The following is a 224,872-nucleotide window of genomic DNA, read 5'->3' on the forward strand; positions in this document are numbered from 1 at the left end:
CGACTCGATGACCCACGCCGGCGCATCCGCTGGCAACTGCTGCGCAGTCATCCCCCACAGCAGGTCATGGGCCAGATACGTACTCACCACTGCTCTCTCAGCAGTTGGCGAACCCGGCTCGACGCGACGCGGTTGTACGCCCCCAGACGGCCGCTCAGATCACGCGACCCCGCCTCTACATCTTCAATCGCCTGGAGCAGACACTCCGTCACCCGCGCCAGATCCTCCGCCAACGGCTGTTCAACCTGCTCCACCGACAAGGTTTCCCACAGCAACCCCAGGCTGGCGAAGCTGTCGATGTCATAGGCCATCGGCGGCACGCTGGCGGCCAACGCCTCAAGCTCTTCGACACTGCGCAGGGTGACCCGCGCCGCCGAGGCCTTGCCCATGGCGTGGACCATCACGCCCGGGTCGCGCAGGGCAATCAGTCGGTTGGCCTGGTAGCCGTGGGCAAGGAACGCCCCGGACATCGCCTTGCCCACCAGCAAACCGATCACCGGATGCCCGGCCAAACGGGCGCGAGCATAACTGTCCGCCGCGCCAGCCAGTGCCTGATGAATGCCAAGCGCTTCTTCGCGCCGGCCATAGGCCTGGCTCGGCACATCGACGATGGCAATCAGCGCACGCTTGTGGGGGGCATCGCGGTCGGCGTCGATGGCGTCATCCACCGCCTTGGCCAGGCCCCAGCCCTCCAGCAGGCCAACTTCACCATTACGAGCGCGGGGAAAACGACTGTCGGGATCAGCGACCACCGCCAGCAGGCGCACATTGTGCTCACCCAGCTTGGTATCGGCGACTTTCAACGAAGCGGGCAATCCTTCCAACGGTTTGGCGCCGTCACTCAATGCCTCGAACCAGCGCAAGCCTCTTAATGAATACGCACTCATGGGCGTTCTCCCTGATACAACTGGCGAACCGCTGCCGGTTCGATTTGCACTTGCGTGTCCAATCGAGCCAGGCGCTGCAAGAACAGCTCGGCCTGGCCGCTGCGGTGTTCGGCGGGCACGCCCAGGTGCAGCAACTGGCTCACCTGTTGGCAGATCTGCGTCACATCATCGGCCGCATAACGGTCCACCAGTCCCGTGGCGAAACGCTGTTCACCGCCGGTCAGGCTCCAGATGAACGGCCGGTCTCGCGAGTCGTATTCGTCGATCCCCGCTTCCTGCTCGATCACTTGCGGACCGTTCAGGCCAAGCCGCGCTTCCTGGGTCACCAGCAGATAACTGCACAGCCCGGCGGCGATGGACATGCCGCCAAAGCAACCGACGCTGCCGGCCACCACACCAACCACTGGCTGATACTGGCGCAGGTCGACGATCGCCGAATGAATCTCGGCAATCGCCGCCAACCCGAGGTTGGCTTCCTGCAAACGCACGCCGCCGGTTTCCAGCAGCAACACAGCGCGGGTCGGGATGCCCTTGCGGTTGTCCTCGGCGGCCAGCTCCAACGCACCGGCAATCTTCGCGCCGCCGACCTCACCGAGGCTGCCACCCTGGAAGGCGCCTTCGATGGCAGCGATCACCACCGGCAGGCCATCGAGCGAACCCTTGGCGATCACCACGCCGTCGTCGCTTTGCGGCACCACGCCCTGGCGCAACAGCCAGGGCGACATGATCCGCTGGAACGGGTCGAGCAGTTCGCGGAAGGTACCGTCATCGAGCAGGGCCTTGGCCCGTTGCCGAGCACCGAGTTCGACGAAACTGTGCTTGTTGAGCAACGCTGCACTGTCAGTCATGGCCGATCTCCTCGAAGCCTTGTTCCAGGCGCAAGCGCACCACGCCGGGGGTGGCGCCGAAATCGTGGATGTCGATAGACAGGGCTGGCGGCGTCTGACCATCGAACATGCGGGCGAACAGGTGCTGCCAGCGTTGTTCGCTGCCGTTGACCGAGGTCTGCACCTGGATGGTCAGTTTGCCCGCCAGGCCCGGTTCGATCAGCACTTCCAGATCACCCGAGCCGACGCAGCCCACCAACGCCCGGCCCCGTGGCGGCTGCCCGGCGGGAAATTCAAAGGATAAGGTTTCCATCAGCACACTCCAGGGAAGAGGCCATCGCCGCGTTCGATACGGTCGAGAAACAGGCAGGCGGCGAGCAAGTCGGCAGCGCCGCCGGGCGAGGCGTTCAAGGCAATCAGTTGTTGGTCCAGCGCGTGTAACTGGCGACGACCGCCCAGGCTCGCACTGCCACCGGCGTCGAGCACCGCTTTGGCACCCTGTTGCATGGCCTGCAAACCCGGCTCGCCGGCACGGTAAAGCACGCAGGTGTCGGCCAGGGTGGTCATGATCGCCAGCAAGGCATCGAGCCGGGCGTTCTGTTCACCGGCGCCCGCCGCGCGACTGCGCTTGAGTTGCGGCAAGCCCAGACCGGTGACGGCCGGGAACGCCAGTTGCGCTTCTTCCCGAGCTCCCCGCACGCCGTAGCGTTGGGCTACCTGGGCGCCGTGGCTCAAGGGTTGGGGCGCGTAACGGTCGTTGAGCAAGGCCAGGCGGGCGGCACGTAAAGTGACGGAGCTTGCGACACTGGCTTGAGGCTCCAACGCCGTCGCAGCCACCAACAGGCCCAAGGCCCAGATCGCCCCCCGATGGGTATTCACGCCGTTGGTAGTCGCGAGCATCGCCGCTTCCCCCTCACGTCCGATCCGCCCAAGGGCTTCGCGCAACGGCAAGCCGATCTCGCCACAGCCAAGGGCGGCGTCGGCCATTTCCTTGAACGCCGGCCACAGCGACAGCGCCGAAGCGTGCATCAGACCCAGGTGCAGATCGGTGTGGGCGCCATTGCCGCGACGATCCACCAGGGCCGGTTTCGGCGACAGGTCGGCTTCGTCGATCAGCGCATCCACCGCGATATCGGCCAGACGCTCGGCCAAAGACAATCTTTCAGGTTGCAGGTTAAAGGCGTGCATTTACCAGCTCCTGAACTTGGCGGGCGGGTTGTAGAGGCCACCAGACCACTCCACCAGATCGGCCACGCTCTTGGCCGCGAGCAGCTCGCGGGTGGCGTCGGTGCGACGGATACCGAGGTCTTCGGGCAGCGCGATCAGCCCTTCGCGGCGCATGCGCGCGGTGTCTTTCGGGTCGTGACGCAGGCCGATGGCGGTGACCCCGGCCACGGCGGCGATCATTGCCTGCCGTTCTTCCAGGGAGCGGGCCTTGTACAGGTAGGCAATGCCCTCCTCGGTCAGCAGATGGGTGACGTCGTCGCCGTAGATCATGATCGGCGCCAGGGGCATGCCAGCCTTCTTCGCCACGTCCACCGCGTCGAGGGTTTCGACGAAAGTCGGTTTACCGCCCTCCTGGAACGTCTCGACCATCTGCACCACCAGTTTCTTGCCACGCTCAAGCAGCGGCGCCTCGCCGTCGCCGTGGCGCATGTCGAGCCAGGCTGGCGTGCCGTGACGGCGACCGCGCGGATCGTGGCCCATGTTCGGCGCACCGCCAAAACCGGCCAGGCGACCACGGGTAACCGTCGAAGAATGTCCGTCGCCGTCCACTTGCAAAGTGGCGCCGATGAACAGGTCCACCGCGTACTGCCCGGCCAGTTGGCAGACCATGCGGTTGGAGCGCAGCGAGCCATCACGTCCGGTGAAGAACACATCGGGTCGGGCGGCGATGTAGTTTTCCATGCCCAGTTCGGTGCCAAAGCAATGCACGCTTTCAACCCAGCCGCTTTCGATGGCGGGGATCAGGGTCGGGTGGGGATTGAGGGTCCAGTTGCGGCAGATCTTGCCCTTCAGGCCGAGGGATTCGCCGTAGGTGGGCAGGATCAGTTCGATGGCGGCGGTGTTGAAACCAATGCCGTGATTGAGGGACTGGACGTTGTGTTTTTCGTAGATCCCGCGGATCGCCATCATTGCCATCAGCACGTGCACAGGCTTGATGTGACGCGGGTCGCGGGTGAACAGCGGTTCGATATAGAACGGCTTGTCGGCCACCACCACGAAATCGACCCAGGACGCCGGGATATCGACCCGTGGTAGGTCGCTGACGTCGTCCACCAACTGGTTGACCTGAACGATGACGATGCCATCGCTGAAGGCCGCCGGCTCAATCAGCGCCGGGGTGTCTTCGGTGCTGGGGCCAGTGTAGATATTGCCGGCGCGGTCGGCCATGAAACCGGCCGAGAGCACGACGTTGGGAATCAGGTCCACCACCAATCGGGCATAGAGCTCGATGTAGGTGTGGATCGCGCCGATCTCCAGCAACCCGTCTTCGAGCAACTGGCTGATGCGCAGGCTCTGGGTGCCGGCGAAGGAAAAATCCAACTTGCGGGCGATGCCACGTTCGAACAGGTCCAGATGCTCGGACCGGCCGACGCTGGGCATGATCATGTGCAGATCGTGCAGCTTCGCCGGGTCGACTTTAGCCAGTGAGCGCGACAGAAAATCCGCCTGCTTCTGGTTATTTCCCTCCAGCACCACACGGTCGCCGGGCAGAATCAACGCCTCCAACGCCGCAACGATCTTGTCGGTGGGCAACACCACACCGTCGGCAAGCCCCTTCACCAGCTCGAGACGCCGCTGCTTTTCGCCGCGCCGCCGCGTCCAGCGCGAGTCGGGGGATATTGTTGTTGTCATGACCACTCCACGGGTTCGCTGTCGTGGAGGTCACATTAGGAGTGTTGGGGCGAGGGCATCAATCAAGCTTAGCGGCGGATCGTTACGGTTGGAGTAATGGTTTGCGATAAACACAAATCAAAATGTGGGAGCGAGCTTGCTCGCGATAGCGGTGGGTCTAATTGCATCAATGCTGAATGTGCCGCCGCCATCGCGAGCAAGCTCGCTCCCACAGTTTGATCGGAGTACAACCGGGAGAAACAGGTCGGCTATAAGGCCGCTTCACGAGCAAGCTCGCGCACAGTGGAGATGTGCATGGCTCAGGGTTTGTGGTGTTGAACCAACCCCGCGGCCACCACCAATTCTTCCAACGCCAACAAATCCGGCACTTTCGCCACATGCTCGCCCACTTGCACCGCCGCCTGTTCCAGCCCGCACAGCGGTACATCGACGTAGCTCAGCTGAGTGTCGAGCTTGTAGGAGCGCGGGATGCCTTGCACCAGCAGCGCGATGAAGCGCAGCTCCGGGCGCCCGCCCAAGGCGTTGAGGATGACAATGCGTGCTCGCTCGCCAATCACGGTTTTCTGGCCACAGGCCGATTCGAAGCTCAGCAGTGGGATTTGTCGCTCGCGCCAGCTCACCCAACCGAGGAACCACGGCGGGGTGTCCATATCGAAGGCGCTGCTTTGATAGTCGATCAGTTCAGCCACGGCCACGTTGGGCAGGATCAGATGCCGGTCGGCCAGGGGCAGCAACAGGCCGGTGAGGTGGCTGGTGCGGTGCTCATGCATGGGTCTTGCTCCAGTGGGCGATGCTGTCGAGCAGCACCGATTCCTGGTACGGCTTGCCCAGGTAGTCGTTGACGCCAATAGCCATGGCACGGTCGCGGTGTTTCTGGCCGGTGCGGGAGGTGATCATGATGATTGGCAGGTGCGCCAGGCGCGGGTCATTGCGCACCTGTGTGGCCACTTCGAAGCCGTCCATGCGCGGCATCTCGATGTCCAGCAGCATCAGGTCCGGGGAGTGCTCGGCCAGCAACGCCATGGCGTCCACACCGTCCTTGGCGGTGAGCACGTGCATGCCATGGCGCTCCAGCAGGCGGCTGGTGACCTTGCGGACCGTCACCGAGTCGTCCACCACCAACACCAACAGCGGCCGCTGATGTTCGCCCTCGCCTTGCGTCGCTGCCGAGTGGCGCGGGACTTGGTGGGGCAAGGCGCGGATCGGCGCCAGCAGGTCGAGGATCAATACCACCCGGCCATCCCCCAGGATGGTCGCCCCAGACAGGCCCTGCACCGCCGAGAACTGCGGGCCGAGGCTCTTGACCACGATCTCCCGGGTACCGGCGGTCGAGTCCACCTGCACCGCGATATGTCGTTCGTTGCACTGCATCAGCAGCACTGGCAAGGGTTGGCTCTGGCCCAGCAGTTTCGGACGAGCGCCGGTTTTCAGTAGCTCACCCAGGTAGCACAGCTCATAGCGTTGCCCTGCGTAGGTGTAGCTCGGAGGGTCGAGCTGGTAATAGCCATCCAGCTCGGCGGGTAGCACCCGGACGATGCTTTCGATGGTGTTCAGCGGAATCGCGTACTGGTCTTCATGACACTGCACCATCAACGCCCGGTTGACCGCCACGGTAAACGGCAGGCGGATGCGAAAATGCACGCCCTGCCCCGGCGTGGAGTCGATGACCATGCTGCCGCCCAGTTGCCGCACCTCTTCATGGACCACGTCCATGCCGACGCCGCGCCCGGAGATCTGGGTGATTTTTTCCGCGGTGGAAAACCCCGGCTGCAGGATGAACTGCAGCACGTCGCGGTCGTTCATGTCGCTGTCAGGGGCGAGCAAGCCGCGCTTGATCGCCTTGCGCCGCACCGCATCCAGCGGTACGCCAGCGCCGTCGTCGCGGATGTCGAAAATGATGTCGCCACCTTCCCGGGACAGGTCGAGGCTGATGCGCCCACGGGCCGGTTTGCCGGCGGCAATGCGCACATCGGCCGGTTCCAGGCCATGGTCGACGGCGTTGCGCAGCATGTGCTCCAGAGGCGCAGCCATGCGCTCCAACACGTTGCGATCCATCTCGCCGTCGGCGTTGCCGACCACGAACTCCACGTCCTTGCCCAGTTCCTGGGCCACTTGCCGGACGATGCGCTTGAGGCGCGGCAACATGCGCTCGAACGGCACCATGCGCGTACGCATCAGACCTTCCTGGAGTTCGGTGTTAATGCGCCCCTGCTGTTGCAGTAAATTCTCGGCATCGTGGTTGCTGCGGTCGAGGGTCTCCTTGAGGTCGAGCAGATCCGAGGCGGATTCGAACAGCGCCCGGGACAACTGCTGCAACTGGGAATGGCGGTCCATTTCCAGTGGATCGAACTCTTCATAGCCCAGGCGCTCGGCCTCTACCTGCTGACGGCTGAGGATCCGCCCCTGGGTTTCAGTATCGAGACGACGCAACTGATCACGCATCCGTTCGATGGTGGTTTCCATCTCGCTCAACGCCACGCGCGCGTCGTTGACCTGCTGTTCGATGCGTCCACGGAAAATCGAGGTTTCACCGGCCAGGTTCACCAGGTCATCGAGCAGTTCGGCGGAGACCTTGACCATGTCCGCACCGTCGCCCGGTGCCGCGGGCTCGGTTCTGGCAGGTGCAGGCGACGGGGCCGGAGCCGGTTCCGGGGCAGAGACGGCTTCGGGCGCCTCGCGCTCCTGCGGATGGTTCACCGCCTGGATCTGTGCGATCAGCCGGTCCGCCAACGGACACGGTTGGCCGGCGCGCACTGCGTCGAGCATCTGGGCGATTCGGTCATGGCTGCTTTGCAACAAGGCGAACAGCGCCGGAGTCGGCTGCAACAGCCCCGCCGACAGGCCTTCATACAGGTTCTCCAGCTCATGGGCCAGGTCGCCGATGGGCACGATTTCCACCATCCGCGCGCCGCCCTTGAGGGTGTGCAAGTCCCGTAGCAAGGTTTCTACGGCCTGGCGGTTCGACGGATCTTCCTGCCAGCGCAGCAACGCCGCGCCCGAGCTGTCGAGGATGTCGAAGCCTTCCTCAAGGAAGATTTCCAGCAGTTCCGGATCATGCCCGGCCCCTTCGCCCCGGTTCGGGTCGGCCGACTCCATAGGATTGGGCTTGTCCTGACGGAAACGGCGAATGGCATCGATCAGTGCAACGGGATCGCCCAACGGCTGACCCTGCTGCAACTGCCCGAGCAACAGGTCGAGGCGTTCGTGGCTGCTGTTGAGCAGTTGCGCCAGTTCCTCGCTATAGCTGTAGCGGCGGTCCACCAACCCTTCGTAAAGATTTTCCAGCTCCTGGGCCAGGTCGCTCACTGGCCGCACGTCTGCCATCTTCGCGCCGCCCTTGAGGGTGTGCAGGTCACGTTGCAACGAAGACAGCGGCGCACCGTTCTCCGGATCGGCCAACCAGCGCTGCAGCGCCTGGGCGGCGCTTTCGAGGATGTCCTGGGCCTCTTCGAGGAAGATCGCGGCGATGTCGTCGTCCACGCTGGTATCGGCCGGGGCGCTGCGTTCGAGTTCGGCCGTCGCACTGCCCAATTCGCGGATGCTCAGGGTGCGGCTGCCATCGCTGCGGATCAGGCCGGTGGCCGATGGGTCGAGGCTGGTCTCGAGCAGGCTGCGCAAGGCTTGCACGCGTTCGGGTTGCGGACGCACATGTTGCCCGGCGGCCAGCTCATCGAGCATGTCGATCAGGGCTTCATGGGCGCGTTGCGCTTCCTGGAAAAACCCGTCGCTGACCGTCAGGCTGCTTTCTTCCACCGCGCCATAAAGGTCCAGCAAGGCTTCGCAGAGTTCGTCTACCGGGTGCAAGTCGGCCAGGTGCGCGCCTTCGCCAAGGGTGGTCAACTCATCCAGCAGCGCACTCAGTTCCTGGCCTTCGCCAGGGTGCTGCTGCCAGCGCTGCAACAGGCTTTCGGCGTCCAGCAGGATGTCCATGCCCTGGGCGAGGAAGTTGTTGATCAGTTGTGGATCCCGCCTGGTCCGCAAGCCTTTGTCCGGTGCACTGAGGGCCGCTTGCAGGCGCCCGGCCAACAGCGCCTGGGCTCGTTGGATCAGATCCTCGGCACCTGGGATCGGCGCCAACGGTTCACTGTGTAACTGGCGCAGGCCCAGGCGTAGCAGGCCTTCGGCCTCCAGCAACAGTTCGACTTCATCCAGGTCGAGGGCAATCAGGTGCGCCTTGTATTCCCGGGCCAGTTCGTCCATCGCGCCGGCCAGTTCGGCAATCGGCAGCACGCCGGCCATGGAGGCACTGCCCTTGAGGGTATGCAAGGCCCGTTGCAATTCATCACTGGCCTGCAGCGGCAGGTGCTCGGCAGCCTGGTCAAGAAAGCGATTGAGGCTGGCGAGATGGCCCTGGGCTTCGTTGTCGAAGATCTTCAGCAGCAACGGATCGAGGGCGACCACATCCTGCTCGTCTTCATCCTCCTCGTCACCGCCCTTGGCCAGGGCATGCGCGCGGACAGCCAGGCGGTCGACGTCGTCACGCTGACGCTGGCGATGGGCGGCGAACTCGCTGACCAGCGCGGGAAGCAATTGCACCGTTTCCTCGATCAACTGCCGCACCGACGCATCGGCTTCGACGCTGCGCTCCAGCACTCGGTTGAGCAGGTTTTCCACGGCCCAGGCCAGCTCACCGAGCACCAGCGCCCGGACCATCCGACCGCTGCCCTTGAGGGTATGGAAGGCCCGGCGCAATTCACTCAGGGCGCCACGGTCGTCGGGATAAGCCGTCCAGCGCGGCAGGTACTCACGCAGGATATCCAGCACTTCACCGGTTTCTTCGAGAAAGACCTCGCGCAGCTCATCGTCCACCGGGTGCTCATCCAGCGGCGGCGGCAGCAGGCTACCCGGGGTAGTCCTGGCTGGCGGGTTGACCGCCGAGACCGGGCTGGCCAGTACTTCGGCCAAGGATTGCACCGTCTGTGGGTCATTGAGCTCCTGCAAGTCCTGCATCAACAGGGCTTCGTTGGGGCTCAGCACATCGTCAAGCAATGGCACCCGGGCTTCGTCGGGGAAGTAACCGAGGGCGGCGAGGCTACGCTCAACCGCGTCCAACAAAGGTTCACCGGGGGTTTCCGGGTCTTCGCTCAAACGCTCCAGGTAGTACTCCAAGCCGGTGATCACGTCGGCCAGGTGGTCGAGCTCCTCCCAGCCCGGCTGGGCCTGGTCCAGCAGCAGATGTTCGCGGATGAAAGCGTTGCACGCCTCCACCAGACTGGCGGCACGGCTCAGGGGGATCATCGCCAGGGCGCCACGAACCTGGGTCAACAACGCGGGCAAGGCCTGCAGTTGCTCGCGGTTCCAGTCGGCGTCGATGTAGTCGACGATCATGTCCTTGGCCTGCTGCAGACAGGTGTGGGCTTCCTTTATGACGATCTGGTGGATCTGGGTCAGGTCGGTGGTGGGCAGGTGGCTTTCTTCGCGGCTCTCGGGTTCGACAGTACCAACCATGCCGGCCAGGGTGGCCTCGACGTAGAGCAAGGCGCCGGCGACGTCCATGAGGGTCGCGTCATCGGGCTCGCGCTGGCCCTGGGCGAGGCTCAACACCACCGCCAGTTGATCGATGATGACCTTGCGCGGCTGGCCGAAACCGAGCACCGCCAGGGTATCGGCGATCTGTCGCAGGGGCGCCAGCAGGCTGTCCAGTTCCGAGGCGTGCTGGCGGTCGCTGCGCACGAACAGGTCGAGCCGCTCCTTGACCCGCACCAACTCTTCGCAGAGCGCAGTGAGCACCGAGCGCATGGCATCGCGGTCGGGCCCGGCCAGGCGCGCCCGTTCTTCGTCGACCATGGCGCTGTCCGGCAGCGCATCGTCCAGTGAGTAGCGTTCTTTCATGATCTGCATCTGCCCGCTGGGATGTTCGGCCTTGGCAATATAGAACAACAAGCTCTTGAGCAGGTGTGGCGGCGCCGGTTGATTGATACCCGGCATGCCCTGGTCCAACAGCCGCTTGAGTTCCTTGTCGGCCTCCTTGAACAGGCTGCGCAGCGCCGGGCTGTTGCCGATGCGCCCCTCGCGCATGCCTTCGACCAGGGCCGATGCCACCTGCCAGAGGGCATTGAGCGGCGCTCCGGCACATAACCCCTCCAGGCGATGAAAGACCTTGGCCAGATAACCGAGGTGGGTGGCGTCATCCTGTTCGCGCAGCAGGCCCACCAGAGCCATTTGCAGGGTCTGGCGCAATTTGCGCAGGGTGCCTGGCAAGTCCGGCGGTTCGAGGCGCTTCAAGGCCTCGTCGCTGAGTGGTGCAATCTCTGGCAACTCGGGGCTGAACAGGCTGGTCTCCGACAACAGGCTCTCGCCACGGGCGCTGCGCAGGTCGTTGATCAGCGGCAGCACCACCAGCGGCAGGTCGCGGCGCGCGCCCTGTATGCGGTCCAGGTAGATCGGCAATTGCCCCAGAGCCTGGCTCAACAGGCTGATGGCTTCGTCGCGATGAACGATGCGGTTGTCCTGCAGGGCGGCGCACAGCTGCTCCATTTCCTCGGCCAACAATGCCGCGCCGTAGAACTCGACCATCTGCAGGCCGCCGTGGACCTGGTGAATGCAGGCCAGGCATTGCCCGAGGGCATCCGACGCCTGCGGATCGTCCACCAGGCGGTTGAGGGCCTGATGGGCCTGCTTCAGCGTTTCGGCAATCTCGCCCTTGACCCATTCCAGGGCCACATAATCGTGCCGATCACCCATAACCACTCCAAATCCTGTGGCGAGGGGATTTAGCGAAACGTCGCACCACCCCGCTGGGGCGCGAAGCGGCCCCCAAAAATGCTGAATCCACCATCTATGTCCCAGACTGGCTATTTTGGGACTGCTTCGCAGTCCAGCGGGGATAACCCCCCTCGCCACAAATGATCTTCACCACCAGACAGGTCAAACCAGTCACCCTTTTTCCTCATCCGCCACCGGCCCCGCCGGCAAGGTAAACCCCGACACCGAACGGCGTAGCTGGCTGGCCATTTTCGCCAGGTTGCCAATGCTCTCGGCAGTGGCGGTGGAACCGGACGAGGTCTGCGTGGTGATCTGCTGGATCACGTTCATGGTCAAGGAGATCTGCCCCGCCGAAGTGGTTTGTTGCTGGGCCGCGTTGGAAATGCTCTGGATCAGCGCCGCCAGAGTCTTGGACACCCCTTCGATTTCTTCCAGGGCCACACCGGCATCCTGGGCCAGTCGTGCGCCGCGTACCACTTCGGTGGTGGTCTGCTCCATGGAGATCACCGCCTCGTTGGTGTCGGCCTGGATCGCCCGCACCAGGGTCTCGATCTGCCGGGTCGCCGCCGAGGAGCGCTCCGCCAGCCGCTGCACTTCATCGGCCACCACCGCGAACCCGCGCCCGGCATCACCGGCCATGGACGCCTGGATGGCGGCGTTGAGGGCCAGGATGTTGGTCTGGTCGGCAATATCATCGATCAGGCTGACAATGTCGCCAATTTCCTGGGACGACTCCCCCAGGCGCTTGATGCGCTTGGCGGTGTCCTGGATCTGCTCGCGAATGTTGTCCATGCCATGAATGGTGTTGTGCACCACCTCGTTACCTTTGTTGGCGATCTCTACCGAGCGCTCGGCCACCGCCGACGATTCGGCGGCATTGGCCGAGACCTGATCGATGGACTGGGCCATTTCATTAATTGAAGTCGATGCTTCGCTGATCTGCTGGGCCTGGTGCTCGGAAGCCTGGGCCAGGTGCATGGCCGTGGCCTGGGTCTCCTGCACCGCAGCGGCGACCTGCCCGGCAGTGAGGTTGATGGTGGCGACCAGATCGCGCAGTTGATCCACCGAGTAATTGATGGAATCGGCGATGGTGCCGGTGAAGTCTTCGGTGACCGACGCGGTGACGGTCAAGTCGCCGTCGGCCAAGTCTTCGATTTCGTCCAGAAGACGCATGATCGCGTTCTGGTTGCGCTCATTCTTTTCTGCGGTTTCGCGCAACTGGCGGTTGGTTTCGCGGACCATCACCAGCCCGATCAGGATGATCGACATCAGCGCCAGCAGCCCCAGCACATAGCCGCCAATGCTGTTGGCGGCGCGCCCACCGGCCAGGTTCTCGAAAGCCGTGGCCAGGTGCGAAGCTTCGTCGAGCAGGGTTTGCGACAGGTTGAAAATGTTGCCCGCCGATTCGCGGACCTTGAATAGCTCCGGGGAGGTTTCCAGGATTTCGTCCACCGAACCGGAGACGAATTCGAAGAGTTCGCTGATTTCAGCCAGGCGCGCCCGGGCGTCGCGGTCCTGGACCTGGGAGATCTTCAAGGCCGGGTCACCCTGCAACATGCCATTGAGCACCTGGCCGAAGCGCGCGGCATCGCGACCAAAGGTGTCGGCGGCCTGGCTGGCGTTTTCGTCCCCGGCCAGCACGGTGTTCACCGCGCCGAGAATCCGTTCGGCCAGCAGCGACTGGCGCTGGGCCATGGCCACCTGCGTGGCGGGCGCGCCACGCTGGAGCAGGATCTCGACGACTTTTTCGTATTCGACCTGCAACTGCGGCACGGTTTCGGCCAGGGTCGCCGCCACTTGATGCAGCGACAGGACGGTCTGCTCGCTGGAGAGGATGGCATCGGTATTTTTCAGCAAACGCTCCCAATCCAGCTGCACGGCGCGCATCTGCGGACGCAGGGTGGCGGGCGCCGGTGGCAGGCCGGTCACCGGATCGCCCTGCTTCAGGTAGCTCCAGCGCTGGGCGAAATCGTTGCGTGCATCGCTCAACAGCTTGAACGCCGCAGCCTTGCCCGCGGCGGCTTCGGTGGCGTTCTTGGCAATGCGCTGGGACAGCACGCGCAATTCACCGGCGTGGCCGATGTACTGCTTGTCGTAGGTGGATTGCGTGTTGAGGTAAGCGAAGTTGGCGAATAGCAGCATGATGAAGACAATCAACGCGACGAACAGCACGATGATCTGCGAACGACTGCGCGACGCTTCCAGTGGCTTGCCTGTTTTTGCTTTGATCATCGGTTCTCGCCTGTACTGCCCAATCCAACCAACTCAACGCCGCACCAATGTGGGAGCGAGCCTGCTCGCGATGGCCGCGACACATTCAACACTGATGCAAGCTGTACCGCCGCAATCGCGAGCAGGCTCGCTCCCACAAGGGGCTATGTTGCATCTTGTTAAATTGCCACATCCATGAACCCCGGCGAGCGCGTCAAGGCAAACGGGCTGAACATCTGCCACTGTCGCTCGCCGCGAAACCGACCCTTGACGAAAGCCGACTCCGGGCCGTCGAGGCCGTCCGCAAACGTCGTTTCCAGGCTGTCCTGGGCAAAATGCTGCAGCCCGAGCACCTCATCCACCAGCAACCCGGTGAACACCTCGTCATGGTCCACCACCAGTACCCGACGCTGCTTGCGCACGGACGACAGCTCATGACCGAAGAAGCCGCACAAGTCCATCAGTGGCAACAACCGCCCACGCAGGTTAGCCACGCCACGAACCCATGGCTTGACCCCGGGCAAGTGCGTGTAACGCGGCTCGTGCAGCACTTCACTGACTTCGCTCATGGGGGCCACGTACCAATGATCGCCCAGGCGAAAGCCGATGCCACTCCAACCGGCGCGATGGATCGGCTGGGACGGCAGGTCCGCCCCCAGCAACCGGCAGCGTCGATCGATCTGCAGCAGCAGCTCGAAGGCCGTCAGGGATTGGCTCATGACCGCGTCGTCAACCCGCCAACACTTTGTTCAGGGTCGCGATCAGGGTTTCTTCGTCCACCGGTTTGGTCAGGTAATCCTTCGCCCCTTGGCGCGTGCCCCAGACCTTGTCGGTGTCCTGGTCCTTGGTGGTGATGATGATCACCGGGATATGGCCGGTGTCCGGGTCCTTGGTCAACTGGCGCGTGGCCTGGAACCCGTTGAGGCCGGGCATGACGATGTCCATCAACACGGCATCGGGCTTTTCCTGGCGGGCCAGGGCTACGCCGTCGGCACCGTTTTCGGCCTTCAGGACCTGATGGCCGTGCCTTTCCAGCATGCCAGTCAGTTTGTACATTTCAGTCGGCGAATCATCGACGATCAGAATACGTGCCATGGTGTTCCCCATTTTTGTCGACCCCTGGCCTGGTGGCCAAGCGTCATTAATGTGCCTGGTGCGGCTGGACAGCGGTAAAGCCCGGAACATGGGCTTGTATCGCACCCAGCAGTTCTTCCTTGCTGAACGGCTTGGTCAAAAACTGATCGGAACCGACGATGCGCCCCTTGGCCTTGTCGAACAGCCCGTCCCGGGACGACAGCATGATCACCGGCGTGGCCTTGAACGCGCTGTTGTTCTTGATCAGGGCACAGGTCTGGTAGCCATCCAGGCGCGGCATCATGATGTCGACAAAGATAATGCCCGGGTGATGATCGGCGATCTTGGCCAGCGCATCGAAGCCGTCAATGGCCGTGATCACCTCGCACCCCACGTTGCGCAGCAAGGTTTCGGCGGTGCGGCGGATGGTCTTCGAGTCGTCGATGACCATGACCTTCAAGGCGCTGGGTTGCTGTTGCGTCGGATGCTCTGCCATTGCCGCTGCGGACCGGTTTTTAACGCTTAAGAGTGAACGACAGCGCAAACCCTTGATGTTCAAGGCCCGCACGTCACATGGCAGCCTTTTTAGCACAGTCTCCATCGCCGATCTATCGGCTGCGCGGTGCGGTGGTTTTTCCTTGACCGCTAATCTTCCGGGCGCCACTCTGACGCCACTTTTTCACGCCATTTGTGCCTATCAAATTTTCGAGGAACCAAGCCATGAGCGTACGCGTCGGCATTGTCATGGACCCTATCGCCAGCATTTCCTATAAAAAGGATAGCTCGCTGGCCATGCTGCTGGCCGCTCAAAAGCGCGGCTGGGAGCTGTTCTACATGGAGCAGCGCGACCTCTACCAGGCCGAAGGCCAGGCCCGGGCGCGAATGAAGCCGCTGAAAGTCTTCGCCAACCCCGAAAAGTGGTTCGAACTGGGCAAAGAAAGCGATGCGCTGCTGAGCGACCTGGACGTGATCCTGATGCGCAAGGATCCGCCATTCGACATGGAGTTCGTCTACTCCACCTACCTGCTGGAGCAGGCCGAAAATGCCGGTGTATTGGTGGTCAACAAGCCCCAGAGCCTGCGCGACTGCAACGAAAAACTGTTCGCCACGCTGTTCCCGCAGTGCACGCCGCCGACCATCGTCAGCCGTCGCCCGGATGTGTTGCGTGAATTTGCCGACCACCACGGCGACGTGATCCTCAAGCCTCTGGACGGCATGGGCGGTTCCTCGATCTTCCGTCACACCGCTGGCCACCCGAACCTCTCGGTGATCCTGGAAACCCTGACCTTGCACGGCAAGCAGCAGATCATGATCCAGGGCTACCTGCCGGCCATCGTCGATGGCGACAAGCGCATCCTGATGATCGACGGTGAACCGGTGGATTACTGCCTGGCACGCATTCCGGCAGCCGGCGAAACCCGCGGCAACCTGGCGGCTGGCGGTCGTGGCGAAGCCCGTCCGTTGACCGAGAAGGACCGCTGGATCGCCGCCCAGGTCGGCCCGACCCTGCGCGAGAAAGGCCTGTTGTTCGTGGGCCTGGACGTGATTGGCGAGCACCTGACCGAAATCAACGTCACCAGCCCGACCTGCATCCGCGAGATCGACAATGCCTTTGGCACCGACATCGGCGGGATGCTGATGGATGCCATCGATCAGAAGCTCAAGGCTCGTTGATCCAGATCCTGCTGAAGGAAACCCACATTGCGTTATCATGCCCGGCCTGAAAAAAACGCGATGTTGGTTTCCTTGTCATGACTTTCCCGTCCGATCTGCCCCAAGAGCTCGCCCATCGTGGCGTGCGCCCGGCTGATCGCCTCGGTTTTACCCTGTTCCTGGCGGCGCTGATCCACCTGGCCCTGCTGCTGGGTGTAGGGTTTGCCACGGTCGAGCCCAAGCAGATCAGCCAGACCCTGGAAATCACCCTGGCCACCTTCAAGAGCGAAACCAAGCCCAAGAAGGCGGATTTCCTGGCCCAGGACAACCAGCAAGGCAGTGGCACCCTGGAAAAAAAGGCGATTCCCAAGACCACCGAGATCGCGCCATTCCAGGACAACACGGTGCAGAAAGTCACCCCGCCGCCGGCCGCCAAGCCCGAAGTGCAGGAAACGGCGCCCAAGGCTGCCGTGACCACCGTGGCGCCAAAACCGAAAAAAGCCCCGGCCAAGGAAGAGGTCAAGCCTGACCCCAAGCCCCAGGCCCCGGCACCGACTTTCGACAGTTCCCAGTTGTCCAGCGACATCGCCAGCCTGGAAGCCGAACTGGCCCAGGAACAGCAGCTGTACGCCAAACGCCCGCGCATCCACCGCCTGAGCGCCGCCTCGACCATGCGCGACAAGGGCGCCTGGTACAAGGACGAATGGCGCAAGAAGGTCGAGCGCATCGGCAACCTCAACTACCCCGACGAAGCCCGGCGCAAACAGATCTATGGCAACCTGCGGCTAATGGTCTCGATCAACCGCGACGGCTCGTTGTATGAAGTGCTGGTGCTGGAATCCTCCGGCCAACCGCTGCTGGACCAGGCCGCCCAGCGGATCGTGCGCCTGGCCGCGCCATTCGCACCGTTTACCGGCGATCTGTCGGACATCGACCGGCTGGAAATCATCCGCACCTGGAAATTCGCCCGGGGCGACAAACTTTCCAGCAATTGAACGAGAGCAGCGTGCCTCGCGCAACTGCATGCATTGAGCGGGTCGGGCGAGGAGGAAAACCTAACAGTTCTGTCAGTAGCACCCGATGATGGCCGCCCGCACAATGCTTGAAAATGCCAACCGAGGCACACGTCATGTCGACGGCCGAAAGGCAATTGCTTTGCCGCTATCACCACGACCCCTTGGACAAACTGGTCGTCCAGCAGTTGCCAGGCTACCCCGACCTACAACACTTCTACTGTCGACACCGCCTGGCCACCGAAATCCAGGGCGCCCTGCGGTATTCGCTGGTCCAGCACGCAGACTTGCTCCTGGCGCAACAGCGCCAGCCAGGCGAGACGCGCCTGCTGGCAACAGACCAACAACGCTCGGTCCTGCATAGCCTTGGCAGCACCGGTCAGCGCCCCTCCATTGCCTATTCGGCCTATGGTCATCGCCCTGCGGAAAACAGCCTGCTGAGCCTGCTCGGCTTCAACGGCGAACGTCCGGATGGCATAACAGGCCACTATCTATTGGGCAATGGTTACCGGGCTTTCAACCCGGTACTGATGCGTTTCAACAGCCCGGACAACTGGAGCCCCTTCGGGCCTGGCATCCTGAACAGCTATGCCTATTGCCTGGGAGACCCAATAAACAGGAGGGATGATAATGGCCATCTTCCAACAACATGGATAATGAGAATTCCATTCAGGAAAATTAAACTTCATTTTTTAACCAAGAAAATCAATCGCGCAACTACAAATGCGATCCACACACTCAGCGAGTACAAAAAGTCCGCAAATGAAGCACTACAGAAGCTTATTAACGAAGGTATACCCGGCGTCGTTGAAAGAGCCCACCCAGGAATATCCCTTAAGGATTTAGCCGCGAAAAAATTTCATTTAACCCGTCATGCATATGGGGATCAACTTGAAAAATACCCAGTGCCAATGCGAGTTGAAATCAATAACAAAGTTGAAACCAGTATACAAAAATACGACGTCTACCGTGGCTCTAGCAGCTGGGTAAAAGCCAAAATCTATCGTCTAGAATCGCATCTAATAAAAAGACAGCCACAGCCACAGCCACGCCCGCCTGCAAAGACGTGGTCCTTGGAACTCCAAGATCTCCTAGACTCTCCTCAATCAACCAGCTCCATGATTGAGGACGTCAGCGCACAAGACGTTGCATGGATAGCCAAAAACATATCAACTCCACATCGCGAACTCTACGATAGAGCAGTGGCGAAGCTTGATCGGTTGCATGAACTGAGAGATAAAGTACGCCATTCTTGACAACAGGGTTAACGTCTATAAACACACTCCTTCGAGGCGCGCGCCCTTGTCAGCTCGACAAGGCGGTACCTACCGATCCGCGTGCTGCCTGCCGGACAAGCTGCCGACACCGCTTGTCAGCCGGCCCGCCCAGCGCCACACTAGCGCCTATGAAAAACGTCAGCCCCACCTACCTCAAGCATCACTTCCTGATCGCCATGCCGCACATGGCCGATCCGAATTTTGCCCATACCTTGACCTACATTGTCGAGCACACGGCCAATGGGGCCATGGGGCTGGTGATCAATCGCCCGCAGGAGCTGAACCTGGCGGACATTCTTGAGCAGTTGCGCCCCGACGTAGAACCGCCACTCCTGTGCCAGCACGTGCCGATTTTCATCGGCGGCCCGGTGCAGACCGACCGTGGCTTCGTGCTCCACCCGTCGGGCCCCAAATACCAGGCCACGGTGGATCTGGACGGTGTGTCACTGTCCACTTCCCAAGACGTGCTGTTCGCCATCGCCGACGGCGTCGGCCCGGAAAAGAGCCTGATCGCCCTCGGCTATGCCGGCTGGGAACCTGGGCAACTGGAAGCCGAACTGGCCGATAACGCCTGGCTGACCTGCCCATTCGACATCGACATCCTGTTCAACACCAGCAGCGAACTGCGCCTGGAAGCGGCGGCCAGCCGGTTGGGGGTCAACCTCAGTCTGCTTACCAGCCAGGCAGGGCACGCCTGATGGCGCTGCGCTTGTTGCTGGGCTTCGATTACGGCACCAAACAGATCGGCGTGGCGGTCGGCCAGGTCATCACCGGCCAGGCCCGCGAGTTGTGCACATTGAAGGCGCAGAATGGCGTTCCAGACTGGAACCAGGTCGAAGCGCTGATCAAGGAATGGAAGCCCGACGCCGTGGTGGTCGGCCTGCCGCTGAACATGGATGGCACGCCCAGCGATATGTGCCTGCGCGCTGAAAAGTTCGCCCGCCGGCTCAATGGTCGCTTCAACCTGCCCTTCTATACCCATGACGAGCGCCTGACCACCTTCGAGGCCAAGGGTGAACGCCTGGTGCGCGGCGGGCAGAAAGGCAGTTACCGCGACAACCCGGTGGACGCCATCGCTGCCGCCTTGCTGCTGCAAGGTTGGCTCGACGCCAACGCCGCCCTGTTTGAAACCTGATTTTTTACAAAGCGCCGCCAAGGCGCTTTCTTTTAGCGATAAGCCGCGCCACTCACCACCGGCCCGGGAACCTGAAGGAGCCAGCATGAGCCTGCCCAATCCTGCCGAACTGATCAGCCAGATGGCGATCCGTCTCACGGCACACCTGGAACAACGCGGCATCAGCGAACCGCGCTACATCGGCATTCGCACCGGTGGCGTCTGGGTCGCCCAGGCCTTGCTCGATGAACTGGGCAGCCAATCGCCGCTGGGCATCCTGGACGTGTCCTTCTATCGCGACGACTTCAGCCAGAGCGGCCTGCACCCCCAAGTACGTCCCTCGGCCCTGCCGTTCGAGATCGAAGGCCAGCACCTGGTCTTGATCGACGACGTACTGATGAGCGGCCGGACTATCCGCGCCGCCATGAACGAACTGTTCGACTACGGCCGCCCGGCCAGCGTGACCCTGGTATGCCTGTTGGACCTGGACGCTGCCGAACTGCCGATCCGTCCGAACGTGGTCGGCGCGACGCTGACGCTGGCGGCCCACGAGCGAGTCAAGCTCTCCGGCCCCTCGCCGCTGCAACTCGAACTGCAAGACCTTGCCCTTTAACTGCCCTTGTAAGAGTCCATCGCGATGACGCCTCTCGAAACCAAGCGCCCGCTGCAGCTCAACGATCAGGGCCAGCTGCGGCACTTCCTGTCCCTCGACGGCCTGCGCCGCGAGCTGTTGACGGAAATCCTCGACACTGCCGACTCATTCCTCGAGGTCGGCGCCCGGGCGGTGAAGAAAGTCCCGTTGCTGCGCGGCAAGACCGTGTGCAACGTGTTCTTCGAAAACTCCACCCGTACCCGCACCACCTTCGAACTGGCGGCCCAGCGGTTGTCGGCGGACGTGATCACCCTGAACGTTTCCACGTCCTCGGCGAGCAAGGGCGAAACCCTGCTCGACACCTTGCGCAACCTCGAAGCCATGGCCGCCGACATGTTCGTCGTGCGTCACGGTGATTCCGGCGCGGCGCACTTCATTGCCGAACACGTGTGCCCGCAAGTGGCGATCATCAACGGCGGCGACGGCCGTCATGCCCACCCAACCCAGGGCATGCTGGACATGCTGACCATCCGCCGGCACAAGGGCAGCTTCGAGAACCTCTCGGTGGCGATCGTCGGCGACATCCTGCACTCACGAGTGGCCCGCTCGAACATGCTGGCCCTCAAGACCCTCGGCTGCCCGGACATCCGCGTGATCGCGCCGAAAACCCTGCTGCCCATCGGCGTCGAGCAATACGGCGTGAAGGTTTACACCGACATGACCGAAGGCCTCAAGGATGTCGACGTGGTGATCATGCTGCGCCTGCAGCGTGAACGCATGACCGGCGGCCTGCTGCCCAGCGAAGGCGAGTTCTACCGCCTGTTCGGCCTGACCACCGCCCGTTTGGCCGGGGCCAAGCCGGACGCCATCGTCATGCACCCGGGGCCGATCAACCGCGGCGTGGAAATCGAATCAGCGGTGGCTGACGGGCCACACTCAGTGATCCTCAACCAGGTGACCTACGGCATCGCCATCCGCATGGCCGTGCTGTCCATGGCCATGAGCGGGCAAACGGCCCAGCGCCAATTCGACCAGGAGAACGCCCAGTGAAGCTCAGCATTCTCGGCGCACGCGTGATCGATCCAGCCAGTGGCCTGGATCAAGTGACTGATATCCATATCGATGCCTGCAAGATCGTCGCCCTGGGCGCCGCGCCAGCCGGTTTCGTCGCGGTCCAGACCCTCGACGCCCAAGGCCTGGTGGCCGCCCCTGGCCTGGTGGACCTGAACGTCGCCCTGCGCGAACCCGGTTACAGCCGCAAGGGCAGTATTGTCAGCGAAACCCGCGCCGCCGCCGCCGGTGGCGTGACCAGCCTGTGCTGCCCACCACAGACCAAACCGGTGCTGGACACCTCGGCCGTGGCCGAACTGATCCTCGACCGCGCCCGCGAAGCCGGCAACACCAAGGTCTTCCCCATTGGCGCGTTGAGCAAGGGTCTGGATGGCGAGCAACTGGCCGAGCTCATTGCCCTGCGCGACGCCGGTTGCGTGGCGTTCGGCAACGGCCTGAACAGCTTCCGTAACACCCGCACCCTGTGCCGCGCCCTGGAATACGCGGCGACTTTCGGCCTGACGGTGATCTTCAACTCCCAGGATCACGACCTGGCCGAAGGCGGCCTGGCCCACGAAGGCCCGACCGCCAGTTTCCTCGGCCTGCCGGGCATTCCGGAAACCGCCGAGACCGTGGCCCTGGCCCGGGACCTGCTGCTGGTGGAACAAAGCGGCGTGCGCGCGCACTTCAGCCAACTGACCAGTGCCCGTGGCGCGGCGCTGATCGCCCAGGCCCAGGCCCGTGGCCTGCCGGTGACCGCCGACGTGGCGCTGTACCAACTGATCCTGACCGACGAAGCGCTGATCGACTTCAACAGCGTTTATCACGTCCAGCCGCCGCTGCGCACCCGCGCCGACCGCGATGGCTTGCGCGAGGCGCTGAAGTCCGGGGTGATCTCGGCCATCTCCAGCCATCACCAACCCCACGAACGCGATGCCAAGCTGGCACCGTTCGGCACCACCGAGCCGGGCATCAGCAGCGTCGAGTTGCTGCTGCCGCTGGCCCTGACCCTGGTGGAAGACGGCCTGCTCGACCTGCCGACCTTGCTGGCGCGCCTGAGTGCCGGCCCGGCCCAGGCGCTGCAATTGCCGGCGGGAAAACTGGCGGTTGGCGCAGCGGCGGACCTGGTGCTGTTCGACCCCAGCGCGTCCACCGTGGCCGGCGAAGCCTGGCGCTCCAAGGGCGACAACTGCCCGTTCCTTGGCCACAGCCTGCCGGGTGTGGTGCGCTATACCCTGATGGATGGGCGGATCACCCACCAGGCCTGATACCGCGTCGTTCCTATCGCGAGCGAGCTCGCTCCCACAGGGGGATCTTCGGTGAACACATGATCTGTGAACACCTCGATCCATGTGGGAGCGAGCTTGCTCGCGATACAGGCGACTCGGTCTTACTGGAACGCCCCCCGCTTCTGCGCATTGCGAATCGAGATCTGATCGTTCAGCGTCCAGAAGTCATACAGCACCCCCAGGAAAAACACCCCGCCGGTCAGCAGGTAAACGATCCCGCTGAGCCATTTGCCCTGATACATGCGGTGTACGCCGAATACGCCGAGAAACGTCAGCAGGATCCACGCCACGGTGTACTCGATGGGCCCCGGGGTGAACCGCAGGTCCGCTTCGCGATCCATGGCCGGGATCAGGAACAGGTCGATCAACCAGCCGATGCCCAGCAGGCCGAAGGTGAAAAACCAGATCGTGCCGGTGACCGGCCTGCCGTAATAGAAGCGGTGAGCCCCGGTAAAACCGAAAATCCACAGCAAGTAGCCGATGACTTTGCTGTGGGTATCGCCGGTTACGCCCTGCTGATAGCTGTTCATGAATGGCCTCTTTTGCCTCGATAGATAAATTTGTTCGGATTTTTTGTGACTTTTTTGTGTCTCGCCGACAGGCGGTCCTGAGCGACTTTGAACCAAGGAAACCCCCGTGGTGTCGGGGTTCTGTCGGACAATCGGGTCAATTTGTCGCAATCATGCGGGGTTCGCGCCAGGTTTCGAATCGACAAACGGCCTCGGAACAGCGAAAAAAGCTGTTATAAAGTTGCGCGCTAACCTTTAAGAGCCCTGCCTAATGCGTCCATTTTTCAAGACATGGCTGACCATTTGCCTATTATTGCCCCTGGCCGCCCACGCCACCAACCGTGAGCAACGTCTTCCCAACGTCAACGGCTACACCCCGAAATCCCATGTTTCTGCTTCTTTAAGCAAGAACAAGCCAAGCGCCGAGCGCCTGGGTTCCGCCAACAGCAAGCTGGTCCCACCGATGGCGACCAAAGCGAGCAGCAACGTGCTGAGCCGTGCCGTGAATGTACTGGGCACACCTTATCGTTGGGGCGGCAGCAGCCCAAGTAAAGGTTTCGATTGCAGCGGTTTGGTGAAATACGCCTTCAATGACGCCACCTTCGACCTGCCGCGCACCTCCAATGCGATGGCTGCCGGTCATGGCGAGAAAGTCGATCGCAAGGACCTCAAGCCCGGTGACCTGATTTTCTTCAAGCTCAAGAGCCGCCGGGTCAATCATGTGGCCATTTACCTGGGCAACGACCGCTTCATCCACGCCCCACGCCGTGGCAAGTCGGTGAGCATCGATACCTTGAACAAACCGTACTGGGACACCCACTATGTGGTGGCCAAGCGGGTTCTGCCGAAAGAGCCGGGTGGTTTGCGGGTGGTTCAGCGCTGATCCGGCATTTGTGTCGCGGCTGACTGCCCCATCGCGAGCAAGCTCGCTCCCACACTTGATCTTCAGTGGCCACATAATTTGTGAACACCTCGGACCAAATGTGGGAGCGAGCTTGCTCGCGATGGGGCCTGCAAAAACGCTGCAAGCTCCCTAGAAGTTATCCGGCGTACGCGCCCGCTCCCGGGCATGTTCGCGGCTGATCAAGCCCTTGCTCACCAAATCCTTCAAGCACATGTCCAGCGTCTGCATCCCCAGCGAACCGCCGGTCTGGATCGACGAGTACATCTGCGCCACTTTGTCTTCGCGGATCAGGTTCCGGATCGCCGAGGTCCCCAGCATGATTTCATGAGCGGCGATCCGGCCACCGCCGATTTTCTTGACCAGCGTCTGGGAAATCACCGCCTGCAACGATTCCGACAACATCGAGCGAACCATGGACTTCTCGTCCCCCGGGAACACGTCCACCACCCGGTCGATGGTCTTGGCCGCCGACGTGGTGTGCAAGGTGCCGAACACCAGGTGCCCGGTTTCAGCGGCGGTCAGGGCCAGGCGGATGGTCCCCAGGTCGCGCATCTCCCCCACCAGGATCACGTCCGGGTCTTCCCGCAGAGCCGAGCGCAGGGCCGTGGAAAAGCTTTGGGTGTCGCGGTGCACTTCGCGCTGGTTGATCAGGCATTTGCGCGGTTCGTGGACGAATTCGATGGGGTCTTCGATGGTGAGGATGTGATGGTGCTTGTGGTTGTTCAAGTGGTCGATCATCGCCGCCAGGGTGGTGGACTTGCCTGAACCGGTCGGCCCGGTCACCAACACCAGCCCGCGCGGCGCTTCGGTCACTTTGCGAAACACTTCGCCCATCCCCAGGTCTTCCATGGTCAGGACTTTCGACGGGATGGTGCGAAACACCGCCCCCGCACCGCGATTCTGATTGAAGGCGTTGACCCGAAACCGCGCCACACCTGGAACATCAAAGGAAAAATCGGTTTCCAGAAACTTCTCGTAATCCACCCGTTGCCGGTCGTTCATGATGTCGTAGATCAGCTCATGGACCTGCTTGTGGTCCAGCGCCGGCAGGTTGATACGTCGCACATCGCCATCGACGCGGATCATCGGCGGCAGCCCGGCGGACAGGTGCAGGTCCGACGCGCCCTGCTTGGCGCTGAACGCCAGTAACTCAGTGATATCCATAGCGCTCCTCAATTCCAGTAGAATGCCGCGAACCTCACCGCTGGCGCTTCTTTATGTCCACGATAGCAGACAACATCGCTCAGGTTAGATCGCGTATCCGCGCTGCGGAGCAGGCCGCCCAGCGCGCCGAACACAGCGTCCAGCTGCTGGCCGTGAGCAAGACCAAGCCCGCCCAGGCCCTGCGCGAAGCCTATGCCGCCGGCCTGCGGGACTTCGGCGAGAACTACCTGCAAGAGGCACTGGGCAAACAGGCCGAACTGACCGACCTGCCCTTGATCTGGCACTTCATCGGCCCCATTCAATCGAACAAGACGCGCGCTATTGCCGAACATTTCGACTGGGTGCATTCCGTGGATCGCTTGAAAGTTGCACAACGCCTGTCCGAGCAACGCCCCGCCGAACTGCCGCCGTTGAACATCTGCATCCAGGTCAATGTCAGCGGCGAAGCCAGCAAGTCCGGTTGCACGCCCACGGACCTGCCTGCGCTGGCGAATGCCATCAGCGCCCTTCCCCGCCTGAAACTGCGCGGGTTGATGGCGATTCCCGAGCCGACCGACGATCGTGCGGCCCAGGACGCGGCCTTCGCCGCCGTTCAACAGCTGCAGGCCAGCCTGAAGCTGCCATTGGACACACTGTCCATGGGCATGAGCCATGACCTCGAATCAGCTATTGCCCAGGGTGCCACTTGGGTGCGCATCGGTACTGCCCTGTTTGGCGCACGCGACTATAGCTAAGCCATGCCGACCCCACTCTCTAATCAAGGACCTGTCATGAGCAACACGCGTATTGCCTTCATTGGCGCCGGCAACATGGCCGCCAGCCTGATCGGCGGCCTGCGGGCCAAGGGCCTGGACGCTTCGCAGATTCGCGCCAGCGATCCGGGTGAAGAGACCCGCACCCGGGTAAGCGCCGAGCACGGCATCGAAACCTTCGCCGACAACGCCCAGGCCATCGACGGCGTGGACGTCATCGTGCTGGCGGTCAAGCCGCAAGCGATGAAAACCGTGTGCCAAGCCCTTCGCCCCAGCCTCAAGCCCCATCAATTGGTGGTGTCGATTGCCGCCGGCATTACTTGCGCCAGCATGAACAACTGGCTCGGCGAGCAACCGATCGTACGCTGCATGCCCAACACCCCGGCGCTGCTGCGCCAGGGCGTCAGCGGGCTGTTCGCCACCGCACAGGTAAGCGCCGCACAACGCCAGCAGGCCGAAGAGCTGTTGTCGGCGGTGGGCCTGGCGCTGTGGCTGGAAACCGAGCAACAACTGGACGCCGTCACCGCCGTCTCCGGCTCCGGGCCGGCGTATTTCTTCCTGCTGATCGAAGCCATGACCACCGCTGGCGAAAAACTCGGCCTGCCGCGGGACATCGCCGCCAAGCTGACGTTGCAGACTGCCCTGGGCGCCGCGCACATGGCAGTGTCCAGCGACGTCGACGCCGCCGAGTTGCGGCGCCGCGTGACCTCACCGGCCGGCACCACCGAAGCGGCCATCAAATCGTTCCAGGCCGGGGGCTTCGAAGCCCTGGTGGAAAAAGCACTCGGCGCCGCCGCGCACCGCTCGGCCGAAATGGCCGAACAACTGGGCCAATAAGGAGCCATTCATGATTGGATTGAACACTGCAGCGGTCTACGTGCTGCAAACCCTCGGCAGCCTGTACTTGCTGATCGTGCTGCTGCGCTTCGTGTTGCAACTGGTACGCGCCAACTTCTACAACCCGCTCTGCCAGTTCATCGTCAAGGCCACCCAGCCGCTGCTCAAGCCCCTGCGCCGGATCATCCCAAGCCTGTTCGGCCTGGACATGTCGTCGCTGGTCCTGGCGATCCTCGTGCAACTGGCGCTGATGGCCCTGACCCTGCTGCTGACCTACGGCACCACCGGCAACCCGCTGCAATTGCTGATCTGGTCGATCATCGGCGTGACTGCGCTGTTCCTGAAGATATTTTTCTTCGCCCTGATCATCAGCGTGATTCTCTCGTGGGTCGCTCCGGGCAGCCACAACCCGGGCGCCGAACTGGTCAACCAGATCTGCGAACCGGCCCTGGCGCCGTTCCGTCGTATCGTGCCGAACCTTGGCGGCCTGGATATCTCGCCGATCCTGGCATTCATGGTGCTCAAGCTGATCGACATGCTGGTGATCAACAATCTGGCGGCAATGACCATGATGCCGGAAATCCTGCGCCTGCTGATCTGAGCCCGGTGAGCTACTTTCGCTGGGACGGCGACGACCTGATCCTGGAATGTCACCTGCAACCGGCAGCCCGCAGCGATGATTTCGCCGGGCTGCACGGTGACCGCCTCAAGATCCGTCTCACCGCCCCGCCGGTCGAGGGAAAGGCCAATGCCTACCTGATGGCGTTCCTGGCCAAGGCGTTTGGCGTGTCCAAGAGCCAGGTCAGCCTGGTCAGCGGCGAATTGAACCGGCAAAAGCGGGTGCGGATTCATTCGCCAAAGAAGCTGCCGGATTTGCCTGACCTCGTCCCCCGCCAATGATCGCTCCCGCGCTCCGCGTGGAAATGCATCCCGTGACGCTCTGCGTCACACCCTGAGCGGAACGCGGTGCGTCCCTGGCAGCATTCCCACGCGAAGCGTGGGAACGCTCGGAAAAACCGTGCCGCGCCTTTGCTTGCCGCCTGCCACAGCGGTCTTTAGACTTACGCCTCATTTCAACGCGAGCAGGGTCGATGCCAACTGCCTTTCCCCCCGATTCCGTTGGTCTGGTGACGCCGCAAATGGCGCATTTCAGCGAGCCCCTGGCCCTGGCCTGCGGTCGTTCGTTGCCAGCCTATGACCTGATTTTCGAAACCTACGGCACCCTCAATGCCACGGCCAGCAACGCCGTGCTGATTTGCCATGCCTTGTCGGGGCATCACCATGCCGCCGGCTACCACAGCGTCGACGACCGCAAACCCGGCTGGTGGGACAGTTGCATCGGCCCCGGCAAGCCCATCGACACCAACAAGTTCTTCGTGGTCAGCCTGAACAACCTCGGCGGCTGCAACGGCTCCACCGGCCCCAGCAGCCTCAACCCGGACACCGGCAAGCCCTTCGGCGCCGATTTCCCGGTATTGACCGTCGAAGACTGGGTCCACAGCCAGGCGCGTCTGGCTGACCGCCTCGGCATCGCCCAGTGGGCAGCGGTGATCGGCGGCAGCCTGGGCGGCATGCAGGCCCTGCAATGGACCATCACCTACCCGGACCGCGTGCGCCATTGCCTGGCAATCGCCTCGGCCCCCAAGCTGTCGGCGCAGAACATCGCCTTCAACGAAGTGGCGCGCCAGGCGATCCTCACCGATCCGGAATTCCATGGCGGTTCGTTCCAGGAACACGGCGTCATCCCCAAGCGCGGGCTGATGCTGGCGCGGATGGTCGGGCACATCACCTACCTGTCCGACGACTCCATGGGCGAGAAATTCGGCCGAGGCCTCAAGAGCGAAAAGCTCAACTACGACTTCCACAGCGTCGAGTTCCAGGTCGAGAGTTACCTGCGCTATCAGGGTGAGGAGTTTTCCGGGCGCTTCGACGCCAACACCTACCTGTTGATGACCAAGGCACTGGACTACTTCGATCCGGCAGCGAACTTCGACGATAACCTGGCGAAAACCTTCGCCAATACCAGCGCCAAGTTCTGCGTGATGTCGTTCACCACCGACTGGCGCTTCTCCCCGGCACGCTCACGGGAACTGGTGGACGCGCTGATGGCCGCGCGCAAGGACGTCTGCTACCTGGAAATCGACGCACCCCAGGGCCACGACGCCTTTTTGATCCCGATCCCGCGCTACCTGCAGGCGTTCGGCAACTACATGAACCGTATAACCCTGTGAGGACGCCATGAGAGCCGATCTGGAAATCATCCAGGAATGGATCCCCGCCGGCAGCCGCGTGCTCGACCTGGGCTGCGGCAACGGCGAGCTGCTGACCTGGCTGCGGGACAACAAGCAAGTCACCGGCTACGGCCTGGAAAACGACCCGGACAACATCGCCGAGTGCGTGGCCAAGGGCATCAACGTGATCGAGCAGGACCTGGACAAGGGCCTGGGCAACTTCGCCAGCAACAGTTTCGACGTCGTGGTCATGACCCAGGCGCTGCAAGCGGTGCACTACCCGGACAAGATCCTCGACGAAATGCTGCGGGTCGGGCGCCAGTGCATCATCACCTTCCCCAACTTCGGGCATTGGCGCTGCCGCTGGTACCTGGCGAGCAAGGGCCGCATGCCGGTGTCGGAGTTCCTGCCCTACACCTGGTACAACACGCCAAACATTCACTTCTGCACCTTCGCCGACTTCGAGGCGCTGTGTCGCGAACGCGAAGCCAAGGTCATCGATCGCCTGGCGGTGGACCAGCAGCACCGGCACGGGTGGGCGAGCAAGCTATGGCCTAATCTGTTAGGTGAGATAGGCATCTATCGGGTCAGCAGCCCAGGCCTTGCCGATTACCAGGTCGCGGTGTGAACCCCGGCCTTACCCAGGAGCACGACATGAAACGTCTAGCGTTGTTTCTCATCACCGCCTGCCTGAGCGTTGGCGCCATGGCCGCCGATGTCATCAAGGGCGAGCGCAAGGAAGTGTTCGGTGACGTCACCGTGCACTACAACACGTTCAATTCCACCTTCCTGACGCCGGACATTGCCAAGGCCGCAGAGCTGATCCGCAGCAAGGGACAGGGCGTGATCAACGTCTCGGTCCTCAAGGATGGCAAGCCGTTGATGGCCCAGGTCAGCGGCACAGTGAAAGACCTCACCAGCCAGAGTGTCCCGCTGAAGTTCAAGGAAGTTACCGAGACAGGCGCGATCTACTACATCGCCCAGTACCCGGTGGACCAACAGGAAGTCCGGACCTTCGAAATCAAGGTGAAAACCGGCGACAAGATCAACACCATCAACTTCAACCAGGAACTGTTCCCCGGCGAATGATGAACCTTACCCAACTCGTATTGGCCAGCCACAACGCCGGCAAACTCAAGGAACTGCAGGCCATGCTCGGCGGGTCGGTGCAGTTGCACTCGATTAGCGAGTTCAGCCAGGTGGAACCGGAAGAAACCGGCCTGTCGTTCGTCGAGAACGCCATCCTCAAGGCCCGTAATGCCGCGCGCATCTGCGGCCTGCCGGCGCTGGCCGACGATTCCGGGCTGGCAGTGGACTTTCTCGGCGGCGCGCCAGGCATTTACTCGGCCCGCTACGCGGACGGCAAAGGGGACGCGGCCAACAACGCCAAGCTGCTCGAAGCCCTCAAGGACGTACCTGAGGCCGAGCGCGGCGCGCAGTTCGTGTGTGTGCTGGCCCTGGTCCGCCATGCCGACGATCCGTTGCCGATCCTCTGCGAAGGCTTGTGGCACGGGCGAATCCTCACCCAAGCCAGCGGCGAACACGGTTTCGGCTACGACCCGCTGTTCTGGGTGCCGGAGCGTAACTGCTCCAGCGCCGAGCTGGGCCCGGTGGAGAAAAACCAACTGAGCCACCGCGCCCGCGCCATGGCCCTGCTGCGGCAACGCTTGGGCTTGCAATGAGCATCGATTCTCCCGCGCCGCTGATTCACGGCGGTGCACAAACACCTCGGGCGCCGCTGCCAATGCTGCCGCCCCTTGCGTTGTACATCCACATCCCGTGGTGCGTACGCAAATGCCCGTATTGCGACTTCAACTCCCACACTGCCAGCCCGCAGTTGCCGGAAGAAGAGTATGTCGACGCCCTGCTGGCCGACCTCGATCAGGATCTGCATGCAGCCTATGGTCGCCCGTTGAGCTCGATCTTTTTCGGCGGCGGCACCCCGAGCCTGTTCAGCGCCCAGGCCCTGGGCCGGCTGCTCAAGGGTGTCGAGGCGCGCATACCCTTCGCCCATGACATCGAAATCACCCTGGAAGCCAACCCCGGCACCTTCGAGCAAGAGAAGTTCGTTGCTTACCGGGCCTTGGGCATCAATCGCCTGTCCATCGGCATCCAAAGCTTCCAGCAGGCCAAGCTCGAAGCCTTGGGCCGAATCCATAATGGTGACGAGGCGGTACGCGCCGCCGGTATGGCCCGCCAGGCCGGGTTCGATAACTTCAACCTCGACCTGATGCATGGTTTGCCCGACCAGTCCCTCGATGATGCCCTGAGCGATCTGCGCCAGGCCATCGCGCTGAAGCCGACTCACCTGTCCTGGTACCAGCTGACGCTGGAGCCGAACACGGTGTTCTGGAACCAGCCACCGACATTGCCGGAAGACGACACGCTGTGGCACATCCAGGAAGCCGGGCAAGCCTTGCTGGCCGAGCACGGCTACGCCCAGTACGAAGTCTCGGCCTACGCCCAACCCGGTCGGGCAGCGCGGCATAATCTCAACTACTGGAGCTTCGGCGACTTCATCGGCATCGGCGCCGGCGCCCACGGCAAGCTCAGCCATCCGGACGGGCGCATCGTGCGCACCTGGAAGACGCGCCTGCCCAAGGACTACCTCAACCCGGCCAAACGCTTCCTGGCCGGCGAAAAAGCCCTGGCCAACGAAGAGCTGCCGTTCGAGTTCTTGATGAACGCCCTGCGCCTGACCGAAGGTGTGGAAGCGCGGCTGTATCCGGAGCGCACCGGCCTGCCCCTGCACAGCCTGGCCGAAGGCCGGCGCGAGGCCGAACAAAGTGGCTTGTTGCAGGTCGAACCGTCACGTCTGGCGGCCACCGAGCGCGGCCAGCTGTTCCTCAACGACTTGCTGCAGAAATTTTTGAGCTAATTACCCAAACAAGGAAATCGAATGGATCTGGTACTCGACCTGCTCGCCACCGTGTCCCGCTGGAGCCGCAGCAACCTGTCGGAAATCTCCCTGGCATTGGTCGGCTGCCTGCTGGTGCTGTTTGGCGCCGACATCAAGGGCTGGGTCGAACAACGCCTGGGCAGCATCGCTGGCGCCTTGCGCGTGCCACTGATCGCCCTGCTGTGCATGATCGGCAGCGGCGCAGCGCTGATCTACGCCACGCCGTGGGTCGTCCGAGGCTTGAGCCAGTTCAACAACTACAGCCTGGCGCCGGTGTTGTTGGTGGTGCTGGTGTTGATTGGCGTGGTCGCTGACCGTCGCTGATTTTCGATGTAGCACAGAACGAAATGTGGGAGCGAGCTTGCTCGCGATGGCGGCCTGACAGTCAACATTGATATTGAATGTCATGGCCTCATCGCGAGCAAGCTCGCTCCCACAGGGGATCCCATTTCAGCAGGATCTTCTGGTGTTTAAGCCACCTTCTCGAACTTCAAATCCCAAACCCCATGCCCCAAGCGTTCGCCACGGCGCTCGAACTTGGTGATCGGCCGTTCGGCCGGGCGTGGGACGCATTTACCGTCTTCGGCCAGGTTGCGGTAGCCCGGGGCGACGTTCATCACTTCCAGCATGTACTCGGCGTAGGGTTCCCAGTCGGTGGCCATGTGCAGCACACCGCCGACCTTCAACTTGCTGCGCACCAGTTCAGCGAACGAAGCCTGGACGATACGGCGCTTGTGGTGACGGCTCTTGTGCCATGGGTCCGGAAAGAACAGCATCAACCGGTCGAGGCTGTTGTCGGCCACGCAGCGGTTGAGCACTTCAATGGCGTCGCAATCGTAGACCCGCAGGTTGGTCAACCCCTGGGTCAGCACGCCATTGAGCAGCGCACCGACGCCGGGACGGTGGACTTCCACGCCGATGAAATCCTGCTCCGGCGCCGCGGCGGCCATTTCCAGCAGCGAGTGGCCCATGCCGAAGCCGATTTCCAGCGAGCGCGCAGCCGAGCGGCCGAACACCTGGTCAAAATCCACCGGCGCATCGGCCAGGGGCAGTACAAACAGGGGCGCGCCCTGCTCCAGGCCGCGTTGCTGGCCTTCGGTCATACGCCCGGCGCGCATCACGAAACTCTTGATGCGGCGGTGTTGGCGCTCTTCGCCTTCTTCCGGCAGGACAGGCGTGTCGTTCGATTCAGTCATCAATGGCTCTTACTTGATCAGACCATCCAGCGGCGAGGAGGCGCTGGCGTAGAGTTTTTTCGGCATGCGGCCGGCGAGGTACGCCAGCCGACCGGCCACGATGGCGTGCTTCATGGCTTCGGCCATCAGGATCGGTTGCTGAGCGTGGGCAATGGCGGAGTTCATCAGCACCGCTTCGCAACCCAGTTCCATGGCGATGGTGGCGTCGGAGGCGGTGCCGACACCGGCATCCACCAGCACCGGGATCTTGGCTTCTTCGAGGATGATCTGCAGGTTGTATGGGTTGCAGATCCCCAGGCCCGTGCCGATCAGGCCGGCCAGCGGCATGACCGCGATGCAGCCGATTTCCGCCAGTTGACGGGCGATGATCGGGTCATCGCTGGTATAGACCATCACGTCGAAACCTTCCTTGACCAGGGTTTCGGCGGCCTTGAGGGTTTCGATCACGTTGGGGAACAGGGTTTTCTGATCCGCCAGCACTTCCAGCTTCACCAGGTTGTGGCCATCAAGCAGCTCACGGGCCAGGCGGCAGGTGCGCACGGCCTCGATGGCGTCGAAGCAGCCAGCGGTGTTTGGCAGGATGGTGTAGCGATCCGGCGGCAAGATATCGAGCAGGTTCGGTTCGCCCGGGTTCTGGCCGATATTGGTGCGGCGTACCGCGACGGTCACGATTTCGGCACCCGAGGCCTCGATGGCCAGGCGGGTTTCTTCCATGTCACGGTATTTGCCGGTGCCTACCAGCAAGCGCGACTGGTAGGTACGACCGGCCAGGACGAAGGGCTTGTCGCTACGAACGATGCTCATGGGAAATCCTCTGTTGGGGTGAGGTTCTTGCGAAATGCTGTGAAGCCGGAGTATCAGCCGCCGCCGATGGCGTGGACCACTTCGACACTGTCGCCGTCGTTCAACGTGGTTTCGGCGTGCTGGCTGCGCGGGACGATATCCAGATTGAGCTCCACCGCGACCCGGCGTCCGGTGAGTTCCAGACGGGTCAGCAGGGCCGCGACGGTTTCACCATCGGGCAGATCAAGGGGTTCGCCGTTCAACTGAATGCGCATGCCGGATGCCGCCATCATTTTTAGGGGCTGGCATTCTAGCCCGATCAGTCTGGACGACCCAAGCCATTCGTCATGAAATGGACTGCCCGGTCAGCCCAGCCGCCAGGCGGCAAGCCCCAGGCACAGCCAGCCGATCAGGAACGCCACGCCGCCAAACGGCGTGATGATGCCCAGCTTGCTGATACCTGTGAGGGTCAGCAGGTACAGACTGCCGGAGAACAACAGGATGCCCACCACAAAGGAAACCCCGGCCCAGGTGACGATGCGTCCGGGAATGTGCGTGGCCAGCAGCGCGACGCCCAGCAGTGCCAGGGTGTGCACCAATTGATAGGTGACGCCGGTGTGGAAAATCGCCAGGTACTCGGCGCTCAGGCGATTTTTCAGGGCGTGGGCGGCAAACGCCCCCAGGGCCACGCCTGTGAAGCCGAAAAAAGCAGCCAGCATCAGAAAGCTACGCAGCATGAGAACTCCAATCAGACTCGGGGGACAGGGTCTGTATAATGGCCCGCTCGACGGGTTCGGCCAAGCCATCTCTATGCTGCGTTTATTGTTTCGACGATTCCTTAAAGCCCTGCTCTGGTTCGCCGTCGGCAGCGTTGTGCTCGTGCTGTTGTTTCGCGTGGTGCCGCCACCCTTCACGGCACTGATGATCGAACGCAAGGTTGAATCCTGGTTCGGCGGCGAACCGATTGACCTGCAACGCACCTGGCAGCCCTGGGAGCAGATTTCCGACAACCTCAAGGTCGCGGTGATCGCTGGCGAAGACCAGAAATTCCCTGAGCACTGGGGCTTCGACATCGGCGCGATCCAGGCCGCCCTCGCCCACAACGGGCGCGGTGGTTCGATTCGTGGCGCCAGCACCCTCAGCCAACAAGTGTCCAAGAACCTGTTCCTGTGGTCGGGTCGCAGCTGGCTGCGCAAAGGGCTGGAGGCCTGGTTCACTGCGCTGATCGAAGTGTTCTGGCCCAAGCAACGGATCCTTGAGGTGTACCTCAACAGCGTCGAGTGGGATGACGGAGTGTTCGGTGCCGAAGCCGCAGCGCGCCATCATTTTCGCGTCGGAGCCGACGCCTTGTCCCGGCAACAGGCGAGCCTGCTGGCGGCAGTACTGCCCAACCCGCGGGTATGGAGCGCCGGTCGGCCTAGCCCTTACGTGCTACGACGGGCGAACTGGATTCGCCAGCAGATGAGCCAGTTGGGGGGCGACAGTTATCTGCTGGAGCTTAATAACTCACGACGGGCGCCTTGGGCGCAATAACCAAGACCCTGAAGACCCCTTGTGGGAGCGAGCTTGCTCGCGATGGCGGTGTATCAGTCAACCTCAAGGTGGCTGACCCACCGCCATCGCGAGCAAGCTCGCTCCCACAGGGGTGCACCGCACGAACAAAAACGCCCCGATCATCACTGATCGGGGCGTTTTTTATTGTCGCTACCGCAGGTCAAGCCGCGATCGACACCTTGAGCTTGTTCATCGCGCTTTTCTCAAGCTGGCGAATCCGCTCGGCCGACACGTTGTACTTCTGTGCCAGGTCGTGCAGCGTGGCTTTTTCCTCGGCCAGCCAGCGCTGGTAGAGGATGTCACGGCTGCGTTCGTCCAGTACTTCCAGGGCTTCGTGCAGGTTAGTGTTGGAGTTGTCGCTCCAGTCGGCGTCTTCCAGTTGACGCGCCGGGTCGTACCGGTGGTCTTCCAGGTAGTTGGCCGGCGATTGGAAGGCGCTGTCGTCGTCCGCCTCGGCGGCCGGGTCGAAGGCCATGTCATGGCCGGTCAGGCGACTTTCCATCTCGCGCACTTCACGAGGCTCTACGCCCAGGCTCTCGGCCACACGATGGACTTCTTCGTTGTTCAACCAGGCCAGACGCTTCTTCTGGCTGCGCAGGTTGAAGAACAGCTTGCGCTGGGCCTTGGTGGTCGCCACTTTCACGATGCGCCAGTTGCGCAGGATGAACTCGTGGATTTCCGCCTTGATCCAGTGCACGGCAAACGACACCAGGCGCACACCCATTTCCGGGTTGAAACGCTTGACTGCCTTCATCAGGCCAACGTTGCCTTCCTGGATCAGGTCGGCCTGGGCCAGCCCGTAGCCGGAATAGCTGCGGGCGATATGTACGACAAAACGCAGGTGGGCGAGCACCATCTGCCGAGCCGCCTCAAGATCCTGCTCATAATAGAGACTCTCGGCCAGTTCACGCTCCTGCTCGGGCGTCAGCAATGGAATGCTGTTAACCGTGTGCACATAGGCCTCCAGGTTCGCACCCGGGACCAGAGCATAAGCAGGTTGCAAAGAAGTGGTCATACGAAAAAACCTCCGACTCACATAACTCGTGCAGTTCAGCACTGCGAAAATTGACCGGGAACCGTAAGACAAGTTCCCACAAAAACTGAAAGGTCAATACGCGCAAAAAACCCTATTTTGGCGCAAGCTCACGCAAGTGGCGTGCTACCGCAATCCATGCACCGATATAACCCAACAGCACCGCGCCAAGCAAGAGCGACAGACCGTCGGCAACTGGCACTCCGGCCAGGGAAAAATCACTGCCGTACAAACCGGCCAGCCCCACTACCGCGTCATTCAGCCAATCCAGGCCAAACGCCAACACACCCCAGGACAGAATCCCGGCTCCGAAGCCATACAGCGCCCCCATATAAAGGAAGGGCCTGCGTACATAACTGTCCGTACCGCCGACGAGTTTAATCACTTCTATCTCGGTGCGGCGGTTTTCAATATGAAGACGAATGGTATTGCCTATCACCAAAAGTAATGCAGAAACCAGAAGCACCGTCAGACCGAAGACAAACCGGTCGCCGAGCTTGAGTATCGCCGCCAGACGCTCGACCCAGACTAGATCAAGTTGTGCCTGTTGTACCTTCGGCAGCTCGGAAAGTCTTTGTCTTAATGCTTCAAGGGTCGACTTGTCGACTTCATTCGGCGTCACCAGCACCACGCCTGGCAGCGGGTTCTCCGGCAGTTCCTTGAGGGCTTCGCCCAGGCCGGACTGCTGCTGGAACTCTTCGAGTGCTTGCTCGCGGCTGATGTATTGGGCATCGGCCACACCCGGCATGGCTTTGATCTGCTCGCGCAGAGCCTGACCTTCCCCCGGGGTCGCCTCCAGTTGCAGGTACAGGGAAATCTGCGCTGCGCGCTGCCAGGAACCACCCAGGCGCTCGACATTACTTAGCAATAATGACAGGCCCATGGGCAAACTCAGGGCCACTGCCATCACCATGCAGGTAAAGAAGCTGCCGATGGGCTGCTTGCCCAGGCGCCGCAGGCTGTCCAGCAAACTGGCACGGTGGCTTTCGATCCAGGCGCGCAACAGCGTGGCGAAATCCGGGCCGTCGTCATCGTCGCGTTTTTTCTTCTGCGGCTGCGGATCGGAGGCTTTCGGGGCCACGCGTTCGGCCACTTTCGGGCTGCGGGTAGCACTCATACGCCAGCCTCCCCGTCACCGATCAAACGACCGCGCTGCAAGGTGAGCATGCGATGACGCATACGCGCGATCAATGCCAGGTCGTGACTGGCAATCAGCACACTGGTGCCTAAACGGTTGATGTCTTCGAATACGCCCATGATTTCCGCAGCCAGACGCGGGTCGAGGTTACCCGTGGGTTCGTCCGCCAGCAGCAAGGCCGGGCGATGGACGATGGCGCGGGCGATGCCGACGCGCTGTTGCTGGCCGGTGGACAGGTCGCCCGGGTACAGGTCGGTCTTGTCCGACAGGGCCACACGCTCCAGGGCCGAATCCACGCGCTTGTTGATCTCGGCCTTGGACAGTCCAAGGATCTGCAACGGCAACGCCACGTTATTGAACACGGTGCGATCGAACAGCAACTGGTGGTTCTGGAACACCACGCCGATCTGCCGCCGCAGGTAGGGGATCTGCGCATTGCTGATGGTGCTCAGGTCCTGGCCGGCCAACAGCAGTTTGCCGGTGGTGGGCCGTTCCATCGCCAGCAGCAGGCGCAGCAAGGTGCTTTTACCGGCACCGGAATGGCCTGTGACAAACAGAAACTCGCCCCGACGGACCCGAAAGCTCAGCTCATGCAAGCCGACGTGACCGTTCGGATAGCGTTTACCGACCTGTTCGAAACGAATCATGAATGCTCCCGCTCGGCAAACAGTGCCTGGACAAAGGGCTCGGCTTCAAAGGTGCGCAAATCGTCAATGCCTTCACCCACGCCGATGTAGCGAATCGGCAGGCCAAACTGCTTGGCCAAGGCGAAAATCACCCCGCCCTTGGCGGTGCCGTCGAGCTTGGTCAGGGCCAGCCCGGTCAGTGCGACGGTCTGGTTGAACTGCTTGGCCTGATTGATGGCGTTCTGGCCGGTGCCGGCATCCAGCACCAGCAGCACTTCGTGGGGCGCGTCGGCGTCAAGCTTGCCGATCACCCGGCGAACCTTCTTCAATTCTTCCATCAGGTTGTCTTTGGTGTGCAGGCGGCCGGCCGTGTCGGCGATCAGCACATCGATGCCACGGGCCTTCGCCGCCTGCACCGCGTCGAAGATCACCGAAGCGGAGTCGGCGCCAGTGTGCTGGGCGATCACCGGGATCTTGTTGCGCTCGCCCCACACTTGCAGCTGTTCGACCGCGGCGGCGCGGAAGGTATCGCCGGCGGCCAGCATGACTTTCTTGCCCTCGAGCTGCAGCTTCTTCGCCAGCTTGCCGATGGTGGTGGTCTTGCCGGCGCCGTTGACGCCGACGACCAGGATCACGAACGGCTTGTTTTGCGAGGCGATTACCAGCGGTTTTTCCACCGGCTTGAGCAGGTTGGTCAGCTCGCCTTGCAGGGACTTGTACAGCGCGTCGGCATCGGTCAGTTGCTTGCGCGCGACCTTCTGGGTCAGGCTCTGGATGATCACCGAGGTGGCCTCGACGCCGACATCGGCGGTCAGCAGGCGGGTTTCGATGTCTTCGAGCAATTCGTCATCGATGACTTTCTTGCCCAGAAACAGGCTGGCCATGCCTTCGCCGATGCTGGCGCTGGTCTTGGACAGGCCTTGCTTGAGGCGGGCGAAGAAACCTACCTTGTTTTCCTCGGCGCTGCGTACGGGCTCGGTGGGAGCCATCGCATCCGGCAGGGCTGGTTCTGGCTGGGGTGCAGATTGCGCAACCACGGGGGGCATGATGGCGGCCGGCTGCTCAATGACCGGTTCGACGACTGGCGCCTCGACAGCATGGGTCGGCGCCGGAATCGGCGGGGTGATATGCGGTGCGGTGTCCTCGACCAGCGCGACCGGCTCTTCCGCCACCGGCAAGGTCAGCCAGGGGGTTTGTTCGACGGACGGGGTCAGCGGCTGTTCGGCCACCGGTTCGGCAGCGACCTCAAGCTCGACCGGTTGCAGCACCGGCTCGGCCATCGGCAGGATAATGGGCGCAGCTTCTTGGGCCACTGCCTCGGCATCGGGCTCAGGCAGCGGTTGTGGCTGTTCGACGACGGTTTCCTGCGGCTTTTTGCGCAGCCATCCGAACAGGCCTTTTTTCTCGCCAGCCGCAGCTGGGGTCTTCTTGTCGTCGTTGGAACCAAACATGGAGGACGGCTATCTCACGGTAGCGACGCGCCAAGGAGGCGCCTCGGTGATAAATATTCGATGCTGAACAGACTGCGTTTCATCCAGCTTGTTCACGCGCAACATTTTGTCGAGGTGTCCCAGGACATCTCAAGGTCGATTTTTTCGAAGGACTGGTACGGCATCGTCGGCGAAAACGCCGGGATCGACAGACAATCCCAAGGCTTCTCCGAGGAACCCAAACAGCCAGGGGTCGATAAAAGACCCGATAGGCGTGGCCGCCAGTAAAACGGATCAGTATCCTAGCACCTCCTCGCCTGCTGAGGCTAAGGCCAAGCGGGCAACCCAACAGGTTTAAACACGAATGAATGCTCTTGCCCGCCGCGCTGCAGGCCTGCTGCTCAGCACAGTTTGTCTGCCCTTTTCAGTCTTGGCTGCCGATCCACAACCCACCCACGAATTCACCCTCGACAACGGTCTGAAGGTCGTGGTGCGCGAAGACCATCGTGCGCCGGTGGTGGTGTCGCAGGTCTGGTACAAGGTTGGCTCCAGTTACGAAACGCCGGGCCAGACCGGTTTGTCTCACGCCTTGGAACACATGATGTTCAAGGGCAGCGAGAAAGTCGGCCCTGGCGAAGCGTCGTTGATCCTGCGCGACCTGGGCGCCGAAGAGAACGCCTTCACCAGCGATGACTTCACCGCTTACTACCAGGTACTGGCCCGGGACCGCCTGGGCGTGGCCTTCGAACTCGAAGCCGACCGCATGGCCAGCTTGCGCCTGCCGCCGCAAGAGTTCAGCCGCGAAATAGAGGTGATCAAGGAAGAGCGCCGCATGCGCACCGACGACAAGCCAATGTCCAAGGCCTACGAGCGCTTCAAGGCCATGGCTTATCCGGCCAGCGGTTACCACACGCCGACCATCGGCTGGATGGCCGACCTGGACCGGATGACCGTCGAAGAGCTGCGTCACTGGTACGAATCCTGGTACACCCCGAACAACGCCACCCTCGTGGTGGTCGGCGACGTGACGCCTGACGAGGTCAAGACCCTGGCCCAGCGCTACTTCGGCCCGATTGCCCGGCGCAACGTGCCGGTGGCGAAAATCCCCCTGGAGCTGGCCGAACCGGGCGAGCGCCAGATCACCTTGCATGTGCAGACCCAACTGCCAAGCCTGATGCTGGCCTTCAATGTGCCCAGCATCGCCACCGCCACGGACAAGACTTCGGTCAACGCCCTGCGGCTGATCTCGGCCCTGCTGGACGGTGGCTACAGCGGCCGTATCCCGACCCAACTGGAGCGCGGCGAAGAGCTGGTGTCCGGCGGTTCGTCGAGCTACGACGCCTACACCCGTGGCGATACGCTGTTCACTTTGTCGGCGACGCCCAACACGCAGAAAAACAAAACCATCGCCCAGGCTGAAGCCGGTCTGTGGCGCCTGCTTGAACAGTTGAAAAACACCCCTCCGACGGCCGAAGAACTGGAACGCGTGCGCGCCCAGGTCATCGCCGGCCTGGTGTATGAGCGCGATTCGATCACCAGCCAGGCCACCGCCATCGGCCAGCTGGAAACCGTCGGTTTGTCCTGGAAGCTGATGGACACCGAGCTCGCCGAACTGCAAAGCGTGACCCCGCAAGATATCCAGAAGGCAGCCCAGCTGTATTTCACCCGCTCACGCCTGAGCGTTGCGCATGTACTGCCCGAGGAGAAAGCTCATGAGTGAGCGCAAAACACCGCGTCGGGTGCTGATTGGCCTGGTGTTCATCGCCCTGGCCGGCTCCCTGGCGTTCTATCTGTCCCCCACCACCGGCGTCACTGCCAGCCAGGCCTTGGATAACGCCAAGTCCGGCAACAAGCTGCAGTCGCTGGCGGAACTGGACGGCAAAGCCCCCAGCCACCGCAAGCTCGACGTACAGACCTGGAAAACCGCTGACGGCGCCAAGGTGTTGTTCGTCGAAGCCCGGGAATTGCCCATGTTCGACCTGCGCCTGACCTTCGCCGCCGGCAGCAGCCAGGACGGCAACGCCCCCGGCCTCGCGCAGTTGACCAACGCCATGCTTAACGAAGGCGTGGCCGGCAAGGATGTCAGTGCCATTGCCCAAGGGTTCGAAAGCCTCGGCGCGGACTTCGGCAACGGCGCCTACCGGGACATGGCCGTGGCCTCGCTGCGCAGCCTCAGTGCAGTGGACAAGCGCGAACCGGCGCTGAAGCTGTTTGCCGAGGTCGTCGGTAAACCGACCTTCCCTGCCGACTCTTTTGCACGCATCAAGAACCAGCTGCTGGCCGGTTTCGAGTACCAGAAACAGAATCCCGGCAAACTGGCGGGCCTGGAGCTGATGAAGCGCCTGTACGGTGACCACCCTTACGCCCACTCCAGTGACGGTACCGCAGAAAGTATTCCACCGATCACCCTGGCTCAGGCTCGCGCCTTCCATGCCAAGGCTTATGCCGCCGGCAACGCGGTGATTGCGCTGGTCGGCGATCTGTCCCGGGCCGAGGCCGAGGCGATTGCCAGCCAGGTGTCCGCGGCATTGCCAAAGGGCCCGGCCCTGGCGAAGACCCCGGCACCGGTGGAACCGAAGGCGAGCGTTACCCATATCGAATTTCCGTCCAAGCAGACCAACCTGATGCTCGCGCAACTGGGCATCGACCGGGACGATCCGGACTATGCCGCAGTGTCCCTGGGCAACCAGATCCTCGGTGGCAGTGGTTTTGGCACACGACTGATGACCGAAGTGCGGGAAAAGCGCGGCCTGACCTACGGCGTGTATTCCGGCTTCACGCCGATGCAAGGTCGCGGCCCGTTCATGATCAACCTGCAAACCCGTGCCGAGATGAGCGAAGGCACGTTGAAACTGGTGCAGGACGTGTTCGCCGATTACCTCAAGAACGGCCCGACCCAGAAAGAACTCGATGACGCCAAACGTGAGCTGGCCGGCAGTTTCCCCCTGTCCACCGCCAGCAACGCCGACATTGTCGGCCAGCTTGGTGCAATGGGCTTCTATGACTTGCCACTGAGCTACCTGGAAGACTTCATGCGTCAATCCCAGGCCCTGACAGTCGAACAGGTCCGGGCCGCGCTGAACAAACACCTGAGCACGGACAAAATGATCATCGTCACCGCCGGCCCGACCGTGGCGCAAAAGCCATTACCGGCCCCCACTGACAAACCTGCCGAGCAGCCGCTCGGGGTTCCGGAGCACTAATGGCCCGCCCATCGAATTCCAGTAAAAAACCCGTGCACAACGGTGTGAATCAATTGCGCATCATCGGCGGCGAATGGCGCAGCCGGCGCCTGAGTTTCCCCGACGCCCCGGGCCTGCGTCCGACCCCGGACCGGGTGCGTGAAACCCTGTTCAACTGGCTCGCACCCTACGTGGCGGGCGCCCGGGTACTCGACCCGTTCGCAGGCAGCGGCGCGCTGTTTCTCGAAGCCCTGTCCCGTGGCGCCGCCATGGGCCAGGCGCTGGATGCCAGCAGCCTGGCAGTCTCCAGCCTGAAAGAACACCTGGGCACCCTGCGCTGCACCGTCGGCCAGGTGCAGACGGCCGACGCGCTACGATACCTGGACAGTCAACCGGCGACCCCCTTCGACCTGGTGTTCCTCGACCCGCCTTTCAACCAGAACCTGCTGCCAGCGGTGTGTGCCTTGCTTGAGCAACGCCAGTGGCTGGCCGAGGATGCCTGGGTCTACACTGAAAGCGAGACTGCCCCGTCCACCCTGGGCTTGCCTGGCAATTGGCGTTTGCATCGCGAGCAGAAATCCGGACGGGTGTATTACGCGTTGTGGCAGCGTTTGGCAGAGGACGTTGGCTGAACGGCTGGCCAGTGCATTCGAGAATAATAAAAGTGTCCGCGGCATCTGAACGTTTCGTCCCCGCCTTGGGGCTTGGCAACCCGCACTTGCAAACCTTGTGGGGCCCCCTGTGGCGCAAGACCAACCACATCGATCGCAAACGTGAACGGCTATGGCTGGACGACGGCGATTTCCTCGACCTCGACTGGCATGGCCCCCACAGTGCCGATGCACCCTTGGTGCTGGTGCTGCACGGGCTGACCGGCTCTTCCAACTCGCCTTACGTGGCCGGCCTGCAGCAGGCCCTCGGTCGCCAGGGTTGGGCCAGTGTGGCGCTGAACTGGCGTGGCTGCTCGGGCGAGCCGAACCTGTTGCCCCGCAGCTATCACTCCGGCGTCAGCGAAGACCTGGCCGCCACTATCGTTCACCTGCGGGCGTGTCGCCCCCTGGCGCCGCTGTTTGCTGTGGGTTATTCACTGGGCGGCAACGTACTGCTCAAGCATTTGGGGGAAACGGGCAGCGATAGCCAGTTGCAGGGGGCGGTGGCGGTCTCGGTGCCATTTCGGCTCGACCAGTGTGCCGACCGCATCGACCAAGGGTTTTCCAAGTTCTACCAGGCGCATTTCATGCGTGAAATGGTCGCCTACGTGCGCAACAAGCAACGCCAGTTCCAGCACGACGGACGCCACGAAGGGCTGGCGACCCTGACGGCGCTGGGCCCGCTGGAAAACATGCGTACTTTCTGGGACTTCGATGGCCGGATAACCGCGCCGCTGCACGGTTTCTCGGATGCGGCGGACTATTATCGCCGCGCCTCCAGTCGTTATTTCATGGGCGGGATCAAGACACCGACCCTGGTCATCCAGGCCGCCGACGATCCTTTCGTGTTTCCCCACAGCCTGCCCGAACCCGCTGAATTGTCCGCCTCGACCCGACTTGAGTTGCACGCTCAGGGCGGGCATGTGGGATTTGTCGACGGATCCTTGCGGTGCCCGGGGTATTATCTGGAGCGGCGGATTCCGACATGGCTGGCCAACCTGGGCCGGGGATGAACCGTGGCGAGGTGGCGATTCATGACCACCACCATCCCTGTGGGAGCGAACTTGCTCGCGATTGCGGTATGTCAGTCAATGCAGGTGCTGCTGATCCGACGCCATCGCGAGCAAGCTCGCTCCCATTGTTTTAGAGCCTGAGCGTCATTCGCCCTTCGCCACCCCGCGCTGTGGATCATTGATCCATTCACTCCACGAACCGGCATACAGCCTGCCCAACGGATACCCCGCCAGGCACAAGGCAAACAGGTTGTGACACGCCGTCACGCCGGAGCCGCAGTAGGCCACCAGTTCAGTCGGCGAACGATCTCCGAGCTTTTCGGCAAAGCGCTGCTTGAGTTGATCCGGCGGCAAAAAACGCCCATCGGCGCCCAGGTTGTCGGTAAACGCTGCGCATTGGGCGCCAGGAATGTGCCCGGCCACCGGGTCGATCGGCTCGACTTCGCCCTTGAACCGCGGCAACGCCCGGGCATCGAGCAGGGTCATGTCCAACTGGCCAAGGCGCTGTTGCAGTGCTTGTGCACTGAGCAGCAAGGCGCTGTCTGGCGCACCGCTGAAGGTCCCGCGACGGCTCTGCGGTGGGTCGAGACTCAGGGGCAGGCCGGCGGCATGCCAAGCCTTGAGCCCGCCGTCGAGGATGAACACGCCATCGCGCTTACCCAACCAGGCCAGCAACCACCAGGCCCGAGCCGCATAGGCACCGGGGCCGTCGTCATACAGCACGATGTCGCTGTCGTTGCTGATGCCCCAGGCCTGCAGGCGTTCGACCAAGGCATCAGGCTCCGGGAGCGGATGACGCCCAGTCACGCCCTTGATCACCGGTCCACTCAGGTCGCGCTCAAGATCCGCGAACGAGGCACCGGCGATATGGCCCTCGGCGTAACTGCGCTGACCATAGTCCGGGTCCTCCAGGGCAAAACGACAATCGAGGATCACCAGCCCGGGCTGTGATCTTTGCTGCTCGAGGGCTTGGGGGCTGATGAGTTGCGCGATGGACATGCTGAGCTCCTGTGGCTGAATCAAGGGTCCTATCCTACGGCCTTTCCTCCAGGGTCTGGGCCAGGGGGACGTAATACTCTTTGAACAGTGCATCCACCGCTTCGCGAGCCTGATCGGTCACGAAGCCGGCCTCCAGCACCAGCACCTGATAGACGCCACGCTTGATGGCCTGTTCACTCAGATGGCTGGAGTTTTCTCGCGTAGTGCACAGGAATCGTACCCAGGATGTGAGGATGATCCAGGCGTTAAGCGTCAGGGACTCGATCTGCACCCGGTCCATCTTCAGGATACCGGCCGCCACGAAACCCTCGTAGATGGCGGTGCCGTGGATCAGGCAGCGCTGGGAAAACCGACGATAACGGGCAGCAAGGTCCGGGTCACTGTCCAGAAGATGTTCCAGGTCCCGGTGCAAGAACCGGTAGCGCCACATCGCCGACAGCAGTTCCTGCAAGTAGAAGCGCTTGTCGTCTACCGTGGACGCCCGGCCTTGGGGAGGCCGCAGGAAACTGTCCACCAGGTTTTCGTATTCACTGAACAGCACGGCGATGATCGCCTGCTTGTTGGGGAAGTGGTAATAGAGGTTGCCCGGGGACATGTCCATGTGGGCGGCGATGTGATTGGTGCTCACACTGCGCTCGCCCTGCTGATTGAACAGTTCGAGGCTGTTTTGCACGATGCGCTCGCTGGTTTTCATTCGTGGGGCCATGGTTTGGGCTTTAATTCGACGAAGGCATTGATCGGCATCTTACGACCTATCGGTCACAGGAAAAACCCAAAGCCGTTGCGGATGTCATTGACTTTCTAGAGTACAAGCTCTAGAAAACACCCATTCCAATAATATCCGGTGCCCGACAATGCCTGCCGACGTTGCTTACTTGCACGAGTCTCAACAGCAACCAGGCCAACTGCGGGCGCTCTTCGATGCCCAGCGCCAGGCCTACGCCGCCCATCCGATGCCACCGGCCGAACAGCGCCGGCAATGGCTCAAGGCATTGCGGGAACTGTTGAGCAACGAACGACAGGCGTTGATCGATGCCATCAGCCAGGATTTCAGCCACCGCAGCGCCGACGAAACGCTGTTGGCCGAGCTGATGCCAAGCCTGCACGGCATCCATTACGCCAGCCGGCACCTCAAGGGTTGGATGAAACCTTCCCGACGCAAGGTCGGCATGGCCTTCCAACCGGCGTCGGCCAAAGTGGTGTATCAGCCGCTGGGAGTGGTCGGGGTCATCGTGCCGTGGAACTACCCGTTGTTCTTGGCCATTGGGCCGTTGGTGGGGGCGTTGGCGGCGGGCAACCGGGTCATGCTCAAGCTCAGCGAAGCGACCCCCGCGACCGGGTTGCTGCTCAAGCAATTGCTGGCCCGGATTTTCCCCCAGGACCTGGTTTGCGTGGTGCTCGGCGAGGCCGAGGTCGGCATGGCGTTTTCCAAACTACCGTTCGATCACCTGCTGTTCACCGGTGCCACCAGCATTGGCAAGCACGTGATGCGTGCCGCCGCCGAAAACCTGACCCCAGTCACCCTCGAACTGGGGGGAAAATCGCCGGCCATCGTGTCCATCGACGTTCCCCTCAAGGACGCCGCCGAGCGCATTGCTTTCGGCAAAACCCTGAACGCCGGACAAACCTGTGTCGCACCGGATTACGTGCTGGTACCGCAGAGCCGCGTCGGTGAATTCGTTGAAGCGTATCGCCAGGCGGTTCGCGGGTTTTATCCGACTTTGGCTGACAATCCGGACTACACCGCGATCATCAACGAACGACAACTGGCACGGCTCAACGGCTACATCAGCGACGCCACCAGCAAGGGCGCACTGCTGATCGAGCTGTTCGACCAAAGCCAGGGGCGGCGCATGGCCCACAGCCTGTTGCTCAATGTCAGCGACGACATGACCGTGATGCAGGATGAAATCTTCGGTCCGCTGCTGCCCATCGTGCCGTATGAGCGTCTGGACCAGGCCTTTGCCTACATCAATCAGCGGCCTCGCCCGCTGGCGCTCTACTACTTTGGCTACAACAAGGCCGAACAGAATCGCGTGCTCCACGAAACCCATTCCGGTGGTGTCTGTTTGAACGACACGCTGTTGCACGTTGCCCAGGATGACATGCCGTTCGGCGGCATCGGCGCCTCGGGGATGGGGCACTACCACGGGCACGAGGGTTTCCTGACCTTCAGCAAGGCCAAGGGCGTGCTGACCAAGCAGCGCTTCAACGCCGCGAAACTGATTTATCCGCCTTACGGCAAGCCTCTGCAGAAGCTGATCCAGAAGCTGTTCGTCCGTTAACACGCATCTTCCCGGGCAATAACAATAATGAACCCAAGCCTGACCGATACACCCACACTGTCACGGCGCGACCTGCTGAAATTCAGCCTCGGCGCCAGCGCGTTCCTGGCCAGCGTCGGGTTGGCAGCCAGCCTGGGCGGGTGCTCGCCCAGCCAACCGGCCAGCGGGCTGGCAGCCCTGCGCGACAGCGACCTGCCGTTCCTGCGCGCTGTCATCCCCGTGATGCTGGACGGCGCCGTGGCCGTCGAAAAGATCGCCGCAGCCACCGGCGCCACCCTGCAAAGCCTGGATACCGGCCTGGCTCATCTGTCGCCGTCCATGCTCAAGCTCACTCGCCAACTGTTCGACGTCCTCACCCTGGGCATTACCCGTGGGCCGCTGACCGGGGTCTGGGGCGCGTGGGAAAACGCCAGCGCCGATGACATCCGTCAATTCCTCGATCGCTGGGAAAACAGCTCACTGGACCTTCTGCGACAAGGCCATAGCTCGTTGCTGCAGATGGTGATGATGGCGTGGTACAGCCGGGCCGAGGCCTGGGCACATTGCGGGTATCCGGGACCACCAACAGTCTGAAAGCCAGGTGGTCCTGAGGGACATCGTAAACTTTAAATAATAAGAGACCCCCAGAATGCCCGTACCCGATCCCTTCCGCGAAGGCCTCGCCCGTGGCTGGACCACCCACAACGGCGCGCAGTTGACCCAGGACCTGAGCCTGGAAGCGGACGTGGCGATCATCGGCAGCGGCGCCGGTGGCGGCACCACGGCCGAAATTCTCAGCGCTGCCGGCTACCGCGTGCTGCTGATCGAGGAAGGCCCGCTCAAGACCAGCAACGACTTTAAGATGCTTGAGGACCAGGCCTACACCAGCCTGTACCAGGAAGGGCTCGGGCGCATGAGCAAGGACGGCGCCATCACCATTCTTCAAGGCCGGGCGGTGGGTGGCACGACGCTGATCAACTGGACCTCCAGCTTTCGCACCCCCGCTCAAACCCTTGACCACTGGGCCACCGAGCACAACGTCAAGGGCCACAGCCCCGCCGAGATGGCGCCCTGGTTCGAACAGATGGAGCAACGCCTGGGTGTGGCGCCGTGGCTGATTCCACCCAATGCCAACAACGACGTGATCCGCAAGGGCTGTGAACGATTGGGCTACAGCTGGCACGTTATCCCGCGCAACGTACGCGGCTGCTGGAACCTGGGCTATTGCGGCATGGGCTGCCCGACCAACGCCAAGCAGTCGATGCTGGTCACCACCATCCCGGCCACGCTGGACAAGGGTGGCGCGCTGCTTTACCTGGCGCGGGCCGAGCGCCTGATCATCAAGAACGATGGAATTGCCGGCCTGGAGTGCCTGGCCATGGACGAGCGTTGCGTGACACCGACCGGGCGACGCATCACCGTCAAGGCTCGACACTATGTACTGGCCGGCGGCGGCATCAACAGCCCAGCCCTACTGCTACGCTCCGATGCGCCGGATCCGCACGAACGCCTGGGCAAGCGCACTTTCCTGCATCTGGTGAACATGTCCGCCGGGCAATTCGACGAGGTCATCAACCCGTTCTACGGCGCCCCGCAATCGATTTATTCCGATCATTTCCAATGGCTGGACGGTGCTGCTGGCAAAATGTCCTACAAGCTTGAGGTGCCGCCCTTGCACCCAGCCCTCGCCGCCACGTTGCTCGGCGGCTTGGGGCGCGAGAACGCCCTGCACATGGCGCAACTGCCCCACACCCACGCCATGCTGGCGTTGTTGCGCGATGGTTTTCATCCAGACAGCCCCGGCGGCAGCGTCGAGTTGCGCAGCGACGGCACACCCGTGCTCGACTATCACGTTTCGCCGTACGCCTGGGACGGTTTGCGCCGGGCCTTCCACAGCATGGCCGAGATTCAGTTCGCCGGTGGCGCCAGGGCGGTCATGCCCATGCACAGCGATGCCCGCTATGTGAAAACCCTGGCCGAAGCCCGCACGCAGATCGACGGCCTTGACCTTGCCTTGTACCGCACGCGCCTGGGCAGCGCTCACGTGATGGGGGGCTGCGCCATGGGTGAAGATCCCAAAACTGCCGTCACCGACAGCCTTGGTCGTCATCACCAACTGCACAATCTCTCAATCCATGACGGTTCACTGTTCCCCACCAGCATCGGCGCCAACCCACAATTATCGGTGTACGGCCTGACGGCCCAACTGGCGACTTCCCTGGCCGAACGTCTGAAGAAATCATGAATATGCGGGTTATTCGCAGCGTCTATAGTGCTTTCTTACCCAACAGCCGACTTGGCCGACCGAGAAGGCTGCGATACCATCCGACTCCCCAACGGACACCCGCCAGGACGACGCGATGAACCGAGTGTTGTACCCAGGTACCTTCGACCCTATTACCAAGGGCCATGGCGATCTGGTCGAACGCGCCTCGCGCCTGTTCGACCATGTGATCATTGCCGTCGCCGCCAGCCCGAAGAAAAACCCGCTGTTCCCGCTGGAACAACGTGTGGAACTGGCCCGTGAAGTCACCAAGCACCTGCCGAACGTGGAGGTGGTCGGCTTCTCGACGCTGCTGGCGCACTTTGCCAAGGAGAAGAACGCCAATGTGTTCCTGCGCGGCCTGCGTGCGGTTTCGGACTTCGAGTACGAGTTCCAGCTGGCCAACATGAACCGCCAACTGGCCCCCGACGTCGAAAGCCTGTTCTTGACGCCGTCGGAGCGCTACTCCTTCATCTCGTCGACCCTGGTGCGGGAAATCGCGGCCTTGGGCGGTGATATCACCAAGTTCGTCCACCCAGCCGTGGCCGATGCGCTGACCCTGCGCTTCAAGAAATAAGCCGCCGGCTGCGATCCTCTTCGCAGCCTGGCACAACGCAGTCCATCGCGCCCGCGTGCACTGCGCTCGCCAATGCGGCACAATTGCGCACATACGTTTTCAGATGCCCGGGCCTTATGCCCCGGCAGGAGCCTGCATGTCCCTGATCATCACCGACGATTGCATCAATTGCGACGTCTGCGAACCCGAGTGCCCGAACGAAGCCATTTCCCAGGGTGAAGAGATCTACGTCATCGACCCGAACCTGTGCACCCAATGCGTCGGCCACTACGACGAACCCCAGTGCCAGCAGGTTTGCCCGGTGGATTGCATCCCCCTGGATGAAGCCCACCCGGAGACTGCAGAACAGTTGATGGCGAAATATCGCAAGATTACTGGCAAGGCTTGAGCCAGATCATTTTGTAGCGCCGATACGGGCCCTATCGCGAGCAAGCTTGCTCCCACAAGTGATTGGCTTCAGACACAAATGGTGTAAATCCTGCAGATCCCTGTGGGAGCGAGCTTGCTCGCGATGAGGCCATCCGCCGCACCGAACGCTTCACTCCTGCCGCTCAAACCCCTCCCCCACACACCCCAGGCACCGCACGAACGTGGCCTTCGCCGGGTCCACCACCAGCGCCTTCCCCGCATCGCCAACCCCACCGCCCAGCGCGGTAAACGGCAGGGACACCACAAATGCGCCGGCACCAATCACGGTGGCGGCCAGTAACAGCGGGCGAGCAATCAGCAGGTCGCCGATCATGGCAAAGGCAGGCGGATTCTGGATGGTGTAGCGCGGGTCGCCGCTGCCATCGTTCGCCCAGGCAGGCAAACCGACACTCAGCAACAGCGCAAGAACGACAGGTCGAAACAGCTTCATGTGGCGATCCTTCGGCAAAGTAGCAGTATGACTACTGACTATAGACCGTAGGCCGAATCAGCTCTGGCAGCGCGGACACCAGACACTGGCGCGCTGGCCCAGGCGAATTTCCCGCAGCCCTGTGCCACAGACCTTACACGGCTCCCCGCCCCGACCGTAGACGAACAATTCCTGCTGAAAATAACCGGGCTGGCCATCGCCACCGATAAAGTCCCGCAGCGTGGTACCGCCACGCTCGATGGCATGGGTGAGGATGCGTTTGATCTCGACCGCCAGCTTCAAGTAACGCGCCCTGGAAATACCTCCCGCTTCCCGACGCGGATCGATGCCGGCGGCAAACAACGCTTCGGTCGCATAGATATTGCCCACACCCACCACCACCGCGTTGTCCATGATGAACGGCTTGACCGCCATGGAGCGCCCACGGGAGAGCTGGAACAATCGCTCGCCATCGAACAGCTCGGTCAACGGCTCGGGACCGAGACGAATCAGCAGTTCATGGTTGAGTGGGTCGAGGCTCCAGAGCATCGCGCCAAAGCGCCGGGGGTCGGTGTAGCGCAAGGCCAGGCCGGATTCCAGCTCGATGTCCACGTGCTCGTGCTTGGCGGCGGGCATGCCGACTTCTACCAACCGCAGGTTGCCGGACATGCCCAAATGGCTGATCAAGGTGCCGACTTCGGCGTTGATCAGCAGGTATTTGGCCCGCCGCTCCACCTGCACGATGCGCTGGCCCGAGAGCCGCACATCGAGGTCTTCCGGAATCGGCCAGCGCAGGCGGCGGTCGCGTACCACCACGCGGCTGACCCGCTGCCCTTCTAGATGTGGCGCGATTCCGCGGCGGGTAGTTTCGACTTCCGGCAGTTCTGGCATGGGATTCTCGAGTCAGGCAAGCCCGGCACTCAACGAGTGGCGAGGTCGCGAATTTCCTGTTTCTGGGTCTGGAAGTCGTATTCCGACAAACCGATGTAATCGAGCACCAGGCTGCCGACACTATCCCACTCATGATCTTCGGCCTGATTGCCGAGCACCCGGTGGGAAGCACAGATGTTCTCGGACATTTTCAGGATCGCCAGCAGGTTTTTCAGCTGGCTGTTGTTGCGCGAAGACTCGTCGCTGAAAATCGCCAGGGCGTTGTGGTGGTTGGCGATGGCCTGGCTGACGTGATCCGGCAGGCGCCAGGACTTGGAGGTGTAGTAACCGACCACCGCATGGTTGGTGTTGAACACGCGGTTCTCGGTGTCCACCACCCGACACTCGGCATTGGCATTGGCGTAGGCCTCCTCCAGCACGCCCATGTAATCGGGAAACTGCTTGAGCATCAACGGCACGCCGCAATCGTGGAACAACCCCAACGCGTAGGCTTCGTCGCCATTTTCCAGGCCGACGCGCTTGGCCAGGGTCAGGCAGGTCATCGCCACGTCCTGGGCGGTATCCCAGAAACGGTTCAGGGTGACGATGGCGTCATCGTGCAACTCGCCCTTGATCGACTGCGCATTGATCAGGTTGATGATCGAACGACTGCCCAGCAGGTTCACCGCGCGCTGGATCGAGGTAATCTTGTTGCGCAGGCCGTAGTACGGCGAGTTGACGATCTTGAGCAAGGCACCGGAAAGGCCGGGATCGTGGGAGATCAGCTTGGCGATGGTCTCCAGGTCCGGGTCGGGCATGTACTGTTCCATCTGCAGATCCACCATGATCTGCGGCTGGGGCGGCACACTGATCCCTTGCAGGGACTGTTGGATCTGTTCGGCGGAAAGTTCTTTGGACATGAGTACACACTCCGGGTCAGGCGGGGATTCTAACCCTTAAAGATGGATCCGATACACCGCCGCCCACCTATCGTCCTTCAAGCCCGCCATCCCCTGCAACACGGTATACTCCCGCTCTTTTTTCCGGAGCGACGTCATGTCCCTGCCTAGCCTGCGCCTCAAAGCCAACGCCGACCGTCGCCTGCGCGCCGGCCACCTGTGGGTCTACAGTAACGAAATCGATGTGGCGGCCACTCCGCTGCACGGCTTCAAGGCCGGCGACCAGGCCATCCTCGAAGCCGCCGGTGGCAAGCCGTTGGGCATCGTCGCGATGAGCCCCAACAACCTGATCTGTGCTCGTCTGTTGTCCCGTGACGTGAAGCTGCCGCTGGACAAATCCCTGCTGGTGCATCGCCTCAACGTCGCGCTGTCGTTGCGCGAGCGACTGTTCGACAAGCCGTTCTATCGCCTGGTCTATGGCGATTCCGACTTGTTACCGGGCCTGGTGGTCGACCGTTTCGGCGATATCCTGGTGGTGCAGATCGCCTCTGCCACCATGGAAGCCCACAAGGACGACGTGATCGCCGCCCTGACCCAGGTGCTCAAGCCCAGCGGCATCCTGTTCAAGAACGACTCGGCCGCCCGCGATGCCGAGGGCCTGAACCGCTACGTCGAAACCGTGTTCGGCCTGGTGCCGGAATGGGTCGCCCTGGAAGAGAACGGCGTGAAGTTCGAGGCTCCGGTCATGGAAGGCCAGAAAACCGGCTGGTTCTACGACCACCGCATGAACCGCGCACGCCTGGCGCCATATGCCAAGGGCAAGCGCGTCCTGGACCTGTTCAGCTACATCGGCGGCTGGGGGGTGCAAGCGGCGGCGTTCGGTGCCAGTGAAGTGTTCTGCGTCGACGCCTCGGCCTTCGCCCTTGACGGTGTCGAGCGCAACGCGGCGCTCAATGGCTTCGCCGAGAAACTGACTTGCATCGAAGGCGACGTGTTCGAAGCCTTGAAGGAGCTCAAGGCCAGCGAAGAACGTTTCGACGTGATCGTTGCTGACCCACCCGCTTTCATCAAGCGCAAGAAAGACCTGAAAAATGGTGAAGGCGCCTATCGCCGTCTCAACGAACAAGCCATGCGCCTGCTCAGCAAGGACGGCATCCTGGTCAGTGCTTCATGCTCGATGCACCTGCCCGAAGACGACCTGCAGAACATCCTGCTGACCAGTGCCCGCCACCTGGACCGCAATATCCAATTGCTCGAACGCGGCGGCCAGGGGCCGGATCATCCAGTGCACCCGGCGATTGCCGAAACCCGCTACATCAAGAGCATTACCTGCCGGCTGTTGCCCAACAGTTGAGTCCCTGGCGGGGCCGGAGCGACCGCTCTGTGCCCCGTACATTGACATACGATGTGATTCGCAGCCTTGGCTGCGATTTTTTTTGCGCGTATGAAAAGTTACCGAGCACCGAAGTTAATACCGACACTGGCGAATCTTGTATGAACTCTCCCACATTATTACTGGAGCTTTCCTACTCAATACTCACTTGCCAAGCCCCCATTACAAACTATGATTGAGCTGTCACATGGCAGTGACGACCATTAGAAGCACAACACTTGTTTCAAACAAAGGAGCTGCATCATGAAAGCAATCAATCTGGAAGCTGACAAAATCGCTAATCTGGCGGGCCTGATTGTTCCCAAAGCCGCTAAGTAAGTAACCGATGGGGCCGAGGAGTGCCGGCGCTTCGACCCCATCCAGACTCTTCGCCCAGCGGAATCAATTTTCATGCATATAAATCCGTGCCTTTTCATACTTGCGCGCCCGCCACACCAGATCGTATGGAACTATGAAAACCATACTCAATTCGAACTTAACCTCAACTATTCGCTACGCCTGGCACAACTTATAAACGACCCTGCACAATTCGACACCAGCAACACCATTGATATTGAACTTGCAAACGCCGACATACTGATCAAAACACCCATCAAACCCATTACCTGGAACTGGGATGAGTTGTCGAAAATATTTCATATCGGCACAAAAAATATACCGTGTGAATGTGTTCCCCAAGATGTGAATGAATGGGCAGCCTCGTACCTGCAACATTGCAGCGAAATACTTTCCTCACCCACGCCTCCCACCCGGATACAGCCGTGCCCGGTCGAGCGGATTGCCCTTGCCCCCTGCGCCTTGGTTAACCTGCAGGACGTTTCGCTGACGCAGACACTATTGAGTCGGAGCACTTCTCGCTCATTCAGTGGGCACGCCATTTCAATCGAGCAAGCCAGCACCCTCCTGTACCTGACCCTGGGCTACCTGAACGAACGCTCGGTCATTCCCGCCAGCCTTCCCGACGCACTGGACGCGCGTCGCAGCAGCCCCTCGGGCGGCGGCCTGAACGCCTGCGAGGGCTATCTCTACGTGCGCAACGTCGTCGGCCTGGAACCGGGCATCTATGCCTATCATGCTGACGAACATGCCTTGAGCCTGATACGGCCGCTACCGGATGAACCCCTGGGCCAATTGCTATGCGGCCAGCACTTCATCGATCCATTACCGTTCGGCCTGTTCATCACCTCGCGCTTCGACAAACTCTGGTGGAAGTACGAACACTCCCGCGCCTACCGGATGGCTTTTGTCGAAACAGGTCACGTGTCCCAGACCTTCCTGATGGTGGCAACCGCACTGGGCCTCAAGACCTGGCTGACCGGGGCACTGTCCGACCAGCAAGTGGAACGCCTGCTTGGCCTTGAAGGCGCACCCGAGCAACCGCTGTTTTTTGTTGGCTGTGGTCATGGCGACGGACAGGTGCACTGCAAGGAATTGATGGCTCTGGTCAATGGCCAGGACAACACACCATGACGGGCCCAGCCTCTACGCAAACGCCTCGTTACACCTTGGGTGATTGGGATAACAAGGCAGCAGTACGCGTGAAAAAAAACGACTACCGCCTGCCCGACGACCTGGAGCGACAACTGGCGACTCGGGACTGGTTTCCGCCAGCCTTCATTCCCTATATCGCGCACCCACTGATCGACAAGGCGGGACGCGCCGTTGCCCTGCGCCTGGCGGCTAATCACCTGGTGTATTTCCTCGACTACACCACCATGCTCGAACATCAGGTCGTCAATCGCGCGGTGGAAATCATCGTTCACGGCGAACTGGCCGCAGCGATCCCCAGGCCGATGAAAACCGCGGCCCTGCAGCTCTACACGGACGAGGGTTATCACGCTCTGTTTTCCAATGAAGTGGCCGAACAGATCGCCGCCCTGTATGACATTCGCGACCGCCCACGCCCCAGGCGCATTGATCGGCTGCTGGGTGTGATCGAAGCCGCGAGCCCCGCCGATCGCCCCCTGGCGTGGTTCCTGTTGGGGTTCGTCTCCGAAACGATCATCGCCAAAGAACTGTTGGCCATCACCCGTGAACGCCTGGTTTCCACGGTGTACCAGATGCTCAGGAATCATCTCGAGGACGAAGCACGCCACAGTCGCTACTTCTGCGAGGTGTTCCAGTTTCTGTGGGCCGCCCTGCCCCCGACCCAACGCGATCGGGCCGCAAGGATGCTGCTGGAGATCATCGGCCTTTACTTCGAGCCAGACCTGCCTTGGCTGATGCGCAGCCTCTCCAGCGGCGGCTTCGACGAGCAGTCATCGCTGCAGATCATTGCCGAACTCCGGCAACCGGACGCCCATGCCCGACGGGTTCGCTGCGGCGCGGTATCGACATTCGCGGCCATGACGAAAGCGAGTTTTTTCGACAACGAGCACAACCGGCAGCTTTTCTCTCAAGCGGGGTTTATCGATGGCTGACACCAAGGACCTTTTGCACACCCGAAAACCCGCCGTCGTCGGTTTGCTGCTGACGCTGACCTTGCTCGGTGTATTTCCGATCGATGTGGTGCTGCCCTCGTTCCCTGCACTGTCCGAACACTTCCAGCGCCCATCGTCCGATATCGCCCTGTCTGTCAGCCTGTTCGCGGTGGGTATCGCCCTTTCGCAGCTGCTGATCGGCCCACTCTCCGACGTCATGGGGCGAAAAAACCTGCTCTTGATCGGGATTACCGTTTCGGCCCTCGGCGCAACAGGCTGCGTGCTCGCCGACGGCTACGGGGCCTTTCTGTTCTTTCGTGTCGTCCAGGCCTTGGGCTGCGGTTGTTTCGTACTGTCCCAGGCGTTGATCCAAGACCTGTTCACCGGCCGCGAGCAGCAGCGACTGCGCATCTTCCTGGTCACTTGCGGCGGTATTTTCATTTCCGTTTCGCCCCTGGCCGGCACCGGGCTACAGAGCTGGATAGGCTGGCGTGGCAGCTTCCTGGTGTTCATCGTCCTGGCCGTCGGCGTGTTCATGAGCGCACGCCTTTTACTCAAGCCTTGCGCGACGGGCCACCAACGCAAGCGCCTGGATTTCATCGCAGCCTATCGAAAGGTTTGCAGTGACTTCAGCTTCATGGCCTATTGGTTGACGTCGGCCCTGGCCTTTTCCTGCCACTTCTCGTTTATCGTCATTTCGCCATTGGTGCTCATCGACCAGTTGCAACTCTCGCCCGAGGCCTTTTCGTGGACGCTGCTGGGCTACGGACTGGCCTATATCGGCGGGGGAGCGGTGGCGACCGTACTGAGCACGCGGATCGACCCACAGACGCAAATCATCACAGGCCTGGGCCTGATCCTGGCGGCGGGAGCCTTGATGCTCGGGCTGTCCAGTCACTTTGGCTTGTCGGTCACCACCCTGTTGCTGCCCATGATCGTATGCACCACCGGAACGACCATTGCCCGGGCGGCGGCCCACACCCGGGCCATGAACCTATTCCCGGAACAAGCCGGTACGTCCGCCTCGGCCGGCAGTGTGCTGATCTTCGTCGTCGGTGGCCTGACCAGTGCCGCGATCAGCCTTACACCACTGGACCTGCAAGTGACCCTGGCCCTGTGCCTGATGCTGCTCAGCCTCCTGGGGCTGGGACTCAATACCCTGGTGCGGCATCGTCACAGGGGCCTGTTGCCCGGCTGAACGCTGCCAGTCGTCATCCCAAGCGCGACATTGGCGTCCGATCGGCGCTTTGCGTCATTTCATCCTGGCGCCAGCGGTGTAGAATCGCGACATTCATCGCCATTCATCCCCGGCGGGTTTATGAGCTCATGCTGAGGCGCGCAGCGATCCTGCAAAGTCATCGGCAACGTCCGGACACACCGCCAAACCCGGGTGTTCCAGACGTCGACAGAAGCTCACTTCCCCATTGATACCTGATAAGTACCTGATTAGCCGCCCGGAGTGCTCCATGCCTGATTACCGCTCGAAAACATCCACCCATGGCCGCAACATGGCCGGCGCCCGTGCCTTGTGGCGCGCCACGGGGATGAAGGATGACGACTTCAAGAAGCCGATCATCGCCATTGCCAACTCCTTCACCCAGTTCGTACCGGGCCACGTTCACCTCAAGGACCTCGGCCAACTGGTCGCGCGGGAAATCGAACGCGTCGGCGGCGTAGCGAAAGAATTCAACACCATCGCCGTGGATGACGGCATCGCCATGGGCCACGACGGCATGCTCTATTCGCTGCCGAGCCGCGAGATCATCGCCGACTCCGTCGAATACATGGTCAACGCCCACTGCGCCGACGCCATCGTGTGCATTTCCAACTGCGACAAGATCACCCCTGGCATGCTCATGGCTGCCCTGCGCCTGAACATCCCGGTGATCTTCGTTTCCGGCGGCCCGATGGAAGCCGGCAAGACCAAGCTCGCCAGCCATGGCCTGGACCTGGTGGACGCCATGGTCATCGCCGCCGACTCCAGCGCCTCTGACGAGAAGGTTGCCGAGTACGAACGCAGTGCCTGCCCGACCTGCGGTTCGTGCTCCGGCATGTTCACCGCCAACTCGATGAATTGCCTGACCGAAGCCCTGGGCCTGGCGTTGCCGGGTAACGGTTCGACCCTCGCTACCCACAGTGACCGCGAACAGCTGTTCCTGGAGGCCGGCCGGACCATCGTCGAACTGTGCAAGCGCTACTACGGTGAGAACGACGAGTCGGTGTTGCCGCGCAACATCGCCAACTTCAAGGCGTTCGAAAACGCCATGACCCTGGACATCGCCATGGGCGGTTCCACCAACACCATCCTGCACCTGCTGGCGGCGGCCCAGGAAGCCGAGATCGATTTCGACCTGCGCGACATCGACCGCCTGTCCCGTCACGTGCCGCAACTGTGCAAGGTCGCGCCGAACATCCAGAAGTACCACATGGAAGACGTGCACCGTGCCGGCGGGATCTTCAGCATCCTCGGTTCCCTGGCCCGTGGCGGCCTGCTGCACACCGACCTGCCGACCGTGCACAGCAAGACCATGGCCGAAGGCATCGCCAAGTGGGACATCACCCAGACCACCGACGAGGCCGTGCATCACTTCTTCAAGGCCGGTCCGGCGGGCATCCCGACGCAAACCGCGTTCAGTCAGTCGACCCGTTGGGAAACCCTGGATGACGACCGCGAAAACGGCTGTATCCGCAGCGTCGAGCACGCCTACTCCAAGGAGGGCGGCCTGGCCGTGCTGTACGGCAACATCGCCCTGGACGGTTGCGTGGTGAAAACCGCCGGCGTCGACGAGTCGATCCACGTGTTTGAAGGCAACGCCAAGATTTTCGAAAGCCAGGACAGCGCCGTGCGCGGGATCCTCGCCGACGAAGTTAAAGCTGGCGATATCGTGATCATTCGCTACGAAGGCCCGAAAGGCGGCCCGGGCATGCAGGAAATGCTCTACCCCACGTCCTACCTGAAGTCCAAGGGCCTGGGTAAAGCCTGCGCCCTGCTTACCGACGGTCGTTTCTCCGGCGGTACCTCAGGCCTGTCCATCGGCCACGCCTCGCCCGAAGCGGCGGCTGGCGGTGCCATCGGCCTGGTGCGCGATGGCGACAAGGTGCTGATCGACATTCCGAACCGCTCGATCAACCTGTTGATCAGCGATGAAGAACTGGCCGCGCGCCGCGTCGAGCAGGACAAGAAAGGCTGGAAACCGGTGGAAGTGCGTCCGCGTAAAGTCACCACGGCCCTCAAGGCCTATGCCCTGCTCGCCACCAGCGCCGACAAGGGCGCGGTGCGGAACAAGGCGATGCTCGACGGCCTGTAAGCGTCGTTAGCCGCAATAAAAATGCCCCGCCAAGTGCGGGGCATTTTTATTGGGGTGAACGCAGATCCCGAGAACACCGAAATCAAATGTGGGAACGAGCTCCCACAGGGGTCGTGGGTCTTATTGAATGTCTTCCGGCTTGACGATCACCCAGTTCTTATCCGCCGTCACCGGCAACCCTTCCTTGGCCTGGGCGGCGGCATGCTTGGCCATCATGCCGTTAATCTGGGTCATGTATTTGTCCTTGCGGTTGACCCACAGGTGAATGCCGCCCTTGGCTACGTCCACATCATGGAACAGCATGTAGCCGTCACTGCTGGGTGTGTCGCCGCCCACGAGCACCGGTTTTTTCCATTCGTCGATGTAGGTCAGGATTGCCGCATGTTTGCCAGCCATCCAGGTCGCCGGGGTCCACAGATAAGGCGTGTACTCCAGACCGAGGTTGGCCTTCTCATCATATTTGCCAGCGCTGATCTGCTTGCGTGCGGTGGTCAGTTCGCCAGTCTTGCGATCCTTGAGCAGCGTGGTCACGCCGATGACGTTTTGCGGCTTGAGGTTGTAGCCGTACTTCGGATCGGCGGCGACCATGCGCACCAGCTCTTCCGACGCCGCGGTCATGACATAGACCTCGATGCCGTTTTCCATCAGCTTGTTGTACAGCTCAGCCTGGCCGGTGAAGACCTTGGGTGGGTTGACGTTGTAGTTGACCACCTTGTCGCCGTCGTAATACGTGGTCGGCACTGGCTTGCCAGAAGCCATCAGCTCGTCGACGTAGCCTTTGAGCTCCTTGAGGGTAAAGCCAGAAAACACCTGGGCAACCCACGGGTAGCAAACCATGTCATCCACTTCGCACAGGCGGTAGTAATAGCTGAACAGGCTTTCCTTGTGATCGGCGGTGTCCTTGAACGGCATCAGCTTCAAGGAAGGGTCCAGGGTTTCACGGGTGATGAGGTCCTTGTTCTCCATGAACGGCAGCAACGACTCTTCAAGATCGTAGCGGTAACTGGTGTTGTCCATGTCGAACACCGCGTAGTTACCTTTGTTGGCGTTGGCCGCGATCATCGCTTCAAGGGCCTTGGCCTGTTCCGCCGGCCAGTGCTTGAGATCGGTGGCAAGGGCTTGGCCAGCAAGGCCAAGGCTCAAGGCGACAGCGAGAAAACGAGGTACGAGCTTCATCGGCATTTCTCCCAGGTTCAAAGAACCCGACGCTAACAAATGCGTGTGACAGTCCTCGCCTGCCCGCGACCGCTTGCGTCTTGATAGCGCCAGCGGCATATCCGTAAACGCCACACCCTTATTCCATAAACGACAATCTACATGCTCTTTTAGTATTAATTCATTAGTTATCAGGCTGTTAGGCTTCTCGCCTCGCAGTCGCGGCTTCGGGCGACTGGCACGTCTTATCGGAGTCTTTTTTTAATGAATCTGCCGCTGATCCTCAATCTGTTGGTGTTCCTCGCCTTGCTGTTCGGCCTGGCGCAAACCCGTCACCGCACCTGGAGTCTGGCCAAGAAGGTACTGCTGGCACTGGTGCTGGGCGTGGTGTTCGGTCTTGCCCTGCACACGATTTATGGCACCGGCAACCCGGTGCTCAAAGCCTCGATCGGTTGGTTCGACCTGGTGGGCAACGGTTACGTGCAGTTGCTGCAAATGATCGTCATCCCGCTGGTTTTCGCCTCGATCCTCAGCGCCGTGGCCCGCCTGCATAACGCCTCGTCCCTGGGCAAGATCAGCTTCCTGACCATCGGCACGCTGTTATTCACCACCGCCATCGCCGCCTTGATCGGCATCGGCCTGACCAACCTGTTCGGCCTCACCGCCGAAGGCCTGGTGGCCGGTACCCAGGAGTTGGCGCGCCTGCAGGTGATCCAGAGCGACTACGCCGGCAAGGTCGCCGACCTGAATATCCCGCAATTGCTGCTGTCGTTCATTCCACAGAACCCCTTTGCCGATCTGGCCCGGGCCAAGCCGACCTCGATCATCAGTGTGGTGATTTTCACAGCGTTCCTCGGTGTTGCGGCGTTGCAGCTACTCAAGGATGACGTAGAGAAAGGTCAGAAAGTGATCAACGCCATCGATACCCTGCAAAGCTGGGTGACGCGCCTGGTACGCCTGGTGATGAAACTCACCCCGTACGGCGTGCTGGCCCTGATGACCAAGGTCGTGGCTGGCTCCAACCTGCAGGACATCATCAAGCTCGGCAGCTTCGTGGTGGTGTCGTACCTGGGGCTGGGCCTGATGTTCGTGGTCCACGGCCTGCTGGTATCCGCCGCCGGGATCAACCCGCTGCGTTTTTTCCGCAAGATCTGGCCGGTGCTGACTTTCGCCTTTACCAGCCGCTCCAGCGCCGCGACCATCCCGTTGAGCATCGAAGCCCAGACCAGCCGTCTCGGTATCCCGCGGGCAATTGCCAGCTTCAGTGCCTCATTCGGCGCCACCATCGGCCAGAATGGTTGCGCCGGCCTCTACCCGGCCATGCTCGCGGTAATGGTTGCGCCAACGGTGGGCATCAACCCGCTGGATCCGCTATGGATCGCGACGCTGGTGGCGATCGTGACGTTGAGTTCGGCCGGGGTGGCCGGTGTCGGTGGCGGCGCGACGTTTGCCGCGTTGATCGTGCTGCCGGCCATGGGCTTGCCGGTCGCGCTGGTGGCGCTGCTGATTTCCGTCGAGCCGCTGATCGACATGGGGCGTACGGCGTTGAACGTCAGCGGCTCGATCACCGCCGGGGCGATCACCAGCCAGGTGATGTCACAGACTGACAAGGCGTTGTTGGATGCCGAGGAGCATGGGGAGTTGGTGCACGCTTGATGGCCTCATACCTGTGGGAGCAAGCTTGCTCGCGAAGAACGGTGACGCGGTTGGACTGAAGCACTGCGTCGTCTGAATCGCGAGCAAGCTTTGCTCCCACATGGCTTAGCGCTTTTCCCACACCTCAAAGCTGTAGGCCGGTTTGTCCCCTTCGGCCGGGTTCGGCTGGTTCGACACCAATGTCCACTGGTTCGAATCGAACGCTGGAAACCACGCATCCCCTTCCGGGCTCAGGGCCACGCGGGTCAGGTACAACCGATCCGCTTGCTCCAAGGCCTGGGCGTACAGTTGGGCGCCGCCGATCAACATCAGCTCATCGACGCCTTGTTCCAGCGCCCACGCCTCGGCTCGCGCCACCGCAGCCTGCAGCGTGGAAAAGACTTCCGCGCCCTCCAGCACCAGGCCAGGCTGTCGGCTGACCACGATATTCAGACGCCCCGGCAAGGGGCGACCGAGGGAATCCCAGGTCTTGCGCCCCATGATGATCGGCTTGCCCAGGGTAGTGGCCTTGAAGTATTTGAAATCCCCCGGCAAGTGCCAGGGCATGCTGTTGTCGACGCCGATCACACGGTTTTCACCGAGGGCTGCGATCAGGCTTAGGGGGAGAGTTTTGTTCATGGCGGCGAGGATACCAGAGGCTCGACGCCTGGCAACGTACCCCGACAAGCGCCACAGCGGTTATGCTCAACCCTCATTCGAGCAACGGAAGCGCCCGTGACAGAACTGCAGAACCTCTGGTTGACCGAGACGGTACGCCTGCGTGAAGAGCACGCCGGCCCGCTCGAGGACCAGGAAGCCAATCGCCTGGCCCGTGCGGCAGGGGGCGACTTATCCACCCGCATCCGCCACCGCGCCCACTGGCTGGCCGAACGCGATGGCCTTACCCAAGCCCTGCGCCACTGGCTGCAAGGGGCGCGCCTGGCACTGTTGGTATTGGCGGTGCTCGCTATTATCAGCGGCGCCGGCCTGGGCTTTGCCGCCCTCGGCGACGGGCAAACGCCGGTCAATGTGTTCTGGGCCTTGGGCAGTCTTTTGGGGCTGAACCTGATTCTGCTCATTTCTTGGACCCTGGGTCTGATCTTCGCCGGTGAGCAAGGTGCCGCACTGGGGCGCCTGTGGCTGTGGCTCAGCGAAAAACTCGCCCGCGATGCCAAGGCCGCCCAGCTGGCACCGGCCCTGCTGCTGTTGCTGCAACGGCACAAGCTCAATCGCTGGGTCCTCGGCGCGCTGGTCAACGGCTTGTGGCTGCTGGCGATGCTCAGCGCCCTTGTCATCGTATTGATGCTGATGGCGACCCGGCGCTATGGCTTCGTCTGGGAAACCACGATTCTCGGCGGCCAGACCTTCGTCGCCATGACCCAGGCGCTAGGCGCGCTGCCCGCACTGCTGGGGTTCAGCGTACCGACCGCGGAGATGATTCGCGCCAGCGGCGACGGCGCCCTGAACATCGAAAGCGCCCGGCAGGCCTGGGCCGCCTGGCTGGTGGGCGTGCTGCTGGTCTATGGTGTGGTGCCACGCCTGGGCCTGGCGCTGCTGTGCCTGTGGCGCTGGCGGCGTGGCCGGGCCACGCTGCGCCTGGACTTGAACCTGCCGGGCTACGCACAACTGCGCGAACGGCTGATGCCCAGCAGCGAACGCCTGGGCGTCAACGACGCCGCGCCTGCGCAGTTGCATCACATCGAAAGCGCGGTCGGCGCAATGCAAAGCGATGGCGCATTGCTGGTGGCCATCGAACTGGACAATCGACCCTGGCCACCGAAACTGCCAGACACCGTGAAGAACGCTGGCATCCTCGACAGCCGCGAGTCGCGCCACAAACTCCTTGAACAACTGTCACGCTTTCCCCCGGCACGACTGGCGATTGCCTGCGACCCACGCCGCTCCCCTGACCGTGGCAGCCTCGCGTTGATCGCCGAGCTGGCCCGCAGCGCCAGCGCCACCCGTGTCTGGCTGTTGCAAGCACCGCCCGGCGAAGCGCTGGACGCCGAGCGCCTGGGCGACTGGCACGACGCGTTGCAGCAGTTGCAATTGCCCTTCGCCGACTGTGCGCCCCTGAACTGGCTGGAGACCGGCCATGACTGAGCCCCTGAAGCCGCTGAAACTGGCCGTGGTCGGCCACACCAACGTGGGCAAGACGTCGCTGCTGCGTACCTTGACCCGGGATGTCGGCTTCGGCGAAGTGTCCCACCGTCCGAGCACTACTCGACATGTCGAGGGCGCGCGTCTGTCGGTGGACGGCGAAGCGCTGCTGGAGCTGTACGACACGCCGGGCCTGGAAGACGCCATCGCCCTGCTCGACTACCTCGATCGCCTCGAACGCCCTGGAGAACGCCTGGACGGCCCGGCGCGACTGGCCCGCTTCCTTGAGGGCAGCGAGGCGCGGCAACGCTTCGAGCAGGAGGCCAAAGTGCTGCGGCAACTGCTTGCCAGCGATGCCGGGCTCTATGTGATCGATGCTCGGGAACCGGTGCTGGCCAAGTATCGCGATGAGTTGCAAGTGCTCGCCAGTTGCGGCAAGCCGCTGCTGCCGGTGCTGAATTTCGTCAGCAGCGCCAATCACCGCGAGCCCGACTGGCGCGAAGCCCTGGCACGGTTGGGGCTGCACGCCCTGGTGCGCTTTGACAGCGTCGCCCCGCCCGAGGACGGTGAACGACGTCTGTATGAAAGCCTTGCATTGTTGCTGGAAAGCGCTCGGGGGCAACTGGAACGACTGGTCGCCGATCAACAGGCCCAACGCCAGGCTCGCCAACAGAGTGCGGTGCGCTTGATCGCCGAGTTACTGATCGACTGCGCCTCCTGCCGTCGCAGTGTGGCCAGCGATGCTGAACTGGAACGCCAAGCCATCAGCGAGCTACGCAACGCGGTGCGTCAGCGTGAACAGCGCTGCGTCGAAGCGCTGCTCAAGCTCTACGCGTTCCGGCCGCAGGATGCGGCGGCCAGCGACCTGCCGCTGCTCGACGGCCGCTGGGGCGATGACCTGTTCAACCCTGCAACCCTCAAGCAACTGGGCGTGCGGGTCGGTGGCGGGATCGCGGCGGGCGCGGCGGCCGGTGCCGGTGTGGATTTGCTGGTGGGTGGCCTGACCCTCGGTGCCGCCGCCTTGGCCGGGGCCATTGCCGGCGGTGCCCTGCAAACCGCACGCGGCTACGGCAACCGGCTGATGGGCAAGCTCAAGGGGCAGCGGGAACTGACGGTGGACGACAACGTGCTGCGCCTGCTGGCACTACGCCAACGCCAACTGCTGCAAGCCCTCAACCAGCGTGGCCACGCGGCGATGGACAGCATCCGCATCGCCATGCCCCAGGACAAGACCTGGCGCGAAGGCAAACTGCCCGACGCCTTGGGCAAGGCGCGGGCGTATCCGCAATGGTCGTCGTTGAATCCTCAGGCGCGGTTGAGCCAGGCGGAGCGGCAGGAGCAGATCGAGCAGTTGGCCGAGCAGCTCTAGATGACACAATCCCTGCTTGGGCACATGGTGCCCCCTGTGGCGAGGGGATTTATTCCCTCGCCACAGGAAAGCAGCGCTACCCCGTAGTTACTCATCGATCAAAGCCCTGAGCGCCGCAGCGGCCTCCGGCAACTCCAACTCACTGAACACCTGCACCCCATGGCGCTTGAGCAACGCTGCCGTCACGCCTTCGCCACTGACTTTCACGCCACTGAACGTCCCGTCATAGGTCAGCAGGTTGCCGCACGACGGGCTGTTGGCCTTGAGCACAGCGATCCGGATGCCGTGCTCACGCACCAACGCCAGCGCTTGATACGCACCTGATAAAAACTGCGCGCTGACATCTTCGCCGTCCGAGGTGATTACCGCTGCGCGACCATCGAGCACTTGCCCGCCCTGCCCACCGGGAATCTCTGCCGCCGCGCGTGGCGTGGGCAGGCCGCCGGCGACTTCCGGGCACAACGGCACGACCCGGCCTTCGTCGAGCCATTGCTGCAACTGATCGAACGGCCCGCTGGCGCCACCGTCGTAGCGCACGCGGTGCCCAAGCAGGCAGCGACTGACCAGGATCTTTTCCATGCTCAGAACAACTCGTTGCCACGGCGCCGGAACCATCCCGTCAAGGACAGGCGATCGCGCGTGGCAGGCAGGACTTCATGGGGTATTTCCCCCGACAGGAACACCACCAGGCAGCCACCAGAGGGCACCACGTCATGTTCCACGCCGTCGTCCAGGTACATGCGCAACTGACCGCCATGTTCCGGCAGCCAAGCGTCGTTGAGATAGAGCACCGCCGACACCATGCGCCGGTCGTCGTCGCGAAAGCGGTCGACGTGCTTGAGGTAGAACGCGCCGGGCGGGTACAGGGCGAAATGGCTTTCGAAATCTTCCAGGCCCAGGAACAACCCCCGATTCATCGCCTCGCGCAGACTGTCCATCAGCCCCAGGTAACGGTCGCAGGCCTGCGCCTGGCCGGGTTCGATCCACTGGATACGATCACCGCGAATGCCTTCACGAATTTCCGAAAACGGCCCGCGCCCGACCGCGGCCGGCGCCAGCTCGCCCTCGGCGGCACGCTGGCGACATTCAGCCGCCAGGGCACGGGTCAGCGCATCCGGCAGGAAAATGTTCTGCTGCGACCAGCCGCGCTCGGCCAGGTCGTCGACGATACGTAACAACAGGGGGTGATCAGAAGGTATTTGCATGGCGCGCATAGTATTCCTGTGCCCGTAAAACCGACAGCGACGCTCAGCAGGTTTTTTGCTGCCAGATAGCACCGCCGTACGAACTTGATACGAATTCTCGACAAGACCCCACACCCCACGGAGAATAGTCGGCTGCTGACAGGAGTCCCTATGCGCCGTTTGCTTTTCTCACTGTTGATGTTCTGCGTATTGCCTGCCTGGGCAGACAGCTATGACCAGTTGTACAAGGTCGCCGGCTGGCCGGAACAGCGGGCGCATTTCAATGACGCCTTGAGCGCCGCGCAGCAGCGTTACCAGGACAGCCTGCCGCCAGCGGTGTTCCAGGCACTGGTGAACAACAGCAATCAACGTTTCGCCCCCCAGGCCATGGACCAGCGGGCCGAAGCGCAAATGCGCAAGAATCTTCGCGACCCTCAGCCAGCCCTGAGCTTTTTCCAATCGCCTTTGGGCCGCAAAGTCGTGGCCGCCGAGCTACTGGCGACCCGTCGCGATCAACTGGCGAAAAACGCCAAGGGCCTGCCGAAGATGCAAGCCAGCGACAACCGCCTGTTAATCATCGGCCACCTGGCCAAGGCCCTGCCGGCCCGCGAGGCTGGCGCTGAAGTCAGCCTGGCGATCGCCGGCGTGGCGGCCGATAGCCTGAGTTCGATGATCCCCGGCCTGCTGGGCGGCGGCCAGGCCCAGGGCATGCTCAATGGTCAGCGCCAGCGCCTGATGGAACAGATCGGCACCGACCTGAACAACACGTTGTTGTACGTCTACCGCGACCTGACGGATACCGAGCTGGAAGAGTTTTCCACCTTCGCCGAGTCGACCGAGGGCCAGGCTTATTATCAAGCGGCCTTGGCGGCGATTCGGGCGGGGTTGGCGGTGGGGCAGAATCTCGGGCAGTAGATCTTCAGCGTCCATGGCACCGCTATCGCGAGCAAGCTCGCTCCCACATTGGACCTTTGGCGCTCGTCAAACCTGAGTTCACTCAAGCCTCTGTGGGAGCGAGCCTGCTCGCGATAGCAATCGCCCAGTCACCGCCGCGCCCGGCTCATCCGCTTGGTCAGGAACCCAAACATCTCCTGCCGTATCGCCAGCGTCTCGTTCGCCAGGTGATGCCGGCCTTCAGACAACATCAATACCTGCGGCCGGTCGAACTTGCTGCGCAGCACCTGCAGGTTGTGCGCCCAGTCCACCGTCATGTCCGCCTGCCCCTGTACGATCAATGGCTGGCGCGGGCTGCTCGGGGCGGCTTCGATGCGTTTGATCCACTGCCCCAATGCCCCCACCCACGCGGTGGGCAGGCGCAGCGGTTGCAGCGGATCGGCTTGCAGGAAGGACAGGAACTGCGGGTCGTTGGAGTTTTCGCTGAAACGCCGGGCGATGCCGGTCACGAAGGGTTTGAGCAGGTAATAACTCAGGCGCGACCAGCCCCAGGCCCGCGGCCGTACCAGGGGCGACAGCAGAATGACCTGGCCCTGGGCCGGGCTGTTGGCACCCTGGTTGAGCACGTGATCGACCACGATGGCCCCGCCGGTGCTTTGTCCGCATAGATGCCAGGGTTGCGGCAGGTCCAGCTTCCCGGCCTCGCTCAGCAGGCCCTGCAACGTGGCCTGGTACTCGGCGAAATCGCCAATGCTGGCGCGTTCGCCGCTGGACAGGCCATGCCCCGGCAAGTCGCAGGCGATCACCGCGAATTTCTGCTCCAGGGCCCACTCGATCAAGTGTCGGTACAGTCCCATGTGATCGTAGTAACCGTGGAACACAAACATCGTCGCCACGGCTTTGTCCGGCCACCAGACCTGAGCGACCACCTCATACCCGTCTATCTCGAAACGCCCCAGTCCCTTGCGCAACGGGCGCTGGGGGAAATCCAGCCCATAGAACCGCTGATAGGCCTGCGCTTGCTCCGAGAGAGGCTGCCACTGCGCCAAGGGTTGCAGGCTGGCACGCAGGTGATCGGGGTCGAAAGTGGCAGGCATCACTATTTCCAGGCAAGGCGCAGCGCGCGAAACGGACTTTATAGGCCTGCGATATTCATCTGTCGCGGCAGGCATGGCAAGCTACGCGGTCTCAGAGGATCGACTCCATGCGTTCGCCCCACCGCACGACCTTGCTTGCCAGCCTGCTTGCCCTCGGGTGTGCCGCCGTGTTGTGGGTCGCCTACGACTGGTTCCAGGGACGTTTTCTGCGCACGTTCAGCCAGCACACGGCAGTGTTTTCCGGCGACCCTTTGCGCCTGCCGACCGAACTGGCCGGCCCCGGCGCGATCCGCCTGGTGCATTTCTGGGATCCGGCGTGCCCGTGCAACGTCGGCAATCAGCAACACCTGACTGAACTGATCGATAAATATGTGCCGCAAGGCGTCGAGTTTTACACGGTGCAAAAGGCCGGCAGCCAAGGTCGCCTGCCGACCACGCTGAGCAGCCTCAAGTCCCTTGCGGTACTCCCCGGCTCGAGCCAGATTCCAGCCAGCCCCGCCGTGGCGATCTGGGATCGCAGCGGCAAACTGGCGTATTTCGGCCCCTACAGCGAAGGGCTGACATGCAACTCGAGCAATAGCTTCATCGAGCCGATCCTCGAAGCATTGAGCATCGGCCGGACGTTCGATGCCACCCACACGCTGGCGGTGGGGTGTTATTGCCCGTGGGGCCAGGACACATCAGCCAAAGAATAGCCAGCCGGGGGAAATCCCTCCGAGGAGCGATGCGCAGGGAAGCAGCGGCATGTTAAACAGGGAATAAACAGCGAGACCATGGGGTCGCTGTCACTCAATAAGGAATCTCCATGAAACGCACCCTCATCGCCTTCCTGTCATTGGTCGTCACCGCCATCATCGTCGCGGGTGGCTACCTCTACAGCAAGCAGCCCACCCGCCAGGGCACGGTGCAACTGCAAGGACTGCACGGTTCAGTGACCGTGCGCTACGACGAGCGCGGCGTGCCGCACATCCGCGCCGAGAACGAAACCGACCTGTACCGCGCCCTCGGCTATGTCCACGCCCAAGACCGGCTGTTCCAGATGGAAATCATGCGCCGCCTCGCCCGTGGCGAACTGGCCGAGGTGCTGGGGCCTAAGCTGCTCGACACCGACAAGCTGATGCGCAGCCTGCGTATCCGCGAGCGCGCCGCGACCTATGTCACCGAACAAGACCCACAATCCCCGGCCTGGATGGCGATGCAGGCCTACCTGGACGGCATCAACGCCTACCAGGACAGCCACACCCGACCGGTGGAGTTCGATGTGCTGGGCATTCCCAAGCGCCCCTTCACCACCGAAGATACCGTGAGCATTACCGGTTACATGGCCTACAGTTTCGCCGCCGCGTTCCGTACCGAACCACTGCTGACCTACGTGCGCGACCAACTGGGCGCCAACTACCTGAATATTTTCGACCTCGACTGGCAGCCTCAAGGCGTACTGGCCGCCAGTCGCAAGAGCGCCCTGCCATTGGCCGCCAGCGCCTGGAAGGACCTCAACGCCCTGGCTCGCCTGAGCGAGCAGGCCCTGGCCGACAATGGCCTGCCGCAGTTCGAGGGCAGCAACGCCTGGGCGGTCTCCGGCAACCGAACCCACAGTGGCAAGCCTTTGCTGGCGGGCGACCCGCATATTCGCTTTTCCGCGCCCTCGGTATGGTATGAAGCGCACCTGTCGGCGCCGGGTTTCGAACTCTACGGGCATTACCAGGCGCTGATGCCCTTTGCGACGCTGGGCATGAACAAGGATTTCGGCTGGAGCGTCACCATGTTCCAGAACGACGACCTGGACCTGATCGCCGAGAAGGTCAACCCGGACAACCCTGAGCAGGTCTGGTATCGCGGCCAATGGGTGGACATGACCCGCAGCGAACAGCAGATCGCGGTCAAGGGCCAGGCGCCGGTGACCCTGGTGCTGCGCCAGTCGCCCCACGGTCCGATCGTCAACGATGCCCTCGGCGCGAACGCCGGCGAGACGCCGATCGCCATGTGGTGGGGGTTCCTGGAAAGTCGCAATCCGATCCTCGACGCCTTCTACCAGCTCAACCGCGCCGACAGCCTTGCCAAGGCGCGCAGCGCGTCAGCCAAGATCCATGCACCTGGGCTGAATGTCGTCTGGGCCAATGCCAAGGGCGATATCGGCTGGTGGGCGGCGGCGCAATTACCCAAGAGGCCGGCCGGCGTGAAGCCCGGATTCATACTCGATGGCAGCAGTCCGGAGGCGGAAAAAGAAGGCTTCTACCCTTTCAGCAGCAACCCCCAGGAAGAGAACCCGCCACGGGGCTACATCATCTCGGCCAACTTCCAGCCGGTGCCGGCCAGTGGCATCGAGATCCCGGGTTACTACAACCTCCCCGACCGTGGCCAGCAGCTCAACCTCCAGCTCAGCGACAAACAGGCGAAATGGGACATCGAGACCACCCAGAAACTGCAACTGGGCACCACCACCGCCTACGGCCCGCGCTTGCTCGCACCTTTGCTGCCGGTGCTGCGTGAAGTGGTCAGCGATCCGCAGGAGCGCAAATGGGTGGAGCAACTGGCCCAATGGCAAGGCGATTACCCGCTGGACTCCACCAGCGCCACGCTGTTCAACCAGTTCTTGTTCAACCTGGCTGACGCGGCCCTGCACGATGAGCTGGGCGACGGCTTCTTCGAGACCGCGCTGTCGACCCGGGTGATCGACGCGGCCCTTCCACGCCTGGCGGCTGCGGCAGACTCACCGTGGTGGGACGACCGCTCGACACTGGGTACGCAAACCCGGGCCGACACCGTGAAAAAAGCCTGGAGCAAGAGCCTGGCGCACCTGAAGACCACCCTCGGCGAGGATGCCACGCAATGGCAGTGGGGCAAGGCCCACACCCTGACCCACGGCCATCCGCTGGGCATGCAAAAGCCGCTGGATCGGATCTTCAATGTCGGCCCGTTCGCTGCGCCGGGCACCCACGAAGTGCCTAACAACCTCTCGGCCAAAATCGGCCCGGCGCCCTGGCCAGTGACTTACGGCCCGTCCACCCGACGGATCATCGACTTCGCCGACCCGGCCCACAGCGTCACCATCAATCCGGTGGGCCAGAGCGGCGTGCCGTTCGACAAGCATTACGAAGACCAGGCCGAGGCCTACATCGAAGGGGTGTATCACCAGGCGCACCTGGCCGAGGAAGAAGTGGTGGCCAATACCCGCGCAACCCTGAAGCTGTTGCCGGCCAGGGCCGCGCCCTGAGTTTGTGGGGTATTTTTTCATCGCCAACAGGCTTGATCGTCATGGATGGTCAAGACTACTAGGGTTCAACACCCCGTCCCCCTTCATAGGAGTCAACGCAATGTTCAACAACTGGTCCGAACTGCTGCCCACCATCAAGAGTGCCTTTGGCGCCTTGGGCAAGAGCAACCCGAAAATGGTCAAGGCCTACATGGCCCTGGATGAAGCCGCTGCCGAAAACGACGTCCTCGATGCCAAGACCCGTGAGCTGATCTCCATCGCCGTGGCCATCACCACCCGCTGTGACGGCTGCATCGGCGTGCACACCGACGCCGCCATCAAGGCCGGCGCCACCCGCGAAGAAATCGCCGCCACCCTGGCCACCGCGGTGTCGCTGAACGCCGGCGCGGCGTACATCTACTCTCTGCGTGCGTTGGAGGCCCATGACGCGTTGAAGAAGTGACCGGCTGACACCTACGCCAGCGCGCCGAAATTCAGCCTGAATTGCTGCGGCGTTACGCCCAGCCTGCGATTGAATACGCTGCGCATGTGCTGGGCATCGCGAAAGCCGCATTGCCAAGCCACGGTCTTGAGCGGGGCGCGGGTGCTTTCGAGCATCACCCGCGCCGCGTCCACCCGGGCCTGCTCGACGAACTCCGCGGGCGTGATCTTCGCTTCCCGGGTGAACACCCGAGAGAAGTTACGCTGGCTCATGCTCGCGGCCTTGGCCAGATCGGCGATGGTCAGGTCACCGTTCAGGTGCGCCAGTACATAGGCCTGGACCTGGGCCACGGTGGATGTCGGTTCAGCGTGGGGGCAAGAAAAGGGCTGAATTGCGACTGCCCGCCCGCGCGCTGGGTGAACACCACCAGCCGCTTGGCAACACTCAGGGCAACGTCCGGGCCATGGTCCTGGGCCAGCAGGAACAACGACAGGTCGATGCCAGCGCTGACCCCGGCGGAGGTGTAGAGCTGGCGGTCCTGCACGTACAAACGATCCGCTTCGACCCGGGTCGAGGGACACAGCTGCGCCAGCGCCGCGGCGTCACCCCAATGGGTGGTAACAGTCCGCCCCTCCAGCAATCCAGCCCGGGCCAGCATGAAAGCGCCATTGCAGATCGACCCAAAGCGCCGGGCCCGACCACAGGCCTCCCGCAGCCAAGCATCGAATTCTGCGCCAAGGTGTATGAACGGCAACTGCGGCCCGCCCGCGACCAACAGCAGGTCGTAGGCCTGCCGAGCCTCGCTGAAATGCCGATGGGCATTCAGGGACAAACCGTTGGAACAGGACATCGCGCCTCGCTCGGCGCCGATCACTTCAAGTCGATAGTGATCCTCGGCGACCAGGAACCGATTGGCTTCGCTGAACACGTCCATGGGCCCGGTAACGTCCAGCGACTGGACACCAGGGAATACCACGACGGCGACGATTTTCTGCATGGTGCTTGCTTGCCTTCGAGTCGAACGACTCCAGCACCCTAGCCAATTCGCGCCCCGGAAGCCATCTGGCACGAAACCCAGGCTTATTGGCAAGGATCGCAGCCATGGGAACATTGTTCCGGTACCTTGCGGCGAACAGACTGACCTCCTCGGCGCCGCACTGGCCCATCGTCAAGAGGAGAACAGCATGAACAGCATCGCCGGCATCAAGATCCCCGACAGCACCCTCGCCCGCGCCACCACCGAGTACATCCGCGATATCGAGCCCGACCTGCTGTACCACCACTCTCGCCGGGTATTTCTGTTCGGCGCCTTGAGTGGCCAGCGTCGGCAGTTGGCCTATAACCCGGAGTTGCTGTATGTCGGTGCGATGTTCCACGATCTGGGTCTGGTGGAGGGTTATCGCAGCGACAACGAGCGCTTCGAAGTAGACGGTGCAAACGCGGCCGCAGCGTTTCTCAAGCCCTACGGGTTGAGCGATGACGACATTGAGCAGGTGTGGCTGTCGATTGCCCTGCACACTACGCCGGGCGTGCCCAAACATCTGCGTCCCACGGTGGCGCTGGTGACGGCCGGAGTGGAGATGGACGTGCTGGGAATGGACTACGCCGCGTTCCCGGCAGCGCAACGCGACGCCGTGGTGCACGCTCACCCCCGCGGAGCAGGTTTCAAGGAGTGCATCATCTGCGCCTTCGCCGACGGCTTGCGGCATCGTCCGCAGACCACCTTTGGCAACGTGAAGACCGACGTGCTGGTGGATCAGGAACCCGGGTTCAAACCGATGAACTTCGTGGAGGTAATCCGCACTTCGCCTTGGCATTCGTAGCCAGCACGCCCCACCGCTATCGCGAGCAAGCTCGCTCCCACAAGGGGATCTGCGTTCGGCCGCGAATTTGTAGGCGAACAAAAAACTGAGGGAGCGGGCTTGCTCGCGAAAGCGGTGCATCAGCCAACATGAAAGTTGGATGTACCTCCGTCTTCGCGAGCAAGCCCGCTCCCACATTTGCGCCAGTGTCAGGTTAGACCGGCGCGGTCACGGTCCGGCGTACTTCCGGTTGTTTCCAGGAGTCGGCGGCGCTTTCTTCGATAGCTTGCTGGATCGCCCGCTTACGGCTCTCTTCGGCGCGGCGGCTGAAGAACCAGACCAGGAATGTCACCAGCGACACGGCCAGCAGGATCAGGCTCGCCACGGCATTGATCTCCGGTTTCACCCCCAGGCGCACCGCCGAGAAGACTTCCATCGGCAATGTCGTCGAGCCTGGGCCCGAGACAAAGCTCGCCAGCACCAGGTCATCCAGGGACAACGCGAACGACATCATGCCCCCCGCCGCCAGCGACGGCGCGATCATCGGGATGGTGATCAGGAAGAACACCTTCCATGGCCGCGCACCGAGGTCCATGGCCGCCTCTTCGATGGACAGGTCCAGTTCACGCAAGCGCGCCGAGACCACCACTGCTACATAAGCCGCACAGAATGTGGTGTGAGCGATCCAGATCGTGATAATGCCACGCTCCTGGGGCCAACCGATCATCTGTGCCATGGCCACGAACAGCAGCAACAGCGACAGACCGGTGATCACTTCCGGCATCACCAATGGCGCGGTGACCAGGCCACCGAACAACGTGCGCCCCTTGAAGTGGGTGATGCGGGTCAGCACGAAAGCCGCCAACGTGCCCAGGGCCACCGCAGCGACCGCCGTATAGCAGGCGATTTCCAGCGAACGCACCACCGACCCCATCAACTGAGTATTGTCCAGCAGGCCGACGTACCACTTGATCGACCAGCCGCCCCACACCGTTACCAGCTTCGAGGCGTTGAACGAGTAGATCACCAGGATCAGCATCGGCGCGTAGATGAACAGCAAACCCAGCACCAGCATCAGGCTTGAAAAACTGAAGCGCTTCATTCCTTGCCCTCCATTTCTTTGGCCTGACTGCGGTTGAACAGGATGATGGGCACAATCAGAATCGCCAGCATCACTACCGCCAGGGCGGATGCCACCGGCCAGTCACGGTTATTGAAGAATTCCTGCCACAGCACTTTACCGATCATCAGGGTTTCCGGGCCGCCCAGCAGTTCCGGGATCACGAACTCCCCCACCACCGGAATGAACACCAGCATTGCACCTGCGATGATGCCGTTCTTGGACAGCGGCACGGTGATTTTCCAGAAGCTGTTGAAGGTGCTCGAGCCCAGGTCGGACGCGGCTTCCAGCAGGCTTGGATCGTGTTTCACCAGGTTGGCGTACAGCGGCAGGATCATGAACGGCAGGTAGGAGTAAACGACCCCGATATACACCGCCAGGTTAGTGTTGAGGATCTGCAGCGGTTCGTCGATCCAGCCCATGCTCATCAAAAAGCCGTTGAGCAGACCGTTGTTGCTGAGGATGCCCATCCACGCGTAGACGCGGATCAGGATCGCGGTCCAGGTCGGCATCATGATCAACAGCACCAGCACCGTCTGCAGCTCTTTGCGGGCGTTGGCGATGGCGTAGGCCATCGGGTAACCGATGATCAGGCACAGCACCGTGCTGATCAGGGCCATTTTCAGCGAGCCGAGGTAGGCGGCAATGTACAACTCGTCGTCGCCCAGCATCGCGTAGTTGCTCAAGTTGAGCAGCAGCTGCAGCTTCTGGTCGACGTAGCTGTAGATCTCGGTATACGGCGGAATGGCCACATCGGCTTCAGCGAAACTGATCTTCAGGACGATGAAGAACGGCAGCATGAAGAACAGGAACAGCCAGATGAAGGGCACCCCGATGACCAGTTGACGGCCACCGGGCGTTATTCGGTCGAGTCGGCGTTTGAGTTTGCGCATGTTCATGAGCGAAGCACCACGCCGCTGTCATCTTCCCACCAGACGTACACCTGGTCGCCCCAGGTCGGCCGCTGGCCACGACGTTCGGCGTTGGCGACGAAGGACTGGACCAGCTTGCCGCTCGGCAATTCGACGTAGAACACCGAATGGCCGCCCAAGTAAGCGATGTCATGGACCTTGCCGCTGGACCAGTTGTTTTCGCAGGTCGGCTGCTCGGCGGTGACCAGCAGTTTTTCCGGGCGAATGGCGTAGGTGACGGACTTGTCCTGTACCGACGTACTGATGCCGTGGCCCACATAAATGTTGCGGTCCAGGTCCTTGCAGGTCAGTACTGCGTGGCCTTCGGCATCGTCCACCACCTCGGTCTCGAAGATGTTGACGTTGCCGATGAACTCGCAGACCAGCCGGCTGGTCGGGGTTTCGTAGATGTCGATCGGGCTGCCGATCTGGGCGATCCAACCCAGGTGCATGATCGCGATGCGCTCGGCCATGGTCATGGCCTCTTCCTGATCGTGGGTCACCATGACGCAGGTCACGCCGACCCGCTCGATGATCTCGACCAGCTCAAGCTGCATTTGCGAGCGCAGCTTCTTGTCCAGGGCCCCCATCGGTTCGTCGAGCAGCAACAGCTTTGGCCGCTTCGCCAGGGAACGGGCCAGGGCCACGCGCTGACGCTGGCCGCCGGAGAGCTGGTGCGGCTTGCGCTTGGCGTACTGGCTCATCTGCACCAGCTTGAGCATTTCGGCGACACGGGCGTCGATCTCGGCTTTCGGGATCTTGTCCTGTTGCAAGCCAAAAGCGATGTTCTGCGCCACGGTCATGTGGGGAAACAAGGCGTAGGACTGGAACATCATGTTGATCGGCCGCTCATAAGGCGGCATGTCGGTGATGTCCACACCGTCGAGGAAAATGCGCCCCTCCGTGGGCCGTTCGAAACCAGCCAGCATGCGCAGCAAGGTGGATTTGCCCGATCCCGAACCGCCGAGCAAGGCGAATATCTCGCCTTTCTTGATTTCCAGGGACACATCGTCCACGGCAATCGTCTCGTCGAACTTCTTTGTGACCCGGTCGATTTTGACCAACACCTGCTTGGGTGTCTGGTCGCCCTCGAGGGCTTTCTTATAGGCGCCGGAGGCAACTGCCATTTACGAAACTCCCACAGAATTTGCAGTTCGCCCCATGCGGGCGAACCTTGGATAGTTAGAGCGCGCTTAACGCTATTTACCCGACTTGACCTTGGTCCAGCTGCGGGTCATGAGTCGTTGGATCTTGGGCGGCAACTCGGAGTTGACGTAAAGCTTGTCGACGACCGCTTGCGGTGGGTAAACCGCTTCGTCGGTGCGTACTTTCTGATCCATCAGTTCGCCAGCCTTCGGGTTGGGGTTGGCATAACCGACGGTGTCGCTGACCTGGGCGATCACCTCAGGCTTGAGCACATAATTGATGAACGCGTGGGCCTGCTTGACGTTGGTGGCGTCTCGCGGGATCGCCAGCATGTCGAACCAGAGGTTGCCGCCTTCCTTGGGAATCACATAGGCGATTTCGACGCCCTTGCCGGCTTCGCTGGCACGTGCCCGGGCCTGGAAAATGTCGCCAGAGAAACCGGCGGCCACGCAGATCTCGCCGTTGGCCAGATCGGAGATGTATTTGGAGGAATTGAAATAAGTCACGTAAGGCCGGATCTTGAGGAGCTGGGCCTCGGCCTTCTTGTAGTCTTCAGGGTCTTCGCTGTTGGGATTCAGGCCCAGGTAATTGAGCATCGCCGGGATCATCTCGTCGCCCGAGTCGAGGAACGAAACGCCACAGCTGGAGAGCTTCTTGATGTTTTCCGGCTCGAACAGCATGGCCCACGAATCGATCTTGTCGACGCCCAGGACCGCTTTGATCTTCTCGACGTTGTAGCCGATGCCGTTGGTGCCCCACAGGTAAGGCACGGCGTATTGGTTGCCCGGGTCGTTCTTCTCCAGGCGCTTGAGCAGCGCAGGGTCGAGGTTGGCGTAGTTGGGCAGCTGCGCCTTGTCGAGTTTCTGGAACGCCCCGGCCTTGATCTGCTTGCCCAGGAAGTGGTTGGACGGCACGACCACGTCGTAACCGGTACGCCCGGCCAGCAGCTTGCCTTCCAGGGTTTCGTTGGAATCGAACACGTCATACACCGGCTTGATGCCCGTGGCTTTTTCGAAGTCCGCCAGGGTGGTCTCGCCGATGTAGTCCGACCAGTTATAAATATGCACGGTGGACGCCGCCTGGACGCTGACGGCAAGCGTCAGGCCAGCGCCGACCAACAGGGCATTGCGTAGCAAAGAAAAAACAGGCACGTGGAGGTCCTCTTAAATAGTTGGGCCCAAGTTGCCCCCGTTACCTGACCGCAAAGGCCCTGCAACAAAACCGGCGCGCAACTTACCCTCGATAAACCGATCCAGCAAAACTTTTAGTCATTTAATTGCTCCTGTTGTCACCGTCGCGATGACGGCGACAACAGGAAGATGCTTCAGGCCGGCTTATTTACCGGATTTGATCTTGGTCCAGCTGCGGGTCATGATCCGCTGGGTCGCGGCTGGCAGGTCGGCAATCGCGTAGAGCTTGGCTTGCACGTCCGCCGGAGGGTAGATGCCCGGGTCGCTGGTGATTTCCTTGCTGACCAGCGGCGTAGCGGCCGCGTTGCCGTTCGGGAAGCTCACGGTGTCCGTGATTTCAGCCATGATTTCCGGCTTTTGCAGGAAGGTCATGAACTTGTAGGCACCTTCGACGTTTTCGGCATCTTTAGGGATGGCGACCATATCGAAGAAGCTGCCAGCACCTTCTTTCGGAATGTTGTAGCTGACTTTTACCTTGCCACCGGCTTCGGCAGCACGGGACTTGGCCTGGTAGATATCGCCCGAGTAGCCGACCGCTACGCAGATGTTGCCGTTGGCCAGGTCAGAGATGTACTTGGACGAGTGGAAATAGCCGATCGAAGGACGGATCTTGAGGAACAGCGCCTCGGCTTCAGCCAGTTGTTTCTTGTCCTGGCTGTCGGTTGGGTAGCCCAGGTAGTGCAGCGCCACCGGGATCATTTCGGTCGGCGAGTCGAGGAAGCTGATGCCGCAGGATTTCAGCTTGGCCGCGTTCTCCGGCTTGAACAGCAGGTCCCACGAGTTGGTCGGTGCATCGGCACCCAGCGCGGCCTTGACCTTATCGGCGTTGAATCCGATGCCGATCGAGCCCCACATGTACGGGAAGGCGTGTTCGTTGCCCGGGTCGCTGACCGAAACGGCCTTGAGCAGGTCGGTATTGAGGTTTTTCCAGTTGGGCAACTTGGACTTGTCGAGTTTCTGGTAGACCCCGGCCTTGATCTGCTTGGCCAGGAAGTTGTTCGACGGCACCACGATGTCATAACCGGATTTGCCGGCCAGCAACTTGGCTTCCAGGGTTTCGTTGCTGTCGAATACGTCGTAGACCACTTTGATCCCCGACTCTTTCTCGAACTTGGCGACGGTGTCCGGCGCAATGTAGTCGGACCAGTTATAGACGTGCAGCACTTTATCGTCCGCCTGAACGGCACCCGCCATCACGCCCATCAGGGACATGGCGAGGAGGGTCTTGCCAGCTATCTTCATACCTAATGTCTTCATGCCTAATGCCTTCATGAAAAAGTGCTCCAGTTATTCTTCTTAGCCACAGTTCAGTAGCCGACTCTCTGGCAACTTGAACAGGCGGTAGTCTGGCAAGTTACAGGGCAGGCTTTCAACAAAAGCCCAGCCTTTTGTTCACGCCGGGCGAGGCCCTTTCGGGCACCTCGCTCAGAGCCTAGCACTTAGCCTTGCAACGCACTGAGGGTCAGGTCCAGGCACTGCCGCGCCTTGGTCACCAGTTCATCGATCTCGGCCTTGCTGATCACCAGCGGCGGCGCAATGATCATGGTGTCGCCCACCGCACGCATGATCAGCCCGTTATCGAAACAGAACTGCCGGCAGATCATGCCTACACCCTTGCCTTCATAGCGCTTGCGCGTGGCCTTGTCCTGAACCAGCTCGATGGCCCCCAGCAAACCGACCCCGCGTACTTCACCCACCAGCGGATGATCATTCAGTTCCCGCAAACGCTTCTGCAAATAGGGTGCCGTTTCGGCATGGACACGCTCGATGATCTTTTCGTCGCGCAGGATACGGATGTTTTCCAAGGCCACCGCAGCGGCTACCGGGTGACCGGAATAGGTAAACCCGTGGTTGAAGTCGCCGCCTTCGTTGAGCACCGCGACCACATCATCGCGCACGATCAGGCCACCCATGGGGATGTAGCCGGAGGTCAGGCCCTTGGCAATGGTCATCATGTGCGGTTTCAACCCGTAGTGGTCGGTACCGAACCACTCACCGGTACGGCCGAAACCGCAGATCACTTCGTCGGCCACGAACAGAATGTCGTACTTGGCGAGGATTTCCTTCATGCGCGGCCAGTAGCTGTCCGGCGGTACGATCACGCCGCCCGCACCCTGGATCGGCTCGGCGATGAAGGCTCCGACGTTGTCCACGCCGAGCTCCAGGATCTTTTCTTCCAGTTGATTGGCCGCCCAGACGCCGAACTCTTCGGGGCTCATGTCGCCGCCTTCGCCGAACCAGTACGGCTGGGCGATGTGGACAATGCCCGGGATCGGCAAGTCGCCTTGTTCGTGCATATAGGTCATGCCGCCCAGGCTCGCGCCGGCCACGGTCGAACCGTGATAACCGTTCTTGCGGCTGATGATGACTTTCTTGTTCGGCTGGCCTTTGATCGCCCAATAGTGACGGACCATCCGCAGCATGGTGTCGTTGCCTTCGGAGCCGGAGCCGGTGAAGAACACGTGATTCATGCCTTCAGGGGCAATGTCGGCGATGGCTTTGGACAGTTCCAGCACCGGCGGATGGGCGGTCTGGAAGAACAGGTTGTAATAAGGCAGTTCACGCATCTGGCGGCTGGCGGCGTCGGCCAGTTCATCGCGGCCGTAGCCGACCGCCACGCACCAGAGGCCGGCCATGCCGTCGAGGATCTTGTTGCCTTCACTGTCCCAGAGGTAGACGCCCTTGGCGTGGGTGATGATGCGCGGGCCTTTCTCTTTGAGCTGTTTGAAGTCGCTGAACGGCGCCAGGTGATGATCGTTGCTCAGGGCCTGCCATTCACGGGTTTGCGGGTTGTTGCGGGTCATGCGAATTCTCCTTTATATCGGTGGGAGCGAGGCTGCCCGAAGCAGCCCCGCCCGGCGCATCAGACGGCAAAGAGCAGGAATTCCCGCTCCCACGAACTGATGACGCGCTTGAAGTTTTCATGCTCGGCCCGCTTGACCGCGACGTAGCCTGTGATGAATTTCTTGCCCAGATACTTCTCGATGGTCGCGCTGTTCTCCATGCGCTCGAGGGCATCTTCAATGGTCAACGGCAGGCGCAGGTTGCGGCGCTCATACCCGCGGCCCACGACCGGTGCGCTCGGGTTGATGCCTTCGACCATGCCGATGTAACCGCACAACAGGCTGGCGGCAATGGCCAGGTACGGGTTGGCGTCGGCACCCGGCAGGCGGTTTTCCACCCGGCGGTTCTGCGGCCCGGCATCCGGCACCCGCAGGCCCACGGTGCGGTTCTCTTCACCCCACTCCACGTTCACTGGCGCCGAGGTGTCGGGCAGGAAGCGGCGGAACGAGTTGACGTTGGGGGCGAACAGCGGCAACAGCTCGGGGATGAATTTCTGCAGGCCGCCGATATGGTGCAAGAACAGCTCGCTCATGGTCCCGTCTTCATTGGAGAAGACGTTCTTGCCGGTTTCCTTGTCGATGATGCTCTGGTGCAGGTGCATCGCGCTGCCCGGCTCGCCCGTCATGGGCTTGGCCATGAAGGTGGCGGCCACGTTGTGCTTGAGCGCCGCTTCACGCATGGTGCGCTTGAACACCAGAATCTGGTCGGCCAGGGAAAGGGCATCGCCGTGACGGAAGTTGATTTCCATCTGCGCCGTACCGTCCTCGTGGATCAGGGTATCGAGGTCCAGTTCCTGCAGTTCGCACCAGTCATAGACGTCTTCGAACAGCGGGTCGAATTCGTTGGCCGCTTCAATCGAGAAAGACTGGCGACCGGTTTCCGGGCGACCGGAGCGGCCAACGGGCGGTTGCAGCGGAAAGTCCGGGTCGTCGCTGCGCTTGGTCAGGTAGAACTCCATTTCCGGTGCGACGATCGGCTGCCAACCCTTGTCGGCATAAAGCTTGAGCACCTTCTTGAGCACGTTGCGCGGCGACAGCTCGATAGGGTTGCCCTGCTTGTCGTAGGAGTCGTGGATAACCTGGGCGGTGGGCTCGATGGCCCAAGGCACAAGGAATACTGCGTTTTCGTCCGGGCGGCACATCATGTCGATGTCGGCAGGGTCGAGCAGTTCGTAATAGATGTCGTCTTCGACATAGTCGCCCGTAACGGTCTGGAGCAGGACGCTCTCGGGCAGGCGCATGCCTTTTTCGGCAATGAACTTGTTGGTCGGCGAGATCTTGCCCCGGGTGATGCCGGTCAGGTCGCCAATCATGCATTCGACTTCTGTGATCTTATGGTCTTTCAACCAATCGGTGAGCTGGTCGAGGTTGTTACTCATAAATGCCTCTAGGCGTGAGTTTCCTGGCTGCTATTAGTAGTCAGGCGTTGTTTGACGCATCGGCGTCGCGTTGTGTTGCCCTTGCCCGGCAGGCATCGCCAAATGCCTGGAAAATCGCAAGGTAGTACGGATTGGAGCTTACCTCCCATTCAGGGTGCCACTGCACACCTAAAGCAAAAGCCTTGCCTTGTGTCACTGAGACCGCCTCGATCAGGCCGTCCGGCGCCACCGCTTCGGCCCGCAGACCAGGAGCCAGGCGCTCAATGCCCTGGCCGTGGATCGAGTTGACTTCAATCACCGACGGCAAGCCCAGGCCCGCCAGGACGCCACCAGGCTGGATATGCATGGCATGAGCCGGGCCATACTGAATGTCTACCGATTGTGTGTCGTCTTCACGATGATCGATGAAGGTTCCGACTTCATGAACTTTTTGATGCAGGCTGCCGCCAAAGGCTACGTTCATTTCCTGGAAGCCGCGGCAGATGCCCAGCACCGGCACACCCGCATCGACCGCGGCGCGAATCAGCGGCAGGGTGGTGGCATCCCGTGCAGGATCATGAGCAGTACCCGGCGCGCTGGCGGGGCCCTGATAATGAAAAGGTTCTACATTAGAAGGAGAGCCGGTAAAAAGAATGCCGTCCAGGCTGTCCAGAATATCGGACGGAGCGAATAAATCCGCCAGGGACGGGATCAGCACTGGCAGGCCCTTGGCGGCTGTCGCGACAGCCCGGGAATATTTATCGCCACTGATGTGATACGCATGCAGACCAATCTGCTTGGAGCAGGTGGTGACGCCGATTAACGGCAGGCGAGACATGAAGCACCCCGGTATTATTGCTGTTATGGGTTTGAATCGAGCTTAGCCTTGTTCATTTTTTTACACAACACCCCCGTAAAAAATACAACACGGCCCGCTCAAGCCTGCGGGCGCCAAGCCCGGCAAAGGGAAAAAAACGCCCTAAATTGCCTCAAAAAAGCTCCACAGGTGCTTTTTTAGGGCAAAAAAGGCCCTGCTTGACTTCGGCATGCCGTTCGGGTTGACTGGCTTTCGAAGAGATCAATGATTGATATTTTTAACAACAAAGGTGTTGCATCATGTCGGTACCCCCGCGTGCCGTTCAGCTTAACGAAGCGAACGCGTTCCTTAAGGAACATCCTGAGGTTCTGTACGTTGACCTTCTGATTGCGGATATGAATGGTGTGGTGCGCGGCAAGCGCATCGAACGCACCAGCCTCCACAAGGTTTACGAGAAAGGCATCAACCTGCCGGCCTCTCTATTTGCTCTGGATATCAATGGCTCGACGGTGGAAAGCACCGGCCTGGGCCTGGACATCGGCGACGCTGACCGAATCTGTTATCCAATTCCTGACACCCTGTGCAATGAGCCCTGGCAGAAGCGTCCTACCGCACAACTGTTGATGACCATGCACGAACTCGAAGGCGAGCCTTTCTTCGCCGACCCTCGTGAAGTCCTGCGCCAGGTCGTGACCAAGTTCGATGAGCTGGGCCTGACCATCTGCGCCGCATTCGAGCTGGAGTTCTACCTGATCGACCAGGAGAACGTGAATGGCCGCCCACAACCGCCCCGCTCACCGATCTCCGGCAAACGCCCGCATTCGACCCAGGTCTACCTGATCGACGACCTCGACGAATACGTCGATTGCCTCCAGGACATTCTGGAAGGGGCCAAGGAGCAGGGCATTCCCGCCGACGCCATCGTCAAGGAAAGTGCTCCGGCGCAGTTCGAAGTGAACCTGCACCACGTCGCCGATCCGATCAAGGCCTGCGACTACGCGGTCCTGCTCAAGCGTCTGATCAAGAACATCGCCTACGACCATGAAATGGATACCACCTTCATGGCCAAGCCGTATCCGGGCCAGGCGGGCAATGGTCTACACGTTCACATTTCGATTCTGGACAAGGATGGCAAGAATATTTTTGCCAGCGAGGATCCCGAGCAGAACGCCGCACTGCGTCACGCGATCGGCGGTGTGCTCGAGACCCTACCGGCGCAGATGGCTTTCCTCTGCCCGAACGTCAACTCCTACCGTCGTTTCGGTGCCCAGTTCTATGTGCCGAACTCGCCGACCTGGGGCCTGGACAACCGCACCGTGGCCCTGCGCGTGCCCACCGGTTCCGCCGATGCCGTGCGCCTGGAACACCGTGTTGCCGGCGCCGATGCCAACCCGTACCTGCTGATGGCGGCAGTGCTGGCAGGCGTGCACCATGGCCTGGTCAACAAGATCGAGCCCGGTGCGCCGGTGGAAGGCAACAGCTACGAGCAGAACGAGCAAAGCCTGCCGAACAACCTGCGCGATGCCCTGCGCGAACTGGACGACAGCGAAGTCATGGCCAAGTACATCGATCCGAAATACATCGATATCTTCGTGGCTTGCAAGGAAAGTGAGCTGGAGGAGTTCGAACACTCCATCTCCGACCTTGAGTACAACTGGTACCTGCATACCGTGTAAGTGGGTTGCAGTGAAAAATAACGCCGCAGGCCTTCAGGGCTGCGGCGTTTTTTATGTGTTTGGGTGGATGGCCGCCTTCGGCGGATCGCGAGCAAGATCGTCCCACAGGGGATTTGCGGTGCGCATGCTTTGAGGGTCACCACACACTCAATGTGGGAGCGAGCCTGCTCGCGATGGCGGCCGGGAAGACAACACCGGACCCGGCTCGTACAATGCCCGGCAGCCCCGCAGGAGACACCCATGACGCGCATCGCCACCCCTCGCAAACCCCGCGCACGCAGCCAGGCCCGGATCGACACCATCCTTGATGCCGCCCGTACGCTGCTTGCCGCCGAAGGCGTGGCCAGCCTGTCGATCTATAGCGTCGCCGAACGCGCGGGGATCCCGCCCTCCTCCGTCTACCACTTCTTCGCCAGCGTCCCGGCGTTGCTTGAAGCGTTGACCGCCGACGTCCATGCAGCCTTTCGCGCCTGCCTGCAGGCGCCAATCGATCATCAAGCCCTGAACCACTGGCACGACCTGTCGCGGCTGGTGGAGCAGCGCATGCTCACCATCTATGGCCAGGACGCCGCCGCCCGCCAACTGATCCTGGCCCAGCATGGCCTGACCGAAGTCACCCAGGCCGACCGTCAACACGACCTCGAGCTGGGCGACCTGATGCATAAATTGTTCGACCGCCATTTCGAACTGCCAACGCTGCCTAAAGACGTCGACGTGTTCGCCCTGGCCATGGAGCTGGGCGACCGCGTCTACGCCCGCTCGGTGCAACAACACAACCAGATCACCCCGCGCATGGCGGAGGAAGGCATGCGGGTATTCGATGCGTACCTGGGGTTGTATCTGCCGCCGTATTTGCCCAAGCGCTCTGATTGATCGGTGATCGTTCCCACGCTCCGCGTGGGAATGCAGCCAGGGATGCTCCGCGTCCCCAAGAGCCGAACGCGGAGCGTCCGTAGAGGCATTCCCACGCAGAGCGTGGGAACGATAAGCCCCGAAGGGCTCGCGCCGTCCGGGGCTGTGGGTAAAGCATCGCTCACAGCTTGGCGATAGACACCTCGGTGGATTTGACGAAGGCGATCACTTCGCTGCCGATCGCCAGCTCCAGCTCCTTGACCGAGCGAGTGGTAATGACCGAGGTGACGATGCCGGAGGCGGTCTGCACGTCGATTTCCGACAGTACGTCGCCCTCTACGATTTCCTTGATGGTGCCTTTGAACTGGTTGCGTACGTTGATGGCTTTGATAGTCATGGTGTCGATTCCTGTCTGGATGAAGTTATTGCGCCCAACGCAACTGCGTGGGCAAGGGTGAAACGGGTTCGGGTTCCGGCGGTTGGCCGGGCAAGGACAGCACACGGTTGAGGACTTCGGTTTCCAGGGCCGCCAGGCGATGTGAGCCGCGAACCCGTGGACGTGGCAGGTCGATAGCCAGGTCGAGGCCGATCTGGCCGTCCTCGATCAGGATCACCCGGTCAGCGATTGCCACCGCTTCGCTGACGTCATGGGTCACCAGCAGCACGGTAAAACCGTGTTGCTGCCACAAGCGTTCGATCAGTTGCTGCATCTCGATTCGGGTCAGCGCGTCCAGCGCTCCCAAGGGTTCGTCGAGCAACAGCAGGCGTGGTTGATGGATCAGGGCGCGGGCCAGGGCCACCCGTTGTTTCTGCCCACCGGACAATGCCGCCGGCCATTCATGGGCGCGGTCGGCCAAGCCCACGGCTTCCAATGCCTGCAACGCTTGCGGCCGCCAGTTACCCTTGAGCCCGAGGCCGACGTTATCGATGACTTTTTTCCAGGGCAGCAAACGAGCTTCCTGAAACATCAGCCGCGTGTCCTCCCGGGCGTCACTCAACGACGCCGAGCCGGCCAACAGTTGGCCGCCCGAGGGCTGATCGAGGCCGGCCAGCAAGCGCAGCAAGGTACTTTTTCCACAGCCGCTGCGACCGACTACGGCCACGAACTGCCCGGCCGGAACGTGTAGGTCGATGTCCCGCAGCACTTGGCGCGAGCCGAAGGTTTTTTGCAGCTTGCGCACTGCCAACGGAATGCCTCGCAGCAGGCGCGGAGGTTGTTGGGCGGTCATGCGGCACCTCCCTTGTGCACTTGATAGGCCGGGTGCCAACGCAGCCAGACCCGCTCAAGCCCGCGGGCGGCGAGGTCGGCCAGTTTGCCCAGCACGGCGTACAAGAGAATCGCCAGCACCACCACATCGGTCTGCAGGAACTCCCGGGCATTCATTGCCAGATAACCGATACCGGAGCTGGCGGAGATGGTTTCCGCCACGATCAGTGTCAGCCACATGAAACCCAGGGCAAACCGCACGCCCACCAGGATCGAAGGCAAGGCCCCGGGCAGAATCACCTGGCGAAACAGACTGAAACCGGACAGGCCGTAGCTGCGAGACATCTCCACCAGTGCCGGATCGACGTTGCGAATCCCGTGGTAGGTATTGAGGTAGATCGGAAACAGCGTGCCCAGGGCCACCAGGAAAATCTTCGCCGACTCGTCGATACCAAACCACAGGATCACCAGCGGAATCAGCGCCAGGTGCGGCACGTTCCGGACCATCTGCACGGAACTGTCCAACAGGCGCTCGCCCCATTTCGACAGGCCAGTGATGAAACCCAGGGCCAGGCCAATGCCGCCGCCGATCAGGAAACCGACCGCAGCCCGCCAACTGCTGATGGCCAGGTGCGTCCAGATCTCGCCGCTACGCACCAGATGGACCCCAGCTTCGACCACCGCCACGGGTGCCGGCAGGATCCGCGTGGATAACCAACCCGCCGACACCGACAGTTGCCATACCGTCAGCAACAGCAGCGGTACCGCCCAAGGCGCAAGGTTGTGGATAATTTTCTTCATGGCCGCCTCAACTCTGGGACGCGGCTTTGGGAAGGATGTCGTTGGCGACCATTTCACCGAACGGGCTCACATAACCCTGGCTCTTCGGCAGTTCCGGGCGCTCCACGTCCAGATGCGGAAACAACAACTCGGCCACGCGGTAGGACTCTTCCAGGTGTGGATAACCAGAGAAGATGAAAGTGTCGATCCCCAGGTCGGCGTACTCCTTGACCCGCGCCGCCACAGTCGGACCATCGCCCACCAACGCCGTGCCGGCACCGCCACGGACCAGACCGACACCGGCCCAGAGGTTGGGGCTGACTTCCAGCTTGTCGCGTCGGCCACCGTGCAACGCGGCCATCCGTTGCTGGCCTACCGAATCGAAGCGCGCCAGAGAGGCCTGGGCACGGGCAATGGTCTCGTCGTCCAGATGGGAGATCAATCGGTTGGCCGCTTGCCAGGCTTCGGCGTTGGTCTCGCGCACAATTACATGCAGGCGGATGCCGAAGCGTACGGTGCGACCGAGCTTCGCCGCCTTGGCCCGTACCTGTTCGATTTTTTCCGCGACGGCTGCGGGCGGCTCGCCCCAGGTCAGCACCATTTCCACCTGCTCGGCGGCCAGATCCTGGGCGGCTTCCGACGAGCCGCCGAAATACAGCGGCGGACGCGGCTGCTGGATCGGCGGATAGAGCAGCTTGGCGCCCTTCACACTGATGTGTTCGCCGTCGTAATCCACGGTCTCGCCTTCCAGCACCCGGCGCCAGATGCGGGTGAATTCCACCGACGCCTGATAGCGCTCTTCGTGGTTCAGGAACAAGCCGTCGCCGGCCAATTCGTCCGGGTCACCGCCAGTCACCAGGTTGAACAACGCACGTCCGCCGGACAAGCGGTCCAGGGTCGCGGCCTGACGCGCCGCTACCGTCGGGGAAATGATCCCGGGGCGCAGGGCGACGAGGAATTTCAAGCGCTGGGTCACCGGAATCAGCGACGCGGCCACCAGCCAGGAATCCTCGCAGGAGCGCCCGGTGGGAATCAGCACGCCCCCGAAACCCAGTCGATCCGCCGCCTGGGCGATCTGTTGCAGGTAGCCGTGATCGACCGCGCGGGCGCCTTCGGCGGTGCCAAGGTAATGGCCGTCGCCGTGGGTTGGCAGGAACCAGAAAATATTGAGGCTCATGGAGTGGTCTCCTAAAGGAATCGAATTACTGCGCGTTCGCAACGGCCGCCGGCGGCGTCCAGATCACGTCCTTGATGCTCAAGGGCTTAGGGATCAATTTGAGCTGGTAGAAGCTGTCGGCGATCTTCTGCTGCGCCGCCACCACGTCCGGAGTGAGGAACAGTGCTCCGTAGCCCTGGCGCTTCACCGAGGTGAGCGTGATATCGGCAGGCAGGCCGAGCAGCGGCGATACCTGCTTGGTCACATCTTCAGGGTTGGCCTTGGACCACTCGCCCACCGCACGCACTTCTTCCACCAGGGTGGTGATGACCTGGGGATTTTTTTGCGCATAAGGTTTGGTGGCGAGGTAGAACTGATGGTTGTCAACGATGCCCTTGCCATCACGCAGGGTGCGCGCCTGCAACTGTTGTTCGGCGGCAGCCTGGTACGGATCCCAGATCACCCAGGCGTCGACACTGCCACGCTCGAACGCCGCGCGGGCGTCGGCCGGCGGCAGGAAAACAGTCTGGATATCGGAATATTTCAGGCCCGCATCCTCCAGCGCCCGCACCAGCAGGTAGTGGACATTGGAGCCTTTGTTCAGCACGACTTTCTTGCCCTTGAGGTCTTGCACCGACTGGATGGGCGAACCCTTGGGCACCAGGATGGCCTCGCTGGCGGGCGCTGGCGGTTCGTAAGCGACGTAGAGCAGATCGGCGCCCGCCGCCTGGGCGAACACCGGCGGGGTTTCACCGGTCACGCCAAAGTCGATGGAGCCGACGTTCAAGCCTTCGAGCAACTGCGGGCCGCCGGGGAATTCGGTCCATTGCACATCCACGCCTTGGGCAGCGAGACGTTTTTCCAACGAGCCCTTGGCCTTGAGCAGCACCAGGGTGCCGTATTTCTGATAACCGATCCGCAAGGTCTCGGCTTGGGCTTGGGTAATGACGCCGAAGGACACAGCCGCAGCAAACAGAGCGACCAGCCCGCGACGCAAAATGACAGTGCGCATGGCGCCTCTTCTTTTTGCTGTGGGGGTTTGGCTGCACCTGCTTGGCCGTTAGCGGCTGAGTAAGGTGAGTTGAATCTGGGGTTACGGTTCAAATGCTCCAGCGAGCACTCAACAAACGTTCGTTCAACACGCTGGGGTCCAACGGCTTGGGCCGACGGGCCATGGCGCTGAAAAACTGTTCCAGCGCTTCGTTCAGGCGTTGTTGCAAGGCCGGGGTCAACTGCGCCTGGGCGCTGCCTTCGCCGTAGGCGATCTGGCTGTCTTCGGCAAAAATACCGTGGAGCATTTCCTGGGCCTTGAGCGCCGACAGCACCGGCTTGAGGGCGTAATCCACCGCAAGCATATGGGCGATGCTGCCGCCAGTGGCCATGGGCAGCACCACCTTATGGGCCAGGGCTCGCTCAGGCAGCAAGTCCAGCACGGTCTTCAGCGCTCCGGAAAAAGATGCTTTGTAGACCGGTGTAGCGATTAACAGGCCGTCGGCGTTTTCGATCTGCTGGAGCAGGTCAACCACCTTCGGGCTGTCGAAGCGGGCATGGAGCAGGTCCTCGGCCGGAAAATCGCGCACCTGATAGCTCACCACTTCCACACCTTGCTGCTGCAGCCAGCGTTGCGAGCGCTCCAGCAGCACCCCGGAGCGGGAGCGTTGGCTGGGACTGCCACCGAGTGAGACGACCAACATGCCTACCATTCCTCAACTGTCACGTGCGATTCGCAGTGGGCGATCTCGCGGTATGGAGCCAACCATAACAGGGAGACATATATATCTTTAAATCATATTTATTCATTTAGTTATTCGTTATAGATATATTCAAATTGCCTTATCCAGGGCATGAAAAAAGGCCGTCAAAACGGCCAAAACCCTTGGTGCACAGTGATTCCCCTGTGGGAGCGAGCTTGCTCGCGATAGCGGTGTATCAGTCGACATCGTCGTTGGCAGATCCGACGTCATCGCGAGCAAGCTCGCTCCCACAGGTTCAGGTTTTGCGTCAGCGATTGGGCTGCGGGGTCAGGCGCAGGTAGGGCTTCACGGCGCGATAGCCTTTGGGGAAGCGCTGTTTGAGCTCCTCTTCGTCCTTGAGCGACGGCACGATTACCACTTCATCACCGTCCTGCCAGTTGGCCGGGGTGGCAACTTTGTAGTTATCGGTCAATTGCAAGGAATCGATCACCCGCAGGATTTCGTGGAAATTGCGCCCGGTGCTGGCCGGGTAAGTGATGGTCAGGCGAATCTTCTTGTTCGGGTCGATCACGAACAGTGAACGCACGGTCAAGGTATCGCTGGCATTGGGGTGGATCAGGTCGTACAGGTCAGACACTTTGCGGTCGGCGTCGGCCAGGATCGGGAAGTTGACGACAGTGTTCTGAGTTTCGTTGATGTCCTCGATCCATTTGTGATGCGAGTCCACCGGGTCAACCGAGAGGGCAATGGCCTTGACGCCGCGCTTGGCGAACTCATCCTTGAGTTTGGCGGTGAAGCCCAGTTCGGTGGTGCACACCGGCGTGAAATCCGCCGGGTGGGAAAACAGCACACCCCAGCTGTCGCCGAGCCATTCGTGGAAACGGATCTTGCCGGCGCTGGAATCCTGTTCGAAGTCGGGGGCGATGTCGCCCAGTCTGAGACTCATGGTGCGGCTCCTGGATAAGGTCTTGTTGAGCTCAACTGTGCACCGGTTTCGACGGCTTTAAAAAGAATAAATATTGATTTATTTAGAGCTATTAGAAATATAAAAAACTGTTCACTGGTATCACATCGCCGGCGGGACCAAGATCGTCAGCGAGGTTCGAGAAGGCCTCGAGTTGCTGAAAAGAGGAGAGGTTTCGAGAAAGGCTACAGGGGTGGGCCTGACTCGAAAACGCAAAAGCCCCGCCCGGCGTGTTGCCGGGCGGGGCTTTTTTTACTTCGCTACGTCTTACATGAAGTTGTAAGTGTAGTTGAAGATCAGGCGGGTCTGATCCTGGCTGTCGCCTACACCGCTACTGCGGTAGGTACCCTGACGCAGGGTAGTGCCGAAGCCTTTCAACGCACCTTGCTGGATTACGTAATCCACACGCATGTCGCGTTCCCACTCGGAGTAATCGCTTCCGCTGGCGCTGGCGGATTTGACGTCGTCACCACGCAGGTAGGCAACCGAGGCTTTCAGGCCTGGAACGCCCAAGGAAGCGAAGTCGTAGGAGTATTGGCCGAAGGTGGTGTTTTCACCGGCACGGACAAACCCGTTGATCATGCTGTCGGTGAACAGGTAGAAGCTCGCGCCGCCGGCACCTTCGGGACGACCGTTGCCGTTAACCACGTTGCCCTGGTTCAGGTATACGAAGCCACCGTCATCACCGACTTGCTGGTGACCCAACAGGAAGGCGCTGCCGCCCAGGGTGTAAGTGAACATCGCGCTCCAGGTCTTGTTATCGACCTCGCCCGCATGCTTGGCATAACCGCCGTTGTTGCTGAACCGATAACCCGCGTCCCCGTTGCGACCATCGGAGCTGCTGTCGAAGTAGCGCAGGTCAGTCTTGAAGGATTGACCTTCGCTGATCGGGAAAACATGCACCGCGCCCAGGAAGTGTTGCTTGTAGTAATCCTGCAGGTTGGCGTAGTAGTACTGCAGCGTCAGGTCTTTGGTGACCTTCCAGTCAGCACCGCCAAAGCGGAACTGGTTGCTGTCCTGGGTACCGCCCGCCACTGCCAGGCCGGTGCTGTTGCTCGATGCACGACCTGTAGCGTGTTCCAACTGACCGGCGTTGAACGTGACGTTGTCGATTTCCTTGGAGGTGATGGTGCCACCTTCAAAGGTCTGCGGCAGCAGACGACTATCGTTGGCGACCAGGATCGGCAGGTTAGGCGCCAGGGCACCGCCCAGGTGGGCCTCGGTCTTGGAGAAAAGCGCTTTTACGTTACCGGACAGACGGCTCCAATCATGTACCGCCGAACCATCAGTATCGGCTGGCATATAGGAGCCGTTGTTACGGCCCCGGCCGCCATCGAGACGAATACCAACCAGCGCCTGGGCGTCGATACCGAAGCCAACAACACCTTGAGTGAAGCCGGACTTGTAGTCGAACTTGAGGCCGGTGCCCGTTTCGCGCAGGTCCTCGCTACCCGTTTCATGGTTATCGTTATTGAAGTACAGGGTACGAGAACTGACAGACGCCTTGCTGTCTTCGATAAAACCGGCGGCGCCTGCCTGCTGCGCCAAAACCCCAACGGCCACAGCCAGGGCCAAGGTGGACTTGTTCATGCTTCGCTCCTCTCGTTTTCTAATTCTTGTGTGTCTTTGGTTCCGGATCGAACGCCCGGATTCCGCGGATGCGCGATTAGCGCCAGACCGTGACTGACAAGTCAATCGTAACCATTTGTGACTACGACTATGGTCTAACCCTGCTACACCGGCCCGCAGGATAATGGATTCTTTATAATTCCAAAAAGAATTGTTTCAATAGTTTTCAGCTCATTTCGACATATGGTCGCCATCACAGCACCATCAAGCCGTGACATGACTTATCGGCGACGCAGGGAATTACTGAACGATGATTCGTCGGGAATTTACGAGGCCCGCGAATTCTTGGCGACGAGATATGTTTACGCGCCTCCTGCGCCTTCGATCCTGTCACGACAGCTCGCGCATGCCGCGATCTTGACGTGTTCCAGACTAGCTGCTCATTGTCTGAAATCAAGAAGATCGCGCCAGCGCAAGCTTTCCTAAGGCCGCTTACAAAGACTTTTCGAAGATTTTCGAATTGCGCTGGTAGTTGTAGAGCGAAGCCCGCGCCGCTGGCAGTCGCTCGACACTGCTGGGTTCAAAGCCACGTTCACGGAACCAGTGGGCGGTCCGCGTCGTCAGCACGAACAGCGTCTTGAGCCCCTTGGCCCGGGCCCGGGTTTCGATCCGCTCCAGCAATTCGTCACCGCGCCCCCCGTGGCGGTACTCCGGGTTCACCGCCAGGCAAGCCAACTCCCCGGCGTCCGAATCGGCGATCTGGTACAGCGCGGCGCAGGCGATGATCATGCCTTCGCGCTCGACCACGCTGAACTGTTCGATCTCACGCTCCAGCACTTCGCGGGAACGCCGAACCAGGATCCCCTGCTCCTCCAGCGGACTGATCAGGTCCAGCAAGCCGCCAACGTCCTCGATGGCCGCTTCGCGTACCACCTCGAATTGTTCCTGGGCCACCAGCGTACCGCTGCCATCGCGAGTGAACAGCTCGGCCAGCAATGCACCGTCTTCGACATAACTGACGATATGGCTGCGGGCCACGCCGCCACGACATGCCTGTGCCGCCGCATCCAACAGTTCGGCCTGATAGTCGCTGCCCAGCCGTTGCATGTGGGCCGGGACCTGTTGCGGGCGCAATTCACGCACCAACCGACCGTCTTCGCCGATCAACCCCTGCTCGGCACCGAACAGCAGCAGCTTGTCGGCTGCCAGGTCGATGGCCGCCCGGGTGGCGACGTCTTCGCAGGCGAGGTTGAAAATCTCCCCGGTAGGCGAATAGCCCAACGGCGACAGCAGCACGATGGAGCGTTCGTCCAGCAGGCGATTGATGCCCTTGCGATCGACTCGACGGACTTCGCCGGTGTGGTGGTAATCCACGCCTTCCAGCACACCGATCGGGCGCGCGGTGACCAGGTTGCCGCTGGCGACCCGCAGCCGCGAGCCCTGCATTGGCGAGGACGCCATGTCCATGGACAGGCGTGCTTCGATGGCGATGCGCAACTGGCCGACCGCATCGATCACACATTCCAGTGTGGCCGCATCGGTAATGCGCATGCCGCGGTGGTAATGGGGGGTGAGGCCTCGTGCAGCGAGGCGGGTTTCGATCTGCGGACGCGAACCATGGACCAGCACCAGGCGCACGCCGAGACTGTGCAGCAGCACCAGGTCATGGACGATGTTGCCGAAGTTAGGGTGTTCCACCCCGTCGCCGGGCAGCATGACGATAAAGGTGCAATCGCGGTGGGCGTTGATGTAGGGCGAAGCGTGACGAAGCCAATTGACGTATTCGGGCATGAACCTGGGCCTGTAATAAATAACAGCCGAAAAAAGACGAAACGGAACGCACAGCGGGCTGGTGGTTATCGTCGGAACAGGCTTGGCGACACGCGCGCTCTCCTCAAGAATACGGGCCCGGATGTGGGCAATTTAGCCAGCCGTAGCCGGCGTCAGGCAGTAATGTCCGATCAACTGCCGCAACAATTGTACGGTAGGTTGCAAACGTGACATTTCAAGGTACTCGCCCGGTTGGTGGGCGCAGGCGATATCACCAGGACCGAGCACCAGGGTTTCGCAGCCAAGGCGCTGAAGATAAGGCGCTTCGGTGCCGAACGCCACTGCTTCGGCACGATGACCGGTGAGTCGCTCGGCCACCCGTACCAGCTCGCAGTCTTCGGCCTGCTCGAATGGTGGCACTTCGGGGAACAGCGGTGCGTAGTCGATCTTGACTTTATGGCGTTCGGCGATGGGGTCGAGTTTCTGCTGGATCGCCGCCCGCAACACTTGCGGGTCCATGCCGGGCAAGGGCCGCAGGTCGAACTCCATTGAGCACTGGCCGCAAATCCGGTTGGGGTTGTCGCCGCCGTGGATGCAGCCGAAGTTCAGGGTCGGCTGCGGCACCGTGAATTGCGGGTTACGGAATTCACGCTGCCATTGCAGGCGCAGGCCGCGCAGTTCGCCCATGGCGTCGTGCATGGCTTCCAGGGCACTGTGGCCCAGGCTCGGGTCGGAGGAATGACCGCTACGCCCGAGAATGTCGATGCGCTCCATCATCACGCCTTTGTGCAGGCGGATAGGCTTGAGGCCGGTTGGCTCACCGATTACCGCCGCGCGCCCCAATGGACGCCCGGCATCGGCCAGGGCCCGGGCGCCGGCCATGGAGCTTTCTTCATCGCAGGTGGCGAGGATCAGCAGTGGTTGCCTGAACGGTTGGTCCAGCAGCGGCTTGACCGCTTCGATCGCCAAGGCGAAAAAGCCTTTCATGTCGCAGCTACCCAAGCCAACCCAGCGGCCATCGACCTCGGTGAGTTTCAGCGGATCGGTCTGCCACAACGCGCCGTCGAACGGCACCGTATCGCTATGGCCGGCCAGCACCAGGCCACCGGGACCGCTGCCGAAACTGGCCAGCAGGTTGAATTTGCCAGGGCTGACCTGCTGGATATCGCAGGAGAACCCCAGGTCGCTGAGCCAGCCCGCCAGCAGCTCGATCACGGCACTGTTGGACTGGTCCAGCCCAGGCTGGGTACAGCTGACCGAAGGCGCGGCGATCAGGGCAGCGAACTGATCTTTCATGGACGGCAAAGGCATCGCTGGCTCCGGGCTTACAAGTTGATGTCCATCATAGAACCATCTGGAGCAAGGAATAAACCGCCACGGCGCGTAGGATGAGTGAGTCCTGTACACTGCACGGCCTTGGCAGCCACACCTTCCCCCGGCTGCGCACCCGATCCCTGGATTTTCCGGCCATGCAGAAAGAAACCGAAATCAAACTCCGCGTCAGCCGCGAGACCCTGGCAGCCCTGCGCGAGCACCCGCTGCTGAAAAAACGCAACAAGAGTGGCTGGGAACGCCATGAATTGATGAACCAGTACTTCGACACGCCTGGGCGTGACCTGGCCCGGGCCAAGGTTGCCCTGCGCCTGCGTCGCGACGGCGAAGAGGTGATCCAGACCCTCAAGACCCGTGGCCAGAGCATCGCCGGCCTGTCCGAGCGCAACGAATACGACTGGCACCTGCCCAAGGCCAAGCTCGATCTGAAGAAGCTCGACGGCGAGTGCTGGCCCGAGACCTTGGCCGAACTGGACAAGAAAACCCTCAAGGCCATCTTCACCACCGATTTCGTCCGCGAACGCGCCGAAATCGCCTGGGGTCGTGGCAAGAGCAAAGTGGTTATCGAAGCCGCGCTGGACCTGGGCCACGTGGTGGTCGGCAAGCAGAAGGAAGAAATCTGCGAGCTGGAGCTGGAGCTGCGCGAAGGCGAGCCCGCCGCGCTGCTGGAACTGGCCGCTGAACTGGCCGCGACCCTGCCGTTGATGCCCTGCGACATCAGCAAGGCCGAGCGTGGCTATCGCCTGTATGACGCGGGCAGCTATGCCCTGAGCCTGCCGGCCCCGCAACTGACCGCCGAAACGCCGCTGGACGACGCCTTCGCCGCGCTGAGCTGGCATTTGCTCGGCAGCAGCCAGCGCCTGGCCGAGCAATATCGTTTCAATGGCCACTGGCGCCTGTTGCAGGACTGGGTGGAAAACCTCGCCGAATTGCGCGCCCTGCTCAGCAGCCTCGGCCAGGCCGCACCGCGCCAATCGACGCATGATTTGCGCGTGGCACTCGACGCCCTGCTGGAAGACTGGCGCCCGCTGGTCCAGGCCGGCCTGGACGACGAAGACGTACGCAAGGCTGCGCCAGAACAGTTCCTCGAAGAACTGCAAGACCCGCGCTGGGGCCTGTTTTCCCTCAACACTTCACGCTGGCTGCTGGCTCGTAGCTGGGCCGCCGAGCGCAACACCCGCGGCAATCGCCAGGGTGCCGCGCAACTGGGCAGTTGGTTGCCACGCCTGCTGGGCGAAGAATCCTCGTCCCTGCAATTGCAACGCTATCAGCAGCAGCCGGAAGACCTCGCCGAGCAACTGCCGCGCATCGAACGCATCCAGGCCTGGCTCCACCACGCCCGTCATGTGCTGGAGATCCCGGAAATGGATCGCCTCTACGGTGAGCTGAATAAACTGGCGCAGTTGGCTAACGCACCGATCACCGACGAAGCGCTGGATGCGCGTAAACAACAGGCGATTGCGGTTTACCAGAATCGGGCCTGGAAGACTTTGCTGCGTCTGTAACCTCCAGCATCTGCTGCGCCTGTAATATTGCTATCGCGAGCAAGCTCGCTCCCACAGTGGATCTTCAGCGAACACACTATCTGTGTACGTCAGAGTCCCCATGTGGGAGCGAGCTTGCTCGCGATGGGGCCGGCACAGACACCGAAAAAACAAGCTCAGCGCATCACCGGCAAACTCGTCGTCGATTTGATTTCCGAAAGCGCCACGATCGAGTTCACTTCCTGGATCCCCGGCACCATCGATAGCTTCTCGAAAAAAAACCGCTCATAGGCCTCGATGTCTGCCGTGACGATACGCAGCAGGAAATCCACCGACCCCATCAGCACGTAACACTCCAGCACTTCGGGAAAACCGCGAATCGCTTCGGTGAATTCGGTGAAATTCGACCGGCCGTGGGCATTGAGTTTGATTTCGGCGAAGATTTGCGTATTGAGGCCGATTTTCTTGCGATCCAGCAACGTCACCTGGCCACGAATGATCCCCTCCTCCTTCATCCGCTGAATCCGTCGCCAGCATGGCGATTGGGACAAGCCTACCTGCTCGGCGATCTGCGCACTGGACAGCGAAGCATCTTCTTGCAGCAGTGCCAGTATCCTGCGGTCGTAGTTATCCAGCTCGCTATGCATTAACAAACCCCAAATACGCCATTACAAGAATCATACAATTCCCGCTTATCGCTAAATCACTCATCTTAGATAAGAAATACCGGGCAGCGCATGTAAATATTTCTCCCGTACCCAAGGAGACCGAACATGCCCCCATTCGAAGCCGTTGCCACGGCCCCGACTCGCGCCGACGTCTGGCACAGCGCAAATGCCCATTGCCGCGTGCAATACCATTTACTGGCCGAAGCCGAACCGGATCTGCTGTGCCGGGCATTGAACCTATTCGCCCTGCAGGGCCTGACACCGCAGTGGGCGCACGTCGAGCGCCACGACGACTTGCTGTCGTTGGAGGTCATCCTGGACGGACTGAGCTGGCATCGTGCCCAGGTCCTCGCGGAAAAATTGCGTAACTTGATCAGCGTGTGTTCGGTGGACCTGCAAGACGCTGCTATTGCGCGGGTTGAGCCGATCCAGGCGGCAGGCTGAAGGCGCCCAGGCAAGAATTCGAAACGCATTGGTCGGGTAGTGGCCCAACGGTCCATAGGGTCGGGACTATTCTTTTGCAGACCGAGCCAGGACGCCGAAGCGTCTGTATCGCGGCTTTGCTGCAATTTGTCCAATAGGAACCCACATGTCCACCAAACACGCCACTCAGGACCGCTGGCTGGACCTCAACGATCTGCTGCGCCAACTGGTCGCCCAGGGCTTCATCAGTCAGGATTCAGCCGAAACCGCGCTCAATGCCCGCCGACGCCATAGCGCCAATTCCCAGTTGCATCCATTGGAGTTCATCGCCAACCAGCACCTGGACGATCTCAGTCGCCCCGGCAAACGCCTGGACCTGGAGAGCCTGACCCTGTGGCTGTCCCAGCAGGCCGGCCAGCCCTACATGCGCATCGACCCGCTGAAAATCAACGTGGCAGCCGTGACGCCCTTGATGTCCTATGCCTTTGCCCAGCGCCACAAAATCCTCGCGGTGGCGGTCGATCGCGACGCCGTCACCGTGGCCAGCGCCCAGCCCTACGTCAGCAGCTGGGAAGCGGACCTGACCCATGTGCTCAAGCTGCCCGTCCAGCGGGTGGTCGCCAACCCGGTGGATATCCAGCGCTTGAGCGTGGAGTTCTATCGCCTGGCCAAATCGGTCAGCGGCGCCAACACAGTCGACCAGCAGCCGAGCAACCTGAGCAATTTCGAACAGTTGCTCAACCTGGGCGCCAGCGACCAGGAGCCGGACGCCAACGACGCGCATATCGTCAATATCGTCGATTGGTTGTTCCAGTACGCCTTCCAGCAGCGGGCCAGCGATATCCACATCGAGCCGCGTCGCGAACAGGGCACTGTACGGTTTCGCATCGACGGGGTGCTGCATACCGTCTATCAGTTCCCGCCGCAGGTAACGATGGCCATTATCAGTCGACTCAAGAGCCTGGGCCGGATGAACGTCGCGGAAAAACGCAAACCCCAGGACGGCCGGGTCAAGACCAAGACCCCGGACGGTGGCGAAGTGGAGTTGCGCTTGTCGACCTTACCCACGGCGTTTGGCGAAAAAATGGTCATGCGGATCTTCGACCCTGAGGTGCTGCTCAAGGACTTCGACCAACTCGGCTTCTCCGCCGATGACCTACGCCGCTGGCAAGACATGACCCGCCAGCCCAACGGCATCATCCTGGTGACCGGGCCGACCGGTTCGGGCAAGACCACGACCCTCTACACCACCCTCAAGAAGCTGGCGACCCCGGAGGTGAACCTATGCACCATCGAAGATCCGATCGAGATGGTCGAGGCGTCCTTCAACCAGATGCAGGTCCAGCACAACATCGACCTGACCTTCGCCGCCGGCGTGCGCGCGCTGATGCGCCAAGACCCGGACATCATCATGATCGGTGAGATCCGTGACCTGGAAACCGCCGAAATGGCGATCCAGGCTGCCCTCACCGGGCACCTCGTGCTCTCGACCCTGCACACCAACGATGCGCCAAGCGCCATCAGCCGCCTGCTGGAGCTCGGCGTCCCCCACTACCTGATCAAGGCCACGGTGCTCGGGGTCATGGCCCAGCGCCTGGTGCGCACCCTGTGCCCGCATTGCAAGGCGCCCCTGACCCTGGACGAAGACGACTGGCAAACCCTCACCCGGCCCTGGCAGGCTCCATTGCCAAGCAACGCCCAGCAGGCCGTCGGCTGCCTGGAGTGCCGCGACACCGGTTATCGCGGGCGCGCCGGGGTCTACGAAATCATGCAACTGACCGACAGCGTCAAGGCCTTGATCCACCCCGATACCGACCTGCTGGCGGTGCGCCGCCAGGCGTTCAAGGAGGGTATGCGCAGCCTGCGGCTCTCGGGGGCACAAAAGGTGGCGGCTGGCTTGACCACTGTCGAGGAGGTCCTGCGCGTGACGCCACAGAGCGAACAGAAGTAGCGGCAGCTCTATCCTCGCTGTGGGAGCAGGGCTTGCCCACGATGAAGACGACGCGGTCTGCCGGGGAAGCGAGGCGCCTGCATCGCGAGCAAGCTTTGCTCCCACATAGGTTTGTTCCTACATAGGGAAGATAGTGGCCGCTTGCCCTACACTCAGGGCTCGCAAGTCATTTCAATCCGAACAGGGAACAGTCATGCAGATCGGTAGCGTTCTTCTACTTTTTGTCGGCCTCGTAATCGCCATTCTATTCATGGGTTTCAAGGTTGTGCCCCAGGGCTACCAGTGGACTGTCGAACGGTTCGGCCGGTACACCAATACGCTCAAGCCTGGCCTGAACATCATCATCCCGGTGATGGATCGCATCGGTCGCAAGATCAACGTCATGGAAAGCGTGCTGGACATCCCGCCCCAGGAAGTCATCACCGCCGACAACGCCACGGTGCAGATCGACGCGGTGTGCTTCTTCCAGGTGGTCAATACGGCCCAGGCTGCCTACGAGGTCAATAACCTCGAACACGCCATCCGCAATCTGCTGCAAACCAATATCCGCACCGTGCTGGGGTCCATGGAGCTGGACGCGATGCTGAGCCAGCGCGACGGCATCAATGAAAAACTGCTGCGCACCGTCGATGAAGCCACGGCGCCGTGGGGTATCAAGATCACCCGGATCGAGATCAAGGACATCAGCCCACCGGCCGACCTGATGGCCGCCATGTCGGGGCAGATGAAAGCCGAACGAATCAAGCGCGCCCAGATCCTGGAGGCCGAAGGCCTGCGAGCGTCGGCGATTCTCACCGCCGAAGGCAAGAAACAGGCGCAAATCCTTGAAGCAGAGGGCAGCCGCCAAGCCGCATTCCTGGAGTCCGAGGCCCGTGAACGCCAGGCCGAAGCCGAGGCCCTGGCCACCAAGGTGGTGTCCCAGGCGATTGCCGACGGAAATGTCCAGGCCGTGAACTACTTCGTCGCGCAAAAATACATCGATGCACTGGGCCGCCTGGCCTCGGCCAATAACAGCAAGGTGATCCTGATGCCGCTGGAAGCCAGCCAGGTCATCGGTGCCGTCGGCGGCATCGGTGAGATCGTCAAGGCCACCTTTGACAGCAAGAAAGCCTGAGGCGCGCGTATGTGGGTGTTCCTGCAACAAATGTCGTACTGGGACTGGCTGGCGCTGGGTGTCATCCTGCTGATCCTTGAGGTGTTCGGCGCCGGCGGCTACTTGCTGTGGATCGGCATGGCCGCCGCAGCTGTCGGCCTGCTGACCTTCATCCTGCCGCAGATGTCGTGGGAGCTGCAGTTCCTGTTGTTCGGTCTGTTCGCCATCGCGACAGCACTGTACTGGTGGCGACGCCAGCGCAGCGCCATTCGCGAAAGCGATCAACCGTACCTCAACCGGCGAGGACAGGAGCTGATCGGCAAGGTATTCCCGGTTCATGAAGCGATTGTCGATGGACGCGGCAAGATCAAGGTGGCTGACAGTGTCTGGCTGGCCAAGGGTCCCGAGTCGTCCGTGGGTACGCGGGTCAGGGTGGTCGCGCAGGAAGGCGCGGTGCTGCAGGTGGAGCGGGCTGACTGAGAAGTCACGGAACTGAATCGAGGCGCAGGTAATCCAAAGTCATAGTTAACCCAGTGGAGTCACCTATCATGCGTCTCAAACTTGCTGTCGCTACCCTAGCCTTGCTGTCTCTTCCTGTTGGCTCGGCAATGGCCGACACGTTTTGGCGTAACGTCATCTCATCCGGTGCGACCACCGGTTCCACCTACCTGACCTTCAAGGATCACAAACTGATCGTCGCCGCCCAGGATGATGCCGGCAGCTTTGTCGCCAGTGACGGCGGTATCCGTGGTCCATACCTGGAAGCAGCGATGCAGAAAGTCCGTGCCGACAACCCTGGCCTGCAAGCCACCGACATGGAACTGGCCAACGCGATCCTGGCGAAAAACGCCGTCGCCCAGGACTGATCCCCAGGCCCATGAAAAATGCCGCTCGATTGAGCGGCATTTTTTTGCCTGGCGAATATCCAGAGGCTGCCCCAACCCCCTGTGGGAGTGAGCTTGCTCGCGATAACAGTGTGTCAGTCAACATCAATGCTGCTGATCCACCGCTATCGCGAGCAAGCTCGCTCCCACAGGGTACAGTCGGCCTTACTCGCCGATAGCAGTCTTGTAGCCTGCTGCGTCAAGCAGCTTGTCCAGCTCGGCCTTGTCGCTTGGCTTGAGCTTGAAGATCCAGGCGCCATACGGATCAGAGTTCAACAGCTCCGGCGAACCGCTCAGTTCTTCGTTGATCGCGATCACTTCACCGGCAATCGGGGCGTAGATATCGGAAGCGGCTTTGACCGACTCCACCACGCCGGCCTGGTCGCCTGCGGCAAAAACCTTACCGACCTCAGTCAGCTCGACAAACACCACATCGCCCAAAGCTTCCTGTGCGTGATCGCTGATGCCCACGGTGACGGTACCGTCAGCTTCCAGGCGCGCCCACTCGTGGCTTTCGGCAAAATGCAAATCGGTAGGGATAAAACTCATGCTCTGTGTCCTCAAGAGAAAGTGTCAGCGGCCAGCGGCCCGCCGCAAAAAGTTAGATCAGGGTTTTACCATGGCGGACGAAGGTCGGCTTGACCACCCGCACCGGGTACCACTTGCCACGAATCTCCACCTCCGCACGGTCGGCGGTCGCCATCGGAACACGTGCCAAGGCAATCGACTTGCTAAGCGTAGGAGAAAAACTACCACTGGTGATCTCTCCTTCGCCAACATCAGCGATGCGAACCACCTGATGGGCGCGTAAAACACCCCGCTCCTCCAGCACCAGGCCGACCAGTTTGTGCTGCACACCGCCAGCGAGCTCGGCTTCCAGGGCACTGCGACCGATGAACTGACGACTGGCCGGCTCCCAGGCTATGCTCCAGGCCATGTTCGAGGCCAGCGGGGAAACACCCTGGTGGATGTCCTGGCCATAGAGGTTCATGCCAGCCTCCAGGCGCAAGGTATCGCGGGCCCCGAGACCGATGGGAGAAATGCCGGCCCCCACCAGATCATTGAAGAAACTCGGGGCTTCGTGGGCGGGCAAGACAATTTCCAGCCCGTCCTCACCGGTGTAGCCGGTTCGGGCAATGAACCAGTCACCGTCGGCGCGACCTTCGAAGGGTTTGAGTTGCTGGATCAACTGGCCACGCGATTGCGTGACCAGCTCGGCGATCTTGTGCCGGGCCTGGGGGCCCTGGATCGCCAGCATCGCCAGTTCGGGACGCTCATGCAGTTGCACGTCGTACTCACCCAACTGCGCCTGCATCCAGGCCAGGTCCTGATCGCGGGTCGAAGCGTTGAAGACCAGACGATAACCGTCCTCGACCCGATAGATGATCATGTCGTCGACGATGCCGCCGCGCTCGTTGAGCATGGTGCTGTACAAGGCACGTCCTGTGTCCTGCAAGCGATCGACATCATTGGCCAGCAAGCGCTGCAACCAGGCCTTGGCCTGAGGGCCGGCCACGTCGATCACGGTCATGTGGGATACATCGAACACACCGCAGTCGCGACGCACCTGATGGTGTTCTTCGACCTGCGAACCGTAATGCAAAGGCATATCCCAACCGCCAAAATCGACCATCTTCGCGCCTAGGGCGAGATGAAGGTCATACAGAGGCGTACGCTGTCCCATGGGTTTCTCCTTCCGGGCTTGGCGAAGGTGCGGACGGGCACTGCACGGCGTAGACACCTTGAAGAAAAGGCGTTCTCAACCACTCTCAGTTACCCGGTCCGACAGACGGACCGCACCGAATGCCGCGCATTGTAGCCGCATGACGTAGGACTGACACCTAGCTGTTTCGATGGGCCGAACGCCGTATCAATCCGATGACCGGTAACAGCCCCACCAGCACAAGGGTCAGCGCCGGCAATGCAGCCCGCGCCCACTCCCCTTCGCTGGTCATTTCGAAAATCCGTACCGCCAGCGTGTCCCAGCCGAATGGGCGCATCAACAGGGTCGCGGGCATTTCCTTGAGCACATCGACGAACACCAGCAACGCTGCGCTCAAGGTCCCGGGCAACAGCAACGGCAGATACACTTTGAAAAACAGTCGCGGCCCACTGACCCCAAGGCTACGAGCAGCTTCCGGCAACGACGGGCGAATTCGCGCCAGGCTGCTCTCCAGCGGACCGTAGGCCACGGCCAGGAATCGCACCAGATACGCCAGCAACAACGCCGCCAGACTGCCCAGCAATAACGGCTTGCCCGCGCCACCGAGCAAGGTCGACAACGGGATGACCAGCTCTCGATCCAGATAGCTGAAAGCAAGCATGATCGACACCGCCAACACCGAACCGGGCAAGGCATACCCCAGGTTCGCCAGACCAACGCCAGCGCGAATGGGACGGGTCGGCGCCAGACGCCGGGCGAAAGCCAACAGCAAGGCGACGCAAACAGTAACCAGCGCCGCCAACCCGCCCAGATAGAGGGTATGGATGATCAGCCCGGCATAACGCTCGTCCAGATCGAACCGCCCGCGCTGCCAGAACCACACCACCAGTTGCAGCATCGGAATAACGAAAGCACAGGCAAACACCAGGGCGCACCAGCCGCTGGCCGCCACAGCCTTGAGACCTCGCAAGTGATAAAGCGCCTTGACTCGGGGGCGCTCGTTGCTGGCCCGCTGGGCGCCTCGGGCGCGGCGTTCGCCGTAAAGCACCAGCATCACCGCCAGCAGCAACAGGCTGGCCAGTTGCGCAGCACTGGAGAGGCTGAAGAAGCCGTACCAGGTCTTGTAGATGGCGGTGGTGAAAGTGTCGAAGTTGAACACCGACACCGCGCCGAAATCCGCCAGGGTTTCCATCAGCGCCAGCGCCACGCCCGCACCGATCGCTGGCCGGGCCATCGGCAGCGCCACTCGCCAGAATGCCTGCCATGGCGTCTGCCCAAGCACCCGGGCCGCTTCCATCAACCCCTTGCCCTGGGCCAGGAATGCACTTCGCGCCAGTAGATAGACATAAGGGTAAAACACCAGGACCAGCACCAGGATCACCCCGCCGGTGGAACGAACCCGGGGCAGACGCAAGCCGCTGCCGAACCATTCACGCAACAGCGTTTGCACCGGGCCGGCGAAATCCAGCAGGCCGACGAAGACAAACGCCAGCACATACGCGGGAATCGCAAATGGCAGCATCAATGCCCAGTCCAGCCAACGTCGACCAGGAAACTCACACAAGCTGATGAGCCAGGCGAGGCTGACACCCAGTAACGTCACACCGAAACCCACCCCCAGGATCAGCGTGAGGGTATTACCCAACAAACGCGGCATCTGCGTATCCCACAGGTGGGACCAGATCTGCTGGTCGACGCTCTGCCAGGACAACAGCAACACACTCAGGGGCAACAGGACCAGCGCGGCGACGGCGAAGACCAGAGGGTACCAGCGGCGTTGGACGGGGTGGGTCAAGGGGAGCTCTCGTTTAAATGATGATGCCCGCGCGTTGGCGCGGGCACATATCTTATGACGCGTGGTGCTGTTCGTGCCTGGGTAAAGAAGAGGTTTAAACCTAAATGACCGACCGACCACAAGCCCCGTGGCGAGGGGATTTATCCCCTCGCCACAGAGGCTTTGTCCGATTTCTAGTTCCAGCCAGCGCGATCCATCAAGCGAATGGCTTCAGCCTGGCGCTTACCCGCCACTTCCACCGGCAAGGTGTCGGCCTTGAACTTGCCCCAAGCCGCAACTTCCTTGGAGGGCTCCACCTTCGGGTTGGCCGGGAATTCCTGGTTCACGTCGGCGAAGATGCTTTGCGCCTCAGGCGTGGTCATCCACTCCACCAGTTGTTTCGCAGCTTCCGGATGCGGGGCATGTTTGGTCAGGCCGATGCCCGAGAGGTTGATATGCACGCCACGGTCGGCCTGGTTCGGCCAGAACAGCTTGACCTTCAGATCCGGCTTCTGTTGGTGCAGGCGACCGTAGTAGTAGGTATTGACGATGCCGACATCGCACTGGCCGGCGTTGATCGCCTCGAGCAACGCGGTGTCATCGGAGAACACGTCAGTGGAGAGGTTCCTGACCCAGCCCTTGATGATTTCCTCGGTTTTTTCCGCGCCGTGGGTTTCGATCAGCGTGGCGGTCAGGGACTGGTTGTAGACCTTCTTCGACGTGCGCAGGCACAGACGGCCTTCCCATTCGTTGCCGGCCAGGGCTTCGTAGGTGGTCAGTTCGCCGGGTTTGACCCGATCGGTGGAGTAGGCAATGGTCCGCGCCCGCAGGCTCAAGCCGGTCCAGGCATGGGAAGCGGCGCGGTATTGGGATGGGATGTTGGCGTCGATCACCGGGGAGGTGAATGGCTGGAGAATGCCCATTTGCTCGGCCTGCCAGAGGTTGCCGGCATCGACGGTGAGCAGCAGGTCGGCGGTGGCGTTCTCGCCTTCGGCCTTGATCCGCTGCATCAGCGGCGCTTCCTTGTCGGTGATGAACTTCACCGATACGCCGGTTTTCTTGGTGTAGGCATCGAAGACCGGCTTGATCAGCTCATCGATACGCGAGGAGTAGACCACCACCTCATCGGCGGCCTGGGCGGCGGTGGTGCCGATCAGGGTCAAGGCGAGGGCGGACAGCAAGCGCTTGGGTGCCAGCATAGGAGCGGTCTCTCGATGTATGAACGAGCGCAAATGATAAGGACTCACATTTGGCATCTCAATCGAACAGTTGCCAGACACATTTCCAAATGTTGCAGCTCTGAGATGTGCTGTTTTTTGCGTCCGCAATCGCGGGCAAGCCTTGCTCCCACAAAAGCTCGTCCTACATTGCACACCTGTGGGAGCAAGGCTTGCCCGCGATGAGGCCTTTGGCCCCGACAAAAATCTAGGCCTTGGCCAAATCCGGTAAATCCCCAATCAACCCCAGCGCCTCGCGCACGAACAGCGCCTTGGCCTCGGGCATGCGGTCTACCAGCTTCAGCCCGGTATTACGCAACCAGCGCACCGGCAGTGGGTCGGCCTGGAACAACCGCTCGAAACCTTCCATCGCCGCCATCAACGCCAGGTTATGGGGCATGCGTCGCCGCTCGTAGCGGCTGAGCACTTTCACGTCTGCCAGTCGCTCGCCGCGCCCAGCCGCTTGCAACAACACTTCGGCCAGCACAGCGGCGTCGAGGAAGCCCAGGTTCACCCCTTGTCCAGCCAGCGGGTGAATGGTGTGGGCCGCATCGCCGATCAACGCCAGCCCCTCGGCCACATAGCGCTTGGCGTGACGCTGACGCAGCGGTACGCACAGGCGTGGGTCGGTACTCAGCACCGTGCCGAGCTGACCTTCGAAGGCCCGTTCCAGCTCGCTGCAGAACTCAGTGTCATCGAGCGCCATCAAGCGCTGCGCCTCGCCGGGGGTAGTGGACCAGACGATCGAGCACCAATCGTGCTGACCGTCGCGCTCCAGTGGCAGGAACGCCAGCGGGCCGTTGTCGGTAAAACGTTGCCAGGCCGTCGTGCGATGGGGCTTGGCGCTGCGCACACTGGTGACGATGGCATGGTGCAGGTAATCCCATTCTCGCGTTGCCACGCCTGTCAGGCGGCGTACAGCCGAATTCGCGCCATCGGCGGCGATGACCAGCGGTGCCCGCAAGGTGCGCCCGTCCGCCAGGGTCAGCAGCCAGTCATCGCCAGAGCGGCGCATCTGCTCCAGGCGTGCATTGGCCAGCAAGCCCAGGTCGCAGTCATGCAGCCGGTCCAACAGGGCATCCTGCACGACACGGTTTTCAACGATATGCCCGAGCACCTCGGCATGCAGGCTGGCGGCCGAGAAATGAATCTGCCCGGTACCGCTGCCATCCCAGACGTGCATGTCGGTATAGGGGCTGGCGCGCCGGGCGAGGATGCCGTCCCAGACACCCAGGCGATCGAGGATCCGCTGGCTGGCCGTCGACAAGGCACTGACCCGCGGCTCGAACGCAGCCTGGGGATCGAAGGGTTTGACGCTCATCGGGCTGCCGTCGAGCAACAGCACTTGCAGGCCACTGCCCTGCAACGCCAGCGCCAGGGCGCTGCCGACCATTCCGGCGCCGACAATCAGCAGATCTGCACGCAATTCCATGCTTTAAGCCTGTTGTACTGGCGACCTGAGCCGCCCATGAGAAAAATGATCAAACCATGCCTCACGCATCGGGCCGTACTCCCAGTCCCATGGCTTGGCGGGCGAACCAGCGCTTGGCCGGCGGCAGCAGGTCCAGGCCCAGCAGGCCGAGATTGCGCCCCAGGGACACCAGCGGCAGGTTGCTGCTGAACAGGCGCGTGACCTGGTCGGAAAACCCGACGGTCAGGGTCTGATCCATTCGCTGGCGCTCGCGATAAGCTTGCAGCACGGCAAAATCGCCCGGCTCGCTGTCGCTGGCGAGCAAGGCGTCGGCCAGGGCCTGGGCGTCGCGCAGAGACAGGTTGAACCCCTGCCCGGCAATCGGATGCAGGCTGTGGGCGGCATTGCCCAGGATCGCCAGGTTTGAACGGACCTGTTCCTCGGCCTCCACCAGCGCCAGCGGATACAGATGCCGCGCCCCCACCTGCTTCAGCGTGCCCAGGCGATACCCGAATACACTCTGCAATTCGTTGAGGAAGCTGCGCTCGTCGAGGGCAGCCAGCCGTTGCGCGTCCATGCCCTGGCGAGTCCAGACCAACGCGCAGCGATTCTCCGGCAGGGGCAACAAGGCCATCGGGCCATCGTCGGTGAAGCGTTCGAAGGCCATGCCGTTATGGGCTTCGCTGGGGGTGATGTTGGCAATCAACGCGCTCTGGTCATAAGGCCGATTGCGCACGCCGATACCCAACTGCTCTCGCAGGTTGGAGCGGCCACCGTCTGCCAGCACGGCAAGGTCGCATTCCAGGGTGGTTTCGTCGTTGAGGGTCAAGCGATAGCCGCCGACCAGCGGCTCCATCCGGGTGACCTGCGCCGGGCAGCGCCAACTGACCACGTCTTTGTCCAAGCCTTGCCACAGGCACTGGCCGAGCCAGGCATTTTCCACCACGTAGCCCAGGGCAGGCACGCCTTCTTCCATGGCCGACAAGCGCGCCGTGGAGAATCTCCCGCGATCGGACACGTGGATCTGCTTGATCGGCTCGGCGCGACGGGAAATTTCCTGCCAGACACCCAAGCGTTGATAGATCTGTCGGGCCCCGTACGACAGCGCCGAGGAACGGGCATCGTAGCTGGGTTGCCAGGTATCACCGGGGGCGAAGGGTTCGATCAGCATGATCTTCCAGCCCCGGGCCTTGGCGCCGGCTTGCAGGGCCAACGCCAGGCTGGCACCCACCAGCCCGCCGCCGACGATCGCCAGGTTGACCCGGCTCATGCCGCTTGCGTCCGCGCAGCGGCCATCAGGGCCTCGATATCGGCGACCGTTTTCGGCACGCCATGGCTCAGGATTTCACAACCGGTTTTGGTCACTACCACGTCATCCTCGATGCGCACGCCAATGCCGCGCCATTTTTTCGCTACGCTGCGGTTGTTCGGACTGATGTAGATGCCCGGCTCTACGGTGAGAGTCATGCCGACCTCCAGTACCCGCCACTCGCCGCCAACCCGGTATTCGCCCACGTCATGCACGTCCATGCCCAGCCAGTGACCGGCACGGTGCATGTAGAAGGCCCGGTAGGCTTCGCTGGCGATCAATTCGTCCACTTCGCCTTCCAACAGCCCAAGTCGCACCAGCCCCTCGGTAATGACCCGGACTGTCGCTTCATGGGCCTGGTTCCAATGCTTGTCCGGCGCAATCTCGGCAAATGCGGCTTCCTGTGCCGCCAGCACCACTTCGTAGATTGCCTTCTGTTCGGGCGAATACTTGCCGTTGACCGGCCAGGTACGGGTGATGTCACTGGCATAGCAATCGATTTCACAACCGGCGTCGATCAACACCAGGTCGCCGTCCTTGAGCAGTGCGTCGTTCTGCTGGTAATGCAGGATGCAACTGTTGCGCCCCGCCGCGACGATCGAGCCATAGGCCGGCATCTTCGCCCCGCCCTTGCGAAATTCATAATCGAGCTCGGCTTCCAGGCTGTATTCATACAACCCCGGCCGCGCCGCCTGCATCGCCCGGATGTGCGCCTGGGCGGAAATCCGTGCCGCCTCGCGCATCACTTTCACTTCTGCCGCCGATTTATACAGGCGCATGTCATGCAGCAGATGATCCAGGGCAACGAATTCGTTCGGCGGCTGGGCGCCGAGGTGGGCCTTGGAGCGAATCACGTTGATCCACTCCATCAAGTGCCGGTCGAACTCAGGATTGCTGCCCATGGCCGAATACACCCGGTCACGGCCCTCGATCAGGCCCGGCAGGATGTCGTCGATATCGGTGATGGGAAACGCATCATCGGCGCCGTAGTCACGGATCGCCCCTTCCTGGCCGGCCCGCAGGCCGTCCCACAACTCACGTTCGGCGTTGCGCTCGCGGCAGAACAGGATGTATTCGCCGTGGGCCCGGCCAGGCATCAGCACCAGCACCGCTTGCGGCTCGGGGAAGCCGCTGAGGTATTGGAAGTCGCTGTCCTGGCGGTAGACGTGCTCGACGTCGCGGTTGCGGATCGCAACGGCGGCGGCGGGCAGGATTGCGATGCTGTTGGGCTCCATCTGCGCCATCAAGGCCTTGCGGCGACGGCTGTATTCCGATTTCGGGATATGAATCATGGGCAGACGGGGTTCCCTCTAGAATCAATGCAAGGACGGTTTGGTCGCCGCTGCATCGGTTTTCTTGGTCTCGGTGAACAATAGCAATGGTGCGACCCGCAGGTACTCCATCACTTCCATGTAGTCGCTTTCACCATCATCGGACTCTTCCAGGGCATCCTGGACCTGAGAGATCGCGGCCAAGTCTTGCAACACTTCCTTGGCCTCATCGCTCAATGCGTATTCGCGGCGGGTCAGGCCGAAGCCGGCCAGGAAGCCCTGGCACCACTGGCCCAATGCCGCGGCGCGGTCGGCCAACGGTGCGTCGTCGGTGGGCAGCAGCAGGACGACAGTCATGTCGTCACTGGTCAACTCGCCCTTGACCATTTCCTGCAGGCCGATAAGCGCGTTGCGGACGTTGTCCGCTGGCTCGCCTTCCAGCAGCTCGGCGGCATCGGCCAACCAGCCGTCGGCATCGAAGCCGGCGCCGGCGCAGCTACGGCCGAGCAGCAGGCCGTGCAGTTCGGCAGGCGAGACGGGATGACCACTGGTGCTCAGCAGGGTGGCGAAGGCTTGGTACGGAGAATTCTGAATGGGCATGGGCAGCTAGGCGCCAGACGGCGCTATGTCTAGAATGGAGGCCTTGTATCCTACATCGACAGACTCGCCAAGACCATTAAAGGCTGTGCGACCCCTATCCCCCATCAGACACAATCTTCAGTGGACACAATGGAAGACACCGACCTGCAAGCGCTGATGGCCAGACTCGAATTGCTAATTGACCGGGTCGAGCAACTTAAGAGCCAAAACGGACTCCTATTAGCTCAGGAAAAAACCTGGCGCGAGGAACGCGCGCACCTCATTGAAAAAAACGAAATCGCCCGGCGTAAGGTCGAATCGATGATTTCGCGCCTCAAGGCCCTGGAGCAAGACTCATGAGTTCAAGCAATAGCGTTACCGTGCAGATCCTCGATAAAGAATATTCGATCATCTGCCCCCAGGAAGAGCGTAGCAACCTGGTGAGCGCCGCCCGCTACCTGGACGGCAAGATGCGCGAAATCCGCAGCAGCGGCAAAGTCATCGGTGCCGACCGCATTGCCGTGATGGCAGCCTTGAACATTACCCACGACCTGCTGCATCGCCAGGATACGCCGGACCTGCAGGTCAGCGGCTCGACCCGCGAACAGGTGCGTGACCTGCTCGATCGAGTGGATCTGGTACTGGCCACCGATCCGGACGTCAGCAAGGGCTGATTCGCGAGGCTGCCTGGGGTATACTCGCCTCACTCCCTGGGGTGCTTGCCAGTTGGTGATGTCCCTGAGCCGATACGCACAACCACGGGGGTTGCACGTTGGGGCCGGTGTGCATGTCCGCTTGACGGAAAGCCTTAACGCCCCCTGCAACTTCCACCTTGAACTTTCGGGTTCAAGGGCTAAGCCGACAGCGGTTCATCCGGGGAGCCTGATTTCAAACAATGCCAGTCCAGGTGGACTGGCATTGTTGTTTGCGCCGCCGGCATTTCTGAGCACCCTGTTTTGCGGTTACGCTGTGCTGCCCTCGCCACTGCGTGAAGCCTCGATATGACTGAACCTGCGCTGCTGCCCCGCCCGCAACTTCGACGCCTGCTGCGCCAGGCCCGCCGTGCCCTGACACCCGCCCAGCAGCGGCAAGCCGCCCAAGGGCTCTACAAGCAATTGGCCCAGCACCCGCTGTTTCGCCGCGCCCGACACATCGCCCTTTACCTGCCCAACGATGGCGAAATCGACCCACGCCTGCTGCTGCGCGCCGCCCAGCGCCGAGGCAAGGCCACTTATCTGCCGGTGCTCAGCCCATGGCCGCAGACCAAGATGGTTTTCCAACGCATCCACCCTGGCGAAAAAATGCAGCCCAACCGTTTCCGCATCCCTGAACCGCGCAAGAATATCGCCCGGCAGCGCAAGGTCTGGACATTGGATCTGGTGTTGATGCCACTGGTGGGGTTCGACGATGCGGGAGGCCGGCTGGGCATGGGTGGCGGCTTCTATGACCGCAGCCTGGCGTATCTGGCGCGACGCAAGCAGTGGCGCAAGCCGACGCTGCTGGGGCTGGCCCATGAATGTCAGAAGGTCGAACGTTTGGCGCAGGCAAGCTGGGACGTACCGCTGCAGGGAACGGTCAGCGACAGGCATTGGTACCTGGTGCAGTAGACGCCGCGAGAATCAGCGGCGCCCGGAAGACAGTTTCAGCGTTTGATCGATGGCGCAGGTTGAGTGATTTCCACCGGCGCGTCGGTCTTGTTGGACCATAAACTCTGGGCGTAACCCGTGGTGACGACCCCCAGGCCGAACAGAATGACTAAGATCCACAACAAATCCGGTTTGCGTTTCATCGATTGCCCCCCTCAAGGCAGATCACACACGATGACAGCAGCGGTTTTCTTATTGGCCGTGCAGCAGCGTCAAGCTTGGAAGGCCGGCATTTTGCGGCAACCTGCTCCGACACGCAAACTCTGGCGTCAACCGACTGTCGGTTTGTCATAAAATCGCTGAACTTTTTTTCTCAACACCGCCCAGGAGTAGAAATCATGGCCTATTGGCTGATGAAGTCCGAGCCCGACGAATTATCCATCCAGGGCCTGGAAAAGCTCGGCCAGACGCGCTGGGACGGAGTTCGCAACTATCAGGCGCGCAATTTCCTGCGGACCATGGCGGTGGGCGACGCGTTCTTTTTCTACCACTCCAGTTGCCCGGAGCCAGGCATTGCCGGGATCGGGCGGATCGTGCGGGCAGCCTACCCCGAGCCGACAGCACTGGAACCTGACAGCCATTATTTCGACCCCAAGGCCAGCCCGGACAAAAACCCCTGGACTGCAATCGACGTGGCCCATGTCGAGACCTTCCCCCGCGTGCTGAAGCTCGACTACCTCAAACAGCAGACCGCCCTGGCCGAGATGCCGCTGGTGCAGAAAGGCTCCCGACTGTCGGTGATGCCCGTGACAGCCGAGCAGTGGGCGGCGGTGATTGCCCTGCGCTGATCACCCATGAGTTGATGGACATCAAGCTGGACCGGTCGCTGATCCAGCAGACTGTAACGCTACAGCCCGCAGGACGCCGTACATGTCGACGAACCATCGTACCCCTCGCTTTTTTGCCCTCGCCTTGCTGGCTGTGTTGCTGGCCGCCGGTGGGTTCGGCTACTGGAAGTCGCGCCATGATCGCTTGCCAGAAGGCCTGAGCATGGGCAACGGGCGCCTGGAGGCCACCGAAGTCCAGATCGCCAGCAAGACCCCCGGACGCCTGGCCGAGGTTCATGTCGATGAAGGCGACAACGTCCTCAAGGGCCAATTGCTCGCGCGCATGGACACCCGCACCCTGGAGGCCCAGCGCAACCAGGCTGAAGCCGAGGTCGTGCGGGCCCGGGAAAACCTCGCCGCCGCCGAGGCCAATGTGCAACTGCGCCAGAGCGAACAATTGCTCGCTCACCAGGAGCTCAAACGGAGCCAGGAACTGTTCAAGCGCGGCTACGCCAGCGCCCAGGTCATTGACCAGCAGCAAGCCCGCGTCGATACCGCCAACGCTGCGGTTAACGCTGCCCGGGCCCAGGTATCGGCGGCAACGGCCGCCATCGGCGCGACCCAGGCCCAAGTGGCCCAACTGACCAGCGAAATCGACGACAGCAGTTTGCGCGCACCCATCGACGGCGTGATCCAGTTGCGCCTGGCCGAGCCGGGCGAAGTGTTGGGTGCCGGCGGCCGGGTGCTGCTGATGATCGATCCGAACGACCAATACATGAACCTGTATCTGCCGGCATCCGTGGCCGGGAAACTGGCGGTGGGCGATGAAGCACGACTGCTGCTCGACGCCCTGCCCGAGCGACCGCTGCCGGCCAAGGTCAGCTTCGTCGCGGCCAAATCCCAATTCACCCCCAAAGAAGTCGAGACCCGTGATGAGCGCCAGAAACTGGTGTTTCGCGTCAAAGTGCGCTTGACCCAACCCGGTGAAGTGCCTCAGGCCAAACCCGGCATGCCCGGCGCCGGCTACGTGCGCACCGCCCCCATCGACTGGCCGGCCAACCTGCAATGAGCGCCACCCAAGGCGAAACGGCGTTACAGGCGTCGGGCCTGGAACATCGCTACGGCCAGCACCTGGCCTTGAGCGATATCACCTTCAGCCTGCCCGCCGGTACTCGCTGCGGCCTGATTGGTCCCGACGGTGCCGGCAAATCGAGCCTGCTGGGGCTGATCGCCGGGGTCAAGAAACTCCAGGGCGGCCAGCTGCAGGTCCTCGGCGCCTCGATCGAGGACCGGCGCCATCGCAATACCCTCTATCGACGCATCGCGTTCATGCCTCAAGGGCTGGGGGGCAACCTCTACCCTGACTTGTCGATACGCGAGAACATCCGCTTTTTCGGCACACTGTTCGGCCTGTCGCGGGCAGACTGCAAACAACGCATGGGCCAGTTGCTGCTGGCTACCGATCTACAGCGTTTTGCCGACCGCCCGGCAGGCAAGCTGTCCGGCGGCATGAAACAAAAGCTCGGCCTGTGTTGCGCGCTGATCCATGAACCGGACCTGCTGATTCTCGATGAACCCACCACCGGCGTAGACCCGCTGTCCCGACGGCGCTTTTGGGAACTGATAGAAGACGTACGCCGCCAACGACCGCAACTGACCTTGCTGGTCGCCACGGCGTATATGGAAGAGGCCGAACAATTCGAGCATTGCCTGATGCTCGACAACGGTCGCTTGATCGCCAAGGGTTTGAGTGCCGAACTGGCTGCCGTCACACCCGACGGCAAGCTCGACTCGGCCTTCACCCATTTCCAGGGCGACAGCGGCCACGACGCCCAGCCGCTGACGATCCCTCCCAGGACCGACGGCACTGCCGACATCGCTATCGAAGCCCATGACCTTACCCTGCGCTTCGGTGACTTCACCGCCGTCGACAAAGTCAGCTTCGCCATCGGTCGCGGTGAGATCTTTGGTTTCCTCGGTTCCAACGGGTGCGGCAAGACCACCACCATGAAAGTGCTGACCGGGTTGATGCCCGCCAGCGAAGGCGATGCCCGACTGCTGGGTAAGCCGGTGGACGCCAAGGACCTGGCCACCCGCAAACGCGTGGGGTTCATGTCACAGAGCTTTTCACTGTATGGGGAATTGAGCGTACGACAGAACCTGGCCTTGCACGCCGAGCTGTTCGACCTGCCCAAGGCCCAGAGCGGCACCCGTATCGAGGAGCTGATCCAGCGCTTCAACCTCCAGGACTTCGCCGACCAACCTTCCGGAGCCTTACCCCTGGGCCTGCGCCAGCGCTTGTCCCTGGCGGTGGCGGTGCTGCATCGCCCGGAAGTGCTGATCCTCGACGAACCGACCTCAGGCGTCGACCCGGCCGCGCGGGATGACTTTTGGCGGTTGCTGATCGAGTTGTCCCGCGAGCAAGGCGTGACGATTTTTCTCTCCACGCACTTCATGAACGAAGCCCAACGCTGCGACCGCATTTCACTGATGCACGCCGGCAAAGTCCTGGCCTGTGACACACCGGCAGCCTTGCAGGCGCAGTTCAACGGCCAGACCCTGGAAGCGGCATTCGTCACCTGCCTGGAACAAGCCCAGGGCGAGACGCCGCAAGACACGGCCCCCGTGACCCTCGACACCGCCGACGCCCCCCGGGACCGGCGTGGCCTGAGCCTCGGCCGACTGTGGGCCGTCGCCAGCCGGGAAGGCAAGGAACTGCTGCGAGACAAAGTGCGGATGGCGTTCGCCTTGCTCGGAGCGTTGTTCATGATGGTAATTTTCGGCTACGGCATCTCCCTGGACGTGGAAAAACTCGCATTCGCTGTGTTTGATCAGGATCAGAGCCCACAAAGTCGCGCTTATCTGGAAGCGTTTCGCAGCTCGCGCTACTTCGACGAGCAGCCGCTTATCCAAGACGCCAGCGAGTTGCATCGGCGCCTGCAACGCTCGGAAATCAAACTGGCCCTGGAAATACCGCCCGGCTTCGGTCGTGACCTGTATGCCGGTCGTCAGCCCGCCGTTGGCGCCTGGCTGGACGGCGGCATGCCGTTTCGCGCCGAGACCAGTCGCAACTACGTCCAGGCCGTGCATCAGGCTAATCTCGAGCAGTTGGTCGAACAGAGCAGCCCGGCGCGAAACCGCCAAACCGCGGCCAAGCTGGAAACCCGCTTCCGCTACAATCAGGATGTGGTCAGTGTGAACGCCATCGGCCCAGGGGTGATGGCACTGATCCTCGCATTCATTCCAGCCATGTTGACCGCCCTGGGCATCGTGCGGGAAAAGGAACTGGGTTCGATCACCAACTTCTACGCCACGCCGCTGACCCGCCTGGAATTCCTCCTGGGCAAACAAGCGCCTTACCTGGCGGTCAGCCTGGTCAACCTGGCCTTGCTGACCGCGATGAACCGCTGGCTGTTCGGCGTGCCGTTCAAGGGCAGTGGCCTGACGCTGGCGTTGGGCGGCCTGCTCTACGTGCTGGCGACCACCAGCATGGGGTTGCTGATCTCGGCGTTCACTCGCACCCAGATCGCAGCGATCCTCGGCACCATGATCATCACCAGCCTGCCGACGATCCAATTCTCGGGGCTGATCGTGCCGCGCTCGTCCCTGGAAGGCGCCGCATCGGTGATGGGCCAGTTGTTTCCCGCCGGTTATTTCCTGGACATCGCCGTCGGCACCTTCACCAAGGCCCTGGATCTGCGCCAGCTGTGGCCGCAATGCCTGGCGTTGTTCGGGTTTTTCCTGGGGTTCACCGGGCTCAGCCTGGTCATGCTGAAAAAGCAGGAGGCCTGATGCACAAGCTCTCACATATCTGGCGTCTTGGGCTCAAGGAACTGACCAGCCTGCGCTACGACTCCGTCCTGCTGCTGTTTCTGGGCTATGCCTTTACCGTGGCGATCTACATGCCGGCGGCGGGCTCGGTGATCGGTGTCCACAACGCCAGCGTGGCGATAGTGGATGAAGACCAGAGCCACCTGTCACGCCAACTGGCTCAGGTCCTGCAACCGCCGGAGTTCCAGAACCCAGTGGCGCTGCCTTATGCCGAGCTGGACAAGGTCATGGACAGTGGCCGCTACACCTTTGTCATTAACGTGCCCGCCAACTTCCAGGCCGACCTGCTCGCCGGACGCGAGCCGGCGCTGCAACTGAACGTCGATGCCACGGCCATGAGCCAGGCCTTCATGGGCGCCGGCTACATCGGACGGATTTTCCAGCAGGAACTGCTGACCTACAGCGGCCAGGCACAAGCGACCGAACAGCCCCCCGTGAGGCTGACCACCCGCTCGCTGTTCAACACCAACCTTGAGGGCGGGTGGTTTCTGGCAGTGATCCAGATCGTCAACAACATCACGATCCTGGCCATTATCCTGACCGGCACCGCATTGCTGCGCGAACGCGAGCACGGCACCCTCGATCACCTGCTGGTGCTGCCGCTGACGGCGCTGGAAATCATGCTGGCGAAAATCTGGAGCAATCTGTTGGTGGTGGTGCTGTGTACCTGGGCGTCGCTGGAAATCATCGTCAAGTTCGCGCTGGGGGTGCCGCTCGCCGGCTCCATGCTGCTCTTCCTGCTGGTGACCGCGCTCTACCTGTTCGCCAGTACCGCCCTGGGCATCTTTCTCGCCACCCTGGCCCGTTCGACACCACAATTCGGCTTGCTGGCGATCCCGGTGATCATCCCGATGCTGCTTTTATCGGGCGGCAGCACGCCGCTGGACAGCATGCCGCAATGGTTGCAATGGGTAATGCAAGGCTCGCCGTCGACCCATTTTGTCAGCCTCAGCGCAGCGATCCTGTTCCGTGACGCAGGCGTTGCGGTGGTATGGCCGGACATGCTGGCGTTGGTGGCGATCGGCCTATTGTTCTTTGCCATCGCCCTGGGGCGGTTTCGCAAAAGCCTGGCGTCTTGATCAAAAAAGCGCCGCCTTCAGCAGCGCCGACACAGTCGTGGCATTGCCGAAGGCGGCGATCTTGGCGATTTATTGAATGATCAGGTTGTTGAACAACAGATCATCCACCATTGGTTTGCCAGTTTCGTCGTTCATCACTTGCTGAGTCTGCTTCAATGCTTCCTGGCGCAGCTTTTCCTTGGCTTCCAGGTTATTCATGGCCTCGGTGGTCTGCTGGGCGAACAGCGCCACCAACTGGTTGCGAATCAACGGCTCGTTGGCCTTCACCGCCGCCACGGCAGCATCGCCGGTCACGCGCAGGGCCACATCGGCCTTGTAGACCCTCAGCTTCGCCGAACCATCGAGCCCATAGTTGCCGACAAAGGGCGGGCTGAGGGTGATGTAACTGACCTTCGGCGCCTCGCCTTCCTTCGCTTCCTTGCCCTCTTCGGCCATCGCTGCCACAGGCAACGACAGGGCCAGCATCAACATGATCCACGCTTTCACAAGTGACTCCTCATCCGGTTTGCGGCCCAGCATACCGTCCCACCGTTCAAGCACAAGCTTATGGCTGGCTATCAGGGCGGGGCATGCTCGTTGACCCATTGACTCTCACACCTACACTTATCGGCCACCACTCCCAAAGGAATAGCCCTGATGAAAGCCGTGCTGTGCAAAGAATTCGGCCCCGCCGAATCGCTGGTGCTGGAAGACGTCGCCAGCCCCGTCGCGAAGAAGAACGAAGTGCTGCTGGAGGTGCACGCCGCCGGGGTGAATTTCCCTGACACGCTGATCATCGAGGGCAAATACCAATTCAAGCCACCCTTTCCGTTCTCTCCTGGCGGCGAAGCGGCGGGCGTCATCAGTGCGGTGGGTGAAAAAATCAGCCACCTGAAGGTCGGTGATCGGGTCATGGCACTGACCGGCTGGGGCAGCTTTGCCGAACAAGTGGCAGTGCCAGGCTACAACGTGTTGCCGATCCCCGCGTCCATGGACTTCAACACCGCTGCCGCCTTCAGCATGACCTACGGCACCTCGATGCACGCCCTCAAGCAACGGGCCAACCTGCAACCTGGCGAAACCCTGCTGGTGCTCGGTGCCTCCGGCGGCGTCGGCCTGGCAGCGGTGGAGATCGGCAAGGCCATGGGCGCCCGGGTCATCGCCGCCGCCAGCAGCACCGAAAAACTCGCCGTAGCCAAGGCAGCTGGCGCCGACGAGTTGATCAACTACAACGAAACCAGCCTCAAGGATGAAATCAAACGCCTTACCGACGGCCAGGGCGCCGATGTGATCTACGATCCGGTGGGCGGCGACCTGTTCGACCAGGCCGTGCGCGCCATCGCCTGGAACGGCCGGCTGCTGGTGGTCGGTTTCGCCAGCGGGCGCATCCCCGAACTGCCGGTGAACCTCGCCCTGCTCAAGGGTGCTGCCGTGGTGGGTGTGTTCTGGGGCTCCTTCGCCCAGCGCCAGCCCCAGGACAACGCTGCCAACTTTCAGCAACTGTTTGGCTGGTTCGCCGAAGGCAAGCTCAAGCCACTGGTGTCACAGGTGTATCCACTGAGCAATGCCGCCCAGGCGATCAATGACCTGGGGCAGCGCAAGGCGGTGGGGAAGGTGGTTGTGCAGGTGCGCTGAAGCTTCACAGCGGTCCGGGCGTTTGACGCTGCGGGCCGCTATTGGCAAGCACTAGCACAACGCGCGAATCTCCTTGGGCAACATTCGCACACACCGTGACGCAGGAAAACGCCCGTAGTGCATCACGATCATGGGCATGTGCCTGTTCAAGCGGGCGATCAAGGCCAGACGCTCGACATCCGACATCTGCTTGACGAAAAACACATTGGACAAGTAGTTGCGCGTGGAATGGAACGGGAGCAAACCTTGCACCCATAGTTGGCCCCAAGCGCATTGATGTCCGAGCACTCCCAGGCCTGGATCCATTTACGGTCATCCAAAGGCCTGTCATCCAGGCGGAACTCGAACGGCACCACGACATGCGTCTGCTCCCGATGTTCGTTGCCCACCGTCCAAGGACGCTCAGGCACCCACAACACATCCGTCGCCCAACTCGTACCGGACAAGCACAGCAACAGCATCACAGCACACCACTTCATACCGTTACCCCTCACCCGAATGCCAGCGCAGGCAGAAAGGTGAAGGGTAAAGACCGGGCCTCATTGGCTAAATGGCGAGACTTCCCGTTTAGTTGAAGGACGTTTCCCACTGTTCTGTCCCGCCATCACGACATGTGGGTGCGAAAAATCCAGACAAGACAATTCCTACAGCGTCATCAGCGCATGCCTGAGCGACGTGTTCACTTAAGAACATTACCCAAGGCTTTTTTCTCTGTTTATCGACCAGCAAGCAATGCTATTTTCGGTAACGAAACTGTAACATTCGCATTCGCAGTCATAACAAGAACCTGGAGCCCTTGAATGTTTGCTTTCTTTCGTCCTGCCGCACACCAGGCGTCCCTGCCTGAAGAAAAAATAGACAGCACCTACCGACGCCTTCGCTGGCAGATCTTCGCCGGGATTTTCTTTGGGTACGCAGGGTATTACCTGCTGCGCAAGAACTTCTCCCTGGCCATGCCGTACCTGATCGACGAGGGTTACACCCGGGGGCAACTGGGCCTGGCCATGTCGGCCATCGCCATCGCCTACGGGCTTTCGAAGTTCCTGATGGGCCTGGTGTCCGACCGCTCCAACCCGCGCTACTTCCTGCCCTTCGGCTTGCTGGTGTCGGCGGGGGTGATGTTCGTTTTCGGTTTCGCGCCTTGGGCGACGTCCAGCGTGACCATGATGTTCATTCTGCTGTTCATCAACGGCTGGGCCCAAGGCATGGGTTGGCCACCCAGCGGACGGACCATGGTGCACTGGTGGTCACAGAAGGAACGTGGCGGCGTGGTGTCGGTGTGGAACGTGGCGCATAACGTCGGCGGCGGCCTGATCGGTCCGTTGTTCCTGTTGGGGATGGGCTGGTTCAACGACTGGCACGCCGCATTCTATGTGCCCGCTGCCGTGGCGCTTGCCGTGGCCGTGTTTGCTTTCGTGACCATGCGCGACACCCCGCAATCGGTGGGCCTGCCGCCCATCGAGAAATACAAGAACGATTACCCGGAAGGCTACGACGCCAGTCACGAGAACGAATTCAGCGCCAAGGAAATCTTCGTCAAATACGTGCTGCGCAACAAAATGCTCTGGTACATCGCCATGGCCAACGTCTTCGTTTATCTGCTGCGCTATGGCGTGCTGGACTGGGCGCCGACCTACCTCAAGGAAGCCAAGGGCTTCACCGTGGACAAAAGCTCCTGGGCTTACTTCTTCTACGAGTGGGCGGGCATTCCCGGCACGCTGCTGTGCGGTTGGATGTCGGACAAGATCTTCCGCGGCAACCGTGGCCTGACGGGCATGGTGTTCATGGCACTGGTGACCGTGGCAACCCTGGTGTACTGGCTGAATCCGGCCGGCAACCCGACCGTCGACATGATCGCCCTGGTTTCCATTGGCTTTCTGATCTACGGCCCGGTCATGCTGATCGGCTTGCAGGCGTTGGAACTGGCGCCGAAAAAAGCCGCCGGTACCGCCGCCGGTTTCACGGGGCTGTTTGGCTACCTCGGCGGCTCGGTCGCGGCCAGTGCCGCCATGGGCTACACCGTGGACCATTTCGGTTGGGATGGTGGTTTTGTTCTATTGGTCGGAGCCTGCCTGCTGTCGATGGCGTTCCTCGCGCCAACCCTGTGGCACAAGCAAATCGCCAGTCAGAGCCGCGAAGCGATCGCCTGATCCAAGGCTGATTTGCAGCGCTTGAGCCGCGCCTCCAGATTCCGGTCCGGCATGGCGTGGCTACGCAGTGCGTGAATGGTCTGCTCGACATAATCACGGGTGCTGCCGTAACGCCCGCAGGCGCTTTCGAACACCTGGCTCAGCACATGGTCCGGCAAGTTGCCGGCATAGCTGGGCAGGTGCCGCTCCAGCACAAACCCCAAGGCTTGCACCCGGCTGCCATCTTCGAGACGGCAACTGAGCCAATGCGGACGATAGGACGGGAATGGCATCTCGCGCTGCCACAAGGCAAACAGCGAGTCTTCGAGGTTCTCCTGCGGTAATCGATAAGCGAACCCGCTGCACGAACCGCCGCGATCCAGACCGAACACCAACCCCGGCAACTCCGGGGTACCGCGGTGTTCATGGGACCACAGATACAAACCGCGATGATAACCGTGGACCCGGCCGCGCATCCGCTCCACTGCCGTGCATTCCGGCCGCCAGATCAAGGAACCGTAAGCGAACAGCCAGACCGGCCCGCCTTGGTGACGGCTCATGGTCGATTGCATCGAGGCGAGCAGTTGTTCACGGGTCAACTGCGGCCCCAGGTCAAGGCGTGGCGGATACGGTGCACAGGGAATGGCAGATTCGATAGCGGTCATGGCCGTTAGCGTTTGGCTCCTCGCGGGTCGGTGGATGGGGATTGCCCGTCATGCTGTTGACGTTTATCGGGATCAAGGCAAGTTAAATGCCAGTCCGCACCCTATATACGTTATCGGTATCTAGCCCCAAGGCTAAATATCGAAACGAAATATATGGAGTTATATCGATGGAAGGTGGCATCCACTCATGTGATGAGGGTGCTTGTTCCCGCTGGACTGCGTAGTCGTCCCAAAACAGGCGGTTGCTGCGCAACCGAGCGGGAGCAAGCTCCCTCGCCACAAAACGCACGGTTGCAGATCACAAAAGCGCATGACTCAAGACAGGGGCTCAATCGCTATCAAGCCCGCGGCGCATACGCAAACACATCGGCACGCATTTGGTGGGCGTCCATTCCAGCCTCCACCAGCGCATCAAGCGTGGCGTAGATCATGGCCGGCGAGCCGCTGGCGTAGACATGCACGCCAGAGAGGTCGCTGATGTCCTCGCACACGGCTTCATGCAGCATCCCACAACGTCCTTCCCAACCACATACGTCGCTGACGACTTTGTGCAGGAACAGGTTCGGCAGCTTTTTCCACTCGTCCCAATGTTCGATTTCATAGAAATCTTCCGGCCGCCGCACGCCCCAATACAAATGCACCGGATGCTTGAAACCCGCCGCGCGGCAATGCTCGATCAGGCTGTGCATCTGCGCCATACCGGTGCCGGCGGCGATCAGCACCAGGGGGCCGTCCGGCAGCTCGGACAGGTGGGTGTCGCCAAAAGGCATTTCGACACGCACGTTGGGGTTGCGTCGCAGTTGTTCCAACAGTGCCTGCGCACTGCTTTCGCGCACCAACACGTGCAATTGCAGGTCACGCCCCGAATGCGGCGCGGAAGCCAGGGAGAATGCCGACTTCTCGCCGTTCTCCCGCTCGATCATCAGGTACTGCCCGGCGTGATAGCGCGGCGGCTTGCCCGCTGGTGCGCGCAAGCGTACTCGCCAGACATCGCCGCCCACGTCAGCGCACTCGATGACCTGGCAGGCCAGCTTGCGCACCGGCAACTCGCCCGGCGACAGCACGCCATCCCACAACACCACACAGTCTTCCAGAGGCTCGGCGATGCAGGTGAAAATCTCACCGTGATCGCGCACCTCGCCAGCCTGTTCCACACGGCCTTCCACCAACAACGCACCACAGACGTGGCAGTTGCCATTGCGGCAGCTTTGCGGGCATTCATAGCCCAGGCGCCGAGCACCATCGAGAATCCGTTCGGCGGGCCGGATCTCCAGCACCGCTCCGGAAGGCTGCAAGGTTACACGCATCAATCTATTCCTAACTGATTCCAGATGGCATCGATCCGTTGGGTAACGGCTTCATCCTTGACGATAACCCGGCCCCACTCACGGGTGGTTTCACCGGGCCATTTATGCGTGGCATCGAGTCCCATCTTCGACCCCAGGCCGGACACCGGCGAGGCGAAGTCGAGGTAGTCGATTGGCGTGTTCTCGATCATCACGGTGTCACGCTTGGGGTCCATGCGCGTGGTGATGGCCCAGATCACGTCGTTCCAGTCCCGTGCGTTGATATCGTCGTCGGTGACGATAACGAATTTGGTGTACATGAACTGTCGCAAAAACGACCAGACCCCCAGCATCACCCGCTTGGCGTGCCCCGGATACGACTTCTTCATGGTCACTACGGCCATCCGGTACGAACAGCCTTCCGGCGGCAGGTAGAAGTCGGTGATTTCCGGAAACTGCTTCTGCAGGATCGGCACGAACACTTCGTTCAGCGCCACCCCCAGAATAGCCGGTTCGTCCGGCGGGCGGCCGGTGTAGGTGCTGTGGTAAATCGGCTTGATCCGATGGGTGATGCGCTCGACGGTGAACACCGGGAAGCTGTCGACTTCGTTGTAGTAGCCGGTGTGATCGCCATACGGGCCCTCATCCGCCATCTCACCGGGATGGATCACCCCCTCGAGAATGATCTCGGCGGTAGCCGGCACTTGCAGGTCGTTGCCACGGCATTTCACCAACTCGGTGCGGTTGCCGCGCAACAGGCCAGCGAACGCGTACTCGGAGAGGCTGTCAGGCACAGGCGTCACCGCGCCGAGGATAGTCGCCGGGTCCGCGCCCAGGGCAACCGACACCGGGAATGGCCGACCGGGGTGCTTTTCACACCACTCACGGTAATCCAGCGCACCGCCCCGGTGGCTCAACCAACGCATGATGACCTTGTTGCGGCCAATCACCTGCTGGCGATAGATCCCCAGGTTCTGGCGATCCTTGTTCGGGCCCTTGGTGACGGTCAGGCCCCAGGTGATCAGCGGCCCCACATCGCCCGGCCAGCAGGTTTGCACCGGTAGCATCGCCAGGTCGACATCGTCGCCCTCGATCACCACTTCCTGGCAAATCGCGTCTTTGACGACTTTCGGCGCCATGGAAATGATCTTGCGGAAAATCGGCAGCTTGGACCAGGCGTCCTTCAGACCTTTCGGTGGCTCGGGCTCCTTGAGAAACGCCAGTAGCTTGCCGATCTCGCGCAGTTCGCTGACCGCTTCGGCGCCCATGCCCAGGGCCACGCGCTCAGGCGTGCCGAACAGGTTGCCCAGCACCGGGATGTCGTAGCCCGTAGGATTCTCGAACAATAACGCCGGACCTTTGGCCCGAAGCGTGCGGTCGCAGACTTCCGTCATCTCCAGCACTGGAGAGATAGGAATCTGGATGCGTTTCAACTCGCCGCGCTGCTCAAGCTGCTGCACGAAATCCCGAAGATCCTTGAATTTCATTGAGATGCCACCCCGAAAATAGGCGTACATCCTACCTGCTCTCACGCCCAAACAGCAGCCCGGGCATACGCAGCAGCGATCAATTATCGCTTGTACCCAGCAACACCGGGGCAAACAACGGGCTTAGCCGGGCGCTGCCAATGTCAGACAGATGATCCTCGTCCCGGTACAGCGAATGCCCATTGACCTCGATGCTGCAGACCTGGCCCGCACACATCAATGGGGTCGGATCGATGACATGCACGCCTGGATCGGCGGCGCTCATCGAGGCGAACAAGGCACTCAGAAAACCCTGGCGGGCCAAGTGCTCCTGGAGCGGACGCCCCAATCCCTCGGCCGAACGCCCAACCCGGGCCAGGCTGGTCAAGCGACTGATAGTGCCCTTGCGCTGCAGCGGCACTTCCTTGAATAACCAGACTTGCGCACCCGTCGCCCTGATCGCCGCCACCCGCGCCTTGAGCGCTGCAGCCATACGCGCCTCGGCCTCGGCGGCATTGTCGTGGGGGTTGAGCAACACCTTCCTATCGCCGTCCTCACGACCGTAGACGTAAAGACTCCAATTGGAAGCCAGCACCACGTCCTTGATCTGCAGGCGACGGATCTGCTCCATGGTCCGTTGGTTAAAGTCCTTGCAACGCTGACGCGGCTCATCGCTCAGGATCGGCGGGCAGGCACTCATACTGTACAGCCACACCGGGCGCCCCTGGCGGGCGGCGTTATTTTCAATCGCCGGCAATAGCGCGGCAGCGTGGCTGTCGCCCCAGAACAGTTGTGTCGCCGGCTCACCCTGGTTCGCACCAACCAGACACGCCTTGTCCAGATTCTTGTCCGAGGTCACCAGCATGCATTTCATCTGTCCGGCCCGCCAATCCCGTGCCTGTGCATACTCCAGTGCCTTGCCCGTGAGGCGTTGGGGAAATCCATCCGCCGATCGCACCACCGCCCCCGTCACCGCCAGGGCGAACATGGCCAACAAGCCTCCCACCAGCACCGGCTTGCGGCCAGCGAGCACGCGCTTTTCACGAAATGGAAGCTCGACGAAACGCCAGCTCGACCAGGCAAGACCCAGCGCCAGCAGCATCCAGCCAGCAGCCTCCCAATGTTGGATACCGTCGATGGAAATGGCGTTGGCATAGACGTAGACCGGCCAATGCCACAGGTACAGGGAATAGGAAAGCAAGCCGATCCAGACCAGCGCCCGGGTACCGAGCACCTGCGCGACCCAGGTCGAGCCTTGTGCGCCGGACCAGATCAGTGCGCTAGCACCAAGGACAGGCAGCAAGGCTGCCCAACCCGGGAATGCCGTGTTCTCGTCGAAGGTGAAAACCGCCACCAGCACAGCCGCCAACCCGACCACGCCGGCAACCTGATAGAGCCATGGCTTCACCGCCTGTTTCGACGCCGGCAACACCGCGAGCATCGCACCGCACAGCAATTCCCAGGCCCGTGTCGGCAGCGAGAAAAAAACCAGGTCAGGCTTGCGCTCCAGATAAGCGATGTTCAATCCGAAGGAAACCAGCAGCATGGCAAACAGCAGCCAGCGCCAATGGCGAACATGGCGCATCAACAACATCATCAGCAGTGGAAAGAAGATGTAGTACTGCTCTTCCACCGCCAGGGACCAGGTATGAAGCAACGGTTTGAGGTCTGACGCGGGCTCGAAGTAGCCGTCCTGACGCATGAACAGGATGTTCGAGATGAACAGCGCCTGATAACGAACCGCCCGGCCAAGCTCGGAAAAATCCTTGGCCGTCAGCAGCAACCAGCCCAGGGCCAACGCCGCCACCAGCACTACGCTCAAGGCCGGAATGATGCGCCGCGCGCGTCGGGCCCAGAAATCGAGGAAGCTGAAACGCTGCGCGTTGATCTCGCGGAACAGGATGCCGGTTATCAAGAAACCGGAGATGACGAAGAAAACGTCAACACCAACAAAACCACCGCTGAACGTGCTGAAGCCGAAGTGAAACAGCACCACCGGAATAACGGCCAGCGCCCTCAAGCCGTCGATGTCACGACGGCTGCCGAATGTGTGCATAACGGTCCTTGTTGTTTTACGAACTGATGCAAGCACGGACACTACCGGCCTGGGAAAGTTGTCTATTTTGATACAAATGCCGCGAAAAAAAAGAGCGCCCCTGTTCAGGGCGCCCTTTCTTGAAGCGTGCTTGGTATTACTTGCGTTTCATCGACAGGAAGAACTCGTCGTTGGTCTTGGTCTGCTTCAGCTTGTCGACCAGGAACTCGATGGCAGCGACTTCGTCCATCGGATGCAGCAGCTTGCGCAGGATCCACATACGCTGCAGTTCGTCATCGGCCGTCAGCAACTCTTCGCGGCGGGTGCCGGAACGGTTGATGTTGATAGCCGGGAAGACGCGCTTTTCGGCGATCTTGCGATCCAGAGGCAGCTCCATGTTGCCGGTGCCTTTGAATTCCTCGTAGATCACTTCGTCCATCTTCGAGCCGGTTTCAACCAGCGCGGTGGCGATGATGGTCAGCGAGCCGCCTTCTTCGATGTTGCGCGCAGCACCGAAGAAACGCTTCGGTTTCTCCAGGGCATGGGCGTCGACACCACCGGTCAGCACCTTGCCGGAGCTCGGGATCACAGTGTTGTAGGCGCGGGCCAGACGGGTGATGGAGTCCAGCAGGATCACCACGTCTTTCTTGTGCTCGACCAGGCGCTTGGCCTTCTCGATCACCATTTCGGCAACCTGCACGTGGCGGGTCGGCGGTTCGTCGAACGTCGAGGCGACCACTTCGCCGCGCACGGTGCGCTGCATCTCGGTCACTTCTTCCGGACGCTCGTCGATCAGCAGCACGATCAGATGAACTTCAGGGTTGTTACGGGCGATGTTGGCCGCGATGTTCTGCAGCATGATCGTCTTGCCCGCTTTCGGCGGCGCCACGATCAGACCGCGCTGGCCTTTGCCGATGGGTGCGCACAGGTCGATGACACGACCGGTGAGGTCTTCGGTGGAGCCGTTGCCGGCTTCCATCTTCATGCGCACGGTCGGAAACAGCGGGGTCAGGTTCTCGAAGAGAATCTTGTTCTTCGCGTTTTCCGGGCGGTCGAAGTTGATGGTGTCGACCTTGAGCAGTGCGAAGTAACGCTCGCCTTCCTTCGGAGGGCGGATCTTGCCAACGATGGTGTCACCGGTGCGCAAGTTGAAACGGCGGATCTGGCTCGGCGAGACGTAGATATCGTCTGGGCCGGCGAGATAGGAAGCGTCTGCGGAGCGGAGAAAGCCGAAGCCGTCCTGGAGAATCTCCAGCACGCCATCACCGGAGATTTCCTCGCCGCTTTTCGCGTGCTTTTTGAGCAGGGAGAAAATCACGTCCTGCTTGCGCGAACGGGCCATATTTTCTATGCCCATCTGTTCGGCCAATTCGAGCAGTTCGGTAATCGGCTTTTGCTTGAGTTCAGTCAGATTCATATAGGAATGACGTAATCATTTATGGAGGGGGGAAATTAAGCTTTTGGCTTAATGAGGCCGCGCCGCGGAGAAGGCGACAGGATCGCGTACTTATTCGAAAGGAGAGCGTCGGCGACGGCTTGCAGGGGGCAATGGAGAAACCAGTGCGGGGCCGAATGTAACACCTGCGTTTGCGAGCGTCTAGCCCTGAATAACGAAAAAGCCCCGCGATTTGCGGGGCTTTTTCAATGGCATTCGACGCTTAGATGTTAGCGTCGATGAAAGCGGCCAGTTGAGACTTCGACAGCGCGCCAACCTTGGTGGCTTCGACGTTGCCGTTCTTGAACAGCATCAGGGTCGGGATACCACGCACACCGTGCTTGGCCGGAGTATCCTGGTTCTCGTCGATGTTCAGCTTGGCGATGGTCAGCTTGCCTGCGTAGGTGGTAGCAATATCGTCCAGGACCGGGGCGATCATTTTGCAGGGACCGCACCACTCAGCCCAATAGTCGACCAGTACCGGGCCTTCGGCCTTGAGTACGTCAGCCTCGAAGCTAGCGTCGCTAACGTGTTTGATAAGCTCGTTGCTCATGGAAGTCTCCGGGTAATCAGCAAAAAAACGTGGCCCATCATAGCTGCCCTTCCAAGGTTCAGGAAGCTTGAGTTGATTGAGTCTCGCTATGGCAGCAGATGTATTTGAGTATGGCCCACGTCACGAGGCAGCAGGTGCCACGAAGGAAATTCCGGTACGCAACGCAGCGTTACGTACATGTTCCTGCATGGCTTTTTGCGCAGCCCCCGAAGCGCGGCGAGCCAAGGCGCGAAGGATTTTGCGATGCTCCTGCCACGTCTCCATCGCCCGCTCCGCCCTGATGAACGGTAGTTTCTGGCTTTCCAGGAAGATATCGGCACTGGCGGTGAGGATGCTCAACATTGCCTGATTGCCGCTGGCCAACAGGATCCGTCGATGGAATTCGAAATCCAGCCGAGCGGCGGCGTCGAAATCCCCGACTTTCAACTCCCGGCGCATGGCTTCGATATTGTCTTGCAGCGTGTCGAGCTCGTCGGCGCTCAACGTCACCGCCGCCAACCCCGCCGCGAAGCCCTCCAAGGCGTAGCGCAATTGGAAGATATCCACCGGCGAAGCCTGGGCCGCGAACGGCCAGCCCGGCGCCGACTCGTGGCGTGGCATCTCTGTCGACGACTGCACGAACACACCTTTGCCCGGCTGCACGCTGATCATGCCCAAAGCGCTCAACGAGGAAAGCGCCTCGCGCAACGACGCCCGGCTGACACCCAGTTGCAATGCCAGATCCCGTTGCGACGGCAGCGCATCCCCGGGACCGAAGCCTTCATCGGCGATCAGTTTGCGGATGGCTTGCAGCGCCACTTCGGGAACGGCACGAGAGATGGAATTCATGGATTTTCAGACAAGCCGAGTGAAGAAGCCGGTAGTTGTAAAGCTATTCGCCGCGCCCGGCAAGTCGTGCCCCAGCAGGGTTCGGCGACAAATACCGACGCCCGATAAAGGTGCGAAATGTGCCGCAACTGTTCAGACCAGTAAGACCGCCAAACACCAGCAATTCCGTGGCTTTGACTGAATAAAAGCTTGTTTGGCATGGCCTGTGCTCTGTCCGAACGCAGAAATCACATCACCGATTGCGGAGATTCGCCATGATTCAGCGTTGCAGCGCCCTGCTCACTGCCCTGTTTGCCAGCCTGATGCTCTGCCAGCTACCCGCCCACGCCGATGGCCTGGAAGACGTGGTCAAGCGTGGCACGCTCAAGGTCGCCGTGCCCCAGGACTTTCCTCCGTTCGGCTCGGTAGGCCCGGACATGAAGCCCCGCGGCCTGGACATCGACACTGCGAAACTGCTGGCCGACCAGCTCAAGGTCAAGCTCGAACTGACCCCGGTCAACAGCACCAACCGCATCCCGTTCCTGACCACCGGCAAGGTGGACCTGGTGATTTCCAGCCTGGGCAAGAACCCGGAGCGGGAAAAAGTCATCGACTTTTCCAGCGCCTACGCGCCGTTCTACCTGGCAGTGTTCGGCCCACCCGACGCAGCCATCAACGGCCTGGATGATCTCAAGGGCAAGACCATCAGCGTCACCCGTGGCGCCATCGAAGACATCGAGCTGACCAAGGTCGCCCCCGAAGGCGTCACCATCAAGCGCTTCGAAGACAACAATTCGACCATCGCCGCCTACCTGGCCGGCCAGGTCGACCTGATTGCCAGCGGCAACGTGGTGATGGTCGCCATCAGCGAACGCAACCCCAAGCGTGTCCCGGCGCTGAAGGTGAAACTCAAGGACTCGCCCGTGTATGTGGGCGTGAACAAGAACGAGCCGGCGTTGCTGGACAAGGTCAACCAGATCCTCGCCACCGCCAAGTCCGACGGCAGCCTGGAGAAAAATTCCCAGACTTGGCTCAAACAGCCACTGCCGGCCGACCTCTGACCGTCGCTTGAGAGGCTGAGCATGGCATATCAGTTCGATTTTCTGCCGGTGGTACAAAACACCGAGCTGCTGTTGCGCGGTGCCTTGTTCACCCTGGAACTGACGGCCATCGGCGCGCTGCTCGGGGTCAGCCTGGGCATCGTCGGGGCCGTGGTGCGGGCGTGGAACATTCGTCCGTTCGCGGCGATCTTCGGCGTGTACGTGGAGCTGATCCGCAACACGCCATTCCTGGTGCAACTGTTTTTCATCTTCTTCGGCTTGCCGTCCCTGGGCCTGCAGATCTCCGAATGGCAAGCGGCGGTGCTGGCGATGGTGATCAACCTCGGTGCCTACTCCACCGAGATCATTCGCGCCGGCATCCAGGCCATCCCGCGCGGGCAACTGGAAGCCGCCGCAGCGCTGGCGATGAGCCGCTTCGAAGCCTTTCGCCACGTGGTACTGCTGCCGGCACTGGGCAAGGTCTGGCCGGCCCTGAGCAGCCAGATCATCATCGTGATGCTCGGCTCGGCGGTCTGTTCGCAGATCGCCACCGAAGAATTGAGCTTCGCTGCCAACTTCATTCAATCGCGCAACTTCCGCGCCTTTGAAACCTATGCACTGACCACGCTGATCTATTTGTGCATGGCCCTGTTGATCCGCCAGTTCCTGAACTGGGTGGGTCGCCGCTACATTGCCAGGAGCAGCCAATGAGCGATTTCACTTTCTGGGACGTGGTGCGCAACCTGCTCACGGGCTTGCAATGGACCCTGGCCTTGTCGTTGGTAGCGTTTATCGGCGGCGGGCTGATTGGCCTGCTGGTCATGGTCTTGCGCATTTCCAAAAACGCCCTGCCCCGCAACGTCGCCCGCACCTACATTGAACTGTTCCAAGGCACGCCGCTGTTGATGCAGTTGTTCCTGGTGTTCTTCGGCGTGGCCCTGGCCGGGGTGGAGATTTCGCCGTGGATGGCGGCGGCGATTGCCTTGACGCTGTTTACCAGTGCCTATCTGGCGGAGATCTGGCGCGGTTGCGTCGAAGCGATCCCCAACGGCCAGTGGGAAGCCTCTTCGAGCCTGGCCCTCAACCCACTGGAACAGTTGCGCTACGTGATCCTGCCCCAAGCCCTGCGCATCGCCGTGGCGCCGACCGTGGGCTTTTCGGTACAGGTGGTCAAAGGCACAGCAGTGACCTCGATCATTGGTTTTACCGAACTGACCAAGACCGGCGGCATGCTCGCCAACGCCACGTTCGAGCCGTTCATGGTGTATGGCCTGGTGGCCCTCGGTTACTTCCTGCTCTGCTACCCCTTGTCCCTCAGTGCGCGCTACCTGGAAAGGAGACTGCATGCCTCTGCTTAGAATTTCCGCCCTGCATAAATACTACGGCGATCACCACGTGCTCAAAGGCATCGACCTGACCGTCGAGGAAGGCCAGGTGGTGGCGATCATCGGCCGCAGCGGCTCGGGCAAATCCACTTTGCTGCGCACCCTCAATGGCCTGGAGTCGATCAACGACGGCGTGATCGAGGTGGACGGCGAATACCTCGACGCCGCCCGTGCCGACCTGCGCAGCCTGCGGCAGAAAGTCGGGATGGTGTTCCAACAGTTCAACCTGTTCCCGCACCTGACCGTCGGCGAGAACGTGATGCTCGCGCCGCAGGTTGTACAGAAGGTCCCCAAGGCCAAGGCGGCCGAACTGGCGCGGCAGATGTTGGAACGGGTCGGCCTCGGCGAGAAGTTCGATGCCTTCCCGGACCGTTTGTCCGGTGGCCAGCAGCAACGGGTAGCGATTGCCCGGGCCTTGGCGATGTCGCCGAAAGTGCTGCTGTGCGACGAAATCACTTCGGCCCTGGACCCGGAACTGGTCAATGAAGTGCTCAGCGTGGTGCGGCAACTGGCCAAGGAAGGCATGACCCTGATCATGGTCACCCATGAAATGCGTTTCGCCCGGGAAGTCGGCGACAAGCTGGTGTTCATGCACCAGGGCAAGGTGCATGAAGTCGGCGACCCCAAGGTCTTGTTCGCCGAGCCGCAGACGGCCGAGCTGGCGAATTTCATTGGGACAATCGAGCCTGCGGCCTGAGGTTCTGCGGTGCCGCTTCCGGACTCATCGCGAGCAGGCTCGCTCCCACCCTGACCGCATTCCACATGCGGTTCGTTCACCTGTGGGGGCGAGCTTGCTCGCGATTGACCGCGAAGCGGTCGCCTTTGCGTTGGCGTAACCGGTTGATCGTGGCAGGATGTCGAAGTTATCGACCGAGACTTTTTGACCATGCCGCCATCCCAAGCCAAGAATCTGTCCCTGATTGCTGCCATAGACCTGGGCTCCAATAGCTTCCACATGGTCGTCGCCAAGGCCCAGAACGGGGAAATCCGCATTCTTGAGCGGCTCGGCGAGAAGGTCCAACTGGCCGCCGGTATCGACGAAGAACGCCAGTTGAGTGAAGAATCCATCCAGCGCGGGCTCGATTGTCTCAAGCGGTTCGCCCAACTGATCAACGGCATGCCCCTGGGCGCGGTGCGGATCGTGGGCACCAACGCCCTGCGCGAGGCGCGCAACCGCGGCGAATTCATCCGCCGTGCCGAAGAGATCCTCGGCCACCCGGTGGAAGTCATCTCCGGCCGTGAAGAGGCCCGCCTGATCTACCTCGGCGTGTCCCACACCCTGGCCGACACCCCGGGCAAACGCCTGGTGGCGGACATCGGCGGCGGCAGTACCGAGTTCATCATTGGCCAGCGTTTCGAGCCGCTGCTGCGCGAAAGCCTGCAGATGGGCTGCGTCAGCTACACCCAGCGCTATTTCCGCGACGGCAAGATCACCCCGGCTCGCTACGCCCAAGCCTATACGGCGGCGCGCCTGGAAATCATGAGTATCGAACACGCCCTCCATCGCCTGACCTGGGATGAAGCCATCGGCTCCTCAGGCACCATTCGCGCCATTGGCCTGGCGCTCAAGGCCGGCGGGCATGGCAGTGGCGAAGTCAATGCCGAGGGCCTGGCTTGGCTCAAGCGCCGGGTGTTCAAGCTCGGCGATGCGGACAAGATCGACTTTGAAGGCATCAAGCCTGACCGCCGGGCGATTTTCCCGGCGGGCCTGGCGATTCTGGAAGCGATTTTCGACGCTCTCGAATTGCAGCGCATGGACCACTGCGAGGGCGCCCTGCGCGAAGGCGTGCTGTATGACCTACTGGGGCGTCATCACCACGAAGACGTCCGTGAACGCACCCTGGGCTCGCTCATGGAGCGTTATCACGTCGATCAGGAACAGGCGGCACGAGTCGAGCGCAAGGCGCTGCATGCCTTCGACCAGGTGGCCGATGATTGGGATCTGAACGACGGTGTCTGGCGCGAATTGCTGGGCTGGGCCGCCAAGGTGCATGAAGTGGGCCTGGACATCGCCCACTATCACTACCACAAGCATGGCGCCTACCTGATCGAGCACTCGGACCTGGCGGGCTTCTCCCGGGAAGACCAGCAGATGCTCGCGCTATTGGTGCGCGGTCACCGACGCAATATTCCCAAGGATAAATTTGCCGAGTTCGGCGATGACGGCATCAAACTGATTCGCCTGTGCGTGCTGCTGCGCTTTGCGATCCTGTTCCACCACATCCGCGGCACCCAGGAAATGCCCCAGGTGGTCCTGCACGCCAATGGCGATCAGCTGGATGTGCTGTTTCCCGAAGGTTGGCTGGAAGAGAACCAACTGACCCAGGCCGACTTCGCCCAGGAAGCCGACTGGCTAACCCGGGTTGGGATTGTGCTGAATATTCACTGAATCCTGAAACCTTCTGTGGCGAGGGGATAAGCCCCCTCGCCACAGCAACCTCCCTCGCCACAAGGACTGAGTTCAGCTCCCGCCCAATCGCTCAACGAACCGCCAACACCGGGCTGCTCAAGCGCTCCAGCAAGGTCGCCTGGGCGCTGCGCGGGTTCTGGTTGCCGGTCGGCGTGTTGCGGATGTAACGGCCATCCGATTGCAGGCTCCAGCTGTGGGTGTTGTCGGTGAGGTAGCTTTCCAGCTCTTTCTTGACCCGCAGGATCAGCTTCTTGCCTTCCACCGGGAAGCAGGTCTCGACCCGCTTGTCGAGGTTGCGCTCCATCCAGTCGGCACTGGACAGGAACATCTGTTCCTCGCCGCCGTTGAGGAAGTAGAACACCCGGGTATGTTCCAGGAAACGCCCGATGATCGAGCGCACATGGATGTTATGGGAAACCCCCGGAATGCCCGGCCGCAGGCAGCACATGCCACGCACCACCAGGTCGATGCGCACGCCCGACTGGCTGGCCTTGTACAACGCACGGATGATTTTCGGATCGGTCAGCGAGTTGAACTTGGCAATGATGTGCGCCGGCTTGCCTTCCAGGGCGAACTGGGTTTCCCGGGCAATCATGTCGAGCATGCCCTTTTTCAGGGTAAATGGCGCATGCAGCAGTTTCTTCATGCGCAGGGTCTTGCCCATGCCGATCAACTGGCTGAACAGCTTGCCGACGTCTTCGCACAAGGCATCGTCAGAGGTCAGCAGGCTGTAGTCGGTGTACAGGCGGGCGTTGGCCGCGTGATAGTTGCCGGTGCCCAAGTGGGCGTAACGCACGATCTCACCAGCTTCGCGCCGCAGGATGAGCATCATCTTGGCGTGGGTCTTGAAACCGACCACGCCGTAGATCACCACCGCACCGGCCGCTTGCAGACGGCTGGCCAGTTGCAGGTTGGACTCTTCATCGAAGCGCGCCCGCAATTCGATCACCGCGGTGACTTCCTTGCCGTTTCGCGCCGCGTCCACCAGGGCGTCGACGATCTCCGAGTTGGCGCCGCTGCGATACAGGGTCTGGCGCACCGCCAATACGTGAGGGTCCTTGGCCGCCTGGCGCAACAGGTCGACCACCGGCGTGAACGACTCGAACGGGTGCAACAGCAGGATGTCCTGCTTGCTGATCACACTGAAAATGTTCTCACTGTTCTGTAGCAGTTTCGGGATCTGTGGCGTGAACGGCAAATATTGCAGTTCCGGATGACTGTCCAGGCCGGTGATGCTGAACAGCCGGGTCAGGTTGACCGGGCCGTTGACCTGATACAGCTCGGTCTCATGCAGGTTGAATTGCTTGAGCAGGTAATCGGACAGGTGTTTCGGACAGGTATCGGCCACCTCCAGGCGCACCGCATCGCCGTAGCGACGGGAGAACAGCTCGCCGCGCAGGGCGCGGGCCAGGTCTTCGACGTCCTCGGTGTCCACCGACAGGTCGGCGTTACGGGTCAGGCGGAACTGGTAGCAACCCTTTACCTTCATGCCCTGGAACAGATCATCGGCGTGGGCATGGATCATCGACGACAGGAACACATAATTGTCGCCGGGACCGCCAACGTCTTCCGGTACACGGATGATACGTGGCAGCAGGCGTGGCGCGGGAATGATCGCCAGACCGGAATCGCGACCAAAGGCGTCGATACCTTCCAACTCGACGATGAAGTTCAGGCTTTTGTTGACCAGCAACGGGAACGGGTGCGTCGGGTCGAGGCCGATCGGCGTGATGATCGGCGCGATCTCGTCGCGGAAATAGCGGCGCACCCAGGTCTTGAGCTTGGTGGTCCAGTAGCGGCGACGAATGAAGCGAACCTGGTGCTTTTCCAGCTCCGGCAACAGGATGTCGTTGAGGATCGCGTACTGACGGTCAACGTGGCCGTGGACCAGTTCACTGATGCGCGCCAGGGCCTGGTGCGGCTGCAAACCGTCGGCACCGGCTTGTTCACGGGCGAAGGTGATCTGCTTTTTCAGGCCGGCGACGCGGATTTCGAAGAACTCATCCAGGTTGCTGGAAAAGATCAGCAGGAACTTCAACCGTTCCAGCAGCGGGTAGGACTCATCCAGCGCCTGTTCCAGCACACGGATATTGAACTGCAGTTGCGACAGCTCGCGATGGATGTACAGGCTGCTGTCATCCAGGTTGGGAACGACAATCGCCGGGGCCGGGGCAGGCTCGATGACGGCCGGTGGAGCAGGCTCCATTTCCGGCGGTGTCTCGGCAATTTGCTCGACCACGGGCTGAGCGTCTTTTACAGCAACTTCAGAGAGTCCTTCGGTATTCATCGCAAGTTCCTGGGAGGCTATTTCTGCTCTCGTAACAATTGAGCGGCACGCACGGCAAAGTAAGTCAGGATGCCATCAGCTCCTGCACGTTTAAAAGCGGTCAAGGACTCGAGGATTACGCCTTCGCTCAACCAGCCGTTCTGGATCGCGGCCATGTGCATGGCGTACTCGCCGCTGACCTGATAAACAAAGGTCGGTACTTTGAACTCGTCTTTGACCCGGTAAAGAATGTCGAGGTAAGGCATGCCCGGCTTGACCATGACCATATCTGCGCCTTCTGACAAGTCCGCCGCGACTTCGTGCAAGGCTTCGTGGCTGTTGGCCGGGTCCATTTGATAAGAGGCCTTGTTGGCCTTGCCCAGGTTCAGGGCCGAGCCGACCGCATCGCGGAACGGACCGTAATAGGCGCTGGCGTACTTGGCCGAATAGGCCATGATCCGCACATTGACGTGACCGGCCACCTCGAGGGCTTCGCGGATCGCCTGGATGCGGCCGTCCATCATGTCCGACGGCGCCACTACCTGGGCACCGGCCTCGGCGTGGGACAGCGCTTGCTTGACCAGTGCATCGACGGTGATGTCGTTCTGCACATAGCCCTCTTCATCAAGGATGCCGTCCTGCCCATGGGTGGTGAACGGGTCCAGCGCCACATCGGTGATTACCCCCAGCTCCGGGAAGCGCTCGCGCAAGGCACGCGTGGCCCGCTGGGCAATGCCCTGCGGGTTCCAGGCTTCGGCAGCGTCCAGCGACTTGAGGGCCGGCGGCGTCACCGGGAACAGCGCCAGCGCCGGAATGCCCAGCTCGACCCAGTGGGCGGCTTCTTCCAGTAACAGATCGATGGTCAGGCGTTCCACCCCCGGCATCGACGCCACCGCTTCACGACGGTTTTCACCGTCCAGCACAAACACCGGCAGGATCAGGTCGTTGGTGGTCAGCACGTTTTCACGCACCAGCCGACGAGAGAACTCATCACGGCGATTGCGACGCAGGCGGGTAGCAGGGAACAGACGATTGGCGGGGGTAAAGCTCACGGCAGACTCCTGAGCCCGCGCTGACGGGCGAGCGTGACAGTTATAAGCGGCCATTATGACCAACAGATGACAGATATGTGCACCTGCGTCCTGTCGTCGCAGTTATTGTCATTGTAGGAATTGTTCACGTCGAGACACATTTCGATACTTTCCTGAATGTGCCTGAAGGGTTAGGCTGCGCGTTCATTTCGCCAGCACCCAGACAATGCTCCAACAATTTCTGCATGACTTCGGCTACTTTGCCCTGTTTATCGGCACGTTCTTCGAAGGCGAAACCATCCTCGTGCTCGCAGGTTTCCTGGCGTTCCGTGGCTACATGGACATCAACCTGGTCGTGGTCGTGGCATTCTGCGGCAGCTACGCGGGCGATCAGCTGTGGTATTTCCTGGGCCGCAAGCATGGACGCAAGCTGCTGGCGCGCAAGCCGCGCTGGCAATTGATGGGTGATCGCGCGCTGGAACACATTCGCAAGCATCCGGACATCTGGGTCCTGAGCTTTCGCTTCGTCTATGGCCTGCGCACGGTGATGCCGGTGGCCATCGGCCTGTCAGGCTACCCGCCGGGCCGCTACCTGCTGCTCAACGGCATCGGCGCGGCGATCTGGGCCACGGCGTTGGCCGCTGCCGCGTACCACTTCGGCGCGGTGCTCGAAGGCATGCTTGGCAGTATCAAGAAATACGAGCTGTGGGTACTCGGCGCCCTGTTGCTGCTGGGCCTGTGCCTGTGGCTACGGCGGCGCATCAAGAACGCTCGGCTGGCCCGCAAGGTCCTTGAAGCCGAGCGGCTGGAACAAGCCAGGTCCGGCGAACCTACGACGCCCACCGAGTAAACCGGTGGCGGCAGTAATACAGGCCGATGCCGCTGAGCAAGCTGTAGCTGAGCAGCCCGACCCAGGCCACAGGGCCTGCCGGCCATAAGCCGACCAGCGGCGCCAGCCACACCAGCGGCAGGTTCGAGACCAACCGCAACAGCTCCAGCCTGAGTGCCCACGGGCGATTCTCCAGGGCCACGCCCAGCACGAACAAGCCCAAGGCCACCGCCCCCCAGCCGAGCGCCAGGGCAGCGACTGGCAAGCTGTTCTCCAGGTTCATCAAGTAGCTGCCCAGCGCGATGTAGACGCAGAACTGCAAGGCCACGTACCACTGCTGATGCCCGTCCAGCGGCACGTCGAACTTGCGGAACTGACTCAAGTCCGGCTTGTTCAGCGGGAACCTGGCGGCCACATCCGCTGGCCGCCATCCGGTGGGCATGAACCAGATCCTCAGCTTGTCCCACCTGCGCTCGGCGCGCCGGGCATCCGCCCACAGCTGTGCATAAAACTGCAGGTTCGCCCACAACGGATTCCAGCTGGCCAGCGGCGTGGTCACGCCAAAAATCACCGGCTCGTTATCGTCTTCTTCCTGGAAGGTGCCAAACAGACGGTCCCAAATAATGAACACCCCGCCGTAGTTGCGATCCATGTAGAGAGGGTTCTGTGCATGGTGAGCACGATGATTGGACGGCGTAACGAAGCACCACTCCAGCCAGCCGAGCTTGGGAATGTGCTGGGTGTGGACCCAGAACTGGTACAGCAGATTCAGCGCCGCAACGCTGACGAACACCACCAGCGGTACGCCGAGCACGGCCAATGGAAGGTAGAAAATCCAGCTCAGCACAAACCCGGTACTGGTCTGGCGCAACGCGGTGGAAAGGTTGTAGTCCTCGCTCTGGTGATGCACCGAATGGGCGGCCCAGAGGATGTTGCGTTCATGGCCCATGCGGTGCAGCCAGTAGTAGCAAAAGTCGTAGAACACAAACGCGAACACCCAGGTCCAGGCCCGGTCGGCGGGCAGATCAATCACGGCCAAGTGGTCGAGGGCGAAGGCGTAGGTCACCAACCCCACGCCCTTGGTCAGCAGGCCGGTGGTGGTCGACAGCACACCAGTGCTCAGGCTGTTGATCGCGTCCGCCACACGGTAGTGACTCACGCCACGCCAGCGATCAGCCAGCAGCTCGACGGCAATCAGCACGAAGAAGAACGGCACGGCATACAGAATGAAATTCATGACGCAATCCGAGCTTGGAGGTAACCGGCAGATTAGGTGTAGCTGCTGGAGAACCCTATGGCAACGAGTGACAAATTAGTGGACATTTAACGCCATGAATCTGGAGAAAAACCCATGAGCAAAAAAATTGCAGTGATCCTTTCCGGCTGTGGCGTGTATGACGGCGCCGAGATCCACGAAAGCGTGATCACCTTGCTGCGTCTCGACCAACGCGGGGCACAGGTGCAGTGTTTCGCCCCCAACATTGCCCAACTGCATGTGATCAATCACCTGACCGGCGAAGAAATGCCCGAGAGCCGCAACGTGTTGGTGGAGTCGGCACGAATCGCCCGGGGCAACGTGAAAGACTTGCGTGACGCCAAGGCCGAAGACTTCGATGCGTTGATCGTACCGGGTGGTTTCGGCTCGGCGAAAAATCTCTCCAACTTTGCTGTCGAGGGCGCCGGTTGCAGCGTCCAGCCGCAAGTCCTGGCACTGGCCGAGGCCTTTGCCGAAGCGGGCAAACCGGTGGGGCTGATCTGCATCTCCCCGGCCCTGGCAGCGAAAATCTATGGCCCCGGCGTGGTCTGCACCATCGGCAACGACGCCGACACCGCTGCCGCCGTGGTCAAGATGGGCGGCACTCACGAGGACTGTGCCGTTACCGACATCGTCGAAGACACCGCCCGCAAACTGGTCAGCACCCCGGCCTACATGCTGGCGCGGAACATCAGCGAAGCGGCCTCGGGCATCAACAAGCTGGTGGACCGGGTGTTGGAACTGACGCACGAGAACGACGCCTGACCCACCGCTGCGGGAGCGAGCTTGCTCGCGATGACGTCAGTTCAGTGGCATAGGCATTGGCTGACACACCGCTATCGCGAGCAAGCTCGCTCCCACAGGGGATCGGGCAAGACTCAGGAGATTCGGGCCAACCGCGTCAGTATCCGGTCCAAGGCATTGGCAAACCCCTGTTTGTCCCGCTCGCTGTACGCCGCCGGGCCGCCACCCATGTGGCCCTGCTCACGCAAATCGGTGAACAGGTTGCGCACCGCCAGCCGATCGCCCATGTTCTGGGCATCGAACTCCTTGCCCCGCGGGTCGAGGGCCGCGACGCCGTTCTTCACCAGCCGGTCAGCCAGGGGCACGTCACTGCAAATGACCAACTCGCCAGGTACCGCATGCTCCACCAGGTAATCGTCCGCCGCATCAGGGCCGCTGGGTACCACGATCAGCTTCACGCAGGCCAGGCCAGGCTTGATCTGCGGCTGACCGGCCACCAGCACCACCTCGAACTGGCGCTTGAGGGCGAACTTGACCACCAGATCCTTCGCGGCCTTCGGGCAGGCGTCGGCGTCGATCCATACGCGCATTGGGATTGTTCCTCTTTAAAAGCTTCGCGAGCAAGCTCGCTCCCACAAAGACAGCCTACATCCTGTGGGAGCGAGCCTGCTCGCGATAATGAGCGCAGCGAATGCTTTTCTCAGGAAACCTGAACTCTACGCTTCTCGACCACCCAACTGCGCCCATACAGCACCACGATCGCCAGGATCGCCACCACTTGGGCGCTCAGCGAATAGGCATCGGCATGAATACCCAACCAGTCGAAATCGAAGAACGCCACCGGACGGGTGCCGAAGATCCCGGCTTCCTGCAGTGCCTTCACACCATGACCGGCGAATACCACCGACAGTGCGCATAGCAACGCGGCATTGATGCTGAAGAACAATGCCAGCGGTAGTTTTGCCGAGCCGCGCAGAATCACCCAGGCCAACCCGACCAGCAGTACCAACGCCGTCGCGCCGCCAGCCAGTACCGCGTTATGCCCGGCAGGGCCCGCCTGCAGCCACAGGGTTTCGTAGAACAGGATCACTTCGAACAGTTCGCGATAGACCGAGAAGAACGCCAGGATCGCAAAACCGAAACGCCCGCCACCGCCCACCAGGCTGCTCTTGATGTAATCCTGCCAGGCCGCCGCATGGCGCCGGTCGTGCATCCACACCCCCAGCCACAACACCATCACACTGGCAAACAACGCCGTCGCACCTTCGAGCAATTCGCGCTGGGCACCGCTGACGTCGATCACATACGCGGCCAGCCCCCAGGTCGCCAGGCCGGCCAACAGCGCCAACCCCCACCCAACGTTGACGCTGCGAACCGCCGACTGCTGGCCAGTATTGCGCAGGAACGCCAGGATCGCCGCCAACACCAGGATCGCTTCCAACCCTTCGCGCAGCAGAATCAACAACCCTGAGATGTAGCTCAGCGACCAGCTCAAGCCGTCGCCGCCCAGCAGGCCGGCGGACTCTTTCAATTTAGCCTTGGCCGCGTCCAGGCGCTGTTCGGCCTGCTCGACCGGCAAGCCATCCTGCAAGGATTGTCGGTAGGCCATGAGGGACTTTTCGGTGTCCTTGCGCACGTTGGCATCGACGTTATCCAGCGAGCTTTCCACCAGCTCAAAGCCTTCCAGGTAAGCCGCTACCGACAGGTCGTAGGCCTGGTCGTGGTCACCGGCACGATACGCCGCGATGCTTTTATCCAGGGTGGCGGCGGTGTAATCAAGCAACTGTGCCGGGCCGCGTTGCACTTGCGGCGGCTGGGCACGCTGGGCACGGAAAGTGGCCGCGGCAGCTGGACCTTGCGCAGCGAGGACTTCGGCCGGCGTCTGCCGCGCAAGGTCTGCAAGATTGTAGATCTGCTCACTTTTCGCAGCGGCCGGGTCGGCGCTGAAGCTGGCGATGTAGGTCGCCAGGTCCCAGCGCTGACGATCGTCGAGCTGATCGGCGAAGGCCGGCATGTCGGTGCCTTCGACGCCCATGCCGAGGGTGTTGTAGATCGCGTAGAGACTCAAGCGATCCAGGCGCTGACCGTCGCGCAGGTTGGCCGGCGGCGGCTCCAGGCCGACGCCGGCAGGCCCGTCGCCAGCACCACTGTCCCCGTGGCACACCGAACAATGCTGGGCGTACAGCGGCGCACCGCGTGTAGGGTCGGGGGTGATGACCGGCGCCTGGCTCACTTCATAAGCCACCGCCAACCTGGCCCCAAGCTGTCGGGCCAGGCGGGCAACATCACCGCCGTCCTGACGCTGGGTGATCGCGCTGCGCAAGGCACTGATGCCTTGTGTCAGCTCAGCCTTTTCCGGCTTGGCCGGCAGCCCGGCGATCAAGCCTTCCACTGCCTGGGTGAATTCCAGCTGCTCGCGGTATTCCGACTCATCGACGACCTTGCCCGCTTCGACCGTTACCGGGTAATCGGCACCAATGTAATCGAGCAAATGCAACGCCTGGGGGGCGCCTTCAACGGTGTCGGCCAGCAACGGAGCGCTGCACAACGCCAGCAATGGCAGTGCAAGCCAGGCCAGAATACGAAACGGGGCAGTCATGAATGACTCTCAGTTGGTAATAAGAAGTAACACATTGTTCACTTCCAATGACTTTGGCTCAAGAGGCGATGTGTGTTGACGGTACATTTTCATCGGATTTTCATGCTTTGGAGGTGATGTCACAAAAAAGGCACTTCGACATTGAAAAGCCATTACATAACCCCGGGCCCTGTTTATAATCGCGCCGCCTTCTTATTGTCAGATGGCATAAAAGCTCCTCTTCTTATGAGGAACTGACAGCGTTCCGATGCCTGTCCGTGGGATCGCCCCAGCCCGACCCGCACACCCCGGCTGATACCTCAGGGAAGATGTAGTCATGGCATCCCGTGCCGCTTTTTCGCTCGCCCTCGGTGCGATCACCTTGCTGTCCGGCTGTTCGGCCTTTCGCAACTACGACAGCGAATTGGCCCAGACCAACCAGCAGTTGGCTTCCGGCAACGTCGACGCAGCGTTGACCCTGCTGGAAAAGAACAACAGCAACCAGGACAAAGACCTCCTGTACTTCTTCGAGAAAGGTGAGCTGCTGCGTGCCAAGGGCGATCTGTCCGGCAGCCAGAAGGCCTGGTCCAGCGCGGACCAACAGGTCGGCCAGTGGGAAGACGCGGTCAAGCTCGACACCGCCAAGTACCTGGCCCAGTTCGGCAGTTTCCTGGTCAACGATAAAGTCCGCCGCTACGAAGGCTACGACTACGAAAAGGTCATGCTGACCACGCAGATGGCCCTGAACCTGCTGGCGGTGAACGACTTCGACGGTGCGCGGACCCAGATCAAGAAAACCCACGAACGCGAAGCGGTGATCGCCGACCTGCGGGACAAGGAATACCTCAAGCGCGAAGAAGACGCCGAGAAGCAAGGGGTCAAGACCGAGTACAAAGACCTCAAGGGCTACCCGGTGGCCAGCCTCGACGCCCCGGAAGTGGTCAGCCTCAAAAACAGTTACCAGAGCGCGTTCAGCCATTACCTGGCCGGTTTCGTCTACGAAGCCCTCGGCGAAAAGGACCTGGCCGCGCCGGGCTATCGCAAGGCCGCCGAACTGCGCCCGAACACACCATTACTGGAACAGGCGCTGCTCAACCTCGACAAGCCTGCCGCCAAGAACGAAGACAGCGACATCCTGATCGTGGTCCAGAGTGGCCTGGCGCCGTCGCGGGACTCGATCCGCATTCCCCTGCCCTTGCCTATCAGCGGCAACCTGGTCATCACACCCTTGTCGTTCCCGCTGATCAAGCCTGACACCTCCACCGCCACCTTCGCCCAGATCGGCGTCGACGGCCGCCAGATGGACCTGACCCAGCTCAACAGCACCACCGCCATGTCCCGTCGGGCCCTGCGCGACGATATGCCAGGCATCATCCTGCGCACCACCGTGCGCGCCATCAGCCGCGGCGTGGCACAAAAGCAGATCAACGACACCAACCCCCTGGCCGGCCTGGCTGTGGGCCTCACCTCGGCCGTGCTCGAAGGCGCCGACACCCGGACCTGGCGCACCCTGCCGGACTACACCCAGGTGGTACGCCTGCGCCTGAAAAAAGGCGAGCACCAGGTGACCTTGCCAAGCGCCATAGGCGGCTCGGTGGTCAAGGTCACCGTCGACCAGCGTTACCAGGTCATCAGCCTGCGGGCGGTGGGTAACCAGGTGTTCGCCGGTGGCCTGGCCGCCCAAGTGATGCCCAGCGCCAACCCGACCGCCATTGCCCTCAAGCAACCTTAAGAACGGAGTCTTGTTCACATGCGTTTAAAACTGATCGCCGTCGGCGCCCTGGCCTTGCTGGCCGGTTGCGCCACCCCACCGCCACCGGAGCCGGGCAGTGCCGCCAGTAAGGTCGTGGCGATGGGCAAGACGAAAAACATCGTGGTCGGCGCCATGCGCGTAGCCCGGGAAAACGGCTACATGACCGTCAATGTCCAGTTGAGCAACACCAGCTACAACAACAAGACGATGTATTACCGCTTTGCCTGGCTGGGGCCGGAAGGTTTTCCGATCGCCGAGGAAGAAACCTGGAAAAGCCTGACGATGTACGGCGAACAAACCAGCTTCCTGCCGGCCATTGCCCCGACACCCAAGGCCGTGGACTTCCGGTTGGAAATCAACACGCCTTGAGACGCAAAAAACTGTGGGAGCGAACGTGCTCGCGATAGCGCTGGATCAACCAGCCATGATGTGACTGACACACGGCTATCGCGAGCAAGCTCGCTGCCACAGAAAGTACCTGAGTGACGCGTTATCCCTTTTTCAGCTTTCGAGAGCCCCTACATGTTTGTACGCATTTCCTCCATCGCCTTCGCCGTCCTGCTGGTCAGCGGCTGCGCCAACAACTCCCCGGTCCTGGGCAACAAGAACATCAGCTACGGCGACACCAAGGCTGTGGAAACCGTGACCAACGAATTCGGCTCCACCGACCTGCAGATGATCGCCGAATCCATGACCCGCTCCCTGGCCCAGTCCGGCGTTTTGCAGGGCCGCCCGGTGGTCCAGGTCTATGACGTGAAGAACAAGACCAGCGAGTACATCGACACCCGCGAGATCACCACCAGCATCAAGACCCAACTGATGAAAACCGGTGCGGCGCGTTTTGCCAGCGACAACAACGCCATGGACAGCCAGGTCGACCAGCTCAAGCTGCAGAACCAGAGCGGCCTGTACAAGAAAAGCACTGTGGCCAAGACCGGTAACATGATCGCGGCCAAATACCGCATCGAGGGCTCCATCAGCTCGATCGTCAAGCGCAGCAGCGACTACAAGGACGTCTTCTACAAATTCAGCCTGCAGTTGGTCGACGTCGAAAGCGGTCTGGCCGAGTGGATGGACGAGAAAGAAATCCGCAAGACCACGGAGCGTTAAACCATGCGCACATGGATCGGCATCATGGCCCTGGCCTGCGCGTTCGGCGCCCAGGCGGCCCCAAAAGTCGCGGTGACGGACCTGGCGTACCAGGAACGAGTGGAGGAATACATCCACACCGTTTCCGCCCAGAGCAACTTCCAGGCGAACACGTACAGCGCCAGCGCCTCGTCGAGCTACGACGAAATGGAAGCCACCAGCAGCTACATCGAGCAAGGCGAGCTGCGCAAGTTCACCGGTGACATCAAGGGCGAGATCCTGCGCAGCGGAATGTTCCAGCTGGTGCAGGGCACCCCGCACACTGCGTCGTCCAAGGGCGATGTCTATGACGTGATCAAGCGCATCAAGGCTGGACAGTTCAAGGGTGCCGATTACGTGCTGTTTGGCACGGTGTCGGACATCGATTTCACCCGCGATATCAACGAACTGGCCAACACCGACAGCTACTCGGCAGTGCTGGCGCTGACCCTGGTGGCGGACTTCAGCCTGATCAACACCAAAACCTACGAAATCACCTCGGCCTTCACCGCCATGGGCGAAGGCCAGGACACCAAGCTGTTGAACCACCGTGACGTGCACATCAGCCTCAACCGGCCACGGGTCGTGCGCGATGTGTCCAAGGCCTTGGGTGAGGACGTAGCGCAGCAACTGAGCGAGCAACTCGGCGGCCCGAGCTACGAACAACCCCGCGAGCCAGCACAGCGCAACAATCTGCCGCGCGATAGCGCGCCGGTGATCCTGCGCTGAGTCACATCACTGGGTAGATACCTGGAAGCCTTTGTGGCGAGGGAGCGTGCTCCCTCACCACAGGTGTTGTGTGAAAGTCGGTTTTTACACCGCAGCCCTGCGAATCGTCGCCAGAAAACCTGCCGCACCGATGAACAGGCCCGCAAAAGTACGGTTCATCCGCCGTTGCTGTTGCGGGGTACGCAGCAGGCGCAGGACTTTGGACGCCAGCCCGGTGTACCCGGCCATGACGATGAGGTCGACGCAGATCATGGTCACGCCCAGGATCAGGTATTGCTTGACCAAGGGTGCATGGGGATCGATGAACTGCGGCAGCACTGCCAACATGAACACCAGAGCCTTGGGGTTGCTGATGTTCACCAGCAAGCCGCGAAACACCAGTGCCAATGGATTGCCGATAGGCCGCACGACGGCCTCATCACTGATATCGCCGGGGATGGCTCGCCACTGTTTGATACCCAGGTAAACCAGATAGGCCACACCAAACCATTTGATCGCATAGAACGCGGTAGCCGATGCGGTGAGGATCGCGCCAACACCGGCGGCGACAATCACGATTTGCAACGCCAGGCCCAGCTGCAGGCCCAGGGCATTCCAGTAACCGCGCCAAAAACCGTAGCGCAAGCCACTGGACATCGATGCAATTGCACCGGCGCCTGGGGAAAGACTGATCACCCAACATGCGGCAAAAAACGCCAGCCATGTTTCCAGCACCATTGCACACCTCGGCTCAGATTCGTCGAAACGACTAAGCTAATGCGCCGCCGCGCAGTTGACTACCGCTATTTTGCAAAGACAGCCCATCGGCCAAGGCCTGCTTATTCGACGAGGCCGCCGACCGGAAAGGCCTCGCTACCACGCCAGCGCCGCACCGAGCGCTGGAAGAACAGGCTGTTGGGCACCTGTACCATGGCGCTGCCAGTGCCGAGCTCCTCGGGTTCGATCAACGTGGTGTACAACAGGTTGATCGCCACCACGCGCCCCTTGATGCCGGGCTTGTCAGTAGTGTCCACCAGCTCGACCACATCCCCCAGGCGAAACGGGCCGACGGTGTAGATCAAGACGGCGCACAACAGGTTCGACAACACGCTCCAAATGGCAAAGAACGCCACCGCGGCCACCGCGACGAAACCCGACAGCGCAGTCCACAGCACCGTGGCCGAGACACCGAGGCGTTCGAGCACCACCAGCACCGCGCTGCCCATGATCAACCAGCGCAGTATGCCCCGCAGGATAATGACCAACTGGGGTGGGAACGGGTAACGCTCACCCAGGCCTGTAAGAGTCCGTGCCACGACCCGTTGCGCGACATAACCGGCCAACAGAATCAACAGGATTTGCACACCGAGCCAGATCGGCTCGATCCACATGACAGGGACAGGCAACGCCAACGCTTCCATCAGGACAATGCCTCCAGCTCCGCTTGCAGGTTTTCCAGCAACTCCAAGGCTTGCATCCACGCCTCCTCAAGCTCCGCTTCCCGAACCTTCAGCCTGGCCTGCTCGGCCAACAGATCGCGCAACTCGTCCTTGCGCGCTGCCTCGTACAGACCGCTGTCGCCAAGGCTGGTTTCGATTTTCTGCAACTTTTCATGCAGCTTGCCCAGTTCGACTTCGAGCTTATCGGCCTCGCGCTTGTGCGGTGCCAACTGCTGACGCAACGCCGCTGCGGCTTGGCGCTGGGCCTTCTTGTCGGTCTTGTCCGGGTTGACGGGCGTGGTGCTGACAGGGGCGTTGCGCTGGCGATACTCCACCAGCCAGCGTGCGTAGTCTTCCAGGTCGCCGTCGAACTCTTCGACCTTGCCGTCGGCCACCAGGAAGAAATTGTCCGTGGTGCTCTTGAGCAAATGCCGATCGTGGGACACCACCAGCACTGCCCCGCTGAATTCCTGCAAGGCCATCGTCAGGGCCAGGCGCATTTCCAGGTCGAGGTGGTTGGTCGGTTCGTCGAGCAGCAACAGGTTCGGCCGGCCCCAGGCAATCAACGCCAGCGCCAGGCGCGCCTTTTCACCGCCGGAGAAATTCAGCACCGGTTCGTCGATGCGCGCGCCACGGAAGTCGAAACCACCGAGGAAATCGCGCAGGACCTGCTCGCGCTCGGTCGGCGCCAGGCGTTGCAGATGCAACAGCGGGCTGGCCTTGGAATCCAGGGAGTCGAGTTGATGCTGGGCGAAGTAGCCGACCACAGTGTTTTCGCCCCGGGTCAGGCGCCCGGCCAGAGGCTCGAGTTCACCGGAGAGGTTTTTGATCAGGGTCGACTTACCGGCACCGTTGGGGCCGAGCAGGCCGATCCGCGCACCGGGGGTCAGTTGCAGCTTGACCTTCTCCAGCACGGTCTTGTCGCCATAACCCAGGCGCGCATCGGACAGGTCGATCAGCGGGCTGGAAATCTTGGTCGATTCGCGGAAGACAAAATCAAACGGCGAATCGACATGGGCCGCAGACAGCTCCTCCATCCGCTCCAGCGCCTTGATCCGGCTCTGGGCCTGGCGGGCCTTGGTGGCCTGGGCCTTGAAGCGGGCGATGTAGCTTTCCATGTGCGCACGCTGCGCCTGCTGCTTCTCGTAGGCCTGCTGTTGCTGGGCCAGGCGTTCGGCACGAGCGCGCTCGAAGGCGCTGTAGCCACCACGGTACAAGGTCAGCTTGCGTTGATCGACATGGGCTACGTGATCGACCACGGCGTCGAGGAAGTCACGGTCGTGGGATATCAGCAACAATGTGCCGGGGTAGCTCTTGAGCCAGTCTTCGAGCCAGATGATGGCGTCGAGGTCCAAGTGGTTGGTCGGTTCATCGAGCAGCAGTAAATCCGAGGGGCACATCAACGCCTGCGCCAGGTTCAGGCGCATCCGCCAGCCACCGGAGAAATCCCCGACCTGACGGTCCATCTGTTCATTGGTAAAACCCAGGCCAGCGAGCAATTTGCGCGCGCGGGCATCGGCGGTGTAACCGTCGGCGCTGTCGAGCTCCGAATGCAGACGGGCTTGGGCGGCACCGTCGTGGGCCGCTTCGGCGGCGGCCAGGTCGCGTTGAACCTGGCGCAGGCGTAGGTCGCCGTCGAGCACGTAGTCCACGGCCAGGCGCTCGAGGGTGTCGACCTCCTGGCGCATGTGGGCGATACGCCAATCGGCCGGCAGCAAGCAATCGCCCGAGTCCGGGTGCAGTTCGCCCCGTAGCAGGGCGAACAGGCTCGATTTGCCAGCGCCGTTGGCACCGATGAGGCCAGCTTTGTGGCCGGCGTGCAGGGTCAGCTCGGCGTCTTCTAGCAGACGTTGCGGGCCACGCTGTAAAGTCAGGTTCTGAAGTCGGATCATAATGGCGGCGGAGTCTACCAGCTTCGCTCACAACTGGCGCGAGTAGCACGATGTCCCCTGACCTGTGGAGCTTTTCCCTCGACCTCTATGCCAAGCCCGGCGTGGAGCCGGCCTGCCTGGTGCTACAGAAGGCTGGTGCCAATGTCTGCCTGTTGCTTTGCGGCCTGTGGCTGGAACAGCGTGGCGTGGCCTGCAATGAACAGAGGCTGCAACAGCTTCGACAACTGGCGGAGCCTTGGGATACAGAGGTGGTAAAGCCGTTGCGCACGCTTCGTAGCCAATGGAAAGCCCGTGCCCTTCAAGACACAGCACTGCATAGCTTGCGCGAGCAGGTCAAGAAACTGGAGTTGGACGCCGAACAGCGCTTGCTGGAGCGCTTGCAGGCGACGACCGAGAATTGGCCTGGAGAACAACAGACAGGTTCAGCGCAATGGCTGCAAGGGCTGGCGGCGAGTGCCGAACCAGTGAACCGCGACGCGCTGCATCAGCTGCGCGTCGCGGTGTCCGGCACTTAGGAAGCGCTGGTTGGGGTGCTGGTGCTCGACACAGCGGAGGCGGATGGACTGGTCGCCGGAGCCGAAGTGCTGGCGGTTGGAGCAGGTGTCGCGGTCGGCGCCGGAGTCGAAGTCGATGTCGATGTCGCAGGCTTGGCGGCTGGCGCAGTCGAAGGTTTTGCGGCCGCTGGCTTTTTCACGGCAGGTTTTGCAGCCGGCTTGGCTGCAGGTTTTGCAGCGGCCGGCTTCACGGCAGCTGGCTTGGCGGCAGGTTTTGCCGCAGCTGGTTTGGCCGCGGGTTTAGCTGCAGCTTTGGCAGCAGCTGGTTTGGCCGCTGCTTTCACAGCAGGCTTGGCAGCAGCTGGTTTGGTCGCCGCTTTCACAGCAGGCTTGGCAGCAGCTGGTTTGGCAGCAGCAGTTTTGGTTGCCGCAGGCTTGGCAGCTGGCTTCGCCGCAGCGGGTTTGGCGGCAGGTTTTGCAGCCGCTTTAGCCGCAGGTTTGGCCGCGGCGGTTTTCGCAACTGCGGGTTTGGCAGCGGCGGTTTTAGCGACAGGCTTGGCGACAGCTTTCACAGCAGGCTTGGCAGCAACCGGCTTAGCGGCGGCCGTTTTTACCGCTGGCTTGGCGGCAGCTTTGACGGCTGGTTTTTTTGCCGCTGGTTTGGCAGCGCTGGCAGCGACCGACTTGGCAGCAGGTTTAGCCGCTGCTTTGGCCGGCGCTTTCACGGCTGGTTTAGCCGCCGCTTTGGCCGGTGCTTTTGCCGCGACAGGTTTAGCAGCCGGTTTCTTGGCCGATACAGCAGCAGGCTTGGCAGCACGAAGCGTCAGCGCCTTGCCCGCAGCTTCCTGCACGCGACCAACGCCTTGGGCCAGCTTCAGGCTTTCCTGGGCATCACGCTTGAGTTGCAGGATATAGGTGCGGGTTTCGGACTGACGATCCTTCAAGGCATCGAGCAGGTCTTCGAGTTCTTTCACGACATCTTTGGCCTTGGCTTGTGCCTTGGCCTTGCCAGCGGTGGCTGCGTCTTGCAGTTTAGTGCGCGACTTGTGCAGTTTTTCCTGTGCTTTGCCGCGTTGTTTTTCCAGCTTGGCGAGCAGTTTTTCAGCATCAGCCAGGGCTTGGGAGCAGGCGTTTTCCAAATGTTCGAGCAAGCTGCCCGAAAGTTGTTGGAGCAAGTGCAACGGAGTGTTTACAGGCTTCTTGGTGGCCGACATGGTTTACCTCCTGACTGACGTAAGTGCGGCTCATACTAGACCTCTGCTACAACCGCCGCTAGGGCATGTTGACACTACATAAGACGTTGCGTTGCAAGAGACGAAAAATCTTCTGCGCCAGTGCCCCGTCAATCCACCTTTATAGAGATCGGCACTGGCATAATTCCTCGATTCGAGGCCGGAGAGCACACATGTCGCGTCACCTGTTTTTATGCCTGTGCATGGTTTGCTCCATGGCCCAGGCTGTTGAAAAAACCAATGCAAACGATGCCCACGATCTGGCTTATAGCCTGGGCGCGAGCTTGGGTGAACGCCTGCGCCAGGACATGCCCGACCTGCAGATCCAAGCCTTGCTCGAAGGCCTGCAGCAGGCCTATCTGGGCAAGCCGCTGGCCCTGAAGGACGAGCGCATCGAACAGATCCTGGCCGCGCATCAGGCGCAATTGACGGCGCAGTCGACGACACCGCAGGTCGAAGTCGCATTGAAGACGGAACAGAGATTTCTCAACGAGGAAAAAAACCGACCCGGCGTCCAGCAACTGGCAGACGGCATCCTGCTGACCGAGCTCAAGCCGGGCCACGGCGCCAAGGCCGGTCCGCACGGCAAGGTCCAGGTGCTGTATATCGGTCGGTTGCCAGACGGCACCGTATTCGATTCCAACCGCCAGGCGCAGTGGTTCAGCCTCGACAGTGTGATTGACGGTTGGCGCAGCGCGTTGCCGCAAATGCCGGTCGGCGCGAAGTGGCGACTGGTGATTCCTTCGACCCTGGCTTATGGCGCCGAAGGTGCTGGGGATGTGATCCCGCCCTTCACGCCACTGGTGTTTGAAATCGAGTTGCTGGGCGCGACGACCTGACGCGGCCCCAAACGAAAAACGGTGCGCAAATGCGCACCGTTTTTTATTACCGCGAGCCCCTCAGGCCTGGACCGCAGCCTCTTCCTTGTGAGCGTTGTGCAGCACTTCGATCAGGCAGTCTTCCAGTTCGAAACGCTCGTGCAGCAAGCCGCCCAGCTCTTTGAATTTTTCCGCGACGCACTTGCCTTCATCACAAAGGTCGTTGAACGCCAGCAGCTTTTCGGTAATGACGTCGATGCGCGGGTAGATCTGCTCGGCGAGCTCCAGGCCACGCTTGTCGTTGAAGGCCTTGGCCTCGCCCGTCAGTTGTTCGTAGATCTCGAAATGGCCGGCAGACACATAGTCGACCAGCACGCCGCAAAATTCCTGCAACGGCTTGCGGCTTTCGCCCAGCGCTTCAGGCTTGTCGCCGAGGGCATCATAGGCCCGAATCAGCTCGCGACGCTCCTGCAACCAGCGGTCGATCAGCAGATGCACCCCACCCCAGCGTTCCTGAGCATTCTGACAACTTTCGAGCATGGTGATTTCTTCCCTTGTGAGTCATGCCCCTCGCAGCCTGCATACGCCTGAAATGATCAGGGACAAGCCAGACACAACATGATCGAGCGGCACAATTCCAATAACACGTGCGGGCCAGATTATGCCCGCACGACAACCGCTTCAAGGTACGCAGGAGATAAAGTTCATACAAGTGTTTAATCCAAGGCCCGGACCAGCTGCGACGTATCGCCGCTGAGCGGTCGTACCAGAGCATTCCAGACAAGGCGCAGCAGCAGATAGGTCATCGCACTGGACACCGCAAGAAAAAACAACAGGCTCCACTCAGGGATGCTCAGGTCGAACAACGTCCAAGTGATGTTCGCGCAGTCCACCGCACCGTCGAGGACGCGATGCACGGCACACCACCAGGAATCCGCCCTCTGCTGCTGCGCAATACAATCAGGTAGCGACTCGAAAGATGCGCTCTGCACCAGAACCTGGCGCCATGCCAGGGTCATGCCCCCCGACGCGAAAACCAACCCCATCACCCCGTAGCCAATGCTGCCTCTTTGGCCTGGGCCGTGTACGCAGGCCACGAGGCTATTCACCAGGAACAGCAGCAGACACAACCGCTGCAAAACACACAGGCTGCAAGGTGTCAGTCCGACTGCATATTCCAGATAGCTGGCGATGCCCAAAGCCAGGGCTGCGGCGATGGAAGCCATGAGAAACAAGAAGCGTGAGCTGGCCAAAGGCATGGCGGTTCCGTAACAAAAGAGACAAGCAGTTACGGTAGAGGAAAGCCCTCGGGCCTTTCAAGGCGGGCCTGGGCAGACACTTCACCAAGGGTGTAGGGAATTCCCGACAGGCACGAGGGGATTGCGCGCAGTCAGCTGTAGGACTTTACTGACGGCATTGCCAAAGCCCCTAAACCGGACCGGTATTCGCAACCGCTGGCTCAAGGGCGGCACCTGTCTGAACTGGGAACAGGGGGGTGGACATTGTGGCGAGTGCCCTCGCCACAATGATTCATTCCATTTTCAAGAACGACTCATACCCATCTCAAGTGGACAAGACCTGAGCCGGGACCGGCAAAGGCGCGGCGAGAAGACGCTCGTCCAATAGCCCCAAGCCTTCCTGGAACAACTGATTGCTGCGCTCGGCATCGCCCAGTTGTGCCAGCAGCCGCGCCAGTTCGGCACAAGCTTCGGGGTTGCGCTGGACCCGCAAACTGCTCTCCAGATAATCGCGCGCCTTGCCCCACAAACTGTTCTGCAGGCACAGGCGCCCCAGGGTCAGCAGCAAGCTCGGATCGGCCGGATGATCCTTGAGCCAGCTTTCGGCCGTCTGCAATTGTCGACTCGGATCATTGCCGCGGACCAACCCGTACAGGCGCGCCAGGTGACTGTCGTAGTGACGCTTGAGCGCGGCTCGCAGCACCTCTTCAGCCTCGACCTGGGCCCCTAGCTGCCGCAGTTGCTCGGCATAGGCCAGTACCAGCGCTGGCTCCTGACGCTGCGCCGAGGTCAGTTGTTGCCAGGCACGATTGAGCGACTGCAAGCCGACGCTACCGTCTTCTTCACGATGGGCCGCCAGTGTGAGATTTTCGCCCCACGCCCGGCGCTCAAGTTCAGTCAGTTCACTGGCTGGCAGGACTTTGTCCTTGCGCAGTTCCGGCAACAGCCGAATCACCGCCGACCAGTCGCCGCGCTGCTGATGCAGGCGCTGCAACTGACGCAGGGTCTGGGCGTTATGGGGATGGCGTTCATGCATGGCCTGCAACGTGCTCAATGCGCCGTCGGTGTCGCCACGGTCCGTCTGCAGTTGTGCGTGAGTCAGCGCAATGGCCAGTTCTGCCTGGGGCTGACGCTCCAGGGCACGTTCCAGCAAACTGTCGCTCTGCTCGTAAAGACCTTGCTCATTGGCCGCACGGGCCGCGCCGAGGTAATACAGCAATGGTTGACGCTCGGCTTCAGCGGCGCGATGCAAGTGCCGTTGGGCGCTGGCCCAGCGACCTTCGGCCAGGTCCAGTTGACCATGCTCGATTGCCACTTGCACACGACGACTGCGGTTGCGCCGCGACCATGGGTTGACCACGCCGCCAGAGGTGGTCACCAGCCCGATCAAGGCGCTCACACCTCGCCACAGCAGCCAGAGCACCGCCACCAGCGCCAGGGTGACCCACAGGCCGGCTTCGTAACGAAAGTTCTTGTACGCCACCAGCACGTAACCCGAATGCTCGGCAATCGCCACGCCCAGCAACGCGGCGGCAGCGATGACCACGAACAGAATCACGTAGAGACGTTTCATGGCGCGCCTCCCTGCTCACCCGATTTGGGCAGCGGCTTGACCGACTCTTCGACATTCAGGTTGCGGCGTTCGAGGTAAGCCTGGACGCTGCTCAGGGTGCCCGTCAGGTCTGGCGTGACCACCGTGACCGGTTGCTTGCTCAGCTCAGACACTCGCTCGAGCATGACTTTGCTTTGCGGATTGTCCTGATTGAAGTTGTTCCTGAGCACATCGCGCGCTTCGGTCAGTGCCTGGGTGTAGACCGCTGCCTGACCGTTGAGGGCGGCCCATTGTGCTTGCTCCAGCGCCAGACTCAACGCCAGGCGTACTTGCATCAAGCTCTGCCCGGCCAGAAGTGGACGGACGTTCTCGTCAGCATTGAAATCGATGCGGATATAGCGCGAGATCTGATCCCACCACTGCGCCCAACGGCTGGCACCATCGCCATCGGCGGTCAGGCCCAGCAGGGATTCACCACGGTCCTTGTATTCGGGTGCCAACTCGCTGAGTTGCAACACCTGATCACGCAGGGCCCCCAGTTGCAGGAATAGCCCGGTGCGATCCGGCTGTTCGGTGCTGCGCAACGCCGCGAGGGACTTGGCCAGTTGCTCACGGGCAGCGAACGAGCCTGGATCGTTCTGCTCACGCAGGATTTCGTCAGCGCCCTGGACCAGTGCCTGGGCACTGCTGATGTCTTGCAGGGCGGAGAGACGCAGGCTGGCCAGGCGCAACAGATGCTCGGCTTCAGCCAGGCGCCAGTCCTTGCGGCTGGCACCGAGCACAGTTTCCAGGCGCTGGTTCAGGCGTTGCTGGTCGCCCTGCAACTGGGCGACCTGACGCCGCCGCTCCTCCAGCTCTTCGGCCGGCGGCAACTGCGCCAGCCGTTCACTCAAGCGTTGTTCATTGAGCTTGAGGGTCTGGGCCTGATCATTGAGCGCCTGGACCTGGGAGGACTGCTGCTGGTTATTGGCTTGCAGATGACGCACCTGCCACACACCCCAGCCACCCACGGCCACGCCGGCAGCCCCCAACAACAACGCGACAATGGCCAGCCCGTTGCTGTGACGCGGCGCCATCGGAACCGGGTTTTCAACCGGCGCAACGATCGCTGGCTGGTCTTGATCTTCTTTTGGCAAGGCTGTTTCGCTCACGTATCCATCCTTTGCATTAGAAAACGGCACGGATTGTTCCCGTAACGCCGCCAGCAAAGCCGCGGCACTGGCGCCACGGCAATCCACAACTGTTCGGGCCCCGGCGGCACGCGCCATCTCGGCAACCCTCGGGCTTGGAACAAACAACGGTAACCGCGCCAGAGCGGGCCACGCGTCGCCAGCCAGCCGCTGCAAATGCTCGAAGCTCTGCCCACTGCTGACCACCAGGGCGTTCAAGCGTTCCGCCGCAACCCTCGCTGGCAACTCACCTTCGCGATAGTGCGGCAGGCCGCGTCGGTACAATTCCAGATAATCGACACTAGCACCTTGCTCGCGCAAACGCTCTGCCAGCAAGCCACGTCCGCCCTCGCCCCGCACGATCAAAACCTTGGGATCGGGCCGCGCGACCGCCTGGCGCAGCACCAAGTGTTCCAGCAAGGCTTCGCTGTCATCGCCGTTGTCGGGAAAAAACACAGTGAGGCCGGCATCAGCGAGGATCTGTCCGGTCGCCGCGCCCACGCTGAACCAAGGTTGGTCTGGAGGCTGGGGCCAGTATTGACGCAGCAGCTCGACACACAGGCGTGCGGCGGGTTTGCTGACCACGATCACCGCACAGTACTGGTCCAGCCTTCGCAGGATCGCCTGCTCGGCATCGGACACCGGGATCGGCTCGATGTCCAGCAACGGCAAGCTACTGCTGAAGATCCCCGCTTCAGCCAGGACAGCCGCCAGCGCCGCCGACTCGTCCGCCGGCCGGGTGAGCAGCAGTCGCCAGCCCGTCACGCGTGGCCGGCCTCGCCGTAGACCGCCTTGAGAATCTCATCGGCGCCCTGGCCGAGCAGATCTTCGGCCACGCGTACACCCAACGCCTCGGCATCGCGACGCGGCGCCCGGGCCTCGGCGCTGAGCAGCCGGCCACCGTTCGGATCGCCCACCAGGCCACGCAACCAGACCTGCTCGCCTTCCAGCACGGCGTAACAGGCGATGGGCACCTGGCAACCGCCATTGAGATGTTTGTTGAGGGCTCGCTCGGCGAACACCCGCGTGGCGGTGTCTTCATGGTGCAGCGGTGCCAGCAGGGCCTGAATATCGCTGTCGGCGCTGCGACACTCGATGCCCACCGCGCCCTGTCCACCAGCCGGCAGGCTGTCGTCGACGCTGATGGCCGAGGTGATGCGCGCTTCGAAGCCCAGGCGTATCAGGCCAGCGGCGGCGAGGATGATCGCGTCGTACTCACCGGCGTCAAGCTTGGCCAGGCGAGTGTTGACGTTGCCGCGCAGGAAACGGATTTGCAGATCCGGACGGCGGGTCAGCAACTGGGCCTGACGGCGCAGGCTGGAGGTGCCGACCACACTCCCGGCTGGCAGAGCTTCAAGGCTGGAAAACGTATTGGAGACGAAGGCATCGCGCGGATCTTCGCGTTCGCAGATGCAAAACAGGCCCAGGCCTTCGGGGAAGTCCATGGGCACGTCTTTCATCGAATGCACGGCAATGTCGGCTTGCTGGTCCAGCAGCGCGGTTTCCAGTTCCTTGACGAACAGGCCCTTGCCGCCGATTTTCGACAGCGGCGAGTCCAGCAGCTTGTCGCCACGACTGACCATGGGCACCAGCGTCACGATCAGGCCGGGGTGGGCAGCTTCCAGACGGGCTTTGACGTACTCGGCCTGCCAGAGGGCCAGGGCACTTTTACGGGTGGCGATGCGAATCTCGCGAGGGGACATGGATCAATCCGTACTTAAAAGATACGGCGGATAATAACAGCTCAGTCAAAACCGCTTTGATTTGAATCACGACCCCAAGGCCTCCCTGGCCGTCAATGTCCTGGAATGAAGTGTGCAAGTGCGATCAGCGCTGAGCTAAAGCTGCTGCATCATCTTGCGCACACCTGCCACATGGCGCCGACTGACAATCAAGGCATCGCCATTGAGGCCTTTGAGAAACAGCTGGAAGTGTCCCAGGGGCGTGCGTTGCAAACGCTCGATTCGCTCTCGGGCCACGAGGGCGTTGCGGTGGATGCGCACAAAGCGCTCGCCGAACTCGTCTTCAAGGGCCTTGAGCGGCTCGTCCAGCAGAACCTCGCCACTCTCATGGCGCAAGGTCACGTATTTATGGTCGGCAATGAAGTAGACCACCTGGTTCAACGGGATCAGTTCGATGCCTTTGCGGGTACGCGCACTGATGTGGCTGCGCGGGCCGCTGCCACTTTCGGCTGCCGGACGGGTCAGCGCCGCCAGTTGCACCCGGTTGGGCCGCTCAGCCTTGCGCAAGGCTTCAACCAGCGCCTCGGCAGAGATCGGCTTGACCAGATAGCCCACCGCGCCGGCCTGCAGGAGTTCGGGCGCAAAGTCGTCCCGAGAGGTACAGAACACCACGGCGGGCGGCGACTCTCGCTCACACAGCTTCGCCGCGACCTGCAAGCCATCCAGGCCCGGCATGCGAATATCGAGCAGCACGATATCCGGCTTGTGGCTGTCAATAAGGGCCAATGCCTCTTCGCCATTGGTGGCGCTCGGCTCCAGGACACTGTAACCCTCGAGTTCGCCGACCATTCGGCTCAGGCGCTCACGGGCCAGTGGTTCGTCATCAACGATCAGGACATTCATATTGCGCTGGATTCCTGCGTGAGTCTCGCACAAGGATAGCGTAGACAGGGGAAGTGACATCCGTCACCGCGATCCACGCTAAGACTCGCTCGAGGGCCAAAAAGTGCCGCGAGGCGGTTGCCTATCTTTACCAGCGCCTGCCGATAGATGCTCGAGGCCTGTTGTCGCACGGCGTCGCCGTAGGGATTGTTAACACTCGACCTGACCACTATGAGCTCCCCCCTTTTTCTGTTCGTCCGATGCGCCATGGATGGAAAAAGCAAAAGTCCTACCGTCCACTGTAGACGGTTGCCGCGACGATATTGCTCAATCGGAAAATATCGTTGCGCAAAAAGCCTCATTAAATGCTCGGGTTGTGGACAAAAAACCTGCCGACCAGTGCCAGCGCCAGCCCCGACAACCCTGCTATCATCCGCCGCAGCCTTTAACCGCTATTTTTTCTTCAGCCGATCACGAGCGAATTCATGAGCACTGACAAGACCAATCAGTCCTGGGGCGGCCGCTTCAGTGAACCCGTCGACGCCTTCGTCGCCCGCTTCACCGCCTCCGTCAACTTCGACCAGCGCCTGTATCGCCACGACATCATGGGTTCGATCGCCCACGCCACCATGCTGGCCAAGGTCGGCGTACTGACCGATGCCGAGCGCGACAGCATCATCGATGGCCTGAAGACCATCCAGGGTGAAATCGAGGCCGGCCAGTTCGACTGGCGCGTCGACCTTGAAGACGTGCACATGAACATCGAAGCACGCCTGACCGATCGCATCGGCGTAACCGGCAAGAAGCTGCACACCGGTCGCAGCCGCAACGACCAGGTAGCCACCGACATCCGCTTGTGGCTGCGCGATGAAATCGACCTGATCCTGGCCGAGATCACCCGCCTGCAAAAAGGCCTGCTGGAGCAAGCCGAGCGTGAGGCCGAGAGCATCATGCCGGGCTTTACCCACCTGCAAACCGCTCAACCTGTAACGTTTGGGCATCACATGCTGGCTTGGTTCGAAATGCTCAGCCGCGATTACGAACGCCTGGTCGACTGCCGCAAGCGCACCAACCGCATGCCCCTGGGCAGCGCCGCGTTGGCAGGCACCACGTACCCGATCGATCGCGAATACACCGCGCAACTGCTGGGCTTCGACGCCGTGGGCGGCAACTCGCTGGATAACGTGTCTGACCGTGATTTCGCCATTGAATTCTGCGCCGCCGCGAGCATCGCGATGATGCACCTGTCACGCTTCTCCGAAGAACTGGTGCTGTGGACCAGCGCGCAATTCCAATTCATTGACCTGCCGGACCGCTTCTGCACCGGCAGCTCGATCATGCCGCAAAAGAAAAACCCCGACGTGCCGGAGCTGGTTCGGGGCAAGAGCGGTCGGGTGTTCGGCGCCCTGATGGGCCTGCTGACCCTGATGAAAGGCCAGCCGCTGGCCTACAACAAGGACAACCAGGAAGACAAGGAACCGCTGTTCGACGCCGCCGACACCTTGCGCGACTCGCTGCGTGCCTTCGCCGACATGATCCCGGCCATCAAGCCCAAGCACGCTGTGATGCGCGAAGCGGCCCTGCGCGGCTTCTCCACCGCCACCGACCTGGCCGATTACCTGGTACGCCGTGGCCTACCGTTCCGCGACTGCCACGAGATCGTCGGCCATGCCGTTAAGTACGGCGTGGACAGTGGCAAGGACCTGGCGGAAATGAGCCTGGACGAGCTGCGCAAGTTCAGCGACCAGATCGAACAGGACGTGTTCGCGGTGCTGACCCTGGAAGGTTCGGTCAATGCCCGCGACCATATTGGCGGCACGGCACCGGCGCAGGTCAAGGCTGCCGTGGTGCGCGGCCAGGCGTTGCTCGCCAGTCGCTAAAAGCTAAAAGCTTCGCGAGCAAGCTCTCTCCCACAGGATCTTCAGTGGTCACACATTTGTGAACAGATAAAGATCCAATGTGGGAGCGGGCTTGCTCGCGAAAGCGTCCTTCAGAACACTAAAAAACTCACTTCTTGGCCGCGATCATCGCCAAAAATGCCGGCATCGCCGCTTCCCTGTCCGCCGCAATCCGCTGCACGTGCGGGTTTTGCTCCAACCTTTCCATCAGCGCTTGGGCCGCCGGCATGTCTGCCAGCAGGTCGATATCGAACAGCTTCCTGCCTACTTGGCGGGCCAGCGATACGCTGTAGAAGAAATACAGATCAGCAATACTCAAGTTATCGCCCGCCACGTAGGGCGAGAATTTGCCGTGCCTGCCAAGCGAGGCGACCCCCAGCAGCAATTCGGCCCTGGTCTTTTCCTTGATGGCCTCAGCCACTGACATGCCGAAAAATGCCTCGCCGTAGCAGGCCCGCCCTGGCAGCTCGATGTATAGCTCGATTTCCCTGCACAAGGCCAAGACCCGGGCGCGCTCGAACGGGTCACTGGGCAGCAGGGCCTTGCCTGGCTGGGTTTGCTCGATGTATTCGAGGATCACGCTGGTTTCGTTGACAAACCCTTGTTCGGTTTTCAACACCGGCACCTTCCCGCGAGGGCTGATGGCCAGCGCTTCGGGGGTCTGGTTGGGGTAGAACGGCACTTCTTCGAAGGGCAGGCCCTTCTCCAGCAGTGCCAGCTTGACCATGTTGTAATAATTACTGACAGAGAAACCATAAAGCTTGAGCATTACCCATGCCTCCAGGCCGTGTGGGGTTGGCAGCCTTGGGTTATAGACCGTCGAGGCATTTCTTGCCAGGCGCATCAGGTCGCTGAATGCAGGTAAACTGGCGGCCTTTCTCACAGGAGCCTGCCATGAGCGAGCCAACCGACATCGACAGCGACGAAGAAGAATTCGTCGAGAACACGCTGATCCAGGCCATCGAAAACCAGATCGAAAACGATAACCCGCCAGCGGCCAAGGCCACGCTCAACAAGCTGACCCTGGTGGGTTATGAGCGCGAAGACATTCTCAACCTGATGGCCCATGTGCTGGCGGTGGAGATCGATGCGATCCTGGAAGAAGATCGCCCGTTCAATACCCAGTGGTACGAAGCCGCCTTGCGCGCCTTGCCTGAGTTGCCGCCGGAAAAGAACTGAACCGCTCTTGTGGCGAGGGAGCTTGCTCCCGCTGGGGCGCGAAGCGGCCCCAATAGCTTGACGACTGCTGCGCAGCCGAGCGGGAGCAAGCTCGCTCGCCACAAAAGAATCGCTTTAAACAAAAAAAGCATGCCACTGACACTGGACAGCCCGGCCGAGTGCGCTCACCTTAGTGACGCTATCGTCCAAATTCCTAGAAAGTCTGGAGTCCTTATGTCGCTTACCCCTGAGCTGGTTGCCGAACTGGAAATCCTTGCACTCTTCAACCTGGACAGTTCCCAGGAAGGCCTGAAAATTCATCAGACCGCTGCCCCGAAAGCCATTGCCGCCGCCCAACGCCTGTACGAGAAAGAACTGATCGACCAACCCGACGGTGGTTATCTGACCAGCCTGGGGCGCGATGCCGCACAAAACATACAAACCGTTCTGACGATACTCAGCGTTCAAGAAACCGCCTGACTCTCCCCTGCCGCCCACGGAAATCTCCTTCATCGAGATTTCCGCAGGCGCCCTGCGAAAAGATTCTGACGTCAAAAGCCGACTTTCAGCTTAAGAATTCCGTAGCTCGGACGCTAAACTGCCATTACCTGTGATCTCCCACGTTCGACGCCGCGAGCCGGTTTGAGCTGACATGACCCGCAATCACGAAATACGCCCCGATCTGGACGAGGGAATCGACCGCAAGGTCCTGAGCCAGTTGCGTGCACGTTTTCTCAAGCTCAACAGTGTGCGGATGGAACGTGCCCTGGAAGGCCTGTCGACCCGCCAGCAAAGCGTGTTGACGCTGCTACCGCTGTTTTTCCACGTCAACCATCCACTGCTGCCCGGCTACGTCTCGGGCAGCACGCCTGCCGGGTTGTCGAATTATGAGCCTGACGCCAGCGTCCTGGCCGAAGCCCAGCGACTGACCCGTTCGTTTTCTTACAAACCACGCCACGGCAGCAACCCGCCGCGCCCGATTCTCGGCCTGTTCTTGATGGGCAGCCTCGGCACGCTGGCCCAGGCCGATCAGAGCGACATGGATGTGTGGGTCTGCCACGGTCCGGACCTGAGCGACGAGGAACTGGACGAGCTGCGTAAGAAATGCCAACTGCTGGAGGCCTGGGCCGCGACCCAGGGCGCCGAGGCACACTTTTTCCTGATCGACCCGGCACGTTTCGTACGGGGCGAACGGGACAACCAGCTCAGTTCCGACGATTGCGGCACGACCCAGCATTACCTGTTGCTGGACGAGTTCTACCGAACCGCGATCTGGCTGGCCGGGCGCACGCCCATCTGGTGGCTGGTACCAGTCTACGAAGAAGACAACTATGAACAATACATTCATACCCTGATCTCCAAGCGTTTCATCCGCGCGGATGAAACCCTGGACCTGGGGCACCTGGCCTACATCCCGGCCGGGGAATTCATCGGCGCTGGGCTCTGGCAGCTGTTCAAAGGCATCGAATCGCCCTACAAGTCGGTGCTCAAGCTGCTGCTGACCGAGGTATATGCCAGCGAACACCCTAACGTGCACTGCCTGAGCCTGCGCTTCAAACAGGCCGTGTTTGCCAATCGCCTGGACTTGGAAGAGCTGGACCCGTACATGGTGGTTTATCGCCGCCTCGAGGAATACCTCAACGCCCGGGGTGAACCCGAACGCCTGGAGTTGATCCGCCGGGCGCTGTACTTGAAGGTCAATCGCAAACTCACCGGCCAGACGGCGCGCAGCGGCGGCTGGCAACGGGTATTGCTCGAACGCCTGGCCCGGGAATGGGGCTGGGACCAGCGTCAACTGGCACTACTGGACAGTCGCAGCCAATGGAAGGTGCGCCAGGTCAGCCACGAACGCCGGGCGCTGGTCAATGAACTGACCTACAGCTACCGCTTCCTGACCCAGTTTGCCCGCACCGAGAAAACCGTCAGCCTGATCAACAGGCGCGACCTCAACGTGCTTGGCAGGCGGCTGTATGCCGCCTTCGAACGCAAGGCCGACAAGGTCGAGTTCATCAACCCCGGCATTGCCCCGGACTTGGCCGAAGACACCCTGACCCTGGTCCAGTCACCCAACAAGAAAGAGCCGGGGCAGAACCAGTGGGGCTTGTATAACGGCAGCCTCAACGCCCTGGAGTGGGAGAACTTCGCGCCAATCAAGCGCAGCCGCGAGCTGTTGGAGCTGCTGACCTGGAGCCATCGCAACGGCGTGATCGACAGCAGCACGCGCCTGGCGCTGCATCCCGGGGAAAGCGACCTCAGCGAGTTCGAGCTGTTCAATCTGCTGGGCAGCCTGCAACAGTCCGTCGCCCTGCCCCTGGTCACGGTGGATGAAGAGCAGTTGCTGCGCGCCAGCGTCCCCAGCGAAGTGCTGATTCTGGTAAACGTCGGCGTCGACCCGCTCAAGCATCACCGCGACCTGAATATCCTGATGACCACCGAGCGTACCGACTCCCTGAGCTACGCCGGGGTGCGGGAGAATCTGGTACTGACCCTCGACCAGGTCACGCTCAACAGCTGGAACGAAGTATTGGTCAACCGTTTCGACGGTGAGCACGCCCTGCTCGATTGCCTGCGCGACTACCTCAACGATTTGCCCGCCACACAGCGCCAGCCGCGCTTGCGGGTACGCTGCTTCTGCCACAACCGCGCCCAGTTCATTGCGCGACGGGTCGAAGAAGTCTTCGAAACGGCCCAGACCCTGCTGTTGAGCCGGCTCAATTACCGCTATCTGCTACAGGTCCAGCAGCACTATCACGTGCTGGAACTGATGCCCGGCCAGGTCAATCACGTGGCGCTTGGCAGCCTGTCGGCGCTGATCGATTACCTCGGCGAGGAACTGACGGCCTATAGCCCGCTGCAGCTGGACCCGATGGCCCTGGAAGACCACGACCTGGCGCTGGTCCTGCCCATGGGCCAGCCCGAGTGCATCCAGGTGTTCTACCGGGTCAGCGAGCATGAGGCCGAGCTATACGTGCTCGATGAGCTTAACGCCTTGTGGCAACAGCGCCTGCCTTATCACGACGAACACAGCCTGCTGGTTCCCCTGCAGCGCTTTTTGCAATCGGTGCTGTACCGCCGCGACGCTCTGTTGCCGATGGATGCCACCCAGCCGTTGACCCTGGAAACCCTGTATTACCAGCTTCTGCCCTCAGGCAGTGGACGAGCACGGCGGATCGAAGCGCGGCAGGCACCGCAGACGCCGGTGAACAAACCGTTCTACGACGTACAGGCAATCATTGGCAAAGCCGCGCACGGCCAGGTGCACGTCACCCTGTATTGCGATCAGCAGGAGTTTTCGGAATTGGAGCATGGCGACCAGTTGTTCAGCGTGGTCGCCAGGGAGATTGTCGGGCAACGCCGCGAGACCCAACGCTATCGCTGCTACATCACCGACCTGGACCTCTCCGGCCTGGTAGGTGACAGCGCCTGTTCAAGTAATTTGTACCTGCGCTACAAGGCCGACCTGGAAAGCGCGCTGAACGAGGCGCTGGCCTTGGTCTGACGGGTTCAGAGGTGGAAGTCGCCGCCCGCTTCAGGCTGGTACTCCACGCCCAGCAACGTCAGCTTCAACGTCTTGCCGCCCGGGGCTGGCCAGTCGATATGCTGGCCGACCTTCAAACCCAGCAAAGCGCTGCCCACCGGGGCGAGGATCGAGATCCGGCCTTCATCGGCATTCGCGTCCTGTGGGTAGACCAGGGTCAAGTGATAGTCCTTGCCACTGCTTTCTTCGCGGCAGTGCACACGCGAGTTCATGGTCACGACATCGGCGGGCACTTCATCGTGGCCCACCACGTTCTCGGCGCGATCCAGCTCGGTTTGCAACGCAATCACGCCCGGCAGCGTTTCATCAAGGCTGTCGATCAGGCGCTCCAGACGCTGTACGTCCAGACGGGTAAGGGTGATGGTAGGTGCGGTCATGATCCTGGCAGACTCCTTTCTTCTGCACAAAAAAAGCAAAACCCCGCCACAAAAAGGCGGGGTTTTCACGGGCCTCGATGAGTTGAGGCGTAGCCGGACACTAACAGTAGGAGCTGACGAGTGCAACGAGGCTGCGATCTTGCCCCAGACAATTGAGTACTAAGCGAAAGCCCCCAAAGATCAAAATCAAAAGATCGCAGCCTCCGGCAGCTCCTACCGGGATTGGCGCTTGAGCGCCTCGGCACAGATGACCCGCCGGCGCTCATCATCGGCCGAGCGCCATTCGCGGATGTCCTCCACATGACGGAAACAGCCAAGGCAGACTCTCTGCTCGTCCAGCTTGCACACGCTGGTACACGGCGACGGCACCGCCGGGCTGACATTACTGTAGAGCGGCTTGGGCGGCCGCGCCGGCACGGTCTGGCTCACGCGATCAAAGGCCTTCGAAATCGAGTTCGACATCAGCCTGCTGCTTGACGATGCGCTCGAGCATCTCGCCCAGTTGCTCTTCGCTCTTGTCGCACATCCAGCGCTCGCTTTCCTCGTCGTAGTCGAAGTGGAATCCACCGGACACCGCCGCCAGCCACAACTGCCGCAACGGCTCCTGGCGACTGAAGATCAACTGGGAGCCGTTCTCGAACTTGACGGTCAGCACTCCGGCGGAGCTTTCCAGGTCGATATCCAGGCCACTTTCGTCAAACACATCCTCCAACGTCTGCTGGGTGCTATCGACCAGATCGTGGAAACGGGCTTCAGTCAAACTCATTGCGGCAACCTCGAAAATGTCTGCTCATGCTCAAGCGCCGCAAGATACGGGCGCGTCTCGATGATTGCAAAGGATATACCGACCGACGACTACCGGCGCCGCCAAATGCCGGGTGGCCGGTCGGACGGGAGCCCCGTTGCATAGGCAATCTGCCGGGTGGCCGGTATACTCCGGCGCAATTAACGCATTTTCAAGGATTTCGCCATGAAGCGCCTGATCTCTTCCCTTGCTGCGCTCGTCGCGGTTGCCTGCCTTGTGACAGCCTGTGGTCAAAAAGGTCCGCTGTACCTGCCTGATGACAGCAAGTCCCCTGAAGAGCAGGCCAAGTCGTCGCAAGCCAAATCCCACGCGCACGACACCCACACCACTTACTAAGGGAACGCCATGGACGCTTTTAACTACCGTGGCGGGGAGCTGTTCGCGGAAGGGGTTGCCCTGTCCGCGATCGCCGAACGTTTCGGCACGCCGACCTATGTCTATTCCCGCGCCCATATCGAAGCCCAGTACCGGACTTTCGCCGATGCCCTCGCCGGCATGCCGCACCTGGTGTGCTTCGCCGTAAAAGCCAACTCCAACCTGGGTGTGCTCAATGTCCTGGCGCGCCTGGGCGCCGGTTTCGACATCGTCTCCGGCGGTGAGCTCGAACGCGTATTGGCTGCCGGCGGCAGCGCCGACAAGATCGTGTTCTCCGGTGTCGGCAAGACCCGCGAAGACATGCGCCGTGCCCTGGAAGTCGGTGTGCACTGCTTCAACATCGAATCCACCGATGAGCTGGAGCGCCTGCAAGTCGTCGCCGCCGAGCTGGGTGTCCGCGCGCCGATCTCCCTGCGCGTGAACCCGGACGTCGACGCCGGCACCCATCCGTACATCTCCACCGGCCTCAAGGAAAACAAGTTCGGCATCGCCATTGCCGACGCCGAAGACGTGTACGTGCGCGCCGCCCAACTGCCGAACCTGGAAGTATTGGGCGTCGATTGCCACATTGGCTCGCAACTGACCACCCTGGAACCCTTCATCGATGCCCTCGACCGCCTGCTGGCACTGGTCGACCGCCTCGGCGACTGTGGCATCTACCTGCGTCATATCGATTTGGGTGGCGGTGTCGGCGTGCGCTACCGCGACGAAGAGCCGCCCCTGGTGGCCGACTACATCAAGACAGTGCGCGAGCGCCTCGAAGGGCGTGACCTGGCGCTGATGTTCGAACCGGGCCGCTACATCGTCGCCAATGCCGGCGTGCTGCTGACCCAGGTCGAATACCTCAAGCACACCGAGCACAAGGATTTCGCCATCGTCGACGCGGCCATGAACGACCTGATCCGCCCGGCGCTGTACCAGGCGTGGATGGACGTGACCGCGGTATGCCCTCGCAACACCGCCGCCCGCAGCTATGACATCGTCGGGCCGATCTGCGAAACCGGCGACTTCCTGGCCAAGGGCCGGGAGCTGGCGCTGGAAGAAGGCGATCTGCTGGCTGTGCATTCGGCCGGTGCCTATGGGTTTGTCATGAGTTCCAACTACAACACCCGCGGCCGTTGCGCCGAGGTGCTGGTGGACGGTGATCAGGCATTCGAAGTGCGTCGCCGCGAGACGGTAGCCGAGTTGTTTGCCGGCGAAAGCCTGCTGCCGGAGTAAAACCATGCTGCTGCGTTTTACCAAGATGCACGGCCTGGGCAATGATTTCATGGTCCTTGACCTGGTCAGCCAGCACGCGCATATCCTGCCCAAGCACGCCAAGCAATGGGGGGATCGGCACACCGGTATCGGTTTCGACCAACTGCTGATCGTCGAGGCACCCAACAACCCGGACGTGGATTTCCGCTACCGGATCTTCAACGCCGACGGTTCGGAAGTAGAGCAATGCGGTAATGGCGCGCGCTGCTTTGCCCGCTTCGTACTGGACAAGCGCCTGACCGCCAAGCGGCAGATTCGCGTCGAGACCAAAAGCGGCATCATCGAACTGGATGTGCGTAGCGACGGCCAGATCGGCGTCAACATGGGCGCTCCACGCTTGGTACCGGCGGACATTCCATTCCAAGCGCCGGCCCAGGCCTTGAGCTATCCATTGGAAGTCGATGGCGATACGGTGGAAGTGGCAGCAGTGTCCATGGGCAACCCCCACGCCGTGCTGCGGGTCACCGACATCAACAGCGCGCCGGTGCATGAACTGGGGCCGAAAATAGAACATCATCCGCGCTTCCCCGCGCGGGTGAATGTCGGTTTCCTGCAGGTCATCGATCGTCACCGTGCGCAATTGCGCGTCTGGGAGCGCGGTGCCGGGGAAACCCAGGCCTGCGGTACCGGCGCCTGCGCCGCCGCCGTCGCGGCGATCAGTCAGGGGTGGATGGATTCGCCATTGTTGATCGACCTTCCGGGCGGGCGCCTGTCCATCGAATGGGCAGGCCCTGGCCAACCGGTGATGATGACCGGCCCGGCAGTACGCGTATACGAAGGACAAGTTCGTCTTTGAGTGAGCCAAACCCATGACCGACCAGCCACAGGTTCCAGCCCCACAGCCCGACGAATCCCCGAGCCCGCTTCCGGACGCCGCGGCCGTAGCCGCGTACCTGGAGGCCCATCCGGACTTCTTCGTCGCGCACGAAGAACTGCTTGCGGCGATGCGCATCCCCCACCGGCGCGGCGACACCGTGTCGCTGGTGGAACACCAGATGAAAATCCTGCGCGAGCGCAACATCGAGATGCGCCATCGTCTTTCCCACCTGATGGACGTGGCCCGCGACAATGATCGGCTCTTCGACAAGACCCGACGGTTGATCCTGGCCCTGATGGACGCCAGTACCCTCGAAGACCTGGTGATGAGCGTCGAAGACAGCCTGCGCCAGGATTTCCAGGTGCCTTTCGTCAGCCTGATCCTGTTCGGTGACAACGCCATGCCGGTGGGCCGCTGGGTGACTCACGCCGATGCACAGACCGCCATCGGCGGCCTGCTCACGGAAAACAAAAGCGTCAGTGGCAGCCTGCGCGAGCATGAACTGGACTTCCTGTTCGGCGAAGAACAGCGCAAGCAGATCGGCTCCACCGCCGTCGTCGCCATCGCCCACCAGGGCGTGCATGGCGTGCTGGCTATCGCCAGCCGCGATCCGCAGCACTACAAGAGTTCGGTGGGCACGCTGTTCCTGAGCTACATCGCCGAGGTCACCGGCCGGGTACTGCCACGGGTTGCCGGCTCTCTGCGCTCGGTACGCTGAGGATGGAACGGCAACTGGACGCCTACTGCGAACACTTGCGCAGTGAGCGCCAGGTGTCGCCCCACACGCTGTCGGCCTATCGCCGCGATCTGGAAAAAGTCCTGGGTTGGTGCCAGAAGCAGAGCATCGACAGTTGGTCGGCGCTGGACATCCAGCGTCTGCGCAGCCTGATTGCACGCCTGCATCAACAGGGGCAATCCTCCCGCAGCCTGGCGCGATTGTTGTCGGCGGTGCGCGGCTTGTACCACTACCTCAACCGCGAAGGCCTCTGCGATCACGATCCAGCCACTGGCCTGGCACCGCCCAAGGGCGAACGCCGCTTGCCGAAAACCCTCGACACCGATCGCGCCCTGCAACTGCTTGAAGGCGCCGTCGAGGATGATTTCCTGGCGCGCCGAGACCAGGCGATTCTCGAACTGTTCTATTCTTCCGGCCTCCGGCTTTCGGAGCTGACAGGGCTGAACCTGGATCAACTGGACCTGGCCGACGGCATGGTCCAAGTGCTCGGCAAAGGCAGCAAGACCCGCCTGCTACCCATCGGCCGCAAGGCCCGCGAAGCCCTGGAGCTGTGGCTGCCGCTGCGGGCGCTCACCAACCCTGCCGACGACGCGGTGTTCGTCAGCCAACAGGGGCGGCGCCTCGGTCCACGGGCGATCCAGGTACGAGTCAAGGCGGCTGGCGAACGCGAACTGGGGCAGAACCTGCACCCACACATGCTCAGGCATTCCTTCGCCAGCCATCTGCTGGAGTCGTCCCAGGACCTGCGCGCCGTCCAGGAGCTGCTCGGCCACTCGGACATCAAGACCACACAGATCTATACCCACCTGGACTTCCAGCACCTGGCGACGGTCTATGACAGTGCCCACCCCAGGGCCAAACGTATCAAGGGCGACGAATCATGACCATCGAGCTCATCACCTTCGACCTCGACGACACCCTGTGGGACACCGCCCCGGTGATCGCCAGCGCCGAAGCCGTATTACGCCAGTGGCTGACCGACAACGCACCGAACCTGGGCGGCGTGCCGGTGGAGCACCTGTTCTCTATTCGCGAGCAAGTGCTGCGCGAAGAGCCTGGCCTGAAGCACCGCATCAGTGCGTTGCGCCGGCGGGTGCTGTTCCGGGCATTGCAGGAAGCCGGCTATGACCAGTGGCAAGCCTCGGAGCTGGCGGACCAGGCGTTCGAGACGTTCCTGCACGCCCGCCATCAACTGGAGATATTTCCTGAGGTGCAGCCCACCCTGGAAATCCTGGCCAACCATTTCGCCCTCGGCGTGGTCACCAATGGCAACGCCGATGTGCGTCGCCTGGGGTTGGCGGATTATTTCAAGTTCGCCCTGTGCGCCGAAGACATCGGCATCGCCAAACCTGACGCCCGGCTGTTTCACGAAGCCTTGCAGCGCGGCGGCGCTACGGCGCAAACCGCCGTGCACATTGGCGATCATCCGGGCGATGACATCGCCGGCGCCCAACAGGCCGGCCTGCGCGCGGTGTGGTTCAACCCGGCAGGCAAGGCCTGGGACGCCGACCATGCGCCGGATGCAGAGATTCGCAGCCTGACGGAGCTCCCAGGATTGCTGGCGGGATGGCACAGCCAGCCCTGAACCCCTGCTCTGTAGCCGCCAAAACCCTTTGTGGGAGCGAGCAAGTTCGCTCCCACAGGGACGGCGCTTAGCCTGAAAACTTTATCCAGCCCATGAAAAAGCCCGCAGCGACGGCGGGCTTTTCCAGCAAGCAAGAAGCAGAAGCTCAGATAGGGCGACTGCCGTACTTGTTGTCAGGCTTCTTGGGCGGATCAGCGACCACGTTGGCCTCCACTTCCTGCACCTTTCCACCCCTGGCCAGGAATTCCTCCATGGCCTTGGCGAGCGCATCACGCTCCTTGTTCTTGGCCTCTACGCTCGGCAACTCGTCGACCGATACCGCCGCCTTGGCCTTGCCTTTGGCGGTGGGGACCGGTACATCGGCCTCATCATCGGCAACGTCTTCAGCCGCCGCTTCCAGGCCTTCTTCAGCCTCGTCTTCGTCACCTACTTCGAGGTCGTCGTTTTCCAGATCATCGTCGCTCATGTTCTACCTCATGACTTGCGAAAAGCAGATTAGTTATAGCCCAGCTTCGCCATCTGTCGAAGGCTGCCAGAAAAAATTCAACATCCGCCGGCAATCAGCGGTTATGCCCCTTCACCGTACAAGGTGGCGAGGACTTTACGAGCACCGCCATGATCACGGTGCTCGCCCAGATAGACACCTTGCCAGGTCCCCAGGGCCAGCCGTCCTGCCGTGACCGGCAGGCTGAGCTGGCAACCAAGCACGCTGGCCTTGAAGTGCGCCGGGAGGTCGTCCAGGCCTTCGTCGTTGTGCTCATAATCGACGGTTCCTTGTGGGATCAGCCGATTGAAAAATCGTTCGAAGTCTCGACGTACCGCCGGATCGGCGTTCTCGTTGATGGTCAACGAGGCCGAGGTATGCTGCAGCCACAGATGCAACAGACCGACACGACATACCTGGAGTTCAGGCAGGCCGGCGAGTAACTCGTCCGTCACCAGATGAAAGCCCCGGGGCCTTGCCCGCAGGGTTATCAGCGTCTGTTGCCACATACAGATCTCCGCACGTTCGGCGCGCATTCTAGCGCGCTCTGGGAAAAAACAAAGGGCCTAATGCGCCTGCCTCCATGTAAGCCTTTGGCCGTAGAAAAACCCATGTCGCATACATAACAAAAGACGTCGGAAAAACCAGCACTCCCTGTGAGCACTGACAAATCCCAGACAAAAAAATGCCCGGCGAACCGGGCATTTTTTTATCGCGCGTACTTACAGGTTGTAGCCACGCTCGTTGTGCTGGGCCAGGTCCAGGCCCACGGCTTCTTCTTCCTCGGAAACACGCAGACCCATGACGGCGTCCAGCACCTTGAGGATGATGAAGGTGACGATCGCGGTGTAGACCACCGTGAACCCCACGCCCTTGAATTGAATCCACACTTGCGCACCGATATCGGTCACGGTGCCGAAGCCACCCAGGGCCGGCGCAGCGAATACACCGGTCAGGATCGCGCCGAGGATACCGCCAATGCCATGCACGCCGAAGGCATCCAGGGAATCGTCATAGCCAAGTTTGCGCTTGAGGGTGGTGGCGCAGAAGAAGCACACCACGCCCGCCGCCAGGCCGATGACCAGGGCGCCCATCGGGCCCACGGTGCCGGCTGCCGGAGTGATCGCAACCAGACCCGCTACCACGCCCGAGGCGATGCCCAGTGCGCTTGGCTTGCCGTGGGTGATCCACTCGGCAAACATCCAGCCCAGCGCCGCCGCAGCGGTGGCAATCTGGGTAACCAGCATCGCCATGCCGGCGGTGCCGTTGGCGGCGACGGCAGAACCGGCGTTGAAGCCGAACCAGCCGACCCACAGCATGGCGGCGCCCATCAGGGTGTAGCCCAGGTTATGCGGGGCCATCGGCGTGGTCGGGAAGCCTTTGCGCTTGCCCAGCACCAGGCACGCCACCAGGCCAGCGATACCGGCGTTGATGTGCACCACGGTGCCGCCGGCAAAGTCCAGCACGCCCCAGTCCCACAGCAGGCCGCCGTTACCGGACCAGACCATGTGCGCAATCGGTGCATACACCAAGGTGAACCACACGCCCATGAAGACCAGCATGGCGGAGAACTTCATCCGCTCGGCAAACGCACCGACGATCAGCGCCGGAGTGATGATGGCGAAGGTCATCTGGAACGTGATGAACACGGCTTCAGGGAACAGCGCTGCCGGGCCGGTCAGGCTGGACGGGGTGACGCCCGCCAGGAACGCTTTGCCCAGGCCGCCGACAAAGGAGTTGAAGTTGACGACGCCCTGCTCCATACCCGTGGTGTCGAACGCGATGCTGTAGCCATAAATGACCCACAGGATGCTGATCAGACCGGTAATGGCGAAGCACTGCATCATCACGGAAAGAAGGTTTTTCGAGCGAACCATGCCGCCATAGAACAGCGCCAGGCCGGGAATGGTCATGAACAGCACAAGAATCGTAGCAGTCAGCATCCAGGCGGTGTCGCCGGAGTTCAGGACTGGGGCTGCCGCTTCTTCTGCCATGGCCAGGCCAGGCATTGCGAAGGACAACAGGGCTCCTAGCCCTGCGAATTTACGCAGAGTCATATTGTTTTCTCCTGGGGCGTTGGGTTTGGCGGCTTAGATAGCGTCGGTATCGGTTTCGCCGGTACGGATGCGAATAGCCTGTTCCAGATTGACCACAAAGATCTTTCCGTCACCAATCTTGCCGGTGTTGGCGGCCTTGGTGATCGCCTCGATCACCCGGTCGAGATCCTTGTCGTCAATGGCGACATCGATCTTCACCTTGGGCAGGAAGTCGACCACGTATTCCGCGCCGCGATACAGCTCGGTGTGACCCTTCTGCCGACCGAAGCCTTTGACCTCAGTAACGGTAATGCCCTGCACGCCGATCTCGGACAACGACTCGCGCACGTCGTCCAACTTGAACGGCTTGATGATGGCAGTGACTAGCTTCATGAAACTTTCTCCCGAATTGGTGGACTTGCCCCAGGAAAACAAACCCGACTCAAGTCTAAGCGCAGTGCCTGGCTTTGTAACGCATCGTCGGCCCAAGTTGCCCGACAGGTGCCAGCTAACCGTTCCTGACGAAGCTCCCCGCTCCGCCTGCTGCACTGCATTCGTCACAACGACTGCATCAGTGCATGGGTCATCAGCGTCTAAGCAGAAACCTTGCCACCTGTACCCAAACCCTCTGATTTCAGTCTCTTACCCACCGTACCCGCTTGCTTCGCACCACGAACCGCAGCGATACGCACAACAACAGTGCACCATCGCCCGACCCAGTGCGCGAAAAGCGTGCATCCTTGCTTGCCAATTGACTATAGACACTGCGTGGTACACTGCCCGCCATCGTTTTCAGGACACTGCACATGCTTGCGCCCAAAGACCTCCTCGACGCCCTGAGCGGCCACGCCTCCCGCCTATTGAGCGGCGACACCCCGCTACCCAAAAGCGAAATCGAAAGCCAGTTCAAGGCCCTGCTGCAAAGTGGGTTCAGCAAACTGGACTTGGTGAGCCGGGAAGAATTCGACAGCCAGATGGTCGTGCTGGCCCGAACCCGGGCACGGCTTGAAAGCCTGGAGGCCAAGGTCGCAGAGCTGGAAGCACGATTGGTTCCAGCACAGGAATAGACCGCCCAGGCTGGCGGTTCAACCATTCGCCGCCCTGCAGGATTGGCCCTGTGCAAGCGCGAGCGGCAGCTCCAAGGTAAAGAGCGCGCCCTTGCCCGGCCCCGCGCTCCATGCCGTCAGCTCACCGCCCATCTCGTGGGCGGCCAGGATGCAGCTGTGCAGGCCGAAACCATGACCATCGGCACGCGTCGTGAAACCGTGCTCGAACACCCGCGCGAGATTGTCCGCCGAAATCCCCTCGCCGTTGTCCTCGACCTCGATCCGCACATGCGTGTCGCCAACGACCTTCAGGCGCAGGGTAATCCGGGACGGTCGCTCCAGGCCCGAGCCAAGCGCCTGCTTGGCGTTGTTGATCAGATTGACCAGGATCTGCAGCACTTTGTGCTTGTCCAGGGGCATCGTCGGAATATCGCTGAACTCCTTGACCAGCGTGACCTGATGGCGGGCCAGGGACACATCGCAGATGCGCACCACATCCTCGAGCAGCTCTCGTAGCGAACCCGGCTCCAGCACGCTGGAGTTGCCGGCATAGGACTGCTGGGTGGCGACAATCTCCTTGATATGGTCGATGCTCCTGGTCAGCTTCGTCAGCTCGCCGATCATGCTCTGCTCCTCGGCTGCCAGCGCCTCGGCCAGCTTGCCGAGATAATCCGGTAGCGCGCGGCCTTTCGGATCGCTGCTGATGAAGTCACCCAGATCATCAGGATGCTCCCTCATCAATTGAACGACCTTGGCGACTCCCGGCCTTTTGGATGTATGCACTTTCTCGTACAGGACCTGGGCTGACACATTGACGCTATTGAGCACATTGCCCACGTTATGCAGCACATTGGTGGCGATTTCTGCCATGCCGGCCCGGCGCGCCGTGGTGACCAGCTCGGCCTGCGCCTCGCGCAACTCGTCGTTGACCTTGGCCAGTTGCTGCGGGCTGGGGATCTTCAGGGCCGCGGGCACCAGCCGGACCAGCAGGATGGCGGTGATCACCGAGGCAATCGCGGTGATCACCTTGACCAGCGCCGACAGCCAATAATAGGGCTGCCAGATGGTCAGGATCTCCATCACGTGACTGGTCCCACAGGCCAGGATAAACACGCCAAAGGCCGTCAGCATCCAGTCAAAAGGTACGTCCTTGCGCCGGTGGATGAAGTAGATCAGCGTGAAGGGAATGCTGATATAGGAGAGGGTGATCAGGCCATCGGCGATCACATTGGTCCACAGCAGGTCCGGGCGCCACATATAGCAATGCCCGTGGGGCATGAAGCGGTTATCGGTCAACAGAGCCAGCAGATCGTTCATGGGCCACCTCCTCGTAGCGCCTCTGATACCGCCAAGTGCCGATGGAGCAAATCGCAGTCTAGCAGAGGCCCGGCCCGGTCATTTTCGAACCGGCAGAGTGGAGACAGATAGCAAGCGCGCGCAGTAAGCCATGCTGGAAACGAGTGTCGCACTCGCCTTCCATCGACCGGTTATCCCGCAACATCCTGCCAAAATTTCCCCGTCAATTACCCCACCGATGCCTGCCCCCACGACTAACCTTCAAGAGCCGCAGGACGCGGTGCCCTATTCACTCAAGGAACGATTCATGTCGCTTGCCATTGTCCATAGCCGCGCTCAGGTGGGGGTGGAGGCTCCTGCCGTTACCGTTGAAGTTCACCTGGCCAATGGCTTGCCGTCGTTGACGATGGTCGGCTTGCCGGAGGCGGCGGTGAAGGAAAGCAAGGACCGGGTGCGCAGCGCGATCATCAACTCGGGCCTGAGTTTTCCGGCGCGGCGCATCACCTTGAACCTGGCGCCGGCGGATCTACCAAAGGACGGCGGTCGGTTCGACCTGGCCATTGCCTTGGGGATCCTCGCAGCCAGCGTGCAAGTACCGACCCTGATGCTCGACGACGTTGAATGCCTTGGCGAGTTGGCGTTATCCGGCGCCGTGCGACCGGTACGCGGGGTATTGCCGGCAGCGCTGGCGGCGCGCAAGGCCGGGCGTACGCTGGTGGTGCCATGGGCGAATGCCGAGGAAGCCTGCTTGGCGTCGGGGCTGAAGGTGATTGCGGTGAATCATCTGCTCGAAGCCGTGGCTCACTTTAACGGCCACACCCCGGTCAAGACGTTTGTTTCCAACGGGCTGCTTTCAGCCAGCAAGCCCTACCCCGACCTGAATGAAGTACAAGGCCAGGCCGGGGCCAAGCGGGCGTTGCTGATCGCCGCCGCAGGGGCTCACAACCTGTTGCTCAGCGGACCACCGGGCACCGGCAAGACCCTGCTGGCGAGCCGTTTGCCGGGGCTGCTACCGCCGTTGGCGGAAAGTGAGGCCCTGGAGGTCGCAGCCATTCAGTCGGTCGCCAGTTGCGTGCCGTTGAGCCATTGGCCGCAGCGCCCGTTTCGCCAGCCCCACCACTCGGCTTCCGGTCCGGCGCTGGTGGGCGGTGGATCGAAACCGCAACCAGGGGAAATCACCCTCGCCCACCATGGCGTACTGTTCCTGGATGAACTGCCGGAGTTCGACCGTAAGGTGCTGGAAGTCCTGAGGGAACCACTGGAGTCTGGCCACATCGTGGTTTCTCGCGCCCGAGACCGTGTGCGCTTTCCGGCACGCTTTCAATTGGTAGCGGCGATGAATCCCTGTCCCTGTGGATATCTTGGCGAGCCCAGCGGTCGTTGCTCATGTACACCGGACATGGTGCAGCGCTACCGCAATAAACTCTCTGGCCCTCTGCTGGACCGCATCGACCTGCACCTGACCGTCGCCCGGGAGGCCACGGCGTTGAACCCAAGGCACGAACCCGGTGCCGATACCGCCACCGTCGCCGAGCAAGTGGCCCAGGCCCGGGAGCGCCAGCAAAAGCGTCAGGACTGCGCCAACGCTTTCCTGGATCTGCCGGGCTTGCGTCAGCATTGCAAATTATCCGCAATCGATGAAACGTGGCTGGAAACCGCTTGCGAGCGCCTGACCTTATCGCTGCGAGCCGCCCACCGCCTGCTCAAGGTCGCCCGTACGTTGGCGGACCTTGAGCGGGTGGATCAAATCAGTCGCGAGCACCTGGCTGAAGCATTGCAGTATCGGCCCGCAACGCCCTGAAATGCGTCATGGCTTGCTAAGGTCCACCAGCGGCGTATCCCGCACCTCGGTTTTCCGGCCACCCTGGATTTCATCGATGCGCTTGAGAGCCTTGTCCACGGCGCCCTTATCCGCCAACAGACTGTAGTGGATCTTGAATTGCTTCTGCTCTTTCGGCGCGATGGTAGGCACCAGGTTCAGCGGCCGCTGATACCGGCGGTTATAGGAAAAGCTGGTGCCAGGCTCCAGCCCGGTCACGTAGCCCTGGCCTTGGGTATCGGTGTTTTTCCACAGGGAGAACACCGGAAGCGTAGCGGTGTTGAAGCCCACCGACACACCGAGGCTGCCGGCCTTGTTATGCAAGACGGTGAGCGTATCGCCCTTGGAATCGGCGTACGGCACGACGTTATAGACGGTTTCGTCGTAATCCTTGGTGGGCGCGCGGTACGTCTGCCAATCAGGCAAATCGCCCTTGGCCTTATCGTTAAACGGCGAGACCTGCTGCACCGGTGCAACGAAACGAGCGCCCTGCTCCAGGAAAGGTGTGCTGAAGTTGCTGTGATAGAGCGCCTGGTATTCCTTCGGGTAGTCGCCGTTGTTGGTCAACGTATCGTTGAGTGCGAAAGTCACACTGCCAGGCTCGGTGACCAGTTCGGTCTGCACCGAGAAGTCGACCTTCTTGAAGGCCTGCTCCTTCAACTCGCCCCGAAGGGTGATGGCGTATGGAGGCTTTTCATCGATGTGCAAAGTGACTTTGTTGGCCGGGATGTTGGCTGCGCGACCATGCAGCGTCAGCAATTCACCATTATCCATACCGGGATGGCCGACCCATTCGTAGCCACAGCGGGTCACCAGCTCATTGAAACCTTCGAGCCAGCCCAATCCGCCGCGGCCATTGAGTTCGATGAACGCTGGATTGACCACTTCCTTGACCGGCGAATCCCAGCCCATGCGCACATTGCCGATCGACGCCTGCAGCACATTCATGCCTCGGGTCGGAACCACTGATAACTTCATGGTGCCGTTGTCGATATCGACGATGCTGACGCCCTCTTGCCGGCCACCATGCAGGGTGCGCATCGTCACGGAAAAGGGTTTGTCGGTTTTCACGCCGAGTTGTTGGCTGGTGATTTGCCAGGGTTGAGCCGCTTTATCGGTATCGAGCAGAACATAATCCCAAGCCATGGCATGGGAAGCAGCGCCCAAGGCGCTAAGGGCAACGAGGAGTTTGAGCGAATTCATGGACAGGGCCTTTTATTGGAGTTGTGCGGTTTTTATAGACTTGAAGAAACGTTTCAGCAAGCACAAAAACGGCAACATCTCTGAAAAAAACACAATTGGAGGGAAAGCTTTGTGGGAGAGGGTTGATCGCGAAAGCGGTGGGTCAGTCAGCGGTTGATGTTGGCTGTGCCGCCGTCATCGCGAGCAAGCTCGCTCCCACACCGATTCCCAGCGGGAACCAGAAGTGTGTCACCGCAATTCCCTTGTGGGAGCGAGCCTGCTCGCGATAGCAATAGCTCAGTTGGTGGAGATGCTGACTGTACCGCTGCCATCGCGAGCAAGCTCGCTCCCACACTGATCCCGGGGGAGCTTGCTCGCGTTGGTTCCATAGGCCTCAGCGGAACCGATCAACCTCTTGGCGCAGGTCCTGGGCCAGTTTTTCCAGTTCCTTGGCGGTGACCGCCAGGTTCGAGACCACTTGGCGCTGTTCGCTGTTGGCCATGGCGATGCTTTGCAGGTTGCTGCTGAGCAAGGTCGCGGTGCTGCTTTGTTCCTGAGTGGCCGTGGTGATGGCCGCGAACTGTTGGCCAGCGGAGCGGCTCTGCTCGTCGATGCGCGCCAGGGCCGAGGCCACATTGGCGTTGCGCGAAAGGCCCTCCTGCATCAGCAGGTTGCCCTGCTCCATGGTGCTGATGGCGTTGCCGGTTTCCTGCTGGATGCTGTTGATCATGCCGGAAATCTCGTCAGTGGCCTGACGGGTACGGGATGCCAGGCTGCGAACTTCGTCAGCCACCACGGCAAAACCACGGCCCTGCTCACCGGCACGGGCGGCTTCGATGGCGGCGTTCAAGGCCAGCAGGTTGGTCTGCTCGGCAATCGAGGTGATGACCCCGACGATGCCGCCGATTTCCTGGGAGCGCTGGCCCAAGGTGTTGATGACCGTAGCGGTGCTGTTCAGCGCGCTGGCGATCTGCTCCAGGGACGATGAAGCCTCGTCCATCGATGTACGCCCGATCTGAGTCTGCTGGGCGTTTTCCTGGGCCAGGCGCTGGGTGTTGCCCATGTTGTCGGCGATGTCCAGCGAGGTAGCACTGAACTCTTCCACTGCGCCAGCCATGCTGGTGATTTCCCCAGACTGCTGCTCCATGCCTTCGTAGGCACCGTTGGACAACCCGGACAGGGCCTGGGCACGGCTGTTGACCTCTTGCGAGGCCTTGCGGATGTGCTCGACCATGGTCGACAGGGCCTGGCTCATCTGGTTGAAGGCGCGGGCCAATTGGCCAATTTCGTCATGGCTCGACACGTTCAGACGTACGCTAAGGTCGCCGGCGCCTAACGCTTCGGCCTGACGCACCAGGTCTCCCAACGGCGCCAGCTTGCTGCGTAGCAGCCACATGGCCGAGCCGACCGCCAACAGCATTGCCAACAGGCTGCCGATGGCCAGTTGCGTGCCGACGCTCCAGGTCACGGCGCGGATTTCAGCTTTCGGCATGCTTGCCACGACCGCCCACGGCCCGCCTGTAAATGGCACGGCCACGCTGTAGAAGTCTTCGGCGGTATCGCTCCAGAACGCCCCTTTACCCGGTTTCTTGACCAAGCCAACGATGGTAGTAGCAGCTTGGTCCAAGGCTTGGACGCCGGCCGGTGGCACCAACCATTTGTTTTGCTCGTCCAGCAAGGCCAGCGAACCGGTCTGGCCGATGCGGAAGCGCTTGAGGTTCTCGAACTGCGCGTTCTGCGCGTCGGTGTAATCGAATCCAACGTACAACACGGCGATTACCTTACCGCTGCTATCACGTACGGGTGTGTACTGCGACATGTAGAAGCGCCCAAAGAGCAAGGCTCGACCAATGTAGCTCTGCCCACTCATCACCGGGCCATATGCCGGACCGGCCCGGTCGAGCATGGTACCGATGGCCCGCGTACCGTCCTGCTTGCTCAGCGACGTGCTGATACGAATGAAATCGTCACCGCTGCGCACGAATACCGTGGCCACCCCGGCGGTCGTTTGCTTGAATTCGTCAACTTCCTGGAAGTTGTTGTTCAGCACCTGGCTGCCCAGGTTCAGGCTCGGCGTCTGGACGCCCGCCACCGCAACCATCTGATCCGGGTTCACGCTCAGGCCCGCACTGAAACGCTTCTCGAACAGCCCGCTCAACCGCTGGGTGCTTTCACGCAAAGTCTCGTGGAAGGTGTTGAGCTGGTCGGCCATCAGTCGCGCTTCGCTGGCCAGATGTTCTTCACGGGTGGCAAGGTTGGCAGTATCCAGCGAACGCAGGGCAAAGACAGTGCTGCCGGAGATCACGACCGCCAGTATCACGGCAAGGGCAAGGCCTAGCTGTGAGGCGATTCGGGCACGAGGTTGAGACATGACGGCTCCTGGCCGAGAGACCGGATCATCCTGATCACGTCGCGCACTCGGCATTTTATTCGGGTGTATGTAGGTAGGCTCTTTCTAATACGAAAGTACTATCTCCAACACATTCGGCGGCGAAACCGAATACTTGAGCGGTTTAGGCGGAATAATGCCAAGTGCCTAGCACGGCTCCTGCAACGTTTCAGCCAAGACGCTCTACGACGGGCAGTTGCATGGCCTTCACCTCGCTTAGGAGAAAATCGCTGAGTCGACGCAAACGTTCACCTCCGGGCCGGGTTTTCGGCCAGACCAGGTAATAGTGCTCACCGCTGGCCACGGCGGTCGGCCAAGGCAGGCTCAAGCGGCCTTGGGCGACGTCCTCGGCCACCATCAGCAAGTCGCCCATGGATACGCCATAACCACGGGCCGCGGCGATCATGCCCAGCTCCAGCGTATCGAACACCTGTCCCCCCTTGAGCGAGACCTTGTCCGACAGCCCCATACGTTGCAGCCAGTTGCGCCAGTCACGGCGATCCGGCGTGGGGTGCAGCAGTTCGGCGCTGGCCAACCGCGCCACATCCCAGGGCTGGTCGTTCAACAGGTTCGGCGCGCCCACCGGGATCAGCTCCTCGGGGAACAGCAGGCTGGCTTCCCAGTCCGCAGGAAAATGCCCATTGCCCAGAAGCACAGCGCAATCGAAGGGCTCGGTGTTGAAGTCCACCGCGTCGATATCCATCCAGGCGCTGGTCAGTTGCACCTCGTTGCCAGGTTGCAGATGCCGGAACCGACTCAGGCGCGCCAGCAGCCAGCGCATAGTCAGGGTCGACGGCGCTTTCATGCGCAGGATGCCGTCTTCACCATGCAATGTATGGCAGGCTCGCTCCAGCGCCATGAAACCGTCCCGTACACCCGGCAGCAACAACCGCGCCGCCTCGGTCAACTGAAGATTACGACCACTGCGCTGAAATAACCGGCAGGCAAAGTGCTCCTCAAGCGTACGAATATGCCGACTGACTGCACTTTGAGTAATCGACAACTCTTCCGCTGCCCGGGTAAACGAGCTGTATCGCGCCGCTGCTTCGAATGCCCGCAGCGCATAAAGAGGAGGAAGACGACGAGACATCAGGAAAACTCCTATAGCGTTGGATCAAACCCTACCAGAAAGTCTTTTCTGCATGAGTTTTAATCATGCCAGCGATCTTTTTTATCCTTTTGTGCAAACCGCCAGAAGCACCGAGAATCATCGCTTTACTGCCTTGTTTAAACATGGAGTGTGATGATCATGCGGCATCCGGCGCGTACCGAACTCTGGGCCATCCTGCGGCTGGCGGGGCCGTTGATTGCCTCGCAGTTGGCGCACATGCTGATGGTCCTGACTGACACGTTGATGATGGCGCGCCTGAGCCCCGAAGCGCTGGCCGGTGGCGGGCTCGGCGCAGCCAGCTATTCATTCGTGTCGATTTTCTGCATTGGCGTCATCGCGGCGGTGGGTACGTTGGTGGCGATCCGTCAGGGCGCCGGCGATGTCGAAGGCGCCACTCGCCTGACCCAGGCCGGGCTGTGGCTGGCGTGGCTGATGGCGTTGGTGGCCGGGTTATTGTTGTGGAACCTCAAACCGGTGTTGCTGCTGTTTGGCCAAACTGAAACCAACGTGCTTTCCGCCGGCCAGTTCCTGCTGGCGCTGCCGTTCGCCCTGCCCGGCTACCTGAGCTTCATGGCCCTGCGCGGCTTCACCAGCGCCATCGGCCGGGCCACGCCAGTGATGGTGATCAGCCTCAGCGGCACCGTGGCTAATTTCCTGCTCAACTACGCCTTCATCACCGGCCTGTTTGGCCTGCCGAAACTCGGCTTGATGGGGATCGGCCTGGTCACGGCCATCGTCGCCAACTGCATGGCCCTGGCGTTGGCCTGGCATATCCATCGGCACCCGGCCTACCGTGCCTATCCACTGTTGGAAGGGCTATCACGGCTCAATCGCCAATACCTCAAGGAGCTCTGGCGCCTGGGCCTGCCGATTGGCGGCACTTACGCGGTGGAAGTCGGGCTGTTCGCGTTCGCCGCGCTGTGCATCGGCACCATGGGCAGCACACCGCTGGCGGCACACCAGGTCGCCCTGCAAATCGTCTCGGTGGCGTTCATGGTTCCGGCGGGGATGTCCTACGCAATCACCATGCGCATCGGCCAACACTACGGCGCCGGGGAACTGCTGATGGCGCGCCTGGCCGGGCGGGTCGGGATTGGCTTTGGCGCGGCCGTGATGCTGGCGTTCGCCATGGTGTTCTGGCTACTGCCCAACCAACTGATCGGCTTGTTCCTGGACCACAACGACCCGGCATTCGGTCCGGTGATCGACTTGGCCGTGAGCCTGCTGGCCGTGGCGGCGTGGTTCGAACTGTTCGACGGCGCACAAACCATCGCGATGGGCTGCATCCGCGGGCTCAAGGATGCCAAGACCACCTTCCTGGTGGGCCTGGGTTGCTATTGGTTGATCGGCGCACCGGCGGCGTGGTGGATGGCTTTTCACCTGGAGTTGGGGCCGACGGGGGTCTGGTGGGGCCTGGCCCTGGGGCTGGCCTGCGCGGCGGTGAGCCTGACGCTGGCGTTTGAATGGAAGATGCGGCGGATGATCAGGGGTGAGGCTGGGCCGCGGCGTTTCGAGGTCGTCCAGACTGAATGAATCCCCCCTGTGGGAGCGGGCTTGCTCGCGAAGGCGGTGGATCAGCCAGAAATGTATCGACTGACCCACCGCCTTCGCGAGCAAGCCCGCTCCCACAAAGGGTTGTGTTAGACCACGAAGTGCTGCGTCGACTGATGGCCGTCGAACGTCAGGTATTGCACCAGCTCAGGCAACGGCAACGGCTTGCTGATCAGGAAACCCTGCACCTGGTCGCAGCCAAAGCCACGCAGCAGATCCAGTTGCTCTTGGGTTTCCACGCCTTCGGCCACCACTTCCAGGTTGAGGTTGTGCGCGAGGTTGATCATCGCATGCACCAGTTTGCGGTTCTCTTCGCGTTGCTCCATGCCGCCGACGAAGCTCTTGTCGATCTTGAGCAGGGCGATGGGCAGGCTGTTGAGGTGCACGAACGAGGAAAACCCTGTGCCAAAGTCATCCAGGGAGAAACGAACCCCCAGGCGACCCAAGGCATCCATGGTCTGCTTGACCAGTTCGCTGCGGCGCATGACAGCGGTTTCGGTGAGTTCGAACTCCAGCCACTGGGCCTCGACACCTCGCTCGGCAATCAGCCGGCTCAGGGTTGGCAGCAGTTGGCTGTCCTGGAACTGCCGGAACGACAGGTTGACCGCCATGTGCAACGGCGCCAAACCACGCTCGCGCAGAGCCTGCATGTCCCGCAGCGCTCGGGAAATCACCCAGTAGCCCAGCGGCACGATCAGGCCACTCTGTTCGGCCAGCGGCACGAACTCACTCGGCGGCAGCAGCCCGCGTTCGCCATGACGCCAGCGCACCAGGGCCTCGAGACCGACGATGTTGCCGCCATCAAGGTTCAACCGAGGCTGGTAATGCAACTCCAACTCGTCGCGGCGCAACGCCCGGCGCAGTTCGCTTTCCAGGTCGGCGAGGCTGCGGGCATTGCGATTGATGCGTTCATTGAAGATATGAAAGGTGCAGCCTTGCGTGCTCTTGGCCTGCTGCATGGCGATATGCGCGTGCCACATCAGCGGGTCCGCACCAGCCTGGGCGCGGGCGTGAGCGATACCCAGGCTGCAGCCGATCAACAGGCTTTCGCCGTCGACCCAATAAGGTTCGGCCATGGCTTCGGTGATGCGCTCGGCCATCCACTCGGCCCGCTGCGGTGCACGACGGGTATCAATCAGCAAGGCGAATTCATCGCTGCCCAGGCGTGCCAGTTGATCGCCAGCCTCAAGCGCCCCCTTGAGTCGCGATACAACCTGCAGAATCAAGCGGTCACCGGCCTGGTGGCCGAGGGCATCGTTGGCGTGACGAAAGTTGTCCAGGTCCAGGTGACCGAGTGCCAGGCCGCGACCTTCGTTTTCAGCCAGGCGCGCCGCCAGCAAGGTCTGGAAACCCTGGCGATTGGCAATGCCGGTCAGCGGGTCTTGTTCGGCGAGGCGCTGCAAGGTGTTTTCCAGCACGCCGCGCTCACGCACATGGCGCAGGCAACGGCGCAGGGTCGCCCCATCGAGGACATCGCGCACCAGCCAGTCGCTGACGCCATCGGGTGGAGTCACGGGTTCATGCTCAAGCAGCAGGACAGTCGGCAAGCGGCAGCGGCCGGGCGCCGGCTGCAAGGCCGCAATCGTCAACAATACCGAGTTTCGATTGTCTTCGAACAGGCTGCTGACCGAGTCCCAGCTCGGGGCACTGATGAGCACGACCGACGGCCCCATGGGCGCCAGGCACTCGCGCAAAATCGCTGACCACTCAGGCGCTTCGGCCAGTAACAGCAAACGCAAGGGTTCGACAGGCGTAGACAAGCTGACTCCCTAGACTCTGCAAGGTGGTTGGCGCCGGGCATTATGACCCTGCCGATTGGCAATGACCAATGCCAACGGTTCTCAAACACTTGCTTTCGGCGGTTTATTCCCACGCGAAGTCACACGGTTAGGCGCAAGTTCGCCCGACATCCTGCGTGAAAGTGACAAAAGCGGCAAATGACAATGAAGTGTTACGTCACAAGTCGGACAGAGCAGCACAATTCTCTGAGCCTGTTAAAATGCCGGCCCATTTTGCAAACGACTCCCTGACCCTGTCATGTCCCGACTCAATCCCCGGCAGCAAGAAGCCGTGAACTATGTCGGCGGCCCTCTTTTGGTGCTCGCCGGCGCAGGCTCCGGCAAGACCAGCGTGATCACTCGCAAGATCGCGCACCTGATCCAGAATTGCGGCATCCGTGCCCAGTACATCGTCGCCATGACCTTTACCAACAAGGCCGCCCGGGAAATGAAAGAGCGGGTCGGCGGCCTGCTGCGCGCCGGTGAAGGTCGCGGCCTGACGGTCTGCACCTTCCACAACCTGGGCCTGAATATCATCCGCAAGGAACATGCGCGGCTGGGCTACAAGCCGGGCTTCTCGATTTTCGACGAGACCGACGTCAAGGCCTTGATGACCGACATCATGCAGAAGGAGTACTCGGGCGACGACGGCGTGGACGAGATCAAGAACATGATCGGCGCCTGGAAAAACGATTTGATCCTGCCGCCCGAAGCCCTGGAAAACGCCCGCAACCCCAAGGAACAGACTGCCGCCATCGTCTATACCCACTACCAGCGCACCCTCAAGGCGTTCAACGCGGTGGACTTCGACGACCTGATCCTGCTGCCGGTCAAGCTGTTCCAGGACCACGCCGACATTCTCGAAAAATGGCAGAACAAGGTCCGCTACCTGCTGGTGGACGAATACCAGGACACCAACGCCAGCCAGTACCTGCTGGTGAAACTGCTGATCGGCAAACGCAACCAGTTCACCGTAGTGGGCGACGACGACCAATCGATCTACGCCTGGCGCGGTGCGCGACCGGAAAACCTGATGCTGCTCAAGGAAGACTATCCGTCGCTCAAAGTGGTGATGCTGGAGCAGAACTATCGCTCCACCAGCCGCATCCTGCGCTGCGCCAACGTGCTGATTTCCAACAACCCCCACGAGTTCGAAAAACAACTGTGGAGCGAGATGGGCCATGGCGACGAGATCCGGGTGATCCGTTGCCGCAACGAAGACGCCGAAGCCGAGCGCGTGGCCATGGAAATCCTCAGCCTGCACCTGCGCACCGATCGACCGTACAGTGACTTTGCGATCCTGTACCGAGGCAACTACCAGGCCAAGCTGATCGAGCTGAAATTGCAGCATCACCAGATCCCCTATCGCCTGTCGGGGGGCAACAGCTTTTTCGGGCGTCAGGAAGTCAAGGACCTGATGGCCTATTTCCGCCTGATCGTGAATCCGGACGATGACAACGCCTTCCTGCGAGTGATCAACGTCCCGCGGCGGGAAATCGGTTCGACCACCCTGGAAAAACTCGGTAACTACGCCACCGAGCGCAAGATCTCGATGTACGCCGCTACCGACGAAATCGGCCTGGGCGAACACCTGGACAGCCGTTTCACCGACCGCCTGGCACGCTTCAAGCGCTTCATGGACAAGGTCCGTGAACAGTGCGCCGGCGAAGATCCGATCTCGGCGCTACGCAGCATGGTCATGGACATCGACTACGAGAACTGGCTGCGCACCAACAGCTCCAGCGACAAGGCCGCCGATTACCGCATGGGCAACGTCTGGTTCCTGATCGAGGCGCTGAAAAACACCCTGGAAAAGGATGAAGACGGCGACATGACCGTCGAGGACGCCATCGGCAAACTGGTGTTACGAGACATGCTTGAACGCCAGCAGGAGGAGGAAGACGGCGCCGAAGGCGTGCAAATGATGACGCTTCACGCCTCCAAGGGCCTGGAATTCCCTTACGTGTTCATTATGGGCATGGAAGAGGAAATCCTGCCGCACCGTTCCAGCATCGAGGCCGACACCATCGAGGAAGAGCGGCGCCTGGCCTACGTCGGCATTACCCGGGCTCGTCAGACTCTGGCTTTTACCTTCGCCGCCAAGCGCAAGCAATACGGCGAAGTGATCGACTGCGCCCCGAGCCGTTTTCTCGATGAGCTGCCGCCGGACGACCTGGCCTGGGAAGGTAATGACGACACTCCGACGGAAGTCAAAGTCGTTCGCGGCAACAGCGCCCTGGCCGATATACGAGCGATGTTGAAGCGTTAGAATCGACTACTTTTTCCACCACGCTTTTTACCCAATCCAGACGCAGAAGGCGTCACCAGAGGAGGCTTCATGGAAGCCCTGCACCAGAAAATTCGCGAGCAAGGCATCGTGCTTTCCGATCAGGTCCTGAAAGTCGACGCGTTCCTGAACCATCAGATCGACCCGCAGTTGATGAAGCTGATCGGTGATGAGTTTGCCGCGCTGTTCAAGGACTCGGGCATCACCAAGATCGTCACCATCGAAGCCTCGGGCATCGCCCCGGCGATCATGACCGGCCTGAACCTTGGCGTCCCGGTGATTTTCGCCCGCAAGCAACAGTCTCTGACCCTGACGGAAAACCTGCTGTCGGCGACCGTGTATTCGTTCACCAAGAAGACCGAAAGCACCGTGGCCATCAGCCCCCGTCACCTGACCAGCAGCGACCGTGTGCTGATCATCGATGACTTTTTGGCCAACGGCAAAGCGTCCCAGGCATTGATCTCCATCATCAAGCAGGCCGGCGCCACCGTCGCGGGTTTGGGTATCGTGATCGAGAAGTCGTTCCAGGGCGGCCGCGCAGAACTGGATGCCCAAGGCTATCGCGTTGAATCGCTGGCCCGGGTGAAGTCGCTGGCGGGTGGGGTCGTGACCTTCATCGACTGATCACCACCTCCAATCCTGTGGGAGCGAGCTCGCTTCCACAGGGGTTTAGGTTGGTTGTTGTTGCGCAGTGGTCTTGAGCCCAGCAAGCAACAACCGCTGAAACAACTCCTCCTTCAGTCCTTCAGGGTTGGTCAGTTGCATCCGCTCCAGATGACCGGCAAATTCCCATGGCTCCGGGGCGTCGAGGGCGGCTTTGCCCAACTCCAGGATCTCGGTGAGCTTGAACTTGCTCTTGAGCCAGTTCAGCGCTCGCAACAGGTCCCGCTCTATTGCGTCGAAATCACAACCCAGCGGGTACTCCGGGAACAGATTCGGATGCCGCGCCTGGATGGCCTGCAAACGTTCCGAGGTGTTGTCCGCGAACCGTGGGTCGAGCAAGAAGTCCTTGGGCAACTTGCCGGCTTTCTGCGCCTGCTCGATCAGCCCGGGCTGGAAACGTGAATCGCTGATGTTCAGTAGCGCCTCGATCACTGCGGCATCGGTCTTGCCCCGCAGGTCGGCGATACCGTACTCGGTCACCACGATGTCCCGCAGATGCCGGGGAATCGTGCAATGGCCGTACTCCCAGACGATGTTCGAACTGATCTCGCCTCCCGCCTCACGCCAGCTACGCAGGAGCAGGATCGAACGCCCGCCCTCCAGCGCATGGCCCTGGGCAACGAAGTTGTATTGCCCACCCACACCACTGAGGACTCGGCCGTCTTCCAACTGGTCAGCCACCCCGGCACCCAGCAGGGTCATGGTGAAGACCGTGTTGATAAAGCGTGCGTCGAGTCGCTGCAGGCGCTTGAGTGGTTCCTGGCCGTACAGCTCGTTGATGTAACTGATGCGGGTCATGTTGAATTCGAGGCGGCGGGCCGGTGGCAACTCCCGCAGACGTTCGTAAAAACTGCGCGGCCCGAGAAAGAACCCGCCATGTACGCAGACGCCGTCGGGTTGTGCCGCCTCGTCGAGGGTACCGGCGTTGGCCTGCTCCTGGGTCGGGACGTCGGGATAGACCTTGCGTCGGATGATCCCGGCGTCTGCCAGTACCAGCAAGCCGTTGACGAACATCTCACTACAGCCATACAACCCCTTGGCAAACGGCTCGAGCCCACCCTCGCGCTCGATCAATTGCGCCCATTGGCTCAGGTTCAGGTCCGTCAACAAGGCCTGGTACCCGGCGTTGTCGGCCTGGCGCGCCAGCAGCGCCGCCGTCAACGCATCGCCCATGGAGCCGATGCCGATCTGTAGCGTCCCACCGTCACGCACCAGGGTACTGGCGTGCAGGCCGATCAGATGATCCTGGAAGCCCACCGGCATGTTCGGCGTGGAGAACAATGTGTGATTGTCCTTCTCGTCGATCAACAGGTCGAAAGCGTCGATGCCGACTTCCGCGTCGCCCGGCATGTAGGGCAAATCGCTGTGCACCTGGCCGACCAGGAGGATGGTCTCCCCGGCCGCGCGCCGCTTGGCGATCATCGGCAACAGGTCAAGGGTGACGTCCGGGTTGCAGCTCAGGCTCAAGCGATCCGGGTGCTGCGGATCGCTCGCCACCAACTGCCCTATCAGGTTCAAGCCAGCCGCATTGATATCCCGGGCTGCGTGGCTGTAGTTGCTGCTAACGTAGTTCTGCTGGGCCGACGCGCTGTGCAACAGGCTGCCGGGCTGCATGAAGAACTGCTCGACCCGTATGTTGGCCGGCAGGCTGTCGTGGTGCAGGTCGGCCAGGTAATCCAGTTCGGGGTAATCACCGAAGACCCGTTCGATAAAGGGTTCGAGGAAGCGTTTCTGCAAACCGTCACCCAGGTTCGGTCGCCCCAGGCTCAGGGCCGTGTAGATGGTCAGTTGTCGCTCGGGCGATTGGGCGATACGTCGGTACAGCGCGTTGGCAAACAGGTTGGGTTTGCCCAGCCCCAGGGGCATGCCAAGGTGAATATGCTCAGGTAGACGCTCGAGTACGTCATCCACCGCCTGTTCGATTGAACACAACTGCACCATCCGACCCTCCTGGACATTCCATGAATGTGGGTTGGACCGAGCTTGCCGCGTCTTGGTTGCGATGACCAGCCCTGGAAAAACCCCAGGCACAAAAAAGCCGCTCGTAAGCGGCTTTTTTGTGAAGGATGTCGGCGTATTACAGGCCAGACATCTCTTTGATGGCGCCCTTGAGGTCGTCATCCGAGCAATCGGCGCAGGTGCCTTTTGGCGGCATGGAGTTAATGCCGGTAATGGCCTTGGCCAGGATGCCGTCGAGACCGCCCTGGTGATCGGCGCGTTCTTTCCAGGCAGCCTTGTCACCAATTTTCGGCGCACCCAACAGGCCCGTGCCGTGGCAAGCGTTGCAATGTTTTGCAATCACATCAGCGGGCTTCTTGGCACCGCCAGCGCCGCCAGCGGCAGTGGCAACTTCCATGCCTTTGCACTCTTTCCCCTGGACGCAGACCTGGCCAACGGGTTCGAGGCGCTTGGCGATTTCGTCGTTGGTCGCCGCTTGGGCACTGACTGCCCATAGGGCCAATACGGTTGCTGGTGCAGCCAGCATTTTCATAATTAGGTTCACGCGTACACCCTCAATGGTGGCTAGTCACGCCTGCGGCCACGGTTTGCAGGCGGGCGCAAGTATAGCGGTAAGCCTGCCACTACGGAACAACCCCAAAGTCGCAAGGGTCTTGTTTGAAGTGACAGCTCCTCCTTCGGGCGCCTTTGCCATCCAGGCCCGGCGCCTCTTTCCCTAGAAATTGGCCGGTGTAGCTGCGCTGATCAGTCGCGCCGGCACATCGAACGGATTACGGAAACGGTGTGGCTTGGTGCTTTCAAAATAGTAGCTGTCGCCGGCTTCAAGCACGAAAGTTTCGACACCGACCACCAGTTCCAGTCGCCCTTCCACCAGAATCCCGGTTTCCTCACCCTCATGGGTGAGCATCTCTTCACCGGTATCGGCCCCAGGCGGATAGATTTCGTTCAGGAAGGCAATCGCTCGGCTCGGGTGCGCCCTGCCCACCAGCTTCATGGTCACGGCGCCGTCGGAGATGTCGATCAGTTCGTTGGCTTTGTAGACGATCTGGGTCGGTTTCTCCTGGAGGATTTCTTCGGAGAAAAACTCGACCATGGACATGGGAATCCCGCCAAGAACCTTACGCAGCGAGCTGATCGAGGGGCTCACGCTATTCTTCTCGATCATCGAAATAGTGCTGTTGGTGACGCCCGCGCGCTTGGCGAGTTCACGCTGGGAAAGGCCTTTGAGTTTACGAATGGATTGCAGTCGTTCACCGACGTCCAATGCTGGAGCCTCCAGGGATCAGGTTGTGTGGAAAGTGAGCGTTATCATGGCGACAGCGTTCAGTATTTACAACACTTTGACCCGAATCCTGTGCGGTGAAGCGACTTTCGGTAGGTTACGCGTTGCGTCAGCGCCCGGAATAGAGCCGTGGCACCCGTCGCAGGTTGCAGAAAATCTGGTAAGGAATCGTGTCGGCGGCTTTCGCGACGTCGCTGGCGAGGATGTTCTTGCCCCACAACTCCACAGTCGAACCGAGCCCGGCCTGGGGAATATCGGTCAAATCGACGCACAACATGTCCATCGACACCCGACCGACCAGTTGGCTGCGCTGCCCGGCCACCAGCACCGGTGTGCCATTGGGTGCCTGGCGCGGGTAACCGTCGGCATAACCCATCGCGACTACCCCAACCCGCGTCGGTTGTGCGGTCACAAAACGGGCGCCGTAGCCCACCGGCTCGCCCGCGGGCAATTCACGCACGCAGATGATCTTCGATTCCAGGGTCATGACCGGCTGCAGGCGCGAGGCGACGGCATTGGGTTCATCGAAAGGCGTCGCACCATAAAGCATGATGCCCGGCCGCACCCAGTCACTCGGCATCTGCGGCCAACCCAACACCGCCGGCGAGTTGCGCAGGCTGATCTCGGCCGCCAAACCCTGACGGGCCGCCTCGAATACAGCCAGTTGTTGGCTGCTGCTGGGATCGTGCAGTTCATCAGCGCGGGCGAAGTGGCTCATCAATACAATTTTCGCCACTTTGCCGCTGGCGAGCAGGCGACGATAGGCGGCTTGGTAGTCCGCCGGATGCAGTCCGACCCGGTGCATCCCCGAATCAAGCTTGAGCCAGACGGTGATCGGCATGCTCAACGTCGCATTTTCAATCGCTTCAAGCTGCCACAACGAATGCACCACACACCACAGGTCGTGCTCGACGATCAACGGCAGTTCATCAGCCTCGAAGAACCCTTCCAGCAACAGGACTGGGCCACGAATCCCCGCGGCCCGCAGCTCCAGGGCCTCTTCAATGCACGCCACGGCGAACCCATCGGCCGTGTCCTGCAGCGCCTCGGCGCAACGCACCGCGCCGTGCCCGTAGGCGTCGGCCTTGATCACCGCAAGGGCCTTGGCCCCCGTGACTTCGCGGGCCAATTGGTAGTTGTGACGCAGGGCTTGAAGGTCGATCAGGGCACGGGCAGGACGCATGGCGGCGGGCTTCTAGGCGGTCATGAATAAAAAACCGGCGCTGGCTGACGGCATGAACCACCAACAGCGCCGGAAGAGGGATCGTTTTGACAGGGATTAAGGCAGCGCGGCCACAACCGACAGCTCTACCAGAATCTCCGGTTCGCACAGCTTGGCTTCCACAGTGGCACGGGCCGGGGCGACGCCTTTAGGCAGCCATTTGTCCCAGATCGCATTCATGCCTTCGAAGTGGGCCTCAATGTCTTTCAGATAGATCGTCACCGACAGCAGACGGTTCTTGTCGGTCCCGGCCAAGTCCAGCAAGCGCTCGATGTTGGCCAGGGTTTCACGGGTCTGCTGCTCGATACCGGCGCTCATGTCGTCGCCGACCTGCCCCGCCAGGTAAACGGTGCCGTTGTGCACGACAACCTGGCTCATGCGGTCATTGGTGAGCTGGCGCTGGATTGACATGTTTCGTGGACTCCTGGTGTTTGCTGCCATAACGGGAAATATCGAGGCCTTCGGCGCTGATCTGCGGCTTTTTCTTCGCCATCAGGTCTGCCAACAGGCGACCGGAACCACAAGCCATGGTCCAGCCGAGCGTACCGTGACCGGTGTTCAGGAACAGGTTCTTGAACGGTGTGGCACCCACGATCGGCGTACCGTCCGGGGTGGTCGGGCGCAAGCCGGTCCAGAAACTGGCTTGGGCCAGGTCGCCGCCTTGAGGATAAAGGTCGTTGACGATCATCTCCAGGGTTTCACGCCGACGTGGGTTCAGGGACAGGTCAAAACCGGCGATTTCCGCCATACCGCCTACGCGAATGCGGTTGTCGAACCGGGTGATCGCCACCTTGTAGGTTTCGTCGAGAATAGTCGAAGTAGGCGCCATCGCCGGGTCGGTGATCGGCACGGTCAGGGAATAGCCCTTGAGCGGATACACCGGCGCGCGGATACCCAGCGGCTTGAGCAATTGCGGCGAGTAGCTGCCCAAGGCCAGGACATAGCGGTCGGCAGTTTCCAGCTTGCCGTCGATCCAGACACCGTTGATCCGGTCGCCGGCGTAGTCCAGGCGCTGGATATCCTGGCCAAAGCGGAATTGCACGCCGAGCTTCTCGGCCATTTCCGCCAGGCGCGTGGTAAACATCTGGCAGTCGCCGGTCTGGTCGTTGGGCAGACGCAAGGCGCCGGTCAGAATGTCGGTGACATTGGCCAGGGCCGGTTCGACCCGGGCGATGCCCTCGCGATCGAGCAATTCGAACGGCACGCCGGACTCTTTCAATACCGCGATGTCTTTCGCCGCGCCATCGAGCTGTGCCTGGGTGCGGAACAACTGGGTAGTCCCCAGGCTGCGACCTTCGTAGGCGATGCCGGTCTCGGCGCGCAGCTCATCGAGGCAGTCACGGCTGTATTCGGACAGGCGCACCATGCGCTCTTTGTTGATGGCATAGCGGCTAGCGGTGCAATTGCGCAGCATCTGCGCCATCCACAGGTACTGGTCGATGTCAGCGGTGGCCTTGATGGCCAGCGGTGCATGGCGTTGCAACAACCACTTGATGGCCTTGAGCGGCACACCTGGGGCGGCCCACGGAGAGGCATACCCTGGCGAAACCTGGCCGGCGTTGGCGAAACTGGTTTCCATGGCTGGCGCCGGCTGACGGTCGACCACTACCACCTCAAACCCGGCCCGGGCTAGATAGTAAGCACTGACGGTACCGATGACGCCGCTACCCAAGACCAGAACGCGCATGTTGATGCCCTCATCGCGGATAACCGCTGACGTTTGTTATACAAAGCTTCGATGCGCGCAGTGTAAAAAAGATTAGCCAGTGCTTTTCACTATATAAATGCCTATATTTGGCGAGAATTCTCGGCAAAAACCCTTTTCATGGAGGAGCATCACCTGTGCGCACCAACACCCAGACCAAACGCGAGCTGGACAAGATCGACCGCAATATCCTGCGCATCCTCCAGGCGGATGGACGGATTTCCTTCACGGAGCTGGGGGAAAAGGTCGGCCTCTCCACGACGCCCTGCACCGAGCGGGTTCGGCGCCTGGAGCGCGAGGGGATCATCATGGGCTACAACGCCCGACTCAACCCGCAACACTTGAAGGGCAGCCTGCTGGTGTTTGTCGAAATCAGCCTCGATTACAAGTCCGGCGACACCTTTGAAGAGTTCCGGCGCGCGGTGCTGAAGTTGCCACACGTGCTGGAATGCCATCTGGTGTCAGGGGATTTTGACTATCTGGTGAAAGCGCGAATTTCCGAGATGGCTTCGTACCGCAAGCTCTTGGGGGACATTCTGCTCAAACTGCCCCATGTGCGCGAGTCCAAGAGCTACATCGTGATGGAAGAGGTAAAGGAGAGTTTGAACCTGCCGATTCCAGACTGAACCTGGCTCCAGGACATGCTCGCAAAGGCCGCGACTGGTCTCTCTGCTTGCTAGACCAGTACCTGCCGGGTGCTGGCCATGTACTCATGAATCTGCTTTTCGACCCGTGGATGGATCAACTCCACCGGCCGCCGCCCATTGGGGCATGGCAGGGTCGCCGTGGTGCCGAACAGCCGGCAGATCAGCGGCCGTTCGTCGTAGACCGTGCAACCGTTCGGCCCCAAGTGCACGCAATCGAGTGCGTCCATGGCCGCGTCCTGTTCAGCGCGGCTCTTACGCGGCAAGCGGGCCATTTCTTCGGGTGAAGTGGTCACCGGACCACAGCAGTCATGGCAACCCGGTACGCACTCGAACGAGGGAATCTGTTGGCGCAGCGTACGGATTTTTTGACTGTTGCAGCTCATCGAGGTGGTTACCGAGGTGGGACAGTGCTCGATTCTGCCTTAAAAGCCTTACTCCAGACAGCGCCAGCCGACCGGTGTTGCCCACGAATGAATCCACGGCTTATGCTCCGTAAAATTTCTCAAACACAAAAATCAGGATTACGCACATGAACGCCCGTGTTCAGCAACCTGTCCCGAGCCACGCGCACGCCGCCTCCTATTACGCCGCCAGCAGCTTGCCGCAACCGGACCATCCGGTGCTGCAAGGCGAAGCGGTGGCGGATGTCTGCGTGATCGGCGGCGGGTTTTCCGGGCTGAACACGGCGATCGAGCTGGCCGAGCGTGGCATGAGCGTCGTGTTGCTGGAAGCGCACAAGATCGGCTGGGGCGCCAGCGGGCGCAACGGCGGCCAGTTGATTCGCGGCGTTGGCCATGGCCTCGAGCAGTTCGCCCCGGTCATCGGTGCCGACGGCGTACGCCAGATGAAACTCATGGGCCTCGAAGCGGTGGAAATCGTCCGACAACGCGTCGAGCGCTTTCAGATCTCCTGCGACCTCACCTGGGGTTACTGCGACCTGGCCAACAAGCCCGGTGACCTGGAAGGCTTCGCCGAGGACGCCGAAGAATTGCGCGGTTTGGGTTATCGCCATCAGACCCGGTTACTGCAAGCCGATGAAATGCATAGCGTGGTAGGTTCGGACCGCTACGTGGGCGGCCTGATCGACATGGGTTCGGGCCATCTGCACCCACTGAACCTGGCCTTGGGCGAAGCCGCCGTCGCGCAGCAACTGGGAGTCAGGCTGTTCGAGCAATCGGCGGTCACGCGCATCGATTACGGCCTTGAAGTGAAAGTACACACTCAGCGAGGCTCGGTTCGCGCCAAGACCCTGGTGCTAGGCTGCAACGCCTACCTCAATGGGCTCAACCCGGAACTCAGCGGCAAAGTGTTGCCCGCCGGCAGCTACATCATTGCCACCGAACCCTTGAGCCAAGCCCAGGCCCAGGCGGTATTGCCCCAGAACATGGCGGTCTGCGATCAACGGGTAGCACTGGATTACTACCGGCTTTCAGCAGATCGACGTTTGCTGTTCGGCGGCGCTTGTCATTATTCAGGACGCGACCCGCAGGACATTGGCGCCTACATGCGTCCGAAAATGCTCAAGGTTTTCCCGCAATTGGCGGATGTGAAAATCGATTATCAATGGGGCGGGATGATCGGTATCGGAGCCAACCGTTTGCCGCAGATCGGCAGGCTCAAGGACCAACCCAACGTGTATTACGCCCAGGCCTATTCCGGTCACGGGGTGAATGCCACGCACTTGGCTGGCAAGCTGTTGGCCGAAGCCATCAGCGGCCAGCAAAGCGGCGGGTTCGATCTGTTCGCCCAAGTGCCGCACATGACCTTCCCGGGAGGGAAGCATCTGCGTTCGCCACTGCTGGCGCTGGGGATGTTGTGGCATAGGTTGAAAGAGTTGGTTTGACCCCTAACCGTGGCGAGGGAGCTTGCTCCCGCGGGACTGCGTAGCAGCCCTTCTTTTTTTGCGACCGAACGGGAGCAAGCTCCCTCGCCACAGGCTTCGCGTTCAACGCCTCAGTCCTTCAAAGCCGCCAGAACGGTCTCAACCCTTCCTCCAGCGCCTGCTCCCGGGTCAGCCCGATATCACGCAACTGTTCGGGTGTCAGCTCCAACAAGGCTTGACGTGTATGCAGACGATGCCAGAACAGGCCCCAGCGCCCCAGGCAGGCAGGCGCATTGCGCGCGCGCAGCTCCTTTTCCTGCCCAGCCGCCAGTTCCTGGCTGTGTAACGTCAGCCGCACATCGCTCAAGCCGTTCATTTTTATCGCTCCTGTTTACTTGGGTAGCCAGAGGTTTCATGATGCGCGGACGGCCAGAAGCAATACAGATTCAAACCGTATGTTTTATGCACATACAGATTGAGCATTTTTGTTACTGAATCCTCTTTTTCTGAACCAACTGTATTGGTTGCCGATATCCACCTCATTGGGAGCACACCATGACCCTGTACGTGAACCTCGCCGAATTGCTCGGCACCCGCATCGAACAGGGTTTCTATCGCCCCGGTGACCGGCTGCCGTCGGTGCGTGCGTTGAGCACGGAACACGGCGTGAGCCTGAGTACGGTGCAGCAGGCTTATCGGGTGCTGGAGGACAGCGGGTTGGCGATGCCGAAACCCAAATCCGGCTATTTCGTACCGGCCAGCCGCGAGCTGCCTGACCTGCCCGCAGTGGGGCGACCAGCCCAGCGGCCGGTGGATATCTCCCAATGGGATCAAGTGCTTGAGTTGATTCGCGCGGTGCCACGCAAGGATGTAGTGCAACTGGGGCGCGGCATGCCGGATATTCACTCACCGACCATGAAACCGCTGTTGCGCAGCTTGGCGCAGATCAGTCGCCGGCAAGACATGCCCGGCCTGTATTACGACAACATCTACGGCAACCTCGCATTGCGCGAGCAGATCGCCCGTCTGTCACTGGACTCGGGCTGCCAACTGGGCCCCTGCGACCTGATCGTCACCACAGGCTGCCACGAGGCGCTATCGGTCAGCATCCGCGCCACCTGTGAGCCAGGCGATATCGTCGCGGTGGACTCCCCCAGCTTTCACGGCGCCATGCAAACCCTCAAGGGCCTGGGCATGAAGGCCCTGGAAATCCCTACCGACCCGCTGACCGGCATCAGCCTGGAAGCGCTGGAACTGGCGTTGGAACAATGGCCCATCAAAGCCATACAGTTGACGCCCAGCTGCAACAATCCGCTGGGCTACATCATGCCCGACGCCAATAAGCGCGCCCTGCTGACCCTGGCACAGCGCTTCGACGTGGCGATCATCGAAGACGATGTGTATGGGGAACTGGCCTACACCTACCCACGACCACGCACGATAAAATCCTTCGACGAAGACGGCCGCGTCCTGCTTTGCAGTTCTTTTTCCAAGACCCTGGCTCCGGGCCTGCGCATTGGCTGGGTCGCACCGGGCCGGTACCTGGAGCGGGTGCTGCACATGAAATACATCAGCACCGGCTCTACCGCGCCACAACCGCAGATCGCCATTGCCGAATTCCTCAAAGGCGGGCATTTCGAACCGCATTTACGGCGAATGCGCACCCAATACCAGCGCAATCGCGACGTAATGATCGACTGGGTCAGCCGCTATTTCCCATCAGGAACCCGTGCCAGCCGCCCGCGAGGCAGTTTCATGCTATGGGTCGAATTGCCTGAAGGCTTCGACACATTGAAACTCAATCGGATCCTTCTTGAACAAGGCGTACAGGTGGCCGTCGGCAGCATCTTTTCGGCCTCAGGCAAGTACCGCAACTGCCTGCGCATGAACTACGCTGCCAAGCCAACGGCACAGATCGAAGAGGCAGTGCGCAAGGTCGGTACCGCCGCCATCGCGCTGTTGAACGAAACTCAGCGAGACAGCGTCTGAACTGTATGCAAGCAAGCAGCACCCACCTGCCGATCAACGCAAACAAGCGGAACGATCCTACGTGAGATCCAGACCGATCCTGCATGCGCTTTTGGTAGTCGCCTCGCTGCTGGGCGGCTGCGCCAACTTCGATGTCATCCGCGAGCCCTCCCAAGTGTTGCCGGCCACCGAATCCTCATTCGGTCGCTCGGTCCAGGCTCAGGCCGCCCCCCATGAGGGACAGTCAGGTTTTCGCCTGCTCTCGGACAGCACCGATGCCTTTACCGCCCGGGCCGAGTTGATTCGCAATGCACAAAGCAGCCTGGATTTGCAGTACTACATCGTTCACGACGGCATCAGCACGCGGATGCTGGTTGACGAATTGCTCAAGGCCGCCGACCGGGGTGTGCGCGTACGCATCCTGTTGGACGACACCACCAGTGATGGCCAGGATCAGATCATCGCAACCCTTGCGGCCCATCCGCAAATCCAGATCCGCCTGTTCAACCCGCTGCACCTGGGGCGAGCCACCGGCGTAACCCGCGGCCTCGGACGCCTGCTCAACCTGTCGCAGCAACACCGCCGGATGCATAACAAGCTATGGCTGGCGGATAACAGCATGGCCATCGTCGGCGGCCGCAACCTGGGGGATGAATACTTTGATGCCGAACCGAACCTGAACTTCACCGACATTGACCTGCTCAGCGTCGGGCCGGTGGCCGAGCAACTGGGGCACAGCTTCGACCAGTACTGGAACAGCGCCTTGAGCAAGCCTATTGAGCAATTCCTGTCCCATCGCCCAACGCCTCGAGACCTGGCCAACAGCCGACTACGCCTGCAAGAGTCCATGGAACAGACGCACAAAGAGAACCACGCGCTCTACCAGCAGTTGACCCGCTACAAGACCCAGCCGCGCCTGGACACCTGGCGCAATCAGCTGGTCTGGGCCTGGAACAAGGCCCTGTGGGACGCGCCCAGCAAGGTCCTGGCCAAGGATGAGCCGGATCCGCAGCTGCTGTTGACCACACAATTGGCCCCGGAACTGACGGGCGTGAGCAATGAATTGATCATGATTTCGGCCTATTTCGTTCCCGGCCAAACTGGCTTGGTGTACCTGACCAGTCGTGCCGATGCCGGGGTGTCGGTGAGTTTGCTGACCAATGCGCTGGAAGCCACTGACGTGCCGGCGGTGCACGGCGGTTATGCCCCCTATCGCAAAGCACTGCTGGAGCATGGCGTACGTCTGTATGAGCTTCGCCGGCAACCGGGCGACAAAGGCACCAGCCCTCATCTGTTCTACAGCAAGTCCTACGGCGAATCGGACTCAAGCCTGCACAGCAAGGCGATCATTTTCGACCGACAGAAATCCTTCATCGGCTCGTTCAATTTCGACCCGCGCTCAGTGCTGTGGAACACCGAAGTCGGCGTGCTGGTGGACAGCCCGGAACTCGCCGGCCAAGTGCGCGAACTGGCCTTGCAAGGCATGGCTCCGACCTTGAGCTATCAGGCCCGACTGGAACATGGAAAGCTGGTGTGGACCACCGAAGACAACGGCAAACTGCACGTTCTGGAGCGCGAGCCAGGCAGTTGGTGGCGCCGCTTCAATGCCTGGTTCAGCACGACCGTTGGGTTAGAACGGATGTTGTAGGTCTGCCTTCGCCACAGTTTTTTGGGGTGTTCAAGCAGCTTGGGGCGCCCCAAATGCCCCCTGACGCAACAACAGAATCACCAACCCGAATGCCCCCGCCGCCATGAACAACGGCAGCGCATGCCCGCTGACCCACTGGCTGCCCGCTCCCGCCGCCAGCGGACCGACCAGGCAACCGATTCCCCACAACTGGGCAATATGGGCATTGGCCCGTACCAACGCATCGTCGCGGTACCGCTCGCCAATCAGGATCAACGACAAGGTAAACAAACCACCTGCACTGGCACCAAACAGCACCCACAACGGCCAGATCAGCAAAGTATCGATCAACAATGGCACCGCCAGGCTCGATAACGTCAACGCCATCGCGCAGCCGGTAAACAACGATCGGCGCGACAGGCGATCGGCCAGGGCCCCGATGGGCAACTGCAGCAAGGCATCGCCAACCACCACCGTACTGACCATCGCCAGGGCGATGTCAGCGCTGAAGCCCTGGCGCAGGCAATAAACCGGCAGCAAGGTCAGGATCATCGCCTCGAACGCCGCGAACAACGACACTGCCCAGGCAATTGCCGGCAAGCCTCGGCAGAACGCCCACAAATCCCCGAACGTCACGCTGCCGGATTCACTGCCAGGCGCACCGCTTCGACCCAGCAACAGCAAAGGTGCGATCAACAGCAGACCGACGCCAACCCAGAACCCGTAATCGTGATCAGTGCCCAGCGCGCCGAGCAACAACGGACCGGACAACTGGCTCAGGGCGTAGCTGCTGCCATATAGCGCCACCAGCCGTCCGCGCCATTGCTCAATGACCAGTTGATTGATCCAGCTTTCACCGAGAATGAACACCAGGGTCAGAACCACGCCAATCACCAGCCGCAACACCAGCCAGACCGGATAACTGGGCAATAGCGCCAACAGGCCGATGGACACGGCACCACCCCACAGGCACAAACGCATCAACCTCGCCGTCCCGAACCGAGCTGCCAGCCGACTCGACACTTTGGCACCGAGCAATACCCCAACGGCCGGCATCGCAGCCATCACGCCGATGGCGAACGAGCCATAGCCCCAGCCCTCGAGGCGCAGCGACACCAGCGGCATGCTCACGCCCAAGGCCAAGCCTACACTCAGGACAGACGCCAACACGGCGAAATAAGTCGCCCAACGCATTTCCACGCTCCTGTGGACAGTGATGTTTCAAGCACTATGCAAAAACAAATGTGGGAGCGAGCTTGCTCGCGATGACGGCGCAACATTCAACAAAGTCGTCGACTGCTATACCGCTATCGCGAGCAAGCTCGCTCCCACAGGGGGATCAGCGCTGCTTGAAGCCCCGGACAGAAGCCGGGGCTATCATCGTTACAGCTTGATCCAGGTCGACTTCAGTTCGGTGTACTTGTCAAAGGCATGCAGCGACTTGTCGCGACCGTTGCCCGACTGTTTGAAACCACCGAACGGCGCGGTCATGTCGCCGCCGTCGTACTGGTTGACCCATACGCTGCCCGCACGCAGGGCCTTAGCGGTCAGGTGAGCCTTGGAGATGTCCTTGGTCCATACCGCTGCGGCCAGGCCGTACGGCGTGTCATTGGCGATCTGGATGGCTTGCTCGGCGGTGTCGAAAGCGATGACCGATAGCACCGGACCGAAAATCTCTTCCTGGGCGATCTTCATCGCGTTGCTCACGCCATCGAAAATCGTCGGCTCGACGTAGGTGCCGCCGGTTTCCTCAAGGATCCGCTTGCCACCGGCCACCAATTTGGCGCCATCGCTGTGACCGGCTTCGATATAGGACAGCACGGTGTTCATTTGCTGGGTGTCCACCAGGGCACCGACATTGGTGGCTGGATCCAACGGATTGCCGGGCTTCCAGCCTTTGAGGGCCTCGATCACCAGCGGCAGGAACGTGTCTTTGATGGAGCGCTCCACCAACAACCGCGAACCGGCGGTGCAGACTTCACCCTGGTTGAACGCGATGGCGCTGGCGGCGGATTCGGCGGCGGCTTGCAGGTCCGGGGCATCGGCGAACACGATGTTCGGGCTCTTGCCACCGGCTTCCAGCCAGATGCGCTTCATGTTCGATTCACCGGAGTAAATCATCAGTTGCTTGGCGATCTTGGTGGAACCGGTGAACACCAGGGTATCGACGTCCATGTGCAGGGCCAGGGCCTTGCCAACTGTGTGGCCGTAGCCCGGCAGCACGTTCAGCACGCCTTTCGGAATGCCGGCCTCAATCGCCAGTGCGGCAATGCGGATGGCGGTCAGCGGGGATTTTTCCGAAGGCTTGAGCACCACCGAGTTACCGGTGGACAGCGCCGGACCGAGCTTCCAGCAAGCCATCATCAAAGGGAAGTTCCACGGCACGATAGCGCCCACGACGCCCACCGGTTCGCGGGTCACCAGGCCCAGTTGATCGTGGGGGGTAGCGGCCACTTCATCGTAGATCTTGTCGATGGCTTCACCGCTCCAGCTCAACGCTTGGGCTGCACCGGGGACATCAATGTTCAAGGAGTCGCTGATCGGCTTGCCCATGTCCAGGGTTTCGAGCAGCGCCAGTTCTTCGGCGTTCTGCTTGAGCAGGCCGGCAAATCGGATCATGGTCGCTTTGCGCTTGCTCGGCGCCAGGCGCGACCAGACACCGGAGTTGAAGGTGGCACGGGCATTCTCGACGGCACGCTGGGCGTCGGCGACATCACAGCTGGCGATCTTGCCCAGCACACGGCCATCGACCGGGCTGAGGCAATCAAAGGTTTCACCGGACACCGCATCGGTGTATTCACCGTTGATAAAGGCGCGGCCTTCGATCTTCAGGTCGCGAGCGCGTTGTTCCCAGTCGGCACGAGTCAGGGTGGTCATGCGAGTGTCCTCCTCTTATTGAGTACGAACGCTACACAGTGCGCAGCGCTCCAAGAATTCTGCCCGGCCAGCCTGTTTTCGGCGCTTTTTTGGCATAGGGCATCCGCCACCCTAAACCAGCGGCCGGTCATGTTTCAATATATTTGACACAACGCTGGCAAACAGCCTTGCGATGTTCGTTTTAATAAACATAGACTTTGGCGCTTCCAGCCATTCGCGCCGTCATTACCGGGGATTACCGCATGAGCATTCAGGACATCGTCGACTTCAGCCAGGCCAACACCACCGCCGAACGCTATCGCCCGGACCCAGCCAAGGTGTTCAAGGGCGACCCCGAGCAAACGGTGTTCAACCACTACAGCAGCCCCTGCGGGCAAATGAACGCTGGCGTATGGGAAGGCGCCGTCGGTCAGTGGATGGTCAATTACACCGAGCATGAGTACTGCGAGATCGTCCAGGGCGTTTCCGTGCTGCGGGACGACGATGGCAATGCCAAGACTTTGCGGGCCGGTGACCGCTTTGTGATCCCGGCGGGGTTCAAGGGCACTTGGGAAGTGTTGGAGCCTTGCCGCAAGATTTATGTGGTGTTTGAACAGAAGAGTTGAACCCCGCCGAAAAGGACGCTGACACTCTATCGCTGGCCAATGACCGCCGCAGCCGGTAAGACTGCGCACAGGCGCTACATGTTTCATCGTCGCAATGGCAACGCACAGGATGTGCGGCCAATTCGACAATGTGAGCGCCCTGATCCTATATATATTTGCAAGGAGGCAATATGCCCGTCTTACCCGATCAATGCGATCTCGCCATCGCCCAATATACCATCGGCCAAAAATGCACCCCCGAACTGCTTGAAGAGGTTCGCGCCCTGGCCAACGGGGCTCCCGTACGCGCCACCGGCCCGAAATACCCTTCGAGCTGGGATCTGCGTCCGCGACGCATCAACCTGCACACCAATGCCGACAGAATCATTGTCAGCATCAACTGCGGCTGATCGACACCGTCGCTGATACACAAACTGACGCACAACAAAAAAGGCCCGTATCTCGCGATACGGGCCTTTTTCGTAAGAAGGGAAAAATCAATTACTTGATTTTGCCTTCCTTGTAGATCACGTGCTTGCGAACAACCGGATCATATTTCTTGATCTCGATTTTGTCCGGGGTAGTACGCTTGTTCTTGTCGGTAGTGTAGAAGTGACCAGTACCGGCGCTCGAGATCAAACGAATCAATTCACGCATGATTAGCTCCCTTAAACCTTGCCATCGCGACGAAGTTCGGCCAGCACGACACTGATGCCACGCTTGTCGATGATACGCATGCCTTTGGCAGATACGCGCAGACGCACAAAACGTTTCTCTTCTTCAACCCAGAAGCGGTGATGCTGCAGGTTCGGCAGGAAACGACGACGGGTTTTGTTGTTTGCGTGGGAAATGTTATTCCCAGTCACCGGACCCTTACCGGTAACTTGACAGACTCTCGACATGCCTCAGCCCTCTAAAACCACATGCCCAACCCGGCATGGGTTGGCCGCTTAATCTCTCAGTCATTTGGCGCCAGGCGCCGCGTTTCTTTAAGGGTCTTACCGGCTACACCTACAGTGAAGGAACCGGGCCCCTAGAAAAGAGCGCTGCTTTATACCAGAAAGACCACAGTGCAACAACAGCCGATGTGATTTGTCTTCACAGGAAATCCTCGACCAACCGCCCCGGACGGCTGGGGCAAAGGCTGGCGCGGCCCGTTACCACTCGTCGCTGCACGCAGGTTTTTTTCACCCACGGCGGTTTTGAGCCAACAACGCGCCGGCGCAGAGTGCCGGAAAATGCAAAAAGGGGATAGTCATTTGGCGGCGAGCCCACTAGGGTAGGCCTTTTCCAGACTGCACTCGCAGATGGGCCTCCGACTTGCACAGGAAACCGACCATGCGCCTCGCTGCCCTACCACTGTTGCTCGCCCCTCTGCTGATTACCCCGCAGGCCTTGGCCGCCGCCCTGAGCGTTTGCACCGAAGCCAGCCCGGAAGGGTTCGATGTCGTCCAGTACAACTCGCTGACCACCACCAATGCCTCCGCCGACGTGCTGATGAACCGCCTGGTGGACTTCGACACCGCCAGCGGCAAGGTGGTGCCCAGCCTGGCCGAGCACTGGGAAGTCTCGACCGACGGTCTGACGTACCTGTTCAAGCTACGCCCACAGGTCAAGTTCCATCGTACCGAGTACTTCACACCGCGCCGCGATCTGAGCGCCGAGGATGTGAAATTCAGTTTCGAGCGCATGCTTGACCCAGCGAACCCTTGGCACAAGGTTGCACAGAGCGGCTTCCCCCATGCCCAGTCCATGCAACTGCCCGCGCTGATCAAGAAAATCGACGCGCTGGACCCGTTGACCGTGCGCTTCACCCTCGACCACGCGGACTCGACGTTCCTGGCGACGCTGAGCATGGGTTTTGCCTCCATCTACTCGGCCGAATACGCCGATCAGTTGCTCAAGGCCGGCACGCCAGAAAAACTCAACAGCCTGCCGATCGGCACCGGCCCGTTCGTTTTCAACCGATTCCAGAAAGACGCGTCGATTCGCTACAAGGCCAACGCTGATTATTTCGGCGGCAAGCCCCAGGTGGATCCCTTGATCTTCGCCATCACGCCGGACGCCAACGTACGCCTGCAGAAATTACGCCGAAACGAATGCCAGATCGCCCTTTCGCCCAAGCCGCTGGACGTCCAAGCCGCCCGGCAAGAGCCTGCATTGAGTGTGGCCCAGACCGACGCCTTCATGACCGCGTTCGTAGCGATCAACAGCCAGCATCCGCCGCTGGACAAACCCGAGGTGCGCCAAGCCATCAACCTCGCCTTCGACAAAGCCAGCTACCTCAAGACCGTCTTCGAAGGCACTGCCGAAGCAGCCAACGGCCCCTACCCGCCGAACACCTGGAGTTACGCCAAGAGCCTGCCCGGCTACGCCCATGACCCGGCCAAAGCCCGCGACCTGCTGGCCAAGGCCGGCTTGAAAGAAGGCTTCCAGACCACCATCTGGACCCGCCCTTCCGGCAGCCTGCTGAACCCCAACCCCAGTCTTGGCGCGCAATTGCTGCAGTCCGACCTCGCGGAAATCGGTATTCAGGCCGAAATCCGGGTAATCGAATGGGGCGAACTGATTCGCCGCGCCAAGGCCGGCGAGCATGACTTGCTCTTCATGGGCTGGGCCGGCGATAACGGCGATCCGGACAACTTCCTCACGCCACAGTTTTCCTGCGCGGCGGTCAAGTCCGGCACCAACTTCGCCCGCTACTGCAACCCGGACCTGGACAAACTGATCAGCGCCGGCAAGACCACCGGCGAACAAGGCGTGCGCACCAAACTCTACGAACAGGCCCAGGCGCACATCCAGCAACAAGCCCTATGGCTCCCCCTGGCGCACCCAACCGCGTTCGCCCTGACCCGCAAGGATGTCCAAGGTTATACGGTCAGCCCGTTCGGGCGGCAGGACTACTCCAAAGTCATCATCAAGTAACCGGCTGTGGGAGCGAGCTTGCTCGCTCCCACAAGGTTTTCCTATCGCCTGATATCGCCTACATCCACCCATACTCCGCCATGGACAGCGGCTCCCCATCGCCGACGATGAAATGGTCAAGCACCCTCACATCGATCAGCTCCAGAGCGTCTTGAAGCCGCTCGGTGAGCAACCGGTCGGCCTGGCTGGGCTCGGTATTGCCGGAGGGGTGGTTGTGGCACAGGATCAGCGCAGCGGCGTTGTGAGCCAACGCCCTCTTGACCACCTGCCGGGGATAGACGCTGGCGCTGTCGATGGAACCGCGAAACAACGCCTCGTACGCCAGCACCCGATGCCGGGAGTCGAGGAACAGACACCCAAACACTTCATGAGGCTCGTGGCGCAGCATGGCCTTGAGGTAGTCCCGCACTGCCAACGGACTCTCCAGCACAGAATCTCGCCGCAAGTTTTCGGCCAGATGCCGACGCCCCATTTCCAGTACTGCCTGCAACTGCGCAAACTTCGCCGGCCCCAGCCCCAGGTGCGCGCTGAAGGTGCTCAGATCGGCCTCGAGTAAAATCCGCAGGCCGCCGAATTGATGCAACAGATGTCGCGCCAGGTCCACCGCACTTTTGCCGGACACCCCCGTGCGCAGGAAAATCGCCAACAGCTCGGCATCCGAAAGACTTGCCGCCCCCAACTCCAGTAACCGCTCCCGTGGTCGCTCGGCCACCGGCCAATCCCGAATACTCATGCCATCTCCCTGATTGTGGGCACCGCTGTTCCATAGCGGTCGCTGTGATATCGTAGCCCATCTTTTTTGCAGGCGATTTGCACCCTGGCAGCTGCTGCCAAGGGGTTCGCCTTGCACTGACCACTGAACTCGAAAGGCAGGCCTATGCAGCGGCTGTATCGGAAACGCATCGTTCTGGGCGTCGGCGGCGGCATTGCCGCCTACAAGAGCGCCGAGCTGGTTCGCCGACTCATCGACCAGGGCGCGGAAGTACGGGTCGTCATGACCCGCGGCGGTACTGAATTCATCACCCCGCTGACCATGCAGGCCCTGTCCGGGCACCCGGTCCACCTGGATTTGCTCGACCCAGCGGCCGAAGCCGCCATGGGCCATATCGAACTGGCCAAGTGGGCCGACCTGGTGCTGGTCGCCCCGGCCACCGCCGACTTGATCGCCCGCCTGGCCCAGGGCATTGCCGATGATCTGCTGACCACCCTGGTGCTCGCCACCGATGCCGTGGTCGCCGTCGCACCGGCCATGAACCAGGCCATGTGGCGCGACCCGGCCACCCAGGCCAATCTGCAATTGCTGGAAAGCCGCGACCTGAAGGTCTTCGGCCCGGCCTCCGGCAGCCAGGCCTGCGGCGATGTCGGCATGGGGCGCATGCTTGAAGCCACCGACCTGGCCCAGTGCGCCGCCGACTGCTTCCAGCGCCAGGCGTTGACTGGCAAACACGTGCTGATCACTGCCGGGCCGACCCAGGAAAACATCGACCCGGTGCGCTACATCACCAACCACAGCTCGGGGAAAATGGGCTTCGCCCTGGCCGAAGCCGCGGTGGAAGCCGGCGCGCGGGTAACGCTGATCACAGGCCCCGTGCACCTGCCGACTCCGGACCGGGTCACCCGCATCGACGTAGTCAGCGCCCGGGACATGCTCGCGGCCTGCGAAGCGGCCATCCCGTGCGACCTGTTCATCGCCTCGGCGGCGGTGGCGGACTACCGCCCCGAAGTCGTCGCCCCGCAAAAATTGAAGAAAGACCCTACAAGCGGTGACGGCCTGCTACTACAAATGGTGCGCAACCCAGACATTCTCGCCACCATCGCCACCCGCCCCGACCGTCCGTTCAGTGTCGGCTTCGCCGCCGAAACCGAACACCTGCTCGATTACGCCGCGCGCAAGCTCAAGGACAAGAACCTGGATTTGATCGTCGCCAACGACGTCGCCAACCCGAGCATCGGCTTCAACAGCGAAGAAAACGCCTGCAGCGTGATCGACCGCCAGTTGCACGCCACACTTTTCGCCCAGACCAGCAAGAGCAAGATCGCTCGCCAACTGATCACTTTTATCGCCGAACGGCTGAACCAGGTTTAATTTTCATGCACGCTCTACAAGCCAAGATCCTCGATCCACGCATCGGCAACGAATTCCCGCTGCCGCAATACGCCACACCGGGCTCCGCCGGCCTCGACCTGCGGGCGATGCTCAAGCAGGACACGATCCTTGAGCCGGGCCAGACCCTGCTGATCCCTACCGGCCTGTCGGTGTACATCGGCGACCCAGGCCTGGCCGCCTTGATCCTGCCGCGCTCGGGCCTGGGCCATAAGCACGGCATCGTGCTGGGCAACCTGGTGGGCCTGATCGATTCCGATTATCAGGGCGAACTGATGGTCTCGTGCTGGAACCGCGGCCAGACGGCGTTCAACATCGCCGTGGGCGAGCGCATTGCCCAACTGGTGCTGGTGCCGGTGGTCCAGGCGCACTTCGAATTGGTGGAAGAATTCGACGAGAGCCAGCGCGGTGCCGGCGGTTTCGGGCATTCCGGCAGCCACTGACCCGATGTTTCAGGCCGGGCGTCCTGCCCGGCCGGTTTATTAAGCTTCTGTTTCAGGACGAAAAATGTGCAATGGCTTTCTGCTAGGTTTCCCATCCGGAATCAATGTATTAGGCGACCGAGGTTGGGGTAACGCTGTCTCATGGCACTTTCCCACCGCGAACTCTCTGTCAAAAACGCCGTCATACCCTTCAGCTTGAGCCTGCCGACGTTAACCGTCGGCCTGTCCAGTCACTTTCCTGATAGAGCGCCCCGCCCATGAACACCCCAGCCGCAATCGCCCCGATCTTCCCTGACAGCATTTTCCGCGCCTACGACATCCGTGGCGTAGTACCGGAAACCCTCACCGCCGAAACCGCCTACTGGATCGGCCGCGCCATCGGCTCCCAGAGCCTGACCCAGGGCGAACCGAACGTGTCCGTCGGCCGTGATGGCCGTCTGTCGGGCCCTGAGCTGGTCGAACAGTTGATCAAAGGCGTTGCCGACAGTGGCTGCCACGTCAGCGACGTGGGCCTGGTGCCGACCCCGGCGCTGTACTACGCCGCCAATGTGCTGGCCGGCAAATCCGGCGTGATGCTCACCGGCAGCCACAACCCGTCGAACTACAATGGCTTCAAGATCGTCATCGCCGGCGACACCCTCGCCAACGAGCAGATCCAGGCCCTGCACACCCGCCTCAAGACCAACGACCTGAGCAGCGGCCAGGGCAGCATCACCAAGGTCGATATCCTCGAGCGCTACAACGACGAAATCGTAAAAGACGTGAAGCTCGCCCGCCGCCTGAAAGTCGTGGTCGACTGCGGCAACGGCGCGGCCGGCGTGATCGCCCCACAGTTGATCGAAGCCCTGAACTGCGAAGTCATTCCGCTGTTCTGCGACGTGGACGGCAACTTCCCCAACCATCACCCGGACCCGGGCAAGCTGGAAAACCTCGAAGACCTGATCGCCAAGGTCAAGGAAACCAATGCCGACCTGGGCCTGGCCTTCGACGGCGACGGCGACCGCGTGGGCGTGGTGACCAATACCGGCAGCGTGGTGTTCCCCGACCGCCTGCTGATGCTTTTCGCTCGCGACGTGGTGGCGCGCAATCCGAATGCCGAAATCATCTTCGACGTTAAATGCACCCGTCGCCTGGTGCCACTGATCAAGGAATATGGTGGTCGTCCATTGATGTGGAAGACCGGTCATTCGTTGATCAAGAAGAAAATGAAACAGAGCGGCGCCCTGCTGGCCGGCGAGATGAGCGGCCACATCTTCTTCAAGGAACGCTGGTTCGGTTTCGACGACGGTATTTACAGCGCCGCGCGCCTGCTGGAAATTCTCAGCAAGGAAAAATCCAGCGCCGAGGAGCTGTTCGCAACCTTCCCGAACGATATTTCTACGCCAGAAATCAATATCCATGTGACCGAAGAGAGCAAATTCAGCATCATTGATGCACTGCACGACGCTCAATGGGGCGAAGGCGCCGAACTGACCACCATCGACGGTGTACGGGTCGACTATCCCCACGGCTGGGGCCTGGTTCGCGCATCCAACACCACACCGGTGCTGGTGCTGCGTTTCGAGGCCGACAACGAGGCCGAACTGCAGCGCATCAAGGATGTGTTCCACAACCAACTCAAACGTGTTGCACCTGATCTCCAACTACCGTTTTGATTTTTTGAAGCATCACCGGAGCCCTGAATGACCCTCGAACGCGAAGCCGCCGCCAATACCGCCAAGGTCCTGTCCGAAGCGTTGCCTTATATCCGACGCTACGTCGGCAAGACCCTGGTGATCAAATACGGCGGCAACGCGATGGAAAGCGAGGAGCTGAAAACCGGCTTCGCCCGCGACATCGTGCTGATGAAGGCCGTGGGCATCAACCCGGTGGTGGTCCACGGTGGCGGCCCGCAGATCGGTGACCTGCTCAAGCGCCTGTCGATCGAAAGCCACTTCATCGATGGCATGCGCGTGACCGACGCGCAGACCATGGATGTGGTGGAGATGGTCCTGGGCGGCCAGGTCAACAAGGACATCGTCAACCTGATCAACCGCCATGGCGGCAGCGCTATTGGCCTGACGGGCAAGGACGCCGAGCTGATCCGGGCGAAAAAACTCACCGTCACCCGCCAGACGCCGGAGATGACCCAGCCGGAAATCATCGACATCGGTCACGTGGGCGAAGTAGTCGGGATCAACACCGACCTGCTGAACCTGCTGGTCAAGGGCGACTTCATCCCGGTGATCGCGCCCATCGGCGTAGGCGCCAATGGTGAGTCGTACAACATCAACGCCGACCTGGTGGCCGGCAAGGTCGCCGAAGCGCTGAAAGCTGAGAAGCTGATGCTGCTGACCAACATCGCCGGCCTGATGGACAAGTCGGGCAAGGTCCTGACCGGCCTGTCGACCCAACAGGTCGATGACCTGATCGCCGACGGCACCATCTACGGCGGCATGCTGCCCAAGATCCGTTGCGCGCTGGAAGCGGTACAGGGCGGCGTCGGCAGCTCGCTGATCATCGACGGCCGGGTACCGAATGCGATCCTGCTGGAGATCTTCACCGATACTGGCGTGGGTACGCTGATCAGCAATCGCAAGCGTCCTTAAGCGACACCGATAAAAAAAGACCCCGCTCAGCCTGGTTGAGCGGGGTCTTTTTTTGCCTTTCCCCTGTGGGAGCGAGCTTGCTCGCGATAGCAATTTATCATTCAACATCAATGCTGGCTGACACACCGCTATCGCGAGCAAGCTCGCTCCCACAGGGGGATTACGCAGATCTCTTAAACGCCGAACTGCGCCCGATAAGCCTCAACCGCCGGCAAATGCTGCTTGAGCTGCGGATCGTCGGCCAAAAACTCCAGCACTTGGGTCAGCGACACAATGCTGATCACCGGAATGCCAAAGTCGCGCTCCACTTCCTGGATCGCCGATAACTCACCGTTGCCGCGCTCCTGGCGATTCAGGGCGATCAGCACGCCGGCCGCCTTGGCGCCTTCCTGGGAACCGATGATCTGCATCACTTCACGGATGGCGGTACCGGCGGTGATCACGTCGTCGATGATCAGCACGTCGCCGGTCAACGGTGCGCCCACCAGGCTGCCGCCTTCACCATGGGCCTTGGCTTCCTTGCGGTTGAAGCACCAAGGCAAGTCGCGGCCATGGTGTTCAGCCAGGGCGACGGCAGTGGTGGCGGCCAGCGGGATACCTTTATAGGCCGGGCCGAAGAGAACATCGAACGGAATACCGCTCTCAACGATGGCCGCCGCATAGAAACGACCCAGTTGCGCCAGGGCGGTGCCGGTGTTGAACAGGCCGGCATTGAAGAAGTACGGGCTGGTGCGCCCGGACTTGAGGGTGAACTCACCGAAGCGCAAAACGCCGCGATCGATGGCAAAACGAATGAAATCGCGCTGATACGCCTGCATGAAAAAAAGCCTCAAATACCGCGGATTTAGCTAAATAGGTACACGCCGTGTATCATACACGCACGTGATTTTTGGGGCCATTTATGCGGATCATCAGTGTGAACGTCAATGGTATTCAGGCTGCAGTCGAGCGAGGTTTGCTCAGTTGGCTGCAAGCACAGAATGCCGACGTCATCTGCCTGCAGGACACCCGCGCCTCCGCCTTTGAACTGGACGATGCAGCCTTCCAACTGGATGGTTACTTCCTTTATGCCTGCGATGCCGAAGTCCCCGCCCAGGGTGGCGTGGCTTTGTACTCGCGGCTGCAACCGAAGGCTGTCATCAACGGTCTCGGTTTCGAGACGGCGGACCGCTACGGGCGCTACCTGCAAGCCGATTTCGACAAGGTCAGCATCGCGACCTTACTGCTCCCTTCCGGGCAGAACGGCGATGAAGATTTGAATCAGAAATTCAAGTTGATGGACGACTTCGCCCGTTATCTGGATAAACAGCGGCGCAAACGTCGCGAGTACATTTATTGTGGCTCGCTGTACGTCGCGCAACAAAAACTGGATATCAAGAACTGGCGCGACAGCCAACAATCTCCTGGTTTCCTGGCGCCGGAACGGGCCTGGATGGACGAGATCATTGGCAACATGGGTTATGTTGATGCCCTGCGCGAAGTCAGCCGAGAGGGCGACCAGTACAGCTGGTGGCCAGACAACGAACAAGCCGAGATGCTCAACCTCGGCTGGCGTTTCGACTACCAGTTGCTGACGCCTGGCCTGCGCCGTTTCGTGCGCAGTGCCCGTCTACCGCGCCAGCCACGGTTCTCGCAGCATGCACCACTGATCGTCGATTACGACTGGACGCTGACCATCTAAGCGTATTTCGCGACATCGCTCAGGCGATGAAGCAGACAGTCTGCCGACCGATTAAAGAAAATGCCCGTATCGCAAGATACGGGCATTTTTTTCAGGCCGGCGCTACTCACGCATACGCGGAACCTCAAGCAGCGGCAAAGAACGGCAGGGCAAGGTACAGCTTAATCACGATGACATTAATAATGTCGATGAAAAAAGCCCCCACCATGGGCACCACCAGAAACGCTATCTGCGAAGGCCCATAGCGCTGCGTCACCGCCTGCATGTTAGCGATGGCTGTTGGCGTGGCGCCCAGTCCAAAACCGCAATGTCCTGCCGCCAGTACCGCCGCATCATAGTTACGACCCATCATTCTGAACGTCACGAAAATCGCAAACAGCGCCATGACTAACGCTTGTACAGCCAGGATGATGAAGATCGGCAAAGCCAGTGCCGCCAGATCCCACAGTTTGAGCGACATCAGAGCGATCGCCAGGAACAGCGACAAACTGACATTTCCCAGTACAGAGACTTCACGCTCAAACACTTGGTACAAGCCCAGCGCTGAAAGTCCATTGCGTAAAACAACACCGACGAACAAGACGCAAACAAAGGTCGGCAACTCAAGTGCTGTTTCATGGAGCAGGCCATTCAACAGGGAGCCGGCCAATAGGCTGACCGCGATCAGGGCAAGCGTCTCGATAAACGAAAACGAGGTGATCGAACGCTCTTTGTTCGGTTGCTCAAAGCCCTTCGGCAGACGCGGCTTTTCCTGCTCCAGGCCGGGTAGCTGGACACGCTTGACCAGTAGTCGAGCCACCGGCCCACCAATCAGGCCGCCCAGTACCAAGCCAAACGTCGCAGAAGCCATCGCAAGTTCGGAAGCGGAAGCCAGGCCGAACTTCTCACTGAACAGGGTCCCCCACGCAGCACCTGTACCGTGCCCTCCTGCCAAGGTAATCGAGCCTGTCAGCAGGCCCATCAGTGGATCGAGCCCCAGCATTTTTGCAAGCCCGATGCCCATGGCATTCTGGACCACCAGGAGCCCGACGACCGCCAGCAGGAAAACCCCCACTACGCGCCCGCCCTTCTTCAGGCTGGCGAAGTCTGCACTCAAGCCAATGGTGGCAAAAAACGCCAGCATCAAGGGCGACTGCAGTGAAGTATCGAATCGCACTTCAATATCGAGGAGGCGCAAAGCCAGGAGAACCAGGGCAACTACCAGACCGCCGGCTACCGGCTCAGGGATATTGTAAGTGCGCAAGAAACCGACACGGGCGACAAGTCCACGTCCCAGTAAAAGCACTAAAGAAGCGGCTACCAGTGTTCCATAAAAATCGAGCTGAACCATCGGGGTTTATTCTTGAGCAGATATTCAGAAGCGAACTGTTTACCTGGACACGCCTCTTGAACAGGTTGATCGCATCAACACTAATTGATTGTTTTATTCAAGGACCTTCAATGGCCTGAATATATCGAAATATTTCTTGATGAATATAACTTGGCGCAACCTTATCAAGAACATTGGCCGCACCAGGACTATTTAGTTGTGACTGGAAGTGTATGAGCGGCACATATGAGGTTCGAACACTTACCCGCTCCCAAAACAAATGCCCCGACAAGTCGGGGCATTTGTTTGAATCGCTGCAAACGGGTTATCTCAAACCGGGTTGCCAACTTCTTCCGTTACTTGACCAACCGCCAGGTAAACGGATATCGGTACGGCTGCCCTTCATTGGCCTTCACCCCACCGATGATGGTCAGCACCAGCGCACCAATAGCCACCAGGCCAAACAGGAAGAAGCCGATGACCACGACCATCAGCAGCAAGCTGATCGCCGAGGCAATGGCCACGGTGATCTGGAAGTTCAGCGCTTCCTTGCCCTGAGCATCGATGAACGGGTCGGATTCGCGCTTGAGCTGCCAGAGCACCAACGGTCCGATCAACGTACCGAACGGAATCCAGATCCCCAACAAGGCAGACAGGTGACAAAACATTGCCCATTGACGCGCCTCTTTGCTCGGCTGGGGCAGTAGGATTTGCTCATCACTCATGACGCTCTCCTTGTCTGAAGCGTGAATCGATCAGTCAGCCAATGCGGCCTTTTGCAGTTCGAAAATTTCGTTCATGCCTTTCTTCGCCAACTCCAGCATAGCGTTCAATTCCGCCGGCTGGAACGGCGCGCCTTCGGCGGTGCCCTGGACTTCGATGAAGCCCCCGGCGCTGGTCATGACCACGTTCAGGTCGGTCTCGGCGGCGGAGTCTTCCAGATAGTCCAAATCCAGCACCGGCTCGCCCTGGTACATGCCCACGGACACAGCGGCGATCATCTGCTTGAGCGGGTCGCCGCCCTTGAGGCCGCCACGCTTCTTGATCACTTTCAAGGCGTCGACCAGCGCGACCATGGCACCGGTAATGGACGCAGTACGCGTGCCGCCATCGGCCTGAATCACGTCGCAATCGACATACAGCGTCACGTCGCCCAGCTTGGACATGTCCAGCGCGGCGCGCAGCGAACGGCCGATCAGGCGCTGGATTTCCAGGGTACGACCGCCCTGCTTGCCACGGCTGGCTTCGCGCTGGTTCCGCTCACCGGTGGCGCGCGGCAACATGCCGTATTCGGCGGTCAACCAGCCTTGGCCCTGGCCCTTGAGGAACCGTGGCACGCCGTTTTCGACGCTGACCGTGCAGATAACCTTGGTATCACCGAATTCGACCAGTACAGACCCCTCGGCGTGTTTGGTGTAGTTGCGGGTAATGCGGATCGAGCGAAGCTGATCGGCAGCGCGACCACTTGGACGTTTCATAGGGAACACCTGTACAGAGGACGGAAAACTGCCGAGCATTATAGAGCCGTGAATCGTCATAGGGCAGTTAAACGTAGCGAGTTCTAAAAAGCCGGTGCGAGCGAAGCCGCGCAAAGGGCCGCCCGACGGGCTGCTGCGCTTTGTCACAAGCGCGGTTGGGGCATACGCCTCACTGCGCTACAATCCTGCGCCTTTGCTACCCTTCGGCTTTTATTCACAGATTCCAGGCTCCACGCCCACCGGTTGTGGCCGCCTGCATTGCGAGGAACCTCCATGGTGCACAGCATGACTGCCTTCGCCCGCGTCGAAAAGGCCGGGGCCCAAGGCACGCTGAGTTGGGAACTGCGCTCGGTGAACAGCCGTTACCTGGAGCCGCACCTGCGCCTGCCTGAATCCTTTCGCGACCTCGAAGGCGGCGTGCGCGAGGCGCTGCGCCAAGGCCTGTCCCGGGGCAAGCTGGAATGCACCCTGCGTTTTATCGAAGAAAGCACCGGCAAGACGCTGCAGGTAGACCGCGAGCGCGCCGCACAGCTGGTGGCTGCAGCCGAAACCGTCGCCAGCCTGATCAACAACCCTGCCGCCCTGAACCCACTGGAAGTCCTGGCCTGGCCCGGCGTGCTCGTGGGCGATGCGAGCGACCCGCAAGCGCTGAATGCCGAGGCGATGGCGTTGTTCAATGAAGGGCTCAAGGAGCTCAAGGCCGGCCGCGAGCGTGAAGGCGCCGAGCTGGCCCGGTTGATCAACGAGCGCCTGACCTCCATTGAAGAAGACGTCAGCACCCTGCGCGAACTGGTCCCGCAGATGCTCGCCACCCAGCGCCAGAAAGTCCTCGATCGCTTCGCCGACATGAAGGCTGAGCTGGACCCGCAGCGCCTGGAACAGGAAATGGTCATGCTCGCGCAAAAAAGCGACGTGGCCGAAGAACTGGATCGCCTGAGCACCCACATCATCGAAGTTCGCCGGGTGCTCAAGTCCGGTGGTGCGGCCGGGCGCCGCCTCGATTTCCTGATGCAGGAACTCAACCGCGAAGCCAATACACTGGGCTCCAAAGCCTTCGACCCGCGCAGCACCCAGGCTGCGGTCAACCTCAAGGTGTTGATCGAGCAGATGCGCGAACAAGTGCAGAACATTGAGTAAGGCTAACCCGACATGACCCACAGCACCGGCACTCTCTACATCATTTCCGCGCCCTCGGGCGCCGGCAAGACCAGCCTGGTCAAGGCGCTGATCGACGCCGAGCCGCAGATCCGCGTCTCGGTCTCGCACACCACCCGCGCCATGCGCCCGGGGGAGGTGAACGGGGTGAATTATCACTTCGTCGATCGCGAAGAATTCGTGAAGATGGCCGAACACGGCGACTTCCTGGAGCGCGCCGAAGTTTTCGGCAACCTTTATGGCACTTCACAAAGCTATTTGCAGCAGACCCTGGACGAAGGCCACGACCTGATCCTGGAAATCGACTGGCAAGGTGCCGAGCAGGTACGCAAGCTCATGCCCCAGGCTCGTTCGATCTTTATCCTGCCGCCAAGCCAGCAAGCCTTGCGCCAGCGCCTGACCAACCGTGGCCAGGACAGCGACGACATCATCGAAGGCCGGATGCGCGAAGCGGTCAGCGAAATGAGCCATTACGTCGACTACGATTACCTGATCATCAACGACGATTTCGCCCATGCGCTGGACGACCTGAAGGCGATTTTCCGCGCCAGCCAGCTGCAGCAGAAACGCCAGCAGCAACGTTTCGGTAAATTATTGGCCGAATTGTTGGGCTGATCAGCCCTTCCCAAAACCGCTGCGACGGCTTTACATTGGTAGTCGCAGCGCGCCGAGGGGTTTGGTTAAAAAATCAGCGCTTCCCTAAACGCTGGTGTTTTTTTAAACTGTCGAGTCCGCTCGCCCAACCGGGCAGCGCGCATATTGCATTCGCTCCGAGGAATACCATGGCCCGCGTAACCGTTGAAGACTGCCTAGAACACGTGGAAAACCGCTTTGAGCTGGTCATGCTCTCTACCAAGCGTGCCCGTCAACTGGCCACCGGTGGCAAAGAGCCGTTGGTCCAGTGGGAAAACGACAAGCCTACTGTAGTAGCGCTGCGTGAAATCGCCGAAGGCCTGATGAGCTACGAGTTCATCGCCAACGCTGAAATCGTCGAAGACGAACCGCTGTTCGCAGCGTTCGAGGACGAGTCCAACGAGGCGGTCTAAGCCTATGCCTGGTCGACGTAGCACGGCGCGGGGTCACAGCAAACGGCAGGAGTCATCATCATGCCGAGCATAGACGCCCTCGCCGATCGCTTATCGGCCTACCTCGGCACGGACCAGGTCAATCTGGTCCGCCGAGCCTATTTCTACGCTGAACAAGCCCACGACGGCCAACGCCGGCGTAGCGGCGAGGCGTACGTCACGCATCCTCTTGCAGTGGCGAATATTCTTGCCGACATGCACATGGACCATCAAAGCCTGATGGCGGCGATGCTGCATGACGTGATCGAAGATACCGGCATTGCCAAGGAAGCGCTGCAAGCGCAGTTCGGCGAAACCGTGGCCGAACTGGTCGACGGGGTCAGCAAACTGACCCAGATGAACTTCGAGACCAAGGCCGAGGCCCAGGCCGAAAACTTCCAGAAAATGGCCATGGCCATGGCGCGCGATATCCGTGTGATCCTGGTCAAGCTCGCCGACCGCCTGCACAACATGCGCACCCTGGAAGTGCTGTCCGGCGAAAAACGCCGACGCATCGCCAAGGAAACCCTGGAAATCTACGCACCCATCGCCAATCGCCTGGGCATGCACGCGATCCGCATCGAGTTCGAAGACCTCGGTTTCAAGGCCATGCACCCTATGCGTTCGGCACGGATCAACCAGGCCGTCAAGCGTGCTCGGGGCAACCGCAAGGAAATCGTCAACAAGATCGAAGAGTCCCTGAGCCACTGCCTGGCCATCGACGGCATCGAAGGCGAAGTCAGCGGGCGGCAGAAACACCTCTACGGCATCTACAAGAAAATGCGCGGCAAGCGTCGGGCCTTCAACGAGATCATGGACGTCTACGCGTTCCGGATCATCGTCGACAAGGTCGATACCTGCTACCGCGTACTGGGTGCTGTGCATAATTTGTACAAACCGTTACCGGGGCGCTTCAAGGATTACATCGCGATTCCCAAGGCCAACGGCTATCAGTCGCTACACACCACGTTGTTCGGCATGCACGGTGTACCGATCGAAATCCAGATCCGCACCCGTGAAATGGAAGAGATGGCCAACAACGGCATCGCTGCCCACTGGCTGTACAAATCCAGCGGCGACGAACAACCCAAGAGCACCCACGCCCGGGCCCGACAGTGGGTCAAGGGCGTGCTGGAAATGCAGCAGCGGGCCGGCAACTCCCTGGAATTCATTGAAAGCGTGAAGATCGACCTGTTTCCGGACGAGGTCTACGTCTTCACGCCCAAAGGTCGGATCATGGAGCTGCCCAAAGGCTCCACGGCTGTGGACTTCGCCTACGCCGTGCACACCGACGTCGGCAACAGCTGCATCGCGTGCCGGATCAACCGACGCCTGGCGCCGTTGTCCGAACCGCTGCAAAGCGGCTCCACGGTGGAAATCGTCAGCGCCCCCGGCGCCCGGCCGAACCCGGCGTGGCTCAATTTCGTGGTCACCGGCAAGGCCCGCACCCATATCCGCCATGCCCTGAAGCTGCAACGCCGCTCCGAATCCATCAGCCTCGGCGAACGCCTGCTGAACAAAGTGCTGAACGGTTTCGACAGCTCCCTGGACAAGATCCCGGCCGAGCGCGTGCAACTCATGCTCCACGAATACCGTCTCGAGCTGATCGAAGACCTGCTCGAAGACATCGGCTTGGGCAATCGCATGGCCTACGTTGTCGCCCGCCGCCTGCTCGGCGAAGGCGAACAGCTGCCTAGCCCCGAAGGCCCGCTGGCGATTCGCGGCACCGAGGGCCTGGTGCTCAGTTACGCCAAGTGCTGCACGCCGATCCCGGGCGACCCGATTGTCGGCCACCTGTCCGCCGGCAAAGGGATGGTGGTGCACCTGGACAACTGCCGCAACATCAGCGAAATCCGCCACAACCCGGAAAAATGCATCCAGCTCTCCTGGGCCAAGGACGTCACCGGCGAATTCAACGTCGAGCTGCGGGTCGAGCTGGAGCACCAGCGCGGCCTGATCGCCCTGTTGGCCAGCAGCGTCAACGCCGCCGATGGCAATATCGAAAAAATCAGCATGGACGAACGCGATGGCCGCATCAGCGTGGTCCAACTGGTGGTCAGCGTGCACGACCGCGTGCATCTGGCCCGCGTGATCAAGAAATTGCGTGCCCTGACGGGCGTCATCCGCATCACCCGGATGC

217 protein-coding genes, 1 other RNA gene and 3 pseudogenes (2 of these 221 only partly in view) are annotated in these 224,872 nt (G+C 61.2%); 105 read left to right on the forward strand and 116 right to left on the reverse strand.

The genetic code is table 11. The features are described from left to right. The 12 genes from SGN16_RS27495 to SGN16_RS27550 all read right to left on the reverse strand — a co-directional run. Positions 1–90: the start of a malonate decarboxylase holo-ACP synthase gene (locus tag SGN16_RS27495; RefSeq protein WP_210641749.1), read on the reverse strand. Its footprint begins 534 nt before the window's first position; the window shows 90 of its 624 coding nt (coding positions 1–90); its start codon is at positions 88–90; the stop codon falls past the left edge of the window. Beyond that, on the reverse strand, positions 84–887 hold the full coding sequence (gene mdcE, locus SGN16_RS27500) for a biotin-independent malonate decarboxylase subunit gamma (protein WP_210641751.1): 804 nt from the start codon (positions 885–887) through the stop codon (positions 84–86). Before mdcE ends, SGN16_RS27495 begins: the two co-directional genes overlap by 7 nt. Further along, positions 884–1,735, reverse strand: a complete 852-nt coding sequence (locus SGN16_RS27505; protein WP_335944594.1) for a biotin-independent malonate decarboxylase subunit beta — start codon at positions 1,733–1,735, stop codon at positions 884–886. The genes mdcE and SGN16_RS27505 overlap by 4 nt, the downstream gene beginning before the upstream one ends. Then, positions 1,728–2,027 (reverse strand): malonate decarboxylase subunit delta, encoded by a 300-nt coding sequence (locus SGN16_RS27510; RefSeq protein WP_003206454.1) that lies wholly within the window; start codon positions 2,025–2,027, stop codon positions 1,728–1,730. Before SGN16_RS27510 ends, SGN16_RS27505 begins: the two co-directional genes overlap by 8 nt. Beyond that, complete coding sequence (locus tag SGN16_RS27515; RefSeq protein WP_210641753.1) at positions 2,027–2,902, reverse strand: triphosphoribosyl-dephospho-CoA synthase; 876 nt, start codon at positions 2,900–2,902, stop codon at positions 2,027–2,029. The genes SGN16_RS27510 and SGN16_RS27515 overlap by 1 nt, the downstream gene beginning before the upstream one ends. Beyond that, positions 2,903–4,573, reverse strand: a complete 1,671-nt coding sequence (mdcA, locus tag SGN16_RS27520; RefSeq protein WP_135847609.1) for a malonate decarboxylase subunit alpha — start codon at positions 4,571–4,573, stop codon at positions 2,903–2,905. A gap of 299 nt (positions 4,574–4,872) precedes the next feature. Continuing rightward, positions 4,873–5,343, reverse strand: coding sequence for a chemotaxis protein CheW (locus tag SGN16_RS27525; protein WP_210641755.1), 471 nt, complete (start codon positions 5,341–5,343; stop codon positions 4,873–4,875). Beyond that, positions 5,336–11,257 carry an Hpt domain-containing protein gene (locus SGN16_RS27530; RefSeq protein WP_335944595.1) on the reverse strand — a complete coding sequence of 1,974 codons (5,922 nt, stop codon included), beginning with the start codon at positions 11,255–11,257 and terminating at the stop codon, positions 5,336–5,338. Before SGN16_RS27530 ends, SGN16_RS27525 begins: the two co-directional genes overlap by 8 nt. Before the next feature lie 192 nt (positions 11,258–11,449). Then, positions 11,450–13,510 carry a methyl-accepting chemotaxis protein gene (locus SGN16_RS27535; protein WP_210641759.1) on the reverse strand — a complete coding sequence of 687 codons (2,061 nt, stop codon included), beginning with the start codon at positions 13,508–13,510 and terminating at the stop codon, positions 11,450–11,452. A 158-nt stretch (positions 13,511–13,668) separates the two neighbouring features. After that, complete coding sequence (locus SGN16_RS27540) at positions 13,669–14,208, reverse strand: chemotaxis protein CheW (RefSeq protein WP_335944596.1); 540 nt, start codon at positions 14,206–14,208, stop codon at positions 13,669–13,671. 10 nt (positions 14,209–14,218) lie between these two features. Next, positions 14,219–14,584: a twitching motility response regulator PilH gene (pilH, locus tag SGN16_RS27545; protein WP_210641763.1), complete on the reverse strand. Its 366-nt coding sequence runs from the start codon at positions 14,582–14,584 to the stop codon at positions 14,219–14,221. A gap of 46 nt (positions 14,585–14,630) precedes the next feature. Then, positions 14,631–15,059, reverse strand: coding sequence for a response regulator (locus SGN16_RS27550; protein WP_210641764.1), 429 nt, complete (start codon positions 15,057–15,059; stop codon positions 14,631–14,633). Between the two features lie 224 nt (positions 15,060–15,283). Here SGN16_RS27550 and gshB point away from each other — a divergent pair, with 224 nt between their 5' ends. The 8 genes from gshB to SGN16_RS27590 all read left to right on the forward strand — a co-directional run bounded on the left by gshB (position 15,284) and on the right by SGN16_RS27590 (position 22,530). Next, positions 15,284–16,237, forward strand: coding sequence for a glutathione synthase (gene gshB, locus SGN16_RS27555; RefSeq protein WP_210641766.1), 954 nt, complete (start codon positions 15,284–15,286; stop codon positions 16,235–16,237). A 77-nt stretch (positions 16,238–16,314) separates the two neighbouring features. Beyond that, a complete protein-coding gene (locus tag SGN16_RS27560) occupies positions 16,315–17,211 on the forward strand; it encodes an energy transducer TonB (RefSeq protein ID WP_335944597.1) in 897 nt (298 codons plus the stop codon). A gap of 134 nt (positions 17,212–17,345) precedes the next feature. Then, positions 17,346–18,485, forward strand: a complete 1,140-nt coding sequence (locus tag SGN16_RS27565) for an RHS repeat-associated core domain-containing protein (protein WP_335944598.1) — start codon at positions 17,346–17,348, stop codon at positions 18,483–18,485. A 149-nt stretch (positions 18,486–18,634) separates the two neighbouring features. Continuing rightward, positions 18,635–19,204: a YqgE/AlgH family protein gene (locus SGN16_RS27570; protein ID WP_335944599.1), complete on the forward strand. Its 570-nt coding sequence runs from the start codon at positions 18,635–18,637 to the stop codon at positions 19,202–19,204. Further along, the gene (gene ruvX / locus SGN16_RS27575) at positions 19,204–19,641 is read left to right on the forward strand and encodes a Holliday junction resolvase RuvX (RefSeq protein WP_109752386.1); all 438 of its coding nucleotides are present in this window, start codon (positions 19,204–19,206) and stop codon (positions 19,639–19,641) included. Before SGN16_RS27570 ends, ruvX begins: the two co-directional genes overlap by 1 nt. Positions 19,642–19,726: 85 nt before the next feature. Beyond that, positions 19,727–20,233 carry a bifunctional pyr operon transcriptional regulator/uracil phosphoribosyltransferase PyrR gene (pyrR, locus tag SGN16_RS27580; RefSeq protein ID WP_210641770.1) on the forward strand — a complete coding sequence of 169 codons (507 nt, stop codon included), beginning with the start codon at positions 19,727–19,729 and terminating at the stop codon, positions 20,231–20,233. Between the two features lie 24 nt (positions 20,234–20,257). Then, the gene (locus SGN16_RS27585; RefSeq protein WP_003177495.1) at positions 20,258–21,262 is read left to right on the forward strand and encodes an aspartate carbamoyltransferase catalytic subunit; all 1,005 of its coding nucleotides are present in this window, start codon (positions 20,258–20,260) and stop codon (positions 21,260–21,262) included. Next, positions 21,259–22,530 carry a dihydroorotase gene (locus SGN16_RS27590; protein ID WP_335944600.1) on the forward strand — a complete coding sequence of 424 codons (1,272 nt, stop codon included), beginning with the start codon at positions 21,259–21,261 and terminating at the stop codon, positions 22,528–22,530. The genes SGN16_RS27585 and SGN16_RS27590 overlap by 4 nt, the downstream gene beginning before the upstream one ends. A 122-nt stretch (positions 22,531–22,652) precedes the next feature. On the opposite strand, the gene SGN16_RS27595 is transcribed toward SGN16_RS27590, so the two are convergent. Further along, a complete protein-coding gene (locus SGN16_RS27595) occupies positions 22,653–23,081 on the reverse strand; it encodes a TM2 domain-containing protein (protein ID WP_210641773.1) in 429 nt (142 codons plus the stop codon). Positions 23,082–23,331: 250 nt separating this feature from the next. Between SGN16_RS27595 and SGN16_RS27600 the strand changes: the two genes are divergently transcribed. Next, a complete protein-coding gene (locus SGN16_RS27600) occupies positions 23,332–23,943 on the forward strand; it encodes a C40 family peptidase (protein ID WP_210641775.1) in 612 nt (203 codons plus the stop codon). Between the two features lie 150 nt (positions 23,944–24,093). Here the strand turns inward: SGN16_RS27600 and SGN16_RS27605 are convergent, their stop codons facing one another. Continuing rightward, positions 24,094–25,128: a type IV pilus twitching motility protein PilT gene (locus SGN16_RS27605; protein ID WP_335944601.1), complete on the reverse strand. Its 1,035-nt coding sequence runs from the start codon at positions 25,126–25,128 to the stop codon at positions 24,094–24,096. Positions 25,129–25,181: 53 nt separating this feature from the next. Here SGN16_RS27605 and SGN16_RS27610 point away from each other — a divergent pair, with 53 nt between their 5' ends. The 10 genes from SGN16_RS27610 to SGN16_RS27655 all read left to right on the forward strand — a co-directional run bounded on the left by SGN16_RS27610 (position 25,182) and on the right by SGN16_RS27655 (position 32,171). Next, entirely contained in the window at positions 25,182–25,862 is a 681-nt protein-coding gene (locus tag SGN16_RS27610) for a YggS family pyridoxal phosphate-dependent enzyme (RefSeq protein ID WP_335944602.1), read from the forward strand. A 36-nt stretch (positions 25,863–25,898) separates the two neighbouring features. Then, positions 25,899–26,717, forward strand: a complete 819-nt coding sequence (proC, locus tag SGN16_RS27615) for a pyrroline-5-carboxylate reductase (protein ID WP_335944603.1) — start codon at positions 25,899–25,901, stop codon at positions 26,715–26,717. A gap of 10 nt (positions 26,718–26,727) precedes the next feature. Next, entirely contained in the window at positions 26,728–27,318 is a 591-nt protein-coding gene (locus tag SGN16_RS27620) for a YggT family protein (protein ID WP_210641784.1), read from the forward strand. Positions 27,319–27,323: 5 nt separating this feature from the next. Then, the gene (locus tag SGN16_RS27625; protein WP_210641786.1) at positions 27,324–27,617 is read left to right on the forward strand and encodes a DUF167 domain-containing protein; all 294 of its coding nucleotides are present in this window, start codon (positions 27,324–27,326) and stop codon (positions 27,615–27,617) included. Between the two features lie 191 nt (positions 27,618–27,808). Further along, the gene (locus SGN16_RS27630; protein ID WP_335944604.1) at positions 27,809–28,948 is read left to right on the forward strand and encodes a homoserine O-acetyltransferase; all 1,140 of its coding nucleotides are present in this window, start codon (positions 27,809–27,811) and stop codon (positions 28,946–28,948) included. A gap of 7 nt (positions 28,949–28,955) precedes the next feature. Next, positions 28,956–29,576 (forward strand): methionine biosynthesis protein MetW, encoded by a 621-nt coding sequence (gene metW / locus SGN16_RS27635; RefSeq protein WP_210641791.1) that lies wholly within the window; start codon positions 28,956–28,958, stop codon positions 29,574–29,576. Between the two features lie 26 nt (positions 29,577–29,602). Beyond that, positions 29,603–30,037: a DUF4426 domain-containing protein gene (locus SGN16_RS27640; protein ID WP_210641793.1), complete on the forward strand. Its 435-nt coding sequence runs from the start codon at positions 29,603–29,605 to the stop codon at positions 30,035–30,037. Continuing rightward, the gene (gene rdgB / locus SGN16_RS27645; RefSeq protein WP_210641795.1) at positions 30,034–30,630 is read left to right on the forward strand and encodes an RdgB/HAM1 family non-canonical purine NTP pyrophosphatase; all 597 of its coding nucleotides are present in this window, start codon (positions 30,034–30,036) and stop codon (positions 30,628–30,630) included. The genes SGN16_RS27640 and rdgB overlap by 4 nt, the downstream gene beginning before the upstream one ends. 62 nt (positions 30,631–30,692) lie before the next feature. Further along, complete coding sequence (gene hemW / locus SGN16_RS27650) at positions 30,693–31,826, forward strand: radical SAM family heme chaperone HemW (RefSeq protein WP_335944663.1); 1,134 nt, start codon at positions 30,693–30,695, stop codon at positions 31,824–31,826. Positions 31,827–31,847: 21 nt separating this feature from the next. Further along, positions 31,848–32,171, forward strand: a complete 324-nt coding sequence (locus tag SGN16_RS27655) for a DUF3392 domain-containing protein (RefSeq protein WP_003177482.1) — start codon at positions 31,848–31,850, stop codon at positions 32,169–32,171. 146 nt (positions 32,172–32,317) lie between these two features. Here the strand turns inward: SGN16_RS27655 and trmB are convergent, their stop codons facing one another. The 4 genes from trmB to SGN16_RS27675 all read right to left on the reverse strand — a co-directional run bounded on the left by trmB (position 32,318) and on the right by SGN16_RS27675 (position 34,563). Beyond that, a complete protein-coding gene (trmB, locus tag SGN16_RS27660) occupies positions 32,318–33,043 on the reverse strand; it encodes a tRNA (guanosine(46)-N7)-methyltransferase TrmB (protein WP_210641800.1) in 726 nt (241 codons plus the stop codon). A 9-nt stretch (positions 33,044–33,052) separates the two neighbouring features. Beyond that, positions 33,053–33,847, reverse strand: a complete 795-nt coding sequence (locus tag SGN16_RS27665) for a thiazole synthase (protein WP_003177480.1) — start codon at positions 33,845–33,847, stop codon at positions 33,053–33,055. Between the two features lie 53 nt (positions 33,848–33,900). Beyond that, positions 33,901–34,101 carry a sulfur carrier protein ThiS gene (thiS, locus tag SGN16_RS27670; RefSeq protein ID WP_018609493.1) on the reverse strand — a complete coding sequence of 67 codons (201 nt, stop codon included), beginning with the start codon at positions 34,099–34,101 and terminating at the stop codon, positions 33,901–33,903. A gap of 90 nt (positions 34,102–34,191) precedes the next feature. Then, positions 34,192–34,563, reverse strand: a complete 372-nt coding sequence (locus tag SGN16_RS27675; RefSeq protein WP_210641802.1) for a DUF423 domain-containing protein — start codon at positions 34,561–34,563, stop codon at positions 34,192–34,194. A gap of 73 nt (positions 34,564–34,636) precedes the next feature. On the opposite strand from SGN16_RS27675, the gene mtgA reads away from it, so the two are divergent. Next, entirely contained in the window at positions 34,637–35,359 is a 723-nt protein-coding gene (gene mtgA, locus SGN16_RS27680; protein ID WP_335944605.1) for a monofunctional biosynthetic peptidoglycan transglycosylase, read from the forward strand. 181 nt (positions 35,360–35,540) lie between these two features. On the opposite strand, the gene rpoH is transcribed toward mtgA, so the two are convergent. From rpoH to ftsY, 4 genes are all read right to left on the reverse strand, one after another. Next, on the reverse strand, positions 35,541–36,395 hold the full coding sequence (rpoH, locus tag SGN16_RS27685; protein ID WP_003177476.1) for an RNA polymerase sigma factor RpoH: 855 nt from the start codon (positions 36,393–36,395) through the stop codon (positions 35,541–35,543). Between the two features lie 112 nt (positions 36,396–36,507). Beyond that, a complete protein-coding gene (ftsX, locus tag SGN16_RS27690) occupies positions 36,508–37,530 on the reverse strand; it encodes a permease-like cell division protein FtsX (RefSeq protein WP_335944606.1) in 1,023 nt (340 codons plus the stop codon). Beyond that, positions 37,527–38,198 (reverse strand): cell division ATP-binding protein FtsE, encoded by a 672-nt coding sequence (ftsE, locus tag SGN16_RS27695; protein WP_024778908.1) that lies wholly within the window; start codon positions 38,196–38,198, stop codon positions 37,527–37,529. Before ftsE ends, ftsX begins: the two co-directional genes overlap by 4 nt. Beyond that, positions 38,195–39,628, reverse strand: a complete 1,434-nt coding sequence (gene ftsY / locus SGN16_RS27700) for a signal recognition particle-docking protein FtsY (RefSeq protein ID WP_210641813.1) — start codon at positions 39,626–39,628, stop codon at positions 38,195–38,197. The genes ftsE and ftsY overlap by 4 nt, the downstream gene beginning before the upstream one ends. Before the next feature lie 343 nt (positions 39,629–39,971). On the opposite strand from ftsY, the gene SGN16_RS27705 reads away from it, so the two are divergent. The 4 genes from SGN16_RS27705 to SGN16_RS27720 are packed head-to-tail and all read left to right on the forward strand — an operon-like array spanning position 39,972 to position 44,452. Continuing rightward, positions 39,972–41,327 carry a pitrilysin family protein gene (locus tag SGN16_RS27705; protein WP_210641815.1) on the forward strand — a complete coding sequence of 452 codons (1,356 nt, stop codon included), beginning with the start codon at positions 39,972–39,974 and terminating at the stop codon, positions 41,325–41,327. Continuing rightward, positions 41,320–42,810 carry a pitrilysin family protein gene (locus tag SGN16_RS27710; RefSeq protein ID WP_335944607.1) on the forward strand — a complete coding sequence of 497 codons (1,491 nt, stop codon included), beginning with the start codon at positions 41,320–41,322 and terminating at the stop codon, positions 42,808–42,810. Before SGN16_RS27705 ends, SGN16_RS27710 begins: the two co-directional genes overlap by 8 nt. Continuing rightward, positions 42,810–43,421, forward strand: a complete 612-nt coding sequence (gene rsmD, locus SGN16_RS27715) for a 16S rRNA (guanine(966)-N(2))-methyltransferase RsmD (protein WP_210641825.1) — start codon at positions 42,810–42,812, stop codon at positions 43,419–43,421. The genes SGN16_RS27710 and rsmD overlap by 1 nt, the downstream gene beginning before the upstream one ends. 32 nt (positions 43,422–43,453) lie before the next feature. Continuing rightward, positions 43,454–44,452 (forward strand): hydrolase, encoded by a 999-nt coding sequence (locus SGN16_RS27720; RefSeq protein ID WP_335944608.1) that lies wholly within the window; start codon positions 43,454–43,456, stop codon positions 44,450–44,452. Positions 44,453–44,596: 144 nt separating this feature from the next. On the opposite strand, the gene SGN16_RS27725 is transcribed toward SGN16_RS27720, so the two are convergent. Together SGN16_RS27725 and SGN16_RS27730 are read right to left on the reverse strand one after the other, a co-directional pair. Next, the gene (locus tag SGN16_RS27725; RefSeq protein ID WP_210641829.1) at positions 44,597–45,451 is read right to left on the reverse strand and encodes a sulfurtransferase; all 855 of its coding nucleotides are present in this window, start codon (positions 45,449–45,451) and stop codon (positions 44,597–44,599) included. A 34-nt stretch (positions 45,452–45,485) separates the two neighbouring features. After that, positions 45,486–46,157: a TetR/AcrR family transcriptional regulator gene (locus SGN16_RS27730; protein WP_335944609.1), complete on the reverse strand. Its 672-nt coding sequence runs from the start codon at positions 46,155–46,157 to the stop codon at positions 45,486–45,488. A 148-nt stretch (positions 46,158–46,305) separates the two neighbouring features. Here SGN16_RS27730 and SGN16_RS27735 point away from each other — a divergent pair, with 148 nt between their 5' ends. The 5 genes from SGN16_RS27735 (at position 46,306) to SGN16_RS27755 (ending at position 50,943) form a co-directional block, all read left to right on the forward strand. Beyond that, a complete protein-coding gene (locus SGN16_RS27735; RefSeq protein WP_335944610.1) occupies positions 46,306–47,736 on the forward strand; it encodes a coniferyl aldehyde dehydrogenase in 1,431 nt (476 codons plus the stop codon). A gap of 27 nt (positions 47,737–47,763) precedes the next feature. Then, entirely contained in the window at positions 47,764–48,309 is a 546-nt protein-coding gene (locus SGN16_RS27740) for a twin-arginine translocation pathway signal protein (protein WP_335944611.1), read from the forward strand. 55 nt (positions 48,310–48,364) lie between these two features. Further along, on the forward strand, positions 48,365–49,960 hold the full coding sequence (locus SGN16_RS27745; protein ID WP_335944612.1) for a GMC family oxidoreductase: 1,596 nt from the start codon (positions 48,365–48,367) through the stop codon (positions 49,958–49,960). 115 nt (positions 49,961–50,075) lie between these two features. Beyond that, entirely contained in the window at positions 50,076–50,555 is a 480-nt protein-coding gene (coaD, locus tag SGN16_RS27750) for a pantetheine-phosphate adenylyltransferase (protein WP_007897855.1), read from the forward strand. Positions 50,556–50,691: 136 nt separating this feature from the next. Next, positions 50,692–50,943, forward strand: a complete 252-nt coding sequence (locus tag SGN16_RS27755; RefSeq protein WP_335944613.1) for a YfhL family 4Fe-4S dicluster ferredoxin — start codon at positions 50,692–50,694, stop codon at positions 50,941–50,943. Positions 50,944–51,093: 150 nt separating this feature from the next. On the opposite strand, the gene SGN16_RS27760 is transcribed toward SGN16_RS27755, so the two are convergent. The 3 genes from SGN16_RS27760 to SGN16_RS27770 are packed head-to-tail and all read right to left on the reverse strand — an operon-like array spanning position 51,094 to position 53,129. Beyond that, on the reverse strand, positions 51,094–51,414 hold the full coding sequence (locus SGN16_RS27760; RefSeq protein ID WP_335944614.1) for a multidrug transporter: 321 nt from the start codon (positions 51,412–51,414) through the stop codon (positions 51,094–51,096). Positions 51,415–51,471: 57 nt separating this feature from the next. Next, positions 51,472–52,284 (reverse strand): bifunctional DNA-formamidopyrimidine glycosylase/DNA-(apurinic or apyrimidinic site) lyase, encoded by an 813-nt coding sequence (gene mutM, locus SGN16_RS27765; RefSeq protein ID WP_210641841.1) that lies wholly within the window; start codon positions 52,282–52,284, stop codon positions 51,472–51,474. Between the two features lie 29 nt (positions 52,285–52,313). After that, positions 52,314–53,129, reverse strand: a complete 816-nt coding sequence (locus tag SGN16_RS27770) for an HDOD domain-containing protein (RefSeq protein ID WP_210645448.1) — start codon at positions 53,127–53,129, stop codon at positions 52,314–52,316. Between the two features lie 190 nt (positions 53,130–53,319). On the opposite strand from SGN16_RS27770, the gene SGN16_RS27775 reads away from it, so the two are divergent. The 5 genes from SGN16_RS27775 to ilvD all read left to right on the forward strand — a co-directional run bounded on the left by SGN16_RS27775 (position 53,320) and on the right by ilvD (position 60,283). After that, positions 53,320–54,516 (forward strand): class I SAM-dependent rRNA methyltransferase, encoded by a 1,197-nt coding sequence (locus SGN16_RS27775; protein ID WP_003206543.1) that lies wholly within the window; start codon positions 53,320–53,322, stop codon positions 54,514–54,516. A gap of 429 nt (positions 54,517–54,945) precedes the next feature. Continuing rightward, positions 54,946–56,025 carry a SagB/ThcOx family dehydrogenase gene (locus SGN16_RS27780; protein ID WP_335944615.1) on the forward strand — a complete coding sequence of 360 codons (1,080 nt, stop codon included), beginning with the start codon at positions 54,946–54,948 and terminating at the stop codon, positions 56,023–56,025. After that, positions 56,022–56,975: a diiron oxygenase gene (locus SGN16_RS27785; RefSeq protein WP_335944616.1), complete on the forward strand. Its 954-nt coding sequence runs from the start codon at positions 56,022–56,024 to the stop codon at positions 56,973–56,975. The genes SGN16_RS27780 and SGN16_RS27785 overlap by 4 nt, the downstream gene beginning before the upstream one ends. Next, positions 56,968–58,173 carry an MFS transporter gene (locus tag SGN16_RS27790; protein WP_335944617.1) on the forward strand — a complete coding sequence of 402 codons (1,206 nt, stop codon included), beginning with the start codon at positions 56,968–56,970 and terminating at the stop codon, positions 58,171–58,173. The genes SGN16_RS27785 and SGN16_RS27790 overlap by 8 nt, the downstream gene beginning before the upstream one ends. A 268-nt stretch (positions 58,174–58,441) precedes the next feature. Next, a complete protein-coding gene (gene ilvD / locus SGN16_RS27795; RefSeq protein ID WP_210641853.1) occupies positions 58,442–60,283 on the forward strand; it encodes a dihydroxy-acid dehydratase in 1,842 nt (613 codons plus the stop codon). A 120-nt stretch (positions 60,284–60,403) separates the two neighbouring features. On the opposite strand, the gene SGN16_RS27800 is transcribed toward ilvD, so the two are convergent. After that, entirely contained in the window at positions 60,404–61,459 is a 1,056-nt protein-coding gene (locus SGN16_RS27800; RefSeq protein WP_335944618.1) for a haloacid dehalogenase-like hydrolase, read from the reverse strand. A gap of 243 nt (positions 61,460–61,702) precedes the next feature. Here SGN16_RS27800 and SGN16_RS27805 point away from each other — a divergent pair, with 243 nt between their 5' ends. After that, positions 61,703–63,094, forward strand: coding sequence for an L-cystine transporter (locus SGN16_RS27805; protein WP_335944619.1), 1,392 nt, complete (start codon positions 61,703–61,705; stop codon positions 63,092–63,094). Between the two features lie 105 nt (positions 63,095–63,199). On the opposite strand, the gene SGN16_RS27810 is transcribed toward SGN16_RS27805, so the two are convergent. Further along, the gene (locus tag SGN16_RS27810) at positions 63,200–63,712 is read right to left on the reverse strand and encodes a dihydrofolate reductase (protein WP_335944620.1); all 513 of its coding nucleotides are present in this window, start codon (positions 63,710–63,712) and stop codon (positions 63,200–63,202) included. Between the two features lie 96 nt (positions 63,713–63,808). On the opposite strand from SGN16_RS27810, the gene SGN16_RS27815 reads away from it, so the two are divergent. Next, positions 63,809–65,176, forward strand: coding sequence for a DUF2868 domain-containing protein (locus tag SGN16_RS27815; RefSeq protein ID WP_335944621.1), 1,368 nt, complete (start codon positions 63,809–63,811; stop codon positions 65,174–65,176). After that, positions 65,169–66,542 (forward strand): GTPase/DUF3482 domain-containing protein, encoded by a 1,374-nt coding sequence (locus tag SGN16_RS27820; protein WP_335944622.1) that lies wholly within the window; start codon positions 65,169–65,171, stop codon positions 66,540–66,542. The genes SGN16_RS27815 and SGN16_RS27820 overlap by 8 nt, the downstream gene beginning before the upstream one ends. 87 nt (positions 66,543–66,629) lie before the next feature. On the opposite strand, the gene SGN16_RS27825 is transcribed toward SGN16_RS27820, so the two are convergent. Next, positions 66,630–67,121 carry a DUF523 domain-containing protein gene (locus SGN16_RS27825; RefSeq protein ID WP_210641864.1) on the reverse strand — a complete coding sequence of 164 codons (492 nt, stop codon included), beginning with the start codon at positions 67,119–67,121 and terminating at the stop codon, positions 66,630–66,632. A 2-nt stretch (positions 67,122–67,123) separates the two neighbouring features. Then, positions 67,124–67,756, reverse strand: coding sequence for a 2OG-Fe(II) oxygenase (locus SGN16_RS27830; protein ID WP_210641866.1), 633 nt, complete (start codon positions 67,754–67,756; stop codon positions 67,124–67,126). Positions 67,757–67,897: 141 nt separating this feature from the next. Here SGN16_RS27830 and SGN16_RS27835 point away from each other — a divergent pair, with 141 nt between their 5' ends. Next, on the forward strand, positions 67,898–68,641 hold the full coding sequence (locus SGN16_RS27835) for a DUF2059 domain-containing protein (RefSeq protein ID WP_210641867.1): 744 nt from the start codon (positions 67,898–67,900) through the stop codon (positions 68,639–68,641). Positions 68,642–68,769: 128 nt separating this feature from the next. Here SGN16_RS27835 and SGN16_RS27840 read toward each other — a convergent pair whose 3' ends face one another. Then, entirely contained in the window at positions 68,770–69,717 is a 948-nt protein-coding gene (locus SGN16_RS27840; protein ID WP_335944623.1) for an alpha/beta hydrolase, read from the reverse strand. A gap of 107 nt (positions 69,718–69,824) precedes the next feature. Here SGN16_RS27840 and SGN16_RS27845 point away from each other — a divergent pair, with 107 nt between their 5' ends. The 3 genes from SGN16_RS27845 (at position 69,825) to SGN16_RS27855 (ending at position 73,373) form a co-directional block, all read left to right on the forward strand. Then, positions 69,825–70,412: a DUF6436 domain-containing protein gene (locus SGN16_RS27845; protein WP_335944624.1), complete on the forward strand. Its 588-nt coding sequence runs from the start codon at positions 69,825–69,827 to the stop codon at positions 70,410–70,412. A gap of 110 nt (positions 70,413–70,522) precedes the next feature. Next, positions 70,523–72,931, forward strand: a complete 2,409-nt coding sequence (locus SGN16_RS27850; RefSeq protein ID WP_335944625.1) for a penicillin acylase family protein — start codon at positions 70,523–70,525, stop codon at positions 72,929–72,931. A gap of 100 nt (positions 72,932–73,031) precedes the next feature. Beyond that, entirely contained in the window at positions 73,032–73,373 is a 342-nt protein-coding gene (locus SGN16_RS27855) for a carboxymuconolactone decarboxylase family protein (RefSeq protein WP_003206631.1), read from the forward strand. Positions 73,374–73,384: 11 nt separating this feature from the next. Here SGN16_RS27855 and SGN16_RS27860 read toward each other — a convergent pair. Then, positions 73,385–74,349: pseudogene (locus SGN16_RS27860) on the reverse strand (GlxA family transcriptional regulator). A 187-nt stretch (positions 74,350–74,536) separates the two neighbouring features. Here SGN16_RS27860 and SGN16_RS27865 point away from each other — a divergent pair. Then, positions 74,537–75,175, forward strand: a complete 639-nt coding sequence (locus SGN16_RS27865) for an HD domain-containing protein (protein WP_335944626.1) — start codon at positions 74,537–74,539, stop codon at positions 75,173–75,175. Positions 75,176–75,368: 193 nt separating this feature from the next. Here SGN16_RS27865 and SGN16_RS27870 read toward each other — a convergent pair whose 3' ends face one another. From SGN16_RS27870 to SGN16_RS27905, 8 genes are all read right to left on the reverse strand, one after another. After that, the gene (locus SGN16_RS27870; RefSeq protein WP_210641881.1) at positions 75,369–76,256 is read right to left on the reverse strand and encodes an ABC transporter permease subunit; all 888 of its coding nucleotides are present in this window, start codon (positions 76,254–76,256) and stop codon (positions 75,369–75,371) included. Next, the gene (locus SGN16_RS27875) at positions 76,253–77,173 is read right to left on the reverse strand and encodes an ABC transporter permease subunit (protein ID WP_210641883.1); all 921 of its coding nucleotides are present in this window, start codon (positions 77,171–77,173) and stop codon (positions 76,253–76,255) included. The genes SGN16_RS27870 and SGN16_RS27875 overlap by 4 nt, the downstream gene beginning before the upstream one ends. After that, the gene (gene potA / locus SGN16_RS27880) at positions 77,170–78,312 is read right to left on the reverse strand and encodes a polyamine ABC transporter ATP-binding protein (protein ID WP_210641885.1); all 1,143 of its coding nucleotides are present in this window, start codon (positions 78,310–78,312) and stop codon (positions 77,170–77,172) included. The genes SGN16_RS27875 and potA overlap by 4 nt, the downstream gene beginning before the upstream one ends. A gap of 72 nt (positions 78,313–78,384) precedes the next feature. Beyond that, positions 78,385–79,482: a polyamine ABC transporter substrate-binding protein gene (locus tag SGN16_RS27885; RefSeq protein ID WP_335944627.1), complete on the reverse strand. Its 1,098-nt coding sequence runs from the start codon at positions 79,480–79,482 to the stop codon at positions 78,385–78,387. Positions 79,483–79,665: 183 nt separating this feature from the next. Beyond that, complete coding sequence (locus SGN16_RS27890) at positions 79,666–80,763, reverse strand: polyamine ABC transporter substrate-binding protein (protein ID WP_210645450.1); 1,098 nt, start codon at positions 80,761–80,763, stop codon at positions 79,666–79,668. Between the two features lie 197 nt (positions 80,764–80,960). Continuing rightward, complete coding sequence (locus tag SGN16_RS27895; RefSeq protein ID WP_210641888.1) at positions 80,961–82,325, reverse strand: aspartate aminotransferase family protein; 1,365 nt, start codon at positions 82,323–82,325, stop codon at positions 80,961–80,963. A 59-nt stretch (positions 82,326–82,384) separates the two neighbouring features. Beyond that, positions 82,385–83,743, reverse strand: coding sequence for a glutamine synthetase family protein (locus tag SGN16_RS27900; protein WP_210641890.1), 1,359 nt, complete (start codon positions 83,741–83,743; stop codon positions 82,385–82,387). Between the two features lie 40 nt (positions 83,744–83,783). After that, entirely contained in the window at positions 83,784–84,560 is a 777-nt protein-coding gene (locus tag SGN16_RS27905; RefSeq protein ID WP_335944628.1) for a gamma-glutamyl-gamma-aminobutyrate hydrolase family protein, read from the reverse strand. Between the two features lie 278 nt (positions 84,561–84,838). Here SGN16_RS27905 and SGN16_RS27910 point away from each other — a divergent pair, with 278 nt between their 5' ends. Then, positions 84,839–86,215 (forward strand): glutamine synthetase family protein, encoded by a 1,377-nt coding sequence (locus SGN16_RS27910; RefSeq protein ID WP_025216023.1) that lies wholly within the window; start codon positions 84,839–84,841, stop codon positions 86,213–86,215. 240 nt (positions 86,216–86,455) lie between these two features. After that, complete coding sequence (locus tag SGN16_RS27915) at positions 86,456–87,088, forward strand: TetR/AcrR family transcriptional regulator (protein WP_210641894.1); 633 nt, start codon at positions 86,456–86,458, stop codon at positions 87,086–87,088. Positions 87,089–87,248: 160 nt separating this feature from the next. Here SGN16_RS27915 and SGN16_RS27920 read toward each other — a convergent pair whose 3' ends face one another. The 10 genes from SGN16_RS27920 to argE all read right to left on the reverse strand — a co-directional run bounded on the left by SGN16_RS27920 (position 87,249) and on the right by argE (position 97,518). Next, positions 87,249–87,464 (reverse strand): TOBE domain-containing protein, encoded by a 216-nt coding sequence (locus tag SGN16_RS27920; protein ID WP_003177394.1) that lies wholly within the window; start codon positions 87,462–87,464, stop codon positions 87,249–87,251. 25 nt (positions 87,465–87,489) lie between these two features. Beyond that, entirely contained in the window at positions 87,490–88,296 is an 807-nt protein-coding gene (gene ssuB / locus SGN16_RS27925; RefSeq protein ID WP_335944629.1) for an aliphatic sulfonates ABC transporter ATP-binding protein, read from the reverse strand. Continuing rightward, positions 88,293–89,075: an aliphatic sulfonate ABC transporter permease SsuC gene (gene ssuC / locus SGN16_RS27930; protein ID WP_210641899.1), complete on the reverse strand. Its 783-nt coding sequence runs from the start codon at positions 89,073–89,075 to the stop codon at positions 88,293–88,295. The genes ssuB and ssuC overlap by 4 nt, the downstream gene beginning before the upstream one ends. 7 nt (positions 89,076–89,082) lie before the next feature. Beyond that, positions 89,083–90,231 carry an FMNH2-dependent alkanesulfonate monooxygenase gene (gene ssuD / locus SGN16_RS27935; protein ID WP_210641901.1) on the reverse strand — a complete coding sequence of 383 codons (1,149 nt, stop codon included), beginning with the start codon at positions 90,229–90,231 and terminating at the stop codon, positions 89,083–89,085. A 25-nt stretch (positions 90,232–90,256) separates the two neighbouring features. Continuing rightward, on the reverse strand, positions 90,257–91,222 hold the full coding sequence (locus SGN16_RS27940; RefSeq protein ID WP_210641903.1) for a sulfonate ABC transporter substrate-binding protein: 966 nt from the start codon (positions 91,220–91,222) through the stop codon (positions 90,257–90,259). An 88-nt stretch (positions 91,223–91,310) separates the two neighbouring features. Continuing rightward, a complete protein-coding gene (gene ssuE / locus SGN16_RS27945; RefSeq protein ID WP_210641905.1) occupies positions 91,311–91,904 on the reverse strand; it encodes an NADPH-dependent FMN reductase in 594 nt (197 codons plus the stop codon). Between the two features lie 307 nt (positions 91,905–92,211). Continuing rightward, positions 92,212–92,850, reverse strand: a complete 639-nt coding sequence (locus SGN16_RS27950; RefSeq protein ID WP_210641907.1) for a peroxiredoxin — start codon at positions 92,848–92,850, stop codon at positions 92,212–92,214. 285 nt (positions 92,851–93,135) lie between these two features. Beyond that, entirely contained in the window at positions 93,136–94,458 is a 1,323-nt protein-coding gene (locus tag SGN16_RS27955; RefSeq protein ID WP_210641909.1) for an OprD family porin, read from the reverse strand. Positions 94,459–94,929: 471 nt separating this feature from the next. Further along, complete coding sequence (gene argA / locus SGN16_RS27960) at positions 94,930–96,228, reverse strand: amino-acid N-acetyltransferase (protein ID WP_210641911.1); 1,299 nt, start codon at positions 96,226–96,228, stop codon at positions 94,930–94,932. A gap of 132 nt (positions 96,229–96,360) precedes the next feature. Beyond that, entirely contained in the window at positions 96,361–97,518 is a 1,158-nt protein-coding gene (argE, locus tag SGN16_RS27965) for an acetylornithine deacetylase (RefSeq protein ID WP_335944630.1), read from the reverse strand. A 158-nt stretch (positions 97,519–97,676) separates the two neighbouring features. Between argE and SGN16_RS27970 the strand changes: the two genes are divergently transcribed. Continuing rightward, positions 97,677–99,044 carry a CYTH domain-containing protein gene (locus SGN16_RS27970; protein ID WP_335944664.1) on the forward strand — a complete coding sequence of 456 codons (1,368 nt, stop codon included), beginning with the start codon at positions 97,677–97,679 and terminating at the stop codon, positions 99,042–99,044. 155 nt (positions 99,045–99,199) lie between these two features. Here the strand turns inward: SGN16_RS27970 and SGN16_RS27975 are convergent, their stop codons facing one another. After that, positions 99,200–99,670, reverse strand: coding sequence for an Lrp/AsnC family transcriptional regulator (locus SGN16_RS27975; RefSeq protein WP_210641914.1), 471 nt, complete (start codon positions 99,668–99,670; stop codon positions 99,200–99,202). Between the two features lie 126 nt (positions 99,671–99,796). On the opposite strand from SGN16_RS27975, the gene SGN16_RS27980 reads away from it, so the two are divergent. The 5 genes from SGN16_RS27980 to SGN16_RS28000 all read left to right on the forward strand — a co-directional run bounded on the left by SGN16_RS27980 (position 99,797) and on the right by SGN16_RS28000 (position 104,024). Next, a complete protein-coding gene (locus SGN16_RS27980; RefSeq protein WP_335944631.1) occupies positions 99,797–100,135 on the forward strand; it encodes a hypothetical protein in 339 nt (112 codons plus the stop codon). Between the two features lie 145 nt (positions 100,136–100,280). Further along, positions 100,281–102,065 carry a GspE/PulE family protein gene (locus SGN16_RS27985; protein WP_210641918.1) on the forward strand — a complete coding sequence of 595 codons (1,785 nt, stop codon included), beginning with the start codon at positions 100,281–100,283 and terminating at the stop codon, positions 102,063–102,065. 193 nt (positions 102,066–102,258) lie between these two features. Beyond that, positions 102,259–103,179 (forward strand): SPFH domain-containing protein, encoded by a 921-nt coding sequence (locus SGN16_RS27990; protein ID WP_335944632.1) that lies wholly within the window; start codon positions 102,259–102,261, stop codon positions 103,177–103,179. A gap of 9 nt (positions 103,180–103,188) precedes the next feature. After that, complete coding sequence (locus SGN16_RS27995; protein ID WP_210641921.1) at positions 103,189–103,638, forward strand: NfeD family protein; 450 nt, start codon at positions 103,189–103,191, stop codon at positions 103,636–103,638. 65 nt (positions 103,639–103,703) lie between these two features. Continuing rightward, positions 103,704–104,024, forward strand: coding sequence for a DUF2388 domain-containing protein (locus tag SGN16_RS28000; protein ID WP_170846005.1), 321 nt, complete (start codon positions 103,704–103,706; stop codon positions 104,022–104,024). A gap of 183 nt (positions 104,025–104,207) precedes the next feature. On the opposite strand, the gene gcvH is transcribed toward SGN16_RS28000, so the two are convergent. The 8 genes from gcvH to SGN16_RS28040 all read right to left on the reverse strand — a co-directional run bounded on the left by gcvH (position 104,208) and on the right by SGN16_RS28040 (position 113,287). Next, positions 104,208–104,591: a glycine cleavage system protein GcvH gene (gene gcvH, locus SGN16_RS28005; protein WP_210641923.1), complete on the reverse strand. Its 384-nt coding sequence runs from the start codon at positions 104,589–104,591 to the stop codon at positions 104,208–104,210. Positions 104,592–104,643: 52 nt separating this feature from the next. Next, complete coding sequence (gene gcvT, locus SGN16_RS28010; protein WP_210641925.1) at positions 104,644–105,726, reverse strand: glycine cleavage system aminomethyltransferase GcvT; 1,083 nt, start codon at positions 105,724–105,726, stop codon at positions 104,644–104,646. Positions 105,727–105,883: 157 nt separating this feature from the next. Beyond that, positions 105,884–107,500 (reverse strand): iron ABC transporter permease, encoded by a 1,617-nt coding sequence (locus tag SGN16_RS28015; protein WP_335944633.1) that lies wholly within the window; start codon positions 107,498–107,500, stop codon positions 105,884–105,886. A 173-nt stretch (positions 107,501–107,673) separates the two neighbouring features. Continuing rightward, positions 107,674–108,678, reverse strand: coding sequence for an extracellular solute-binding protein (locus SGN16_RS28020; RefSeq protein ID WP_335944634.1), 1,005 nt, complete (start codon positions 108,676–108,678; stop codon positions 107,674–107,676). A gap of 226 nt (positions 108,679–108,904) precedes the next feature. Then, complete coding sequence (locus tag SGN16_RS28025; protein ID WP_210645454.1) at positions 108,905–110,122, reverse strand: 2-octaprenyl-3-methyl-6-methoxy-1,4-benzoquinol hydroxylase; 1,218 nt, start codon at positions 110,120–110,122, stop codon at positions 108,905–108,907. A gap of 67 nt (positions 110,123–110,189) precedes the next feature. Then, entirely contained in the window at positions 110,190–111,377 is a 1,188-nt protein-coding gene (ubiH, locus tag SGN16_RS28030) for a 2-octaprenyl-6-methoxyphenyl hydroxylase (RefSeq protein WP_335944635.1), read from the reverse strand. Beyond that, positions 111,374–112,708 carry a Xaa-Pro aminopeptidase gene (gene pepP / locus SGN16_RS28035; RefSeq protein WP_210641934.1) on the reverse strand — a complete coding sequence of 445 codons (1,335 nt, stop codon included), beginning with the start codon at positions 112,706–112,708 and terminating at the stop codon, positions 111,374–111,376. The genes ubiH and pepP overlap by 4 nt, the downstream gene beginning before the upstream one ends. 24 nt (positions 112,709–112,732) lie before the next feature. Further along, positions 112,733–113,287 carry a YecA family protein gene (locus SGN16_RS28040; protein WP_210641936.1) on the reverse strand — a complete coding sequence of 185 codons (555 nt, stop codon included), beginning with the start codon at positions 113,285–113,287 and terminating at the stop codon, positions 112,733–112,735. Between the two features lie 129 nt (positions 113,288–113,416). Between SGN16_RS28040 and SGN16_RS28045 the strand changes: the two genes are divergently transcribed. From SGN16_RS28045 to SGN16_RS28060, 4 genes are all read left to right on the forward strand, one after another. Further along, positions 113,417–113,626, forward strand: a complete 210-nt coding sequence (locus tag SGN16_RS28045; protein WP_003177365.1) for a TIGR02449 family protein — start codon at positions 113,417–113,419, stop codon at positions 113,624–113,626. Continuing rightward, on the forward strand, positions 113,623–113,940 hold the full coding sequence (locus tag SGN16_RS28050; RefSeq protein ID WP_003177364.1) for a cell division protein ZapA: 318 nt from the start codon (positions 113,623–113,625) through the stop codon (positions 113,938–113,940). Before SGN16_RS28045 ends, SGN16_RS28050 begins: the two co-directional genes overlap by 4 nt. Positions 113,941–113,970: 30 nt before the next feature. After that, positions 113,971–114,150, forward strand: a non-coding RNA gene (gene ssrS, locus SGN16_RS28055) — 6S RNA. Between the two features lie 117 nt (positions 114,151–114,267). Beyond that, positions 114,268–114,873, forward strand: coding sequence for a 5-formyltetrahydrofolate cyclo-ligase (locus tag SGN16_RS28060; protein ID WP_335944636.1), 606 nt, complete (start codon positions 114,268–114,270; stop codon positions 114,871–114,873). A gap of 35 nt (positions 114,874–114,908) precedes the next feature. Here SGN16_RS28060 and SGN16_RS28065 read toward each other — a convergent pair whose 3' ends face one another. Next, positions 114,909–115,055, reverse strand: a complete 147-nt coding sequence (locus SGN16_RS28065; RefSeq protein ID WP_210641940.1) for a hypothetical protein — start codon at positions 115,053–115,055, stop codon at positions 114,909–114,911. 195 nt (positions 115,056–115,250) lie between these two features. Between SGN16_RS28065 and SGN16_RS28070 the strand changes: the two genes are divergently transcribed. The 4 genes from SGN16_RS28070 (at position 115,251) to SGN16_RS28085 (ending at position 120,589) form a co-directional block, all read left to right on the forward strand. Then, positions 115,251–115,700 (forward strand): EVE domain-containing protein, encoded by a 450-nt coding sequence (locus tag SGN16_RS28070; RefSeq protein WP_335944637.1) that lies wholly within the window; start codon positions 115,251–115,253, stop codon positions 115,698–115,700. 82 nt (positions 115,701–115,782) lie between these two features. Further along, positions 115,783–116,748, forward strand: coding sequence for an efflux RND transporter periplasmic adaptor subunit (locus SGN16_RS28075; protein ID WP_335944638.1), 966 nt, complete (start codon positions 115,783–115,785; stop codon positions 116,746–116,748). Further along, positions 116,745–119,471 (forward strand): ribosome-associated ATPase/putative transporter RbbA, encoded by a 2,727-nt coding sequence (rbbA, locus tag SGN16_RS28080; protein ID WP_335944639.1) that lies wholly within the window; start codon positions 116,745–116,747, stop codon positions 119,469–119,471. The genes SGN16_RS28075 and rbbA overlap by 4 nt, the downstream gene beginning before the upstream one ends. Next, positions 119,471–120,589: an ABC transporter permease gene (locus tag SGN16_RS28085; RefSeq protein ID WP_335944640.1), complete on the forward strand. Its 1,119-nt coding sequence runs from the start codon at positions 119,471–119,473 to the stop codon at positions 120,587–120,589. Before rbbA ends, SGN16_RS28085 begins: the two co-directional genes overlap by 1 nt. A 69-nt stretch (positions 120,590–120,658) precedes the next feature. On the opposite strand, the gene SGN16_RS28090 is transcribed toward SGN16_RS28085, so the two are convergent. After that, positions 120,659–121,075: a flagellar basal body-associated protein FliL gene (locus tag SGN16_RS28090; RefSeq protein ID WP_210641947.1), complete on the reverse strand. Its 417-nt coding sequence runs from the start codon at positions 121,073–121,075 to the stop codon at positions 120,659–120,661. Positions 121,076–121,225: 150 nt separating this feature from the next. Between SGN16_RS28090 and SGN16_RS28095 the strand changes: the two genes are divergently transcribed. After that, positions 121,226–122,203 (forward strand): NADPH:quinone oxidoreductase family protein, encoded by a 978-nt coding sequence (locus tag SGN16_RS28095; protein ID WP_335944641.1) that lies wholly within the window; start codon positions 121,226–121,228, stop codon positions 122,201–122,203. A gap of 51 nt (positions 122,204–122,254) precedes the next feature. Here SGN16_RS28095 and SGN16_RS28100 read toward each other — a convergent pair whose 3' ends face one another. After that, entirely contained in the window at positions 122,255–122,455 is a 201-nt protein-coding gene (locus tag SGN16_RS28100) for a hypothetical protein (protein ID WP_335944642.1), read from the reverse strand. A 548-nt stretch (positions 122,456–123,003) separates the two neighbouring features. On the opposite strand from SGN16_RS28100, the gene glpT reads away from it, so the two are divergent. Beyond that, entirely contained in the window at positions 123,004–124,353 is a 1,350-nt protein-coding gene (gene glpT / locus SGN16_RS28105; RefSeq protein ID WP_210641949.1) for a glycerol-3-phosphate transporter, read from the forward strand. Here the strand turns inward: glpT and SGN16_RS28110 are convergent. The 7 genes from SGN16_RS28110 to SGN16_RS28140 all read right to left on the reverse strand — a co-directional run bounded on the left by SGN16_RS28110 (position 124,329) and on the right by SGN16_RS28140 (position 132,600). Further along, positions 124,329–124,997, reverse strand: a complete 669-nt coding sequence (locus SGN16_RS28110; protein WP_210641950.1) for a gamma-glutamylcyclotransferase — start codon at positions 124,995–124,997, stop codon at positions 124,329–124,331. The two genes, glpT and SGN16_RS28110, sit on opposite strands and share 25 nt — an antisense overlap. Positions 124,998–125,335: 338 nt before the next feature. Further along, a complete protein-coding gene (locus SGN16_RS28115; RefSeq protein ID WP_335944643.1) occupies positions 125,336–126,304 on the reverse strand; it encodes a CDP-6-deoxy-delta-3,4-glucoseen reductase in 969 nt (322 codons plus the stop codon). Beyond that, positions 126,304–127,770: a 4-hydroxy-3-polyprenylbenzoate decarboxylase gene (ubiD, locus tag SGN16_RS28120; protein ID WP_210641952.1), complete on the reverse strand. Its 1,467-nt coding sequence runs from the start codon at positions 127,768–127,770 to the stop codon at positions 126,304–126,306. Before ubiD ends, SGN16_RS28115 begins: the two co-directional genes overlap by 1 nt. A gap of 79 nt (positions 127,771–127,849) precedes the next feature. Further along, positions 127,850–129,805 (reverse strand): acyltransferase family protein, encoded by a 1,956-nt coding sequence (locus SGN16_RS28125; protein WP_335944644.1) that lies wholly within the window; start codon positions 129,803–129,805, stop codon positions 127,850–127,852. A gap of 136 nt (positions 129,806–129,941) precedes the next feature. Continuing rightward, entirely contained in the window at positions 129,942–131,201 is a 1,260-nt protein-coding gene (gene rho, locus SGN16_RS28130) for a transcription termination factor Rho (RefSeq protein WP_025216061.1), read from the reverse strand. A gap of 241 nt (positions 131,202–131,442) precedes the next feature. Then, positions 131,443–131,772 carry a thioredoxin TrxA gene (gene trxA / locus SGN16_RS28135; protein ID WP_210641954.1) on the reverse strand — a complete coding sequence of 110 codons (330 nt, stop codon included), beginning with the start codon at positions 131,770–131,772 and terminating at the stop codon, positions 131,443–131,445. Positions 131,773–131,892: 120 nt separating this feature from the next. After that, a complete protein-coding gene (locus SGN16_RS28140) occupies positions 131,893–132,600 on the reverse strand; it encodes a FadR/GntR family transcriptional regulator (RefSeq protein WP_210641955.1) in 708 nt (235 codons plus the stop codon). Between the two features lie 254 nt (positions 132,601–132,854). Between SGN16_RS28140 and SGN16_RS28145 the strand changes: the two genes are divergently transcribed. The 5 genes from SGN16_RS28145 to ppx all read left to right on the forward strand — a co-directional run bounded on the left by SGN16_RS28145 (position 132,855) and on the right by ppx (position 137,393). Continuing rightward, positions 132,855–133,640: a transporter substrate-binding domain-containing protein gene (locus SGN16_RS28145; RefSeq protein WP_109752597.1), complete on the forward strand. Its 786-nt coding sequence runs from the start codon at positions 132,855–132,857 to the stop codon at positions 133,638–133,640. 21 nt (positions 133,641–133,661) lie between these two features. Beyond that, on the forward strand, positions 133,662–134,330 hold the full coding sequence (locus SGN16_RS28150) for an amino acid ABC transporter permease (RefSeq protein ID WP_210641956.1): 669 nt from the start codon (positions 133,662–133,664) through the stop codon (positions 134,328–134,330). Next, positions 134,327–134,977 carry an amino acid ABC transporter permease gene (locus SGN16_RS28155; RefSeq protein WP_135847708.1) on the forward strand — a complete coding sequence of 217 codons (651 nt, stop codon included), beginning with the start codon at positions 134,327–134,329 and terminating at the stop codon, positions 134,975–134,977. The genes SGN16_RS28150 and SGN16_RS28155 overlap by 4 nt, the downstream gene beginning before the upstream one ends. Continuing rightward, positions 134,964–135,701, forward strand: a complete 738-nt coding sequence (locus SGN16_RS28160; protein WP_210641957.1) for an amino acid ABC transporter ATP-binding protein — start codon at positions 134,964–134,966, stop codon at positions 135,699–135,701. Before SGN16_RS28155 ends, SGN16_RS28160 begins: the two co-directional genes overlap by 14 nt. Before the next feature lie 189 nt (positions 135,702–135,890). Continuing rightward, on the forward strand, positions 135,891–137,393 hold the full coding sequence (ppx, locus tag SGN16_RS28165; RefSeq protein WP_210641958.1) for an exopolyphosphatase: 1,503 nt from the start codon (positions 135,891–135,893) through the stop codon (positions 137,391–137,393). Positions 137,394–137,484: 91 nt separating this feature from the next. On the opposite strand, the gene ppk1 is transcribed toward ppx, so the two are convergent. Beyond that, positions 137,485–139,701, reverse strand: a complete 2,217-nt coding sequence (ppk1, locus tag SGN16_RS28170) for a polyphosphate kinase 1 (protein WP_210641959.1) — start codon at positions 139,699–139,701, stop codon at positions 137,485–137,487. 17 nt (positions 139,702–139,718) lie between these two features. Next, entirely contained in the window at positions 139,719–140,732 is a 1,014-nt protein-coding gene (gene hemB, locus SGN16_RS28175; RefSeq protein WP_210641960.1) for a porphobilinogen synthase, read from the reverse strand. Positions 140,733–140,937: 205 nt separating this feature from the next. On the opposite strand from hemB, the gene SGN16_RS28180 reads away from it, so the two are divergent. Continuing rightward, complete coding sequence (locus SGN16_RS28180) at positions 140,938–141,561, forward strand: DedA family protein (RefSeq protein WP_335944645.1); 624 nt, start codon at positions 140,938–140,940, stop codon at positions 141,559–141,561. Here SGN16_RS28180 and SGN16_RS28185 read toward each other — a convergent pair. Further along, a complete protein-coding gene (locus tag SGN16_RS28185) occupies positions 141,542–142,777 on the reverse strand; it encodes a sterol desaturase family protein (RefSeq protein WP_335944646.1) in 1,236 nt (411 codons plus the stop codon). The genes SGN16_RS28180 and SGN16_RS28185 overlap by 20 nt on opposite strands. Before the next feature lie 114 nt (positions 142,778–142,891). Between SGN16_RS28185 and elbB the strand changes: the two genes are divergently transcribed. Next, a complete protein-coding gene (gene elbB / locus SGN16_RS28190; RefSeq protein WP_335944647.1) occupies positions 142,892–143,560 on the forward strand; it encodes an isoprenoid biosynthesis glyoxalase ElbB in 669 nt (222 codons plus the stop codon). Positions 143,561–143,673: 113 nt separating this feature from the next. On the opposite strand, the gene SGN16_RS28195 is transcribed toward elbB, so the two are convergent. Then, entirely contained in the window at positions 143,674–144,129 is a 456-nt protein-coding gene (locus SGN16_RS28195) for a YaiI/YqxD family protein (RefSeq protein WP_210641964.1), read from the reverse strand. Positions 144,130–144,239: 110 nt separating this feature from the next. After that, positions 144,240–146,138: a cytochrome c/FTR1 family iron permease gene (locus SGN16_RS28200; protein WP_210641965.1), complete on the reverse strand. Its 1,899-nt coding sequence runs from the start codon at positions 146,136–146,138 to the stop codon at positions 144,240–144,242. Between the two features lie 316 nt (positions 146,139–146,454). Between SGN16_RS28200 and SGN16_RS28205 the strand changes: the two genes are divergently transcribed. The 4 genes from SGN16_RS28205 to SGN16_RS28220 all read left to right on the forward strand — a co-directional run bounded on the left by SGN16_RS28205 (position 146,455) and on the right by SGN16_RS28220 (position 149,727). Continuing rightward, the gene (locus SGN16_RS28205; protein ID WP_335944648.1) at positions 146,455–147,849 is read left to right on the forward strand and encodes a hypothetical protein; all 1,395 of its coding nucleotides are present in this window, start codon (positions 146,455–146,457) and stop codon (positions 147,847–147,849) included. Positions 147,850–147,867: 18 nt separating this feature from the next. After that, the gene (locus SGN16_RS28210; protein WP_186706841.1) at positions 147,868–148,239 is read left to right on the forward strand and encodes a YcfL family protein; all 372 of its coding nucleotides are present in this window, start codon (positions 147,868–147,870) and stop codon (positions 148,237–148,239) included. A gap of 153 nt (positions 148,240–148,392) precedes the next feature. Further along, positions 148,393–148,980: a penicillin-binding protein activator LpoB gene (gene lpoB / locus SGN16_RS28215; protein WP_210641967.1), complete on the forward strand. Its 588-nt coding sequence runs from the start codon at positions 148,393–148,395 to the stop codon at positions 148,978–148,980. A gap of 3 nt (positions 148,981–148,983) precedes the next feature. Continuing rightward, positions 148,984–149,727, forward strand: coding sequence for a penicillin-binding protein activator LpoB (locus SGN16_RS28220; RefSeq protein WP_335944649.1), 744 nt, complete (start codon positions 148,984–148,986; stop codon positions 149,725–149,727). Positions 149,728–149,811: 84 nt separating this feature from the next. On the opposite strand, the gene rhtB is transcribed toward SGN16_RS28220, so the two are convergent. The 3 genes from rhtB to SGN16_RS28235 all read right to left on the reverse strand — a co-directional run bounded on the left by rhtB (position 149,812) and on the right by SGN16_RS28235 (position 153,037). After that, a complete protein-coding gene (gene rhtB / locus SGN16_RS28225; RefSeq protein ID WP_210641969.1) occupies positions 149,812–150,444 on the reverse strand; it encodes a homoserine/homoserine lactone efflux protein in 633 nt (210 codons plus the stop codon). A 101-nt stretch (positions 150,445–150,545) separates the two neighbouring features. Next, complete coding sequence (locus tag SGN16_RS28230) at positions 150,546–151,127, reverse strand: mechanosensitive ion channel family protein (protein WP_335944650.1); 582 nt, start codon at positions 151,125–151,127, stop codon at positions 150,546–150,548. Next, positions 151,127–153,037 carry an ATP-binding cassette domain-containing protein gene (locus tag SGN16_RS28235; RefSeq protein WP_210641971.1) on the reverse strand — a complete coding sequence of 637 codons (1,911 nt, stop codon included), beginning with the start codon at positions 153,035–153,037 and terminating at the stop codon, positions 151,127–151,129. Before SGN16_RS28235 ends, SGN16_RS28230 begins: the two co-directional genes overlap by 1 nt. A gap of 50 nt (positions 153,038–153,087) precedes the next feature. Here SGN16_RS28235 and SGN16_RS28240 point away from each other — a divergent pair, with 50 nt between their 5' ends. Next, entirely contained in the window at positions 153,088–153,552 is a 465-nt protein-coding gene (locus SGN16_RS28240; protein ID WP_210641972.1) for a TIGR02444 family protein, read from the forward strand. On the opposite strand, the gene SGN16_RS28245 is transcribed toward SGN16_RS28240, so the two are convergent. Then, a complete protein-coding gene (locus tag SGN16_RS28245; RefSeq protein WP_335944651.1) occupies positions 153,549–154,745 on the reverse strand; it encodes an AlgP family protein in 1,197 nt (398 codons plus the stop codon). The two genes, SGN16_RS28240 and SGN16_RS28245, sit on opposite strands and share 4 nt — an antisense overlap. Positions 154,746–154,936: 191 nt before the next feature. Here SGN16_RS28245 and SGN16_RS28250 point away from each other — a divergent pair, with 191 nt between their 5' ends. Next, positions 154,937–155,602 carry an FKBP-type peptidyl-prolyl cis-trans isomerase gene (locus tag SGN16_RS28250; protein WP_335944652.1) on the forward strand — a complete coding sequence of 222 codons (666 nt, stop codon included), beginning with the start codon at positions 154,937–154,939 and terminating at the stop codon, positions 155,600–155,602. A 60-nt stretch (positions 155,603–155,662) separates the two neighbouring features. Here the strand turns inward: SGN16_RS28250 and rsd are convergent, their stop codons facing one another. The 7 genes and pseudogenes from rsd to SGN16_RS28285 all read right to left on the reverse strand — a co-directional run bounded on the left by rsd (position 155,663) and on the right by SGN16_RS28285 (position 162,125). Then, complete coding sequence (gene rsd / locus SGN16_RS28255; RefSeq protein ID WP_210641975.1) at positions 155,663–156,121, reverse strand: sigma D regulator; 459 nt, start codon at positions 156,119–156,121, stop codon at positions 155,663–155,665. 176 nt (positions 156,122–156,297) lie between these two features. Then, positions 156,298–156,840, reverse strand: a complete 543-nt coding sequence (locus SGN16_RS28260) for a disulfide bond formation protein B (protein ID WP_210641976.1) — start codon at positions 156,838–156,840, stop codon at positions 156,298–156,300. 304 nt (positions 156,841–157,144) lie between these two features. Beyond that, entirely contained in the window at positions 157,145–158,392 is a 1,248-nt protein-coding gene (locus SGN16_RS28265) for a heme biosynthesis protein HemY (RefSeq protein ID WP_210641977.1), read from the reverse strand. Next, on the reverse strand, positions 158,389–159,522 hold the full coding sequence (locus tag SGN16_RS28270; RefSeq protein ID WP_335944665.1) for a uroporphyrinogen-III C-methyltransferase: 1,134 nt from the start codon (positions 159,520–159,522) through the stop codon (positions 158,389–158,391). Before SGN16_RS28270 ends, SGN16_RS28265 begins: the two co-directional genes overlap by 4 nt. A gap of 36 nt (positions 159,523–159,558) precedes the next feature. Continuing rightward, a pseudogene (locus SGN16_RS28275) lies at positions 159,559–160,305 on the reverse strand (uroporphyrinogen-III synthase); the annotation flags it as partial. Then, the gene (gene hemC / locus SGN16_RS28280; RefSeq protein ID WP_335944653.1) at positions 160,302–161,243 is read right to left on the reverse strand and encodes a hydroxymethylbilane synthase; all 942 of its coding nucleotides are present in this window, start codon (positions 161,241–161,243) and stop codon (positions 160,302–160,304) included. The pseudogene SGN16_RS28275 and the gene hemC, both read right to left, overlap by 4 nt. Before the next feature lie 135 nt (positions 161,244–161,378). Continuing rightward, positions 161,379–162,125, reverse strand: coding sequence for a LytTR family DNA-binding domain-containing protein (locus SGN16_RS28285; RefSeq protein ID WP_210641980.1), 747 nt, complete (start codon positions 162,123–162,125; stop codon positions 161,379–161,381). Between the two features lie 250 nt (positions 162,126–162,375). On the opposite strand from SGN16_RS28285, the gene SGN16_RS28290 reads away from it, so the two are divergent. Both SGN16_RS28290 and argH read left to right on the forward strand, forming a co-directional pair. Next, a complete protein-coding gene (locus SGN16_RS28290; RefSeq protein ID WP_210641981.1) occupies positions 162,376–162,600 on the forward strand; it encodes a hypothetical protein in 225 nt (74 codons plus the stop codon). Then, positions 162,590–163,984 (forward strand): argininosuccinate lyase, encoded by a 1,395-nt coding sequence (argH, locus tag SGN16_RS28295; RefSeq protein WP_025216090.1) that lies wholly within the window; start codon positions 162,590–162,592, stop codon positions 163,982–163,984. The genes SGN16_RS28290 and argH overlap by 11 nt, the downstream gene beginning before the upstream one ends. Before the next feature lie 127 nt (positions 163,985–164,111). Here argH and SGN16_RS28300 read toward each other — a convergent pair whose 3' ends face one another. Beyond that, positions 164,112–164,771 (reverse strand): glutathione S-transferase, encoded by a 660-nt coding sequence (locus SGN16_RS28300; protein ID WP_335944654.1) that lies wholly within the window; start codon positions 164,769–164,771, stop codon positions 164,112–164,114. A 125-nt stretch (positions 164,772–164,896) separates the two neighbouring features. Between SGN16_RS28300 and SGN16_RS28305 the strand changes: the two genes are divergently transcribed. From SGN16_RS28305 to SGN16_RS28315, 3 genes are all read left to right on the forward strand, one after another. Next, positions 164,897–165,181, forward strand: coding sequence for a hypothetical protein (locus tag SGN16_RS28305; RefSeq protein ID WP_335944655.1), 285 nt, complete (start codon positions 164,897–164,899; stop codon positions 165,179–165,181). Between the two features lie 213 nt (positions 165,182–165,394). After that, the gene (locus SGN16_RS28310; RefSeq protein WP_210641984.1) at positions 165,395–165,640 is read left to right on the forward strand and encodes a TIGR02647 family protein; all 246 of its coding nucleotides are present in this window, start codon (positions 165,395–165,397) and stop codon (positions 165,638–165,640) included. A gap of 172 nt (positions 165,641–165,812) precedes the next feature. Further along, entirely contained in the window at positions 165,813–168,659 is a 2,847-nt protein-coding gene (locus tag SGN16_RS28315) for a class I adenylate cyclase (RefSeq protein ID WP_335944656.1), read from the forward strand. 5 nt (positions 168,660–168,664) lie between these two features. On the opposite strand, the gene rnk is transcribed toward SGN16_RS28315, so the two are convergent. The 3 genes from rnk to cyaY all read right to left on the reverse strand — a co-directional run bounded on the left by rnk (position 168,665) and on the right by cyaY (position 169,841). Beyond that, positions 168,665–169,075, reverse strand: a complete 411-nt coding sequence (rnk, locus tag SGN16_RS28320) for a nucleoside diphosphate kinase regulator (RefSeq protein ID WP_210641986.1) — start codon at positions 169,073–169,075, stop codon at positions 168,665–168,667. A 213-nt stretch (positions 169,076–169,288) separates the two neighbouring features. Beyond that, positions 169,289–169,504, reverse strand: coding sequence for a DUF1289 domain-containing protein (locus tag SGN16_RS28325; RefSeq protein WP_335944666.1), 216 nt, complete (start codon positions 169,502–169,504; stop codon positions 169,289–169,291). A 4-nt stretch (positions 169,505–169,508) separates the two neighbouring features. Continuing rightward, a complete protein-coding gene (gene cyaY / locus SGN16_RS28330; RefSeq protein ID WP_135847740.1) occupies positions 169,509–169,841 on the reverse strand; it encodes an iron donor protein CyaY in 333 nt (110 codons plus the stop codon). Between the two features lie 204 nt (positions 169,842–170,045). Here cyaY and SGN16_RS28335 point away from each other — a divergent pair, with 204 nt between their 5' ends. The 6 genes from SGN16_RS28335 to SGN16_RS28360 are packed head-to-tail and all read left to right on the forward strand — an operon-like array spanning position 170,046 to position 174,650. Next, positions 170,046–170,216 (forward strand): lipoprotein, encoded by a 171-nt coding sequence (locus SGN16_RS28335; RefSeq protein ID WP_109752655.1) that lies wholly within the window; start codon positions 170,046–170,048, stop codon positions 170,214–170,216. A gap of 9 nt (positions 170,217–170,225) precedes the next feature. Then, the gene (lysA, locus tag SGN16_RS28340; protein WP_335944657.1) at positions 170,226–171,473 is read left to right on the forward strand and encodes a diaminopimelate decarboxylase; all 1,248 of its coding nucleotides are present in this window, start codon (positions 170,226–170,228) and stop codon (positions 171,471–171,473) included. A 4-nt stretch (positions 171,474–171,477) separates the two neighbouring features. Continuing rightward, complete coding sequence (dapF, locus tag SGN16_RS28345; protein WP_210641989.1) at positions 171,478–172,308, forward strand: diaminopimelate epimerase; 831 nt, start codon at positions 171,478–171,480, stop codon at positions 172,306–172,308. A 13-nt stretch (positions 172,309–172,321) separates the two neighbouring features. Next, positions 172,322–173,047: a DUF484 family protein gene (locus SGN16_RS28350; RefSeq protein ID WP_335944658.1), complete on the forward strand. Its 726-nt coding sequence runs from the start codon at positions 172,322–172,324 to the stop codon at positions 173,045–173,047. Between the two features lie 2 nt (positions 173,048–173,049). Next, complete coding sequence (gene xerC, locus SGN16_RS28355) at positions 173,050–173,949, forward strand: tyrosine recombinase XerC (RefSeq protein ID WP_210641991.1); 900 nt, start codon at positions 173,050–173,052, stop codon at positions 173,947–173,949. After that, positions 173,946–174,650 carry an HAD-IA family hydrolase gene (locus SGN16_RS28360; protein WP_210641992.1) on the forward strand — a complete coding sequence of 235 codons (705 nt, stop codon included), beginning with the start codon at positions 173,946–173,948 and terminating at the stop codon, positions 174,648–174,650. The genes xerC and SGN16_RS28360 overlap by 4 nt, the downstream gene beginning before the upstream one ends. 145 nt (positions 174,651–174,795) lie before the next feature. Here the strand turns inward: SGN16_RS28360 and sutA are convergent, their stop codons facing one another. From sutA to glnK, 4 genes are all read right to left on the reverse strand, one after another. Continuing rightward, positions 174,796–175,116, reverse strand: a complete 321-nt coding sequence (sutA, locus tag SGN16_RS28365; protein ID WP_210641993.1) for a transcriptional regulator SutA — start codon at positions 175,114–175,116, stop codon at positions 174,796–174,798. A gap of 101 nt (positions 175,117–175,217) precedes the next feature. Further along, on the reverse strand, positions 175,218–175,643 hold the full coding sequence (locus SGN16_RS28370; RefSeq protein WP_210641994.1) for a secondary thiamine-phosphate synthase enzyme YjbQ: 426 nt from the start codon (positions 175,641–175,643) through the stop codon (positions 175,218–175,220). A gap of 213 nt (positions 175,644–175,856) precedes the next feature. After that, entirely contained in the window at positions 175,857–177,191 is a 1,335-nt protein-coding gene (locus SGN16_RS28375) for an ammonium transporter (protein WP_210641995.1), read from the reverse strand. A gap of 33 nt (positions 177,192–177,224) precedes the next feature. Further along, positions 177,225–177,563, reverse strand: coding sequence for a P-II family nitrogen regulator (glnK, locus tag SGN16_RS28380; RefSeq protein ID WP_002555808.1), 339 nt, complete (start codon positions 177,561–177,563; stop codon positions 177,225–177,227). Between the two features lie 413 nt (positions 177,564–177,976). On the opposite strand from glnK, the gene SGN16_RS28385 reads away from it, so the two are divergent. Next, on the forward strand, positions 177,977–178,237 hold the full coding sequence (locus SGN16_RS28385) for an accessory factor UbiK family protein (RefSeq protein WP_063323829.1): 261 nt from the start codon (positions 177,977–177,979) through the stop codon (positions 178,235–178,237). 18 nt (positions 178,238–178,255) lie between these two features. Here SGN16_RS28385 and SGN16_RS28390 read toward each other — a convergent pair whose 3' ends face one another. Continuing rightward, complete coding sequence (locus SGN16_RS28390; protein ID WP_335944659.1) at positions 178,256–179,533, reverse strand: HAMP domain-containing sensor histidine kinase; 1,278 nt, start codon at positions 179,531–179,533, stop codon at positions 178,256–178,258. 286 nt (positions 179,534–179,819) lie between these two features. Between SGN16_RS28390 and SGN16_RS28395 the strand changes: the two genes are divergently transcribed. Then, entirely contained in the window at positions 179,820–181,313 is a 1,494-nt protein-coding gene (locus tag SGN16_RS28395; RefSeq protein WP_210642000.1) for a YifB family Mg chelatase-like AAA ATPase, read from the forward strand. 6 nt (positions 181,314–181,319) lie between these two features. Here the strand turns inward: SGN16_RS28395 and SGN16_RS28400 are convergent, their stop codons facing one another. From SGN16_RS28400 to SGN16_RS28410, 3 genes are all read right to left on the reverse strand, one after another. After that, a complete protein-coding gene (locus SGN16_RS28400) occupies positions 181,320–182,534 on the reverse strand; it encodes an aldose 1-epimerase family protein (protein WP_335944660.1) in 1,215 nt (404 codons plus the stop codon). 373 nt (positions 182,535–182,907) lie between these two features. Continuing rightward, the gene (locus SGN16_RS28405; protein WP_335944661.1) at positions 182,908–184,884 is read right to left on the reverse strand and encodes a methyl-accepting chemotaxis protein; all 1,977 of its coding nucleotides are present in this window, start codon (positions 184,882–184,884) and stop codon (positions 182,908–182,910) included. 187 nt (positions 184,885–185,071) lie between these two features. Next, a complete protein-coding gene (locus SGN16_RS28410; RefSeq protein ID WP_210642003.1) occupies positions 185,072–185,992 on the reverse strand; it encodes a LysR substrate-binding domain-containing protein in 921 nt (306 codons plus the stop codon). Between the two features lie 159 nt (positions 185,993–186,151). Here SGN16_RS28410 and SGN16_RS28415 point away from each other — a divergent pair, with 159 nt between their 5' ends. Then, positions 186,152–187,546 carry a NorM family multidrug efflux MATE transporter gene (locus SGN16_RS28415; RefSeq protein WP_335944667.1) on the forward strand — a complete coding sequence of 465 codons (1,395 nt, stop codon included), beginning with the start codon at positions 186,152–186,154 and terminating at the stop codon, positions 187,544–187,546. A gap of 107 nt (positions 187,547–187,653) precedes the next feature. On the opposite strand, the gene SGN16_RS28420 is transcribed toward SGN16_RS28415, so the two are convergent. Then, positions 187,654–189,324: a bifunctional diguanylate cyclase/phosphodiesterase gene (locus tag SGN16_RS28420; RefSeq protein WP_335944540.1), complete on the reverse strand. Its 1,671-nt coding sequence runs from the start codon at positions 189,322–189,324 to the stop codon at positions 187,654–187,656. 277 nt (positions 189,325–189,601) lie between these two features. On the opposite strand from SGN16_RS28420, the gene rep reads away from it, so the two are divergent. Together rep and SGN16_RS28430 are read left to right on the forward strand one after the other, a co-directional pair. Further along, positions 189,602–191,611, forward strand: coding sequence for a DNA helicase Rep (gene rep / locus SGN16_RS28425; protein ID WP_109752688.1), 2,010 nt, complete (start codon positions 189,602–189,604; stop codon positions 191,609–191,611). A 69-nt stretch (positions 191,612–191,680) separates the two neighbouring features. Further along, positions 191,681–192,253: a xanthine phosphoribosyltransferase gene (locus SGN16_RS28430; RefSeq protein WP_003206836.1), complete on the forward strand. Its 573-nt coding sequence runs from the start codon at positions 191,681–191,683 to the stop codon at positions 192,251–192,253. 45 nt (positions 192,254–192,298) lie between these two features. On the opposite strand, the gene SGN16_RS28435 is transcribed toward SGN16_RS28430, so the two are convergent. The 6 genes from SGN16_RS28435 to dadA form a co-directional block, all read right to left on the reverse strand. Then, positions 192,299–194,233, reverse strand: coding sequence for an acetyl-CoA hydrolase/transferase C-terminal domain-containing protein (locus SGN16_RS28435; RefSeq protein WP_335944541.1), 1,935 nt, complete (start codon positions 194,231–194,233; stop codon positions 192,299–192,301). 136 nt (positions 194,234–194,369) lie between these two features. Beyond that, the gene (locus tag SGN16_RS28440; RefSeq protein ID WP_210645460.1) at positions 194,370–194,783 is read right to left on the reverse strand and encodes a c-type cytochrome; all 414 of its coding nucleotides are present in this window, start codon (positions 194,781–194,783) and stop codon (positions 194,370–194,372) included. 183 nt (positions 194,784–194,966) lie between these two features. Continuing rightward, positions 194,967–195,515 (reverse strand): cupin domain-containing protein, encoded by a 549-nt coding sequence (locus SGN16_RS28445; protein ID WP_003206841.1) that lies wholly within the window; start codon positions 195,513–195,515, stop codon positions 194,967–194,969. 127 nt (positions 195,516–195,642) lie between these two features. After that, on the reverse strand, positions 195,643–196,716 hold the full coding sequence (gene alr, locus SGN16_RS28450) for an alanine racemase (protein ID WP_210642007.1): 1,074 nt from the start codon (positions 196,714–196,716) through the stop codon (positions 195,643–195,645). A gap of 96 nt (positions 196,717–196,812) precedes the next feature. Next, positions 196,813–197,166, reverse strand: a complete 354-nt coding sequence (locus tag SGN16_RS28455; protein ID WP_210642008.1) for a RidA family protein — start codon at positions 197,164–197,166, stop codon at positions 196,813–196,815. Further along, a complete protein-coding gene (gene dadA / locus SGN16_RS28460) occupies positions 197,138–198,442 on the reverse strand; it encodes a D-amino acid dehydrogenase (protein ID WP_335944542.1) in 1,305 nt (434 codons plus the stop codon). Before dadA ends, SGN16_RS28455 begins: the two co-directional genes overlap by 29 nt. A 155-nt stretch (positions 198,443–198,597) precedes the next feature. Here dadA and SGN16_RS28465 point away from each other — a divergent pair, with 155 nt between their 5' ends. Then, entirely contained in the window at positions 198,598–199,086 is a 489-nt protein-coding gene (locus SGN16_RS28465; RefSeq protein ID WP_003206849.1) for an Lrp/AsnC ligand binding domain-containing protein, read from the forward strand. Between the two features lie 50 nt (positions 199,087–199,136). On the opposite strand, the gene SGN16_RS28470 is transcribed toward SGN16_RS28465, so the two are convergent. Continuing rightward, the gene (locus SGN16_RS28470) at positions 199,137–199,490 is read right to left on the reverse strand and encodes a YkgJ family cysteine cluster protein (RefSeq protein ID WP_210642010.1); all 354 of its coding nucleotides are present in this window, start codon (positions 199,488–199,490) and stop codon (positions 199,137–199,139) included. A gap of 146 nt (positions 199,491–199,636) precedes the next feature. Here SGN16_RS28470 and SGN16_RS28475 point away from each other — a divergent pair, with 146 nt between their 5' ends. Beyond that, the gene (locus SGN16_RS28475; RefSeq protein ID WP_335944543.1) at positions 199,637–200,950 is read left to right on the forward strand and encodes an FAD-binding oxidoreductase; all 1,314 of its coding nucleotides are present in this window, start codon (positions 199,637–199,639) and stop codon (positions 200,948–200,950) included. Positions 200,951–201,068: 118 nt separating this feature from the next. Here the strand turns inward: SGN16_RS28475 and SGN16_RS28480 are convergent, their stop codons facing one another. Then, positions 201,069–201,305, reverse strand: coding sequence for a DUF1127 domain-containing protein (locus tag SGN16_RS28480; RefSeq protein WP_210642012.1), 237 nt, complete (start codon positions 201,303–201,305; stop codon positions 201,069–201,071). Positions 201,306–201,484: 179 nt separating this feature from the next. Here SGN16_RS28480 and SGN16_RS28485 point away from each other — a divergent pair, with 179 nt between their 5' ends. Both SGN16_RS28485 and SGN16_RS28490 read left to right on the forward strand, forming a co-directional pair. After that, positions 201,485–202,918, forward strand: coding sequence for a PLP-dependent aminotransferase family protein (locus tag SGN16_RS28485; protein WP_210642013.1), 1,434 nt, complete (start codon positions 201,485–201,487; stop codon positions 202,916–202,918). 61 nt (positions 202,919–202,979) lie between these two features. Next, complete coding sequence (locus SGN16_RS28490) at positions 202,980–204,545, forward strand: phospholipase D family protein (RefSeq protein ID WP_335944544.1); 1,566 nt, start codon at positions 202,980–202,982, stop codon at positions 204,543–204,545. Between the two features lie 30 nt (positions 204,546–204,575). Here the strand turns inward: SGN16_RS28490 and SGN16_RS28495 are convergent, their stop codons facing one another. Both SGN16_RS28495 and SGN16_RS28500 read right to left on the reverse strand, forming a co-directional pair. Continuing rightward, on the reverse strand, positions 204,576–205,718 hold the full coding sequence (locus SGN16_RS28495) for an MFS transporter (protein ID WP_335944545.1): 1,143 nt from the start codon (positions 205,716–205,718) through the stop codon (positions 204,576–204,578). A 189-nt stretch (positions 205,719–205,907) separates the two neighbouring features. Next, on the reverse strand, positions 205,908–207,401 hold the full coding sequence (locus SGN16_RS28500; protein ID WP_210642016.1) for an aldehyde dehydrogenase: 1,494 nt from the start codon (positions 207,399–207,401) through the stop codon (positions 205,908–205,910). A gap of 242 nt (positions 207,402–207,643) precedes the next feature. Here SGN16_RS28500 and SGN16_RS28505 point away from each other — a divergent pair, with 242 nt between their 5' ends. Next, on the forward strand, positions 207,644–208,006 hold the full coding sequence (locus tag SGN16_RS28505) for a cupin domain-containing protein (protein ID WP_135847769.1): 363 nt from the start codon (positions 207,644–207,646) through the stop codon (positions 208,004–208,006). Positions 208,007–208,176: 170 nt separating this feature from the next. Continuing rightward, positions 208,177–208,395, forward strand: coding sequence for a peptidase inhibitor (locus SGN16_RS28510; protein WP_108230896.1), 219 nt, complete (start codon positions 208,177–208,179; stop codon positions 208,393–208,395). Between the two features lie 91 nt (positions 208,396–208,486). On the opposite strand, the gene rpmG is transcribed toward SGN16_RS28510, so the two are convergent. Together rpmG and rpmB are read right to left on the reverse strand one after the other, a co-directional pair. Continuing rightward, entirely contained in the window at positions 208,487–208,642 is a 156-nt protein-coding gene (gene rpmG / locus SGN16_RS28515) for a 50S ribosomal protein L33 (RefSeq protein WP_003177274.1), read from the reverse strand. An 11-nt stretch (positions 208,643–208,653) separates the two neighbouring features. Next, a complete protein-coding gene (gene rpmB / locus SGN16_RS28520) occupies positions 208,654–208,887 on the reverse strand; it encodes a 50S ribosomal protein L28 (RefSeq protein ID WP_003177273.1) in 234 nt (77 codons plus the stop codon). Positions 208,888–209,323: 436 nt separating this feature from the next. On the opposite strand from rpmB, the gene SGN16_RS28525 reads away from it, so the two are divergent. Then, on the forward strand, positions 209,324–210,910 hold the full coding sequence (locus SGN16_RS28525; RefSeq protein ID WP_210642017.1) for an ABC transporter substrate-binding protein: 1,587 nt from the start codon (positions 209,324–209,326) through the stop codon (positions 210,908–210,910). A gap of 58 nt (positions 210,911–210,968) precedes the next feature. Here SGN16_RS28525 and radC read toward each other — a convergent pair whose 3' ends face one another. Then, positions 210,969–211,643 carry a DNA repair protein RadC gene (gene radC / locus SGN16_RS28530; protein WP_210642018.1) on the reverse strand — a complete coding sequence of 225 codons (675 nt, stop codon included), beginning with the start codon at positions 211,641–211,643 and terminating at the stop codon, positions 210,969–210,971. A gap of 144 nt (positions 211,644–211,787) precedes the next feature. Between radC and coaBC the strand changes: the two genes are divergently transcribed. The 4 genes and pseudogenes from coaBC (at position 211,788) to argB (ending at position 216,045) form a co-directional block, all read left to right on the forward strand. Beyond that, positions 211,788–212,996 carry a bifunctional phosphopantothenoylcysteine decarboxylase/phosphopantothenate--cysteine ligase CoaBC gene (gene coaBC / locus SGN16_RS28535; protein ID WP_210642019.1) on the forward strand — a complete coding sequence of 403 codons (1,209 nt, stop codon included), beginning with the start codon at positions 211,788–211,790 and terminating at the stop codon, positions 212,994–212,996. A gap of 5 nt (positions 212,997–213,001) precedes the next feature. Then, the gene (gene dut, locus SGN16_RS28540; protein WP_003206867.1) at positions 213,002–213,457 is read left to right on the forward strand and encodes a dUTP diphosphatase; all 456 of its coding nucleotides are present in this window, start codon (positions 213,002–213,004) and stop codon (positions 213,455–213,457) included. Between the two features lie 251 nt (positions 213,458–213,708). Then, positions 213,709–215,112 (forward strand): annotated as a pseudogene (locus SGN16_RS28545) (phosphomannomutase/phosphoglucomutase); the annotation flags it as partial. A gap of 27 nt (positions 215,113–215,139) precedes the next feature. Further along, entirely contained in the window at positions 215,140–216,045 is a 906-nt protein-coding gene (gene argB, locus SGN16_RS28550; RefSeq protein WP_003206871.1) for an acetylglutamate kinase, read from the forward strand. 173 nt (positions 216,046–216,218) lie between these two features. Here the strand turns inward: argB and pyrE are convergent, their stop codons facing one another. Beyond that, positions 216,219–216,863, reverse strand: coding sequence for an orotate phosphoribosyltransferase (gene pyrE / locus SGN16_RS28555; protein WP_210642021.1), 645 nt, complete (start codon positions 216,861–216,863; stop codon positions 216,219–216,221). Between the two features lie 83 nt (positions 216,864–216,946). On the opposite strand from pyrE, the gene SGN16_RS28560 reads away from it, so the two are divergent. After that, positions 216,947–217,726: an exodeoxyribonuclease III gene (locus SGN16_RS28560; protein ID WP_013694557.1), complete on the forward strand. Its 780-nt coding sequence runs from the start codon at positions 216,947–216,949 to the stop codon at positions 217,724–217,726. Between the two features lie 124 nt (positions 217,727–217,850). Here SGN16_RS28560 and gltS read toward each other — a convergent pair whose 3' ends face one another. The 3 genes from gltS to rph all read right to left on the reverse strand — a co-directional run bounded on the left by gltS (position 217,851) and on the right by rph (position 220,513). Then, a complete protein-coding gene (gene gltS, locus SGN16_RS28565; RefSeq protein WP_335944546.1) occupies positions 217,851–219,056 on the reverse strand; it encodes a sodium/glutamate symporter in 1,206 nt (401 codons plus the stop codon). A gap of 335 nt (positions 219,057–219,391) precedes the next feature. Continuing rightward, positions 219,392–219,760, reverse strand: coding sequence for a DUF4870 domain-containing protein (locus SGN16_RS28570; protein ID WP_013694558.1), 369 nt, complete (start codon positions 219,758–219,760; stop codon positions 219,392–219,394). Between the two features lie 30 nt (positions 219,761–219,790). Beyond that, positions 219,791–220,513, reverse strand: a complete 723-nt coding sequence (gene rph / locus SGN16_RS28575; protein ID WP_210642023.1) for a ribonuclease PH — start codon at positions 220,511–220,513, stop codon at positions 219,791–219,793. Between the two features lie 273 nt (positions 220,514–220,786). On the opposite strand from rph, the gene SGN16_RS28580 reads away from it, so the two are divergent. The 4 genes from SGN16_RS28580 to spoT all read left to right on the forward strand — a co-directional run. After that, entirely contained in the window at positions 220,787–221,650 is an 864-nt protein-coding gene (locus SGN16_RS28580; protein WP_210642024.1) for a YicC/YloC family endoribonuclease, read from the forward strand. Between the two features lie 12 nt (positions 221,651–221,662). Then, positions 221,663–222,283 (forward strand): guanylate kinase, encoded by a 621-nt coding sequence (gmk, locus tag SGN16_RS28585; RefSeq protein ID WP_003206877.1) that lies wholly within the window; start codon positions 221,663–221,665, stop codon positions 222,281–222,283. Positions 222,284–222,450: 167 nt separating this feature from the next. Continuing rightward, positions 222,451–222,714, forward strand: coding sequence for a DNA-directed RNA polymerase subunit omega (gene rpoZ / locus SGN16_RS28590; RefSeq protein ID WP_003177259.1), 264 nt, complete (start codon positions 222,451–222,453; stop codon positions 222,712–222,714). A gap of 60 nt (positions 222,715–222,774) precedes the next feature. Continuing rightward, positions 222,775–224,872 carry the 5' portion of a bifunctional GTP diphosphokinase/guanosine-3',5'-bis pyrophosphate 3'-pyrophosphohydrolase gene (spoT, locus tag SGN16_RS28595; RefSeq protein ID WP_053190083.1) on the forward strand. It continues 8 nt past the right edge of the window, so the window shows 2,098 of its 2,106 coding nt (coding positions 1–2,098); it begins with the start codon at positions 222,775–222,777; its stop codon lies off the right edge, out of view.

Origin of the sequence: Pseudomonas sp. G166, assembly GCF_037027455.2 — a bacterium.
Classification (GTDB): Bacteria; Pseudomonadota; Gammaproteobacteria; order Pseudomonadales; family Pseudomonadaceae; genus Aquipseudomonas.

What these genes read in the sequence shown, in the direction of transcription:
- SGN16_RS27530 (WP_335944595.1), bottom strand. Translation starts at nt 11,257, where the DNA reads ATGGGTGATCGGCACGATTATGTGGCCCTGGAATGGGTCAAGGGCGAG.
- coaBC (WP_210642019.1), top strand. Translation starts at nt 211,788, where the DNA reads ATGCAGCGGCTGTATCGGAAACGCATCGTTCTGGGCGTCGGCGGCGGC.
- SGN16_RS28070 (WP_335944637.1), top strand. Translation starts at nt 115,251, where the DNA reads ATGGCCTATTGGCTGATGAAGTCCGAGCCCGACGAATTATCCATCCAG.
- hemW (WP_335944663.1), top strand. Translation starts at nt 30,693, where the DNA reads ATGCTGCCGCCCCTTGCGTTGTACATCCACATCCCGTGGTGCGTACGC.
- ppx (WP_210641958.1), top strand. Translation starts at nt 135,891, where the DNA reads ATGCCGCCATCCCAAGCCAAGAATCTGTCCCTGATTGCTGCCATAGAC.
- SGN16_RS28285 (WP_210641980.1), bottom strand. Translation starts at nt 162,125, where the DNA reads ATGAATGTCCTGATCGTTGATGACGAACCACTGGCCCGTGAGCGCCTG.
- SGN16_RS28305 (WP_335944655.1), top strand. Translation starts at nt 164,897, where the DNA reads ATGAGCGAGCCAACCGACATCGACAGCGACGAAGAAGAATTCGTCGAG.
- SGN16_RS28475 (WP_335944543.1), top strand. Translation starts at nt 199,637, where the DNA reads ATGAACGCCCGTGTTCAGCAACCTGTCCCGAGCCACGCGCACGCCGCC.
- SGN16_RS27550 (WP_210641764.1), bottom strand. Translation starts at nt 15,059, where the DNA reads ATGGCAGAGCATCCGACGCAACAGCAACCCAGCGCCTTGAAGGTCATG.
- SGN16_RS28505 (WP_135847769.1), top strand. Translation starts at nt 207,644, where the DNA reads ATGAGCATTCAGGACATCGTCGACTTCAGCCAGGCCAACACCACCGCC.
- SGN16_RS28250 (WP_335944652.1), top strand. Translation starts at nt 154,937, where the DNA reads ATGTCGCGTCACCTGTTTTTATGCCTGTGCATGGTTTGCTCCATGGCC.
- gltS (WP_335944546.1), bottom strand. Translation starts at nt 219,056, where the DNA reads ATGGTTCAGCTCGATTTTTATGGAACACTGGTAGCCGCTTCTTTAGTG.
- gcvH (WP_210641923.1), bottom strand. Translation starts at nt 104,591, where the DNA reads ATGAGTTTTATCCCTACCGATTTGCATTTTGCCGAAAGCCACGAGTGG.
- ssuB (WP_335944629.1), bottom strand. Translation starts at nt 88,296, where the DNA reads ATGACCGCCCAACAACCTCCGCGCCTGCTGCGAGGCATTCCGTTGGCA.
- SGN16_RS28500 (WP_210642016.1), bottom strand. Translation starts at nt 207,401, where the DNA reads ATGACCACCCTGACTCGTGCCGACTGGGAACAACGCGCTCGCGACCTG.
- SGN16_RS28220 (WP_335944649.1), top strand. Translation starts at nt 148,984, where the DNA reads ATGCGCACATGGATCGGCATCATGGCCCTGGCCTGCGCGTTCGGCGCC.
- SGN16_RS27905 (WP_335944628.1), bottom strand. Translation starts at nt 84,560, where the DNA reads ATGTCTCGCCTGCCGTTAATCGGCGTCACCACCTGCTCCAAGCAGATT.
- xerC (WP_210641991.1), top strand. Translation starts at nt 173,050, where the DNA reads ATGGAACGGCAACTGGACGCCTACTGCGAACACTTGCGCAGTGAGCGC.
- argB (WP_003206871.1), top strand. Translation starts at nt 215,140, where the DNA reads ATGACCCTCGAACGCGAAGCCGCCGCCAATACCGCCAAGGTCCTGTCC.
- rsmD (WP_210641825.1), top strand. Translation starts at nt 42,810, where the DNA reads ATGGCCCGCCCATCGAATTCCAGTAAAAAACCCGTGCACAACGGTGTG.
- SGN16_RS27640 (WP_210641793.1), top strand. Translation starts at nt 29,603, where the DNA reads ATGAAACGTCTAGCGTTGTTTCTCATCACCGCCTGCCTGAGCGTTGGC.
- SGN16_RS28570 (WP_013694558.1), bottom strand. Translation starts at nt 219,760, where the DNA reads ATGAGTGATGAGCAAATCCTACTGCCCCAGCCGAGCAAAGAGGCGCGT.
- SGN16_RS28180 (WP_335944645.1), top strand. Translation starts at nt 140,938, where the DNA reads ATGCTCCAACAATTTCTGCATGACTTCGGCTACTTTGCCCTGTTTATC.
- SGN16_RS28360 (WP_210641992.1), top strand. Translation starts at nt 173,946, where the DNA reads ATGACCATCGAGCTCATCACCTTCGACCTCGACGACACCCTGTGGGAC.
- potA (WP_210641885.1), bottom strand. Translation starts at nt 78,312, where the DNA reads ATGGCAGTTGCCTCCGGCGCCTATAAGAAAGCCCTCGAGGGCGACCAG.
- SGN16_RS28125 (WP_335944644.1), bottom strand. Translation starts at nt 129,805, where the DNA reads ATGCACACATTCGGCAGCCGTCGTGACATCGACGGCTTGAGGGCGCTG.
- argA (WP_210641911.1), bottom strand. Translation starts at nt 96,228, where the DNA reads ATGCCCGAATACGTCAATTGGCTTCGTCACGCTTCGCCCTACATCAAC.
- SGN16_RS27845 (WP_335944624.1), top strand. Translation starts at nt 69,825, where the DNA reads ATGCGTTCGCCCCACCGCACGACCTTGCTTGCCAGCCTGCTTGCCCTC.
- SGN16_RS27725 (WP_210641829.1), bottom strand. Translation starts at nt 45,451, where the DNA reads ATGTCCATCGCGCAACTCATCAGCCCCCAAGCCCTCGAGCAGCAAAGA.
- ilvD (WP_210641853.1), top strand. Translation starts at nt 58,442, where the DNA reads ATGCCTGATTACCGCTCGAAAACATCCACCCATGGCCGCAACATGGCC.
- rnk (WP_210641986.1), bottom strand. Translation starts at nt 169,075, where the DNA reads ATGACCGCACCTACCATCACCCTTACCCGTCTGGACGTACAGCGTCTG.
- SGN16_RS27940 (WP_210641903.1), bottom strand. Translation starts at nt 91,222, where the DNA reads ATGCGCACTGTCATTTTGCGTCGCGGGCTGGTCGCTCTGTTTGCTGCG.
- SGN16_RS28245 (WP_335944651.1), bottom strand. Translation starts at nt 154,745, where the DNA reads ATGTCGGCCACCAAGAAGCCTGTAAACACTCCGTTGCACTTGCTCCAA.
- SGN16_RS27510 (WP_003206454.1), bottom strand. Translation starts at nt 2,027, where the DNA reads ATGGAAACCTTATCCTTTGAATTTCCCGCCGGGCAGCCGCCACGGGGC.
- SGN16_RS28265 (WP_210641977.1), bottom strand. Translation starts at nt 158,392, where the DNA reads ATGAAACGTCTCTACGTGATTCTGTTCGTGGTCATCGCTGCCGCCGCG.
- SGN16_RS28150 (WP_210641956.1), top strand. Translation starts at nt 133,662, where the DNA reads ATGGCATATCAGTTCGATTTTCTGCCGGTGGTACAAAACACCGAGCTG.
- rpoZ (WP_003177259.1), top strand. Translation starts at nt 222,451, where the DNA reads ATGGCCCGCGTAACCGTTGAAGACTGCCTAGAACACGTGGAAAACCGC.
- SGN16_RS27585 (WP_003177495.1), top strand. Translation starts at nt 20,258, where the DNA reads ATGACGCCTCTCGAAACCAAGCGCCCGCTGCAGCTCAACGATCAGGGC.
- sutA (WP_210641993.1), bottom strand. Translation starts at nt 175,116, where the DNA reads ATGAGCGACGATGATCTGGAAAACGACGACCTCGAAGTAGGTGACGAA.
- SGN16_RS27825 (WP_210641864.1), bottom strand. Translation starts at nt 67,121, where the DNA reads ATGGAAAAGATCCTGGTCAGTCGCTGCCTGCTTGGGCACCGCGTGCGC.
- SGN16_RS28405 (WP_335944661.1), bottom strand. Translation starts at nt 184,884, where the DNA reads ATGTCTCAACCTCGTGCCCGAATCGCCTCACAGCTAGGCCTTGCCCTT.
- coaD (WP_007897855.1), top strand. Translation starts at nt 50,076, where the DNA reads ATGAACCGAGTGTTGTACCCAGGTACCTTCGACCCTATTACCAAGGGC.
- SGN16_RS27820 (WP_335944622.1), top strand. Translation starts at nt 65,169, where the DNA reads ATGACTGAGCCCCTGAAGCCGCTGAAACTGGCCGTGGTCGGCCACACC.
- SGN16_RS28300 (WP_335944654.1), bottom strand. Translation starts at nt 164,771, where the DNA reads ATGCTCAAGCTTTATGGTTTCTCTGTCAGTAATTATTACAACATGGTC.
- lpoB (WP_210641967.1), top strand. Translation starts at nt 148,393, where the DNA reads ATGTTTGTACGCATTTCCTCCATCGCCTTCGCCGTCCTGCTGGTCAGC.
- rph (WP_210642023.1), bottom strand. Translation starts at nt 220,513, where the DNA reads ATGAAACGTCCAAGTGGTCGCGCTGCCGATCAGCTTCGCTCGATCCGC.
- SGN16_RS28205 (WP_335944648.1), top strand. Translation starts at nt 146,455, where the DNA reads ATGGCATCCCGTGCCGCTTTTTCGCTCGCCCTCGGTGCGATCACCTTG.
- SGN16_RS28020 (WP_335944634.1), bottom strand. Translation starts at nt 108,678, where the DNA reads ATGCTGGCACCCAAGCGCTTGCTGTCCGCCCTCGCCTTGACCCTGATC.
- pyrR (WP_210641770.1), top strand. Translation starts at nt 19,727, where the DNA reads ATGAGCCTGCCCAATCCTGCCGAACTGATCAGCCAGATGGCGATCCGT.
- SGN16_RS28560 (WP_013694557.1), top strand. Translation starts at nt 216,947, where the DNA reads ATGCGGATCATCAGTGTGAACGTCAATGGTATTCAGGCTGCAGTCGAG.
- alr (WP_210642007.1), bottom strand. Translation starts at nt 196,716, where the DNA reads ATGCGTCCTGCCCGTGCCCTGATCGACCTTCAAGCCCTGCGTCACAAC.
- metW (WP_210641791.1), top strand. Translation starts at nt 28,956, where the DNA reads ATGAGAGCCGATCTGGAAATCATCCAGGAATGGATCCCCGCCGGCAGC.
- SGN16_RS28155 (WP_135847708.1), top strand. Translation starts at nt 134,327, where the DNA reads ATGAGCGATTTCACTTTCTGGGACGTGGTGCGCAACCTGCTCACGGGC.
- SGN16_RS28375 (WP_210641995.1), bottom strand. Translation starts at nt 177,191, where the DNA reads ATGACTCTGCGTAAATTCGCAGGGCTAGGAGCCCTGTTGTCCTTCGCA.
- SGN16_RS28480 (WP_210642012.1), bottom strand. Translation starts at nt 201,305, where the DNA reads ATGAACGGCTTGAGCGATGTGCGGCTGACGTTACACAGCCAGGAACTG.
- SGN16_RS27620 (WP_210641784.1), top strand. Translation starts at nt 26,728, where the DNA reads ATGATTGGATTGAACACTGCAGCGGTCTACGTGCTGCAAACCCTCGGC.
- SGN16_RS27875 (WP_210641883.1), bottom strand. Translation starts at nt 77,173, where the DNA reads ATGAACATGCGCAAACTCAAACGCCGACTCGACCGAATAACGCCCGGT.
- ftsE (WP_024778908.1), bottom strand. Translation starts at nt 38,198, where the DNA reads ATGATTCGTTTCGAACAGGTCGGTAAACGCTATCCGAACGGTCACGTC.
- SGN16_RS28115 (WP_335944643.1), bottom strand. Translation starts at nt 126,304, where the DNA reads ATGCGTGTAACCTTGCAGCCTTCCGGAGCGGTGCTGGAGATCCGGCCC.
- SGN16_RS28430 (WP_003206836.1), top strand. Translation starts at nt 191,681, where the DNA reads ATGGAAGCCCTGCACCAGAAAATTCGCGAGCAAGGCATCGTGCTTTCC.
- SGN16_RS27970 (WP_335944664.1), top strand. Translation starts at nt 97,677, where the DNA reads ATGCAGAAAGAAACCGAAATCAAACTCCGCGTCAGCCGCGAGACCCTG.
- SGN16_RS27835 (WP_210641867.1), top strand. Translation starts at nt 67,898, where the DNA reads ATGCGCCGTTTGCTTTTCTCACTGTTGATGTTCTGCGTATTGCCTGCC.
- SGN16_RS27665 (WP_003177480.1), bottom strand. Translation starts at nt 33,847, where the DNA reads ATGAGCATCGTTCGTAGCGACAAGCCCTTCGTCCTGGCCGGTCGTACC.
- pyrE (WP_210642021.1), bottom strand. Translation starts at nt 216,863, where the DNA reads ATGCAGGCGTATCAGCGCGATTTCATTCGTTTTGCCATCGATCGCGGC.
- SGN16_RS28235 (WP_210641971.1), bottom strand. Translation starts at nt 153,037, where the DNA reads ATGATCCGACTTCAGAACCTGACTTTACAGCGTGGCCCGCAACGTCTG.
- SGN16_RS28065 (WP_210641940.1), bottom strand. Translation starts at nt 115,055, where the DNA reads ATGAAACGCAAACCGGATTTGTTGTGGATCTTAGTCATTCTGTTCGGC.
- rbbA (WP_335944639.1), top strand. Translation starts at nt 116,745, where the DNA reads ATGAGCGCCACCCAAGGCGAAACGGCGTTACAGGCGTCGGGCCTGGAA.
- SGN16_RS27790 (WP_335944617.1), top strand. Translation starts at nt 56,968, where the DNA reads ATGGCTGACACCAAGGACCTTTTGCACACCCGAAAACCCGCCGTCGTC.
- SGN16_RS28310 (WP_210641984.1), top strand. Translation starts at nt 165,395, where the DNA reads ATGTCGCTTACCCCTGAGCTGGTTGCCGAACTGGAAATCCTTGCACTC.
- rdgB (WP_210641795.1), top strand. Translation starts at nt 30,034, where the DNA reads ATGATGAACCTTACCCAACTCGTATTGGCCAGCCACAACGCCGGCAAA.
- SGN16_RS27855 (WP_003206631.1), top strand. Translation starts at nt 73,032, where the DNA reads ATGTTCAACAACTGGTCCGAACTGCTGCCCACCATCAAGAGTGCCTTT.
- SGN16_RS27850 (WP_335944625.1), top strand. Translation starts at nt 70,523, where the DNA reads ATGAAACGCACCCTCATCGCCTTCCTGTCATTGGTCGTCACCGCCATC.
- SGN16_RS27755 (WP_335944613.1), top strand. Translation starts at nt 50,692, where the DNA reads ATGTCCCTGATCATCACCGACGATTGCATCAATTGCGACGTCTGCGAA.
- SGN16_RS27950 (WP_210641907.1), bottom strand. Translation starts at nt 92,850, where the DNA reads ATGAGTCTCAGACTGGGCGACATCGCCCCCGACTTCGAACAGGATTCC.
- thiS (WP_018609493.1), bottom strand. Translation starts at nt 34,101, where the DNA reads ATGCGCATTCAGTTGAACGGCGAACCCCTTGATCTGCCCGATGGTGAA.
- SGN16_RS28095 (WP_335944641.1), top strand. Translation starts at nt 121,226, where the DNA reads ATGAAAGCCGTGCTGTGCAAAGAATTCGGCCCCGCCGAATCGCTGGTG.
- hemC (WP_335944653.1), bottom strand. Translation starts at nt 161,243, where the DNA reads ATGTCCCCTCGCGAGATTCGCATCGCCACCCGTAAAAGTGCCCTGGCC.
- SGN16_RS27705 (WP_210641815.1), top strand. Translation starts at nt 39,972, where the DNA reads ATGAATGCTCTTGCCCGCCGCGCTGCAGGCCTGCTGCTCAGCACAGTT.
- SGN16_RS27505 (WP_335944594.1), bottom strand. Translation starts at nt 1,735, where the DNA reads ATGACTGACAGTGCAGCGTTGCTCAACAAGCACAGTTTCGTCGAACTC.
- rpmB (WP_003177273.1), bottom strand. Translation starts at nt 208,887, where the DNA reads ATGTCGAGAGTCTGTCAAGTTACCGGTAAGGGTCCGGTGACTGGGAAT.
- mtgA (WP_335944605.1), top strand. Translation starts at nt 34,637, where the DNA reads ATGCTGCGTTTATTGTTTCGACGATTCCTTAAAGCCCTGCTCTGGTTC.
- SGN16_RS27985 (WP_210641918.1), top strand. Translation starts at nt 100,281, where the DNA reads ATGTCCACCAAACACGCCACTCAGGACCGCTGGCTGGACCTCAACGAT.
- SGN16_RS28400 (WP_335944660.1), bottom strand. Translation starts at nt 182,534, where the DNA reads ATGAATTCGCTCAAACTCCTCGTTGCCCTTAGCGCCTTGGGCGCTGCT.
- SGN16_RS28230 (WP_335944650.1), bottom strand. Translation starts at nt 151,127, where the DNA reads ATGGAAGCGTTGGCGTTGCCTGTCCCTGTCATGTGGATCGAGCCGATC.
- SGN16_RS27910 (WP_025216023.1), top strand. Translation starts at nt 84,839, where the DNA reads ATGTCGGTACCCCCGCGTGCCGTTCAGCTTAACGAAGCGAACGCGTTC.
- SGN16_RS28210 (WP_186706841.1), top strand. Translation starts at nt 147,868, where the DNA reads ATGCGTTTAAAACTGATCGCCGTCGGCGCCCTGGCCTTGCTGGCCGGT.
- rhtB (WP_210641969.1), bottom strand. Translation starts at nt 150,444, where the DNA reads ATGGTGCTGGAAACATGGCTGGCGTTTTTTGCCGCATGTTGGGTGATC.
- argH (WP_025216090.1), top strand. Translation starts at nt 162,590, where the DNA reads ATGAGCACTGACAAGACCAATCAGTCCTGGGGCGGCCGCTTCAGTGAA.
- SGN16_RS27595 (WP_210641773.1), bottom strand. Translation starts at nt 23,081, where the DNA reads ATGAACAGCTATCAGCAGGGCGTAACCGGCGATACCCACAGCAAAGTC.
- SGN16_RS28290 (WP_210641981.1), top strand. Translation starts at nt 162,376, where the DNA reads ATGGAAAAAGCAAAAGTCCTACCGTCCACTGTAGACGGTTGCCGCGAC.
- SGN16_RS28335 (WP_109752655.1), top strand. Translation starts at nt 170,046, where the DNA reads ATGAAGCGCCTGATCTCTTCCCTTGCTGCGCTCGTCGCGGTTGCCTGC.
- SGN16_RS28060 (WP_335944636.1), top strand. Translation starts at nt 114,268, where the DNA reads ATGACTGAACCTGCGCTGCTGCCCCGCCCGCAACTTCGACGCCTGCTG.
- SGN16_RS28385 (WP_063323829.1), top strand. Translation starts at nt 177,977, where the DNA reads ATGCTTGCGCCCAAAGACCTCCTCGACGCCCTGAGCGGCCACGCCTCC.
- SGN16_RS28415 (WP_335944667.1), top strand. Translation starts at nt 186,152, where the DNA reads ATGCGGCATCCGGCGCGTACCGAACTCTGGGCCATCCTGCGGCTGGCG.
- SGN16_RS27915 (WP_210641894.1), top strand. Translation starts at nt 86,456, where the DNA reads ATGACGCGCATCGCCACCCCTCGCAAACCCCGCGCACGCAGCCAGGCC.
- cyaY (WP_135847740.1), bottom strand. Translation starts at nt 169,841, where the DNA reads ATGAGTTTGACTGAAGCCCGTTTCCACGATCTGGTCGATAGCACCCAG.
- ppk1 (WP_210641959.1), bottom strand. Translation starts at nt 139,701, where the DNA reads ATGAATACCGAAGGACTCTCTGAAGTTGCTGTAAAAGACGCTCAGCCC.
- SGN16_RS27730 (WP_335944609.1), bottom strand. Translation starts at nt 46,157, where the DNA reads ATGGCCCCACGAATGAAAACCAGCGAGCGCATCGTGCAAAACAGCCTC.
- pilH (WP_210641763.1), bottom strand. Translation starts at nt 14,584, where the DNA reads ATGGCACGTATTCTGATCGTCGATGATTCGCCGACTGAAATGTACAAA.
- ssuE (WP_210641905.1), bottom strand. Translation starts at nt 91,904, where the DNA reads ATGTTGGTCGTCTCACTCGGTGGCAGTCCCAGCCAACGCTCCCGCTCC.
- SGN16_RS28370 (WP_210641994.1), bottom strand. Translation starts at nt 175,643, where the DNA reads ATGTGGCAACAGACGCTGATAACCCTGCGGGCAAGGCCCCGGGGCTTT.
- dapF (WP_210641989.1), top strand. Translation starts at nt 171,478, where the DNA reads ATGCTGCTGCGTTTTACCAAGATGCACGGCCTGGGCAATGATTTCATG.
- SGN16_RS28525 (WP_210642017.1), top strand. Translation starts at nt 209,324, where the DNA reads ATGCGCCTCGCTGCCCTACCACTGTTGCTCGCCCCTCTGCTGATTACC.
- SGN16_RS28075 (WP_335944638.1), top strand. Translation starts at nt 115,783, where the DNA reads ATGTCGACGAACCATCGTACCCCTCGCTTTTTTGCCCTCGCCTTGCTG.
- ubiH (WP_335944635.1), bottom strand. Translation starts at nt 111,377, where the DNA reads ATGAGCCGGGTCAACCTGGCGATCGTCGGCGGCGGGCTGGTGGGTGCC.
- SGN16_RS27570 (WP_335944599.1), top strand. Translation starts at nt 18,635, where the DNA reads ATGAAAAACGTCAGCCCCACCTACCTCAAGCATCACTTCCTGATCGCC.
- dadA (WP_335944542.1), bottom strand. Translation starts at nt 198,442, where the DNA reads ATGCGCGTTCTGGTCTTGGGTAGCGGCGTCATCGGTACCGTCAGTGCT.
- trmB (WP_210641800.1), bottom strand. Translation starts at nt 33,043, where the DNA reads ATGACTGAATCGAACGACACGCCTGTCCTGCCGGAAGAAGGCGAAGAG.
- SGN16_RS28200 (WP_210641965.1), bottom strand. Translation starts at nt 146,138, where the DNA reads ATGACTGCCCCGTTTCGTATTCTGGCCTGGCTTGCACTGCCATTGCTG.
- dut (WP_003206867.1), top strand. Translation starts at nt 213,002, where the DNA reads ATGCACGCTCTACAAGCCAAGATCCTCGATCCACGCATCGGCAACGAA.
- SGN16_RS27955 (WP_210641909.1), bottom strand. Translation starts at nt 94,458, where the DNA reads ATGAACAAGTCCACCTTGGCCCTGGCTGTGGCCGTTGGGGTTTTGGCG.
- SGN16_RS27830 (WP_210641866.1), bottom strand. Translation starts at nt 67,756, where the DNA reads ATGCGCGCCATGCAAATACCTTCTGATCACCCCCTGTTGTTACGTATC.
- SGN16_RS27810 (WP_335944620.1), bottom strand. Translation starts at nt 63,712, where the DNA reads ATGAACAAAACTCTCCCCCTAAGCCTGATCGCAGCCCTCGGTGAAAAC.
- SGN16_RS27610 (WP_335944602.1), top strand. Translation starts at nt 25,182, where the DNA reads ATGTCCACGATAGCAGACAACATCGCTCAGGTTAGATCGCGTATCCGC.
- SGN16_RS27890 (WP_210645450.1), bottom strand. Translation starts at nt 80,763, where the DNA reads ATGAAGATAGCTGGCAAGACCCTCCTCGCCATGTCCCTGATGGGCGTG.
- rho (WP_025216061.1), bottom strand. Translation starts at nt 131,201, where the DNA reads ATGAATCTGACTGAACTCAAGCAAAAGCCGATTACCGAACTGCTCGAA.
- SGN16_RS27735 (WP_335944610.1), top strand. Translation starts at nt 46,306, where the DNA reads ATGCCTGCCGACGTTGCTTACTTGCACGAGTCTCAACAGCAACCAGGC.
- SGN16_RS28510 (WP_108230896.1), top strand. Translation starts at nt 208,177, where the DNA reads ATGCCCGTCTTACCCGATCAATGCGATCTCGCCATCGCCCAATATACC.
- SGN16_RS28140 (WP_210641955.1), bottom strand. Translation starts at nt 132,600, where the DNA reads ATGAATTCCATCTCTCGTGCCGTTCCCGAAGTGGCGCTGCAAGCCATC.
- SGN16_RS27865 (WP_335944626.1), top strand. Translation starts at nt 74,537, where the DNA reads ATGAACAGCATCGCCGGCATCAAGATCCCCGACAGCACCCTCGCCCGC.
- glpT (WP_210641949.1), top strand. Translation starts at nt 123,004, where the DNA reads ATGTTTGCTTTCTTTCGTCCTGCCGCACACCAGGCGTCCCTGCCTGAA.
- mdcE (WP_210641751.1), bottom strand. Translation starts at nt 887, where the DNA reads ATGAGTGCGTATTCATTAAGAGGCTTGCGCTGGTTCGAGGCATTGAGT.
- SGN16_RS28040 (WP_210641936.1), bottom strand. Translation starts at nt 113,287, where the DNA reads ATGCCCATTCAGAATTCTCCGTACCAAGCCTTCGCCACCCTGCTGAGC.
- SGN16_RS28050 (WP_003177364.1), top strand. Translation starts at nt 113,623, where the DNA reads ATGAGTTCAAGCAATAGCGTTACCGTGCAGATCCTCGATAAAGAATAT.
- trxA (WP_210641954.1), bottom strand. Translation starts at nt 131,772, where the DNA reads ATGAGCAACGAGCTTATCAAACACGTTAGCGACGCTAGCTTCGAGGCT.
- SGN16_RS27870 (WP_210641881.1), bottom strand. Translation starts at nt 76,256, where the DNA reads ATGAAGCGCTTCAGTTTTTCAAGCCTGATGCTGGTGCTGGGTTTGCTG.
- SGN16_RS27740 (WP_335944611.1), top strand. Translation starts at nt 47,764, where the DNA reads ATGAACCCAAGCCTGACCGATACACCCACACTGTCACGGCGCGACCTG.
- SGN16_RS27525 (WP_210641755.1), bottom strand. Translation starts at nt 5,343, where the DNA reads ATGCATGAGCACCGCACCAGCCACCTCACCGGCCTGTTGCTGCCCCTG.
- SGN16_RS28315 (WP_335944656.1), top strand. Translation starts at nt 165,813, where the DNA reads ATGACCCGCAATCACGAAATACGCCCCGATCTGGACGAGGGAATCGAC.
- SGN16_RS28390 (WP_335944659.1), bottom strand. Translation starts at nt 179,533, where the DNA reads ATGAACGATCTGCTGGCTCTGTTGACCGATAACCGCTTCATGCCCCAC.
- ssuC (WP_210641899.1), bottom strand. Translation starts at nt 89,075, where the DNA reads ATGAAGAAAATTATCCACAACCTTGCGCCTTGGGCGGTACCGCTGCTG.
- SGN16_RS27980 (WP_335944631.1), top strand. Translation starts at nt 99,797, where the DNA reads ATGCCCCCATTCGAAGCCGTTGCCACGGCCCCGACTCGCGCCGACGTC.
- SGN16_RS28455 (WP_210642008.1), bottom strand. Translation starts at nt 197,166, where the DNA reads ATGTCAATCCAGCGCCAGCTCACCAATGACCGCATGAGCCAGGTTGTC.
- SGN16_RS27780 (WP_335944615.1), top strand. Translation starts at nt 54,946, where the DNA reads ATGCATATAAATCCGTGCCTTTTCATACTTGCGCGCCCGCCACACCAG.
- SGN16_RS28485 (WP_210642013.1), top strand. Translation starts at nt 201,485, where the DNA reads ATGACCCTGTACGTGAACCTCGCCGAATTGCTCGGCACCCGCATCGAA.
- SGN16_RS27995 (WP_210641921.1), top strand. Translation starts at nt 103,189, where the DNA reads ATGTGGGTGTTCCTGCAACAAATGTCGTACTGGGACTGGCTGGCGCTG.
- pepP (WP_210641934.1), bottom strand. Translation starts at nt 112,708, where the DNA reads ATGATTCATATCCCGAAATCGGAATACAGCCGTCGCCGCAAGGCCTTG.
- gcvT (WP_210641925.1), bottom strand. Translation starts at nt 105,726, where the DNA reads ATGGGACAGCGTACGCCTCTGTATGACCTTCATCTCGCCCTAGGCGCG.
- rsd (WP_210641975.1), bottom strand. Translation starts at nt 156,121, where the DNA reads ATGCTCGAAAGTTGTCAGAATGCTCAGGAACGCTGGGGTGGGGTGCAT.
- SGN16_RS27975 (WP_210641914.1), bottom strand. Translation starts at nt 99,670, where the DNA reads ATGCATAGCGAGCTGGATAACTACGACCGCAGGATACTGGCACTGCTG.
- elbB (WP_335944647.1), top strand. Translation starts at nt 142,892, where the DNA reads ATGAGCAAAAAAATTGCAGTGATCCTTTCCGGCTGTGGCGTGTATGAC.
- SGN16_RS28350 (WP_335944658.1), top strand. Translation starts at nt 172,322, where the DNA reads ATGACCGACCAGCCACAGGTTCCAGCCCCACAGCCCGACGAATCCCCG.
- SGN16_RS27895 (WP_210641888.1), bottom strand. Translation starts at nt 82,325, where the DNA reads ATGACCCGCAACAACCCGCAAACCCGTGAATGGCAGGCCCTGAGCAAC.
- SGN16_RS28495 (WP_335944545.1), bottom strand. Translation starts at nt 205,718, where the DNA reads ATGCGTTGGGCGACTTATTTCGCCGTGTTGGCGTCTGTCCTGAGTGTA.
- SGN16_RS28410 (WP_210642003.1), bottom strand. Translation starts at nt 185,992, where the DNA reads ATGTCTCGTCGTCTTCCTCCTCTTTATGCGCTGCGGGCATTCGAAGCA.
- lysA (WP_335944657.1), top strand. Translation starts at nt 170,226, where the DNA reads ATGGACGCTTTTAACTACCGTGGCGGGGAGCTGTTCGCGGAAGGGGTT.
- rpmG (WP_003177274.1), bottom strand. Translation starts at nt 208,642, where the DNA reads ATGCGTGAATTGATTCGTTTGATCTCGAGCGCCGGTACTGGTCACTTC.
- SGN16_RS28110 (WP_210641950.1), bottom strand. Translation starts at nt 124,997, where the DNA reads ATGACCGCTATCGAATCTGCCATTCCCTGTGCACCGTATCCGCCACGC.
- SGN16_RS27745 (WP_335944612.1), top strand. Translation starts at nt 48,365, where the DNA reads ATGCCCGTACCCGATCCCTTCCGCGAAGGCCTCGCCCGTGGCTGGACC.
- ubiD (WP_210641952.1), bottom strand. Translation starts at nt 127,770, where the DNA reads ATGAAATTCAAGGATCTTCGGGATTTCGTGCAGCAGCTTGAGCAGCGC.
- SGN16_RS27920 (WP_003177394.1), bottom strand. Translation starts at nt 87,464, where the DNA reads ATGACTATCAAAGCCATCAACGTACGCAACCAGTTCAAAGGCACCATC.
- ruvX (WP_109752386.1), top strand. Translation starts at nt 19,204, where the DNA reads ATGGCGCTGCGCTTGTTGCTGGGCTTCGATTACGGCACCAAACAGATC.
- argE (WP_335944630.1), bottom strand. Translation starts at nt 97,518, where the DNA reads ATGCCTTTGCCGTCCATGAAAGATCAGTTCGCTGCCCTGATCGCCGCG.
- SGN16_RS27785 (WP_335944616.1), top strand. Translation starts at nt 56,022, where the DNA reads ATGACGGGCCCAGCCTCTACGCAAACGCCTCGTTACACCTTGGGTGAT.
- SGN16_RS27565 (WP_335944598.1), top strand. Translation starts at nt 17,346, where the DNA reads ATGTCGACGGCCGAAAGGCAATTGCTTTGCCGCTATCACCACGACCCC.
- SGN16_RS27775 (WP_003206543.1), top strand. Translation starts at nt 53,320, where the DNA reads ATGTCCCTGCCTAGCCTGCGCCTCAAAGCCAACGCCGACCGTCGCCTG.
- SGN16_RS27630 (WP_335944604.1), top strand. Translation starts at nt 27,809, where the DNA reads ATGCCAACTGCCTTTCCCCCCGATTCCGTTGGTCTGGTGACGCCGCAA.
- SGN16_RS27600 (WP_210641775.1), top strand. Translation starts at nt 23,332, where the DNA reads ATGCGTCCATTTTTCAAGACATGGCTGACCATTTGCCTATTATTGCCC.
- SGN16_RS27535 (WP_210641759.1), bottom strand. Translation starts at nt 13,510, where the DNA reads ATGATCAAAGCAAAAACAGGCAAGCCACTGGAAGCGTCGCGCAGTCGT.
- glnK (WP_002555808.1), bottom strand. Translation starts at nt 177,563, where the DNA reads ATGAAGCTAGTCACTGCCATCATCAAGCCGTTCAAGTTGGACGACGTG.
- SGN16_RS28440 (WP_210645460.1), bottom strand. Translation starts at nt 194,783, where the DNA reads ATGAAAATGCTGGCTGCACCAGCAACCGTATTGGCCCTATGGGCAGTC.
- SGN16_RS28195 (WP_210641964.1), bottom strand. Translation starts at nt 144,129, where the DNA reads ATGCGCGTATGGATCGACGCCGACGCCTGCCCGAAGGCCGCGAAGGAT.
- ftsX (WP_335944606.1), bottom strand. Translation starts at nt 37,530, where the DNA reads ATGAGTGCTACCCGCAGCCCGAAAGTGGCCGAACGCGTGGCCCCGAAA.
- SGN16_RS28160 (WP_210641957.1), top strand. Translation starts at nt 134,964, where the DNA reads ATGCCTCTGCTTAGAATTTCCGCCCTGCATAAATACTACGGCGATCAC.
- SGN16_RS27515 (WP_210641753.1), bottom strand. Translation starts at nt 2,902, where the DNA reads ATGCACGCCTTTAACCTGCAACCTGAAAGATTGTCTTTGGCCGAGCGT.
- SGN16_RS27760 (WP_335944614.1), bottom strand. Translation starts at nt 51,414, where the DNA reads ATGAAGCTGTTTCGACCTGTCGTTCTTGCGCTGTTGCTGAGTGTCGGT.
- mdcA (WP_135847609.1), bottom strand. Translation starts at nt 4,573, where the DNA reads ATGACAACAACAATATCCCCCGACTCGCGCTGGACGCGGCGGCGCGGC.
- rep (WP_109752688.1), top strand. Translation starts at nt 189,602, where the DNA reads ATGTCCCGACTCAATCCCCGGCAGCAAGAAGCCGTGAACTATGTCGGC.
- radC (WP_210642018.1), bottom strand. Translation starts at nt 211,643, where the DNA reads ATGAGTATTCGGGATTGGCCGGTGGCCGAGCGACCACGGGAGCGGTTA.
- SGN16_RS27710 (WP_335944607.1), top strand. Translation starts at nt 41,320, where the DNA reads ATGAGTGAGCGCAAAACACCGCGTCGGGTGCTGATTGGCCTGGTGTTC.
- SGN16_RS27800 (WP_335944618.1), bottom strand. Translation starts at nt 61,459, where the DNA reads ATGAAGCTCGTACCTCGTTTTCTCGCTGTCGCCTTGAGCCTTGGCCTT.
- SGN16_RS28470 (WP_210642010.1), bottom strand. Translation starts at nt 199,490, where the DNA reads ATGAGCTGCAACAGTCAAAAAATCCGTACGCTGCGCCAACAGATTCCC.
- rpoH (WP_003177476.1), bottom strand. Translation starts at nt 36,395, where the DNA reads ATGACCACTTCTTTGCAACCTGCTTATGCTCTGGTCCCGGGTGCGAAC.
- gshB (WP_210641766.1), top strand. Translation starts at nt 15,284, where the DNA reads ATGAGCGTACGCGTCGGCATTGTCATGGACCCTATCGCCAGCATTTCC.
- SGN16_RS27560 (WP_335944597.1), top strand. Translation starts at nt 16,315, where the DNA reads ATGACTTTCCCGTCCGATCTGCCCCAAGAGCTCGCCCATCGTGGCGTG.
- SGN16_RS27605 (WP_335944601.1), bottom strand. Translation starts at nt 25,128, where the DNA reads ATGGATATCACTGAGTTACTGGCGTTCAGCGCCAAGCAGGGCGCGTCG.
- gmk (WP_003206877.1), top strand. Translation starts at nt 221,663, where the DNA reads ATGACCCACAGCACCGGCACTCTCTACATCATTTCCGCGCCCTCGGGC.
- SGN16_RS28240 (WP_210641972.1), top strand. Translation starts at nt 153,088, where the DNA reads ATGTCCCCTGACCTGTGGAGCTTTTCCCTCGACCTCTATGCCAAGCCC.
- SGN16_RS27675 (WP_210641802.1), bottom strand. Translation starts at nt 34,563, where the DNA reads ATGCTGCGTAGCTTTCTGATGCTGGCTGCTTTTTTCGGCTTCACAGGC.
- ssuD (WP_210641901.1), bottom strand. Translation starts at nt 90,231, where the DNA reads ATGAGCCTCAATATTTTCTGGTTCCTGCCAACCCACGGCGACGGCCAT.
- SGN16_RS27840 (WP_335944623.1), bottom strand. Translation starts at nt 69,717, where the DNA reads ATGCCTGCCACTTTCGACCCCGATCACCTGCGTGCCAGCCTGCAACCC.
- SGN16_RS27900 (WP_210641890.1), bottom strand. Translation starts at nt 83,743, where the DNA reads ATGAGTAACAACCTCGACCAGCTCACCGATTGGTTGAAAGACCATAAG.
- SGN16_RS27540 (WP_335944596.1), bottom strand. Translation starts at nt 14,208, where the DNA reads ATGAGCCAATCCCTGACGGCCTTCGAGCTGCTGCTGCAGATCGATCGA.
- SGN16_RS28395 (WP_210642000.1), top strand. Translation starts at nt 179,820, where the DNA reads ATGTCGCTTGCCATTGTCCATAGCCGCGCTCAGGTGGGGGTGGAGGCT.
- ftsY (WP_210641813.1), bottom strand. Translation starts at nt 39,628, where the DNA reads ATGTTTGGTTCCAACGACGACAAGAAGACCCCAGCTGCGGCTGGCGAG.
- SGN16_RS27655 (WP_003177482.1), top strand. Translation starts at nt 31,848, where the DNA reads ATGGATCTGGTACTCGACCTGCTCGCCACCGTGTCCCGCTGGAGCCGC.
- SGN16_RS28145 (WP_109752597.1), top strand. Translation starts at nt 132,855, where the DNA reads ATGATTCAGCGTTGCAGCGCCCTGCTCACTGCCCTGTTTGCCAGCCTG.
- SGN16_RS28435 (WP_335944541.1), bottom strand. Translation starts at nt 194,233, where the DNA reads ATGGTGCAGTTGTGTTCAATCGAACAGGCGGTGGATGACGTACTCGAG.
- proC (WP_335944603.1), top strand. Translation starts at nt 25,899, where the DNA reads ATGAGCAACACGCGTATTGCCTTCATTGGCGCCGGCAACATGGCCGCC.
- SGN16_RS28580 (WP_210642024.1), top strand. Translation starts at nt 220,787, where the DNA reads ATGGTGCACAGCATGACTGCCTTCGCCCGCGTCGAAAAGGCCGGGGCC.
- mutM (WP_210641841.1), bottom strand. Translation starts at nt 52,284, where the DNA reads ATGCCAGAACTGCCGGAAGTCGAAACTACCCGCCGCGGAATCGCGCCA.
- SGN16_RS27805 (WP_335944619.1), top strand. Translation starts at nt 61,703, where the DNA reads ATGAATCTGCCGCTGATCCTCAATCTGTTGGTGTTCCTCGCCTTGCTG.
- SGN16_RS28085 (WP_335944640.1), top strand. Translation starts at nt 119,471, where the DNA reads ATGCACAAGCTCTCACATATCTGGCGTCTTGGGCTCAAGGAACTGACC.
- SGN16_RS28260 (WP_210641976.1), bottom strand. Translation starts at nt 156,840, where the DNA reads ATGCCTTTGGCCAGCTCACGCTTCTTGTTTCTCATGGCTTCCATCGCC.
- SGN16_RS28045 (WP_003177365.1), top strand. Translation starts at nt 113,417, where the DNA reads ATGGAAGACACCGACCTGCAAGCGCTGATGGCCAGACTCGAATTGCTA.
- SGN16_RS27990 (WP_335944632.1), top strand. Translation starts at nt 102,259, where the DNA reads ATGCAGATCGGTAGCGTTCTTCTACTTTTTGTCGGCCTCGTAATCGCC.
- SGN16_RS28185 (WP_335944646.1), bottom strand. Translation starts at nt 142,777, where the DNA reads ATGAATTTCATTCTGTATGCCGTGCCGTTCTTCTTCGTGCTGATTGCC.